The sequence below is a fragment of the Nocardia inohanensis NBRC 100128 genome (assembly GCF_001612945.1).
Lineage (GTDB): Bacteria > Actinomycetota > Actinomycetes > Mycobacteriales > Mycobacteriaceae > Nocardia > Nocardia inohanensis.
In genome coordinates this window covers 737,974-965,821 of the sequence record NZ_BDBK01000001.1, presented here as the reverse complement: position 1 = coordinate 965,821, position 227,848 = coordinate 737,974, and the positions used below count along the sequence as shown (strand labels likewise).

General features: G+C 67.8%; 213 protein-coding genes and 2 pseudogenes (2 of these 215 running past the window's edge). 93 read left to right on the top strand and 122 right to left on the bottom strand.

The window, feature by feature from the left end; all coding sequences use genetic code 11:
- Positions 1–1,104 carry the 3' portion of a YbfB/YjiJ family MFS transporter gene (locus NI1_RS04680; protein ID WP_067814288.1) on the top strand. The gene continues 312 nt to the left of window position 1, outside the view, so only the last 1,104 of its 1,416 coding nucleotides appear in the window; the start codon falls outside the window, past its left edge; the stop codon is at positions 1,102–1,104.
- A gap of 171 nt (positions 1,105–1,275) precedes the next feature.
- Here the strand turns inward: NI1_RS04680 and NI1_RS04675 are convergent, their stop codons facing one another.
- Positions 1,276–1,962 (bottom strand): ATP-binding protein, encoded by a 687-nt coding sequence (locus NI1_RS04675; protein ID WP_157534940.1) that lies wholly within the window; start codon positions 1,960–1,962, stop codon positions 1,276–1,278.
- A gap of 147 nt (positions 1,963–2,109) precedes the next feature.
- Here NI1_RS04675 and NI1_RS04670 point away from each other — a divergent pair, with 147 nt between their 5' ends.
- The 5 genes from NI1_RS04670 (at position 2,110) to NI1_RS04650 (ending at position 6,593) form a co-directional block, all read left to right on the top strand.
- Positions 2,110–3,069 (top strand): AraC family transcriptional regulator, encoded by a 960-nt coding sequence (locus NI1_RS04670; protein ID WP_067814283.1) that lies wholly within the window; start codon positions 2,110–2,112, stop codon positions 3,067–3,069.
- A gap of 37 nt (positions 3,070–3,106) precedes the next feature.
- The gene (locus NI1_RS04665) at positions 3,107–4,060 is read left to right on the top strand and encodes a helix-turn-helix transcriptional regulator (protein ID WP_169815537.1); all 954 of its coding nucleotides are present in this window, start codon (positions 3,107–3,109) and stop codon (positions 4,058–4,060) included.
- Between the two features lie 141 nt (positions 4,061–4,201).
- Positions 4,202–4,588, top strand: coding sequence for an STAS domain-containing protein (locus NI1_RS04660; protein WP_157534939.1), 387 nt, complete (start codon positions 4,202–4,204; stop codon positions 4,586–4,588).
- 171 nt (positions 4,589–4,759) lie between these two features.
- The gene (locus tag NI1_RS04655; protein ID WP_067814277.1) at positions 4,760–5,902 is read left to right on the top strand and encodes an FG-GAP repeat domain-containing protein; all 1,143 of its coding nucleotides are present in this window, start codon (positions 4,760–4,762) and stop codon (positions 5,900–5,902) included.
- Between the two features lie 46 nt (positions 5,903–5,948).
- The gene (locus NI1_RS04650) at positions 5,949–6,593 is read left to right on the top strand and encodes a putative DNA-mimic protein (RefSeq protein ID WP_067814275.1); all 645 of its coding nucleotides are present in this window, start codon (positions 5,949–5,951) and stop codon (positions 6,591–6,593) included.
- Here NI1_RS04650 and NI1_RS04645 read toward each other — a convergent pair.
- A complete protein-coding gene (locus tag NI1_RS04645; RefSeq protein WP_067814273.1) occupies positions 6,580–7,356 on the bottom strand; it encodes a 2-phosphosulfolactate phosphatase in 777 nt (258 codons plus the stop codon). The two genes, NI1_RS04650 and NI1_RS04645, sit on opposite strands and share 14 nt — an antisense overlap.
- A 233-nt stretch (positions 7,357–7,589) precedes the next feature.
- Between NI1_RS04645 and NI1_RS04640 the strand changes: the two genes are divergently transcribed.
- Positions 7,590–7,988: a nitroreductase/quinone reductase family protein gene (locus NI1_RS04640; protein ID WP_245663065.1), complete on the top strand. Its 399-nt coding sequence runs from the start codon at positions 7,590–7,592 to the stop codon at positions 7,986–7,988.
- Here the strand turns inward: NI1_RS04640 and NI1_RS04635 are convergent, their stop codons facing one another.
- Together NI1_RS04635 and NI1_RS04630 are read right to left on the bottom strand one after the other, a co-directional pair.
- On the bottom strand, positions 7,989–9,329 hold the full coding sequence (locus NI1_RS04635) for an NAD(P)/FAD-dependent oxidoreductase (RefSeq protein ID WP_067814271.1): 1,341 nt from the start codon (positions 9,327–9,329) through the stop codon (positions 7,989–7,991).
- Between the two features lie 67 nt (positions 9,330–9,396).
- The gene (locus NI1_RS04630) at positions 9,397–9,843 is read right to left on the bottom strand and encodes a PaaI family thioesterase (RefSeq protein ID WP_067814269.1); all 447 of its coding nucleotides are present in this window, start codon (positions 9,841–9,843) and stop codon (positions 9,397–9,399) included.
- 65 nt (positions 9,844–9,908) lie between these two features.
- Here NI1_RS04630 and NI1_RS04625 point away from each other — a divergent pair, with 65 nt between their 5' ends.
- Entirely contained in the window at positions 9,909–10,556 is a 648-nt protein-coding gene (locus NI1_RS04625) for a winged helix-turn-helix transcriptional regulator (protein WP_067814267.1), read from the top strand.
- Here the strand turns inward: NI1_RS04625 and NI1_RS04620 are convergent, their stop codons facing one another.
- Positions 10,557–11,498, bottom strand: a complete 942-nt coding sequence (locus tag NI1_RS04620) for an alpha/beta fold hydrolase (RefSeq protein WP_067815366.1) — start codon at positions 11,496–11,498, stop codon at positions 10,557–10,559.
- A gap of 96 nt (positions 11,499–11,594) precedes the next feature.
- Here NI1_RS04620 and NI1_RS04615 point away from each other — a divergent pair, with 96 nt between their 5' ends.
- From NI1_RS04615 to fadD8, 3 genes are read left to right on the top strand one after another with little or no spacing between them, the layout of a single operon-like run.
- On the top strand, positions 11,595–12,443 hold the full coding sequence (locus tag NI1_RS04615; RefSeq protein WP_067814265.1) for an SDR family NAD(P)-dependent oxidoreductase: 849 nt from the start codon (positions 11,595–11,597) through the stop codon (positions 12,441–12,443).
- 46 nt (positions 12,444–12,489) lie between these two features.
- Entirely contained in the window at positions 12,490–13,683 is a 1,194-nt protein-coding gene (locus NI1_RS04610) for a thiolase C-terminal domain-containing protein (protein ID WP_067814263.1), read from the top strand.
- A 30-nt stretch (positions 13,684–13,713) separates the two neighbouring features.
- Positions 13,714–15,318 carry a fatty-acid--CoA ligase FadD8 gene (gene fadD8, locus NI1_RS04605; protein WP_067814262.1) on the top strand — a complete coding sequence of 535 codons (1,605 nt, stop codon included), beginning with the start codon at positions 13,714–13,716 and terminating at the stop codon, positions 15,316–15,318.
- A gap of 1 nt (position 15,319) precedes the next feature.
- Here the strand turns inward: fadD8 and NI1_RS04600 are convergent, their stop codons facing one another.
- The 4 genes from NI1_RS04600 to NI1_RS04580 all read right to left on the bottom strand — a co-directional run bounded on the left by NI1_RS04600 (position 15,320) and on the right by NI1_RS04580 (position 19,135).
- A complete protein-coding gene (locus tag NI1_RS04600) occupies positions 15,320–16,006 on the bottom strand; it encodes a DUF1361 domain-containing protein (RefSeq protein WP_067814260.1) in 687 nt (228 codons plus the stop codon).
- Between the two features lie 641 nt (positions 16,007–16,647).
- Positions 16,648–16,881 (bottom strand): preprotein translocase subunit SecG, encoded by a 234-nt coding sequence (gene secG, locus NI1_RS04590; protein ID WP_067814258.1) that lies wholly within the window; start codon positions 16,879–16,881, stop codon positions 16,648–16,650.
- A gap of 120 nt (positions 16,882–17,001) precedes the next feature.
- Complete coding sequence (locus NI1_RS04585) at positions 17,002–17,682, bottom strand: SDR family oxidoreductase (protein WP_218026675.1); 681 nt, start codon at positions 17,680–17,682, stop codon at positions 17,002–17,004.
- A 316-nt stretch (positions 17,683–17,998) separates the two neighbouring features.
- A complete protein-coding gene (locus NI1_RS04580; protein ID WP_067814256.1) occupies positions 17,999–19,135 on the bottom strand; it encodes a lipase family protein in 1,137 nt (378 codons plus the stop codon).
- Between the two features lie 179 nt (positions 19,136–19,314).
- Here NI1_RS04580 and NI1_RS04575 point away from each other — a divergent pair, with 179 nt between their 5' ends.
- Positions 19,315–20,004: a TetR/AcrR family transcriptional regulator gene (locus NI1_RS04575; protein ID WP_084522539.1), complete on the top strand. Its 690-nt coding sequence runs from the start codon at positions 19,315–19,317 to the stop codon at positions 20,002–20,004.
- A gap of 64 nt (positions 20,005–20,068) precedes the next feature.
- Here the strand turns inward: NI1_RS04575 and NI1_RS36965 are convergent, their stop codons facing one another.
- Entirely contained in the window at positions 20,069–20,593 is a 525-nt protein-coding gene (locus tag NI1_RS36965) for a flavoprotein (RefSeq protein WP_084522538.1), read from the bottom strand.
- A 145-nt stretch (positions 20,594–20,738) separates the two neighbouring features.
- On the opposite strand from NI1_RS36965, the gene NI1_RS36960 reads away from it, so the two are divergent.
- Together NI1_RS36960 and NI1_RS04570 are read left to right on the top strand one after the other, a co-directional pair.
- Positions 20,739–20,876: a helix-turn-helix domain-containing protein gene (locus NI1_RS36960; RefSeq protein ID WP_281179480.1), complete on the top strand. Its 138-nt coding sequence runs from the start codon at positions 20,739–20,741 to the stop codon at positions 20,874–20,876.
- Positions 20,877–21,074: 198 nt separating this feature from the next.
- The gene (locus NI1_RS04570; protein WP_157534938.1) at positions 21,075–21,368 is read left to right on the top strand and encodes a hypothetical protein; all 294 of its coding nucleotides are present in this window, start codon (positions 21,075–21,077) and stop codon (positions 21,366–21,368) included.
- A 131-nt stretch (positions 21,369–21,499) separates the two neighbouring features.
- Here the strand turns inward: NI1_RS04570 and NI1_RS04565 are convergent, their stop codons facing one another.
- Together NI1_RS04565 and NI1_RS04560 are read right to left on the bottom strand one after the other, a co-directional pair.
- Positions 21,500–22,414: an SGNH/GDSL hydrolase family protein gene (locus tag NI1_RS04565; protein ID WP_067814251.1), complete on the bottom strand. Its 915-nt coding sequence runs from the start codon at positions 22,412–22,414 to the stop codon at positions 21,500–21,502.
- Positions 22,415–22,453: 39 nt separating this feature from the next.
- Positions 22,454–23,641: an epoxide hydrolase family protein gene (locus NI1_RS04560; RefSeq protein ID WP_067814249.1), complete on the bottom strand. Its 1,188-nt coding sequence runs from the start codon at positions 23,639–23,641 to the stop codon at positions 22,454–22,456.
- A 165-nt stretch (positions 23,642–23,806) separates the two neighbouring features.
- On the opposite strand from NI1_RS04560, the gene NI1_RS04555 reads away from it, so the two are divergent.
- The gene (locus NI1_RS04555) at positions 23,807–24,988 is read left to right on the top strand and encodes an acyl-CoA dehydrogenase family protein (RefSeq protein WP_067815357.1); all 1,182 of its coding nucleotides are present in this window, start codon (positions 23,807–23,809) and stop codon (positions 24,986–24,988) included.
- 28 nt (positions 24,989–25,016) lie between these two features.
- Here NI1_RS04555 and NI1_RS04550 read toward each other — a convergent pair whose 3' ends face one another.
- Positions 25,017–25,646 (bottom strand): TetR/AcrR family transcriptional regulator, encoded by a 630-nt coding sequence (locus tag NI1_RS04550; RefSeq protein ID WP_067814248.1) that lies wholly within the window; start codon positions 25,644–25,646, stop codon positions 25,017–25,019.
- Between the two features lie 173 nt (positions 25,647–25,819).
- Between NI1_RS04550 and NI1_RS04545 the strand changes: the two genes are divergently transcribed.
- From NI1_RS04545 to NI1_RS04490, 11 genes are all read left to right on the top strand, one after another.
- Entirely contained in the window at positions 25,820–27,223 is a 1,404-nt protein-coding gene (locus NI1_RS04545; protein WP_084522535.1) for a lipase family protein, read from the top strand.
- A 17-nt stretch (positions 27,224–27,240) separates the two neighbouring features.
- On the top strand, positions 27,241–28,020 hold the full coding sequence (locus NI1_RS04540) for an META domain-containing protein (protein WP_084522534.1): 780 nt from the start codon (positions 27,241–27,243) through the stop codon (positions 28,018–28,020).
- 57 nt (positions 28,021–28,077) lie between these two features.
- A complete protein-coding gene (locus NI1_RS04535) occupies positions 28,078–28,638 on the top strand; it encodes a 3'-5' exonuclease (RefSeq protein WP_067814244.1) in 561 nt (186 codons plus the stop codon).
- Positions 28,639–29,091: 453 nt separating this feature from the next.
- Positions 29,092–36,228: a non-ribosomal peptide synthetase gene (locus tag NI1_RS04530; RefSeq protein WP_369690121.1), complete on the top strand. Its 7,137-nt coding sequence runs from the start codon at positions 29,092–29,094 to the stop codon at positions 36,226–36,228.
- A complete protein-coding gene (locus tag NI1_RS39115; protein WP_067814240.1) occupies positions 36,228–37,715 on the top strand; it encodes a phthiocerol/phthiodiolone dimycocerosyl transferase family protein in 1,488 nt (495 codons plus the stop codon). Before NI1_RS04530 ends, NI1_RS39115 begins: the two co-directional genes overlap by 1 nt.
- Positions 37,688–38,566, top strand: a complete 879-nt coding sequence (locus tag NI1_RS04520) for an SDR family oxidoreductase (RefSeq protein ID WP_245663062.1) — start codon at positions 37,688–37,690, stop codon at positions 38,564–38,566. The genes NI1_RS39115 and NI1_RS04520 overlap by 28 nt, the downstream gene beginning before the upstream one ends.
- The gene (locus tag NI1_RS04515) at positions 38,563–39,732 is read left to right on the top strand and encodes an FAD-dependent monooxygenase (RefSeq protein ID WP_067814237.1); all 1,170 of its coding nucleotides are present in this window, start codon (positions 38,563–38,565) and stop codon (positions 39,730–39,732) included. The genes NI1_RS04520 and NI1_RS04515 overlap by 4 nt, the downstream gene beginning before the upstream one ends.
- A complete protein-coding gene (locus tag NI1_RS04510; RefSeq protein ID WP_067814235.1) occupies positions 39,729–40,580 on the top strand; it encodes an alpha/beta fold hydrolase in 852 nt (283 codons plus the stop codon). Before NI1_RS04515 ends, NI1_RS04510 begins: the two co-directional genes overlap by 4 nt.
- A 133-nt stretch (positions 40,581–40,713) precedes the next feature.
- The gene (locus NI1_RS04505; RefSeq protein WP_439957224.1) at positions 40,714–42,915 is read left to right on the top strand and encodes a thiamine pyrophosphate-dependent enzyme; all 2,202 of its coding nucleotides are present in this window, start codon (positions 40,714–40,716) and stop codon (positions 42,913–42,915) included.
- Between the two features lie 546 nt (positions 42,916–43,461).
- Positions 43,462–44,361, top strand: coding sequence for a helix-turn-helix domain-containing protein (locus NI1_RS04495; RefSeq protein WP_067814231.1), 900 nt, complete (start codon positions 43,462–43,464; stop codon positions 44,359–44,361).
- Positions 44,358–44,564, top strand: coding sequence for a DUF397 domain-containing protein (locus NI1_RS04490; RefSeq protein WP_369690120.1), 207 nt, complete (start codon positions 44,358–44,360; stop codon positions 44,562–44,564). Before NI1_RS04495 ends, NI1_RS04490 begins: the two co-directional genes overlap by 4 nt.
- Positions 44,565–44,572: 8 nt before the next feature.
- Here the strand turns inward: NI1_RS04490 and NI1_RS04485 are convergent, their stop codons facing one another.
- Entirely contained in the window at positions 44,573–45,313 is a 741-nt protein-coding gene (locus tag NI1_RS04485; RefSeq protein WP_067814228.1) for a hypothetical protein, read from the bottom strand.
- A 187-nt stretch (positions 45,314–45,500) separates the two neighbouring features.
- On the opposite strand from NI1_RS04485, the gene NI1_RS04480 reads away from it, so the two are divergent.
- From NI1_RS04480 to NI1_RS04460, 5 genes are all read left to right on the top strand, one after another.
- Positions 45,501–46,469 (top strand): ADP-ribosylglycohydrolase family protein, encoded by a 969-nt coding sequence (locus NI1_RS04480; RefSeq protein WP_245663060.1) that lies wholly within the window; start codon positions 45,501–45,503, stop codon positions 46,467–46,469.
- Between the two features lie 546 nt (positions 46,470–47,015).
- A complete protein-coding gene (locus tag NI1_RS04475) occupies positions 47,016–47,861 on the top strand; it encodes a class I SAM-dependent methyltransferase (protein ID WP_067814226.1) in 846 nt (281 codons plus the stop codon).
- Between the two features lie 57 nt (positions 47,862–47,918).
- Entirely contained in the window at positions 47,919–48,455 is a 537-nt protein-coding gene (locus NI1_RS04470; protein ID WP_067814224.1) for a hypothetical protein, read from the top strand.
- Positions 48,456–49,229: 774 nt separating this feature from the next.
- Positions 49,230–49,619, top strand: coding sequence for a VOC family protein (locus NI1_RS04465; protein WP_218026674.1), 390 nt, complete (start codon positions 49,230–49,232; stop codon positions 49,617–49,619).
- Positions 49,620–49,817: 198 nt separating this feature from the next.
- The gene (locus NI1_RS04460) at positions 49,818–50,024 is read left to right on the top strand and encodes a hypothetical protein (protein WP_067815346.1); all 207 of its coding nucleotides are present in this window, start codon (positions 49,818–49,820) and stop codon (positions 50,022–50,024) included.
- 323 nt (positions 50,025–50,347) lie between these two features.
- Here NI1_RS04460 and NI1_RS04455 read toward each other — a convergent pair whose 3' ends face one another.
- Complete coding sequence (locus NI1_RS04455; RefSeq protein ID WP_218026673.1) at positions 50,348–50,821, bottom strand: T6SS immunity protein Tdi1 domain-containing protein; 474 nt, start codon at positions 50,819–50,821, stop codon at positions 50,348–50,350.
- A gap of 197 nt (positions 50,822–51,018) precedes the next feature.
- Between NI1_RS04455 and NI1_RS04450 the strand changes: the two genes are divergently transcribed.
- Entirely contained in the window at positions 51,019–51,501 is a 483-nt protein-coding gene (locus NI1_RS04450; RefSeq protein WP_245663059.1) for an NUDIX domain-containing protein, read from the top strand.
- Between the two features lie 397 nt (positions 51,502–51,898).
- Positions 51,899–52,345: a hypothetical protein gene (locus NI1_RS04445; protein WP_084522530.1), complete on the top strand. Its 447-nt coding sequence runs from the start codon at positions 51,899–51,901 to the stop codon at positions 52,343–52,345.
- Between the two features lie 350 nt (positions 52,346–52,695).
- Here NI1_RS04445 and NI1_RS04440 read toward each other — a convergent pair whose 3' ends face one another.
- Positions 52,696–53,046 carry a DoxX family protein gene (locus tag NI1_RS04440; RefSeq protein WP_067814219.1) on the bottom strand — a complete coding sequence of 117 codons (351 nt, stop codon included), beginning with the start codon at positions 53,044–53,046 and terminating at the stop codon, positions 52,696–52,698.
- Positions 53,047–53,094: 48 nt separating this feature from the next.
- On the opposite strand from NI1_RS04440, the gene NI1_RS04435 reads away from it, so the two are divergent.
- Entirely contained in the window at positions 53,095–53,466 is a 372-nt protein-coding gene (locus NI1_RS04435; RefSeq protein WP_369690119.1) for a winged helix-turn-helix transcriptional regulator, read from the top strand.
- A 7-nt stretch (positions 53,467–53,473) separates the two neighbouring features.
- Here the strand turns inward: NI1_RS04435 and NI1_RS04430 are convergent, their stop codons facing one another.
- The 3 genes from NI1_RS04430 to NI1_RS04420 all read right to left on the bottom strand — a co-directional run bounded on the left by NI1_RS04430 (position 53,474) and on the right by NI1_RS04420 (position 54,875).
- Positions 53,474–53,899, bottom strand: a complete 426-nt coding sequence (locus tag NI1_RS04430) for a DUF2871 family protein (RefSeq protein WP_067814215.1) — start codon at positions 53,897–53,899, stop codon at positions 53,474–53,476.
- Between the two features lie 40 nt (positions 53,900–53,939).
- The gene (locus tag NI1_RS04425; protein ID WP_067814214.1) at positions 53,940–54,374 is read right to left on the bottom strand and encodes a DUF4267 domain-containing protein; all 435 of its coding nucleotides are present in this window, start codon (positions 54,372–54,374) and stop codon (positions 53,940–53,942) included.
- A gap of 111 nt (positions 54,375–54,485) precedes the next feature.
- A complete protein-coding gene (locus NI1_RS04420; protein ID WP_169815536.1) occupies positions 54,486–54,875 on the bottom strand; it encodes an antibiotic biosynthesis monooxygenase family protein in 390 nt (129 codons plus the stop codon).
- 78 nt (positions 54,876–54,953) lie between these two features.
- Between NI1_RS04420 and NI1_RS36950 the strand changes: the two genes are divergently transcribed.
- Positions 54,954–55,442 carry a MarR family winged helix-turn-helix transcriptional regulator gene (locus tag NI1_RS36950; RefSeq protein WP_084522528.1) on the top strand — a complete coding sequence of 163 codons (489 nt, stop codon included), beginning with the start codon at positions 54,954–54,956 and terminating at the stop codon, positions 55,440–55,442.
- A gap of 144 nt (positions 55,443–55,586) precedes the next feature.
- Entirely contained in the window at positions 55,587–55,793 is a 207-nt protein-coding gene (locus NI1_RS04410; RefSeq protein ID WP_067815338.1) for a hypothetical protein, read from the top strand.
- Positions 55,794–55,802: 9 nt separating this feature from the next.
- On the opposite strand, the gene NI1_RS04405 is transcribed toward NI1_RS04410, so the two are convergent.
- From NI1_RS04405 to NI1_RS04385, 5 genes are all read right to left on the bottom strand, one after another.
- Positions 55,803–56,750, bottom strand: coding sequence for a decaprenyl-phosphate phosphoribosyltransferase (locus NI1_RS04405; RefSeq protein ID WP_067814209.1), 948 nt, complete (start codon positions 56,748–56,750; stop codon positions 55,803–55,805).
- A gap of 335 nt (positions 56,751–57,085) precedes the next feature.
- Positions 57,086–58,546, bottom strand: a complete 1,461-nt coding sequence (locus tag NI1_RS04400; RefSeq protein ID WP_067814207.1) for a patatin-like phospholipase family protein — start codon at positions 58,544–58,546, stop codon at positions 57,086–57,088.
- Positions 58,547–58,582: 36 nt separating this feature from the next.
- Positions 58,583–59,590 carry a 1-acyl-sn-glycerol-3-phosphate acyltransferase gene (locus NI1_RS04395; protein ID WP_067814205.1) on the bottom strand — a complete coding sequence of 336 codons (1,008 nt, stop codon included), beginning with the start codon at positions 59,588–59,590 and terminating at the stop codon, positions 58,583–58,585.
- Complete coding sequence (locus tag NI1_RS04390) at positions 59,587–61,188, bottom strand: lipase family protein (RefSeq protein WP_067814203.1); 1,602 nt, start codon at positions 61,186–61,188, stop codon at positions 59,587–59,589. The genes NI1_RS04395 and NI1_RS04390 overlap by 4 nt, the downstream gene beginning before the upstream one ends.
- Positions 61,189–61,305: 117 nt before the next feature.
- Positions 61,306–61,731 (bottom strand): hypothetical protein, encoded by a 426-nt coding sequence (locus NI1_RS04385; RefSeq protein ID WP_067814201.1) that lies wholly within the window; start codon positions 61,729–61,731, stop codon positions 61,306–61,308.
- Between the two features lie 326 nt (positions 61,732–62,057).
- Here NI1_RS04385 and NI1_RS04380 point away from each other — a divergent pair, with 326 nt between their 5' ends.
- From NI1_RS04380 to NI1_RS04365, 4 genes are all read left to right on the top strand, one after another.
- Entirely contained in the window at positions 62,058–62,495 is a 438-nt protein-coding gene (locus NI1_RS04380; RefSeq protein WP_067814199.1) for a GNAT family N-acetyltransferase, read from the top strand.
- Positions 62,496–62,593: 98 nt separating this feature from the next.
- Positions 62,594–63,196, top strand: a complete 603-nt coding sequence (locus NI1_RS04375; RefSeq protein ID WP_067814197.1) for a dihydrofolate reductase family protein — start codon at positions 62,594–62,596, stop codon at positions 63,194–63,196.
- Positions 63,197–63,323: 127 nt separating this feature from the next.
- Positions 63,324–63,884 (top strand): WKL family lipoprotein, encoded by a 561-nt coding sequence (locus tag NI1_RS04370; protein WP_245663058.1) that lies wholly within the window; start codon positions 63,324–63,326, stop codon positions 63,882–63,884.
- Between the two features lie 117 nt (positions 63,885–64,001).
- Positions 64,002–65,195, top strand: coding sequence for an MFS transporter (locus tag NI1_RS04365; protein ID WP_067814193.1), 1,194 nt, complete (start codon positions 64,002–64,004; stop codon positions 65,193–65,195).
- On the opposite strand, the gene NI1_RS04360 is transcribed toward NI1_RS04365, so the two are convergent.
- Complete coding sequence (locus NI1_RS04360; RefSeq protein WP_067814191.1) at positions 65,176–66,021, bottom strand: helix-turn-helix domain-containing protein; 846 nt, start codon at positions 66,019–66,021, stop codon at positions 65,176–65,178. The two genes, NI1_RS04365 and NI1_RS04360, sit on opposite strands and share 20 nt — an antisense overlap.
- Before the next feature lie 95 nt (positions 66,022–66,116).
- Here NI1_RS04360 and NI1_RS04355 point away from each other — a divergent pair, with 95 nt between their 5' ends.
- On the top strand, positions 66,117–66,515 hold the full coding sequence (locus tag NI1_RS04355; protein WP_067814189.1) for a DUF4870 domain-containing protein: 399 nt from the start codon (positions 66,117–66,119) through the stop codon (positions 66,513–66,515).
- A 60-nt stretch (positions 66,516–66,575) separates the two neighbouring features.
- Here the strand turns inward: NI1_RS04355 and NI1_RS04350 are convergent, their stop codons facing one another.
- Both NI1_RS04350 and NI1_RS04345 read right to left on the bottom strand, forming a co-directional pair.
- Positions 66,576–67,478 carry an EamA family transporter gene (locus NI1_RS04350; protein WP_084522524.1) on the bottom strand — a complete coding sequence of 301 codons (903 nt, stop codon included), beginning with the start codon at positions 67,476–67,478 and terminating at the stop codon, positions 66,576–66,578.
- Positions 67,479–67,680: 202 nt separating this feature from the next.
- Positions 67,681–68,037: a VOC family protein gene (locus tag NI1_RS04345; protein ID WP_067814188.1), complete on the bottom strand. Its 357-nt coding sequence runs from the start codon at positions 68,035–68,037 to the stop codon at positions 67,681–67,683.
- Positions 68,038–68,216: 179 nt separating this feature from the next.
- Between NI1_RS04345 and NI1_RS04340 the strand changes: the two genes are divergently transcribed.
- Positions 68,217–68,468 (top strand): hypothetical protein, encoded by a 252-nt coding sequence (locus NI1_RS04340; protein WP_067814186.1) that lies wholly within the window; start codon positions 68,217–68,219, stop codon positions 68,466–68,468.
- Positions 68,469–68,760: 292 nt separating this feature from the next.
- The gene (locus tag NI1_RS04335; RefSeq protein ID WP_067814185.1) at positions 68,761–70,191 is read left to right on the top strand and encodes a serine/threonine-protein kinase; all 1,431 of its coding nucleotides are present in this window, start codon (positions 68,761–68,763) and stop codon (positions 70,189–70,191) included.
- A 25-nt stretch (positions 70,192–70,216) separates the two neighbouring features.
- Here NI1_RS04335 and NI1_RS04330 read toward each other — a convergent pair whose 3' ends face one another.
- Both NI1_RS04330 and NI1_RS04325 read right to left on the bottom strand, forming a co-directional pair.
- Complete coding sequence (locus tag NI1_RS04330; RefSeq protein ID WP_245663057.1) at positions 70,217–70,984, bottom strand: alpha-ketoglutarate-dependent dioxygenase AlkB; 768 nt, start codon at positions 70,982–70,984, stop codon at positions 70,217–70,219.
- The gene (locus NI1_RS04325) at positions 70,968–72,239 is read right to left on the bottom strand and encodes a hypothetical protein (protein WP_245663056.1); all 1,272 of its coding nucleotides are present in this window, start codon (positions 72,237–72,239) and stop codon (positions 70,968–70,970) included. The genes NI1_RS04330 and NI1_RS04325 overlap by 17 nt, the downstream gene beginning before the upstream one ends.
- 109 nt (positions 72,240–72,348) lie before the next feature.
- Between NI1_RS04325 and NI1_RS04320 the strand changes: the two genes are divergently transcribed.
- Entirely contained in the window at positions 72,349–73,152 is an 804-nt protein-coding gene (locus NI1_RS04320) for an LLM class flavin-dependent oxidoreductase (RefSeq protein ID WP_067814177.1), read from the top strand.
- Between the two features lie 9 nt (positions 73,153–73,161).
- Here the strand turns inward: NI1_RS04320 and NI1_RS04315 are convergent, their stop codons facing one another.
- The 4 genes from NI1_RS04315 to NI1_RS04300 form a co-directional block, all read right to left on the bottom strand.
- Complete coding sequence (locus tag NI1_RS04315) at positions 73,162–73,605, bottom strand: TIGR03618 family F420-dependent PPOX class oxidoreductase (protein WP_067814175.1); 444 nt, start codon at positions 73,603–73,605, stop codon at positions 73,162–73,164.
- 97 nt (positions 73,606–73,702) lie between these two features.
- A complete protein-coding gene (locus NI1_RS04310; protein WP_245663055.1) occupies positions 73,703–75,586 on the bottom strand; it encodes a hypothetical protein in 1,884 nt (627 codons plus the stop codon).
- A 98-nt stretch (positions 75,587–75,684) separates the two neighbouring features.
- On the bottom strand, positions 75,685–76,116 hold the full coding sequence (locus NI1_RS04305) for a GNAT family N-acetyltransferase (RefSeq protein ID WP_067814173.1): 432 nt from the start codon (positions 76,114–76,116) through the stop codon (positions 75,685–75,687).
- A 33-nt stretch (positions 76,117–76,149) separates the two neighbouring features.
- On the bottom strand, positions 76,150–78,411 hold the full coding sequence (locus tag NI1_RS04300; RefSeq protein ID WP_067814172.1) for an ATP-binding cassette domain-containing protein: 2,262 nt from the start codon (positions 78,409–78,411) through the stop codon (positions 76,150–76,152).
- Between the two features lie 61 nt (positions 78,412–78,472).
- On the opposite strand from NI1_RS04300, the gene NI1_RS04295 reads away from it, so the two are divergent.
- Together NI1_RS04295 and NI1_RS04290 are read left to right on the top strand one after the other, a co-directional pair.
- A complete protein-coding gene (locus NI1_RS04295; RefSeq protein ID WP_067814170.1) occupies positions 78,473–79,444 on the top strand; it encodes a helix-turn-helix transcriptional regulator in 972 nt (323 codons plus the stop codon).
- A gap of 118 nt (positions 79,445–79,562) precedes the next feature.
- The gene (locus NI1_RS04290) at positions 79,563–80,546 is read left to right on the top strand and encodes a M56 family metallopeptidase (protein WP_067814168.1); all 984 of its coding nucleotides are present in this window, start codon (positions 79,563–79,565) and stop codon (positions 80,544–80,546) included.
- 65 nt (positions 80,547–80,611) lie between these two features.
- On the opposite strand, the gene NI1_RS04285 is transcribed toward NI1_RS04290, so the two are convergent.
- From NI1_RS04285 to NI1_RS04265, 5 genes are all read right to left on the bottom strand, one after another.
- Positions 80,612–81,988, bottom strand: a complete 1,377-nt coding sequence (locus tag NI1_RS04285) for an MFS transporter (RefSeq protein WP_245663054.1) — start codon at positions 81,986–81,988, stop codon at positions 80,612–80,614.
- On the bottom strand, positions 81,985–83,100 hold the full coding sequence (locus tag NI1_RS04280; RefSeq protein WP_084522522.1) for a PLP-dependent cysteine synthase family protein: 1,116 nt from the start codon (positions 83,098–83,100) through the stop codon (positions 81,985–81,987). Before NI1_RS04280 ends, NI1_RS04285 begins: the two co-directional genes overlap by 4 nt.
- 102 nt (positions 83,101–83,202) lie before the next feature.
- On the bottom strand, positions 83,203–83,775 hold the full coding sequence (gene lpqS, locus NI1_RS04275) for a putative copper homeostasis (lipo)protein LpqS (RefSeq protein WP_067814167.1): 573 nt from the start codon (positions 83,773–83,775) through the stop codon (positions 83,203–83,205).
- Between the two features lie 224 nt (positions 83,776–83,999).
- Entirely contained in the window at positions 84,000–84,377 is a 378-nt protein-coding gene (locus NI1_RS04270; protein WP_067814165.1) for a BlaI/MecI/CopY family transcriptional regulator, read from the bottom strand.
- Positions 84,378–84,600: 223 nt separating this feature from the next.
- Complete coding sequence (locus NI1_RS04265) at positions 84,601–84,963, bottom strand: ACT domain-containing protein (protein ID WP_067815329.1); 363 nt, start codon at positions 84,961–84,963, stop codon at positions 84,601–84,603.
- A 106-nt stretch (positions 84,964–85,069) separates the two neighbouring features.
- Here NI1_RS04265 and NI1_RS04260 point away from each other — a divergent pair, with 106 nt between their 5' ends.
- The 3 genes from NI1_RS04260 (at position 85,070) to NI1_RS04250 (ending at position 87,672) form a co-directional block, all read left to right on the top strand.
- Positions 85,070–85,897 (top strand): TIGR02452 family protein, encoded by an 828-nt coding sequence (locus tag NI1_RS04260; protein WP_067815325.1) that lies wholly within the window; start codon positions 85,070–85,072, stop codon positions 85,895–85,897.
- 244 nt (positions 85,898–86,141) lie between these two features.
- Positions 86,142–86,519 carry an Rv1352/Rv1906c domain-containing protein gene (locus NI1_RS04255; RefSeq protein WP_067814163.1) on the top strand — a complete coding sequence of 126 codons (378 nt, stop codon included), beginning with the start codon at positions 86,142–86,144 and terminating at the stop codon, positions 86,517–86,519.
- A gap of 142 nt (positions 86,520–86,661) precedes the next feature.
- Complete coding sequence (locus NI1_RS04250; protein WP_067814161.1) at positions 86,662–87,672, top strand: FAD-dependent oxidoreductase; 1,011 nt, start codon at positions 86,662–86,664, stop codon at positions 87,670–87,672.
- Between the two features lie 3 nt (positions 87,673–87,675).
- Here the strand turns inward: NI1_RS04250 and NI1_RS04245 are convergent, their stop codons facing one another.
- Positions 87,676–88,608 (bottom strand): endonuclease/exonuclease/phosphatase family protein, encoded by a 933-nt coding sequence (locus tag NI1_RS04245; protein WP_084522521.1) that lies wholly within the window; start codon positions 88,606–88,608, stop codon positions 87,676–87,678.
- A 110-nt stretch (positions 88,609–88,718) separates the two neighbouring features.
- On the opposite strand from NI1_RS04245, the gene NI1_RS04240 reads away from it, so the two are divergent.
- A complete protein-coding gene (locus tag NI1_RS04240; RefSeq protein ID WP_067814158.1) occupies positions 88,719–89,261 on the top strand; it encodes a YaeQ family protein in 543 nt (180 codons plus the stop codon).
- 30 nt (positions 89,262–89,291) lie between these two features.
- Here the strand turns inward: NI1_RS04240 and NI1_RS04235 are convergent, their stop codons facing one another.
- On the bottom strand, positions 89,292–90,056 hold the full coding sequence (locus tag NI1_RS04235) for a glucose 1-dehydrogenase (protein WP_067814156.1): 765 nt from the start codon (positions 90,054–90,056) through the stop codon (positions 89,292–89,294).
- A 79-nt stretch (positions 90,057–90,135) separates the two neighbouring features.
- A complete protein-coding gene (locus tag NI1_RS04230; protein WP_067814154.1) occupies positions 90,136–90,981 on the bottom strand; it encodes a helix-turn-helix transcriptional regulator in 846 nt (281 codons plus the stop codon).
- 132 nt (positions 90,982–91,113) lie between these two features.
- On the opposite strand from NI1_RS04230, the gene NI1_RS04225 reads away from it, so the two are divergent.
- The 3 genes from NI1_RS04225 to NI1_RS04215 are packed head-to-tail and all read left to right on the top strand — an operon-like array spanning position 91,114 to position 93,672.
- Positions 91,114–92,352 carry a serine hydrolase domain-containing protein gene (locus tag NI1_RS04225; protein WP_067814152.1) on the top strand — a complete coding sequence of 413 codons (1,239 nt, stop codon included), beginning with the start codon at positions 91,114–91,116 and terminating at the stop codon, positions 92,350–92,352.
- A gap of 25 nt (positions 92,353–92,377) precedes the next feature.
- Positions 92,378–92,803 (top strand): nuclear transport factor 2 family protein, encoded by a 426-nt coding sequence (locus tag NI1_RS04220; RefSeq protein WP_067815321.1) that lies wholly within the window; start codon positions 92,378–92,380, stop codon positions 92,801–92,803.
- A complete protein-coding gene (locus tag NI1_RS04215) occupies positions 92,800–93,672 on the top strand; it encodes an LLM class flavin-dependent oxidoreductase (RefSeq protein WP_067814150.1) in 873 nt (290 codons plus the stop codon). The genes NI1_RS04220 and NI1_RS04215 overlap by 4 nt, the downstream gene beginning before the upstream one ends.
- A 25-nt stretch (positions 93,673–93,697) precedes the next feature.
- On the opposite strand, the gene NI1_RS04210 is transcribed toward NI1_RS04215, so the two are convergent.
- From NI1_RS04210 to NI1_RS04200, 3 genes are all read right to left on the bottom strand, one after another.
- A complete protein-coding gene (locus NI1_RS04210) occupies positions 93,698–94,420 on the bottom strand; it encodes a peptidylprolyl isomerase (RefSeq protein ID WP_084522520.1) in 723 nt (240 codons plus the stop codon).
- A 117-nt stretch (positions 94,421–94,537) separates the two neighbouring features.
- On the bottom strand, positions 94,538–95,047 hold the full coding sequence (locus NI1_RS04205; protein WP_067814148.1) for an NADPH-dependent FMN reductase: 510 nt from the start codon (positions 95,045–95,047) through the stop codon (positions 94,538–94,540).
- A 180-nt stretch (positions 95,048–95,227) separates the two neighbouring features.
- The gene (locus NI1_RS04200) at positions 95,228–96,055 is read right to left on the bottom strand and encodes an NADPH-dependent oxidoreductase (protein WP_067814146.1); all 828 of its coding nucleotides are present in this window, start codon (positions 96,053–96,055) and stop codon (positions 95,228–95,230) included.
- Between the two features lie 266 nt (positions 96,056–96,321).
- Between NI1_RS04200 and NI1_RS04195 the strand changes: the two genes are divergently transcribed.
- Positions 96,322–97,338 (top strand): ABC transporter substrate-binding protein, encoded by a 1,017-nt coding sequence (locus NI1_RS04195; RefSeq protein ID WP_067814143.1) that lies wholly within the window; start codon positions 96,322–96,324, stop codon positions 97,336–97,338.
- Between the two features lie 45 nt (positions 97,339–97,383).
- On the opposite strand, the gene NI1_RS04190 is transcribed toward NI1_RS04195, so the two are convergent.
- The 8 genes from NI1_RS04190 to uvrC all read right to left on the bottom strand — a co-directional run bounded on the left by NI1_RS04190 (position 97,384) and on the right by uvrC (position 107,286).
- Positions 97,384–98,625, bottom strand: a complete 1,242-nt coding sequence (locus NI1_RS04190) for an MFS transporter (protein WP_067814141.1) — start codon at positions 98,623–98,625, stop codon at positions 97,384–97,386.
- A 148-nt stretch (positions 98,626–98,773) separates the two neighbouring features.
- Positions 98,774–99,559 (bottom strand): triose-phosphate isomerase, encoded by a 786-nt coding sequence (tpiA, locus tag NI1_RS04185; RefSeq protein ID WP_067814139.1) that lies wholly within the window; start codon positions 99,557–99,559, stop codon positions 98,774–98,776.
- 3 nt (positions 99,560–99,562) lie between these two features.
- Positions 99,563–100,774, bottom strand: a complete 1,212-nt coding sequence (locus tag NI1_RS04180; RefSeq protein WP_067814137.1) for a phosphoglycerate kinase — start codon at positions 100,772–100,774, stop codon at positions 99,563–99,565.
- Between the two features lie 4 nt (positions 100,775–100,778).
- Positions 100,779–101,798 carry a type I glyceraldehyde-3-phosphate dehydrogenase gene (gap, locus tag NI1_RS04175; RefSeq protein ID WP_067814134.1) on the bottom strand — a complete coding sequence of 340 codons (1,020 nt, stop codon included), beginning with the start codon at positions 101,796–101,798 and terminating at the stop codon, positions 100,779–100,781.
- Positions 101,799–102,072: 274 nt separating this feature from the next.
- On the bottom strand, positions 102,073–103,056 hold the full coding sequence (gene whiA, locus NI1_RS04170) for a DNA-binding protein WhiA (protein ID WP_067713266.1): 984 nt from the start codon (positions 103,054–103,056) through the stop codon (positions 102,073–102,075).
- Positions 103,047–104,093 carry a gluconeogenesis factor YvcK family protein gene (locus NI1_RS04165; protein ID WP_067814133.1) on the bottom strand — a complete coding sequence of 349 codons (1,047 nt, stop codon included), beginning with the start codon at positions 104,091–104,093 and terminating at the stop codon, positions 103,047–103,049. The genes whiA and NI1_RS04165 overlap by 10 nt, the downstream gene beginning before the upstream one ends.
- Positions 104,090–105,037 (bottom strand): RNase adapter RapZ, encoded by a 948-nt coding sequence (rapZ, locus tag NI1_RS04160; RefSeq protein WP_084522519.1) that lies wholly within the window; start codon positions 105,035–105,037, stop codon positions 104,090–104,092. Before rapZ ends, NI1_RS04165 begins: the two co-directional genes overlap by 4 nt.
- A 197-nt stretch (positions 105,038–105,234) precedes the next feature.
- Entirely contained in the window at positions 105,235–107,286 is a 2,052-nt protein-coding gene (gene uvrC, locus NI1_RS04155; protein ID WP_067814131.1) for an excinuclease ABC subunit UvrC, read from the bottom strand.
- Positions 107,287–107,454: 168 nt separating this feature from the next.
- Here uvrC and NI1_RS04150 point away from each other — a divergent pair, with 168 nt between their 5' ends.
- Together NI1_RS04150 and NI1_RS04145 are read left to right on the top strand one after the other, a co-directional pair.
- A complete protein-coding gene (locus NI1_RS04150) occupies positions 107,455–107,667 on the top strand; it encodes a hypothetical protein (RefSeq protein WP_067814130.1) in 213 nt (70 codons plus the stop codon).
- A 302-nt stretch (positions 107,668–107,969) separates the two neighbouring features.
- Positions 107,970–108,320, top strand: a complete 351-nt coding sequence (locus tag NI1_RS04145) for a hypothetical protein (RefSeq protein WP_067814128.1) — start codon at positions 107,970–107,972, stop codon at positions 108,318–108,320.
- Between the two features lie 8 nt (positions 108,321–108,328).
- Here NI1_RS04145 and NI1_RS04140 read toward each other — a convergent pair whose 3' ends face one another.
- Positions 108,329–109,555: a winged helix-turn-helix domain-containing protein gene (locus NI1_RS04140; protein ID WP_067814127.1), complete on the bottom strand. Its 1,227-nt coding sequence runs from the start codon at positions 109,553–109,555 to the stop codon at positions 108,329–108,331.
- Between the two features lie 104 nt (positions 109,556–109,659).
- On the opposite strand from NI1_RS04140, the gene NI1_RS04135 reads away from it, so the two are divergent.
- The gene (locus tag NI1_RS04135) at positions 109,660–111,324 is read left to right on the top strand and encodes an FAD-binding dehydrogenase (RefSeq protein WP_067815315.1); all 1,665 of its coding nucleotides are present in this window, start codon (positions 109,660–109,662) and stop codon (positions 111,322–111,324) included.
- A gap of 45 nt (positions 111,325–111,369) precedes the next feature.
- Here the strand turns inward: NI1_RS04135 and NI1_RS04130 are convergent, their stop codons facing one another.
- Positions 111,370–111,738 carry a hypothetical protein gene (locus NI1_RS04130; protein WP_169815535.1) on the bottom strand — a complete coding sequence of 123 codons (369 nt, stop codon included), beginning with the start codon at positions 111,736–111,738 and terminating at the stop codon, positions 111,370–111,372.
- 299 nt (positions 111,739–112,037) lie between these two features.
- On the bottom strand, positions 112,038–113,507 hold the full coding sequence (locus NI1_RS04125) for an amino acid permease (protein WP_067814123.1): 1,470 nt from the start codon (positions 113,505–113,507) through the stop codon (positions 112,038–112,040).
- Positions 113,508–113,767: 260 nt separating this feature from the next.
- Between NI1_RS04125 and NI1_RS04120 the strand changes: the two genes are divergently transcribed.
- Positions 113,768–115,735 carry a gamma-glutamyltransferase family protein gene (locus NI1_RS04120; RefSeq protein WP_084522518.1) on the top strand — a complete coding sequence of 656 codons (1,968 nt, stop codon included), beginning with the start codon at positions 113,768–113,770 and terminating at the stop codon, positions 115,733–115,735.
- A gap of 9 nt (positions 115,736–115,744) precedes the next feature.
- Here NI1_RS04120 and NI1_RS04115 read toward each other — a convergent pair whose 3' ends face one another.
- From NI1_RS04115 to NI1_RS04100, 4 genes are all read right to left on the bottom strand, one after another.
- Complete coding sequence (locus NI1_RS04115; RefSeq protein ID WP_245663053.1) at positions 115,745–116,326, bottom strand: PH domain-containing protein; 582 nt, start codon at positions 116,324–116,326, stop codon at positions 115,745–115,747.
- A gap of 3 nt (positions 116,327–116,329) precedes the next feature.
- On the bottom strand, positions 116,330–116,809 hold the full coding sequence (ribH, locus tag NI1_RS04110) for a 6,7-dimethyl-8-ribityllumazine synthase (protein ID WP_067814119.1): 480 nt from the start codon (positions 116,807–116,809) through the stop codon (positions 116,330–116,332).
- Positions 116,810–116,846: 37 nt separating this feature from the next.
- Positions 116,847–118,106 (bottom strand): bifunctional 3,4-dihydroxy-2-butanone-4-phosphate synthase/GTP cyclohydrolase II, encoded by a 1,260-nt coding sequence (locus NI1_RS04105; RefSeq protein ID WP_067814117.1) that lies wholly within the window; start codon positions 118,104–118,106, stop codon positions 116,847–116,849.
- A gap of 89 nt (positions 118,107–118,195) precedes the next feature.
- Complete coding sequence (locus tag NI1_RS04100) at positions 118,196–118,822, bottom strand: riboflavin synthase (protein WP_067814115.1); 627 nt, start codon at positions 118,820–118,822, stop codon at positions 118,196–118,198.
- Positions 118,823–119,250: 428 nt separating this feature from the next.
- Between NI1_RS04100 and NI1_RS04095 the strand changes: the two genes are divergently transcribed.
- Positions 119,251–119,697, top strand: a complete 447-nt coding sequence (locus tag NI1_RS04095) for a hypothetical protein (RefSeq protein WP_067814113.1) — start codon at positions 119,251–119,253, stop codon at positions 119,695–119,697.
- Positions 119,698–119,772: 75 nt separating this feature from the next.
- On the opposite strand, the gene rpe is transcribed toward NI1_RS04095, so the two are convergent.
- On the bottom strand, positions 119,773–120,438 hold the full coding sequence (gene rpe, locus NI1_RS04090) for a ribulose-phosphate 3-epimerase (protein ID WP_067814111.1): 666 nt from the start codon (positions 120,436–120,438) through the stop codon (positions 119,773–119,775).
- 136 nt (positions 120,439–120,574) lie between these two features.
- Between rpe and NI1_RS04085 the strand changes: the two genes are divergently transcribed.
- The 3 genes from NI1_RS04085 to NI1_RS04075 all read left to right on the top strand — a co-directional run bounded on the left by NI1_RS04085 (position 120,575) and on the right by NI1_RS04075 (position 124,118).
- The gene (locus NI1_RS04085) at positions 120,575–120,997 is read left to right on the top strand and encodes an ATP-binding protein (protein WP_067815307.1); all 423 of its coding nucleotides are present in this window, start codon (positions 120,575–120,577) and stop codon (positions 120,995–120,997) included.
- A gap of 149 nt (positions 120,998–121,146) precedes the next feature.
- Positions 121,147–121,938 (top strand): SigB/SigF/SigG family RNA polymerase sigma factor, encoded by a 792-nt coding sequence (locus NI1_RS04080; RefSeq protein ID WP_169815548.1) that lies wholly within the window; start codon positions 121,147–121,149, stop codon positions 121,936–121,938.
- A gap of 83 nt (positions 121,939–122,021) precedes the next feature.
- Positions 122,022–124,118, top strand: coding sequence for an NAD(+) synthase (locus NI1_RS04075; protein ID WP_067814109.1), 2,097 nt, complete (start codon positions 122,022–122,024; stop codon positions 124,116–124,118).
- 91 nt (positions 124,119–124,209) lie between these two features.
- Here NI1_RS04075 and NI1_RS04070 read toward each other — a convergent pair whose 3' ends face one another.
- The 6 genes from NI1_RS04070 to NI1_RS04040 form a co-directional block, all read right to left on the bottom strand.
- Positions 124,210–125,727 (bottom strand): RsmB/NOP family class I SAM-dependent RNA methyltransferase, encoded by a 1,518-nt coding sequence (locus NI1_RS04070; RefSeq protein ID WP_439957232.1) that lies wholly within the window; start codon positions 125,725–125,727, stop codon positions 124,210–124,212.
- 721 nt (positions 125,728–126,448) lie between these two features.
- On the bottom strand, positions 126,449–127,372 hold the full coding sequence (gene fmt, locus NI1_RS04060) for a methionyl-tRNA formyltransferase (RefSeq protein WP_067814105.1): 924 nt from the start codon (positions 127,370–127,372) through the stop codon (positions 126,449–126,451).
- Positions 127,372–127,938, bottom strand: a complete 567-nt coding sequence (gene def, locus NI1_RS04055; RefSeq protein WP_067814103.1) for a peptide deformylase — start codon at positions 127,936–127,938, stop codon at positions 127,372–127,374. The genes fmt and def overlap by 1 nt, the downstream gene beginning before the upstream one ends.
- 64 nt (positions 127,939–128,002) lie before the next feature.
- On the bottom strand, positions 128,003–128,968 hold the full coding sequence (locus NI1_RS04050; RefSeq protein ID WP_084522700.1) for an esterase/lipase family protein: 966 nt from the start codon (positions 128,966–128,968) through the stop codon (positions 128,003–128,005).
- Positions 128,969–129,128: 160 nt separating this feature from the next.
- A complete protein-coding gene (locus NI1_RS04045) occupies positions 129,129–129,824 on the bottom strand; it encodes a PadR family transcriptional regulator (protein WP_439957223.1) in 696 nt (231 codons plus the stop codon).
- A 109-nt stretch (positions 129,825–129,933) separates the two neighbouring features.
- A complete protein-coding gene (locus tag NI1_RS04040; RefSeq protein ID WP_067815295.1) occupies positions 129,934–130,620 on the bottom strand; it encodes an HAD family hydrolase in 687 nt (228 codons plus the stop codon).
- Between the two features lie 89 nt (positions 130,621–130,709).
- Between NI1_RS04040 and NI1_RS04035 the strand changes: the two genes are divergently transcribed.
- Positions 130,710–131,510, top strand: coding sequence for an ABC transporter ATP-binding protein (locus NI1_RS04035; RefSeq protein WP_067814098.1), 801 nt, complete (start codon positions 130,710–130,712; stop codon positions 131,508–131,510).
- Positions 131,511–131,514: 4 nt separating this feature from the next.
- On the opposite strand, the gene NI1_RS04030 is transcribed toward NI1_RS04035, so the two are convergent.
- On the bottom strand, positions 131,515–132,099 hold the full coding sequence (locus tag NI1_RS04030) for a TetR/AcrR family transcriptional regulator (protein WP_067814096.1): 585 nt from the start codon (positions 132,097–132,099) through the stop codon (positions 131,515–131,517).
- 78 nt (positions 132,100–132,177) lie between these two features.
- Here NI1_RS04030 and NI1_RS04025 point away from each other — a divergent pair, with 78 nt between their 5' ends.
- Positions 132,178–133,023 (top strand): SDR family oxidoreductase, encoded by an 846-nt coding sequence (locus NI1_RS04025; RefSeq protein WP_067814094.1) that lies wholly within the window; start codon positions 132,178–132,180, stop codon positions 133,021–133,023.
- A 45-nt stretch (positions 133,024–133,068) separates the two neighbouring features.
- On the opposite strand, the gene NI1_RS04020 is transcribed toward NI1_RS04025, so the two are convergent.
- The 17 genes from NI1_RS04020 to NI1_RS03940 all read right to left on the bottom strand — a co-directional run bounded on the left by NI1_RS04020 (position 133,069) and on the right by NI1_RS03940 (position 152,126).
- Positions 133,069–133,293 (bottom strand): hypothetical protein, encoded by a 225-nt coding sequence (locus NI1_RS04020; protein ID WP_067814092.1) that lies wholly within the window; start codon positions 133,291–133,293, stop codon positions 133,069–133,071.
- 101 nt (positions 133,294–133,394) lie between these two features.
- The gene (locus NI1_RS04015) at positions 133,395–135,791 is read right to left on the bottom strand and encodes a primosomal protein N' (RefSeq protein ID WP_218026700.1); all 2,397 of its coding nucleotides are present in this window, start codon (positions 135,789–135,791) and stop codon (positions 133,395–133,397) included.
- Positions 135,792–135,887: 96 nt separating this feature from the next.
- Positions 135,888–137,102 carry a methionine adenosyltransferase gene (metK, locus tag NI1_RS04010; RefSeq protein WP_084522517.1) on the bottom strand — a complete coding sequence of 405 codons (1,215 nt, stop codon included), beginning with the start codon at positions 137,100–137,102 and terminating at the stop codon, positions 135,888–135,890.
- 199 nt (positions 137,103–137,301) lie between these two features.
- Positions 137,302–138,564, bottom strand: coding sequence for a bifunctional phosphopantothenoylcysteine decarboxylase/phosphopantothenate--cysteine ligase CoaBC (coaBC, locus tag NI1_RS04005; RefSeq protein WP_067814087.1), 1,263 nt, complete (start codon positions 138,562–138,564; stop codon positions 137,302–137,304).
- Complete coding sequence (gene rpoZ / locus NI1_RS04000) at positions 138,530–138,808, bottom strand: DNA-directed RNA polymerase subunit omega (RefSeq protein ID WP_067713345.1); 279 nt, start codon at positions 138,806–138,808, stop codon at positions 138,530–138,532. Before rpoZ ends, coaBC begins: the two co-directional genes overlap by 35 nt.
- Before the next feature lie 40 nt (positions 138,809–138,848).
- A complete protein-coding gene (gene gmk / locus NI1_RS03995) occupies positions 138,849–139,433 on the bottom strand; it encodes a guanylate kinase (protein WP_067814085.1) in 585 nt (194 codons plus the stop codon).
- A 7-nt stretch (positions 139,434–139,440) separates the two neighbouring features.
- Positions 139,441–139,764, bottom strand: coding sequence for an integration host factor, actinobacterial type (gene mihF / locus NI1_RS03990; RefSeq protein ID WP_033086940.1), 324 nt, complete (start codon positions 139,762–139,764; stop codon positions 139,441–139,443).
- 620 nt (positions 139,765–140,384) lie between these two features.
- On the bottom strand, positions 140,385–140,804 hold the full coding sequence (locus NI1_RS03985) for a VOC family protein (RefSeq protein ID WP_084522516.1): 420 nt from the start codon (positions 140,802–140,804) through the stop codon (positions 140,385–140,387).
- Positions 140,805–140,874: 70 nt separating this feature from the next.
- Positions 140,875–141,708, bottom strand: coding sequence for a patatin-like phospholipase family protein (locus NI1_RS03980; protein WP_157534935.1), 834 nt, complete (start codon positions 141,706–141,708; stop codon positions 140,875–140,877).
- 101 nt (positions 141,709–141,809) lie between these two features.
- The gene (gene pyrF / locus NI1_RS03975) at positions 141,810–142,634 is read right to left on the bottom strand and encodes an orotidine-5'-phosphate decarboxylase (protein WP_067814083.1); all 825 of its coding nucleotides are present in this window, start codon (positions 142,632–142,634) and stop codon (positions 141,810–141,812) included.
- Positions 142,635–142,636: 2 nt separating this feature from the next.
- A complete protein-coding gene (gene carB / locus NI1_RS03970) occupies positions 142,637–145,942 on the bottom strand; it encodes a carbamoyl-phosphate synthase large subunit (protein ID WP_067814081.1) in 3,306 nt (1,101 codons plus the stop codon).
- Positions 145,942–147,078, bottom strand: coding sequence for a glutamine-hydrolyzing carbamoyl-phosphate synthase small subunit (gene carA, locus NI1_RS03965; protein ID WP_067814079.1), 1,137 nt, complete (start codon positions 147,076–147,078; stop codon positions 145,942–145,944). The genes carB and carA overlap by 1 nt, the downstream gene beginning before the upstream one ends.
- Positions 147,075–147,575 carry a PH-like domain-containing protein gene (locus NI1_RS03960; protein WP_067814077.1) on the bottom strand — a complete coding sequence of 167 codons (501 nt, stop codon included), beginning with the start codon at positions 147,573–147,575 and terminating at the stop codon, positions 147,075–147,077. Before NI1_RS03960 ends, carA begins: the two co-directional genes overlap by 4 nt.
- Positions 147,575–148,930 carry a dihydroorotase gene (locus NI1_RS03955; RefSeq protein WP_067814075.1) on the bottom strand — a complete coding sequence of 452 codons (1,356 nt, stop codon included), beginning with the start codon at positions 148,928–148,930 and terminating at the stop codon, positions 147,575–147,577. The genes NI1_RS03960 and NI1_RS03955 overlap by 1 nt, the downstream gene beginning before the upstream one ends.
- Complete coding sequence (locus NI1_RS03950; RefSeq protein ID WP_067814073.1) at positions 148,927–149,892, bottom strand: aspartate carbamoyltransferase catalytic subunit; 966 nt, start codon at positions 149,890–149,892, stop codon at positions 148,927–148,929. Before NI1_RS03950 ends, NI1_RS03955 begins: the two co-directional genes overlap by 4 nt.
- Entirely contained in the window at positions 149,889–150,524 is a 636-nt protein-coding gene (pyrR, locus tag NI1_RS03945; RefSeq protein WP_067814071.1) for a bifunctional pyr operon transcriptional regulator/uracil phosphoribosyltransferase PyrR, read from the bottom strand. Before pyrR ends, NI1_RS03950 begins: the two co-directional genes overlap by 4 nt.
- A 417-nt stretch (positions 150,525–150,941) precedes the next feature.
- Positions 150,942–152,126, bottom strand: a complete 1,185-nt coding sequence (locus tag NI1_RS03940) for an ROK family transcriptional regulator (RefSeq protein ID WP_067814069.1) — start codon at positions 152,124–152,126, stop codon at positions 150,942–150,944.
- A 128-nt stretch (positions 152,127–152,254) separates the two neighbouring features.
- On the opposite strand from NI1_RS03940, the gene NI1_RS03935 reads away from it, so the two are divergent.
- The 3 genes from NI1_RS03935 (at position 152,255) to NI1_RS03925 (ending at position 155,783) form a co-directional block, all read left to right on the top strand.
- A complete protein-coding gene (locus NI1_RS03935) occupies positions 152,255–153,706 on the top strand; it encodes an APC family permease (protein ID WP_067814067.1) in 1,452 nt (483 codons plus the stop codon).
- 106 nt (positions 153,707–153,812) lie between these two features.
- The gene (locus NI1_RS03930) at positions 153,813–154,874 is read left to right on the top strand and encodes a mechanosensitive ion channel family protein (RefSeq protein WP_067814065.1); all 1,062 of its coding nucleotides are present in this window, start codon (positions 153,813–153,815) and stop codon (positions 154,872–154,874) included.
- A 24-nt stretch (positions 154,875–154,898) separates the two neighbouring features.
- Positions 154,899–155,783 (top strand): alpha/beta fold hydrolase, encoded by an 885-nt coding sequence (locus NI1_RS03925; RefSeq protein ID WP_245663051.1) that lies wholly within the window; start codon positions 154,899–154,901, stop codon positions 155,781–155,783.
- A gap of 4 nt (positions 155,784–155,787) precedes the next feature.
- Here the strand turns inward: NI1_RS03925 and NI1_RS03920 are convergent, their stop codons facing one another.
- Positions 155,788–156,390 carry a TetR/AcrR family transcriptional regulator gene (locus NI1_RS03920; RefSeq protein WP_067814061.1) on the bottom strand — a complete coding sequence of 201 codons (603 nt, stop codon included), beginning with the start codon at positions 156,388–156,390 and terminating at the stop codon, positions 155,788–155,790.
- A gap of 144 nt (positions 156,391–156,534) precedes the next feature.
- On the opposite strand from NI1_RS03920, the gene NI1_RS03915 reads away from it, so the two are divergent.
- Positions 156,535–157,161 (top strand): alpha-ketoglutarate-dependent dioxygenase AlkB, encoded by a 627-nt coding sequence (locus NI1_RS03915; protein WP_067814059.1) that lies wholly within the window; start codon positions 156,535–156,537, stop codon positions 157,159–157,161.
- Here NI1_RS03915 and NI1_RS03910 read toward each other — a convergent pair.
- Together NI1_RS03910 and NI1_RS03905 are read right to left on the bottom strand one after the other, a co-directional pair.
- Positions 157,158–158,392: pseudogene (locus tag NI1_RS03910) on the bottom strand (FAD-dependent oxidoreductase). The gene NI1_RS03915 and the pseudogene NI1_RS03910 overlap by 4 nt on opposite strands.
- A gap of 84 nt (positions 158,393–158,476) precedes the next feature.
- Positions 158,477–159,040, bottom strand: coding sequence for a DUF4334 domain-containing protein (locus NI1_RS03905; RefSeq protein WP_067814057.1), 564 nt, complete (start codon positions 159,038–159,040; stop codon positions 158,477–158,479).
- A 161-nt stretch (positions 159,041–159,201) separates the two neighbouring features.
- On the opposite strand from NI1_RS03905, the gene NI1_RS03900 reads away from it, so the two are divergent.
- Genes NI1_RS03900 through NI1_RS03885 form a run of 4 tightly spaced genes read left to right on the top strand, consistent with a single transcriptional unit; the run spans position 159,202 to position 163,309 of the window.
- Positions 159,202–160,221, top strand: a complete 1,020-nt coding sequence (locus NI1_RS03900; RefSeq protein ID WP_067814055.1) for a hypothetical protein — start codon at positions 159,202–159,204, stop codon at positions 160,219–160,221.
- A gap of 5 nt (positions 160,222–160,226) precedes the next feature.
- A complete protein-coding gene (locus NI1_RS03895; RefSeq protein ID WP_067814053.1) occupies positions 160,227–161,216 on the top strand; it encodes a hypothetical protein in 990 nt (329 codons plus the stop codon).
- A 28-nt stretch (positions 161,217–161,244) separates the two neighbouring features.
- Positions 161,245–162,672 (top strand): adenylosuccinate synthetase, encoded by a 1,428-nt coding sequence (locus NI1_RS03890; RefSeq protein WP_067814051.1) that lies wholly within the window; start codon positions 161,245–161,247, stop codon positions 162,670–162,672.
- A gap of 28 nt (positions 162,673–162,700) precedes the next feature.
- Positions 162,701–163,309 (top strand): NUDIX domain-containing protein, encoded by a 609-nt coding sequence (locus NI1_RS03885; protein ID WP_218026672.1) that lies wholly within the window; start codon positions 162,701–162,703, stop codon positions 163,307–163,309.
- A 246-nt stretch (positions 163,310–163,555) separates the two neighbouring features.
- Here NI1_RS03885 and NI1_RS03880 read toward each other — a convergent pair whose 3' ends face one another.
- Positions 163,556–164,812 carry an NADP-dependent oxidoreductase gene (locus NI1_RS03880; protein WP_067814047.1) on the bottom strand — a complete coding sequence of 419 codons (1,257 nt, stop codon included), beginning with the start codon at positions 164,810–164,812 and terminating at the stop codon, positions 163,556–163,558.
- A gap of 112 nt (positions 164,813–164,924) precedes the next feature.
- On the opposite strand from NI1_RS03880, the gene NI1_RS03875 reads away from it, so the two are divergent.
- The gene (locus NI1_RS03875; RefSeq protein ID WP_067814045.1) at positions 164,925–165,326 is read left to right on the top strand and encodes a winged helix-turn-helix transcriptional regulator; all 402 of its coding nucleotides are present in this window, start codon (positions 164,925–164,927) and stop codon (positions 165,324–165,326) included.
- A 31-nt stretch (positions 165,327–165,357) separates the two neighbouring features.
- Here the strand turns inward: NI1_RS03875 and NI1_RS03870 are convergent, their stop codons facing one another.
- Complete coding sequence (locus NI1_RS03870; protein ID WP_067814043.1) at positions 165,358–165,939, bottom strand: TetR/AcrR family transcriptional regulator; 582 nt, start codon at positions 165,937–165,939, stop codon at positions 165,358–165,360.
- Between the two features lie 85 nt (positions 165,940–166,024).
- Here NI1_RS03870 and NI1_RS03865 point away from each other — a divergent pair, with 85 nt between their 5' ends.
- Positions 166,025–166,993 carry a quinone oxidoreductase family protein gene (locus NI1_RS03865; RefSeq protein ID WP_067814041.1) on the top strand — a complete coding sequence of 323 codons (969 nt, stop codon included), beginning with the start codon at positions 166,025–166,027 and terminating at the stop codon, positions 166,991–166,993.
- A 39-nt stretch (positions 166,994–167,032) separates the two neighbouring features.
- On the opposite strand, the gene NI1_RS03860 is transcribed toward NI1_RS03865, so the two are convergent.
- Positions 167,033–167,572 (bottom strand): LppU/SCO3897 family protein, encoded by a 540-nt coding sequence (locus tag NI1_RS03860; protein ID WP_067814039.1) that lies wholly within the window; start codon positions 167,570–167,572, stop codon positions 167,033–167,035.
- Positions 167,573–167,736: 164 nt separating this feature from the next.
- Between NI1_RS03860 and NI1_RS03855 the strand changes: the two genes are divergently transcribed.
- A complete protein-coding gene (locus tag NI1_RS03855) occupies positions 167,737–170,955 on the top strand; it encodes a helix-turn-helix transcriptional regulator (protein ID WP_067814038.1) in 3,219 nt (1,072 codons plus the stop codon).
- 360 nt (positions 170,956–171,315) lie between these two features.
- Here the strand turns inward: NI1_RS03855 and NI1_RS03850 are convergent, their stop codons facing one another.
- Genes NI1_RS03850 through NI1_RS03835 form a run of 4 tightly spaced genes read right to left on the bottom strand, consistent with a single transcriptional unit; the run spans position 171,316 to position 173,846 of the window.
- The gene (locus NI1_RS03850) at positions 171,316–171,573 is read right to left on the bottom strand and encodes a YciI family protein (RefSeq protein WP_218026671.1); all 258 of its coding nucleotides are present in this window, start codon (positions 171,571–171,573) and stop codon (positions 171,316–171,318) included.
- A 19-nt stretch (positions 171,574–171,592) separates the two neighbouring features.
- Entirely contained in the window at positions 171,593–172,102 is a 510-nt protein-coding gene (gene nusB / locus NI1_RS03845) for a transcription antitermination factor NusB (RefSeq protein WP_084522697.1), read from the bottom strand.
- Between the two features lie 19 nt (positions 172,103–172,121).
- Positions 172,122–172,685 (bottom strand): elongation factor P, encoded by a 564-nt coding sequence (efp, locus tag NI1_RS03840; protein ID WP_067814034.1) that lies wholly within the window; start codon positions 172,683–172,685, stop codon positions 172,122–172,124.
- A gap of 36 nt (positions 172,686–172,721) precedes the next feature.
- Positions 172,722–173,846, bottom strand: coding sequence for a M24 family metallopeptidase (locus tag NI1_RS03835; protein WP_067814032.1), 1,125 nt, complete (start codon positions 173,844–173,846; stop codon positions 172,722–172,724).
- Between the two features lie 150 nt (positions 173,847–173,996).
- Here NI1_RS03835 and NI1_RS40075 point away from each other — a divergent pair, with 150 nt between their 5' ends.
- The 4 genes and pseudogenes from NI1_RS40075 to aroB all read left to right on the top strand — a co-directional run bounded on the left by NI1_RS40075 (position 173,997) and on the right by aroB (position 179,096).
- Positions 173,997–174,851 (top strand): prepilin peptidase, encoded by an 855-nt coding sequence (locus NI1_RS40075; RefSeq protein WP_084522513.1) that lies wholly within the window; start codon positions 173,997–173,999, stop codon positions 174,849–174,851.
- 60 nt (positions 174,852–174,911) lie between these two features.
- Positions 174,912–176,120 carry a chorismate synthase gene (gene aroC, locus NI1_RS03830; protein ID WP_067814029.1) on the top strand — a complete coding sequence of 403 codons (1,209 nt, stop codon included), beginning with the start codon at positions 174,912–174,914 and terminating at the stop codon, positions 176,118–176,120.
- A 107-nt stretch (positions 176,121–176,227) separates the two neighbouring features.
- Positions 176,228–176,713: pseudogene (locus tag NI1_RS39105) on the top strand (shikimate kinase); the annotation flags it as partial.
- Between the two features lie 1,264 nt (positions 176,714–177,977).
- Positions 177,978–179,096, top strand: coding sequence for a 3-dehydroquinate synthase (gene aroB, locus NI1_RS03815; RefSeq protein ID WP_067814025.1), 1,119 nt, complete (start codon positions 177,978–177,980; stop codon positions 179,094–179,096).
- Positions 179,097–179,166: 70 nt separating this feature from the next.
- Here aroB and NI1_RS03810 read toward each other — a convergent pair whose 3' ends face one another.
- Positions 179,167–179,652, bottom strand: a complete 486-nt coding sequence (locus NI1_RS03810) for a B-4DMT family transporter (RefSeq protein WP_169815534.1) — start codon at positions 179,650–179,652, stop codon at positions 179,167–179,169.
- 102 nt (positions 179,653–179,754) lie between these two features.
- Here NI1_RS03810 and NI1_RS03805 point away from each other — a divergent pair, with 102 nt between their 5' ends.
- Positions 179,755–180,372, top strand: a complete 618-nt coding sequence (locus NI1_RS03805; RefSeq protein ID WP_067814021.1) for a helix-turn-helix transcriptional regulator — start codon at positions 179,755–179,757, stop codon at positions 180,370–180,372.
- Between the two features lie 13 nt (positions 180,373–180,385).
- Entirely contained in the window at positions 180,386–180,838 is a 453-nt protein-coding gene (locus tag NI1_RS03800; protein WP_067814018.1) for a DUF3291 domain-containing protein, read from the top strand.
- A gap of 52 nt (positions 180,839–180,890) precedes the next feature.
- Here the strand turns inward: NI1_RS03800 and NI1_RS03795 are convergent, their stop codons facing one another.
- The 4 genes from NI1_RS03795 to alaS are packed head-to-tail and all read right to left on the bottom strand — an operon-like array spanning position 180,891 to position 186,430.
- Complete coding sequence (locus NI1_RS03795; protein WP_067814017.1) at positions 180,891–181,718, bottom strand: shikimate dehydrogenase; 828 nt, start codon at positions 181,716–181,718, stop codon at positions 180,891–180,893.
- On the bottom strand, positions 181,693–183,183 hold the full coding sequence (locus NI1_RS03790) for an endolytic transglycosylase MltG (protein ID WP_067814015.1): 1,491 nt from the start codon (positions 183,181–183,183) through the stop codon (positions 181,693–181,695). Before NI1_RS03790 ends, NI1_RS03795 begins: the two co-directional genes overlap by 26 nt.
- A complete protein-coding gene (ruvX, locus tag NI1_RS03785) occupies positions 183,180–183,764 on the bottom strand; it encodes a Holliday junction resolvase RuvX (protein WP_084522511.1) in 585 nt (194 codons plus the stop codon). Before ruvX ends, NI1_RS03790 begins: the two co-directional genes overlap by 4 nt.
- Positions 183,764–186,430 (bottom strand): alanine--tRNA ligase, encoded by a 2,667-nt coding sequence (gene alaS, locus NI1_RS03780; RefSeq protein ID WP_067814013.1) that lies wholly within the window; start codon positions 186,428–186,430, stop codon positions 183,764–183,766. Before alaS ends, ruvX begins: the two co-directional genes overlap by 1 nt.
- Positions 186,431–186,483: 53 nt before the next feature.
- On the opposite strand from alaS, the gene NI1_RS03775 reads away from it, so the two are divergent.
- Complete coding sequence (locus NI1_RS03775) at positions 186,484–187,161, top strand: CatB-related O-acetyltransferase (protein WP_218026670.1); 678 nt, start codon at positions 186,484–186,486, stop codon at positions 187,159–187,161.
- Between the two features lie 16 nt (positions 187,162–187,177).
- Here NI1_RS03775 and NI1_RS03770 read toward each other — a convergent pair whose 3' ends face one another.
- Entirely contained in the window at positions 187,178–187,762 is a 585-nt protein-coding gene (locus NI1_RS03770) for a Uma2 family endonuclease (RefSeq protein WP_067815273.1), read from the bottom strand.
- 137 nt (positions 187,763–187,899) lie between these two features.
- Positions 187,900–189,249, bottom strand: coding sequence for a replication-associated recombination protein A (locus tag NI1_RS03765; protein WP_439957222.1), 1,350 nt, complete (start codon positions 189,247–189,249; stop codon positions 187,900–187,902).
- A 154-nt stretch (positions 189,250–189,403) separates the two neighbouring features.
- On the opposite strand from NI1_RS03765, the gene NI1_RS03760 reads away from it, so the two are divergent.
- Positions 189,404–191,041 (top strand): alkaline phosphatase D family protein, encoded by a 1,638-nt coding sequence (locus NI1_RS03760; protein WP_067815267.1) that lies wholly within the window; start codon positions 189,404–189,406, stop codon positions 191,039–191,041.
- 54 nt (positions 191,042–191,095) lie between these two features.
- Here NI1_RS03760 and NI1_RS03755 read toward each other — a convergent pair whose 3' ends face one another.
- Positions 191,096–192,265, bottom strand: a complete 1,170-nt coding sequence (locus NI1_RS03755) for a phosphotransferase family protein (protein ID WP_067814011.1) — start codon at positions 192,263–192,265, stop codon at positions 191,096–191,098.
- Positions 192,266–192,799: 534 nt separating this feature from the next.
- On the opposite strand from NI1_RS03755, the gene NI1_RS36935 reads away from it, so the two are divergent.
- Positions 192,800–193,525 carry a hypothetical protein gene (locus tag NI1_RS36935; RefSeq protein WP_245663048.1) on the top strand — a complete coding sequence of 242 codons (726 nt, stop codon included), beginning with the start codon at positions 192,800–192,802 and terminating at the stop codon, positions 193,523–193,525.
- Positions 193,526–193,537: 12 nt separating this feature from the next.
- Here the strand turns inward: NI1_RS36935 and NI1_RS03745 are convergent, their stop codons facing one another.
- Positions 193,538–194,497: a DUF389 domain-containing protein gene (locus tag NI1_RS03745; RefSeq protein ID WP_067814009.1), complete on the bottom strand. Its 960-nt coding sequence runs from the start codon at positions 194,495–194,497 to the stop codon at positions 193,538–193,540.
- Positions 194,498–194,785: 288 nt separating this feature from the next.
- Positions 194,786–196,579, bottom strand: a complete 1,794-nt coding sequence (gene aspS, locus NI1_RS03740) for an aspartate--tRNA ligase (RefSeq protein WP_067815262.1) — start codon at positions 196,577–196,579, stop codon at positions 194,786–194,788.
- A gap of 101 nt (positions 196,580–196,680) precedes the next feature.
- Here aspS and ypfJ point away from each other — a divergent pair, with 101 nt between their 5' ends.
- The 4 genes from ypfJ (at position 196,681) to NI1_RS37745 (ending at position 200,206) form a co-directional block, all read left to right on the top strand.
- On the top strand, positions 196,681–197,604 hold the full coding sequence (gene ypfJ / locus NI1_RS03735) for a KPN_02809 family neutral zinc metallopeptidase (protein ID WP_067814008.1): 924 nt from the start codon (positions 196,681–196,683) through the stop codon (positions 197,602–197,604).
- A gap of 177 nt (positions 197,605–197,781) precedes the next feature.
- Positions 197,782–198,699 (top strand): SGNH/GDSL hydrolase family protein, encoded by a 918-nt coding sequence (locus NI1_RS03730; protein ID WP_067814006.1) that lies wholly within the window; start codon positions 197,782–197,784, stop codon positions 198,697–198,699.
- Positions 198,696–199,949, top strand: coding sequence for an acyltransferase family protein (locus tag NI1_RS03725; RefSeq protein WP_084522509.1), 1,254 nt, complete (start codon positions 198,696–198,698; stop codon positions 199,947–199,949). The genes NI1_RS03730 and NI1_RS03725 overlap by 4 nt, the downstream gene beginning before the upstream one ends.
- Positions 199,950–200,044: 95 nt before the next feature.
- Entirely contained in the window at positions 200,045–200,206 is a 162-nt protein-coding gene (locus NI1_RS37745) for a hypothetical protein (protein ID WP_157534934.1), read from the top strand.
- Positions 200,207–200,239: 33 nt separating this feature from the next.
- Here NI1_RS37745 and NI1_RS03720 read toward each other — a convergent pair whose 3' ends face one another.
- The 6 genes from NI1_RS03720 to NI1_RS03695 all read right to left on the bottom strand — a co-directional run bounded on the left by NI1_RS03720 (position 200,240) and on the right by NI1_RS03695 (position 207,331).
- Positions 200,240–201,244 carry a PHP domain-containing protein gene (locus NI1_RS03720; RefSeq protein WP_067814004.1) on the bottom strand — a complete coding sequence of 335 codons (1,005 nt, stop codon included), beginning with the start codon at positions 201,242–201,244 and terminating at the stop codon, positions 200,240–200,242.
- Between the two features lie 61 nt (positions 201,245–201,305).
- On the bottom strand, positions 201,306–202,100 hold the full coding sequence (locus NI1_RS03715) for a class I SAM-dependent methyltransferase (RefSeq protein ID WP_067814002.1): 795 nt from the start codon (positions 202,098–202,100) through the stop codon (positions 201,306–201,308).
- Between the two features lie 55 nt (positions 202,101–202,155).
- Positions 202,156–203,235: a 2-oxoacid:ferredoxin oxidoreductase subunit beta gene (locus NI1_RS03710; protein WP_067814000.1), complete on the bottom strand. Its 1,080-nt coding sequence runs from the start codon at positions 203,233–203,235 to the stop codon at positions 202,156–202,158.
- The gene (locus NI1_RS03705) at positions 203,235–205,187 is read right to left on the bottom strand and encodes a 2-oxoacid:acceptor oxidoreductase subunit alpha (protein WP_067813997.1); all 1,953 of its coding nucleotides are present in this window, start codon (positions 205,185–205,187) and stop codon (positions 203,235–203,237) included. Before NI1_RS03705 ends, NI1_RS03710 begins: the two co-directional genes overlap by 1 nt.
- A gap of 108 nt (positions 205,188–205,295) precedes the next feature.
- The gene (locus tag NI1_RS03700; protein WP_067815255.1) at positions 205,296–206,312 is read right to left on the bottom strand and encodes an Rv2578c family radical SAM protein; all 1,017 of its coding nucleotides are present in this window, start codon (positions 206,310–206,312) and stop codon (positions 205,296–205,298) included.
- 32 nt (positions 206,313–206,344) lie between these two features.
- Entirely contained in the window at positions 206,345–207,331 is a 987-nt protein-coding gene (locus NI1_RS03695; protein ID WP_067813995.1) for an NAD-dependent epimerase/dehydratase family protein, read from the bottom strand.
- A gap of 110 nt (positions 207,332–207,441) precedes the next feature.
- Between NI1_RS03695 and NI1_RS03690 the strand changes: the two genes are divergently transcribed.
- The gene (locus NI1_RS03690) at positions 207,442–207,798 is read left to right on the top strand and encodes a type VII secretion target (RefSeq protein ID WP_245663047.1); all 357 of its coding nucleotides are present in this window, start codon (positions 207,442–207,444) and stop codon (positions 207,796–207,798) included.
- A complete protein-coding gene (locus tag NI1_RS39795) occupies positions 207,795–209,381 on the top strand; it encodes a hypothetical protein (protein ID WP_067813991.1) in 1,587 nt (528 codons plus the stop codon). Before NI1_RS03690 ends, NI1_RS39795 begins: the two co-directional genes overlap by 4 nt.
- A gap of 175 nt (positions 209,382–209,556) precedes the next feature.
- Here the strand turns inward: NI1_RS39795 and NI1_RS03680 are convergent, their stop codons facing one another.
- The gene (locus NI1_RS03680; RefSeq protein WP_067813989.1) at positions 209,557–210,306 is read right to left on the bottom strand and encodes an SDR family oxidoreductase; all 750 of its coding nucleotides are present in this window, start codon (positions 210,304–210,306) and stop codon (positions 209,557–209,559) included.
- A 245-nt stretch (positions 210,307–210,551) separates the two neighbouring features.
- On the opposite strand from NI1_RS03680, the gene NI1_RS03675 reads away from it, so the two are divergent.
- Positions 210,552–211,424 carry a TIGR03619 family F420-dependent LLM class oxidoreductase gene (locus NI1_RS03675; protein WP_067813987.1) on the top strand — a complete coding sequence of 291 codons (873 nt, stop codon included), beginning with the start codon at positions 210,552–210,554 and terminating at the stop codon, positions 211,422–211,424.
- Here the strand turns inward: NI1_RS03675 and NI1_RS03670 are convergent.
- The 3 genes from NI1_RS03670 to hisS form a co-directional block, all read right to left on the bottom strand.
- Positions 211,421–212,425 (bottom strand): malate dehydrogenase, encoded by a 1,005-nt coding sequence (locus NI1_RS03670; protein WP_067815252.1) that lies wholly within the window; start codon positions 212,423–212,425, stop codon positions 211,421–211,423. The two genes, NI1_RS03675 and NI1_RS03670, sit on opposite strands and share 4 nt — an antisense overlap.
- Before the next feature lie 110 nt (positions 212,426–212,535).
- Positions 212,536–213,219, bottom strand: a complete 684-nt coding sequence (locus NI1_RS03665; RefSeq protein ID WP_169815533.1) for a hypothetical protein — start codon at positions 213,217–213,219, stop codon at positions 212,536–212,538.
- 118 nt (positions 213,220–213,337) lie between these two features.
- On the bottom strand, positions 213,338–214,612 hold the full coding sequence (gene hisS, locus NI1_RS03660) for a histidine--tRNA ligase (protein ID WP_067815246.1): 1,275 nt from the start codon (positions 214,610–214,612) through the stop codon (positions 213,338–213,340).
- 128 nt (positions 214,613–214,740) lie between these two features.
- On the opposite strand from hisS, the gene NI1_RS03655 reads away from it, so the two are divergent.
- Together NI1_RS03655 and NI1_RS03650 are read left to right on the top strand one after the other, a co-directional pair.
- Positions 214,741–215,619 carry a peptidylprolyl isomerase gene (locus NI1_RS03655; protein WP_067813985.1) on the top strand — a complete coding sequence of 293 codons (879 nt, stop codon included), beginning with the start codon at positions 214,741–214,743 and terminating at the stop codon, positions 215,617–215,619.
- A 404-nt stretch (positions 215,620–216,023) separates the two neighbouring features.
- Positions 216,024–216,584, top strand: coding sequence for a hypothetical protein (locus NI1_RS03650; RefSeq protein ID WP_067813983.1), 561 nt, complete (start codon positions 216,024–216,026; stop codon positions 216,582–216,584).
- Between the two features lie 51 nt (positions 216,585–216,635).
- Here NI1_RS03650 and NI1_RS03645 read toward each other — a convergent pair whose 3' ends face one another.
- The 8 genes from NI1_RS03645 to NI1_RS03610 form a co-directional block, all read right to left on the bottom strand.
- Positions 216,636–217,022: a DUF4913 domain-containing protein gene (locus tag NI1_RS03645; RefSeq protein WP_067813981.1), complete on the bottom strand. Its 387-nt coding sequence runs from the start codon at positions 217,020–217,022 to the stop codon at positions 216,636–216,638.
- The gene (locus NI1_RS03640) at positions 217,019–218,875 is read right to left on the bottom strand and encodes a type IV secretory system conjugative DNA transfer family protein (RefSeq protein ID WP_067813974.1); all 1,857 of its coding nucleotides are present in this window, start codon (positions 218,873–218,875) and stop codon (positions 217,019–217,021) included. Before NI1_RS03640 ends, NI1_RS03645 begins: the two co-directional genes overlap by 4 nt.
- 37 nt (positions 218,876–218,912) lie before the next feature.
- Positions 218,913–219,473 (bottom strand): hypothetical protein, encoded by a 561-nt coding sequence (locus tag NI1_RS03635; RefSeq protein WP_245663046.1) that lies wholly within the window; start codon positions 219,471–219,473, stop codon positions 218,913–218,915.
- 155 nt (positions 219,474–219,628) lie between these two features.
- Complete coding sequence (locus tag NI1_RS03630) at positions 219,629–219,937, bottom strand: transposase (RefSeq protein ID WP_067723525.1); 309 nt, start codon at positions 219,935–219,937, stop codon at positions 219,629–219,631.
- The gene (locus NI1_RS03625; protein ID WP_084522683.1) at positions 219,934–221,499 is read right to left on the bottom strand and encodes a putative type IV secretion/conjugal transfer ATPase; all 1,566 of its coding nucleotides are present in this window, start codon (positions 221,497–221,499) and stop codon (positions 219,934–219,936) included. The genes NI1_RS03630 and NI1_RS03625 overlap by 4 nt, the downstream gene beginning before the upstream one ends.
- Before the next feature lie 2,625 nt (positions 221,500–224,124).
- Positions 224,125–225,615, bottom strand: a complete 1,491-nt coding sequence (locus NI1_RS03620; protein WP_067813973.1) for an SCO6880 family protein — start codon at positions 225,613–225,615, stop codon at positions 224,125–224,127.
- Entirely contained in the window at positions 225,612–227,087 is a 1,476-nt protein-coding gene (locus tag NI1_RS03615; protein ID WP_067815240.1) for a hypothetical protein, read from the bottom strand. The genes NI1_RS03620 and NI1_RS03615 overlap by 4 nt, the downstream gene beginning before the upstream one ends.
- A 67-nt stretch (positions 227,088–227,154) precedes the next feature.
- Positions 227,155–227,848, bottom strand: partial view of a DUF8175 domain-containg protein gene (locus NI1_RS03610; RefSeq protein ID WP_067813971.1) — the 3' portion only. Its footprint extends 131 nt past the window's final position; 694 of the gene's 825 nt are visible here — the last part of the coding sequence; its start codon lies off the right edge, out of view; it ends in the stop codon at positions 227,155–227,157.

Here is a 227,848-nt window from a genome sequence, read left to right as displayed (position 1 = left end):
GTGCTCCGTTTCGCCGCCGGAGCCGCCAGCGCGATCATCTTCATCGCTTGCGCGGGCGTCGCCGCCCGCCACGAAAACCGCAGGCGCGCAGCCGGAATCGTCTTCGCCGGTGTTGGCGCGGGCATCGCCCTCAGCGGGCTGCTCGCCCTCAGTCTGAACTCGATCGCCTCCTGGCACGCCCTCTGGCTCGGCGCGGCGGCCCTTACGGCCCTCCTCCTGTTCCCGGCTTACCGGACAGTCCGGCCCGCCACCGCCGAAAGCGCGTCGTCGACGGCGTCCGCTCACGCGGCACACCACGCGCGAGCATCGATCGACCCGCATCGCTCGGCAGCGACGCTCCTCGGCAGCTCCGCACCGCCGCCTACCGGCAGCTCGGCGGGTACCCGCATTTTGACAACCGGGTCTGCCCGCACCTGGACAGGCGGGACAGCAGCGGAACCCCGGCACGTCGGCAGTTCGCGGAAGCATGAGTTACGCGGCGGCACCGCAACGGAATCCGCCGATGGGCGGACGCGGGCGGATGCGGCGCGCGAGACACCGGACGCGACCGCTTCCGCCGCAACCAGATGGCGAGCACTGCTCGTGTCCTACTTCTTGGAAGGTCTGGGATACATCGTGATCGGCACCTTCCTGGTGGCGGCGGTGAAGGAGACCGGCGGGCAGCAGTTGGGTACCGGCGTATGGGTGATCGCGGGTGTAGCGGCGATTCCGGCGACCGTCCTGTGGGGTGCGGCGGCGCAGCGCTGGTCGCCGCGAACGGCTTTGGTGATCGCGCTGCTACTGCAAGCCGCATCGGCGGCCCTGCCCATGTGGTCCGCGAGCACGGGTGCCGCGATCGTCTCGGCGGCGCTGTTCGGCGCGACCTTCATGGGAATCACCATGCTGTCCATCGAGATCGGCACCGATCTGGCCGGCGCCCGCGCCGCCGCCACCCTCACCGCGGTCTACGGTTTCGGCCAGATGCTCGGCCCGCTGGTGGTGGCCCCAGCGCTCGGTTCCGGCTACTCCCTGGCCTTCGGCATCGCCGCGGTGATCCTCGTCCTCGCGGCCACCGCAGCGTTCGCTGTCCGAGGCCGCAGCCTGGTCTCACCCGAATCTCGGTAGCAGCGAACACCGTTCGCCCGGGCAGTTGCTCGCGCTACCGTACGGCCTGATCTCCCGAAGTGATGCGACCACACCTCGGCGTCCTGGTTCGGCGGGGCTCGCTCGGGGGCTGGGTGGCGGCTGTGTCGCCGCGTTCGGTGCGCGGCGTTCGCAAGGCGAGATCGTGACGGCTCAGGCGTCCGCTCGGGTGGGCAGCCCCGCCCACACCACCTTGCCGCCTTGCCATTGCCGGGTGCAGCCCCAGGCCGCGGCGAGGTGGTCGACCAGGTGCAGGCCGTAGGCGGCGGTCCGGCGGGGGTCGGCGGCGTGCAGGGTGGCGGGGTAGGAGTCGGCGTCGGTGACCGCGATGGTGAGGTCGCGGTCGCGGAGTTCGAGGCGCAGCCCGATGTCGTCGTCGGAGTGGGCGTGCAGGTAGGCGTTCTCGACCAGTTCGGTGGCGACCAGGCGGGCGGGGCCGATCATCCAGGGCAGGCCCCAGTCGTCGCAGACCTGGTCGACGAAGCGGCGGGCGCGCTGGGCGCAGTCGGCGGTGGGGGCGAGATCCAGGCCGGCGCGGCGCTGGGGGCTTGCACCGTCGGTGTCGGGGCGTAGTTGCGGGTCGCCGAGGGCGGCGGTGGCCATGGCCTGGTCGGTGACGGCGATGGCGAAGACGGCGAATTCGTGTGGGGGCACACAGACTTCGCGGTGCGGTACGGCGGGCAGTCCGGAGCCTTCGGCGACCGGCATGACCACCGCGCCGTCACGGCCGACGGCCTGCCGATCGAGCCAGTCGCGCATATCGGGCGTGTCGATACTGGGCAGGTAGCGAATGGCTTGCTGCCAGGCGAGTCCGGGGCCGGCCGCAGAAGCGACGACCACCGTGGTTCCCTCGATCCAACTCCCGTCGTACCGCATTGCACCAACCCCTGTTCCGCGCCGTATCGGTGCCGGGTGCGACGACGATGTGTCACCCTGGTCTCGCACTATCGATACCCATTCGGCATTCGATCGAATCGCGGTGCGGGCATGTCCGTTCAGGCGTTGGAGCTCACCACACGCGACCCCGACGTCGCGCATCGGGTGCTGAATCAGATCTACGCGACCGACAAACCGATCGTTTTCATCGGCGCGGCCGCGAGCATTGCTTTTCACGTGTGTTCCAGAACAGCCGGACCGGTAGGTACCTCAGAGGTGCGGCACACCATGGCCACCCGCGGCCATATGCCGCCCAATGATTGGTTCATGGCCCTTACCACCCTCTGCGGTCGTATCGAATTCGATTCCGGCGGCACGGCGTTGCGACTGCGCCACGGCGACGTGGCCCGCTTCCCCGCCGAGGCCGGCGTGTGGGCGAGCTGGGCCGATATCGGGGCCGCCGTCGTCAAGATCCCTTTCCAGACCGTGGCCCGGGTCGCCGCCGACTCCGGCGCACCCGGCCCGCTGCGTTTCCACGGCATGGCCCCGCTCTCGGCCGAAACAGCCAGGCAATGGCGGACTCTCACCCGCTTCACCCACCGCCAGCTACTGCTCGAGGACTCCCCGCTGGCACACCCGCTGGTCCAGGCGGCGGCCGAGGAGATGATCGCCCGTTCGGCACTGGCGACCTTCCCGAACTCCACCATGACCGCCTCGTATCGCCCGGGCGCGGGCTGGATGTCGCCGGCGACGGTCGGGCGCGCCATGGAGTTCATCGAATCGCATGCGGCACAACCGATCACCACCTCCGATATCGCGGCCGCCGCGGGGGTGAGCGCCCGCGCGGTACAGCAGGGCTTCCGACGCCGCCTCGACACCACCCCCATGGCCTATCTGCGTTCGATACGCTTGGCCGCCGTCCGCGACGAACTACGCCGGAGCGATCCCACCACCGGGGTTGACATCACCGAAGTGGCCGCACGATGGGGTTTTCCGCACGCCGCCCGGTTCGCCGTGTGGTACCGCCGGCAATTCGGGGAACACCCGGAAGAGACCCTGCACAGGCACTGATCGGATACGCAGCGAGAGATCGAGAGGAATGCCCGGGATGCCGGTACGGAGCGCGTTCAGCACCACCGACCCCGAGCAAGCCCGGGAGTTCCTCACGAAGACGTTCGGCGGCACCGAGCTGCGGGTGTCGGGTGATCCCACGGCCTTCCGTTTCGAGCTCGACCGCTACGACATCGGGCCGGTGCGGTTCGACACCGTGCGCCATACCCTCACCACCGGCTACCGCAAGGAACCCGTCGGCTGCCTGGCCGTATGCCGAATCCTGGACCGCACCCTGGAGTACGACACCGGCACGCACCGCATGCACTACGGCCCGGGCGAAGTGTTCCTGGCCGCCCACCCTCATCAACCGCACGCCTCGACCCTGCACGGCACCCATGTTCAAGTGGTCGGTTTGGACGTCGCGGTGCTACAGCAGGCTGCCGGCCACATCGGCCCGCCGGCAGCGCTGCTGGATCGCCTGAACTACGGCCGGCTGCCACCCGCCGCCGCACGGTTCTGGCAGCATTCGGTGGACTACCTCACCGAATCGCTTGCCGGAGTGGACGACTCGGACCTCGGCGCGCTGCTCGTCGGCAATGCGGGCCGGCTGCTGGCCACCGCCCTGCTCACCACCAGCTCCGAAGCGCCGGAGGCGGCGACCGGCGATCGCACCGACGCCACCCGCTCCACGCTGCGGCGCGCGACCGTGTTCATCGAAACCAATCCCGATCTGGATCTGAGCGTCGCCGATATCGCGCGCGCCTGCAATGTCAGCCCGCGCGCCGTGCAGCTGACCTTCCGGCGGCATCTGGACACCACCCCCATGCACTATCTGCGCCGGGTGCGGCTGGATCGGGCGCGCGAGGAGCTGCGGGCGGCGGGGCCGGGCGATCATGTCACCGTGACCGCGGTGGCGGCGCGCTGGGGATATCTGCGGCCGAGCCGGTTCGCCGCCCACTACTTCGCGACCTATGGCGAATACCCCGCACAGACCCTGCGCGGCGATTGATCCACGGCGTTCGCTTTTCGTGCCTGCGCCGTTCGTTCCCGCCGCTAGCGCCGCCCGCACGGATTCGATGGGATGGATACAGCGCGGGGCACCCATGTGCCCCTGTTTCGATCCGCTCCGGACGGCTGACGAGGTGATGCCGTGAGTTCTTCCCGTGAGCTTCCCGAACCTTCGAACCGGTCGTCGATGCGGCCGATGGATTCGCTTTCGGTGCTCGTCCAGCGCGAGGACATGCGTTCGACGGCCATCTGCATGGGCGAGATCGATTGCGCCACCGCCGATCAGCTCTACTCGGCGGTCATCGGCGCTCTCATCGATCACACCACCGAGACCGTGGAGATCGATCTGACCGGGGTGACCTTCTTCGGCGCGGCCGGGCTGCGCGTGCTGTCCCGGCTCCACGACACCGCACAGCGGCACTCCAAAACGGTGACGGTGGATCGCATCTCACCGGCCGTGCGGCGGGTGCTGGCGATCACCGGGCTGGAGCAGCTGCGGCATACACCCGTACGTGACGGTCGGCTCTGATCACCTCGGTGCGGCAGGGCGGCGTGGCCGGGGCTGGCACTCTGCACGATCGGAACGATCATGTACCGACAATCGGCCGAATTGCGTCGAACCCGAATAATTCCTGTTCACAGGTGCCTTAGAGTCCGTGGCCACCACCGCACGGTGGTGTCACCCCACTGAGGAACAGCTATGCACAGTCGCATTTCCGGTCCCCGTTTCGCTCTCGTCGCGGCCGCCGCCGTCGTGCTCGCCCTGCCGGGCACGGCGCAGGCCGCGGGCCATATCGCGTTCTCCCCCAAGGTCGATTCCCCCTCCGGTGGATCGTTCCCGTCCTGGGGTCCCGGCCCCTCCCCCATCGGCACCGTCGGCGCGGACTTCACCGGCGACGGCATCCCCGATATCGTGGCCGCCGACTTCGGTGGCGACGGCCCGATCATGATGGCGGGCAAGGGCAACGGCACCTTCGGCACCGGCACCCGGGTCGGTTCGGTCGGCAACGGTTTCGGCGCGGTCGGCGCGGGCGACCTGAACGGCGACGGCAAGATCGACGTGGTCGCGCAGGCCTGGACCACCATCGCCGTCTTCCTCAACAACGGCGACGGCACCTTCAAGGTCGGCCAGAAATACACCACCCTCGAAGGCGCGCAGCAGGAAGTGATCGTCACCGACACCAACGGCGACGGCAGAGCCGACCTGCTCAGCCTCATCCCCGCCGGTGTGCAAACCTGGCTCGGCAACGGCGACGGCACCTTCAAATCCGGCCCCTCCACCCTGATGGCCGGCCCCGCCGCCGCCTTCACCATCGGAAAGTTCAACGCGGACAGCAAAATCGACATCGCCGTCAACAATGATCTGCTCCAGCAGGTCGAGGTCTTCACCGGCAACGGCGACGGCGGCTTCACCAAGAAGGGCTCCAGCACCAGCGGCCTGATCACCGAAGACGTGCGCGCCGGCGACTTCGACGGCGACGGCATCGACGATGTGATCACCGCCGACTCCTTCTCCTTCTCCACCACCGTCCTGGTCTCCGACGGCAACGGCGGCTTCAAGAAGACGAACCGAATCACCTTCTCCGGCTTGGGCCCGACCTCCATCGCGGTCGCCGACTTCGACCGTGACGGCAAACTCGACGCCGCCATGTCCGCGGTCCTGGACTCGAAAATGGTCATCTTCTCCGGCAACGGCGACGGCACCGTGGCCCGCACCGCGGACTACGCCGTCACCTCCCAGCCCCAGACCCCCGTCCTGGCCGACTTCGACCGCGACGGCAAGACCGACATCGTGGTGGCAGGCTCGGCCAATGCCGTGTCCTTCCTGAAAAACGCCTCGTAGCAACCGAGTTGCCGAATTGTCGTACCCCGCCGTTAGCCTCGCTCACATGGGGCTTTCGGTGGGTACGCACAACTACGCGTACAACTTGGCGAACGATGATGATCCCGAGTATCGCGAAGAGATGCGGGCCGATCTGCGGGCGCTCAATGCGTTGCTGGCGGCGGAAGGACTACCCGCTCACGAGGAGCCGGAGTCCTATGGTGCGGCCACTTCGCGTGAGGAGATCAACGGCGTTCCCTATGGTTTCGTGCACTACCTCCGGCGCGCGTACGCCCGGGCCGTGGAGTATCCGGACCAGCCGCTGACCCCGGTCGCCGAAGGTGAACAGCCGACGGACGATCCGGTGCTGGACACGGTTGCCTGCATGTTCGAATCCCACCTGATCTGCCACTCGGACTGCGAGGGGTACTACGTGCCGATCGATTTCGGCGCGGTGCTGTATCCGCAGGACGAGGACGCCATCCCCGGCGGCATGGTGGGATCGAGTCAGGGCCTGCTGCGCGAACTCGTCGAGGTGGCTCCGTATATCGGGATCACACTGGACGATGGCGAACTATCCGACACCGAAGCCGCCCGGCTGGCGGACTACAGCGACCTTCATCCGTTCTACCGCGAGCGCGAAACCTGGTTCCTGCTCTACGAATCCGCGCGCGTCTCGATCGCCAACAACACGCTGATCACGTTCTGCTGAGCGCGTCGGCGAAAGCACCGCCGGTCAGCACCGGCACGGATTTGCTGGATTCGAGTTCCAGCGCGATCGCCACGTCGTCGGCGAAACCGATGGCGGCAAGTTCCCGGCTGGAGGCGCTATCGCGGATCAGAGCCGGAATATCGCCGATACCGTCGTAACCGGCCTCGGCCGCCCGCGCTTCCGGTGCGAGCGGCCCGGTCTGGTGCCGGGCGAGGGCGGAGATCACCGCTCCCGCGCCGAGCCAGTCTTCGACAGCGGGGCGCAGCACCTGCTGCCCGGGCCAGTGCTCCCCGGCAGCGATCACCGCGAGCGGGTGCTGTTCGGTCCCCCACCCTTGTTCGGCGATCCAGTCGGCGACAGCGGCAGCATTGCGCAGACAGGCAGCGATGACCGGGATTCCGCTGACCGCCGCGGAGATGGCCGAGCCGTTCGGGGACGGCAGTACCAGGCGGTCAGGTACGGGCGCGCGGCGCAGCGCGGCGGGCGACAACGACCACGGATGCTCCGCCGTTACGGCCTTGCGGCCCACCGCGACCCGCGCATCGTGCGCCGCCGCGAATTCCCCGGCATTGCCGTCGCGCCACGGATACGGCAGCACCCGCGTCCCGGCATCGACCGCCACCGATACCGAGGTCGTGAACGACAACACGTCCACCACGACCATCGCGGCTACTTCCGGCCCCAGTGCCCGCGCCCCGGCCAGCCCCCATTCGAAACGCACTCCGGCCCCGCCCTGCTTCGACCATTCGGGAAACTCCGCCATCCCACACCCCTCCGCCTGAATCCGCCTCGGCAAAACACCGGTTCGCCACTGTGCCACAGGGCCCGGCGGGCCGCTCACCCGACCGGGGTGGGCAGATCGGTCATTCGTATTTGTAGCCGCACGGGACCTCGATCCGGTTGAATCACTGCATGGGGATATTCGGCAGGTTCGTACTTTCGGGGTCGAATCGAGCCACGCGGCGGGGAATCTTTCTCGGGCGACGGTCGACGAAAGTGCATGTGGCGCTGTATCGGTGGTCGCGAGGCCGAATCGGCGGCCGGGTTACGGGCTGGCCGGACGCCCGTATTCTGCTGCTCGACCACGTCGGGGCGAAGTCGGGTATCCGTCGTACCTCGCCGGTGATGTTTCACCGGGACGGGGAGAACTTGGCGATCGCGGCCTCGAAGGGCGGGCAGCCGGTGCATCCGGCTTGGCTGCACAATCTCGTGGCGCATCCGGACACCACCATCCAATTGGGTTCGGAGGTCCGGAAGGTCCGGGCGCGGGTGGCGAATGCCGTTGAGCGAGAGCAGTTGTGGCCGCAGTTCGTGGCATTGTTCCCGGGCTTCGATTCCTATCAGCGCCAGGCCGAGCATCGGACCATACCGATCGTGGTCCTCGAACCGCGCTGATCAGCCGAGAATCTCCCGCACCTGTTCGGGGGTCAGATAGTCGCCGGTGTCCTCGAAATCGCCGATGGTGTGCGGGCCGCGGTCGATGAGGCCGATGCGGATGAAGTCGTCGCCGGTGAGGCCGTGCAGCAGCCAGTTGAAGGCGGTGCGGGCGCGGGCGTTGAAGGTGCGCAGGGCCATCAGGTGGTAGCCGCGGGTCACCAATTGGGCTGGGGCGCCGCGTAATCCGATGCCGAGCGGGCGGGCCAGGGCATCCCAGCCGCCGAGGTCCACCACCATGCCGAGGTCCTGGTGGCGGTAGGGCTCGCGGGGCCGGCCGCGCAGGGTGGCGATCAGGTTGTCGGCGGCGTGGCGGCCTTGGCGGCTGGCGTGCTGGGCGGTGGGGGCGCAGAACGAGCCCGGGGCGGTGAGATCGGGGACGGCGGCCGCGTCACCGCACGCCCAGACCCCTTGCAGGCCGGGGACGGTGAGGTCGGCGTCGGTGGCGATGCGGCCCTTGACGGTGTTCGCGCCGAGATGCTCGGCCAGTGGACTGGCGGTGACGCCCGCGGTCCACAGCACGGTGCGGGTGGGGATGACGCGGCCGGTGGTGAGGGTGACGGAGCGTTCGGTCACTTCGGCCGCGGAGGCACCGGGGATCAGCTCGATATCGCGGCGGGCCAGCATCTGCTTCGCGCGTTCGGCCAGCCGCTCCCCCAGTTCGGGCATGATCCGGCCGCTGTGGGTGACCAGATACCACTGCACCAGCTCCGGATCCACGCGCGGATAGTATTGCCGCGCAGCCGCTTTGGTGAGCCGCGCCAGCATGGCGGCGGTCTCGGTGCCCGCGTAGCCGGCCCCGACGGTCACGAAGGTCAGCCGTTCACGCTGCTCGTCCGGGTCGTCGCTGATGGCGGCCAGGTCGAGCTGCCGCAGCACGTGATCGCGCAGGTATGCCGCTTCCGCAAGGGTTTTCATGCCGAACCCGTGCTCGGGCAGGCCGGGGACGTCGATGATGCGGGTGATCGAGCCCGGGGTGAGGACGAGCTGGTCGTAGTCGAGCACGCGATGGCTGCCGGGCGGCTGCCGTACCACGATCTGATTGCGCGCCGGGTCCGCGCCGACGGCCAGCCCCGGCACGACCTCGGTCCGGCGCAATACCCGCCGCAGTGACACCACGACCGCGAGCGAGGTCACCACGCCCGCGGCCACCTGCGGCAGCAGCGGCAGATACAGCTGACCGTCGCTGGGACCGACCAGATGTATCTCCGCTTCTTCGGGGCGCAGCTTGCGTTCGAGCCGGCGAGCGCATTCCACTCCGGCGAAACCACCACCGACGATCACGATCCGTGCGGGCGTCACCCACCCGACGGTAGTTCATGTCGGAGCCGATCAGCGATATTGCGCGGACGCGCGGCGATCATCCGGCTCACCCCATCGGGAAGACGGCGCAGGTGGTGGTGGCGTGGGCGTACAGCTTGCCGTCCTCGACGCCGAGCAGCTGTGCTTCGGCGGTCGCGATGGTCCGCCCGACGTGAATGGCGCGACCGACCGCGCGCAGCTTTCCGGTGCGGGCGCTGACCGGCCGCAGCAGGTTCACGTTCAGCTGGGCGGTGGTGTATCCGGTGCCGGCGGGCAGGCGGCTCATCACGGCCGATCCGAGCGCGGAATCGAGCAGCGTGCTCAGGTAACCGCCGTGCACCGTGCCCATCGGGTTGTACAGGAATTCGCCGGGCCGCCCTTCGAAGGTGGCGGCGCCGGGTTCCACCGCGACCAGTTCGAAATCCAGGGTCGCGGAGATGGGCGGTTGCGGTCGGCGGCCGTCGACGATGGCGCGCAGGATGTCGAGGCCGGATTCGGTAGGAGCGTTGGTCACGGGATCGACACTAGAGCGAATTCGCGGCATCCGAGGTAGTGAATCCGGACCGCTAGCATCGAAGTATGAGTGGATACGGGCAGTTCTGTGCCATTGCGCGTGCGCTGGAGGTGCTCGGGGAGCGCTGGTCGTTGCTCATCGTGCGCGAACTGCTCATGGGCGAGCGGCGGTTCAACGATATTCGCCGCGGGATTCCGCGAATCTCGAAATCGATGCTCTCGATCCGGCTCAAGGAACTGGAGCGCGCCGGGGTGGTGAGCCGCGACGGCGACGGCTACCGCCTGACCGCGGCGGGCACCGGATTGATGCCGGTGCTGCGCGAACTGGGCATGTGGGCGACCGAATGGGATCAGCGCGGATTGCTGCCCGAGCATCTGGACTCGGACTCGCTGCTCTGGGACATTCGCCGCAGGGTGGTGCCGGAGCAGCTCCCGGCCGAACCCACCCTGGTCGAATTGCGTTTCCCCGCACAGGATTCCAAGCCGTACTACCTGCTCGCCCGCTCCCCCGAGGTCACTTTGTGCGATGAGGACGGCGGCCATCCGATCGCGTTGCGCGTCGAGGCGGACCTCGACGCGCTCACCCGATATTGGCTGGGCGAGACCAGCTGGAGTCATCTGCTGCGCACCGACGCCGTCCGGCTGACCGGTCCGGCCGATCTGCGCCGCGCCTTCCCCGGCTGGTTCGCCGGATACCTGCTGGCCGCCGGCTGATCAGGGTGCGATGCGGGCGCCCACGTGCAGCTCCCGCAAGGCGGTGGTCACGAATTTGCCTACGATCTCCGGCTTTTCGAGCTGCACCAGATGCCCGGCGGTGGGCACTTCGACGACCGAGCGCAGATCGGCGACGTTCGCCCGCAGGGTCGCAAGGGGATCGCGGCCGCTGAATCCCTCCATGTCCGGGTCGTTCTCGCCGTAGAGGAAGAAGGTCGGCACCTCCACCTTGGCGTCCGCGTAGGCTTCGGTCAGTTCCCAGTTGCGGTCCAGGTTGCGGTACCAGTTGAGCCCGCCGGTGAAGCCGGTGCGTTCGAAATCCTGTGCCAGGGTGTCGAATTCGTCCTGCGACAGCCACGGCCAGGGCAGCGCCGGGGCCTGCGGCAGCACATCGAGGTACCCGAGACCGGGCGGGTTCTTCCAGGTGTCGAGGTAGTGGTACTCACCCGAGAGCGAGTAGTAGACCCGCGCCAGGAAGCCGCGGGTGTCGGCGGCCAGCTCCACATCGGCCACTCCCGGTTCCTGGAAGTACGACAGGTGCAGGAAGTGCCGCTGCGCGGCCTTGGTCCAGAACGCCGACGGCGGGCGCGGCGGGCGCGGCGCGAACGGATTGTTCAGCACCACCACGCCGTCGACGCGTTCGGGCGCGCGCAGGGCCAGTTCCCACACCAGTTGCGCGCCGAAATCGAGACCGACGAAGACCGCCTTGGGCGCGCCGATGTCGTCGAGTAGCGCCAGCAGGTCGCCGATCACGGCCTCGTTGGTGTACGCCTCGACTTCCGCGGGCGCTTCGGTGCGCCCGTACCCGCGCAGGTCCGGGGCGATGGCCCGGTATCCCGCCGCGGCCACCTCCGCCATCTGGTGATGCCAGACGTACCAGGTGTGCGGGAACCCGTGGCAGAAAATGACCGGATACCCCTGCCCCTGCTCCGCGACGTGCATCCGGATGCCGTTGGCGTCCAGGAAACGATGCGTCAACTCCACTACCGACTCCAATTTCTAGAACGTGTTCTCATTTAACGGTAGTGTCCGGAGGTTGTGAGCGAAATACCCAAGATTCTCGCCGGGCGCGTGGCGATCGTGACCGGGGCCAGCCGGGGCATCGGCAAGGGCATCGCCCTGGAGCTGGGCGCTGCCGGAGCGACCGTGTACGTCACCGGGCGCACCACCGCCCCCGGCCGGCTGCCCGGCACCGTGCACGCCACCGCCGCCGAGATCGACGAACTGGGCGGGACCGGGATCGCGGTGGTCTGCGACCACAAGGACGATGCCGCCGTGGAGCAACTGTTCGCGCGGGTCCGCGAGGAGCAGGGCCGTCTCGATGTACTGGTCAACAACGTCTACAACTCGCCGAGCGCGGCCCGCTGGCTGGGCCGCAAGTTCTGGGAGGTGCCGGCCAAGGCGTGGGACGAGACCTTCGACATCGGGGTGCGATCACATTACGTGGCAAGCGTTTTCGCCGCTCCGCTGCTGATCGAATCGGGTGGGCTGATCGTGAACGTGTCCTCCCCCGGAGCGGTGCGCTACATGCACAACGCCGTCTACGGGGTGGGTAAGACCGCGCTGGACCGGCTCACCGCCGACCTCGCGCACGATCTCGCCGAGACCGAGGCGAGCGCCGTCTCCATCTGGCCCGGCATCGTGGATACCGAACTGCTGCAAATGGTTCCGGCCGATGCCGAGGGCCGCCGCCTGGTCACCCTGCCCGGTGAGGGCACCTTCGATCTGGCCACCGCCGAATCCCCGCGCTTCCCCGGCCGTGCCGTGGTCGCCCTGGCCGCCGACTCGAATCGCAAGGCGCGCACCGGAAAAGCCTGGAAGGTCGCCGACCTGGCCGAGGAGTACGGCTTCACCGATCTCGACGGGCGCGTCCCGCGCGCCGACTGACTCTCCGCCGAAACACATTCCCGCAGAACAGGAGTACAGCAAAGCAATGCGACGCACATTCATCGTGGGTGTGAACATGACGCCGTTCGTCAAGATCGGTTCGCGCGAGTGGACCTACCCGCAGATGGTCGCCGAAGCCGTCAACGGCGCGCTCGCCGACGCGGGCGTGACCTACGACCAGGTGCAGCGCGCCGCCGTCGGCTACGTCTTCCAGCCGTCCGCGGCCGGGCAGCGCGCGCTCTACGACGTGGGCCTGACCGGCATCCCGATCGTGAACGTGAACAACAACTGCGCCACCGGATCCACCGCGCTGATGTTCGCACGCGAATGGGTCGCGGCCGGGATCGCCGATATCGCCCTGGCGGTCGGCTTCGAGCAGATGACCAAGGAGGCGATGGCGGGTCCGGCCACCAAGCCCAAGGTCACCACCGTCGACGCGCACCTGAAGGTCAATCGCGAACTCTTCGAGTTCTCGGCCGCGCCGATCACCACTCAGTTCTTCGGCAATGCCGCCATCGAGCACATGAAGCGGTACGGCACCACGCCCGAGCAGCTGGCGGCGGTCGCGGTCAAGAACCATCAGCATTCGACCCGGAATCCGTTGGCGCAGTTCCAGGATGCGTACACCCTGGAGCAGGTGCTCGGTGACAAGCCGGTGCACGGGCCGCTGACCCGTTCGCAGTGCTCCCCCATGTCCGATGGCGCGGCCGCGGCCGTGGTGGTCAGCGAGGAGTACGTGAAGGCGCACGGGCTCGAGGCGCAGGCCATCGAGATCCTGGCGCAGGAGCTGGCCACCGACGACGGCACCTCCTTCTCCACCGGATCGATGATCGACGTGGTGGGCGCGCCCATGACCCGCGCGGCCGCGCGCAAGGTGTTCGAGACCGCGGGCGTCGGCATCGACGAGGTGGATGTGATCGAGCTGCACGACTGCTTCTCGATCAACGAACTCATCACCTACGAGGCGCTGGGCCTCTGCGGCGAGGGCGAATCCGGGGCGCTGGCCGAGTCCGGGGCCACCACCTACGGCGGGCGCTGGGTGGTCAACCCGTCCGGCGGGCTCATCTCCAAGGGGCATCCGCTGGGCGCGACCGGTCTCGCCCAGGCCACCGAATTGTCCTGGCAGCTGCGCGGACTCGCGGGCGAACGCCAGGTGCAGGGCGCGCGCACCGCGCTGGCGCACAATCTCGGCCTCGGCGGCGCGGTGGCCGTTACCCTGTACCGCTCCGGCACGCTCTGACCATCTTCGATCGCACGGAATGAGAACACCATGACCACAATCGATCCCGAGGTCCGGCTGCGGATGCCGGTGCACAACGGCCACAGCCTGCTGGCCGGGTTGCGGCGGCACAAGAACTCGCCGGTGCTCACCCTGGGCGACCACATCCTCACCGGCGGTGACGTTCTCGACGGGCTCAGCCGCTATATCGATGCCTTCGCCGAGCACGGCATCGTCACCGGCTCCCCGATCGGGGTGCTGGCGCTGAACCGGCCCGAGGTGCTGTTCACCATTGCCGCCGGGCAGGTGGCGGGGCATCGGCGCACCGCCCTGCACCCGATCGGCGGGCTGGACGATCACGCGTATGTGCTGTCGGACGCGGGCATTACGACGCTGGTACTCGATCCGCTGCCGGCGTTCGTGCAGCGGGCGCGCGAACTGGTGGATATGGTGCCGGGGCTGACCAAGGTGCTGGTGCTGGGGCCGGTGCCGGAATCGCTCGCCGACGTGGGCGTGGATCTGCTGGCGACCGCCGACAAATACCAGCCGCGGCCGGTGCGGGCCGCCGAATTGCGGCCCGACGATGTCATTTCGATCAGCTACACCGGTGGTACGACCGGGAAGCCCAAGGGTGTCATCGGCACGGCGCTGGCCATGTCCACCATGACGCAGATCCAGCTCTCGGAGTGGGAATGGCCCAAGCGGCCGAAATTCCTGATCTGCACGCCGCTTTCGCATGCCGGTGCGGCGTTCTTCGTGCCGACCGTGCTGCTCGGCGGCCAGTGCGTGGTGCTGCCGCGCTTCGACGCCGGTGAGGTGTTGAAGGCGATCGAGGAGCACAAGATCAGCGCCACCATGCTGGTGCCGTCGATGATCTACGCGCTGCTGGATCACCCCGACTCCAAGACCCGTGACCTGTCCTCGCTGGAGACCGTCTACTACGGCGCGTCCGCCATCGACCCGAATCGGTTGCAGGAGGCCATCGACCGCTTCGGGCCGATCTTCGCGCAGTACTTCGGACAGTCCGAATCGCCGATGGCCATCAGCTATCTGGGCAAGGAGGAGCACGACAAGGAGCGGCTCACCTCGTGCGGGCGGCCCTCCAATATCCTGCGGGTGGCGCTGCTCGATCCGGAAGGCAATGAGGTCGCGCCCGGTGAGGTCGGTGAAATCTGCGTCTCCGGACCGCTGCTCGCCGCCGGGTACCTGAATCTGCCCGAGGTGACCGCGGATACGTTCAAGAACGGCTGGCTGTGGACCGGCGACCTGGCCCGCCAGGACGAGGACGGCTTCCTGTTCATCGTCGGGCGCTCCAAGGACATGGTCGTCACCGGCGGCTTCAACGTCTTCCCGCGTGAGGTGGAAGACGTTGTCTCCGAACATCCGAAGGTGCTGAACGTCGCCGTGGTCGGCGTGCCGGACGCCCATTGGGGCGAGGCCGTCACCGCGGTGCTGGTGCTCGACAAGGCGACCGCCGACGACCCCGCCGCAGTCGAGACCGTGACCGCCGAAATCCAAGCGGCCGTCAAGCAGCGCAAGGGTTCGGTCCAGGTCCCCAAGCACGTCCTGGTCATCGATGAACTCCCCCTGACCGGCCTCGGCAAGCCGGACAAGAAGGCGGTCCGCCTGATCGCCCAGGAACGCCTGGGCCTCTAGCTCACGCCTGCCCGGCGCTCGGCGATCCGTACCGCAAGGTCCGGATCTGCCGAGCCCCGCGCCGCACACTCGCCACCCCCGCCTCGACCACGGCCCGAGTCACGAAGTGCCCCACCGCCGTAGCCAGGAACACCGCCCCGATCAGCACCGGCGCCCACTCCCAAGTCAACGCCAGCACCATCCGCTCGAACGTGCCCCGCGGCTGCACCACCGGCTCCCAACTATTGAGCCGCACCCACCGCCCCAGGAAAACCCCCACGGCACAAAGCAAATGGATCCCCAGATGCACCGGCATCCGCCACACCCCCAGCCCCCTGCGCTCCAGAAATCGCCCGATCTCCGCGAGCACCAGGTAATACGCAACAAACCCGCTCACAATGAACGCCCCGTACACCGGCAGCACCGTACTCACCACCGGCCCATCCCCCACGGCCCGCACATCATCCCGCAAATGCACCAGATCGGTCACCACATAAGGCGCATTAGGCAAGAACAGCAACAACAACACCGCCCCCGCCCACCACACCGGCGACAACGGTAACCCCTTCTCCTGCACCGACTTACCCCGAAAAACCAGCAAAGCCAGAATCACCGGAATCCAAGCCAGCACGGTATTCCAAACCATCCAAACCAGATCGCGATGCAGCACCCCCGCGAGGCTCGGCGCCACCGCATTCACCAAGTCCATACGATCAATAATGCCTCCGTCGCAGCAGCCTGTCTGCACGGTCAGAGAATCGGCTCCCGCATTGCCAACGCGTCGACGTCCCGAATTCCCGACCTTCGCGCGAGCAGCAGCCGCTCCCGGACCTCACGTACCGTACGCGGCCGATATCCAGGACCGCTCCCACAGCAACCGCCATAGAAGTTCAACCCGGATTCGAGCACGGTCGCCAGCACCCGCCACCCCGCCGCATCGCCTTTGCGCGGCACCGCGAGATCCGGTCCCGCATCGATGAATTCACCGTCGCATTGCGGACAGCGGGCCGGACCGCGAGCGATCGAGTTCTTGTAGGACACCCGACAGGGCAGGCAGACATAATGTGTCCGGCTCGGGTAGATGCACATGGTGGCAGCGTAGGGCCGCGTGTTTGCCGGGGCGAGCGATTTCAGCGCGGGGGTAGCCGCCAGCTTCACACCGAAACCCGAAAATCAATGTGCCGGTGAATGAATCCATCGTTCGCCGCACTGCCGCGGCTCAGCCGCGATTTCGCCGCGCCGGTGGCTTGCGGATCCCGGCTCATCGTAGGGGTCGAGGGCGGCTGTATGGCAACACAAGTCGCCCGGGCGTCCGACTGCGACGCCCGGGCGGAAACTTGTGGTTCGCGGTTAGGCGAACTTGATCTCGAGTCCGATCCCGAGGATCGAGATCAGCCAGATCAGGCCGAGGAAAATGGTGATGCGGTCCAGATTCTTCTCCACCACGGTGGACCCGGACAGGCTCGACTGCACGCCGCCACCGAAAAGACTGGACAGACCCCCACCCTTGGCGCGGTGCAGCAGCACCAGCAACACCAGCAACACGCTGGTGATGATCAGGAGGATATCCAGAAACATGCGCATGCCGGACAGTGTATGCGGTCGTCAGCGGGACCTTCGCATCGTCCCCGCCTCCGGCCGCGTTGCTTCGCCGGCCACTGCGCGACCGGATTGTCAGCGTTTGTGGCGTTGACCGTCGGGGAGCTACCGGGTGACCTGTTCGGTGCCGACGCCGCGCTGGATGGCGGCGGTGAGGCCGCGAGCGACGGCGCCGAGCAGGCGCAGACCCGGCGGGGCGACCGCGACTTCGGCGGTGTTCTGCTCGATGGCTCGGGCGGTCGCGCGAGCGACATCACGTGGCGAGCGGGCGCCGATGCCGGGTGGGGCTTCGCACGGGAATTGGCGAACATGCCCCGCGTCGCTGATGTAGCCGGGGAAGACGATGGATACGCCGACATGGTGCGGCCGCAGGTCCGCGCGCAGTCCGAGGGCGAATCCACGCGGTCCGAACTTGGTGGCGTTGTACAGAGAGGACCGGACAGAGGCGGTCATTCCCGAGAGCGAGGAGATGAAGACCAGGTGGCCGCGGCACCGGGCGATCATGTCGAGCGCGACGAGCTCGGCCATCATGATGGGCGCGCCCAGGTTCACCTCCAGCGCACGATCGGTCTCGTCGAGCCGGAATTCGTCCAGCAACCCGATGGCGGGCAGGGCGGCATCGGCCACGAGCACATCGACCGCACCCGCCCGAGCCAGCGACTCGAAGATCGAGTCTCGATCGGTCAAATCGGCGGCGATGGCCCAGCCGCCCACTTTGCGCGCCAGTGGTTCGAGCAGATCCGTGCGCCGCCACCCGACCTCGCCGGCCAACTCCGCCGTCCGCACCGCCGACGATCCACCCCCACACCCACGCCACCTCCGGATCGGCGGGCGGTCCCGCCAGGGCCGAACGCGCCAGCCACGCGTCCATCAGACCGAACCTGGCATCCCAGGTGGCCGCGGCCAATCGCTCGCGCATCCGCTCGGTCTCCCGCCCGCACAGGTCGAGCGAAACCACCGCTCGATTGAACTCGGCGATACCGCTGTCGATGGAGCGAATCGCAGACGCCGGTCGTATCACATCCCAACCCGTGTCGCCCATCACCTCATCGTAGGAAAGCCGCCGACCGCACGGGAATGGTTCGGCCGCAACGGATCCGGTTCAGCGGGCCGGGAGGACGCGGTCCAGGAACGCCCGGGCTTCCGGCTCCGCGGCTTCGAGGATCGTGAAGTGGGTGGCTGAGGCGCGCAAGACCAGTTGGCTGTCGGCGCCACCCTGCTGGAGTTGCTGATTCAGCAGCACCGTGGTGGGCACCGGCTGCACCGTGTCCGATGCCCCTTGCAGCAGCAGTACCGGGCGCTGGTGACCGGTGGTAGGGACGGTGAGGTAGTCGCGCAAGGCCGCGGACAGGGGCGACAGCGGTGCGGAGAAGAGCTCGCCGACGGGCCGCCCCGCGACGGCGGCCTCCAGTGCGCCCAGACAGTCCTGGCCGGTGCGGGCGATCGCGAGCAGATCGCGGCCGCGATCGCTCAGGTAGTCGGTGACGCGCAGGTCGGGGCGGGCATGGTCGAGGCCGGCCAGAATCATGACCAGCCGGGCGTGCAGGCCGTCGAGGCCGGGCAGCGCGGGCACCCCGGGCTGGCCCAGGGTGGTGATCACGTCTTCGACATTGCTCGTCGGCGCGTAGGCGAGGGTGCCGCGGAGTTCGAGTTCCGGGGCGTACTCCGGTAGCAACTGGGCCGCGGCGAGCACCGATTGCCCGCCGATGGAGTGCCCCGCCAGCACGAACGACCGCGAGAGCGCGGCATCGAGGGTGTGACCGGCGCGCACGATGTCCAGGACCGCGTGCCCGGCCGCCCGGCTGGCCAGATATTCGTAGTCCCCCGGCGCGCCGAGGCCGATGTAGTCGCTGGCGGCGACCGCATATCCATCGGCGAGATACCTTGCCATCCGCGGTGTTTCGTCGAATTTGTCGGCCATTCCGCCGGTCAGGTTGGGGGCACACCCCTCGGTCATACCGCTGGTGCCGTGCGCCCACGACACCAGCGGCCAGCCGCCCGGCGGGGGCGTGCCCGCCGGCAGGTAGACGGTCCCGCCGCTGACCTGCTGATCACCGTTCTGCCCGGTGGTGCGATAGACGATCCGATATCCGCCGCCCGCCCCGGCGATCAGCTCGGCGCCCGACAGTGGATGCGACGACACGATCGCACCCGCCTCGGTATGTGGTTGCGCCGCAACAGATCCCACCGTGGTGGCCGACGAAACCGCTATGAGCGCGGCCAACGCCAAATATCGCATGGAGTGCTCCCATTCACTCGGTGACCCTCGATGAGGATCGGCAGCCGACCGGCCGAAATCCGCCCGGTCCGACTTTGCGAACATGTTCCGAAAGTAGCACCCGGGACGTTCCCCTGTCGAGAACGAATGCCGGAGCGCCACTTTCCCGACCACGCCCCTCCGGACGGCATGATGGGACGATGCCCCGCCCGCCCGCATCGCACGGCCGCACCGGCCGCCCGCCCGTGACCTCCCGTGCGCAGATCCTGACGGCCGCCCGGCAGCTGATCGACCGCGACGGCTGGGAAAAACTGACCATTCGCCGCCTGGCCACCGAGATCGGTATCGGAGCCACCACCCTGTACCGCCACATACAGGACAAAGACGACCTACTGGTATTGCTGCTCAATCACTACGCCGACCAGGCCGACCGCCCCACCCTCCCCGACACCCCCCACGAACGCATCATCGCCGCGGCCACCGCCATGCACGACACCCTCGCCGGCTGGCCCTGGGCCGCCGAGGTCCTCACCGTCGACGGCTTCGTCGGCCTGCTCGACGAATCAGCCCTGTGGATGGTCGAATCCATCATCGCCGCAGCCGAAGACGCCGGCCGCACCCCCGACCAAGCCGTCCACATCTTCCGCACCATCTGGTACTACACGGTCGGCGAAATCCTCGTCCACGCCCGCTCCACCCGCCGCGCCGACAGCACCCTCCCCACCACCCACCGCACCCCCTTCGCCAACCTCGACCCCGCCCAGCTACCCCACCTGGCCGCCCTCGCCGCACGCTGGCCCGCCCTCGCCGCCCACGACACCTACCCTCAGGGCCTGCGCGCCCTCGTCGAAGGTCTACTCGCCCAAGCCGATTCGCCGGCCCCCAACTGATCCCTTCGAAGCCGGCCGCTATGCGGACCCCCCGGGTGAGCTGAGCGACGACGAGACCCGGAGCCTATCCCAGCCCCGCCAACCAGGGGTGTGATTGCAGAGCCCTCCATGCTTCCGCCAGGGGCAGCGGATTCCCTTGTTGACTAGGCACAATCGCTACGCCATAGGTGGCCAGTTTGGTCAGCGCTTCCTGGATTGGCGGAAAGCTCATCTGAGCTTCGCTCGAATAGGGAACCGCAACAATCGGTTTCCGGTAACCCAGCGCTTCGATCAGCATGCCGAGCGGAAGAGTATCCGAAATGCCTGCCGCCCATTTCGTGGTCGAGTTGCAGGTAAGTGGCGCTACGATCATCGCGTCGGCCGGCGGCAGTAAGTCCGGAGTACCGGGCTGTTTGTAATTGCTACGCACCGGCCAACCTGTCTTGGCTTCAAGGTGTTCGGTATCGATGAATCCGCGCGCCGCGGGAGACGCGACCAGACACACCTCCCAGCCGTCATCCTGCGCAAGGTCGACCAGATCAGAGATCTCCGGCGCCCGGGACGAACCCGTCACGATTGCGTACAACACCGACTTTCCCTGCGTATTCATGTGACTAGCATGAGGTACCGACCGGAAAGGGACGCTTCGAGATGGCTCGCACACCGCTTTCCGATGCAGATAGCACCCGGCACGTGGGCGGCAGGGTGGCTGCAATCCGTAAGCGGCGCGGCCTGACTAGCAAACGCTGGCCGATTTGGCCGGCATGTCACGGAGCAAGCTGGCGAAGTACGAGACAGGCGAACGTCCAGTGGATTCCCGGCAGACCCTGCACGCTCTCGCCCGGGCGCTCCAGTGCGATGTCCGCGACCTCACCGGCCACGATCAGGATTGATTCGATCCTCGCGCCGCTGAATTCCATTCAGCGATACCGGAGATAGAAGTGGCCCTCCTCTGACATCCTGTGCCAGATATTGGCAGGTAACTGGTGGGCACTTCCCCGGGTGTGAATGATTGCTCGCGCGGCGCCTCCTGTCGGGGGGAGCGGCAGCCCAGACTGCCTTCGCCGCTGGATTGCTGATTGAGAGCCGCCATGATCAATGATTCTGGGCCTGCCGCCCAACCCGCCTATCCTGCGCCGGCAGTCGGCGATCCCCTCGGTCAGCCGAGATTGCCAAGGGTGGAGCGGGTCAGTACCCGCCCCCTGGTGGTCAACGGGCAGCCAGTCAATATCAAGGGCCCGATCCAGCCGGTCTACATCGTCAGCGTTCCCGTGGAGCAAATCGCGACGGCAGTGATGCGCGGTGTCATCTATGCCTCCCTCGTCTTGATGTTCATCGGCTTCGTTATCTCGATTCTCATTGGGATGGCTGGCGGGTTCGGCTAACACTTCATCAAGGACAAAGCCGCCCCAGCCTTTCGGCTGGGGCGCTACTGGTTTGGTTACTCGTTCCTACTCTTCCCACAGCACCCAACAGGTGAAGTTGCCTCTCACCGCAGCCCTTTCGAAGCCGGCCGCTATCCGGACGCCCCGGTGAGCTGTGCCACGATGAGGCGAGCGAAGTTGGCTTCCCCCAAGGCCGTTGGATGCAACGGGACGACACCGTCCTGGGGCCGCAGGGGGACGATCCCGTTGACCCAGTTGTCGACCTTCTCGCAGCCGTCGTGCCCCGCGCCCGGCCCGATCAAGTCGACGAATTCGGCATGGTGTTCGGCGGCGACGGTGCGGGTGAGCGTGGCCAGGCGATCGACCAGGTCCTGTAGGTAGGTGGCGTCGCGGGGCCAGACCGGCTGCGACGCACAGCCTCCGTCGCGGGTGTAGAGCCCGTAACTGGTGGTCACGATGCGTGCTCGTGGTGCTTTGGCGTGGATGGCGTCCAATACGGCCGCGAGTTTCGGCCCGACCGCGTCGACCGCCTGCGCCCCGCGATCGACCCCGTCGGCGGTGAGCCGATCCCGGCACGACACGCCGTCGGGCTCGGGTTGCCGGTTGACGCACTGGTTCGCGGTGCCGATCAATTCGGCATCGTTCCCGCCGATGGTGAGGGTGACCAGCGTGGTGTCCGGGGTGACGGCGTCGAGCTGAACCGGCACCGTCTTCTCCGGTGACTTCCCCGATTGCGGCGTAGTCACGATATTCTCGGTCCTCGCCCCACTGCATGTCACATCACGAAACTTCTTGACACCCAACTGTGTGGCCACCAGCTGCGGATAGTTCACACCACTTCGGTAACAGGGTTCATGCGCCACCGTGGGCGAGATACCAGGTCCGGCCGCGAACGAATCACCCAGCGCCACATACTCTTCGGTGAGCCTGCTGTCCGAACCCGATTCCCCGCCCGAAGGCGACCCGGGCGAACACCGCCATGCAACCGCCGCAACGAGCACGACCACGATCAGCGTCCCGGCAATGACATACGCGCGCGTCCGCATCGAACCAGCTTACGAAACAGGTCCGGAACGACGAGTTCTTCACCGGCCGGCGGCCAGCACCGCCGCAAGCCCCTCGCGCAGGTCCTGGACGAAATACTCCGGTACTTCCAGCGACGGGAAATGTCCCCCGGTTTCGGGCGAGTTCCACCGGACGATCCGCCGGAACCGCTCGCGCGCCCATGGACGCGGGCATTTCTCGATATCGCGGGGATACACGGTCAGCGCCGCTGGGACGTCCACCCCGAGTTCGGGGTCGAACGAGTTGATCCCGCCGTGGCTTTCGTAATAGATCCGGGCCGACGACGCACCGGTCCGCGTCAGCCAATAGAGGGTGACGTTGTCGAGAACGCGATCTCGAGAAATCGTCTCGAACGGACTGTCTTCGGTGTCCGTCCATTCGGCGAACTTGTCCAGAATCCAGGCGAGCAGCCCCACCGGTGAGTCAACGAGCGAGTATCCGATGGTTTGCGGCCGGGCGGCCTGCTGCTTGGCGAATGCCGCCCGGGAGCCACCCCAGAAATCGTCGGTTTCCTCGGCCCATGCACGCTCGGCCGCCGACAGCCCGTCGGTAGTCATTCCCGGCGGCGGCTGCGGAGTCAACGTGTGGATGCCGACCACCTGCTCCGGGTACCTGCCGCCGAGGACCGTGGTGATGACGCCGCCCCAGTCACCGCCGTGGGCGGCGAATTTCGCGTAGCCGAGCCTTCCCATCAACTCCACCCATGCGGCGGCGATCCTTCCGACTCCCCACCCGGTGGTCGCCGGCTTGTCGCTGTAACCGAACCCGGGTAGCGAGGGAACCACCACATGGAATGCTGGCGCGGCCACGTCTTTCGGATCCGCCAGCTCGTCGACGATATCGATGAACTCGGCGACGCTGCCCGGCCAGCCATGCGTCAAGATCAGCGGAGTGGCATCCGCACGCCCGGATCTGCGGTGCAGGAAATGAATTCCGAGCCCGTCGATGGTCGTGCGAAATTGCCCGATCCGATTCAGCCGCTCTTCGAACGATCGCCAGTTGTACCCGGTACGCCAGTAATTCACGACATCGACGAGGTCGGCGAGCGGCACGCCCTGCTCCCACCGGCTCGAACCGGGCGCGCCGCGATGGACCGTCTCGGCCTCCGGCAGCCGCGCCGCCGCCAATCGCATTCGCAGATCGTCGAGATCGGCGTCGCTTGCGTGAGTTTCGAATGCTTGCACCTCGAGGCGGTCGAGCGCGGGCATGGGACCTCCTGGTCGTCGCGGAACCGGCTGCGCCCCTTCGCGCACCGGCTGAGACGGTTCTAACACGCCCCCCTGACCACCATGCCGCCCTCGCTCGACCGAAGCGGGCGTGGGCGGCGGCGTGGTGCGTCACGATGAATCTCTTGGCGAGCATTGGAGCTGGAGATGACGGAATCGGTTCTCGATCGGATCTTGGCGGGGCAGGACGAGCTGAGGAAGGGCGGCCCGGAGGCGGATCGGCTGGGGCGGCTGACCGATTCGACCGTGGAGATCATGAAGGCGGCGGGCTCGATCAAGATGTTGCAGCCGAGGACGCATGGCGGACTCGAGGTCGGGGTGCGGGAGTTCGCGGAGGCGGTGATGGCCACGGCGGCGCTCAATCCGCCGGCGGGGTGGGTGCACGGGGTGGTGGGAGTGCATCCGTGGCAACTGGCGATGGCGGATCCTCGTGTGCAGGAAGAGGTTTGGGGCGAGGATGACAGTACGTGGGTGGCCTCGCCATATATGCCGAACGGGCGGGCGATTCCGGTGGCGGGTGGCTATCGGATGAGCGGGCGGTGGGGGTTTTCCTCGGGCACCGACCATTGCCGGTGGGCATTCCTGGGTGCGATGAAATGCGATGCGGACGGCAATGTTCCAGGCCCGCCGACCATGTTGCACGTGATCGTCCCGCGCAGCGAGTACTCGATCATCGAGGATTCCTGGGATGTGGTGGGATTGAAGGGCACGGGTTCGAAGGATCTGGTCATCGAGGACACCTTCATCCCGGAGTACCGCGTGATGGAGTACAGCCGGTTGATCGACGGCAGTCAGGTTCGCGAGGCCGGCCTCTCGCAAACTTTGTACCGAATGCCGTGGTCCTGCATGTTCCCGCTGGGAATCACCGCCGCCACCATAGGGATCTGTGAAGGGCTGCTCGCCGAGGCGATGAACTATCAGCGCGAGCGCATCAACGCGCAAGGAACCGCGGTCCGCGACGATCCCTACACCATGTACGCGATGGCCGATGCCGCCGCGCAAATCCGTTCGGCCCGTGAAGGTTTGATTACCAATGCGGAACGCATCCGGGACCTGGTCGACGCGGGCAAGGAGGTGTCGTTCGAGCGGCGCGCCGCGGGGCGGCGCAATCAGGTCAACGCCGCATGGCAGGCGGTCCGCGCGATCGACGACATCTATCCCCGCTGTGGAGGTGCGGCTTTGCGCATGGACCGCCCCTTGCAGCGCTACTGGCGAGACGCGCACGCCGGACTGCACCACGCCATCCACAACCCGGGCACGGTCTATCACGCCGCGTCATTGAGCGGACTCGGGTTCCAGCCGGAAGGGCTTCTGCGCGCGATGATTTGAGCGGCACGCGAACCCGGACGCGGCGACGCTAGGGTTCGGGTGGTCGCCCCTGTGCGGCATAGACCGCGAGCATGTCCTCCACCAGTCTCAGCACCGAGTCGTCCAGGTCGGGCCGCTGGTAGACCCCCCGCACCACCGCCTCACCGGAGAACAGGTGCAGCAGCATGAAGAACAACGATTCGCGAATCTCGGCGGGGAAATTCGCCAGCACTCCGGTGCGCTCGAGCGTCACCCCGATTTCGCGATAGTAGGTCTCGGCGATCGGTGCGATGCGTTCGCGCAGTTCTGCGTCGGAGCGTGCCGCCAGATAGATCTCGCGCAGCGCATGGGTGAGGTTGGACTGCTGTGCCTGCCGCAGGAAACGCAATGCGGTGTCGAGGGGATTGTCCTGCGCCCCAAGGTGTTCCATCGCGGCCCGGTAGGCCGCCAGCTGCCGGGTGAAGACCTCTTCGGCGGTGCGCACGATCAGGTCCAGGCGCGTATCGAACTGCCGGAACATGGCCCCGGCCGACAGCCCGGCCCGTCCGCAGATCTCCTGCACGGTGGTGCGTTGATAGCCGACCTCGCCGATTGCGGCGGTCGTCGCATCGACCAGTTTGGCCACGGTCGCGGCCCGGCGCTCCTGTTGGGTGCGGCGCGGGCGGGGTTGTTCGCTCACGACCGAACATCCTGCCGTGCCCGGCGGGCGCAACCTACAGACGGTCCTACGTGACCGTTGACACATTCCATAGCCGCATTCTAGGGTCGGCTCCACAACTTAGAAAACAAACACTCTCTATCTTCGGGGAGTGACCGCTCGGCCGCACCGCGCGCGGCACGGAGGAGTTCGATATGACAATGGGGTCCACGGCATTGGCTCAGGCGTGTCTGGCGGTGGCGGCGGGGGTCACCGTCGCTGTCTGCCCGGCGCTGGCGAATACCGCTACCGCACAAGAGGTTCCGGTGCAGCCCGCGCTGCCGTTCCCGGTGCCGCCCGCGCCGCCGTATCTGGATCCCGGCTTCTATCAACCGGATCCGGCCCGGGTGGCCGCCGCCCAGCCGGGTGAGATCCTCGCCGCCCGCCAGGTCAATCTCGCGAACCTGTGGCTGATCCCGCTGAATGTGAACGCCTGGCAGCTCTCGTTCCGCAGCACCAATACGCGCGGCGAGCCGATCGCCGCGGTCACCACCGTCATCGTCCCGCACCGCGCCGCCCCGACCGGGCAGCGCGGACTGGTCTCGTTCCAGATGGCCGAGGACTCGCTCTCGGTCAACTGCGCACCCTCCTATTCCTTGCAGATGGGGTCGCTGCCCAACCCGCTGAACCCGGTCATGGAGGCCGAATTCGTCGAGGTCCAGGCCATGCTGCAACTCGGGCACGCGGTGGTGGTGCCCGATCATCAGGGCCCGAACGCGGCGTACGCGGTGGGCCCGCTCGGCGGCCGCATCACCCTCGACGGCATTCGCGCGGCCGAGAACTTCGAACCCGCGGCGCTCCCCGGCGCCGATACCCGCGTCACGCTGTGGGGCTACTCGGGCGGCGCGATCCCGACCGCGCACGCCGCCGAACTCCAGCCCACCTATGCGCCGGAACTGAACTTGGTCGGCAGCGCCACCGGCGGCCTGATGGCCGATATCCGGATGGCCATCGACTACAACAACGGCACCTCCACCTTCGGCGGCGCGGTCCTGGGCGGGCTGTTCGGCGTGGCCCGGGAGTACCCGCAGGTGAACCAGTTCATCGACCGCTACATGAACCCACTCGGCAAGGCCACCCGCGCGGTACACGAGAACCAGTGCGTGACATTGCAATTCGCGGCGTTCCCGTTCGTGAACATCAAGGGCCTGTTCGACTATCCCGGTGATCCCATGCGCTCGCCGGAGGTGCAGCCGGTGCTGGACGAGTTGAGCCTCGGCCATCGCGGCACGCCGACCGCACCGCTCTACATCTACGAGGCTCCGCTCGATGAGGTGATGCCGGTCAACGCGGTGAACAACACCTACGACACCTACTGCCAGGATCCGTCGGCGCGTGTGTTCTACACCCGGGATCTGCTCAGCGAGCACGGTATCGCCGCGGTCTCCAATACCGCGAGCGCGGTGCTGTGGCTCAACGACCGTCTCAATGGCGTCGAAGTACCCACCGGTTGCCACAATCGCGATGTCTACAGCGGCATTCTCGACCCGGGCGCGCTCGCCGCGTTCGTCAACACCATCGGCCAGACCCTCGCGTCGGCGCTGGGCATGCCGGTCTGACCCGTACGATCGGCTACATGCCAGCTATTCGCATGTGGGCGGCGCTGTTCGCCATGACCGCGGCCGCGGCGGGCTGTTCGTCCGGCAACGACGACAGCCCGCAATCGGGTTCGGAGCTGATGGGCAAGACGTATCTCTCCACGAAGGTGGAGGGCACCCCCATCCCCGGCGGCGGCCCGCTCACCCTGACCTTCCGCAACAATCGCCTGACCGCGAGCGCCGGCTGCAACACCATGACCGGCCCCGTCACCCTGGACGGCAATACCCTCACCGTCGGCGACCTGGCCGCCACCCTGATGGCCTGCCCCGGTGAGAGCGGCGGCGCCGACGGCTGGCTCGACGGCCTGCTGCGCTCGTCCCCCGGCTGGAAACTGAACGGCTCGGAGCTGACCGTGCAGGGCAACCGGGTCACCGTCACGCTCCAGGATCGCAAGGTCGCCGAACCCGACAAACCGCTGGTCGGCACCACCTGGATCGTCACCAGCCTGCTGCGCCCCGACGCCGAGGTCCGTTCGGCGACCCTCGATGCCGTGCGCCCCGCAGTGACCATCTCCCCCGATGGCGCGGTCTCGGGGTCCGCCGGCTGCAATCGGCTGATCGGCAAGGCCGAGGTGGCCGGCAACGACATCACCTTCCAGCTGGGCACCACCCGGATGATGTGCGACCCGGATGTCATGGACGTCGAACGCCAGGTGCTGGCGGCTCTCGACGGAAAGACCACGGCCACCATCGATTCCGATGAGCTGACCCTGCGCAACAGCGGCAACGGCACCGGGCTGAAACTGCGCGCCGAGTAACGCCGCGCGGAAAAAGCGTTGTCGCCCGATGCCGCCCGGCCGGTACCGTCCGGCGGCATGAACGAACGATTCCTGAACGTGGTGGATGTGGAGGCCACCTGCTGGGAGAAGGCCGGTCCGCCCGGCATGCCCAGCGAGATCATCGAGATCGGCCTGTGCGTGCTGGATACCGAAACCCTGGAACGCGTGGAGAAGCACTCCATCCTGGTGCGGCCGGATCGCTCCACCGTCAGCGAATTCTGCACCCGGCTCACCACTCTCACCGCCGACCAGGTCGCCGCGGGCATCCCCTTCGAGGCGGCGTGCGAGCTGTTGCGCCGCGAATTCCGGGCCGATTCCCGGCCGTGGGCGAGCTGGGGCGATTACGACCGCAAACAGTTCGAACGGCAATGCACGGCAACGGGTGTGCGCTATCCCTTCGGCACCGTCCACACCAATGCCAAGCTCGCGTTCTCCGAATCCCGCGGCACGCACCGGCGTTTCGGCATGGCCGGCGCTCTCGCGATGACCGGGCTGCCGCTCGAGGGCACCCATCATCGCGGCGGCGACGATGCCTGGAATATCGCCGCCCTGATCGCCGACATGATCAGGGCGGGCAAGTGGCCGCTCGCGGCATGACCGAGCCGGGTCGGCGTCCATCCGCCGGCTGTCGCCGGACCGGTCGATCAGTCCGCCTGCGAAATCGGCTGAACATACTCGCACGAACCCCGATCGCGGGCCCCACCTTTCGCCATGGTGCGGCCCGCGGTTCGTTTGTGAGCATTCACCATTGACGCCCCGCGAATAACTCGAACTGGGCACGTGACCGGCACTTCCGCACCCGATTACCCCCTCGGGCATTTCCGGACCGATCGGATTGTGGAGATCATCACAGCGCGCGAACGCGCAGCGAACGTCTACATTCGAATCTTGTAGGGCTACAGGCAAAGTCGCCGTCGAGTCCGAGTTCCTCTTTTGTGCCGGTGCCCATCGGCCGGGGAATTCCATTGTCCCGCTGCACAACCGAGGGCCGGTCGGGCCGTTCGGCGTTCCAGTCACGCCGGCGCGGAATCGCGATCGACCTCTTTTCGCATGCCCAGAGGGAGTTTCGAAGCGATGACCGCCGTGAACAGGCAAGTCCGTCCGCTGACGGGGTATCAGCGTGATGTCGTGACCGTGGGGGCACTGTTTCCGGAGCTGCCGCTGGCGCAGATCGCCGGGTATGTGCGGATCAACGCGCCGCTGGAGGTGGAACGGGTGCGCGAATGCATGCTCCGCGAGGGGCGGCGGCACGAGGCGATGCGAGTGCGCATCGACGCGAGCGCCATGACGCAGTGGGTCAGCGAGGACCTCGACTCGATCGAGCTCGTCGATGTGAGCACGGCCCCCGACCCGCGAGCCGCGGCGCTGGAGTGGGTGCGGCGCGCCACCGATACCGTGCTGCCGCCGGACGGGCAGTTGATCCGGGCCGCGGTCGTGGTCGACGGCGGTGGATCGTTCCTGCTGTACGTCTGCGCGCATCACGCGGTGGTGGATCTGTGGGGGCTGACCATCCTGCTGCGGCACTGGTGCGAGGATTATCTGGGCGCCGAGCCGAGCACGGAGATCCCGGCGCAGAGTTACACCGAATTCCTGAAAGCCGAAGGCGAGTACCGGGATTCGGACCGCTTCCGCCAGGATGCCGAGGCGCTCACCGCACGCGTGGCGGACCTGTCGCCCGCGTTGTTCCCGCGCGGGGCCACGGTACGGGAGCAGGCGCGGGGGCGGCGCACGCTGCGGCTGGAGCGGGCGGATCGGGATCGGTTGCGCACCACCGGGCAATCGGTGTTCGCGGTGACGGCGACGGCGCTGGCCTGGTATCTGCGCCGGATTCATCGCGACGGCGACATCGTGCTGGGGGTGCCGCTGCTCAATCGCCGCCGGGAAGACCTGTATCTGGTCGGGCACACGGTGAACATGCTGCCCCTGGCCATCGACATCGACGAATCACTGACCTTGACCCAGCAGGCGGCCCGCACGGCCGAAGCGGTCAGTGAACTCACACTGCGGCAACGGTTTCCGCTCGGCGATCTTCAGAACGCGCTGCGGGAGCAGGGCAAGGGCGGAACCGGCCTGTTCGATGTCACCTACTCGTACATGTCGCTGCCGGACCGCAAGCTGCCCGACGGCATCGAGGAGATGACCGTGCTGTCCACGGGGTCGTCGCTGGATGCGTTGAATATCGCGGCGCGCGAGTTCCGGCGGGAGGGGGCCATCGAGATCGATATCTTCTATGCCGAGGATGTGTTCGACGCGGACTTCCCCATCGACGACATGATCGGGCAGGTGTTCGCGTTGACGCGGGCGGCCCTGGACGCCCCCGATACGCCGTTGGCCGAACTCGATACGTTGGTCGCGGCCGAGCATGCGCGGATCGCCGGGTTCGAAGGGCCGGCGCAGGGGCCGCTGGATCGGCGAGCAACCATCGATGCGCTGGTGGACGCGCAGATTCACCGCACTCCCGACGCGCCCGCGCTTCTCGCCACGGTCGACGGCCTCGAACACACCCTGTCGTACCGGGAATTCGGGGACCGGGTGCGGGCGCTCGCCGGGCGGTTGCGCGCGGCGGGATTGCGGCCGCAGGAACCGGTGCCGTTGCTGCTGCGCCGCTCCCCCGAACTGGTGATCGCCATTCACGCGGTGCTCGCGGCCGGAGGCGCGTACGTGCCGATAGATCCGGACTTCCCGGCCGCCCGCATCGCCACGATCGTGGGTGACAGTGGAGCCCGACGGGTGATCGCGGGTGCCGAATTCTCCGCAACCGCAACGGAACTCGGTGTCGCCCGGATCGACCCGAGTGAGACCGCCGCCTATGATGCCGTGCCGTCCACCACCGCACCGGACGATCTGGCCTACCTCATCTACACCTCGGGCTCCACCGGCAAGCCCAAAGGTGTGATGATCGAACACAATTCGGTGGTCAACCGGCTGTCCTGGATGCAGCACGCCTACCCGATCACCGCCGACGACGTGATCTTGCAGAAGACGCCCGCCACTTTCGATGTGTCGGTGTGGGAGCTGATGTGGTGGGGTCTGGTCGGCGCACGGGTGGCCCTGTTGCCGCACGGCGGGGAACGCGATCCACGTGCGATCGCGGCCGCCATTACCGGGCACCGGGTTTCGGTGATGCACTTCGTGCCGTCCATGCTGGGGCCGTTCCTCGATCATGTGACCGAGCAGGGTGTTCCGGCGCAGGAGCTGGCCTCGCTGCGGCTGGTCTTCTGCTCCGGTGAAGCGCTCACTCCGGCGCTGGCCAACCGGTTCCGGGCGGTCTTCGCGGAACTCGGCCTGCCGCACGTGCGGCTGATAAACCTGTACGGCCCGACCGAGGCCACCGTGGATGTCTCGTATTACGAAGTCACCGACGAGGTTTCACGTGTCCCGATCGGAAAGCCGATCGACAATATCGCGCTGCTGGTGCTGGATCCGGCCGGACGGCGCTGCCCGGTCGGTGTCGCGGGTGAATTGAATATCGCCGGTGTCGGCGTGGGCCGCGGCTACCACGGCCGCGCCGATCTGACCGCCGCCGCGTTCGTCGCCGACGAGCGCGTACCGGGCGGCCGCCGCTACCGCACCGGCGATCTGGCGCGCTGGCTGGCCGACGGCAATCTGGAGTACCTGGGCCGCCTGGACGACCAGGTGAAGGTGCGCGGCAACCGGATCACGCTGGGCGAGATCGACAATGCGCTGGCCGAATGCCCCGGGGTGACGGCCGGTGTGGTGATCGACGCACGCGTGCACGGCGAGGCCACGACGCTGGTCGCGTACTACGCGGGCACCGCGAGCGACACCGAGGTCCACGACCAGCTGGCCGCGCGCCTGCCCGGTTACATGGTGCCGTCGTATTTCGTTCGGCTGGAACGCATTCCGCTGACCGGCAGCGGCAAGGCGGATCGCAAGGCGCTGCCCGCGCCGGTCCGGCATCGCACCGAAACCCGGCCCGCGCAAACCGATTCGGAGCAGGTGATCGCCGAGGCGTGGGCGGAGGTGCTCGGCGTCGAGGCCGGTGAGCTCAGCGTGGACGACGACTTCTTCACCGTGGGCGGCGATTCCATTCTCGCCCTGCGATTGCGTTCCGCCGCCGAACAGCGCGGGCTGCGGTTCGATATCGACCGGTTCTTCGCCCGCCCGACCATCGCCGATCTGGCCGCCGCCGTGGACGCGGGCGAAACCGTGGCCGATATCGGTGTTTCCGAGGCCCTGGAACTGATCCCGCTCATCGACCGCGGTGCGCTCGCCGGCGCGGAGGACGCCTTCCCGGCCACCTCCTTGCAGCTGGGCATGCTCTTCCACAGCCTGGAGCGCGCCGAATCGACGCTGTACCAGGATGTCTTCACCTATCGACTACGAATGCCGTGGCAGGAGCAGCACTTCCGCACCGCCTACGCGCGTCTGGTCGCACGGCAGCCCGCCCTGCGCTCGGACTTCGATCTCACCGGCCGCTCGATTCCGATCCAGATCGTGCGTCACGAGGTGCCCGATACGCTGTACATCGGCGACTCCGAGGACTCCGCGCCGTATGTGATGGATCATGCCCCGCTGCACCGGATGCGGGTGGTTCCGCGCGGCGACGAATTCGAACTCACCTTCAGCTTCCACCACGCCATCCTGGACGGCTGGAGCGTTGCGAACCTGGTGCGTGAGCTGCTCCAGGACTACCTGCATCTGCTCGGCTTGGGCCTCGAACCGGTCGATGCGACGCCGTACCCGGCGACCCTGCTCGCCGAGTACGCCCGCGCCGAGCAGGCCGCTCAATCCGAAACCCGCTCGCGCGCCTACTGGTCCGCACTGCTCGCGGGCGCTCCCTCCACCTCGCTGGCGTCCACCCGCGCCTACGAGCCGCCCACCGATGACGAGCCGGTCGAACTCTCGGCGGTGCTCCCCCGCTGGCTGCGCCGGGCAGTGGCCGCGACCGCGAGCACCGAGCGGGTACCGCTGAAGTCGGTACTCCTCACCGCCCACTGCCTCACCTTGCAGGCCATGACCGGTGCGGGCGATATCACCACGGGTGTGGTCTCGCATGCGAGACCCGCTCGCGTCGGCGGTGATTCGGTGGCGGGGCTGTTCCTCAACACGCTGCCGGTGCGCCTCGCCGCGGGCCCGTCCGATCTCCTCGACGCGGTCCGCCGTATCGCGGCCCAGGAACGCGACAGCCACCCGCACCGGCGTTATCCCCTGCGCGCCATGATCGCCGACCTCGGCGCGCTCCCGTTCGACACCGCTTTCAATTTCGTGAACTACCACGTCTTCACCGGCATGTCGGCGGCGGAAGACATCGCGCTCACCGACTTCCGCATGCGCGAGGAGACCAACTTCGCGCTGCTGGTGACCGCGGCCATCGATCCCCGCACCGACGACATCACCCTGCGTATCAGTGCCGGCCGTGATTCCCTCAGCCACACCCAGTGCGAGGAGTACGGCCGCCTGTTCATCGGCGTCCTGGAAGCCCTGGTCCGCAACCCGCACGACCGCCTCGATGCCCGAGTCCGCGCCGACGACGCGGTCCACCTCGTCGAGGCAATGGCTGCGCTTCGCCCGAATGCGACCGCGGTGGTTGCCGATTCGGGCAGCTGGACCTACCAGCAGCTGGACCGAGCCGCCGAATCGATCGCCCTGCGCCTGCTCGCCGACGGTCTGCCACCGCAGGCCCGGGTCGCGGTCCAACTGGAACGTTCCCCGGAACAAATCGCGACCGTGCTGGGCGTCTTGCGCGCCGGTGCGGCCGTCGTTCCCCTGGACCCGTCCTATCCGGCAGCTCGCCGCGCGGCGATGATCAACCGGGCCCAGCCGTTCCGAATCCTCACCGGCACAGCGGAACTGCTCGCGGCCGGCGGAAACGCGGACGGCCACACCACTCCACCGGGCCGAACCGCCGAAAGTCGTGACGACCGTGACGTCCGAGGCACTGGCGAGCGGCCGCAAGGTGTTCCGGAAGGCGTGCTGCCCGCGATCCACCCGGAGTCGATCGCCTACGTGCTGTTCACCTCCGGGTCGACCGGCGAGCCGAAGGGTGTGGCCATGCCGCATCGCGGGCTCGCGAATCTGGTGCGCTGGCAGCGGCGTTCGGCCACCGCCGCACCGGACGGGGTGACGTTGCAGTTCGCGCCGTTGTCGTTCGACGTGTCGTTTCAGGAGATCTTCGCGACGCTGGCCGAGGGCGGCACACTGCGGTTGATCAGCGAGGAGCAGCGCAAGGATCCGGCGGCGCTGGTGCGGCTCGTCGCGGACAGCGGTGTGGCGCGCATGTATCTGCCGTACGTGGCATTGCAGGCGCTGGCCGAGGCGGCGCGGGCGACCGGGGTCTATCCGACGACGCTGCGGGCGCTGGTCTCCTCCGGTGAGCAGTTGCGGATCACGCCCGAGATCCGGGCGCTGGCGGCCGCCAATCCCGGTGTGGTGGTGGAGAACCAATACGGGCCGACGGAATCGCATGTGGCGCTGGCCTGTGCGATGAGCGGGTCGCCCGACAGGTTCCCCGGGCTGCCGCCCATCGGCGATGTGGTCGGTGCCGCCGGAGTGGACCTGCTCGACGAGCGGTTGCGTCCGGTCCCGGCTGGGATACCCGGTGAGATCTATCTGTCCGGCAGCGGGCTCGCGCGCGGATACGAGGGGCGGCCGGAGCTCACGGCACAGCGGTTCGTCGCCGACAGCGGCGGCGGAATCCGTTACCGCACGGGCGATCTCGGCGTGGCGCTGCCGGGCGGTGAGATCGTCTGCCTGGGCCGCACCGATACGCAGGTGAAGGTGCGCGGCTATCGCGTCGAATGCGCCGAGGTGGAGTTCGCGCTCGCCGAGATCGCCGGGGTGGAGCAGGCGGCCGTCGTCGCCCGCAGACTGGCGGGCATCGACGCGGTGCTGGATGCCTTCCTGGTCGCCGCTCCCGGCGCCGAGGCCCCGGCGGTCGATACGGTGCGGGCAGAACTGCGACGGAATCTGCCCGCACACATGGTGCCTTCCCGATTCCACTGGATCGATGCGGTGCCGTTGACGCCGAGCGGGAAGCGCGACGACGCCGCGCTGCGCCGGTTGGCGGAGCGGCCCGTGGCGGTGGCGGCGGGGCGGGCTCCGGCCGACGAATGGGAGCGGGAGATCGCGGCGATCCTGGCCGAGTTCAGCGGCACCGCCGAGTTCGCCGCCGACACCGATTTCTTCGCGGCGGGCGGCACCTCCATCGGCGCCATGCGGGTCGCCATGACGGTGGCCAAGCGCTGGAATGTGGAGTTGCCGCTGGAGACCTTCGTGTCCGCACCGACCGCGGCAGGGTTGGCGGCCGTGGTGCGGGCGGGCGGAGCGGAACGGAGCTTCGATCCGCTGGTGCCCCTGCGGCATTCGGATTCCGGGGCGACCCCGCTGTTCCTGATTCACCCCATCGGCGGCAATATCGTCTGCTACGTGCCGCTGGTCCGGCATATGGGCGGGGATCGCCCGGTGTACGGGTTGCAGGCCGCGGGGGCGGTGCCGGGCACGACGCCGTTGACCACGGTCGAGGAGCTGGCCGCCTCCTATGTGGCGGCGATCCGCCGGGTGCGCCCGCACGGCCCCTACCACATCGCGGGCTGGTCCTTCGGCGGCTACGTGGCGCTGGAAGTGGCGCGCCAGCTGGGTGATTCGGCGGTGGAGCAGCTGGTGCTGCTGGACACCATGGCCTTGCGCGAGGTGCCGCCGGAGCAGGTGGACGAGCGGGATCTGATCGTCTGGTTCTTCGGTGAACTGCTCTGGTACGCCAAGGGCAGCGAGGCCGCCACGCTCGACCTCGAGCACCTGTTCGACACCTCCGCCACCGATCGCGACGAGCTCTTCGACTCGATCCTGCGCCAGGCCATCGAACACGGGATCCTGCCGCAGGACTCCTCACCACAGCTGGTGCGCCGCCTGTACTCGGTGTTCCACGCCAATTTCCAAGCCGCCCTGGCCTATCGGATGTCGCCGGTGCAGCGGCCTTTCACGCTGCTGCGCGCCGCCGAGGGGCTGCCCGCGAGCCTGGAGACCGCGCATCGCCTGGCGGGCACCATGTTCGGTGACGCCGACAACGGTTGGGAACGTTGGGCCACTTTCGGGTTGGATATCCGGGAGATCCCCGGCGATCACCTGACCATGATGACCGAACCCCATATCGCGATCGTGGCGCGGCTGCTCGCCGACCTGCTCAACCGCACCCCCGCCTTGGAATCGAGCTCTGGAAACGATTGATGGATACCGAGATACAGCGGCCGCTGAGTCCCAGTGAACGCTGGTACCACGTGTGCGACCGGCTCTCACCACTGAATGTGGTGGCGCGGGTGCGGTTGCACGGCGACCTGCCCGAGCACACGCTGCGCACCGCTGCCCAGGCGCTGACCGCGGAACATCCGCTGCTGCGGGTGAGCATCGTCAGCGCGGCCGACGGCACCGCCCCGGCCTTCGTCCCCGCCGCCGACCCGCACCTCCCGATCGCGATCGTGGACGATACGACCTGGGAGCGCCGGGTCGACGAGGTCGAGCTGAACACCGCACTCGACAGCGAGATTCGGCCCCTGGCCCGCATCACCGACGTCCGCACCCGGACGGGCGACGGCGGGGAAACACACGACCTGCTGTTGACGGTCTCGCATGTGATCGCGGACGCGACCACGGCATTGACGCTGCTGCGGCGACTGATCGAACTCGCAGCAGCCGTCCCGGGGCAGCTCGGGCATGCTTCCCCGGGATCGGATAGCAACGTCGCGGGCGGCGATCTCCCGGCAGCTGCCACTTGGAACCGACCGGACCCCGGGACCCGGGATGCCGGGGCCGCTCCCGAGGCGCGCGGGGCCAGAAGTGCCCTCCCCGCTCCGGACGCCATGCTGCCCACGATGTTTCGAGGCGCTCCGGGGGTGCTGACTGCGCTCGGCTCGGGCCTGGTGGATCAGATCGCCGGTGCGGCGCTGCGCCCTCGCCGGCTTCCCGCGCAGCGGGCGGTCACCGCGACGGAGCGGCACAGTCGCCTGGTGCATCGCGAGCTCGCCGCGGACACCCTGGCCGCGCTCCTGGCACGCTGCGCCGCAGAGGAAGTCACGGTGCACGGTGCGCTCACGGCTGCCATGGCGCAGGCGTACGGAAACGTAGCGGCCGCGGGTGAATCGGGCCGGGTGACGATCGGCGCGCCGATGAACTTCCGCGACGATTTGCGGCCGCCGGTGTCGAGCGACGAGGTCGGCGCGTATGTCGCCACCGTCCCGTCGACGCCGCGTTTCGGCCCCGCCGCCGATTTCTGGCCGGTCGCGCGGTCGGTCAATCGGCAACTGCGGCGGCGCAAGCGATTCCGTCAGCATCTGGCGCAGATCGCCCTGCTGCCCGCGATCTGCCCCGCATCGCCCGCCACCAGTGCCCGCGCGGTGAAACTGGTCGATACCCGGGGCAACGGCAATATCTGCCTGTCCAATATCGGCCGCTACGACTTCCCCGACCGCGTCGGCGAATGGAGATTCTCCGGCGCGCAGTTCGTGGCCGGGATCTCCATCAGCGGGAATTTCGTGGCGAGCGTGAACACCAGCCACGACGCCTTGCACTGGAACTTCACCTATATCGAGACCGCCGTCGCCGCCGAGCGCGCCGAGCGCCTGGCCGACGAATCGCTCGCCGTGCTCTACTCCGCCCTCGGGCTGCCCCATCGATCGAACAGCGAGAAGCCGTGTCCCACACCAGCAATGCCGTCCTGATCACCGGCTGCTCGTCCGGCCTGGGCCGGGCGAGCGCACTGTGGCTGGCCGACCGGGGATTCACCGTGTTCGCCGGTGTTCGCGGCGCGGAGGCCGTCGCCGAACTCGGCCGCGCCGACGCCGGGGACCGGCTGCGGCCGGTGGAGCTCGATGTGACCTCCGAGGAGTCGATCGCGCAGGCGCACAAGGTGATCGGTGAGCAGATCGGCACGGGCGGGCTGCTCGGGCTGGTCAACAATGCGGGGATCAGCGTGTCCGCACCCCTGGAATGCGTGCCGGTCGAGGAGCTGCGGTATCAGCTGGAGGTCAACCTGATCGGGGTGGCCGCCATGATCCGCCAGTTCCTGCCGCAGTTGCGGGCCGGCAGCGGGAACGGCAGCGGCCCGTCCGGGCGCATCGTGAACGTCACCTCGGGCGTCGGCCGGGTGGCGCTGCCCTACATGACCGCTTATGCCGCAAGCCAATTCGGCAAGGAAGGGCTCTCGGATGCGCTGCGCCGGGAGCTGGCCCCGCAGCGGGTCAGCGTGTCGGTGATCGAACCGGGCGCGATCGCCACCCCGATCTGGCGCAAACAGGCCGAGACCGCGGCGCGGCTGCTCGAGAACGCGCCCGGCCCGGTCGCCGCCCTGTACCGGGACCGTTTCACCGAGTTCTCGAAGGCCAACGCCGCCACCGCGACCGGCGGCAAGACCTCGCCGGTCGATGTGGCCCGCGCCATCGAGCACGCTCTCACCGCCCGTCGCCCGCGTACCCGCTATCGCGTGGGCCGGGATGTCGCCCTCGGCAGCCTCGCCGCCCGCCTGCTGCCGGATCGCCTGCTGGACCTCGCCCTCACCAGGAGCCTGTCATGAAAGTTCTGATCATCGGAGCCGGTGTCGCCGGTCTCAGCACCGCGGCGGCCCTGCGCCGGCACGGTATCGACGCCGAAATCTTCGAAGCAGCACCGGAATTGCGATCGACCGGCACCGGGCTGGGCATTCTCAGCAATGCCACGGCCGTACTGGACGCGCTCGGTATCGACGTCACCGCCGCCGGGCTGGGGCGCACGACCGAGCAGTTCTTCATCCATGCGCCGGACGGGAAAGTGCTGCGCGCCTTGCCGTTCCGGTCCATGACCGACGAGCTGGGCTATCCCGCCGTCACCGTGGGCCGCGACGATCTGATGGCCGCCCTGCGCAATGCCATCGGCGAGACGCCGATTCACTTCGGTTCCCGCCTGTCCGGTTTCGAACAGGACGCGCACGGCATCACCGCCACCTTCGAGGACGGCCGCGTGGTCAGCGGTGACGTGCTGGTCGGCGCGGACGGCATCCGCTCGGCGGTACGCGCCCAGCACGCCGGTGCCGAACCGATCAACGAATACGGCTACGTGTGCTGGCTGGCGACCACCACGTTCAGCCATCCGCTGATCAAAGATGGGGTGGCCCGCCACTATTGGGGCCGCGGGCAACGCTTCGGCCTGATGGATATCGGCGGCGGCCGCGTCTACTGGTGGGGCACCAAGAATGTCGGTGTCGAGACCGCACGCGCCTACACCGGCGGCAAGGCCGGTATCGCCACGGCGTTCGAGGGCTGGGCGGCGGAGATCCGCGAGGCCATCGCGGTCACGCCGGAGGAGGCCATCGTGAGTGTCCCGGCGCAGGACCGGAATTTCCTGGATCGCTGGGGCACCGGCCGTTTCACCCTGGCCGGGGATGCCGCGCACGCCATGCTCACCAGCCTCAGCCAGGGCGCGGGCTCCTCCATCGAGGACGGGTATGTGCTGGCCCACCATCTGGCCACCGAACCGGATCCGGTGCGGGCGCTGCGCGCCTACGAAGCCGCGCGCCGCGACCGCACCCGCATGCTGGTCGCGGGTTCGCGCCGTTTGAGCAAGGCCGAACAGTTGCAATCGGCTCCGGCCGTGCGGGTGCGCGAAGCCGTCCTGCGCTTCACGCCGATGCCGATCATGCGGGCCCAGAACATCGCCCCGATGCGTTTCACCCTGCCCGTCACCACCGCCCTGGAGCCCCGATGACCGCGACCAAGACCGTCGAACTCGCCTGCGGGCCCATCGAATACCTCGATTCGGGCGAGGGGCCGACTCTCGTATTCCTGCACGGGGCGATGAAGGACGCGCGCGTCTGGCGCGAGGTGGTGGCGCGCCTGGAGCCGTCCTACCGCTGCATCCGCCCGACCATGCCGCTGGGCGCGCATCGGCTGCCCATGCGGCCCGACGCCGACCTGACCGTCGCCGGACTGGCGCGGCTCACCGGCGAGTTCCTCACCGCCCTGGATCTGCGCGAGGTCACGCTGATCCAAAACCATTGGGGCGCGGCGCAGGTCATGCTCGCCGAGGGGCAGGGCGAACGCCTCGAGCGCCTGGTGCTGACCGCCTGCGAAGCCTTCGACAACTATCCGCCGGGTCGTCCGGGTCGTGTGTTCGCCCGCGCCGCGCGGGTACCGGGCGCGCTGGACGTCATGGCGCTGCCCATGCGCGCCAAGTGGTTCCGCGCCCGCATGGGCGCGGCGGATGTCAGCGCCCTGCATCCGCTGCCCGCCGATCTGGCCGACGAATGGCAGTTGCGTTTCACCGACCGCGCGGTTCGCGGTGATCTGGCCAAGGTGCTGCGCGACAGCTACGACGCGGCGGAACTCGCCCGCTGGGCCAAGGCCGCCGAGTCGTTCGCGGGCCCGGTGCTGGTCGTCTGGGCCGATCGGGATCGCCTGATGCCCCGTGAGCACGGGCCGCGCCTGGCCGCGTCGTTCCCCGACAGCACTTTTCTGGAGATCTCCGGCAGCGCGACCTGCCTGCCGCTGGATCAGCCGGTCGCGCTGGCCGCCGCCATCGACGAATTTCTGCGCGCCAACCGCCTCCCGTCCTGACGCTCTCCGCACTACCGTGAATTACGCGTTCGCCGGTTCGCCGGGCCGACGAATGCGGAGTTGCCACGGAGATCGGTGTTCCGCATTTACGCTGGTGACCCGGCGTAAGCGGCATATCGGACAAATTGGAGAGGTGAGTCGGATCAACGAGCGGGAGGCGGAACTGGAACAGTGGTTTCGCGCGGAAGTCGCCGCCGCGAGACCCGGCCCCGCTCGGGCCCGACACCAGCCCCTCACCCCCGATGCGCCGTGCACCGGGGCGCAGGCCCTGGAGTTGTTCGACGCCCAGGCCACCGCGCGCCATCTGGATCTGATCGCCCGGCAGCTCGGGCGGGACGGACGCGGGTACTACAGCATCGGCTCGGCCGGGCACGAGGGCAATGCGGTGGTCGCGGCGGCGCTGCGACCCACCGATCCCGCGCTGCTGCACTATCGTTCGGCCGCGTTCTTCGTGCAGCGGACCCGGCAGGTAGGCGGCATCGACCCGATCCGGGATGTGCTGCTGGGGGTGGTGGCGGCGGCCGCGGATCCGATTTCCGGTGGGCGGCACAAGGTTTTCGGCAGTCACGCCGCGGGGGTGATTCCGCAGACCTCGACCATCGCCTCGCATCTGCCGCGAGCGGTCGGGCTGGCGTTCGCCATCGAGCGGGCGGCCGGGCTGGGCGTGGAGTCGCCCTGGCCTTCGGATGCGGTGGTGGTGTGCAGTTTCGGGGATGCCTCGGCGAATCATTCGACGGCGGCGGGGGCGATCAATACGGCGGTGCATACCGCGCATCTCGGTGTGCCCATGCCGATCCTGTTCGTGTGCGAGGACAACGGGCTCGGCATCAGCGTGCCGACGCCGCGCGCCTGGATCGAGCACGCCTACGGGTCGCGGCCCGGACTGCGCTGGTTCGACGCGGACGGTTCGGAACTCGCCGAGGCGTTGAGCACCGCCAGTCAAGCCGCCGAATGGGTTCGCACACACCGCAAACCGGCGTTCCTGCGATTGCGCACGGTGCGATTGCTCGGGCATGCGGGCTCGGATGTGGAAGCGGCGTACCGGCGGCCCGCCGAGCTGGCCGCGGACCTGCGCCGTGATCCGGTGACGCGCACCGCCGAACTGCTGATCGCGGCGGGGGTGGCGACGCCCGGCGAACTCATCCGGCGCTATGACGATATCGGGGCACGCGTGGCGGCCACCGCCGAAAGCCTGCGTGCGGAACCGAAACTCACCTCCGCGGCCGCGGTCATGGCCACGCTCGCACCGGCGCGGCCGACGGTGGTGCGCACCGACGCGCTGCGCGGCGTCGCGCCCGGCGCGGACGCCGGTGACAACAGCGAGCCGATGACGCTGGCCCAGGCCGTCAATCACACTCTGGCACAACTGCTCTCCCGTGACCGCGATGTCCTGGTCTTCGGCGAGGACGTCGGCCGCAAAGGCGGCGTGTACGGCGTCACCAAGGGTTTGCAGCAGCGATTCGGCATCCGCCGGGTCTTCGACACCCTGCTCGACGAACAGAGCGTGCTCGGCACCGCCCTCGGCGCGGCCCTGGCCGGCTTCGTCCCCATCCCCGAGATCCAATACCTCGCCTACATCCACAACGCCGAGGACCAGTTGCGCGGCGAAGCGGCCACCCTGTCGTTCTTCTCCGCCGGCCAGTACCGCAACCCCCTCGTCGTGCGCATCGCCGGCTACGGCTATCAGAAGGGCTTCGGCGGCCACTTCCACAACGACAATTCCATTGCGGCACTGCGCGATATCCCCGGCATCGTGATCGCCTCCCCCGCCCGCGCCGACGACGCCGCCGCCATGCTCCGCACCTGCGTCTCCGCCGCCCGCACCGACGGCCGCGTCTGCGTATTCCTCGAACCCATCGCCCTCTACCACACCCGAGACCTCTACCGCGCCGGCGACAACGCCTGGCTCGCAACAACATCCGGCCTGCGCCACGCCGAAATCGGCCGCGCCCGCGTCCATGGCATCGGCACCCACCTCACCATCGTCACCTTCGCCAACGGCGTCCCCATGAGCCTGCGCGTAGCCCGCCGCCTCGCCGCCCGCGGCATCCACGCCCGAGTCCTCGACCTGCGCTGGCTGTCGCCCCTCCCCCTGGAAGACCTCCTCGACAACGCCCGCGCCACCGGCCGAGTCCTCATCGCCGACGAAACCCGCCGCACCGGCGGCATCTCCGAATCCGTGATCGCCGCCCTCCTCGACGCCGGCTTCGAAGGCCGCATCGCCCGAGTAACCAGCGAAGACAGCTTCATCCCCCTCGGCCCCGCCGCCAGCACCGTCCTGCTGGACGAGGCCCGCATAGAATCCGCCGCCGACAAACTCCTGGCCGCCCCCTGAAAAGACAATGACGAGCGAGCCCGGCGATCCTGTCCAGGGGATCACCGCGCCCGCCCGCCATCAGGCGCCAGTCCGGTCGGCGCCCCGGTGCCGACGAGGGGACGACACCAGGCTTATCTACTTTCTACGTACGTAGATAGTACCTGCCCACCGACTCTCTCGTGACCCCGGTCACTCCCCGCCGGTCCGCCAGATATTCCACCCACACCGCCCCTCCATCTGCGGCACCAACTTCCCGAAGTACCGCTTCGCATCACACTCCTCCCCACACGCCCTGTGCTTGTCCCGCTCCCGCCTGGCCACCTCTAGATCCAGCACGGGCCGTTCCGGAAACTCATGACTCACATAGGTATTCACGGTCACCTCCCTGGGATGGACACCTTCCGCTCGATCAGCACCAAGTAGATATCCCGATATGGCTGATACGCAGCGACTTTGGACCATCCACAGCAATTGGTCCATTTCCCCAGTGCGTGATCCACGAAGCGCGGATAATAGCATCCAGCTACCAGACCGCCGCCGTCCAAAATTTCGGGAGCAACGCTCATGAGTGGCAGGAACCCGACCACGATTCCCGGCCGTCAGCTCGGTCGGCAACTCCGTGAAATGCGCCAGGCCAAAGGGCTTTCCATCGCGGACGCCTCCCGGCTTATCGAACGAGGAGCGGGAACGCTACAGCGACTCGAGAAGGGCGAAGCCCACAAGATCCGCCAACTCGACATCGAAGCCCTGTGCAAGCTGTACGGGGCCGAGGACAAGACCGAGACCCTCAAACTGCTCGCCCTCCAGGCCGATGAACGCACCCGACCGGTGGACGAAAAGGTCTGGTGGCAGCGATACGAAGACCTCATCCCCGACGATTTCGAGACGTATGTGAGCCTCGAATCCGCTGCCGCACGGGTCATCATGCACCAATCCGACGTGGTGCCCGGCGTCGTCCAGACCGCCGACTACGCACGCGCACTCGACCGTGTCTTCTTCGCCTCCGACACTCCGATGGAACTGGAGCAGCGCGTACAGGTTCGGATGCAACGCCAGACCGCGTTCACCCGTCGTCTCTCCCCCGTCGAAGTGGACCTCCTCATCGACGAAGCTGTCATCCGGCGGGTCGCAGGCAATGCTCTCGTCATGGCCGCGCAGCTCCGAAAACTGGCCGACACCAATCCGAATGTCCGCGTCCGCATCGTGCCCTTCAGTGCCGGCTTTCCACTCGGCATCGCTCCTGGGCCATTCGTAATCCTGCACTTCCCAACAGATCTCAGCACCGGGCAACCCGTGGAGCCGACAACGGTCTACGTCGAAACCTACGGTTCACGCCTCTACTACGACAGCGGGGAGATGGTCGACCGATATCTCCAAGCCCATCAGGCTCTTGCCCGGGTAGCGTTGTCTGTGGCAGACAGTAAACATCTGCTGAGGCAGGTAGCGAAGGAGTTCGAATCGTGAGCGAGTTGAGCGAAGCACGCTGGTTCAAAAGCAGCCGCAGCGGCGGCGGCGAAGCCTGCGTCGAAGCCGCCCACCTGAACGAAGGCAAGGTCGCGGTCCGCGATTCGAAGCTCGGAAACACCAGCCCCGTACTGGTTTTCACCCCGGCGGCGTGGGACAGCTTCGTATCCTCGGTCGGCGCGGGCACATTCGACGCACCGTAGGGTCAGACTCAGTACCGGTCGACCCCGAACCCGGTGTCGTCCAGAAATTCGTGTATCCGGCAGAAGGTCTTCCCCGACCCCGTCACGAACCGCCCACAACGGTTTCCGAACACCGTCCGAGCAGGACAAGTCCGAGGAACCGATGACCGTGTCGCCATCGGAAACGCCAACCCGGCAGCCCGCACCGGAGCAGCCGGCCGCGCCGCCAATTCGAACGGCCCACTGCCATCGGCACCGATGAGCCCAAGATCCACCGCCCGCTCCCGCGTCGGAAGCTTGGCATCGATCGTCACCACATGCCCAAAATTCGAAGCCACATACACATCACTCACCCCCAGCCCACGCAGCACCGGCCGCCGCCCCCGCCCCCGCGCCAGATCAACAACCAACGCCACGATCAAATACTCCGCACGAGCCAACGTGACATAGGCCGTCTCCCCCAACACCATCGGAAAGATAACCCCGTCACTCCCATCGGAGACCCGCCCACTCGCCATAAACCGCTGAAATGTCAGAAACACCGGCGTCCCCGCAGCCGACCCCGCATGCCGCACAACAATATCCACCTCGGTCGTAGGCTCATTCCCACCCCGCAGGTCATGCCGCTCCGGCACCCACCCCGTCTCCCCCGCCTGCTGCTGCCCCGGCCAATACCGCTCCACCGCCCGATCAAAAGCCTTCTCCGCCATCAACTGCCCAACAACCTGCCCCACCCAGAGCAGCGCCGCCCCGCCCCCGAAGTCGCCCATACCGAATCCCCCAATCGATTCCCGATTCTTACAATCACCGTCTCCAATGTCATCGCGCCGAGCCCCGAGAACGCATCGCCCGTTCCAGCGATGATCGATGCCGTGACCTATGCCCGGGAACTCTCAAAGGTGTCGTGGTTGTCGGCCGTTGCAGACGCCCACTCCCGTTTGGCAGTATGACCCCGGTATGCCTCATCTATCCGAAATTGCTCGTGACAGTCTCGACGGACTGTCTGTAGGGGACGCACTCGGCGCCCAATTCTTCGTGCCCGGCAATTCGATTCCCGACCTTCTCGCCGGCCGTCCACCCGCTGGTCCGTGGCCTTGGACCGACGACACCGAAATGGCTTGCTCGGTGCACACCGAGATCCGCACCCGCGGCCGGATAGATCGCGACGCACTCGCGGCCGCGTTCGCCGACCGCTGTGAGCCCTACCGTGGCTATGGCCCCGGCACAGTCGTTGTGCTGCACCAGATCCGCGACGGACGTCCCTGGAGCGAAGCAGCCGCGGACGTATTCGACGGACACGGTTCCTGGGGCAACGGCGCCGCGATGCGCGTCGCCCCACTCGGAGCCCATTTCGCCGGAAACCCGGACCAGGCCGCCACTCAAGCAGCCCTGTCCGCCGAAATCACCCACCGCCATCCCGAGGCGATCCTCGGCGCCATGGCCGTGGGCGTAGCGGCCAGCCACGCCGCAGCTGCCCGCGAAACAGGCTGCACACCAACAGAACTACTCGACGCCCTCGACCCATACCTGATCGACGGACAAACCACCGCAGGTATCCGCCGAGCCCGAAAACTGCTGGGCCACACGGTCGCCGAAGCCGCCTACGAACTCGGAAACGGTACCCGCGTCAGCGCCCAGGACACGGTCCCGTTCACCCTGTGGGTCGCCGCCACCTACCTACACGACTACCCCGCCGCGATCACCGCCTGCATCCAAGCAGGCGGAGACGCCGACACCACCGCCGCGATCGTCGGCGGCATCGTGGGCGCGCAAACCGGTATCGGGACCGGGCCGGCGTCAAAGGCATACCGCCAGAATGGCTTTCCGCCAGAGAGCCCCTCCCCCCGTGGGCAATCCTCTGAAGATGCCAACTACGACAGAACCAGTTCGCGGCCATCCTTCGTATCTCGGAGAGGCGCAGCATAATTCGATTGCGTCTCGGCCGAACTGATGTAACCGTCGCAGGGAGTAGGGATTCACTCAGGGGAGGAAATCCATGAAGTCTCGCATATTCGCAAACCTGTTGACGATCGTGGGAATAGCCTGTGCCACAGCTGTTTTGATCATACCGTCCGCCTCCGCGGCCGTCTATGTTGCGCCCGGCGTCTGGTGCGAGGGGGCCACCTGTACCAACGACAACGACGAGGCATATCTGATCTCCGCGCAGGTCAGTTGCACGACCTTCAACGACCCCGGCGCCAATCGGGCCTTCTGGACCAGAAGCTACCCAACCAGTCGGTGGGCCGACCCGCATTCCAGCGTGAGCTTCGATACCTCGTGCAGTGCGCCCGCTATCGACGCGGGGTGGTCGATCACCAGCGCAGTACCGCGCTCCCAAGTACCGACCGGTTCTGCGGGCTGACCGACGATCATCGACGCGGACGTGTATGGCTGTCAGGGCGTTTCAGGCGCATCCTGTGAAGGGGGCGAGCATGGTCGGCATGCCGGGTTCTGGCCCGCGAGGAGGAACGCATGGAAGGCGCGCCGAGTAGAACGGCGATGTTTGCGGCCATCTCGCGTGGATTGTTTCGCCTGGAGACAGCCCCGCCGTGGGTACTCGACGATGCGCTGGCCCTGGTGCTGGTCGGCCCGGTATGGCAGCAGCTGCGAGACCGGTTCGATCCGATGTTCCCCGATCGGGTCCGTCGCGAATCCCGCGCCGCTGTCTGCACCCGCACCCGGTACGCCGAGGACCGACTGACCTCCGGCGCCTTCACGCAGTACGTGATCCTCGGTGCGGGGCTTGACTCCTTCGCATGGCGCCGACCGGATCTCCTCGGCCCGCTGACCATGTTCGAAGTCGATCACCCTGCCTCCCAAGCCTGGAAGCTCGAGCGCGTCAGGGACCTCGGTCTACCGCTCAGCGACTCGCAGATATTCGTGCCCGCTGATTTCGAGGCCGGACCGGTTCAGGACGCACTGAGCCAGGCCGGGTTCGACTGGTCGCAGCCTGCGATGTTCTCCTGGACGGGCGTCGCCCCCTATCTGACCGCACTGGCGATCGAATCGGGTTTGCGCACGATCGCAGCGGCTGCCCCCGGCTCCGAGGTGGTGTTCTCCTACCGCGCCGAGGACTGCGTACTCGACGACGCGGGAACCGAATTCGCTCGTATCTACACGCCGATCGCGGCTGCTGTCGGCGAGCCGCTCCAGCCCGGCTGGCCGGCATCCGAGATCGACAGGCTGATCAGCCGATGCGGACTGAAGGTCGTGGACCATCCCGCACACGCAGACCTCCAGCAGCGATACTTCGCCGGCCGTACCGATGGCCTGCGGCCCTACACCTTCGAGACCCTGGTGACCGCACAGGTCACCTGACCGCATCGGCCCGCGCTCCCGAGGTCGACGGCCCGCTTGCTGCCTATTCTCGCGACCATGAGTGCCGACAAGACACCGAAGCAACGTTTCCTCGTATGCCATGACTACGGGATGGGTGGTCTTTGGTGGTGGGTGCAAGCGCGTTCAGCCCGTGAGGTCGCGGAGACTTTCGCTGAGACCCAGGTAATCGAGGACAGGGAGCGGTTGGCGGTTGCCCAGGAATGGGAGTTGGACGAAGTCGACATCGACGGCCTTGCAGATTCCGCGCTGAACAGCCTTCGCATCAAGCGGCTCGCTCAGAAGAATCGGGCGGGTTTCGGAATGCTGGCCGACCGCGAGGTGCTGTTCACGCGCCAGCGTTGGACCGGAGAGGACGGCGTCCCCGCCGCCGACTACCTGACCGAAATCACCAATGGCTATCGGACCCGCCAGATCGAGATACGCGATAACGGTGTGGCAATCCGGACCGGCCTCGACGACTTCCCCCTCAATCCGCCGATCGACCTGTGGGATCCAGACCTGGCAGACCGCGAGATCACGGCCGAAGAGTTCGAAAAGGCTTGGGCCGAAGCGGTTCCTACGGCGGTGGACTGAATCGATCCGAGGCCAGCTAACAAGACCCGCCGCTGTAGCCGAAGTTCACCTGATGAACGGATTGCCCCACCCGTCCAGGTGCTGGTTGTCGCGCCCCAGATCGACAGCGCGAGAACAGATCCCACCGGAAGTGCCCGGAGGTACAGCTGTCCGACCAGCGCCAGCACGCATTAGACCGTCAAAACGAACCCAGCGGTGACACCGGCGAGTGCGTCGCAGCAGTACCCGATCCAACCCAGGATCAATTCGCGAGTGCTCGCTCGAACGGCTATCGAATCGCGTAGCGTTCGGTCACTCCGTGCCCGGCCACTTCTGTTGGTGCAGCATGCTGGGCGGGCATTCATCATTCGTCCTTGGCGTTTTCGGCAGCTAGGAATCTGTCCATAACATCGGTGTCGGGATGGCCGGCTCGGCCGAGCAGGCGTTCGCTCGCGGGCGGTCAGCAGTTCGACGATCGAGGGGCCCGCCGCGGTGTATGCAGCACCCCCTCGACTGATACAACCGAACCGCCCAGCTAATTCTTCGACGGTAAGGCGGTTTTCCGCTCCGCGCACCCATCTTGCGGGCGCGACACCGATCCCGCTGGTTAATACTCTTCTGATGAATGCTTGAATCGTGTGAATGCTTGAATCGTGCGATCGAAGGACGCGGTGGGCACACGGGTGGACATACCTCAGGCTCGCAGCGCCTACAACATCCTCAAACACCTCAACTGAAACGCTCGACAATGCAGCACGGAAGGAGAAACGCATGCCGTTCGTACCCTGTCTCGGCGTGAAAGACACAGCCGTGAGCAAGGCGTTCTACGAGAAACTCGGGTTCACCGTGGACAGCCAGACCGCAACCGGGCCCGAAGACATCCACATGCTCGTGTTCGACGGCCAATTCTGCGGAATGCTCTACCGAAACGCGCAATTGGAAAACTGGCTGCCCGAACTCGCTGGTAAGCGAATCGGATTCACCGGGATGTTCTACCTCGAAGTACACGACTTCCAGGGCATGCTCGATACCTGCTCGGCCGCCACCGCCATCCTGCGCGGTCCCTCGACCGACCACACCGGCACCCGCGAGTTCTACTTCGCCGACCCCGACGGTTACATCATCGGAGTCAACGACGCCACCTCCCGCCAAAACAGCGATCTCGTAGGCGAATACACCACCTGACCGGAACTCCGCACCGAGCGGTCCCACCGCACCCTCAACCATCCGGTCACGGCCGACCAAACGCACGATGATGCCGCTGATTCCTCGTTCTGCACGACCGCGGCGGCGCGAGGGATACGCAGACCTCCGAATAGTTACGGCAGTAGCTGCGTGTGATGCGCCCAACGGGCTACTCCCACAATGACTCAGGAGGTCATCATGGGAGCATTGAACAAACTGTTGGGCGCGATATTGGGCATCCTCGGAGCCGTGCTCGGCGCGGTACTGGGCATCGTGGCGGCGCTCGTCTGGCTGGTCGGAATCATCCTGTCCGCCACCATCATCCTGGCCCCGGTCGGCATCCCCCTAGTGAAGCTCGGGAAAAGCCTCTTCTCCACCTCAGGAGACCTGATGCACCTCGGATGATCGCATCGGGCACTCGGCACGACGCAATTGACGGAGACGCCGCGCCAGCGATGGGGATGGGCGACGAACAAGGCGCAGCCGATCGTCGTCATGGGCACATGCCACGAGCGGGCTGGTGCGTGCAGGAAGGTACCGGCGCCCGTCATCCCTCACATGACATCCGAACATCCACGTATGCCGCGCAACGCCCACTGCTGGAAGATCAACCGGCCCTGCGGGTCTGACCGTCGCGGGCGCGACAAGCCAACAGGCCGAGCCGATCTGGCGCTGGCCGAACACACCAAATTGCCGATGAGCGTTAGGCGAAGCCGCACCGTGCCGAGTCATCCGCGGGGTGACCACCAGCGCCGCTTCGGCTTGCGCTCCTCCGCGAGCAAGAACTGCGCGACGATGTCCAGAAAGACCCAGATATCGCCCGTCTCGTATGTATCCGGCTCCTCGCTACCGCCCAGGAATGGGTACGGCGTGGCGATGTAGACCTGTTCGGCATCAAGCGGTCCGAGAATTCTTCGGATCTTCTCGACATGACCGGACAGCAGGATGACCGACATGAAGTAGAAATCGCGCACGATCGTGTCGACGAACGCTGCCGTGGTGGGGAACTCTCCGTAGTTCTTGCCCGCAGCGTCGTATGGGTACAACACGCCATGGTCACCGGTCGTGCGATTGGCGACAAAGACATGGCCCAGATCCGAATACCCCACAACCGTGTCGAACTGGGGAAAGTGCGGCACCCAACGAGGCATGGCTACGGCCATCGCAGTGTGTTCGATCAGTCGGAAACAGTCGTCGGTCACAGGTTATTCAAGCATGTGAGGCAATGGATTTCGATCCAGCGGACCGGAGTGGGGCGCTGTCCGGAGGAGCTTCGTCCACATCGGCGCATACCACCGGGCCGCACCCAGCGACATCCGCTCATGCCGCCTACCGTGCTGACCAAAGCGGCCGGCATAAGCCGGGCCGAAGCGCGTGCAACTGGATAGTGTTGTGCCCCATGGAGTCCGAACGAGCTGAATACATCGCCAGGCTGCCTCGTAAACGGATGGGGGCCGGGGCGCTGTTCGTCGATGAGCTGAGCCGCGTGTTGCTGGTCGAACCGACATACAAAGCCTATTGGGAACTACCGGGTGGTGTCGTTGAGGATGGAGAGTCGCCTGGCACCGCCGCTGTCCGGGAGGTCAGGGAAGAACTGGGCCTCGACGTGCCTCTCGGACGGCTGGTGGTAGTCGACTGGGTCCCGCCGGGTCTCTATCCCGATGATGGGCTGATGCTCATCTTCGACGGCGGCGAATTGGATCTCGCCCAGACATCGGCGATCGTCCTTCAGACCGAAGAGCTTCGGAGTTGGGCGTGGTGCGATGAGACCGAAGCTACCAAACGGCTGCCGGATATGATGGCTCGACGAGTCGCCGCAGCGGTCCAAGCGCGCGACGCAGGCAGAACTGTCTATCTCGAGAACGGGCTCGGAATGGCATGACGGAACCGCGCTACGCGGACCTGCCGCCGAACGCACTCACATGCCGCTTATCGCTCGGTTCGAACCAGCCAGGCCGTCGCGGCGAAAGATCAACGGGCCGTAGCTATCCGAGCCTGATCGAACACACTCAAATGCCGATGGTCGAGCCTTCAGGACAGCACGACTACGCAGGGATGTCTCCGAGTTGGTCGACCGAAACCTCACACACACCGTTGCCCGAAAGGTCCGACGCTCCTGCATGTAGCTCGATCGTGGCCTGTCGTCCGTGCTGGACCGGTTCGACGTGAAGAACGTCGCAACCTAGCCGCCAGGGAAGCGGATACCTCGGGTGCTTCGCAAAGGCGGCGGCATCAGGTCCGGAATAGCAGAAGTTCGGTCTCCGTGATGGAGTAGGTCTGTGGCGCAGAACAACACCGGCCCCGTGTCCTACCCGGCCAAACTACAGCTGACCGTGGACAGGGAGGTTGTCACCGACCACGGCGAACTTACTGAACGCCAATACCTTTGGCTGTTCGCCAAGAGACCGGGAATGTACATCGGCCGGACCTCGCTGCGGGGCGTGACCAGTTTCCTTGACGGTTATCACTACGCCGCACGCAGATACGGTGGAGCGGGCTTGAGCGGCTTCCGCGAATGGCTGATGAGCAACCATCAGGTAGGTGCGAACCTCACCTGGTGGGCCCAGATCGAGCAGATCGCGCTCCCCAGCTGGGAGTTCCTCACCGATCTGACGCCCGAGCAAGAAGCACACATCCTCGAGGTCCTGTTCGATCTGCTTGATCGGTTCCTCATCGAACGTGACAACGAGACGTCCAGTATCGACTTCATCCGGGTAAAGGATTGATCGAACGGATGGGGCGAGTCGGCCGGGCCGACATGGTGACGCCGTGGAGCAAGACAAGCCGAGACTTGATCGAGGCCATGCGCGATTATCACACGTGGGCGCGCCCGAGAGGAGCACCGATCGTTACCGGCATCTCTTTAGCTGGTTCCACTCGACGTTGATATGAAAAGCATTGCCGCACAGCGGGTAGGCACCCAAAGCAGGCCAGGCATGGGAGTAAGACGGCTGTCGGGAACTCGCACGAAAACAACGAACGAACGTCAGAGGAGGAAGCGTCGATTCGAGGTCGGGCTGGGTGCAGATCCATGCCGCATGGCGCGCTGGCCGAATCGGCCAGCGCGGGTTGAGGTTCAGGCGACAGCGATAACCAGCACGACTGCCGTCGTGATCGAGAGTAGAAGGAAGACCGCGGCTCCCAACATGTTTCGGTCGCCGGTGCGGAAGTGGGTGATGATCGCGCCGGCGAAGTAGAGCACCAGCCCGATCGCGGCGGCGATAGCGAAGGGCGGGAACCAGATTCCCCAGAGGAGACCGACCGACGCCGCGATCTGTAGGCTCCCCAGGACGGTGAGTTGGGAGGCGGTGAGATGGACCGCTTGCGCGAATCGGCGTATCCACGCGGGGCGGACGAACTTCATCACTCCGGACTGGAGCATCGCCGAAGCGAGCAGAACGGACAAGATCAGGGCTGCGATATGCATGGCGGCTACGCTAGGAATCCGATAGGTACCTTTTGGTAACCTTCGGCCGTGAGCTCCCCTGCTGGAATCATGTTCATGTCCGACTGTCCGGCGCGCACAGCGATCGAGATCGTCGCGAACAAGTGGTCCGTGGTCACCCTGTACGCACTGAAAGACGGGCCCAAGCGACACAGTGAACTTGTCGCTCTGTCCGGCGGAATTTCCCGGAAGGTGTTGACCCAAACCCTGCGCCGCCTGCAAAGCAACGGCCTCATCGAGCGCCGCCGGTATGCCGAAGCGCCCCCACGAGTGGAATACAGCCTGACCCCACTCGGACGGACGCTCCAGCAGCCGATAGCGATGCTGACAGAGTGGGCGCAGACGTACGGAGAAGCACTTCTCGACTTCCAGGAATCGATAGCCGGGAAGCAGACGCACTAGGTTGGGATCAGGCGGAAGCCGCTTCCTTGCCGCGTGCTGTGATGGCCTGATAGAGGGTGAGGAAGAACAGCACGAAACCGATCGTCAGCAGGATGTGAGCTCCACCGGACAGGTGCGACAGCAGCTCGTATTCGCCGACACCGAGGATGGTCCGGGCGCCGATGAGGGTCATGCACGCCACCATCCAGAGCACTCCGGCGTTGTAGAGGGTGAAGAACCAGCGGTAGGTGCGGGTATTGGACAGGGCGAGTTGGTGTTCGAGTACCAGGACGATCAGGAAGAACAGTGTTCCCAGCGTCAGTAGATGGGTGTGGACCACGGCGAGTTCGGTTTTGCCGGTGAATTGGTGGGTTTTGGTGAGTTCGCGGTAGAGCAGGCCTGACAGCAAGCCCAGTGTGGTGTAGCCGACGGCGGCCCAGTAGAGCTGTTTCATCGAGTCCTCGTTAGCGAAATATGTTGTGGGCGTAACGATGTCAGGCGGTCTGCGCGGCGGGTGCCGGGACGGCGAACTGCTGGGTTTCGGGCGCCGTGGTTTCGCGCAGGAGCAATAGGCCGGTGACTGCGATCAGCGCGGCGGTCAGGCCATGGACGCCGAGCGCGGTGGCCGTGGAGCCATGATGGGCCAGGACGTTGATCATGTCGCCGACCGGCGCGGCGGCGGTCATCAGCACGACCCAGCCCAGGGCGCGGCGCCGGCCGGTCACCAGCAGGACGCCCGTCCCCAGGCCCATCGCGAGTTCGCGGCAGCCTTTCACGATGAGAAAGCCGCCGCCATCGCCGGCGGGAATGTTCGGCAGTCCGAAGCCTTGGGCGGCGCTCTCGGGGGTCAGGATGAACGAGATCGCGAGGTAGAAGGTGAAGAGAACGACGGCGGTGGCCAGGACAGTATCTAGCGTCTTGCGCGACATGGTTGCACTCCTGCGAGATTGAGATCTGTTGTCCGGCAGGACTTTCAGCCCTGCCGCGGGGATATGCCCGGTCGGCTGCACGGGCAGCCGACCGGGTGTCGAATCTTCGAGTCAGCGATCGGCGGACAGCATTTCGCCGGCCGTCAGCTCGAGGGTGAGGTGATAGATCATCGGCCGCGCGGTGAGGTCGAGGCCGTCCTGCATCCGCATTGTCAGCTCACGCCATTCCGGCGTGCCGAGGGCATTGCCCAGCGCGGTGCCGCTGTCCCAGTCCCCGACATTGACGAACACCGCCTCGGCCGCTTCGCCGACGGCTTGGAACATCCGGGTTCGGCGGAAACCCGCCGCGGCCGCCATGTACTGGGCGCTATCGCGCCAGCGTTGCAGGAACAGGTCCCGCTGTGCCGCGGGGACCGACATCGTGTTGATCACGGTGACCGGGGCGTCGGTGGCAGGGACTGTCGGGTTCATGGGAACGGTGAGCTTGGCCGTAGGCGTCATATTGTCACGGTAAGTGACAATCATTTTAGATGTCAATACCGTTATCTGGCAATCATCTTGAGTTGCTAATGTGGGGTCATGATGAACCAGCCGTTGGACTCCCGCGGGGTCTTCTTGTTGTCGCAGATCGGACATCACGTGGCGTACCGGTTCACCGAGCAGCTAGCGCGGTTGGATCTGGACCCGGCTCACTTCGCGGTCCTGGGTCACCTGGCGACAGCGGATGGACGCAGTCAGCAGGAACTCGCGGACCTACTTCGCGTGCACCGCAACGCGATGGTCGGACTCGTCGACGAGCTGGAGAAGCGCGCACTTGTCACCCGACGCCCGCACCCAGTCGACCGTCGCGCGCACGCGGTCCACCTCACCGATCAAGCACGAGATGCGCTCGCGGCGATTCAATCCGAGGCCGACGCACTGGAAGCGGAAATCCTCGCACCACTCGACGAGCCCGAGCGAGCACTGCTCCTCCCACTGCTCCATCGCATCGCCGCGCACGCCGAACTCCCCGCAGGCATACATCCCGGCCTGCAACGACGGCGCCGTGCACGCCGAGAACCGCAGTGAACACAATCCGTCGATGACCGACTTCAGTACGGCGGAGTGAGCATTCCGCAAACCGGTGTGCAAGAACGCCGCTCGACCCTTGACGGCAGTGGCTGCGTGCGATGCGTTCAACGGGTTACTCCCGCAATGACTCAGGAGGTCAGCATGGGAGCATTGAACAAACTGTTGGGCGCAATATTGGGCATCCTCGGAGCCGTGCTCGGCGCGGTACTGGGCATCGTGGCGGCGCTGGTCTGGTTGATCGGAATCATCCTGTCCGCCACCATCATCCTGGCTCCGGTCGGCATCCCCCTCGTGAAGCTCGGCAAGAGCCTCTTTTCCACTTCCGGGGACCTGATGCACCTCGGATGATCGCTCTGCTCAGGTGAGGTAGACGGCCACACCGGCTGCTGCGAGACAGGCTCCGGCCAGTAGTTGCAGCGTGCGGTCGCCCAACACGATCTCTTCGGGTTCGCCGGCTTCGCCGCCATCGACGTCGACCGCGTAGCGCAGGACGGCGATCGTGAAGGGAACCATCGAGATCGCGAACCACGGGTTGTTCTGGTGATCGGCCTCGAACGCCCACAGCCCGTAGAAGACCACGACCGCGGTACCGGACAAGGTCCAGACGAAACGCAGATAGGTGGGCGTGTAGTACTGCAACGACTTGCGGATCTTCGCGCCGGTGTCGAGCGCGATCCGCAACTCGGCGTAGCGTTTGCCCGCTGCCATGAACAGCGAGCCGGAGGCCGCGATCAACAGGAACCATTGCGACAGATGAATGTTCGCCGCCACACCACCGGCGACCGTGCGCAACACGAAACCCGACGACACGACGCAGATGTCGAGCACCGCTTGATGTTTGAGCCCGAAGCAGTAGGCGAGCTGGACACCGATGTAGACCGCCATCACCGCCGCCAGTTGCCATGCGGCCACGAACGAGATCAGGATCGAGGCGCCCAGCAGCACCACCGACAGCGCGTACGCCAGATTCACCGGCACCACACCGGCGGCGATCGGCCGGAAGCGTTTGGTCGGATGCGCCCGGTCCGCCTCCACGTCGAGCGAGTCGTTGATCAGATAGATGCCCGAGGCCGCCAGGCAGAACACCGCGAAAGCGATACCGATATGGGAGTCGCGGGTGAGGTCGGACAGGACGAAGGTGTCGGTTCCCGGAATCGTGCCCGCGGCCAGCGGTGCGGCCAGCACCAGGACGTTCTTCACCCACTGGCGTGGCCGCACGGCTTTGATCAGGCCGCCGGCCAGGGTCTTGGGCGGTCCGGTTAGGACAGCGTCGTCGAGTTCGACGGTGGTCGGTTCTTCGCTCATAGCAACCTGACTGCTTCCCCCGTGGCGGTGCACGAATCTCTTTGTGCGGCTGGCACGGCCGCTTAGACGCCCCCGAGATCGTGTCGACCCCCGCAAGTCCGCCCACGACATACTCCCAGACACCCATCCGAATGTCTTCGGTCAATTCTTCGGCAAGCATTGCCAGTTCATCCAACCGGCCGTGACCTACCCTTCGATCGCAGCGGGCGCATCGACCCGAATCCCGAACGCGGTGACCGGATCTGGATGACACGCGAACTCGATCCATCGGCGGGATCGCGCACACACGGTCGTGAAGAGCCTCAGCGCAGGCTCATTTCGACTCGATCCGGCGGTCAGCAGAGCGGGGCCGCGCCGAACAGGTGGTTGCCTGGCGCGCCGGGTTCTTCGCTGGTGAAGAAGTCGGCGAAGGCTTCGTCCAGTTCGTCGAGGCTGAGGACGCCGTCGTTGTTGGTGTCGAGGCGGAGGGAGACGGCGTGGATGCCGGGGGTGTCTACGCCGAGGGCGGTGAGGAGGTGGTGGAGTTCGTCGATGTTGAGGACGGCGTCTCGGTCGTGGTCGGCGGCGGCGAGGATGGCGGCGATGGCGGGCAGGACGTGTCGGTCGTAGTCGGTGGGGTTGGTGGTGAGGCGGGCCAGGGCGTCGACGTATTGGTCACGGTCCAGGGGTGAGCGCGGGTCGGTGCCGGCTTCGCGGCAGAGGGCGGACCAGAAGCCGGCGAGGGCCTGGTGAAGTTTCGTGTAGGTGCCGCTGTCGGGTGGGCAGGCGAAGGCGGCGCAGATGCGTTCGGCGGCTTGGGCGTATTCGCGGCCGGAGACGCGCTGGTCGCCGTCGTGGTCGAAGAGGTCGAAGAAGCGGGCCAGTTTGGCTCGTACGAATTCGGAGGAGTTGGGGGACAACGGGATTCGGGTTGAAGTTCTGGTGCGTGACCTGATGATCGCGGTTTTGCGTTCCTCGGTCGCGGTCAGGTAGTCCACGGTGCTCCGGTAGCCGGCGGTGACCCGGCGTTCGAAGATCTCCAGTTGCTGCTGGACGGTGGTGTACAGGCCGGTGTCGGGGGGTTCGAGCAGATCCTCGCCGGTGGGCAGTAGATGGACCCGCACTCCGGCCGGACGCATATTGATCACCTGCCCGAGCCGGTGGCGGCGCGACACCTCGAAGACGGTTTGCCCCAATTGCCAAGGCAGGCGTGGAGATTTCAACGGTAGTTCGCGCTGGCGCAGTCGCAGGACGTAGATCTCCTTCGCGCCGAAGGAGACCGCGCGGGTGAAGGGCACGGTCTCCACCACTCCCCCGTCGATGTAGTGCTCGGCTCCGATTCGCAGGGGCTGCCACAAGCCGGGGATGCAGCTGGAGGCCAGCAGTGCCGGGACCAGGGGTCCGTAATCGAAGTATCGTGCTGTCGCGCGTTCGATCGAGGCCGCGGCGCATTGGAATGGAATCGCGAGCTGCTCGATGCGGGTGTCCGCGCCCACATGCCGTTCCAATACCTCGCGCAGCGCGTCCTGCGTGGCGAGCGCGGGCCGCAGCCGCACCAGGTTCGTGAGCAGCGAGCGCAGCGGAACACCCATGACCTTGTTGGTCAGCGCGTCATGCCAGAACTCGGTCAGGGCGTCGATGGTGTTGCCGGGTCGGTGCGCGGCCAGGATCGCGCCCTGAATCGACCCGACCGAGGTGCCGACGATGAGATCCGGGGTGACGCCGTGCTCGGCGAGCGCTCGCAGCATACCGACCTGGTAGCCGCCCAGCATGCCGCCGCCGCCCAGGACGAAGGCGGTGTGCGGTGGGTTTGTCATGACGTTCCTCATGGTGATCGCGGCTCCCGAACCGGTTCAGTGGACAGGACGAAGGGGCATCGAAAGGTCTACGGGTGGTACAGCTTCCGGGATGCGGGTGCCGCGGGCGGTCGCGATCCAGGTATCGACCTCGCGCCACTGCCCGCGCAGCCAGGCGGCGAATTCGGCGCGCTCGCGCGGCACCTCGCCGGCCGGGATATGCCACCATCCGACATGCACCCGGCCGCTGCCGATGGATGGATAGCCCAGCCCTTTGGCTCCGGTCAGATCCTCGAGCCCGGTCTGCGCGAGCACGACCACGTCCGCGGTCGGCGCGCTGGTGGCGAGCATCCAGGCGCCGGTGGGATGAACCGGCATCACATGCGGGCACTGTTCGGCTTGGACGGCCTGCGCGACTCGGCCCGCGGCGCGCAGATCGTCGATGGCTTGCCGCCAGCGCTTCACCGAATAGTTCGTTCCCTCGGGGAACAGCAGCAGCGCATCGCTGGGCAGCGCGCCGGTGGCTTGCCGCTGAAGCTGTTGCAGGGCACGGGCTTTGCCTTCTTCATCGAATCGGCAGAACACCACGCCCGAGTCCGCGTACGCCGCGCGCAGCCCCGGTGTGACGGCCGCGCACCGTTTGGCGATGGTGTAGGTGTCCCGGCCCAGATCCCGCGCGATGAGATGCGCCATCAGCGCGCTGTTGAACATTCCGGCGTGCCGGGCCAGCACGATCACCGGCCGATCGGGCGAAATACGCGGTGGTGGAGCACAATCGAGCTCGATCCCGGCTATCGCGAACCCCCACCCGTAGAACCGGCGGTTCAGCGCGGCGAGGCGGTCACACCCACCCTGTCGCCCGGTTCGGCGCACCTCCGCCGCGGACCGGCCGTCGACCTCGTACACGAGCAGAAACGCGGCGCCGAGTAACAGCAGGCGAACCCTGTTTCGCAGTGCCTCCGACAGGCCCGGCAGCAGCAGCGTCAACCGGGTGAGCAGCAGCAGGGGCGCACCGGCTGCCAGCAGGATTCCGCCGAGGACGGCGGTCGGTAGTGGACTCTTCATCGGAACCGCCCGAACAGCCACGCGCCCGGTTTATCCGGGGCCGGGTCCAGGCAGAACTCTCGGATGGCCGTGATGAGCTCGTCGGTGCTGATGGTGCCGGAGCCGTCGAGGTCGAGCCGGTCGAACAGGACGCTCGCCTCGGCGGGAGTGTGTTCGCAGCCGACGAGCAGCTCGATCAGTTCCTCTCGGTCCAGCACCCCGTTGCGGTCGGCGTCGGCCAGATCGATGACCGCTTGCGCCAGCGGGGCGATATCCCGATCGAATCCCTCATTGTCCCAGTGGTTTTCGAGCCAGTCCAGAAACTCGGTGACCGTGATGCGCCCGTCCCCGTCGGCATCCGCCCGCTGCGCCATCGATCGCCAGAGTGCCCGGTATCCCGAACGCACGGCCAGGGCGCGGGGCGAGCCGGGGGCTTCGTCGAACGCCTGAACCAACCGCAAGCCGAACGCCTCGTAGTCGTCTGCGGTCAAGTACCCGTCGCCGGTGATATCGAGCAGCCCGAATCCGTGTCTGGCACTGAGTGATTCGGCTATCGGCGGCGCGGCCATGCGTTCGCCGACCCAGGCCAGCATCTCCGGCACCGCGCACAGCATGCCCGAATGGTCGACTCCGGTGCAGGTGGTCAGATGGATATCGGTTCCCGCCCTGCGTATTTCGTCGGCGAAGCGGGTGACGACCACCATGGGCAGCACATCGTCATGTGTGCTCGCGGCGAGCAGTACCGGCCGATCGAATCGGGCCGAGGGCACCCGGCAGGCGTGCAGCATTTCCTCGACGCCGGGGCGTGCACTCAGTCCGGTGGTGCCGATGTCCTGGTTGGTCAGCAATGTGACCGCGTAGTGGATATCGCGCACCGGCGCGTGCTCGGCGAACTCGATCAGCCGCCGGCCCAGACCGGTCATGAACTCGTGGGTGTCCAGTCCGCGTGTGGTGCGCAGTCCGGCGAGCAGATACGGCAGGAACAGGGTGACGCCGGCGCCGTCCTCGGCCGTTTGCAGGTCGATGATCGTCGGGACCTCGACCGGCGGAGCCAGTGCCACCGTGCCCCGGAAATCGAGGTCCGGGGCGTATTTCGTGGCCATCAACCCGGTGAACAGTGCGGCATGGCCGCCCTGGGAGAAGCCGACCGCCGCCCAGCGAGGACTCAGCGGATGGCCGAGCTGATGCGCGGCGCGAACGATATCGACCACATCGTCGGCCGCGGCCTCACCGTTGAAATATGGATGCGGTCCGGGCGAAGCCAGCCCCTCGTAGTCGGTGACGGTCACGACGTATCCGGCGTCGAGCCACATCCCCACATGCCGGCTCTCCGGTCGCGACAATCCGGCCACCGACGGCGCGGTCCGGTCGGACAGCCCGGTCGTGCCGTGCGCGTAACTGATCACCGGCCATCCACCGGCGGGCGGCTCGCCCGCGGGCACGAACACCGACCCGGAGACGATCCGGCCCGACCCGTCATAACCGATGCCCTGATACCAGACGCGATAACCGGCCACCGCATGTGCGGGCCAGAACGAAACCGGGAGCTCTTCACTGCGAACCAGAGTGCCGGCCGATTGCAATACCGTTTCCCGCAACACATTTCCCGCAGTGATCATCGTCCGCTCCGTTTCCGTAACCGATTGTGTCGATGCCGAATTGCGGTAACGCGATCTCGAAGACGAATAGCAGGGTGCGGCAGTGTCACCACTGGGCGCGCGCCCAGGATCGTCGGCCTAGAAACCCACCAGCGGAATCTGTGGTTGCCCGACAAAGCCGCCGATCAACTTGCCGCCACCCGCATCGACCACCGCACAAACGATGGCGGGATCGGCCGCCCACCACCGCTCGGAATTGGGGTAGATCGCGGACCAGGTCACTCGGTAGAAGCGGTTGTACACCAGTCGCGGCACAGGGTCCGAGCAGGCGGTCCACGCCCGGCTCAGTATTTCGGCCTCACCCGGCCACGGCTCGCCGTTGTAATCGATTCTCACGACAACCTCGGCATCGTGCGGGACGACGCAGGGCACCAACGACGGCCACCCCGAATTGATACCGATGTCGGCCACCGTAAAGCCGTTGGCACAATCACCCGGTTGCAGCGAGAACCAGGAGATCCGGTCCGCATGCGCTGCTACGGAGGCGTCGCTCAGAATCAACACCGCACACACCACTGATACGAACCCCCCGCGCCGAATGCCGGCACGGACTGTTCCACGACCCTTGCGCATGCGTGCCCCTTGTCGAAGGAGGAGACATTGCGTACAGACCGACTGGTACTTTACTGCACTCACGGGCGTCAGCAGTGGATTACCGATCCCGCGCCCAGCGTCCGACCTTCAACGGAAAGACGACACGAAGGCATTCGGGATATCCATCTGTCGAGCGCCCTCATTCGCCGACGGTCCAACCCGGGTCGACACCGAGAAGGCGACCGAGATTACTTGCGGCACAACACGGTAATCGGCCGCTGAAGTACAGTGCCGCAGTGGCTGTCACCGTGGAAACAATGACCGAAGTCGACGACGAGATCGTCGAGGCATTCGACCGGCTGCTCCCCCAGCTGTCGCAAACCGCCGAGCGGCTGGATCGAGAAGCTCTGGCACGGTTGGCCGCCGCGGAATCGACCATTGTTCTGGTCGCGCGCAGTGGTGGACAGATCGTCGGCACCTTGAGCTTGGTGATGTTCCCGATTCCCTCCGGGCTTCGAGCACGGGTCGAAGACGTGGTCGTGGATGACTCGGCTCGCGGGCAAGGCATCGGCGAGGCGTTGATCGAAGAAGCAAAAGCCCGCGCCACCGCCGTCGGCGCGCGAACACTCGATTTGACCTCGCGAGCATCCAGGACCGCAGCCAACCGCCTCTACGAGCGCCTCGGATTCCAGGCCCGCGAATCCCGCGTCTATCGCTTCGATCCAGCCGGCTGACCCACGTTCGGCATCCGATGATGCTGAGCGGGTGTCTGGGCTAGCGTGGTTCACACAGCGACCACGACCGATGACTCGATGACGAGGCGGGCAGCGGAATGTCTCAGGTTTTTCTGACCATGGCGATGTCACTCGACGGGTTCATTACCGGGCCGGATGACAATGCCGAGAATCCGGCGGGGACGGGTGGGATGCGGTTGATGGACTGGCTCGGGGGCGGCGCTGAATCGGGGGCGGAAGGGCCGGAGGCGTTCCGGCCCAAGTACACCCATAGCCGGAGGGTGTTCGACGAGGCGATGGGGACCGGTGCGGTGATCGCGGGGAAGCGGACTGGTGAGTTCGCTGGTTACTGGGGCGGGGATCATCACAATGGGGTGCCGATATTTGTGCCGACGCACGAGGCGCCGGACGAAAACCCGTATGAGCGGGTGCATTTCGTCACCGACGGTATTGCTTCGTGTGTGGAGCGGGCCAAGGCGGCCGCCGGGGGGCGGGATGTGATGATGCATGGCGCGTATACCGGTCAGCAGGCGTTGAAGGCCGGGGTTTTGGATCTGATCGATATTCAGCTTCGGCCGGTGCTGCTCGGTCGGGGGCGGCCGCTCTTCGACGGGCTTGCGCCCGAGCACATCGAGCTCGAGCTGGTGCGCACGCTCGAGGATCCGGGGGTTCTGCATTTGCGCTATCGGGTCCGTAAATAGCGTCGGGCTGACGCCCATGCCCGGAAGTGGCCGAATGTGAAGGCGACTCTGAGGGTTTGGACTGAAAGCGCGCTGCGGGTCGATTCGTGGAGGTTCTCGGCGGATTCCATCGGTACCGTCGAGGTTCGTGCGGTTGCCGGCGGTCTCTGGACCGGGTCGCACGAGGACAGCATTCGACCTGAAGGATAAGCATTTGAAGCTCCGTCGAAGTGGACGTATCGCCATCGCGGCACTGGCCACTGTGACCGCATTCGGTCTTTCGGCATGTGGCAGCGGTGAGAAGACGGCCAAGCCGGTCAAGGCGTCGGCTACGAAAACAGCTGCCGCACAAGCCTATCCGGCCACTCCCAGCACTGCCGATCTGAACAGTGCGATGCAGAAGGTGCTCGATCCGAGCGTTCCGGACGCCGAGAAGCTGGACTTGATGCAGGGTATGCAGGCCGATCCGAACCTGCCTTCGCGCATCATCGACGCCTACAAGCAGAACAACGCTTCGATCGTCGTCACCAATGTCACCGATCTCGGTAACGGCACCCTCACCGCCGACGCGCAGGCGGCGATCAACGGGGGCGCGGCACAGCAGGCGGTCGTGCCGTTCATCGCCGAAGACGGTAAGTGGAAGGTTCAGAAGGAGTGGATCTGCAACCTGCTGTCGCTCGGCAACCAGACCTCGCCGGCATGTAGCTGAGCCTGTCGCGTCGGTGGCGGTTCGGATGCCCGCACCGCGGGCTGAAGGTTGGCGTTCCGGGCGAGCGCCGTGGCGTTTGAGTCGCGTGGACCGGCGGTGCGCGATGTTGCATCCGGTATGACGACGATATCGACGACCGGCGCTGCGGGGCCGGAGCTTTCGCGCCGCGCCGCTCGGCCCGCCCTGCTGAGCATGTTTCTGGGCAGCTTCACACTGGTGACCGCGGAGTTCCTGCCGCCGGGGGTGCTGACCGCACTCGCGCACGACCTGCGGGCCCAGGAGGGGGTGGTGGGGTTGTCGGTCAGCGCCACGGCGCTGACCGCATTGTTTGCCGCGCTGGCTTTGGGATCACTGTTCCCCACCGTGGATCGCCGGACATTACTGGTCGCGTTGTCGATTGCGGCGGCGGTGTCGAATGTTGTCGTGGCGGTTGCGCCCAACATCGTGCTGCTGCTCGTCGCGCGGTTGCTGCTCGGGGTGGCCGTGGGCGGGTTCTGGTCGATGGCGCTGGCGATCGCCGCACAGCTGGTGGTGGCCGAGCGCCTCGGGAAGGCGATGATGATCGTCAATGCGGGCACGACCGTCGCCACGGTGGCCGGGGTGCCGTTGGGGGTGCTGCTCAGCACGTATGCCGGCTGGCGCACGACATTCGTTGTCACAGCGGCGCTCACGGTGGTGACGGCGGTCGCGGTACGGATGGCGTTGCCGCCGATCGCGCCGAGCGAAGGCGTCGGATTCGGGGCGCTCGGTGCCGCGCTGCGAGCGCCGGGCGTAGCGCTCGGGCTGATCGGGGTGATCGCGATCGCCGGCGGGCATTTCGCGGGATACACCTACGTCCGCCCGGCCCTGGACGAACTGCTGCACGCCGGTGCGACGATGGTCCCGATACTGCTGGCGCTGTTCGGGATCGGCGGGCTGGTCGGGAATTTCGTGCTCGGATCGCTGGCCGACCGCCGGCTCGGAGTGCTGCTGGTGGCGGTGCCCGCGGCAATCGGGGTTTCGCTGTTGATAATCATTGCGGCAGAACCGGTTCCGGCGCTGGGCTACCTGGCCGTGCTCGTCTGGGGCGGCGCGTTCGGCGGCATGCTCAATCTCGTGCAGGTGTGGATATCGCGGATGCTGCCCGATCGCATCGAGGCGGGCGGCGGGTTGATCGTCGGCGGCTTCCAGCTGGCGATCATTCTGGGGTCGGCGGTCGGCGGGCGCGGCGTGGACGGCGTCGGGCTGACCGCCACCTACGGGATCGCCGCGCTGGCAGCGATTCTCGGCGGCGTACTGATGCGGGTCGCGCTCACTCGGGCGCCGCGCTAGCCGAGGACTCGCGGGCCACTCGCCGCCATTGTGACGGCGTGTGGCCCGTATGCCGGCGGAAGGCGCGCCCGAACGCGGTCTCGGACCGATACCCCAGACGCCGGGCGACGGTCGCGACCGATGCGTCATCCTCGGCCAGAAAACGTTGTGCCCGTTCAACTCTCAACTTGGTCAGATACCGGCCCGGCGTCAGCCCCGTCACCTCCTGGAACCGTGCGGCGAACCCCGACCGCGAGGCCAGCGCGAGCCGCGCCAGCGCCTCGACACTCCATTCCCGCCCGGGTTCGGCGTGCATGGCGGCCACCGCCTGCGCTATCCCCGGCTCGTTCACCTTCAGCAGCCAGCGCGGCGGCGCGCATCCGCGGGCATGCCAGGATTCGATCGCCATCGAGGTGATCAGCGTGGTGACCCGATCCCCTTGCACGCCGAAGGGATCGGGGCACTGCTCGACCAGGTGGCGCATCATCGTCGCCGCGAGCGGCTTGTGCTCGGCGAAATCGGTCAGCAGCAGCCGCTGCGGCAACGCGGCCAGGACAGTGCCGCTGCCGACCGGATCGAGCCGCACCCGCAACACGCGCCCCGGCGCCAGCGCATTGATCGCGAACCGGTCCGCACCGGGAACGAACAAGAAGTCACCGCTGGCCAAATCGTCTGTCACGCTGAGCCCTTCGACGCGGAACAGACCATCGACCACGATCAGAGCGGTGGGTTCGGCCATGAACTCGAACTCTCCCGCGTCCAGCGTGAACTCGTCCCGCCCCGCGAACCGCCACTGCACGCCGGCCAGTACATCCTCGAGGCTCCGCACTCCTCCGACCTGCGTCACTGTGCACTCCTCGTATGGAACTCGGCCGCGATTCACGCTACCGGTAAGCCGAAAGTTGGGATCGGTAGGTGGGGCGCGAAACATTTACTTACCGCATGACATCTTCTCAAATGCCTTCGAACCAGCCGCAGTCCACCGGTACGGACAAGAAAACCGGTGCGATCCTGTCCTATGCGCTGGGGTGGGTCACCGGAATCATCTTCCTGTTCGTGGGCAAGAACGATCCCGACGTGAAATTCCATGCCTCGCAATCGATCGTCTTCTTCGGTGCGGTCTCGGTGGTCAACATCGCGCTGAGCGTCCTCGGCTCGCTGCTCGGAGCCCTGGGGATCGTTTTCAGCCTCGCCGGACTCGCGCTCGGGGTGCTCACGCTCGTCGTGTGGATCATGGCGATGGTGCAGGCCAACAACACCGGGGGCGTGCGGGCGGAGCTTCCCATCGTCGGCAAATTCGTCGCCCCCTACGCCGATCGGCTGGCGGCCTCGGTCGAGTAGCGGCGGAACACTCCGGAGATCAACGGCCCGAGCTCGGCTCGGGCCGTTGGCATTCCTTGTTCAAGCGAGATACAGGGTTCCGATACCGGCCACGACCGCGACCGTGGCGGCTACGCGGGCGAAGCCGAAACGCTCGCCGAAGACCAGTGTGCCGATGAGCGCGCCGACGATGATGCTCGATTCGCGCAAGGCCGCGATATCGGCCAGGGCGCCGCGGGTTTGGGCCCACAGGATCAGGCCGTAGGCGGCGAAGCTGAGGGCGCCGCCGAGCAGTCCGAGGTGCCAGACCGGGCGCAGGTCCGACCAGAGTGCGCCGCGGCGGCGGGCCAGGGCATACAGGGGCACCGCCAGACCCTCGAGCAGCAGCAGCCAGCCGATATAGCCCAGGACACTGCCGGATTCGCGCACGCCGATGCCGTCGACCGTGGTGTAGGCGGCGATCATGGTTCCGGTCAGCAGGGCCGCACCGACCGCGCCGCGTGGGGTCGAGGACTTGCGCCGGCCCCAGAACACCAGGCAGGCCAGGCCGAGCGAGATGAGCAGGACCCCCGCGATCTGGCCGCCACGCGGAGTCTCGTGGAAGAGCAGGGCCGCCGCCACGGTGACCACCAGGGGTGAGGTTCCGCGTGCGAGCGGGTAGGTCTGGCTCAGGTCGCCGAGCCGGTAGGAGGCGATCAGCAGGGAGTTGTAGGCGATGTGCAACACCACCGAGGTACCCAGGTAGATCCAGGAGCGCGGGCCGGGTGCGGCCGCCCACAGCACCAAGGGGATCGCGCACAGCGACCCGCCGGTGTTCACCAGTGTGATCGACACCAGCTTGTCGGGAACCCAGTGCGCGATCGCGTTCCACGCCGCATGCCCGCATGCCGCGACCAAGGTGGCGAGCAGGACCAGTACGGGGATGCGAGGTGAAACACTCGGTGCGGCAACGCTTTGCGTCGCGGAGAACAGGACATCGACCATGGCGCGGTACTCTCTGTCATCCGGCCCGTCGTGCGGGCAGGCGAATGGGAGTACTCCAGGCTTTTGTCCCTTCATATGACGGCCGCATCCGGTTGGATCCGGTCGTGGCGTCGCTCGGACCAGCCCTCACAGACCTGATTGTGTGCACTGCCGGCGGTCTGCTCGCGGAACCCTAGACGCGTTCACGTTCCCCCGGACGCTATCACCGGTTCCGGTGGGCGAGCACATTGACAACCGTCCCGCCGGGGTCCTCGACGAAGAACCGGCGCACGCCCCAGGGTTCGTCGGTGAGCGGGTAGACGATCTTCGCCCCGCGCCGCAGCGCCTCGCCGTAGGCCGCGTCCACCGCCGCCGGTTCACCGAGATCGATGCCGAATCGCGGTGTGGGAGTCTCGGTTCCGGGCGCGAGCACGATCACCTGCGCGGCCGGGTTACCGGGCGCGCACAGCCCGAGCACGGGACTTTCCATGGCGACCTCGAGCCCGAAGACACCGGAGTAGAACTCGGTGAAAGCCGCCGGGTCGTCACCATCGATATAGGGGTGGATGCGTTCGATCATGTGTTGATCTTCGCCGCTGACAGTCCGGGATCGCTTGTACGAATCGGAACAGTTTCCACCGGATGATGCTCGCAGCGGCCGTGCCCCGAAGGCCGGGGGCCTCGAGTATCGGGGCTGCCGGAGCCGGGGCGGACCTTGAATACTGGCTCGCGCCAGATTCGAGAAGACTTGGAGTCATCATGAATTCGAAGAAGATCGTCGGCGCATTCGCCGTGACGGCCGCATTGTGCACGCCGCTGGCCGGGCCCGCCCAGGCAGCTCCGGTCGGCGAGTTGCAGGCCGTCGATTCCGGCATTCCCATGGGCTCGGCCGATTCGGCGTCCGGGATCCTCGGCCCGAGCAGCGGATCGGCCTACCAGAGCCTGAACCACCTGGTCTGCATCCTGTTCCACACCAGCCTGAACGGATCGGTGGGCATCCCGGTCTGCTGACCGATCACGCGGCGTCGGGCTTTCAGAGCGGGAAGAGCTCCAGGTCCACCCCGGCATATCGGCCACCAGCGCCATGCGTGATCGGCTGGGATCGCCGGTGAAATCCGTGATCAGTGTCGCGCCGGACCGGGTGGGGCCGAACACCTGACAGTTGGTGTGGCTGTGGCCGCTGTTCGTTTCCTCTACGCGCCGTTCGTTCGACGGAACCTGTGAGCGCCGACGGCGTTGCCGGTATTCGAGTACGGTTTACTGGTTCCGAATGGTGTTGGGGCGCAGAACGCTAGGGGCCTTCATGTCGGCGCTGGGACGACCGGGCTGGGTGCTCGCGGGACGCTATCGGTTGATCGAGAAGCTGGGCAGTGGGGGGTTCGGGACCGTTTGGAAGGCGCGGGACGAGCGGTCGCGGATCGATGTGGCGGTGAAGGAAGTGCTGCTGCCGCAGGTGGAGTCGGCGGCCGAGCATGCCGAGCGGGTCGCGCGCGCCGAGCGGGAGGCGCGGAATGCGGCGCGGCTGCGCGATCATCCGAATATCGTCGAGGTGCTGGATGTGGTCACCGATGGCGTGACGCCGTGGATCGTGATGCGGCTGGTGTCGGGGCGGTCGTTGAAGCAGCGCATCGACAGCGACGGGCCGGTCGGTATTGCGGAGGTCACCAAGGTCGCCGCGGCGATGCTGCGGGCGCTGCGGGCCGCCCACGAGGCCGGGGTGGTACATCGTGATGTGAAGCCGGGCAATATTCTGCTCGCCGATGACGGCGAGGTGCTGCTGACCGATTTCGGGACCGCCCGCCATCACTCCGATCGCACGCTGACCGCCAAGCAGACGCTGATCGGTTCGTTCGAATACATGGCGCCCGAACGGATCGACGGCGACGATACGCCGGCGGGTGATCTGTACTCGCTCGGTGTGACGCTCTACCACGCGGTGGAGGGGGTGTCCCCGTTCCGCCGGGACACCATTCACGGGACCATGAAAGCGGTGATGTTCGCCGCGGCTCCCCCGCCCGCGCACGCCGGGCATCTCGGGCGGCTGCTCACCGGGCTGATGGAAAAGCAGCCCGAGCAGCGCCCTTCCATCTCGGAGGCGATGATCATGCTGACGGGCCGCACACCGTCGGCGTCGGCCCCCAAACCCCAAGTCCCCGGCGGCAATTCACGCTCAGCGGAATCCGGCCGCCGCCGCGGCGAGGTCGGCCACCTGCTGGCGCGGGCCCGCGATCACCAGCAGCGCGGTGATATCGGCGAGGCCGAACGACTACTACGCCAAGCCGCAGCGACGAAAGACGCTCTCGCCATGTCCTTCCTGGCGCGACTGCTCGAAAAACGGGGCGCTCGTGCCGAAGCCGAACGCTGGTACCGGCAAGCCGCCGAACGCGGTGAAACACTCTCCATGCTCACCCTCGGCCATATGTGCATGAAGGCCGGTGACCTCAACCAAGCCGCCTACTGGTACCGCCGCTACGTCGATCACGGCCACATCCTCGGAAAAGTCCACCTGGCAACGGTTCACGAGGCCCGCGGTGAGGACGAACGCGCCGAACTGCTCTACCGCGAGGTGGAGCAAGACGGTGACGTGGTCGCGTTGAAAGCCCTCGGCGACCGATGGGATGCCCTCGGCCGCACCGACTCGGCCAAACGCGTGTACCGCAAATCCGCTCGCGCCGGCTACGCACCCGCCAAGGCAGCCCTGGAGAGCCTGGCCGCCCGCCGCCCCACGCTGTGAACCTTGGGCGGTGCAGCGGCTTCGATCACACGGGCGGCATCAAGTCGCTCGCGCTGACGGTGTAGGTCAGCTCTGGATAGACGAAATCCGTTTCGTTGTTCTCGCGCCGCCGCAGTTGATAGAACTCGCGCTGTTGATCATCGTCGGCCAAGGTCAGGCGCGCGCCCCCGGGCAGGTACGGGTGGCCCTCGCGAAACCGGACGAGGGTCTTCGAAGTCCGGAAAGTGACGCCCAGCCACCGGTTGTCGGCTGCCTGGGCGGGCGTGTCCAGGACGATCTTGTGCTTGAAGAGTCGATTCGAGGCGACCGAGAATGCGACGAAACCGTTGTGGGCGAGGGGGATTTCGAACTTCTCGCCCGAGCTCTTGCGTTCGAAGATCAGCTTCCTGGGTGGGATCGGCTGCGGGTGGCGGTAGCAGGAGAAGACGGCGATGAACGACTCGCCGGCCAGATCCAGGGCTTGGTCCGAATGACCGCCCATGGTGGCGTAGGCGTTGGTGTAGCACTCGATGAGCGCATTGTCGAAGCCGATGGGCAGGTCCGCGCGCGCCTGAATCCGCTGTGCCAGCCGGTCGTGCACCGGCGCGAAGTGCTGTGCCGGGCTGGTGTACCGGGTGGTGGTGCGGACGAAGGGCACGCCTGCCGCCGCATCGCATTTGGTGAGTGTCGCGCCGCGCCTGCCTTTTCCCAGCTCCTGCCAGCGAACCGACGCGCAGAGCTCCGCGAAGAGATCCTCCTCGGTGGGCAGTGTGTACGAGGCGATCTCGTCCGGGAACCTAGGGCCGAGGCGCAACATAGTCTCCGCTGTTCATGCTGAAGTGGAATCGGTCGCCGTAGTCGATGAAGAACGAGGTCCTGTTCTCCTCGGCGTACAGCCCGCGCAGCTCATCCATCCCCTCCGGCGTGGGCGGCCCCAGCTTCACCAGCTCCCCGTCCCTCGCCAGGAAGGTTTGCCCGTCCTTGTGCACGGCCTCGGTGCTCGAACAGCGCACCACATATCCCAAACGAGTCGGCAGCAATTCGGCATCCAGCATCGAAGGCCGGATCTCGTGGGTGTACAGGCGATTGGTGGAGAGCGGCATGAAGAAGACCGAGCCGGGATACAGGGTCAGGCTGAACTGCGCCGGCAACCCTTCACGCTCCCGCACCGAATCCTTGAGGCGGAAGCGAAGACTGGTCAACCCGCTGACATTCCTCACCCCGTAATCGAAGATATCGCCGCTCAGCGGCCGCAGCTTGTCGAGTCCCTCGTAGAACGTGCAGAAAGCCATGACGCCGTTGCCCGGCATGTCCTTGGTCTTGTCGGCGTGGGCCGAGATCTTGGCCTTGGACTGCTTGTGCCCGTCCGCGGCTCCGGTGTTGTGATAGAGCTGCGCGAGAACGTGATTGAGCGGCGCCTGACCGCGAAAAACGCTGCGCGCTTCCCGATTCAGCGCCTCGACGATACTCACATCGGTCGCCCGGAACCCCTCGGTCGGCCCCGACAAATTAGTCGAACACCGCAGCAGCCGGAAATGCAGTGCCGCACCGCACCGCGTGACAGGCGTCAAATAGATCCCACTGCGATGAGCCGTCCCCGGCTTGGTCGATTCGGTCAACGACTGGAACTCGTGCTCCGCGCGAATCCGCCCGAAATAGTTGTCCCCGGGATCGAAGAAGCGCCGGTAGTACACGCCTACGCCATGCACCCGAACGGGAACTCGCCCGGGGTCGATGACCGTCCACTGTGCGCTGGAGCCCGGACGGTAACCGTGCGGCAGCTCACGAACGACGAACACCCTTGCAGCCGAACGCAACCGAAGCTCATCCATCATCGACGATTCACCACACAGGTAAACCGTCTTCTCCGCGAGATCGACCGAACCGGAAGCAAGCTCCTCCGGCATGATCACGGCTCCGAAAAAGTCCTTGACCGACTCGCTTTCCCGCACCACCGCAGACGCGACCAAGACGTTGTTCGTGTCATCGACGCAAGCTTCCGTTCCGTACATCAAGCGGTACCCGTCATTCGCAGATCTCGGTGGCGCGGCAGAACGCCGTTCGCCCATTCAACCGGACCGAGGTCAGCCCTCGAAACTGGATCGAGCTGATACCGATGAGTTTCGGGTGGCGGGTTCGTCGGTATGGCTGGATGGTTCGGATGACAGGAGAGCTGATATGACGAAGCCGATGCGGTTCGGGGTGGTTGCGCCGCTCCGGAGTGATGTGCCGGCGTGGCGGGATCAGGCGCGGCGGATCGCGGATTGTGGGTATTCGACTTTGCTGGTGGCGGATTTTCCGCAGACGCAGCCGGCGCCGGCGCCGATGTTGGCTACGGTCGCGGCGTTGACCGATTTGCGGGTGGGCACTTGGGTTTACGCGTCGCCGTTGCGGCCGGCTTGGCTGACGGCGTGGGAGGCGCATTCGCTGTCGGTGCTGACCGAGGGGCGGTTCGAGATGGGGATCGGGACCGGGCGGCCGGGGATCGAGCAGGAGTTGCTGGAGAAGGGGATGCCGGAGGTGCCGGCACCGGGGCGGCGGCTGGCGCGGATACGGGAGACCGTGACGATGTTGCGGGAGCTGGACGGGAGCGAGATGCGGACGCCGGTGACGATGGCCGTGTACGGGCCGAAGGCCAGGGCGCTGGCGGCGGAGGTCGCGGATACGGTGACGTTCGTACTGGGGGATCAATCGCGGGACGAGGTGGAGGTGCTGGCGCGGGATTTCCGCGGCGGCGAGGTCGAGCTGGCGCTGGCGGTGCCGGTGATCGGGGATACGGTCGCGCCGCATATGGCTCCGCCCGACACCGACACCGCGGCCTTGCACGCGGCGGACGCGCTGACCGCGCTGCCCGATGACCCGGCGGCCGCCATCGAGGAGATTCTGCGGCGACGCGAGGAACTCGGCTTCTCCTACTTCGTGTTCGGCGCCGCCTTCGCCGAACGGTTCGCTCCGGTCGTCGCCGAGCTCACCGGGAAATAGCCGCGGCGCTCAGCTGGGATTGGAGTAGATGCGGTGCGGGGTCACGAAAACCACGGTGCCGCGCTTCTCACGCATGGCCTGGTCGTAGCTGTCCCAATCCTGGGTCACCCCGGCGGCGGCGAAGATCTCACGGATCAGCAGCCGCTGGCGGGCGGCATCGACATCCGGGTGCGCGTCGTCGGGCCCGATCAGCTGAGCCGAACCCTCGACCGTGGTCCACTGCCAGCCGCTGCGCACGGTGAGGGCGATGGCGGGGTTGGCGCGCAGATTGGCCAGCTTGGCGGTGGCACTGGGCGATACGAACCCGACCGAATCGACGCCGGTCACCGGATGCGGCAGCACCCCGGCATTGACGACGGTGGCCTGCGGCGAGCCGTCACCCCGCACGGTCACCGCCACACTCAGCCCGTAATCCAGGGTCACCAGGTCGGAAAAAGTCTTCAAATCGGCCACGACGCTTCTCCGTATCGATCGGGAAATGGCAGGTCTCAGCACTTCGATCGATGATTCTGCGGCACCACCCGGGTCTTGCCGCAAGCCCCGGGGCCCGCTATATCTTGAAAGGGGGAAGCAAACCGGACCCGCCGGCCGCCGGCTCCCCGAGCATCGGATGAGCGGCGCTGCGGGCGTCGCGGCGATAGGCGAGCGAGAGCCGGGCCGCACCCCAGGACAGCGCTCCGATGAGAATCAGGGAGCAGGCCAGGACGATCAGGCCGGCGGCGGTGTAGAGCCAGGCGGGGCGGTCGAAGGTCCGTTCCCGTTGCAGCACAGTGACTTCGGCGACGAAGGGGCGGGTGAAGTCGGTGAGGGCGGGGACGCCGTGGGCGTCGATGGCCGGATCGTCGGGCAGGTAGACGGGCAGGGACGTCAGGGTGCGGCCGTCTTGCAGGCGCAGTACGGTTTTCCAGTCGCCGTGGGCGGGCACGGGCGTGGTGCTGGTGTAGTGACCGGGCGCGACCCGGTGAAGTTGGTCGACGACCAGCCCGCGGCCCGGGCTGGCCGAGCCGGTGCCGCCCTGCCAGCTGAGGATCTGAATCCATTCGGGGTCGGATCCGATGGTGTCGGGCGGCGATACGGTGATGTCGGCGGTGACCATGCGGCCGTCGTTCACCGGTGGGGCTTCGGTCAAATGCACTGTGGCCGTCGCGTTTTCGGGCACCTTGGTGTGCAGGCCGTTGAAGACCGCGGCGGCGGCGATCAGGACCGCGCCGATCATGATGCCCCGGCGCAGGGCCGGTCGTGGCAGCGCTTCGCCGCGCAGGACCGTGCCGAGCAGAACGCCGACGGCGCCGCTCGCCATGCCGGCGGGGATTGCCATGGCGAGCAGTTCGGGCCACATGGCGGCGGGCCAGGTATCCACGAACATCGCCGCGACCCAGAAGTTTTCGAGCAACAGACCCAGGGTGGCGGCCGCGAGGCCGGTGACCGCGCCCCACCACAGCGGCCGCCCGAGCAGCGGGAGCAGGCCCATCAGTTCGACGACCACGGCGATACCGAGGTACAGCGGGAACACATTGTGCGGCGCACCCAGTATCGGGCCGACCAGTATTGCGATGATGCCGCGCACCACCAGCGCGAAGACCGTCGCGACGAGGGCGGCGCCGCGGCCGAGGGTGTAGCGGGCCGCGACCAGGGCGATGGTGCCCGCGATCGCCATGAGCACGGGATGGAAGACGAGCCGGAACTGCGGTACCCCGAAATCGAATTCGACCTGAAAAACCGAGAGCCCGATCAGCAGGCCGCCGAAGGCGAAGGCGCGGGCGAGCCACAGCCAGATGCCGTCGGCGCGATCGGGATCGGGGCGGTCGAGACGGCCCTCGAATTCCAGCAGCAGCACCGCGACCAGAGACAGCCCGGCGCCGCCGATCAGCATGAGATGCGTTGGCCCCCAGAGGGTTACGTCTTGGCCGAACAATCGATGCCAGATGTCGTCGAGCGGGAAGCCGAGCAGCGCGTACAGACCGGCGGCGGCCATCAGCACACCACCGACCGGGGCGTACCAATTGCGGGTGATGCGGATGGCGGCCGGACCGGGCCGCTCGTCCAAGGGCAGCAGGATCGCCAGCATGCCGGCGACGAACAGGAAGAACAGCCCGATCATGATGAAGTAGTGCGCCGGATTGGCCAGCGGCCCTTCGTCACGGCCGCGCCCGATGTGCAGGCTCACATCCCAGATGAAACCGAACATGGCGGTCAGGATGGTGGTGATGAAGACGGTCAGCGGCAGCGCCACCCAGCCGGGCCGATTGGACCAGCGGCCGAGACCGTCGGCGATCCGCGCCAGCCAGCCGATGCGGCGGGTGCGGTGCAGATAGCCCACTGTCAGCACACCTGCCGCGATCACGATCGCCGAACCGGTCAGCACCGCGACCTGGTCCAATGCGGCGCCGCCGCCTTCCGAACCATCCGCGATCACCGAAATGGGAGCACTCATCGGCCGAACTTTCTGTGTAACTCAACGTCTCACTGACCGCGTTCCCACCGGACCGAGAGGTATGCCTCGGTTGTGTGATCCCACAGTCGCGCCCCCGATCAGCCCTCCGCCGCGAGCACCATCCACATTTCCGGATTGGGAACGGGAACGAAGCCGAGTTTGGCGTAGAGACCGTGCGCATCGAGGGTGGCGAGCATGATGCGTGTGAGTTTGTAGGGGGCCAGGTGATCGCGGACGGCGGTGGCCAGGCGCGAGCCCAGACCGGTGCCGCGGTGCGCGGGGTCTACGTAAACGTCACAGAGCCAGGCGAAGGTGGCCAGGTCGGTGACTACGCGGGCGTACGCGACCTGGGCGCCGGCGGGATCGTAGGCCCCGAAATTGAGCGAGCCCCGGATGGCGCGGTCCACCACCTCACGTTCTCGCCCGAGCGCCCAGTAGGCGTCCGTGGAGAGCCAGTGGTGGACCAGGGCGGCGTCGATCCGGTCGGGCGCGGTGTCGATTTCGTAGCGGTCTCCCTCGGGAACGTTCATGGCGGCGAGGGTAGTCGCCGGTCGGCGGAGCGGTTAATCACGCAGGGCGCGACCGGTTTTCGAGTCGGGGTGGGCGGCCAGTTCGCCGGGAGTGCCCTCGAACAGGATGCGGCCGCCGTGACGGCCGGGACCCGGGCCCAGGTCGATGATCCAGTCGGCGCGGCGGATGACATCGGGGTTGTGTTCGACCACGACCACGGTGTTGTCGTGCTCGACCAGGGTGCCCAGCACATCCAGCAGCGTATCGATATCGGACAGGTGCAGGCCGGTGGTGGGCTCGTCCAGAATGTAGAGGTTGTGAGCGGATTGATCGGTGAGTTCTCGCGCGATCTTCAGGCGCTGGCATTCACCGCCGGACAGGGTCGTCAAGGCTTGCCCCAGCCGCAGGTAGCCGAGCCCGACCCGGTCCACCTGATGCAGCGCCCGGGCGATGGCCGGATCCGGCAGACGTTGCGCCGCTTGGGAAATGGTGAGCTCGTCGATATCGGCGATGGTCAGGCCGTCGACGGTGTGAGCGAGAGCTTCGGGGGTGAAGCGGCGGCCGGCGCAGGTTTCACAAACCAGCTCCTGGCCTTCCATGAACGCCAGATCGGTGTAGATGACGCCCAACCCGTGACAGGCGGGGCAGCCGCCTTCGGAGTTGGCGCTGAACAGGGTGGCGCGCACACCGTTTCGGCGAGCGAACAGCTTCCGCACCGCGGTGGCGATACCGGTGTAGGTGAGCGGGGTGGAGCGCCGGTTGGTGGTCACCGGACGCTGGTCGACGATGGTGGCCGGATGCTGGGCCACCAGTTCGGCCATCAGGCTGGATTTGCCCGCGCCCGCCACACCCGTGACCGCGGTCAGCACACCCGCGGGGATGTCCACTCCGATGCCGCCCAGATTGTTGCGGGTGGCATCCACGATGCGCAGCTTGCCGCGGGCCGGGCGCGGATGGCGGGCGCGGCGACGGTGCCGCAGCGCGCGCCCGGTCAGGGTGTCGGCGCGTTGCAAATCCTCGAAGCGGCCTTGGAACACGACCTCACCGCCGCCCGCGCCCGCCGTCGGACCCAGTTCGACGATCTGGTCGGCGATGCGCATGACATCGGGATCGTGTTCGACGACCAGCACCGTATTGCCCTTGTCGCGCAGGCGATGCAGCAGTTCGGTCATGGCGCGCACATCGTGTGGGTGCAGGCCGACGGTGGGTTCGTCGAAGACGTACAGCATTTCGGTGAGGCTGTTGCCCAAGTGCCGCACCGTTTTGATGCGCTGGGATTCACCGCCGGAGAGCGTGGCGGTGGGGCGAGCCAGCGACAGATAGCCGAGCCCGATCGCGGTCAGCGCCGAAAGCCGTTCGCGCAGTGCCGAGATCACCGGTTCGACGGTGGCGTCGCGGAGCTCGGCGATGACTGCGAGCAGGTCGTCGATCTCCATCCGGGTCAGCTCGGTGATGGTGTGGCCGGCGACCCGGGCGGTGCGTGCGGCCGCGTTGAGCCGCTCCCCACCGCAATCGGGGCAGGGCTGCGCACGGGTGAATCGTTGCAGCACGGCCTGTTTACGTTCCGACAGGTGATCGGCGGTGTGCAGATAGATGCGCTCGAACCGCTCCACCACCCCCTCGTAGTCCTGCGGCGCCCGGGTGCCCAGCCGGGCCGCGGCCTCCCCGCCGTGGAACAGGGCGCGACGCTCGTCCTCGGTCCATTCGCGCAGCGGCGTATCCACATCGAAGCTGCCGATATCGGCGTACTGCCGATACCAGTACTGCCCGTTCCCGAAGCCGGGCAACAGGATCGCCCCGTCCGCCAGCGAGCGATCGGGATCCCAGATCCGATCCACATCGGTGGCCACCGTCTCCCCCAGCCCCGAACACGTCGCGCACATGCCCGCCGGATCGTTGAACGAGAAGTGGTTGGACTCACCGACATACGGCTCGCTCACGCGCGAGAACAGCAACCGCAGATAGCTGTAGGTATCGGTGATGGTGCCCACCGTGGAGCGCGCGTTGCCGCCCAGGCGCTTCTGATCGATCACCACCACCGGCGACAGTCCCTCGATGACATCCACCTCCGGGCGGCTCCAGCGCGGCAGCCGATTGCGCACGAACGGCGGATAGGTCTCGTTCACCTGATAGCCGGCCTCGGCGGCGATGGTGTCGAAAACCAGCGACGACTTGCCCGACCCGGAGACGCCGACGAACACGACGAGGCGGTTGCGCGGCACATCGATGTCGACGCCGCGCAGATTGTTGGTTCGCGCCGCCCGGATGCGTATGACCCGCTCGGGCGGGGTGTGTGGCTTGCGTGCAGTGCTCATACCTCGACGGTAGGGCCGATTGCGGCCACATCCTGACCGCGATTTCGGTCATGCTGGAGTCATGCCCGATGTCACTCGACGCATGCTGGACCTGCTCACCCAGCTCCAGACCGGCCGCCGCTGGGCCGGGGCCGAGCTGGCCGGACGGCTGGGGGTGAGCCCGCGCACGGTGCGCCGCGATGTGGAGCGGCTGCGCGACTACGGGTACCCGGTCACCACCCGGCCCGGACCCAGCGGCTTCTATCAGCTCGCCGCCGGGCGCACACTGCCGCCGCTGGTCCTCGACGATGACGAAGCGGTCGCCACCTTGGTCGCGCTCACCCTGCTCGGCTCCAGCGCGGCACCGCAGGAGGGGCATGCCGATATCGGGGTGGCCGCGGACCGGGCCTTCGGGAAGGTCGACCAGTTCCTGCCGAAACGCTTGCGCCCCAGGGTTTCCGCGCTACGGGAGACCCTGGAGGCCGCGCCGCAACCCACCCCGGTGGTCGATCCCGACGCCCTGGCCACCCTCGCGCTGGCCGCCACCCGCCACGAAATCGTCACCTTCGACTACAGCGGCGGCACCGGCGGGGTTTCGCATCGCCGCGTCGAGCCGTATCGGCAGGTGCATCTGCACCTGCGCTTGTACCTGCTGGCCTGGGATCTGGAGCGGGAGGACTGGCGCACCTTCCGGCTCGACCGCATCGGCGAGATCCGCCCCACCGCAGCATCTTTCCGGCCCCGTCCACTGCCCGACCAGTCCGGCGCCGACTATCTGCGCGCCGAACTCACCGCGCCCCGCCATCGCACCGTACTCACCGTCGCCGCACCCGCCGCACTCGTGGCCGACCGGCTCAAATTCCAGGACTGCGAGATCGAACCCCTCGCCGGCGACCGCTGCCGGGTCACCACCCGCGTCGACTCCTTCGAATGGCTGGTGCTCAATATCGCCTTCGTGGACGCCGAATTCAGTATCGACGAACCCGCCGAATTCCGTGCCCGCGCCCGTGAACTGGGTGATCGGCTGTATCGAGCGGGCTTGCCAAGACGGTAAGGGTTCCCTCAGGAAAACTTCGTAAGCTTCTACCACTGGCTACGGGAGGAGCATCGATGCGACCGGACACACCGGCGATCACGGCGAGCGAACGCGCTGGTGAACCGGGGGTGCAGCGGTGAGCGTCGCGGCTTGTCTCACGCTCTACGGCTTCGCGGTCGCGGTGCTCGCGCCCTGGTTGCTGCGCCGGGTCGGGCACGGCGGCGCGGCGCCCCGGTTCGCGGTCGCGGCCTGGTTGAGCGCGATCGGCTCCACGGTGCTGGCGTGGGCCGGGGCGTTCGCGATCCTGCTCATCGACCTGTTCACCCATCAGCTGTCCTCGGTGCCGCAACGCTTCGTCGACAGCTGCCTGATGCATCTGCACGATGCCGCGATCGGCGGTTACGGCTGGCCGATCCAAACGGGACTGCTGCTGTTGTCGGGCGCGGCCGCCACCGCCGCGCTCGTGACCGCGGCCCGGCTGATCCATGCGCTGGCCCGCGCCCGCCGCTCCACCCATGAACACGCGCGCCTGGCCCGCATGGCGGGCCGCCACCATCCGGGCCTGGATGCCGTCGTCCTCGAGGTGGACGAGCCCGCCGCGTATTACGTTGCGGGCAAACCACATACGGTCGTGGTGAGCCGGGGCGCGCTGACCGCCCTGGACGACCACCACCTCGATGCCGTGCTCGCGCACGAACGCGCCCACCTCACCGGCCGCCACCACCTCATCCTCGCCCTCACCCGGGGACTGGCGGGCGTGGCGCCTCGGCTGCGCCTGTTCACTACCGGCGCCACCGAGGTCGCTCGCCTGCTCGAGATGATCGCCGACGACGCGGCGGCCCGAATCCACGGCCGCCGCACCGTGCTCGCCGCGCTCCTGCATTTCTCCGACGCGACCAACCCGGGCCAGACGGAACCGGGCGCGGCGACCACGGGTCACGTCCCGCCCGCGCTGGCCACCCGCCTCGAACGGCTGGTGGCCCCGGCGGCGGCCCTGCGGCGCACCCGCGCCCGCGTCACCCTGATCGCCGCCGTGGCAGCCGCCACCCTCATTCCCCTGGCCTCGATTGTGTCGATCGCGGTCGGATTGGCTGTGTGCGAACCACTTCCGGTCGACTGAGGAAGCTGCCGATGCCCGGAGTGCGGGTCCGGCGACGCCGGACCCGCTCCATCACTGCTTCCGGTTCAAGGCCGGTGGCGGGTCGGATAATCCACGATTCGCCCCACAGGCAGGGTCGGCGGATCGGGTTCGACCCGGCGGTGCCGGCCCGCGCCCGCCACGACGGGGAAGCGATCGGTAGCGGGGTCGAACGAGACCCCGGCAGCACCCGAATCCGTTGCAGCCGTCGAGCGCCGGTCGAGCCCGTACAAGGCGGCAGTGGCGAGGGCGCCGATGACACACAGGCCCGCCCATACGGCCCAGTCGGCACCGGCGGCCCGGGCCGCGCCCACCACGGCACCGGTGGCGAGATTACCGATCAGAATGCCGATCCCGACAACCGTGTTGTAGAAGCCGTAATGCGTTGCTACCAGGCGGTTTCCGGAGAGCGATACCACGGTGTCCATCTCGAACGGGAAGACCGCCGCCGTGCCCACCGCCAGCAGGGCGGCGCAGAGCAGCAGCGCGCCGATCGCCACCGGCTGACCGAAAACCGTTGCTCCGGGCACGATCGCGAGCGGCAGGAACGACAGGGCGAGGATGCTCATGCCCACCACCAGGCTGCGGCCGGTCCCCCAGCGGTGGCGCAGCCACCCGGTGATGCGCAGCTGCCCGGCCACCGCCACGACTCCCGAGATGACGAAGATCGCCGAGGTCAGCGTCTGCGCATCGGCACCCGCGAGATATCGGGCTTGCAACGGCAGCGCCAGATACACCTGGAACGACAGCACATACGAGCCGATCATGGCCAGCGCGAACGCCATGAAACGGCGGTTCGCGACCACGGTGCGCCAATCCTCGAGTACCGAAGCCGTCCGGCCGGCAGTGACGGCGCGGCGGGCGGGCAACGCGTACAACTGCGCCACCGTGAGGATCGCGAACACCACCGCCGCCGCGGCCGCCGTGATGCGGAAATCCACTGCCAGCAAAGCGAGTCCGACCAATGGTCCGGCCAGGATGCCCGCCTGGTAGAAGACGTTGAAGACGGCGAACGCCTCGACGCGGCGTTCACCCGCCTCCGCCGCCAGGTAGGCGCGGACCGCCGGATTGAACAGCGCGCCGGCGAATCCCGTTGCCGCCGACGCCAGCAGCAGGCCGGGCAGGGTGTCGGCGAAGATCAGCAGCGCGAAACCGCCGGTACGCAACAGGCAGCCGGCCACGATGAGCGGTTTGTAACCCAGCCGGTCGGCGAGGGTGCCGCCGAGCAGGAACATGCCCTGCTGCGAGAAATTGCGTACCCCGAGCACCAGCCCGACCGCCCAGGCGGCCAAACCCAGTGGACCCGAGAGGTATCCGGCCAGGTAGGGCATCAACATGTAGAAACCCAGGTTGATGCCGAACTGGTTGATCATCAGCAGCCGCGCGACGGGGTCGAAACCCCGGAACCGCGCCCAGACGCTCACGAGGCGGCCGCGCTGGGATCGACGACGGTGGTGCAGCGCGTCCAGCGGCTCACCTGCCGGGCACCGGGGTGGTCGATGATGTCCGGTTCGGTGGGCGCGGCCGCGGCGAGCAATCCGTGTTCGGCGCAGTACGCGTCGTTGTAGACGGTGTCGAAATAGCGGTGCGGCCCATCGGGAAAGACCGCCGCGATCCGGGTTCCGGGCGCATGCGTGCGCGCCGCCCAACCGGCGACCAGCGCTACCGCTCCCACGCTCCAGCCGCCACTGGCGTGGTAGTTGGCCGCCAGTGCGCGGCAGGCCCACACCGCTTCGGCCGGTGCGACCCAATGCACTTCGGAGAACGCGGCGTAATCCACATTGCGCGGATAGATGCTCGATCCCAGCCCGCGCATCAGCCGGGTGCCCGCTCGCTGGCCGAAGATGGTGGAGGCCACCGTATCCACGCCGATGAGCTTCAGGCCGGGCTCGAAATCACGCAGCACCCGCGCCACCCCCGCCGAATGCCCGCCGGTGCCGACCGCGCAGACCAGCACATCCACTCCGCCCAGTTGCGAAATCAGTTCCAGGGCAAGAGATTCGTAACCCTCGACATTGTCCGGATTGCTGTACTGGTCGGGGCACCAGGCATCCGATTCGGCGGCCAGCAACTCGGCCACCCGATCCCGGCGCGCCTGCTGCCAGCCGCCCTCGGGATGCGGCTGCCGGACCAGATCCACCCGGGCACCGTAGGCGGCGAGCATGCGCGCGACGATCGGTTCCAGGCCCGGATCGGTCACCACCGTCACCGGATGGCGATACACCAGCCCGGCCAGTGCGAGCCCCAAACCCAATGTGCCGCTGGTGGATTCCACGATCCGCGCACCCGGCGCGAGGTCACCGCGTTCCTCGGCGCGCCGGACCATATGCAAGGCGGGCCGGTCCTTCATTCCGCCGGGATTGAAGCCCTCGAGCTTCGCCCAGAAGCCCAGACCGCCGGGCGCGAGCGGCTCACCCACCCACAGCACCGGGGTATTGCCGACCAATGCGCCGAGCCTGCGGGCCGCGCCGGGCGCGGCGACCACCGGATCGCCGCCGGGCAGTGCGGCCGGTTCGGCGAGAACAATTTCGTCCATGACTGTCGCTTCCTGTATCGAACCGCCGGGCAGGCGGTCGGACGTATGCGGGCAGCGGACACCGGCCGGCGGCGAATGCCGTCCCGGCCTGGCGCTGACCGATCAGCGTCGGGCGATACACAAGCGCGTCAACAGCATTCGGCCGCTGACAACGGCAGCGAACAGGCCGGGCGGGCCGCGTTCGGTAGCGGACACCGCAGCGGCCGCGAGCACGGGAAGCAGCAGGAGCGGCGACCACGGCGACGAAGCGGGGGAATGAGCGGCGAGCTCGCCGGGCAGCGCGGCCTTCGAGCAGTGCCACGGGTGCGGGCCGCAGTCCTCGGTATCGGCGAGTCCTCGCATGACGGCGGCCGCGCCCGCCACCGCCGCACGGATGTCCGAAGCCGACGCTTGAATCTCCGCGTCTACCGCCGCCACACGGGTCTCGGAAGCGAACGCCGGGCCCGTCGGACTCGCCGGCGCGGCCGGGCCATTCGAGCCGACCGCCCGAACCTCCGGACGCGACTCCGGAACGGCGGCACTCGCCGGCGCGGCGGCCGGAACGGCAGCGTGCGGATGCCCTGCGCCGCGTAACAGCACACAATCCGCGATCGCCGACACCACCAGCAGCACCGCGATCAGCAGGCCGAAGACGACGAGCGCGGTTCGGCGGAGACCGCCGCGACCTGCCGCCACCTCATACCTCCCGCATCGAATCCGCGTGTGCGTGAGCCGGTTTCGTAGCCCGCGCGCAGAGTGCCGATCTTCCGGTCGGCGCCGCCGAAGCACAATCTACTATCCAACTACGTACTTGGCTGGAACCGTGTGAGCGAGTCCACGAAATCCGGCGTGTCATCGACCGGAAACGGACAGGCCGGTACGGCCCATCGCGAACCGGCGAGTCACAATGCGGCGAAAGGCTATCCGCGCTTGGAGCGCGAGATCCGGCGCAGCGCGGCGCGCAGGCCCTCGGATTCCTCCGCCGTCATCTGTTCGACGAAATGCGCGAGCACCAGGTCGGAGCGACCACCGCCGCCCAGCGCCTCGCGCATGAGCCGGGCGCTGTACTCCTCACGCGTCAGCGTCGGCCAGTAGGCGTACGCCTTGCCGACCCGCTCACGCTCGAGCCAGCCCTTACGATGCAGGTTATCCATGGTCGACATCACCGTCGTGTAGGCGATATCGCGTTCGGCGGCGAGTTCGTCGAAGACCTCGCGCACGGTCGTCTTCTCGGCCCGGTTCCAAATGCGTTCGATGACGACCGTTTCCAGCTCACCGAAGCCTCGCGCAGCAGCCATGTTCCACGTCTCCTCACCTCACGACCCGGCCGGCCTCCGCTCCCGGGCCACGTTCTGGTGCGTAGTGGTAACCGATCATAGGGGGACGCGCATACCGGCACGAGCCGCCGCCTACGATACGGAACATACCCTCATATACGTTCTACGTACGTAGACAGTACTATCGTGCCTCGGAGGTGGGTGCGGCGCAACCGGACCGGCGAGCGCGACCCGGCAACCGCGGCTACTCCGCGATCCGGTGCCCGGCGTCGCGCAACGCCGCCGAGGCATCGGGCAGCCGATGGCCCGGCACCAGCACCAGATCCGCGTGATAGGTCGAGGCGACGAAGACCGGGATTCCCTCCGCCGCCAACGGCCCCACCAGCGCCGCCAGCATGCCCGACTGCTCCAGGCCGTGCGAGCCGTCGCCGTAGAAGCCCTTCCAGATCTCGCCCTCGGCCCACGCCGGCGCCTCGCGAATCACGGTGAGGCCCTCCGGCGCTCGCACCAGCGCGATCCAGTCGTCGTCCTCGGGGAAGGTGGAGTTCGGCAGATGCTCGACCGCGAACTGCGACGGGACGATACGCAAACGCTGACTGGTGCCCATCCGGTCATCGTAGGCGGGCACACTACGTGGCCTCGCCCTTCCAGAATTAGTACTTGAGACTAAAATTCGGGTGACGGCAGCGGCCCCGCGCCGTAAGGTCTGCGAAATGACCATCAGCCCAAAGGAAATCGCCACCGAAAACGAGCGGATCGCCGACGCCGGACACTATCGCACCCGCGACGGAGTGCCGGTCGACATCAGCGCCGGCCTCGCCGCCGCATGCGCCGGAACCATCTCCTACTCCCCCGACGACGAGGTATCCGGCGGGGCCACCGGGCCTTTCGCGGGCGGCATCGAGGTCACCGCGGAGGGCAGCATCGAAGCCGGGCGACGACTGCACGACACCGGACGACCCGATATCGCCGTGCTCAACTTCGCTTCCGCCCGCAACCCCGGCGGCGGCTACCTGCGCGGCGCGCGAGCACAGGAAGAGGATCTGTGCCGTAGCGCGCTGCTGTATCGGTCGCTCATCGAAGCCCCCGACTACTACGCCGCACACCGCGCCTCGAACGATCTCCGCTACAGCCACCGCGTGATCTATTCACCGAATGTTCCGGTCATCCGGGACGACCGGAACGAGCTCGTCGCCCACCCGTTCCCGCTGTCGTTCCTGACCTCACCGGCCCCGAATGCGGGCCAGCTGGCGCTGCACAACGACGGCGTGCCGGTACCGGTCGGCGAAATCTTGATCGAGCGCGCCGCCCGGGTGCTCGCCGTCGCCGCTCGGCATCGGGTACGCACGCTCGTACTCGGCGCGTGGGGATGCGGCGTCTTCCGCAACGATCCCGCCGAAGTCGCCGGCGCCTTCGAGCGAGCGCTGCACGTCCACGGCGCGGCCTTCGAGCACGTGACCTTCGCGATCTGGGACCGCTCCCCCGCATCGGCCAACCGGGCGGCCTTCGAATCCCGTTTCGGCGCTTCGAATTTCCGTTGAATCCGGATCGCTCCGGCGGGTCTGGTTCAGGCTGGGTTTTTCCTCAGCCGGGGCCACACCGACCTTTCATGCATAGATCGCAATATCCGCAAAAGCTGATGTCAATCGACGGCTTCGGATGTCCGGACCGATTCGCCTGCCGTCCGCGACAACCGCCCACGCCCCGAAAACGCCCCGGCGCGAGCCGTACACGCACTACCCTGCGAAACACTCACGTTTCAAATGGCAGCAAAGGTACGAAACCATGCGTAAATCCCTGTGGCTCAATGGCATCGCGCTTGTGGCCGTCGGCGTCCTCGGCACCGGCGGCACCGCGAGCGCGGACCTGAGCGGGGTGATGGATCACGACGCCACCTTCAAGGTCGGCGTCGACATCAAGCCCGGCACCTACACGACCACGACCGCTGCCAGCGTGTGCGCGTGGGCTCGGCTCTCGGCCGTCACCGAGGACGCCAGTGCGATTCTGCAAGCGGGCGGCGCGGTCAACGGCAAGGTCACCGTCGAGGTCAAAGCCACGGACGTCGCGTTCTTCACCGCCGGGTGCGGAACCTGGAAGCTGACCACGACCACCACCACCGGCTCCAGCGGCCTCGGTAGCGGATCGAGCAGCATGTCGTCCTGACCGCTCGACCCGGAACCTCCACTCCCCCACGATCCCGGCCTCCGCCGATGCGCCGACTGTGCATGATGGAACGGTTGTCGTAGTTCGTCCGGGAGCGGGCAGTGGACTGTCCTCTACTCGGTGGAGCAAGGAGGTTCTGGGCATGGTGGTAATCATCGGCGGCGGTATCGCCGGCTCGGCGCTCGCGGGCGGGCTTGCGCGGCAGGACATTCCGGTGACGTTGTACGAGCAGCAGCCGAACGGTCCGGGCGGCGGGGCCTTTCTGTTCATCGACGACCGCGGGCACCGCGCGCTCACCGAACTCGGGGTCGCGCAGGAGGCGATCGAGGCCGCTTCCTATCCGGTCACGGGCGGACTCTCCTACGCCAACGGTCTCGGGCGGCGCGGAACCACCACCGGGCGGGGGCATCGATTCTGGATGCGGCGCGAACTCATCGACATGCTCGGCGCTTTCGTCGCGGATTCGGGCGTGAAGACCGAATACGGCACCGTCGTCAGCGATCTCGCGCGGTTCGAGGGCGAGACGGTGATCGGCGCGGACGGCATCGACTCCACCGTCCGGGCCGTCATCGAACCCGGCCGGGTTCCCGAGTACGCGGGCGATGTCGTGCTCTACGGCATGACCAGCACCCCGGTCGAACTTCCCACCGCACCCGCCACGCTGCACTTCTTCGCCGAAATGCCCACGCCCGGACCGCCTTCCAGCACGCTCGGCCACATCTGGCGGCCCGGTGATCCCGCCGCGCTCTGGTTCGTGCGACTGCCCCGCCCGGCGCTGTCCGGCGGTGACGATCTCGGCCTGCGCCCGATCTCCGAATGGGCCGAGGCCATCCTCGCGGCGACGCCGACGAATCGGGCGCTGCTGGAGACCTTCCTGGGCGCGACGGAGGTGGTTCATGTCAGCAACGCCCGCAATGTTCCCCTCGAAACCGCTGCCGCACCGCAGGATTCGATACTGCTGATCGGTGATGCCGACCACGCCATCACGCCCGCAGCGGGGGTGGGTGCGCGCGATGCGCTCGAGGACGCTTATGCGGTGCATCGGGCGCTCACCGCCGGCTCCTCCCCCGCCGTGGCCATGACCGAACGCCGCCAACGTATCCGGGAGGATCGCGCCCAGGCCCAGGCCGCCATGCGTCGCAGTGCCGGCTGAGTTTCAGGGCAGGACGAGGACGGCCCGGAGCGGGCGATGGTCCGAGGTGGGCAGGTCGAGCACCTCGAGGTCGCGGATGCCGATGCGACGGTCGGCCAGGACGTGGTCGAGGGTCACCGGTGGGATGGGGTCGCCGTCGTACGGGCCCCAGGTGCCGGTGAAACCCTTGCCGAGGACGGCGGCGGCATCCCGGTAGCCGGAAGCGAGCAGGCCGCGCAAGGTGGAATGGTCGAGGGTGGCGTTGAAGTCGCCGACCAGGACGCGGGGCGGGCCGTCGGGGGTCGCGGACTGCTGGCGGCGATAGCTTTCCCGCCAGGGTTCGACGGCTTCGCGGCCCCACGGGGCGGCCGGGTGCACGGATTCGACCAGGACGCCCGACGGAAGTTCGGCGATGGCCTGGGTGAAGCCCCAAGGGTTGCGGCGCAGGCCGGCGTCGCGGATCGGCACGCGGGAGAAGATGCCGGAGCCGCCGACTCCCGGGGCGGGATAGCTGACCGCGTACGGGAAGTGCTTGGTGAAGGCGGCCGCGAAATCAGGGGTGAGTTCCTGTACCGCAACGAGATCCACGTCGGCGGCCAAGGCGGCCAGCTGATCGGGGTCGGCGGTGCCCTCGAGGACATTGGCCGACATGATGCGCAGGTCCGCACCCTTCGCGCCGTTGATGGGGTCGCCGTCGGTGAACCAGCGCGGCAGGACACACGCGGCCAATGCGACGACGGTGACGACGGCGGCGATCGCGGCCAGGCGTTGCCGCAGCAGCAGGGTGAATGCCACCGGGAACAGCGCGAGACCGGCGATGTACGGGGTGAAGGCGATCAGCTGGACCATCGGGTACCAGGAGTCCAGCCCGGCGATCCTGATCACGGCCCAGATCGCGCCGGGCAGCACGGCCGACCAGGCGGCAATCGGCTTCCAGCGCATCGTTTTCCATCGCATCGGCCTCACGGTAGACGGCTCACCAGGTGCGGCCGGTGCCGGTTTTGTGGGGATCCTGTGGATGTTCCGGATGCGGAGGGCCGGCGCGGCTGCTCTAAGCTCCTGCTCCTATGGCCCTCTCCGCAACCCTGCATCACTTCACCGTCCACCTCGCCGACGTCGATCGCGGTGTCTACGAGGAGCTGGAGCTGCGGGTCGCGCGACACCCCTCCGAGACGGCCGAATTCATGCTCACCCGGCTGCTGGCCTACTGCCTCGAGTACGTGGAGGGCATCACCTTCAGCGACGGCGGCGTCTCGTCAACCGATGAACCGGCCGTCCTGGTGCGGGATCTCACCGGGCGGATCACCGGGTGGATCGAGGTCGGCGCACCGGATTCGGACCGGGTGCACCGGGGCAGCAAGCTCGCCGATCGGGTGGCCGTCTACACCCATCGCGATCCGGTCAAGGTCGTCGCGGCGCTGACCGGGAAGAAGATCCATCGTGCGGAGACGATCCCGGTCTACAGCTTCGACCGCGAGTTCATCGATAACGCCGTGGCGGCGATCGACCGGCGCAACACCGTCACCTTGTCGATCACCGAGCGGCTGATGTACCTCGATGTCAACGGGACCGGGGTCAGCGGATCGGTCGAGGAGCACCGGCTGAGCTGACCGCATCCCGTCGCCGAATCGCCGTTGGCGTCAAAGCATTTCGGCCGGGGTGGCGGTGGTCAATCCGCCGTCCACCAGCAGGTCCTGGCCGTTGATGTAGGACGCTTCAGCCGAGGCCAGGAAGGCGACCGCGGCGGCCACGTCCTCGGATCGGCCGATGCGCGCGGCCGGGACCTTCGTGGCGATGGCCGCTTGGGCGGCGGGGGTGGTTTCGGCGCGGAAGGCCGGGGTGTCGGTGTAGCCGGGGCTGACGGAGTTGACGCGAATTCGCCTGGGGGCCAATTCCGCCGCGAGCGTGCGGGTCAGATTGTGTATCGCCGCTTTGGTCGCCGAGTAGAGGGCGGCCGCGGGGACGCCGCGATGCAGGGCGAAGGATGCGTTGATGACGATGGCGGCCTCGTCGGGCAGCAGCGGGAGGGTCTGCTGGATGGTGAAGAAGACCGATTTGAAGTTGCTGTCCACCACGCGGTCGAACTCCTGCGCGGTCACGGTGTCGAAACGCTGGAACGCGCCGATGCCCGCATTGGCGAAGACGACATCGAGGCGGCCGAAGCGCTCTCGGACGGCGGTCACCAGGTTGCCGAGGTCGGCGAGATCGGCGGCGTCGCCGGGGATTCCGACCGCCCGCTCCCCCAGCTGCTGCACCGCCGCATCCAGGCGGGACTTGTCGCGGCCGGTGATGATCACCGTCGCGCCCTCGGCGATCAGCCGGTGCGCGGTGGCCAGGCCCATCCCGCTGGCGCCGCCGGTGATGAGTGCGATCTTGCCGTCGAATCGAGTGCTGTTGTGCGTCATGGCTTCAGCTTGCCGAGCCGCGAGTACGGCAAACAGTGCGTGTTTATGGTGGGTGTGGCACCACCAGGCTGGGCACCGGTCAGGCGGGCGCGGCCAGGCGCAGATGCCGCAGGCCGTCCAGGCGCGCCTCGGTGCCGGTGCCCGGCTGCGGGGCGTAGAGCACCAGATGCCAGGCCGGATGCGCCGCCAGGGTGAGAGTCGTTGCGACGAAGGTCAATTCACCGGCTTCGGGGTGGCGGAGCGCGTTCACGTCGCTGACCGGCACGCCGACCTCGTGCCGCTCCCAGAGTTCGGCGAATTCCGGGCAGGTCGCGGCGAGATCGGCCACCACGCGGCCGAATTCGGGATCCTCGGGGGCGTAGGCGGCGTCCGCGCGATAGGCCGCGACCACGGCGGGTGCGGCCGCCGCCCACACCTCGTCCATCGCCCGGTAGCGCGGATTGGTGAAGAAGTTGATCAGACAGTTCTGCGGGGAGCCGTCATATCCGAATACCGCACGGGCAGTGGCGTTGTAGGCCAGCACATTCCAGTATCGATCCCGCAGCACCGCGGGCCGCTGCCCCCAGCCGTCGATGAGCGAGCGGATCTCCGGCGTGACCTCCGCTCGCGCCAACCCGTCCACCGGCGGCGGGTTCAACCCCGCCAGTACATACAGATGCACCCGCTCCGCCGCGCTGAGCCGCAAGGCCCGCGCCACCGCGTCGAGCACCTCCCCCGACACCGTGATGTCGCGCCCCTGCTCCAGCCAGGTGTACCAAGACACTCCCACCCCGGCCAGCACCGCGACCTCTTCCCGCCGCAGCCCCGGCGTCCGCCGCCGCCCCGACACCGGAATCCCGGCCTCCGGTGGGCTGATTCGCGCGCGGCGCCCGCGCAGGAAGTCGCGGAGTTGCGCGCGCCGGTCCGGCAGGCTCTCGCTGGTCATGAGCAACGGTAACAGTCGGGGTGTGCGGCCGGAGCGCGCTGCTCACCTCCGGGCATTCGACCAGAACACGCTCCGGAAGTCTGTCTCAGACACCTATTGCCTGAGACGCTCCGTCGCGGTTACCGTGGATCGATGAACGCATACCGAGCCGCCGGCGTGGGCGAGCTTCCCGCGGGAGTCAGCGGTACCGCCGATCCCCGATTCGATTCCGCCGTAAGGACTTTCGCGCGCATCTTCGCCGGGCGAACCGGAAACGGCGGGGCGCTCGCCGTCTACCTGCACGGAGAACCGGTCGTCGACGTGTGGGCGGGGTCGGCGGATGCGACCGGAACGCCGTGGACCGCCGATACCGGGGCGATGATCTACTCGGCATCCAAGGGTGTCTCGGCCACCGTGCTGCATCGGCTCGCCGATCGCGGAATGCTCGACTACGCGGCGCCGGTGGCGGAGTACTGGCCGGAGTTCGGGGCCAACGGGAAGCAGCGGATCACCGTGGCGCAGCTGCTGAGTCATCGCGCCGGGCTGTCCGCGCTGCCGGCGACTTCGCTGGCGGAGGTGCTCGATCATCGCTTGATGGAGGAACGGCTCGCGGCCGCGAAATCCGATCACCTGCTGGGTAAGCCGATCTATCACGCGCTCACCATCGGATGGTTGATGGCGGGGCTGGCGCGGGCGATCACCGGCAAGGACATGGCCGAGCTGTACCGCACCGAGGTGGCCGAGCCGCTCGGCGTGGACGGTATCCATCTGGGCCGCCCACCGGCCGGATCGCCGACCATCGCGGCGGATCTGGTGGGGTCGCTGAAAACCCTTGCCGACCGCACCATTCCGCGACCGGTCACCGGGTTGTTGCCGCATTTGCCGCGGCCGGTGCGCTCACCGCTGGACTCGATCTATCTGCCCGGCCTGGAGAGCCTGTTCCGGGGTGATCAGCCGCCGATTCTGCAAACCGCCCTGCCCGCGGGCAATGCCGTCTGCACCGCGCCCGCGCTGGCCAAGATGTACAGCGCGCTGGCCTGCGACGGCATTGTGGACGGGCGGCTGTATCTGTCCGCGCGTACCGTGCGCGAGCTCGAACGCATCCGCACCTATCGACTGGATCGCACGCTGGTGGTGCCGTTCTGGCATCTCGGCTACCACAGCTTCCCCTCGCCCAGGGCGCCGCGCGGGTACGGGCATATGGGCGCTTTCGGCTCGATGGGCTGGGCCGATCCGGGCTCCGGCATTTCGGTCGGTTTCGTCCACAATCGAATGTCGCTGGGCTGGAGCGCCATCGATATGACCTTGATGGTGCGGCTGGTGCACGCGGCGCTCCAGGCCGCCCGGCTCCCGGCCGCCGAGATCGAACAGCGTACGGCGGGCGCGGCCTGAGGCGAACCCGCTTACCGTGGTGGTCATGACCGCAGCCCGGCATCCCGATATCGAGACCGCGATCCGCTACCACCAGGCCGTCGCCGAATTCACTGCCGGCGCGGAGCTCGCCGCCTTCTTCCACCCCGATGCGACGCATCATGAATACCCGAACGCGCTGTTCCCGGACGGCAATATCCGGAATGTGCAGGAGCTGTGCGCGGCCGCCGAGGCCGGCCGCCGCACCCTGAGCAGTCAGAGTTTCGAGGTGCTGAACGCGGTGGCGATGGGTGATCAGGTCGCCCTGGAGGTGCTTTGGACCGGAACCACCGCGATCCCGCTCGGCAGCATTCCCGCCGGTTCCACCCTGCGCGCGCATATCGCCACGTTCCTCGAATTCCGGGACGGACTGATCCTGGCGCAGCGCAATTACGACTGCTACGAACGAATTCCGGTAGACATGAAGTCATGACGACCCTGGGTGCCGTATTCCGTCCGCAGAATCCGCCCGAGCGCCTGCGCGAAGTCGTGCGCGCGGCACAGGATTCGGGGCTCGAAGAACTCTGGTTGTGGGAGGACTGTTTCCTGGAAGGCGGAATCTCCACCGCCGCAACCGCTCTCGCGTGGAGCGAAGGGCTGCGGGTGGGGGTCGGCGTGCTGCCGGTGCCGCTGCGCAATGTGGCCATCACCGCGATGGAGATCGCCACGCTGGAGCGGATGTTCCCCGGGCGGGCGATCTGGGGTGTCGGGCACGGCGTGCAGGATTGGATGGGTCAGGTGGGCGGGCGCGTGTCCTCCCCCATGACGCTGCTGCACGAATACCTCGACGCGCTGCGCGGATTGCTCGCCGGGGAGCGGCTCACGGTCAAGGGGCGGTATGTGCAGCTCGACGATGTGGCCCTGGATTGGCCGCCCGCGGCCGCGCCCGCCGTGCTGACCGCCGCGACCGGTCCGCGCACGCTCGAATTGGCGGGCGCGGCGGCCGACGGCGTCATCCTGACCAGCTCCACGTCGTCCGACGGCGTCCGCGCCGCCGTCGACACCGTGCACGCGGCCCGGCCGGAAACCGTTGCGGCCCAGCCGTATCCGGTGGTGGTGTATCTGCTCGCGGCCACCGGTCCGGGTGCCGCCGACCGGGTCGCCGCCGAACTGCGCGAGAACGAACGCGACACCTCCGGCGATGTCGGGGTGGCGGGCGACGCACAGGCCATCGCCGATGCGGTGCTGCGCTGGAGCGCCGCCGGGGCCACCAGCGTCATCCTCCAGCCGACCGCCGACGAACCCGACCCCGCCGGTTTCGTCCGATTCGTTGCCGAGCAGGTCCGCCCGCGCGTGCCGTGAACGCACGCGCGGGCCGGACGCGGGCTCAGCCCTGGGTGGTGGTCACCGCGTCGAGGACGATGTCATCGGCCGGAGACCCGTCGCCCCCACCGCCTTTGACACCGGCGGCGGCGATATTGCGCACCACGTCGAGACCACCGCTGATCTTGCCGAACGGGGTGTAGTTGGGCGGCAGCTGCGAATCCTTGTACACCAGGAAGAACTGGCTGCCGTTGGTGTTCGGCCCGGCATTGGCCATGGCCACGGTGCCGGCCGGGTAGGTCGCGCCGGAGAGGTTCTCGTCGGCGAACTTGTAACCCGGGCCGCCGGTTCCGGTGGCGGTCGGGTCACCGCATTGGAGGACGTAGATGCCCTCGGTGGTCAGCCGGTGGCATTTGGTGTGGTCGAAATAGCGTTCGCCCGCGAGCATTACGAACGAGTTCACCGTACGCGGGGCGCGCGCGGCATCCAGGTCGATGGAGATGGTGCCGCAGTTGGACTCCAGCGCGGCACGGTAGCTCGCGTTGGTGTCGATGACCATGCCCGGTTCGAGCGGCCACTGCTTACCGTTGGGCTGTCCGTCGCTCGCGGCCGTGCACCCGGCCGCCCGCTCCGGCGCGATATGGGGCGCCGCCACGGCCCGCCCGCTCACGAGAACCGCGATCGCCATACCGGCCACCACCAGCCCGGTCCACCGAAGCGTGTTGCCACGCAATCCGCTTCGCCGTTCCGCTCGATCACCCTCGTGCTGCGAGACACGCCGCGCCATACTGCCTCCTTCATCAAATGCTCCGGGACGATAACGCCCGACATCCTGCCACGGGCCCGCACACGGCGTGGGCAGACGGTCAGAACGGGGTCATCCGCCCGGTTTCGGCGTCGGCGGTCAGGACGGCCGCACCTGCCGGGCGGCGAGGGCCTCGGCCACCGGTCGCCAGCGCCGTGCATACTCCTCGAGCACGCCGTCCTCGGCGAAGGCCCGGTCGGAGAGATAGAGGCCGGGCAGGGCGGCGGTCGCGCCGAGCTCCACCAGTACCGGCTTCAAGAGCAGGTCCGGGGCGAGGGCGTGGGTGGGCCCGGCGCCGAGCATGAGCGGCACCGCCACCACATCCGCCAGTCCCGTCCCGCCGTCGAACTGTTCCAGGAACAGCTTGAGCAGGCCGGTGTAGGTGGCTTTGAAAGTCGGGCTGGCGAAAACCACCAGCTCCGAATCCGCCACGGTGCGTGCCGCTTCCGCGACCGCGGGGTCACCCCACGACAGCAGTGCGGGCCCGAAATTCACCAGGTCGATCACGTGCGGCTCGGCATCCGGGCGCAGTGCGGCGGCGAGCCGGGTGGCGGCGTCGAGGGTTCGGGAAGCCGGTTTGGGATTGCCGACCACAACGGTGACGGTCACGATTACTCCTTGTGTCCGGCCGGCATTCCGGTCGGCGGGTTGGGATTCAGCGGATTACGGATTCGGCGGATCCGGACTCCTCGTCGGCGCCCTCAGTCCTGCCCGACAGGTGGGATGCGGCCTGGAAACCGCTCGGCGGGATAGGCGTCGGGCGGGCGCGAGGCCGTAGGCCCGAACTGGTCAGCGCAGCGGAAAGCCCTGTGCTGGAAGCTGTTCGCGGAGACGATCTCGGCCGTGCAGCGCCGCCGGCGAGGCCAGTCGCGCCAAGACCTGGGCAATCCAGGAGCGGTCGAGTTGCTGCTCGGCGTAGAAGTCGACGATCCGCTGTTCGTATTCGGCGATCCGCGCGCCCGATTCGGAACCGTCATAGGTCTCCTGGTGCAGCACCGCACTTTGCGACAGGCGAGGTTTGACGCGAGCATCCTCGCTCGGATCAGGGGTGCCGACCACCAGGCCGACCACCGCGAAAACACCGGGCGGCAAAGCCAATTCGGCAGCGACCTGTTCGGGGTTGTTGCGGATCGCGCCGATGTAGACGGTGCCCAGACCCAAGGATTCAGCAGCCACCAGGGCGTTCTGGGCGGCCAGTGCGGCATCGAGAAACGCCACGTAACTGGATTCGAGGTAGTCGGCGCCGTCCAGGGGCGCGTCGTGTTCGGCGGCGAGACCACGCAGGCGGGCCAGGTCGGCCGTCCAGACCAGCAGCACCGGGGCCTGGCGAATGTGCTCCTGATCGCCGGCCAAGGCCGCCAATCGCGCCTTGCGCTCGGGATCGCGAACCGCGACGACACTCCAGGCTTGCAGATTCGACGAAGACGGCGCGGACTGCGCGGCCGAAACCAGCAGGCGCAGCACCTCATCCGGCACCGGATCAGCCAGGTAGCGGCGCACCGAACGATGCTCGTGCAGCACCCGCAGCACCGGATTCCAAGCGGCGGGTTCGGCCGCTTCGGTGTCGCGGTAGCGCTGAGCCACCACCTGAGCCGGGGAGAGAGCGGTTCGCGTCATGGTCTGTATCGTCGCCGCCGCATCGCGATAGGTCAGGTATTCCCCGCAGCCTGAACCGAACCCTCCCCGGCTGTGCTTGACTCGCGCTCATGCGTGGACGGATTCGCCGAGGGAACGGTGGGAAGCCTCGCGCTTTACGGGCTGCTTAAGGATCGACCGTCGTTGGAATCTGCGCGACGACAATTCTGGACTCGAATCCGCGGGTCCTCGACTCTCTCGGTACGCGATGCGAGCAAGCATTGCGAGAGGCTCCAGGAGGTGCGCGAATGCGCAGACGTGGCAAATATTTCGTGAGCGCGGTGGTCGCGGCGACGGTTTCCATGTTGCTGACCGCTTGCGGTGGCGGGGATTTGAAGGAATCGGGGGGTGTGCCCGTACTGCGTTATCAAGGGTGGGCGTCCCAGGTCACCATTCCCGAGCTGGCGGAGGATCTCGGATTCTTCGATGGCAAGGTGAAATTGGATTGGCAGGGTAATACGATCAGCGGGCCGCAGGATATTCAGTCGGCGGCTACCGGGCAGGTCGATTTCGGTGGGGCGTTCGGCGGGGCGGTGGCCAAGCTCGCGCAGGCCGGGGCGCCGATCACGGCGGTTATCAACTATTACGGGTCCGATGAGAAGACGTTCACGGGGTTTTATGTGCCCGAGGACAGCCCGATCCGGACGCCGAAGGATCTGGTGGGCAAGAAGATCGGTGTCAATACCCTGGGCGGTCAGTCCGAGGCGGATGTCCACACCGCGCTGAAGAAGAACGGGCTCGACGAGCAGCAGATCAAGCAGGTGCAGCTGGTGGTGCTGCCGCCGCCCAACACCGAGGATGCGGTGCGGCGGGGGCAGGTGGATGTGGCGGCGCTGAGCGGGCAGTTCCAGCAGCGCGCGCTGGCCAATGGCGGATTGCGGCCGGTATTCACCGACTTCGAGCAGTTCGGTCCGTTCAATGGCGGGCAGTACATTTTCCGCAATGACTTCCTCGCGAAGAACGCGGCGGTGGTCGAGGCGTTCGTCAATGGGGTTGCCAAGGCCATCGAATGGCAGAAGACCACGCCGCGGGACCAGGTCGTCGCCAAATTCACCGAGATCATCGAGAAGCGCAAGCGCGCGGGCGAGGATGCGTCGTCGGTGAAGTTCTGGCAGTCGGTCGGTGTGCCCGCCAAGAACGGCGTGATCACCGACGCCGACTTCCAGCGGTGGGAACCGTGGCTGCGCGATACCGGCGCGATCACCGGCACGCTCGACGTGTCGAAGCTTTACACCAACAAATACAATCCGAACTCACCACAGTGACAAGGGAATTCGGGCCTCGCCACCACGGCGGGGCCCGAATTCGTCTCAGGCCGTTTCGGCGAGCCGCGATTCACGGGCGGCGGCGCCCGGCCACGGAATGTACACCGGGATATAGCGGCCCATGGCCGCCGAGCCCAGCGCGGCGGCCGCCCCGATGACCACGACCGCCACCGCGAGCGGACCCGTCGCGGCCAGCCCGCTGATCACGAGCGGGCCCACGAACGATCCGCTGTCGTGGGTCAGCCGCCAAGCCGCGAGAAACTCGGCGCGGGTGGCGGCAGGCGCGACATCGGCCCCGATGGTCATGATCACCCCATTGCCGATGCCGTTGCCGATGCCCAGCACCACCGCCGCGAGGGTCAGGGTGAGCGGCGAATACGTCAGCGGCACCAGCCAATACCCGACCGCCAGGATCGCCAGCGACGGCACCGCGATGAAACGGCGACCGTACCGGTCCATCAAATGCCCGGCGGGGTAGGCGCACAGCACGTCCAGCCCCGCGCCGATACCGTAGACCAGGCTCGCGGTGGCCGCGCTCGCGCCGAGGTGATCGGCCCACAGCGGCAGCACCACCTCCCGGGCCGAGCGGGCCGCGCCCATCAGCAGCGAACCCGCGCCCAGGGTGAACAGCAGCCCGTAGTGCGCTTTGCCGATGGCCAGCAGCGACGGTACCGGGCCCCCATCGGTACCGGACTCGGCGGTCTGCGGATCCGGCAGCCGCGCCATCAGATATCCGGCCAGGGCGATAGCGACCGCCTGCACCAGGAATCCGCCGCGCGGACCGGTCGCCAGGATCGCGGCCGCCCCGAGCAGCGGCCCGAGGAAGAACCCCAGCCGCATGGCCCCGCCGAACAATGCCATGGCGCGGGCACGCTGTGCGAACGGCACCACCTCGGTCAGGTAGCTCTGGCGCGCCAACCCCCAGATGGCATTGGACAATCCGGTGATCACCAGGCCCACACCCAGTACCGGCACGTTCGGGGCGAGCAGGCACAGCAGCACTCCGAGCAGGCCCGCGGTGCTCGCGCCGATGATCGAAACCCGTTCGCCCAGGCGGGAAACCACCTGCCCGGCGGGAATGTCGCCCAGGATCTGCCCGAGCCCGACCAGCGCGACCGTGACCCCCGCGACCGCGGGTGACGCGCCCAGCTCGAGCGCGGTCAGGGTCATCACCGGCGCGGCAGCTCCCATCCCGATGCCGTAGGCGGCGGCCGGGACATAGACGGTGAACAGCAGGGGCCGAAGCGAGATCGGCGCGGGCGGGGCGGCGGGCCGGCAGATGGTCATCCCAGGACTGTGCGGAGGCGAGCGCCCCCGGAGCAAACGCGTTCCCGCAGCGTGGAAATCACGCTGATTGCAATCGGCGTGCGCCGAACCGGAAACGACCGAGGGCCGGGCATCCGACGATGCCCGGCCCTCGAGTACGTGAATCGCCTTACGGCAGCGGACCGCCCGCGGCGATCGCGGACAGGGTGGCGAACTCGTCACCCTTCAGCGAGGCACCGCCGACCAGCGCGCCGTCGACATCGGTCTGACCGACCAGTTCGCCCACGTTCTTGGCGTTGACCGAACCGCCGTACAGGACGCGAACGCCCGCGGCCACTTCGGGATTCGCCAGCTCGGCGAGCTCCTTGCGGATGGCGCCGCAGACTTCCTGGGCGTCGGCCGGGGTGGCGACCTTGCCGGTGCCGATGGCCCACACCGGCTCGTAGGCGATGACGACCTTGGAGATCTCTTCGGCGGTCAGGCCCTTGAGCGAGCCGCGCAGCTGCTCCAGGTTGTACTCCACGTGCGTCTTGGATTCGCGGATGCCCAGGCCCTCACCGATGCAGACGATCGGGGTGATGCCGTATTCGAGCGCCCGCTTGGCCTTCTCCAGCACGATGGAGTCGGTTTCGTTGTGGTACTGACGCCGCTCCGAGTGGCCGACCACGACGAACGAGCAGCCCAGCTTGGCCAGCATGGAACCGCTGATCTCGCCGGTGTACGCGCCCTCTTTGTGGGTCGAGACATCCTGCGCGCCATAGGTGATCAGCAGGCGATCACCCTCGACGAGCGTCTGCACGCTGCGCAGGTCGGTGAAGGGCGGAATGACCGTCACATCGACCTTGTCGAAGTACTTCTCCGGCAGTGCGAAGGCGATCTTCTGCACCAGGGCGATGCCCTCGAGGTGATTGAGGTTCATCTTCCAGTTGCCGGCGATGAGAGGCTTACGTGCCATGGTTCAGTCCTCCAGCACCGCGATGCCCGGAAGTTCCTTGCCCTCCAGGTACTCCAGCGACGCGCCGCCGCCGGTGGAGATGTGCGAGAAACCTTCGTCCGGGAGACCCAGAATGCGAACGGCCGCAGCGGAATCGCCACCGCCGACGACGGTGAACGCGCCCTTCGAAGTGGCCGTGGCGATCGCCTCGGCGACGCCGCGGGTGCCCGCGGCGAACTTCTCGAACTCGAACACGCCCATCGGACCGTTCCAGAACACCGTCTTGGCCTCGGTCAGCAGCGCCGCGAAGCGATCGGTGGATTCGGGGCCGATGTCCAGGCCCATCCAGCCGTCCGGAATCTCGTTGGCGTCCACCACCTTCGACTCCGCGTCGGCCGCGAACTTGTCCGCCACCACGATGTCGCGCGGCAGGTGGATGACGTCGGCGTAGGTTTCGAGGAGCTTCTTGCAGGTGTCGATCATCTCTTCCTGCAACAGCGAGGAGCCGACCGAAAGGCCCTGTGCGGCAAGGAAGGTGAAGCACATGCCGCCGCCGATCACCAGGGTGTCGACCTTGGGGGCCAGCGCCTCGATGACGGCCAGCTTGTCCGACACCTTGGAGCCGCCGAGCACGACCGCGTACGGCCGCTCGGTGTCCTCGGTCAGCTTCTTGAGCACCTCGGTCTCGGCCGCGACCAGTCCGCCCGCGTAATGCGGCAGCAGCTTGGCCACGTCGTAGACCGACGCCTGCTTGCGGTGCACGACACCGAAGCCGTCGGAGACGAAAGCGCCGTCGTCGCCGACCAATTCGACCAGCGCGTTGGCCAGCTTCTTGCGATCGGCCTCGTCCTTGGAGGTTTCGCGCGGATCGAAGCGAATGTTCTCCAGCAGCAGCACATCACCGTCGGTGAGGCCCTCGGAGCGCGCGAGCGCGTCCTGGCCGACCACGTCGCCGGCGAGCTGGACATTGCGGCCCAGTTCGTCGGCGAGACGCTGTGCGACGGGCGCGAGGGAGAACTTCGGATCCGGCTCACCCTTGGGGCGGCCCAGGTGCGCGGTCACGACGACCTTGGCGCCCGCCTCGGCGAGGGCCTTGATGGTCGGCGCGGACGCGATGATGCGGCCCGGGTCGGTGATGACGCCGTTGTCGAGGGGCACGTTCAGGTCGGAGCGCACCAGCACGCCCCGGCCCTCGACACCCTCGTTCAGCAGATCCTGGAGAGTCTTGATCGCCATAGGTTTACAGCGACTTACCGACGAGACCGGTCAGGTCGACCAGGCGGTTGGAGTAGCCCCACTCGTTGTCGTACCAGGAGGCGACCTTCACCTGATTGTCGATGACCTGGGTCAGCGGCGCGTCGTAGATGGAGGAGTGCGGGTCGGTCACGATGTCGGAGGAGACGATCGGATCGACGTTGTACTTCAGGATGCCCTTCATCGGGCCGTCCGCGGCGGCCTTCATGGCGGCGTTGATCTCGTCGACCGACGCGGCCTTGGCCAGGTCCACGGTGAGGTCGGTGAGCGAACCGGTCGGAACCGGCACGCGCAGCGCGTAACCGTTGAGCTTGCCGAGCAGTTCGGGCAGCACCAGGCCGATGGCCTTGGCCGCACCGGTGCCGGTGGGCACGATGTTCAGCGCGGCGGCGCGGGCGCGACGCAGATCCTTGTGCGGGGCGTCTTGCAGGTTCTGGTCCTGGGTGTACGCGTGCACGGTGGTCATCAGGCCACGCTCGATGCCGAACGAATCGTTGAGCACCTTGGCGATCGGGCCGAGGCAGTTGGTGGTGCAGGACGCGTTCGAGATGATGTTCTGCGAACCGTCGTACTTGTCGTCGTTGACGCCCATCACGATGGTGATGTCCTCGCCGGAGGCCGGCGCGGAGATGATGACCTTCTTGGCGCCCGCGGCCAGGTGGCCCTTGGCCTTCGAGGAATCGGTGAAGATGCCGGTGGATTCGACGACCACGTCGACACCCAGGTCGCCCCAGGGCAGCGCCGCCGGGCCTTCCTTGATGGACAGGGCCTTGATCCGCTGGTCGCCGACCACGATGGTGTCGTCGCCGTCGAGCGAGACGTCCTGCGGCAGGCGGCCCAGGATCGAGTCGTACTTGAGCAGGGTGGCAAGGGTCTGGTTGTCGGTGAGGTCGTTGACCGCGACGATTTCGATGTCAGTCTGGCCGAGCGCTTTCTGCGCTGCGACCGCCCTGAAGAAGTTACGTCCGATACGACCGAAGCCGTTGATGCCTACCCGGACAGTCACGTTATCGCTCCTCAGCTTTCAAGCGGATCGTTTCCGTTGCTCCAACCACCCTAGCGCTGCCCGGATACATCACCGACACGCAGGTGTCACCAGTCCGCCAGGTAAGTAACGAAACGATCTCGGTGGGCATTATTTCCCGTCATCCCGGCGTGCTTTCGGCCGGGATCTCCCTTGTGGCAGTGAGATTCCGGCCAAAAGCACGCCGGAATGACGAGGGTCGTGGCGTGGACAGCAGCGAACCCCCGGCATCGGATGCACGGGGGTTCGCGACGGTTCAGGCTTCTTCCAGCAACTCCGCCGTCACAGCGGATTCGGTGTCCGGGATGCCCAATTCCTTGGCCCGCCGGTCGGCCATCGACAACAAGCGTCGAATGCGGCCTGCCACAGCGTCTTTCGTCATCGGCGGGTCGGCCAGCTGGCCGAGCTCCTCCAGTGACGCCTGCCGGTGCAGCACGCGCAGTTTTCCTGCGGCGGCCAAATGATCCGGCACATCGTCGGCGAGGATCTCCAGCGCGCGCTCGACACGGGCGGCGGCGGCCACCGCGGCCCGGGCCGAACGACGGAGATTCGCGTCGTCGAAGTTGGCGAGGCGGTTCGCCGTGGCGCGGACTTCGCGGCGCATGCGCCGTTCCTCCCACGTCAGGCGGGTGTCCTGCGCACCCATACGGGTGAGCAGTGCGCCGATGGCCTCACCGTCACGCACGACCACGCGGTCGGTGCCGCGTACTTCGCGCGCTTTGGCCGAGATGCCCATGCGCCGGGCCGCGCCGACGAGCGCGAGCGCCGCCTCGGGTCCGGGGCAGCTCACCTCTAGGGCCGACGAGCGGCCGGGTTCGGTGAGCGAGCCGTGCGCGAGAAACGCTCCGCGCCAAGCCGCTTCCGCATCCCCGATGCTGCCGCCGACCACCTGCGCGGGCAAACCGCGCACGGGGCGACCGCGCACATCGAGCAACCCGGTCTGGCGCGCCAGCGCCTCGCCTTCCTTGGAAACCCTTACTACGTACCGGGAGGTTTTCCGGAGTCCGCCCGCACCGAGAACGTGCACGTCCGAGCCGTAGCCGTACAGCTCGAAAATCTCGCGGCGCAGCCGGCGCGCGATGGAACCCATGTCCACCTCGGCCTCGACGATCACGCGACCGCCGACGATGTGCAATCCACCGGCGAACCGCAGTAGCGCGGACAACTCGGCCTTGCGCGAGCTCACCTGTGAAACGGTGAGCCGGCTCAGCTCGTCCTTCACTTCCGCTGTCATCGCCACGAGACGCGCTCCTTTCCACCCAACCCGGACCGCACACTCTGGCTCATATGCCGTCCTTCGACTCGAAGCCCTGCCAATTCCGGCCGAGGTTGCCGGATCACCTGATCCAGTGCGGCGGCAAGCTTTCCGGGGTGGTGCCGGTCCGTCCCCGCCTCGGCGACATCAGCGAAGGTTACTCGCGCTCGCAGCTGTTCGGCAGCTCTTGCCACATGTTCGCGTTCCCTACCCTCGGGTACGGAACCGGAATCGACCAAAACATGATCCACCGTGAAATCCGGTGCGTGCTGGGACAATACATGCAGGTGCCGTTCCGCGGAGAATCCGGCCGTTTCGCCCGGTTCCGCAGCGAGGTTGAGCACCAGCACTTTCCGTGCCCGAGTGTGAAGTAGAGCTTCGTGCAATTCGGGCACGAGCACGTGCGGGATGACGCTGGTGAACCAGCTGCCCGGACCCAGCACCACCACGTCCGCGTGCTCGATGGCCGAGGTGGCCTCCGGGCTCGCGGGCGGGTCCGAGGGAATCAATCGCACGCGACGTACTTTTCCGGGCGTGGTGGCGACCGCGACCTGACCGCGTATGCAGCGGCTGACGCGCGGATCCCCTTCCAGCCCAGCCACATCCGCTTCGATGGTGAGCGCGATGGGCGACATGGGTAGCACGCGTCCGGTGACGCGCAGTATCTTTCCGGCCTCGTCGAGGGCGGCGACGGGATCGCCCAGCTCCTCGGTCAGTCCGGCCAGGATGAGATTGCCGACGGAGTGACCGGCGAGGGCTCCGGTACCGCCGAAACGGTGCTGCAAGGTCCGCGCCCAGATGCCGTCGGATTCCTCGGCCAAGGCCGCCAACGCCATTCGTAGATCACCGGGCGGCAGGATGCCGAGTTCGGCGCGTAGCCGTCCGGAGGAGCCGCCGTCGTCGGCGACCGTCACCACCGCGGTGATCTTGCGGGTCAGCCGCCGGATGGCGGTGAGCGTCGCGTACAGACCGTGTCCGCCACCCAGCGCGACGATCGCCGGGTTGGTTTCGCGCCCACTCATTCTCGCCCCAGATCCCGATGTACCACGCGCACCACATCGCGTGAACCGTTCTTGTCCGCGCCGGTGCCTAACTCCTCGCCCAATGCTTCCGCTATGGCCACGCTGCGGTGTTTGCCACCCGTGCAACCCACTGCCACGGTCATGTATCGCTTCCCCTCTTGGCGGTAGCCCTCGGTGGTGAGATCGACGAGGTGACGCGCGGTGCCCAGGTAGTCCTGCGCACCCGGCCGCGACAGCACGTACTCGCTCACCGGGGCATCCTGTCCGGTCTTCTCGCGGAGTTCGGGCACCCAATGCGGATTGGGCAGAAAACGCAAATCCAACACCATGTCGGCGTCGAGTGGTACTCCGTACTTGAAACCGAACGACTGGATTGTTAATTGGAGCGCGGTCGGCGCTGCGCCCCCGTATGCCTCCTCCAACTTGCGGTGCAACTGATGAATGGACAGCGCCGTCGTATCGATCACCAGATCGGCGGCCGTCTTCACCGAGGACAGCCGCTCACGCTCCGCGGTGATGCCCGCGGTGAGGGTGCCGTCGGCGCTCTCGCTCTGTAGGGGATGCCGCCGGCGTGCGAAGCCGAAGCGGCGGATCAGCACGTCATCGCTGGCTTCCAGGAACAGGATCCGGGTGCTCACACCCGAGGTGCGTAGTTGTTCGGTGACCGCCGAGAGATTTCCGGTGAAGAAGCGGCTGCGTACATCCATGACCAGGGCCAGTTTCCGGATGGGCGGGTCCGCGCTCTCCCCCAGCTCGACCATGCGCCCGATCAGCTCGGGCGGCAGATTGTCGGCCACGTAGTACCCGAGGTCCTCGAGCACTTTGGCGGCGGTGCCGCGACCGGCACCGGAGAGCCCGGTAACGATGACGACCTGCTGGGGATCACCGATCTCGGTCGCATTGGAGTTCTCGACCGCACTGCTACTGGCTTCGACGCGCGTCATGTCCTACCGGGGGTTCGTGTCTGGGGTTTCCTCGATCATCCTGCACCGATGCCGGTTTACCCGGCAGGCTCACGCGTTATCAGTGATACAGATGTGATTGTTGCGCTTCACCTGCACACACGGCGTGTCGCAAAATGTTTGCTCGGCGTGTCGCACTCTACCGGCATGGACGGAACTGCTCGGTTTCGAAGCTGGGACTACTCGCCCCGAAGCGCCGCGAGCACCGCTTTGGCGGTAGCCACGCCGATGCCCGGGACCTCGGTGATCTGCTCCACCGTAGCCTGCTTGAGGTTGGCGACGGACCCGAAATGCGTGACCAGTGCCGTTTTCCGCGCCGAGCCCAGACCGGGGACCGCGTCCAGGGCCGATTCGGTCATGCGGCGCGAGCGCTTGCTGCGGTGGAAGGTGATGGCGAAGCGGTGGGCCTCATCCCGCACCCGCTGGAGCAGATACAGCGATTCGCTGGTGCGCGGCATGATCACCGGATCGGGCTCGTTGGGAACCCAGACCTCTTCCAAGCGCTTGGCCAGGCCGATGACCGCGACGTCGGTGATGCCGAGTTCGTCGAGGACCTCGGCGGCGGCATTGACCTGGGGCGCGCCGCCGTCGACCACGTACAGGTTGGGCGGGTAGGCGAAGCGGCGCGGTTTACCGGTCTTGGGGTCGATACCCGGGAGGCCGGGATCGCCTGCCCCGGAATCGGATTCGAGGTCGGCGGCCTCGGCGGCATCCAGGTCGCGGCGCAGCTTGGCGAAGCGGCGGCGGGTCACCTCGGCGATACTGCCGACGTCGTCGGAGCGGCCCTCGCCCGCGGCCTCCTTGATGGCGTAGTGCCGGTACTCGGATTTGCGGGCCAGGCCGTCCTCGAACACCACCAGCGAGGCGACCACATCGGTGCCCTGCACGTGACTGATGTCCACGCACTCGATGCGCAGCGGAGCGCTGTCCAGATCGAGCGCGTCCTGGAGTTGCTGGAGCGCGGCCGAGCGCGCGGTCAGGTCGCCGGCGCGCTTGAGCTTGTGCTGCTGGAGCGCCTCCTTGGCATTGCGCTCGACGGTCTCGGCCAGGGCTTTCTTGTCGCCGCGCTGCGGGACCCGCAATTGCACGGCCGAACCGCGCAGGTTCGACAGCCAGTCCTGGACCTGTTCGGCATCGGCCGGCAACGCCGGGACCAGCACCTCGCGCGGGACCACCGCGCCGGGCTGTTCGTCGCCGGACTGGGCCGCGACGGTGGTCTGCTCGCCGTAGAACTGGGTGAGGAACTGCTCGACCAGGGCGGGCAGTTCGCCGCCGGATTCCAGCGAGTCGGGCCCCTCCGCGGTTACGCGGGCTGCCGCCTCCGGGCCTGACCGACTCATGTCGAGGGCATCACCGGATTTGTCGACCACCCAGCCGCGCTGACCGCGTACCCGGCCGTCGCGCACATGGAAGACCTGCACCGCGACCTCGAGGTCGTCGAGCGCGAAGGCGATGACATCGGCGTCGGTGCCGGTGCCCAGCACCACGGCCTGCTTCTCCAGGGCGCGCTTGAGCGCCTGCACGTCGTCGCGCAGCCGGGCGGCGAGTTCGAAGTCGAGTTCGTCGGCGGCCTCGAGCATGCGCTTCTCGAGCTGCTTGACCAGGCGGTCGGTCTTGCCGGAGAGGAAATCGCAGAAGTCGTCGACGATCTGCCGGTGCTCGGCCGCGTTCACCCGGCCCACGCACGGGGCGGAGCATTTGTCGATGTAGCCGAGCAGGCAGGGCCGCCCGATCTGGTTGTGCCGCTTGAAGACTCCCGCCGAGCAGGTGCGCACCGGAAAGACGCGCAGCAGCAGGTCCAGGGTTTCGCGGATGGCCCAGGCGTGCGCGTACGGGCCGAAGTACCGGACGCCCTTCTTGCGCGCGCCGCGATAGACGAAGACGCGCGGGTACTCCTCGTTGAGGCTGACCGCCAGCACCGGATACGACTTGTCGTCGCGGTAGCGCACATTGAAGCGCGGATCGAATTCCTTGATCCAGTTGTATTCGAGCTGTAGCGCTTCCACTTCGGTGGAGACCACGGTCCACTCCACACCGGCGGCGGTCGTCACCATCTGCCGGGTACGCGGGTGCAGCCCCGCCACATCCGCGAAGTACGAGTTCAACCGGCTCCGCAGGCTTTTCGCCTTACCGACGTAGATGACCCGCCCGTGCTTGTCCCGGAACTTGTACACACCGGGTTCGACGGGAATGGTGCCCGGCGCGGGCCGGTACGTCGCGGGATCTGCCACGGCACCAGGTTAACGACCCGGTCCGACAGGACCGCCGGGCCGGTTCGCCCCCGGCCTCCGCGGGCCCCCGCGACACGTCCGGGTGCACGCGCCACGCCGCAATTCGCATCCACGAGCGCCGCGGCGACGAACGTACCCACAAGATCAGTGCACAACGATGGGAGCCCCATGATCCGCCTTCGTCGCAGCCGCCGCTCGCTCGCGATCTGGTCGGCCTTGATGATGGCCGCCGCCGCGCTCGTCGGCGTCTCCATGCCGTCGTCGGCGCGATCCGAGGACGACTCGGTCTTCGTGTACGGCGACTACCTCGTCCACGAATCCACCTCCCTCGTCTGCGTCGGCACCGCCCGCGAGGCCGCGAACGCACCCCTCCTCGCCTGAACCCGGTCCCGCCGATCCGGAAAGCCTTGCCGCCCCGCCATTCCGACGCACCCCTTCGTCATTCCGGCGGGCTTTCAGCCGGAATCCACCCGGTTCCGGATCGACAGTTCGTGCGACATTGCATCGCACGCAATCCCGCACGGCCTGTCGGATTCGAAAGTCGCTGGGCGCGTAGCGGGTCGCGCGACACGCCACGCCCGGTGAGGGATCGGCGCGTAATTACCGCGTCACGACGCCGGGCGCGGTCAGTATGGGACGGAACTGTCATTGGACGTACCCGTCCGCTTACGAACGGAGCACCATTGATAACCCATCTCCACCTGCGCCGCCGCTCGGTCGCGCTGGGGTCCGCCTTCGGGATCGGCGCGGCCGCGCTGGTCGCGGTCGCGGCCCCGTCCGCCCAGGCAGCGGCGGGTGCGGCCTGCCGCATGGACCGCACCCTGGACACCGTCACCTACACCTGCCCCGATGACGGGCACTGGTACGCGGCCGTCGTGCAGTGCCTGGGCACCCGCAAGGTCGGCAACGGTCAGCAGTCGCCGTTCTTCATCGTGGGCGACTCGCCGCGGCCGCTGATGCCGATGACCATCGAATGCAGCGGCGACGGCAAGCAGGGCGTCGTGTTCAACTCCTGGACCGAAGGCCCGTTCTAACGGTCCGCTCAGGCGCTCAGGCGTGAGTCCAGCTCACGCCCCAGCGCCGGCGCGAGATCGCCGCGTTCGCCCGCTTCGACGGTGTCGAGTTCCAGCCAATCGGCCATTTCGCGCAGGGCTGCCGCCAGCTCGGCCGCGACCCGCGGGGTATCGCGGCCGGGTTCGGCGAACGCGCCCGGCACCAGCAACCGGCCCGTACCGCGCTCGGCGCGCAGGTCCACCCGGGCGACGAGTTCACCGTCCAGCAGGAACGGGAAGACGTAATACCCGTGCACGCGTTTGTGTTCCGGGGTGTAGATCTCGATGCGGTAGTGGAAGTCGAAGAGCCGCTCGGTGCGGGCGCGGAAGAAGATGAGCGGGTCGAACGGGCACAGCAGCGCGGCCCCGGCGACCCGGCGCGGGGTGCGGGCCCGCGCGTGCAGGTAGGCGGGTTTGTCCCAGCCCTGCACCCGGACCTGTTCCAGCTCACCGGTTTCCAGGAGATCGGCGATGGCCGGTTCGGTCTGGCGGCCCTTGAGCCGGTAGTAGTCGCGCAGATCGGTCTCGGTGGCGATGCCGTGCGCGGCGGCGGCCCGGCGGACCAGTTCCCGCACGGCGTCCGTCTCGTCGATCCGCCGCTCCCGCACCTCGGCGGGGATCACATTCTCGACGAGGTCGTAATGCCGCTGGAAGCCAACCCGTTTGGGCACGGTCACCTCACCCGCGGCGAACAGCGCCTCGCACACGACCTTGGTGTCGCTGTAGTTCCAGCCCCAATTGTCCTTGGCGCGCGGCCGATCCAGTTCCAGGTGTTTCTCCACCTCACCGGCGGTACTCGGACCGAACTCGGCCAGCACGCCCTTCACCTCGTCGCTCAGCCCCGGATTGCGTTCCAGCACTTGGCGCATCCCGTTCCAGCGCCCGTGCCGGTACTCCTCCATGCGCCAGCGCATCAGCGCCCAATCCTCGACCGGCAGCAGTGCGGCCTCGTGCGCCCAGTACTCGATGAGCTTGCGCGGGCGGCGCGCGGAGTGCGTCCACGCCGCCTCGTCCAGCAGCGCGCGATCGTAGGCCCCGATCCGGCTGAACACCGGTGCGTAGTGGGCGCGCACCACCGCCGACACCGAATCCAGCTGGAGCAGCCGGGTGCTGTCTAGGACCTTGAGCACGGCGCGCCGATTCGGCGCGGCACTCGGGCGGGCGGCGGCGAAGCCCTGGGCGGCGAGCGCGGTGCGACGCGCCGCGGCGACCGTCATGGTCGCGGTGCGAGAAATCGACACACTGGCACCATGCCATGTCCCACCGACAGACAAGTTCGATACAGTCATGTATCGAACCACGACAAACCTAGGAAATGGGCATGATCGAGAATCCGGATGTCATCGTCGTCGGCGCCGGTCTGGCCGGTCTCGTCGCCACTCACGAGCTGGTCAAGGCGGGCCGCCGCGTACTGGTGCTGGATCAGGAGAACCGCGCGAACCTCGGCGGCCAGGCTTTCTGGTCACTGGGCGGGCTGTTCTTCGTGGACAGTCCGGAACAGCGGCGCCTCGGCGTGAAGGACTCGCTGGAGCTGGCGATGCAGGACTGGCTCGGCTCCGCGGGCTTCGACCGCGAAGACGAAGACCATTGGGCGCGGCAGTGGGCGCGGGCCTACGTCGAATTCGCCGCCACCGAGAAGCGGCAGTACCTCCACGACCTCGGACTGCGGGTGACCCCGCTGGTCGGCTGGGCCGAGCGTGGCGGCGCGAGCGCGGACGGGCACGGCAATTCGGTGCCGCGCTTCCACCTGACCTGGGGCACCGGGCCGGAGGTGGTGCGGGTCTTCCTCGAACCCGTACTGGAGGCCGAGCAGCGCGGGCAGGTCGGGTTCGCGTTCCGGCATCGGGTGGACGAACTGGTCGTCGACGGCGATGCCGTCACCGGGGTGCGCGGCAGCATCCTGGAGGCCAGCCATGCCGAGCGCGGGGTGGCCTCGTCCCGGAACGCGGTGGGCGAGTTCGAGTTCGGGGCGCGGGCGGTGATCGTCACCTCCGGCGGCATCGGCCACAACCACGACCTGATCCGCCGCAACTGGCCGGTGGATCGCCTCGGCCCGTGCCCCGAGCACATGATCTCCGGGGTGCCCGCGCACGTGGACGGGCGAATGCTGGCCATCACCGAGGCGGCCGGCGGGCGCATCGTGAACCGGGATCGGATGTGGCACTACACCGAGGGCATTCACAATTGGGATCCGATCTGGCCCGATCACGCCATCCGGATCATTCCCGGACCCTCGTCGATGTGGTTCGACGCCAACGGCAAGCGGCTGACCGCACCGAATTTCCCCGGCTTCGACACCAATTCGACGATGAAGGAGATCCTGGCGACCGGCTACGACTACTCGTGGTTCGTTCTCACCCAGTCGATCATCGAGAAGGAATTCGCGCTCTCGGGTTCGGAGCAGAATCCCGATATCACCGGCAAGGACCTGAAACTCACGCTGCGCAGCCGCGTCGCCAAGGGCGCGCCCGGGCCGGTCGAGGCGTTCAAGAAGCACGGCGTGGATTTCGTGGTCGCCGATAATCTGACCGACCTGGTGGCCGGCATGAACAAGATCGCGCGCGGCCCGCAGCTGGATTTCGCCGAGATCGAACGCCAGATCGTGGCGCGCGATCGCGACGCCGAACACAAGTTCAGCAAGGACGCGCAGCTGATGGCGATCGGCAATGCCCGCCGCTACCTGGGCGACAAACTGGGCCGGGTCGCCACCCCGCACAAGATCCTCGACCCCGAGCACGGGCCGTTGATCGCGGTGCGGCTGAACATCCTGACCCGCAAGACGCTGGGCGGCTTGCAGACCAACCTGGATTCCCAGGTCATGCGCCCCGACGGCACCCCGTTCCCCGGCCTGTACGCCGCGGGCGAGGTGGCCGGATTCGGCGGCGGTGGCGTGCACGGCTACAACGCGCTGGAAGGCACCTTCCTGGGCGGCTGCATCTTCTCCGGCCGCGCGGCCGGTATGGCACTGGGACGCAGCCTGAGGTGACGGAAACGGTTGCCGCTCAGCGTTTCACCCGGGCGGCAACCACCCTCACACCGCCACGAACCAGCGGTAGCAGTCCTTGCGCAGCAGCAGCGCGAGCACGACCCCGGACGCCATCACGCCGATCAGCACCGTGAAAGGCCCCACCCCCGTGGGCATTTCGGCGGAGACCAGGGTAAAGACCCCCAGAAACGCTTGCAGGCTGGCCAATCCCAGCGCCGCCACCCACACCCAGCGCGAGCGCACCGCGAAAAGCAATGCCACTCCCCCGGTTACCAATGCGGCGGCGAAATGCCCCAGGCTCCCCGCCACGCTGCCCGGCCCGTCGGTGACGGCCAGCAGACCGTGCAGCACCGCGAATCCCATTGCCGCCAAAGCCGCATAGCGTGTTTCCCGCACCTGCGCGGGCAGCACCATCTCGGAACTATCACGGCGAACCATCCGGACCAGCCCGGCAATTCGCTCGGAAATCGAAGCAGGAACACCGTTTCCCGCATCGGCCGGCGAGATATCGATCTCGTCGACCACAGCCGCGTGCGAACTCACAGCACTCCTCATCGAGCGTCTTCGGTGATGCGCCCCCTGCGAACGCATCGACATGACGCTAACCAGATGAATGGAGCGCGAACAATCTCCGCGGCGAAGTTATGGCCATGGCCACACTCGATAGGAAGCGGCGCAAACAGTGAAACCGCTCACAGCGCCGCGCCCGGAAATTACTTGTCGTCCAGGGGGATCGGCGGGATCACCGGGAACTCTCCGGTGTAGCCCTCACGCATCTTGGCTATGGCCAGCACCCGTTTGCGGGCCACCATCCAGCCGATCATCAAGGCGGGCACGATGATCACCAGACTGCCCACGGTCCAGGTGCCGACCGGCCGGTCGAAGGCCATCAGGATCAGAACCGCGAAAAGGAAGACCAGGGTGGCGATTCCGGTGTAGGGCGCGCCCCACATCCGGAAGGCCGGACGCTCGGCGGTGCCGTTCTTCCACCAGTACCACAGCTTCAACTGGCACAGCACGATGGTCGCCCAGGACGCCAGAATGCCCAGCGATGCCACGTTCAGCACGATCTCGAACGCCTGCTCCGGCACCACGTAGTTGAGCCAGATGCCGAACAGCGCGATGGTGCTGGTCAGCAGGATGCCGCCATAGGGCACACCGGCTTTGGACATGCGGGCGGTGAATTTGGGCGCACTGCCGTTCATGGCCATCGAGCGCAGGATGCGGCCGGTGGAGTACAGGCCCGCGTTCAAGCTGGACAGCGCGGCGGTGAGCACCACGAAGTTCATGATCGAGCCCATGTGCGCCACACCGAGTTTGGAGAAGAAGGTGACGAAGGGGCTCTCACCGGCCTTGTAGGCGGTGTAGGGCAGCAGCAGTGCCAGCAGGATCACCGAACCGCAGTAGAACACCGCGATCCGCACGATGACCGAGTTGATGGCGCGCGGCATGATCTTGGCCGGATTCTCGGTCTCGCCCGCCGCGATGCCGACCATTTCGACTGCGGCGTAAGCGAACACCACACCCGAGGTGACGGTGATGAGCGGCAGGATGCCGGTCGGGAACCAGCCGCCGGCATCGCTGACCATGCGGAAACCGGTCTCCTGGCCTTCGACGGTGAAGCGGCCCGCGAAGAACACGGTGCCGACCACCAGGAAGGTGAGCAAGGCCAGCACCTTGATCATGGCGGCCCAGAATTCCATCTCGCCGAACCACTTCACCGAGGCCAGGTTGATGCCGAGCACGATGACCAGTGCGCCCAGCGCCAGAATCCACTGCGCCACGGGCTGGAACGGGCCCCAGTAATGCAGGTAGGTCGCGACGGCGGTGGTGTCGACGATGCCGGTCATGGACCAGTTCAGGAAGTACATCCAGCCGGCCACGAATGCGGCCTTCTCGCCGAAGAATTCGCGCGCGTAGGAGACGAACGAACCCGAGGACGGGCGGTGCAGCACCAGTTCGCCGAGCGCGCGCAGAATGAAGAAGACGAAGATGCCGCAGATCAGATAGACCAGGAACAGTGCCGGTCCGGCGCTGGCGAGGCGACCGCCCGCACCGAGGAAAAGACCGGTGCCGATGGCGCCGCCGATGGCGATCATCTGCAACTGCCGTGGCTTGAGGGCCTTGTGATAGCCAGCGTCCTCGGCATTGAGGCTGGTGGCAGCTGTCCGGGTCTCGGTCATACGCCGGTTATTCCTCCGCAATCGTGTTTTGAGGCGCTTCGACACTACCTTGCCGTTTGCTGTGGATCACATCGGCGCTCCGTAAGAACCACATTCGAGCGGTACACGCACGTCGAGCGCGCTCGAGATCTCACTTTGCGAGATAGCTATCCCGAAGCTCGAACCGCGGCCGGGTACCGGAACCGGCGGAAACCGGACATCCCCCGGGTCGGGGTAGACAAACTCGCGCCCGCGCGGCTCGGCGGCGCTAGAGTCCGATCATGAGGCGCTCGCGAACGCGGACCTGGGGCGGCTCGGCCGCTGCCCTGCTGCTCCTGCTCGGTTTGGCCACGGCATGCTCGTCGGGTTCGGACTCCCCGCAGGGCACCTGCGTGACCGCCCCGAACGGCACGCCCGTCACGGCCCGGGCCTCGGGCGGCGGTCCCACCACCACGAATCTGAGTCAGCATCCCGAGATCGCCTCGGGATACCGGACCGGCATGAAACCGGTGCACACCACCAACTTCGCGGTCTCCACGGCCAATCCCATCGCCACCGAGGCGGCCTGCCGGGTGCTGCGCGACGGCGGGACCGCGGCGGACGCGTTGATCGTGGCGCAGACCGTGCTCGGGCTGGTGGAGCCGCAGGCTTCGGGTATCGGCGGCGGGGCGTTCCTGCTCTACTACGACGCGGCCGCCAAGACCCTCGACGCCTACGACGGGCGCGAGACCGCCCCGGCGGCCGCCACCAACGACTACCTGCGCTGGGTCAGCGATACCGATCGCACTGCGCCGCAACCGAATGCGCGCGCCAGCGGCCGGTCCATCGGAGTGCCGGGGGCGTTGCGGCTGCTCGAACTCGCGCATCGTGAGCACGGCAAGCAATCGTGGAAGGATCTGTTCGGGCCCGCGATCTCCCTGGCGGATCAGGGTTTTCAGATCAGTCCGCGGCTGGCGGGCCAGATCGCCGACTCGGCGGCCGATCTGGCACGGGACGAGAACGCCAAGGCGTACTTCCTCCAAGCCGACGGCAGCGCCAAGACCGCGGGCACCACACTGAGCAATCCGGCCCTGGCCAAGACGCTGGGCGCCATCGCCACCGACGGCGCGAACGCCTTCTACACCGGGGCCATCGCCGCCGATATCGTCGATGCCGTGGCCACCAACTCCGGCGGCCGCACCCCCGGGCTGGTCTCGCTCGCGGATCTGTCGTCGTATCAGGCGAAAAAGCGCACCGCGGTATGCGCCCCATACCGCACGCACGAGATCTGCGGCATGCCCAATCCGTCGTCCGGCGGTATCGCCGTCGCGGCGATTCTCGGCATCCTGTCCAATTACGACCTGTCGGCCATGCCGCCCGACGACGTCTCCGGCGATTCCGATACCGCACGCAACGGCGGCAAGCCCAAAGCCGAAGCGGTGCACCTGATCTCGGAGGCCGAGCGCCTGGCCTACGCCGACCGCGACAAGTACGTCGCGGATTCGGATTTCATTCCGCTGCCTGGAGGCTCACCGCAGGCGCTGATCGACCCGAACTATCTGAAGTCGCGGGCGGCGCTGATCGACCCGAATCGCAGCATGGGCACCGCCCAGCCCGGTGATTTCGGCCCGGTCCCGCTCGGCACCGGTCCGCAGCCGCCCGAGCACGGGACCAGCCACATCTCCATCGTGGACAGCTTCGGCAACGCCGCCTCCATGACCACCACCGTCGAATCCGCTTTCGGCTCCTTCCATATCGTCGACGGTTTCGTGCTCAACAACCAGCTCACCGACTTCGCCACCGAACCCCTGGGCAAAGACGGTCAGCCCGTGGCCAATCGCATCGATGCCGGCAAGCGCCCGCGCAGCTCCATGGCCCCCACCCTGGTCTTCGACCGCTCCGGTGACGGCGCGCGCGGCCGGCTCGCCTATGTGACCGGCTCCCCCGGCGGCTCGGTCATCATCCAGTTCGTGGTGAAAACCCTGGTGGCCATGCTGGATTGGGGCCTGAACCCGCAGCAGGCGGTATCGATGGTCGCCTTCGGCGCGGGCAACTCCCCCACCACCAATGTCGGCGGCGAGCACCCGGCCATCGACCCTACCGACAACGGCGACCACGATGCCCTGGTCCAAGCCCTGCGAAAACTCGGGCACACGGTCTCGGTGGCACCGCAATCCAGTGGCCTGTCCGCCCTGGCCCGCGAACCCGACGGCTGGGTGGGCGGCGCGGATCCGCGCCGGGAAGGAGCGGTGCTCGGCGACACCCGCTGAGGGAGAGGGCTAGTCGCGCCCGGTGTACTTCGCTCCGAGTTCGCGGAAGCGGTCCATCGCTTCCGCGGCTCGGAGTTTGTCGTTGCGGCGGATGGCGAGCATGGGCACGTACTCTTCGTGCACCAGTTCCAGGCGCGCCCAGGACTTCTTGTCCGGGAACGAGATGCCGCGGATATCGGGCCAGCGGAACAGGTTGTCGCCTGCGATATTTCGGACCTGGACGCCTTGGGCGCCGACTCGTACGCGGGGACGGGTGAGCAGCAGGACCGCGCCGCCGAGCAGGAAGCCGAAGACCGCCATGGCGATCTGGTCGGAGATCCGGAAGTTCACGCCGGTGGAGCCGACGCGCAGGAACACGCCGGCCAGGGTGAAGCCGACCGCGAGCACGGCGGCCACGATGCGGGCGGTCCGGACCGAGTGGTGCGGGCGGATCTCCAGATCCCACTCGTTCGATGCCACAGCGGCTTCGGCGGGGGTGGATGCTGTTTCGGCGGTTGGCATTTCGGAGTCACCGGCCTTCGTTTCGGCGGCAGGCTGGCGGGGCGGCTCCTCGGAGCCGCCGTCCCGCTTCCAGATCCGGACGACTGGCATTGCTCAGACGGTCTGACGCAGCTCGCGCAGGGTGAGCGCGGCGTCCAGGGCGGCCGCGGCGGCCTGCTCGCCCTTGTTCTCGACCGAACCGGGCAGGCCCGCGCGGTCGAGGGCCTGCTGTTCGGTGTTGACCGTCAGAACGGCATTGGTGACCGGGGTGCCCTCGTCGAGGGAGACCCGGGTCAGACCGGCGGTCACCGAATCGCAGACGTACTCGAAATGCGGTGTCTCACCGCGGATCACGACGCCCATGGCGACCACGGCGTCGTGGGTGCGGGCCAGGGCCTGCGCCACCACCGGCAGCTCCATGGCGCCGGCGACCCGCACCACCGTGATATCGGCGACGCCCGCTTCGCGCGCGGTCTTCTCCGCGTTGGCGAGCATGGCATCACAGATCTCGGTGTGCCAGCGCGAGGCGACCAGACCCAGTTTCAGGTCCTTGGCATCGGCGAGCTGGAATGTCGGTACGCCGGTACCGCTCATCGGTCTCCGCCCTTCCCGGTCGTTGTCGGTATGCGTATCAGTGCGCGGTCTCGCCCAGGTCGAGATCGTCGAGGCCGACCAGATCGTGGCCCATGCGATCCCGCTTGGTGCGCAGGTAGTTCAGGTTGTGGTGGTTGGCGTGCACCGGCATCGGCACCCGCTCGCTGATGCTCAGCCCGTAACCCTCGATACCCGCGCGCTTGTCGGGATTGTTGGTCAGCAGGCGCATCGAGGTGATGCCCAGATCCGCGAGAATCTGTGCGCCGGTGCCGTAGTCGCGGGCGTCGGCGGGCAGGTTCTGGGCGGTATTGGCATCCACCGTGTCCAGGTTCTCGACGTCCTGGAGCTGGTAGGCCTGAAGCTTGTGCATGAGCCCGATGCCGCGACCCTCGTGTCCGCGCATGTAGAGCACCACGCCGCGGCCCTCGTCGGCCACCAGCTTCAGCGCGGCATTCAGCTGCGGGCCGCAATCGCAGCGCAGCGAACCGAACACGTCACCGGTGAGGCATTCGGAATGCACTCGCACCAGGACGTTTTCACCCTTGCCGTTGGTTCCCGCGAGATCACCCATGACCAGGGCGACGTGCTCGGAGTCGTCGTACTCGGACCGGTAGCCGATGGCCCGGAAGGCGCCGTACTCGGTCGGGATCTTGGCTTCGGCGACCCGCTCGACATGCTTCTCGTGGCGACGCCGCCATTTGATGATGTCGGCGATGGAGATCAGCGCCAGATCGTGTTCGTCGGCGAAGACGCGCAGCTCCTCGGTGCGCGCCATATCGCCCTCGTTCTTCTGCGACACGATCTCGCAGATGACGCCGGCGGGGCTGAGCCCGGCCATCCGGGACAGGTCGACCGCGGCCTCGGTGTGGCCGGGGCGGCGCAGCACGCCACCGTCCTTGGCGCGCAACGGAACCACGTGTCCCGGGCGGGTCAGATCGTCGGACTTGGCGTCCGGGTCGGCCAGTACGCGCATGGTGGTGGCGCGGTCGGCGGCCGAGATACCGGTGCTGATGCCCTCGCGGGCGTCGACGGCGACGGGGTAGGCGGTGCCGTGGCGGTCCTGGTTGACCGCGTACATGGGCGGCAGGCCCAGGCGATCGCAGTCCGCGCCGGTGAGCGGCACACAGATGTAACCGGAGGTGTAGCGGATCATGAAGGCCACGAGCTCGGGAGTCGCCTTCTCCGCCGCGAAGATGAGGTCGCCCTCGTTCTCACGGCCCTCGTCGTCGACAACGACGACAGCCTTACCGGCCGCGATGTCGGCGACTGCGCGCTCGATGGTGTCGAACCTGGTCACGTCTGTTGTGCTCCATCTCCAATTAGGTGCCTACCTACAGTAAGGCAGTCCCACTGCCCGTTTTGCGCCGCCTCCGGCGCGAGCGCGGATCAACCGCGCTGGGTGAGCCGTTCGACGTATTTGGCGATGACATCCACCTCCAGGTTCACGGTGGTGCCGACCGGGGCGGTGCCCAGGGTGGTCAGGGCGCGGGTGGTCGGGATGAGGGAGACCTCGAGCCAGTCCTTGCTGCCGTCGGCGGCGGCTTCCTCGGCGATGCCGAGGCCGGAGACGGTGAGCGAGATGCCGTCGACGGTGATGGAGCCCTTCTCGACCACGTAACGAGCGAGGTTGTCGGGCAAGGAGATTCGCACGACCTCCCAGTTCTCCGAGGGGGTGCGGGAGAGCACGGTGCCGGTGCCGTCGACGTGGCCCTGCACGATGTGGCCGCCGAGGCGGGAGTTGACGGCGGCGGCGCGCTCCAGATTGACCTGGGAGCCCACGCCGAGACCGCCGATGCTGGAACGGTTCAGGGTTTCGGCCATCACGTCGACGGTGAAGGTATCGCCCTCCACCTTTTCGTCCACGACGGTCAGGCAGACGCCGTTCACCGCGATGGAGGCGCCGTGAATGGCATCGGAGGTGACAATGGGCCCGCGAATGGTGAGCCGGGCCGCGTCGGCCAGCTGCTCGGAGGCGACGATCTCGCCCAGCTCCTCGACGATGCCAGTGAACATGCCCAACCTCTCCGTCGTCACGACCCGACCACCGGGCCCGCCGCTTGCGCCAACAGCCCGCACCGGTGGCGGTATTCCCCCGGCACGGCGGCTGTCCCCACCAGCCTAACGACGGCTGGTCGTAGGCGACATGCGGCCTTGTTCACTGGAGCGTTCACGACCTTGAGGTACGCAATAGTGCGAGAACCGAACCGGCGGATGCAAGATTGTCCGAATTACACGGATCAGCCGAATGAAATGTCGGAATTTCTCGACTCGGCGAATTAACCGGTCGGTGCGCAACCATGCGGTTGTACCCAATCACGACTCGCCTACACCAAAATCTTGCGCAGCAGCGGAAATGGACGCAAGATTGTTATGCAGCTGATTCCTGCGGTTCAACTTCCCGCTCCACAACACAGCTTCACAACACAAATTGGGAGTGCAGCGTGACCACGCTTCTCGATTCGACACTCGAAGTTCGCTGTGTCCAGTATCGACGCGAATTTCACCTGCCGGCATCGATAGATCCGACCTCACGCCACATCCTGCTCGACATAGGCAGCCGTTACGGCGCCATCACCATGCCCGCGGAACTCGGCGAGCGCGTGCAGCGGCGGCTGGCGCAGGCCGAACTCGCCGGGCCCGTCGTGCACCATCCCCGCGCGCGGCGCTGGACCTTCATCACCGGCCCGGCCCGCCCGGACACGCTCAGCACATCCGTGTCCGCCGCCCTGTTCCGGCTCTACGCCACCGTCGCCTGCACCGGCGCACAGGTCGTGCTCCCCTCCGCCGATGACGAGCGGACCGGTTATCGCACCTGGATCCAGTCGCCCGAGGCCGTGGCCGCGGTGCCGCCGCTGGAATCGGTGGTCGAGGCGCTGCTCGGGCGCTGACGGCGGGGACCTCCCCGGTCGCCGATAACCGGACTATCCGGCGGCCGGGGACGCCGTCACTTTCGACGTTTCGGCTTATTCGGCGGTCGCGGCCTCGGCCGCGATCACCTTCTGCCGCAACGCTTCCACGGTCGCGGCCGGATCCGGAGTTCCGTAAACCGCGGAGCCCGCGACGAAGCAGTCGACGCCGGCTTCGGCGGCCTGCTCGATATTGTCCATCTTGATGCCGCCGTCGATTTCGACCACCAGGCGCAGTTCGCCCGAATCGACCAGATTGCGCACGATGCGTGCCTTCTCCAGCACGTGCGGAATGAAAGACTGTCCGCCGAAACCGGGTTCGACGCTCATCACCAGCAGGGTGTCGAATTCGCGCAGGATCTCGAGGTACGGCTCGATCGGCGTGTTCGGCTTGATCGACAGGCCGGCCTTGGCGCCGGCGGCGCGAATATCGCGCGCCACCGCGATCGGATCGTCGGTAGCCTCGGCGTGGAAGGTGACGTTGTAGGCGCCGGCCTCCGCGTAGCCGGGCGCCCAGCGCTCCGGTTCGGTGATCATCAGATGGCAGTCGAGCGGAATGTCGGTGACCCGCAACAGGCTTTCGACCACCGGCAGGCCCAGCGTCAGGTTCGGGACGAAGTGGTTGTCCATCACATCGACGTGCACCCAGTCCGACCCTTCGATGGCCTTCACCTCATCGGCGAGGCGCGCGAAATCCGCGGACAGGATGGACGGTGCGATCATCGGCGCGGGCCGGGTGAACGGGGAGGAAGAGGTGCACACAGGCCGAAGTGTATCGGCCCCGATAGCACACGCGGCACGGAGGCGATCACGGCCAATGCACTGATTGTCGCGCACCGGAATGGGTAGCCTCATCAGCGTGATCAATATTTCGGCGGAACAAGGATTGCGCGCCACCCCGGTCGAGATCGGTGTCGCCGCATCCGTCTCCCAGTTGCCCATCGTGCGCGGACTCGCCGAAACCTTGGTGCTGCTCAGCGATTTCACCCTCGACGAGGTGGCCGATATCCGGCTCGCCGTCGACGAGGCGGCCTCCACGGTCATCGGACTGGCCGTCCCGGGGAGCACGTTGCAGTGCCGGTTCACCGTCGGCGATACCGAACTACTGGTCCAGGTCAGCGGAGTCGCGAGTGCCGAGGGCCTGCCGGATCAGCGCAGTTTCGGCTGGCATGTGCTGCGCACCCTGTCCGACGAAGTGACCGCCACCCAAGGTGAGTTCGATCCGGCCGTCGCCGGATATCCGACGACAGTTGCATTCCGGCGGGGCCGGGGGAAGGCGTAGTGACCGACGAGAACACCGTGTTCACCTCACCTGAAACCCCACAGCCCGACCGGTCCGAGGACCGGGAGCCCGGCGCGCCCGAGAACAGCCCCGAAACCGTGCCGGAGAACGGCAATGGCGAGGAAACCGAGGACGTCACCGAGGAGACCATCGACACCGAGGAGGCCGAAGAGGTCGCGCGCAGTGTGTCGGGGTACGACGATGTGGCGCAGCTGTTCGAGGAACTGGCGGCGTCGGAACCGAATTCGGCGCGGCGGGCGGCCCTGCGGTCGCAGCTGATCCATCGCTGCATTCCGCTCGCCGATCACATCGCGCGCAAATTCAGCGGGCGCGGTGAGCCGTTCGACGATCTCACCCAGGTGGCCCGGGTCGGTCTGGTGCACGCGGTGGACCGGTTCGATGTCGGGCGCGGGTCCAACTTCCTGTCGTTCGCGGTGCCGACCATCATGGGCGAGGTCCGCCGGTATTTCCGGGACAACACCTGGGCAATGCGAGTCCCGCGCCGGGTCAAGGAGACTCATCTGCGCATCGGGGCCGCCATCGACGCGCTGTCGCAGCAGTTGGGGCGCTCGCCGACGGCCAAGGAGATCGCGGCCCAGCTCGGGATCGATGCCGACGAGGTGACACAGGCGGTCATCGCCGGGAATGCCTACCAGCCCAGCTCGATCGACGCGGTGTCGGTGGGGCGGGACACCGAGGCTTCGCTGCTCGACACCCTCGGTGAGGAGGAGTCGCAGTTCGATCGGGTCGAGGAGTACGTGGCCATCCGGCCGCTGCTGGCCGGGTTGCCCGAACGAGAGCGGCGGATTCTCACCATGCGGTTCTTCGAATCCATGACCCAGACCCAGATCGCGCAGCAGATGGGCATCTCGCAAATGCATGTGTCGCGGATTCTGGCGAAAACCCTTGCGCGACTGCGGGAGCAGTCGGCGCGGGAGTGAGGCCGGGGCGCTCGCCGGGTGGATCCGGCGAGCGCGGGCCCGGTGCGGCCCGAGCGGTCGGTATCGTAGATTGCGAAACAACCATGATCACCTCGCCGGAACGCAAAGGGGTCGGTGCGTTGTCCCAGCAGCAACTGCCGTTCGATTCGCTGTATCGCCACGGGTTCGCACGGGTCGCGGTGGCGGTACCGCCGGTGCGGGTGGCCGATCCGGCGTTCAATGCCGAACAGACGATCCAGCTGGCTCGGCGCGCCGCCGACGCGGGCGCGGTGCTGACGGTGTTTCCCGAACTCGGATTGTCCAGTTACACGGCGGACGATCTGTTCCATCAGGACGCCCTGGATATCGCGGTCCAGGACGCCCTGGCGCGGATCGTGGCCGAGAGCGCGCAGCTGGGGACTGTGCTGGCGGTGGGTGCGCCGGTGCGCGCGCAGGGGCGGTTGTTCAACTGCGGCATCGTGATCGCGGGCGGGCGGGTGCTCGGGGCCGCACCCAAGAGCTATCTGCCGAACTATCGCGAGTTCTACGAGAAGCGGCAGTTCGCGGCGGCGCGGGAAGCGCTCGACGATCACATCGTGATCGCCGGGCAGCGGGTGCCGTTCGGGAGCGATCTGCTGTTCACAGCGACCAATCTGCCCGGCTTCGTGGCGCATCTGGAGGTCTGCGAGGACGGGTGGGTGCCGTTGCCGCCCAGCGGTTTCGCGGCGCTGGCCGGGGCGAGCGTGCTGGTGAACCTCTCGGCGAGCAATATCGTGGTCGGGAAGGCCGACTACCGGCGCGCGCTGTGCACCGGTCACTCCGCCCGGTACCTGGCGGCGTACCTGTATTCGGCTGCGGGACACGGTGAATCGACCACCGACCTGGCCTGGGACGGGCAGGCGCTGATCTGCGAGAACGGGAACCTGCTCGCCGAGGGCGAACGCTTCGCCGACCATCCGCAGCTGGTCACCGCGGACCTCGATCTGCAACGCCTCGCGGCGGATCGCTTGCGCACCACCAGCTTCGCCGACAATGTGCACGATCACCGGGAGCGGCTGGCGCGGTTCCGGCGCATCGAACTCGAATTGCCCATTCCGGCCGGGGCGGTGGTCTTGGAGCGCGAGATCCCGCGCTTCCCATACGTTCCCGCCGATCCGGTCAGCCGCAACGAACGCTGCGCCGAAGTGCACAGCATCCAGGTCGAGGGTCTGGCCACCCGGCTGCGGGCCACCGGTTCGAAGCACGTGGTGATCGGCGTCTCCGGCGGTCTGGACTCCACCGTCGCGCTCATTGTCGCCGCCAAGACCATGGACCGGCTCGGTCTGGCCCGCGCCAATGTCCTCGCCTACACCATGCCCGGTTTCGGCACCAGCGACCGTACTCTCGCCGACGCGCGCGCACTCATGCTCGCCGTCGGGGCGACCCCGCACGAGATCGATATCCGGCCGTCGGCCACCCAGATGCTGCACGATCTGAAACACCCTGCCGCCGAGGGTGTTCCGCAATACGACGTCACCTACGAGAACGTCCAGGCGGGCGAACGCACCTCCCACCTGTTCCGGCTCGCCAATATGCACAACGCCCTCGTCATCGGGACCGGCGATCTCAGCGAATTGGCCTTGGGCTGGTGCACTTTCGGCGTCGGCGACCATATGGCGCACTACAGTGTCAACGCCTCGGTGCCGAAGACCCTGATCAAATACCTCGTCGCCTGGACCATCGAGACCGAGGGGCTGGGCGAAAAAGCCTCGCAGGTCCTGCGCTCCGTGCTGGCCACCGAGATCTCCCCGGAGCTCATCCCCGGCGACGCCGACGCCCCCATCCAGAGTTCCGAGGCCACGGTGGGCCCTTACGAACTCCAGGACTTCCACCTCTATCACCTGCTCCGCTTCGGCGATCGCCCCAGCCGCATCGCCTATCTGGCTCATCGCACCTGGGGCGACCGCAGCCGAGGCAGCTGGCCGGACCTCATCGCACCCGAACTGCGCAACGAATACGACCTGCCGACCATCAAGCACTGGCTGGGTGAATTCCTGCGCCGCTTCATCCAAACCAGCCAGTTCAAACGCTCCACGCTGCCCAACGCCCCGAAAGTCGGCTCCGGCGGGTCGCTTTCGCCGCGCGGCGACTGGCGCGCCCCGAGCGATGCTTCAGCGGCCGCGTGGCTGGACGAACTGGCCCGCAACGTGCCCGACGATTAGGTGTCGAGCGGTGGCCGCCTGAACCACCCGACCCCGGACAGCAACGCGCCCGGTCCCGCACGGGACCGGGCGCGGCCGGTATCGCCCTCGGCTACTCGGCTTCGAGGGGTTTGCGCAGCGCCGCCAGGAACATGGCATCGGTGCCGTGGCGGTGCGGCCACAGCTGAGCGCCGGGGCCGTCGCCGAGATCCGGGACGCCGGGGACCAGGTCACGGGTGTCGAGTTCGACCGCGCCGGTGCGGCGGGCCACGTCGGCGACCACCGAGACGGTTTCCGACAGGTGCGGGGAACAGGTCGAGTAGACGACTACACCGCCGGGGCGGACCAGTTCCATTGCGGCGGTGAGCAATTCGCGTTGCAGCACGACCAGTTCCCGGACGTCGGAGGGCTGCCGGCGCCAGCGTGCTTCGGGGCGGCGACGCAGGGCGCCCAGACCCGTGCACGGGGCATCGACCAGGATGCGGTCGAACCCGGGCGTCAGGCCGCTGTCGCGACCGTCGGCAACGTGGACGTCGACCGGCATGCCCTTGGTGGTCCGGCGCACCAGATCCGCACGATGCTCGGCCGGTTCGATGGCATCCACGTGGAAGCCGTCGATATCGGCGATCGCGCCCAGCAGTGCGGTCTTGCCGCCGGGACCGGCACACATGTCCAGCCAGCGCCCGCCGTCCTCGCCTTCCAGGGGAGCACGCGTAAGCGCCAGCGCGACAAGCTGACTGCCCTCGTCCTGGACGGCCGCCATGCCCTCCCGCACCGGTTCCAGCTTGCCCGGATCGCCGCCGTCCATGTAGACCGCGTACGGCGACCACCGGCCTTCCTCACCGCCGGTCACCAGGGCGAGCTCCTCGGCACTGATCTCCCCGGGCCGCGCCACCAGGTGCACCACCGGGCGCGCGTCATCGGCCTCGAGCACCTCCTTCAACTCCCCGGCCCGCTCCCCCAGCGCATCCGAGAAGGCCTGCGCGATCCACTTCGGATGCGCGTACTCGAACGCCAAGTGCCCCAGCGGATCCCGCGGCGCGAGCTGCTCCACCCACTCCGCCTCGGACTTCTCCGCCACCCGCCGCAGCACCGCGTTCACGAACCCGGCCTTGCCCTGCCCGGCTTCGGCGCGCGCCAACGCCACCGACGTGTCCACCGCCGCATGCGCCCCGATCCGAGTCCGCAGCAACTGATACGTCCCCAGCCGCAACACATCCAGCAGCTCACCGTCGATCTCGCCGACCGCCCGCCCGGCCCCCGCCTCGATCACCGCATCCAGCAATCCCTGCGACCGGCAAGCCCCGTAGGTCAATTCGGTAGCCAGCGCCGCATCCCGCCCACTGATCTTCCGCTCCCGCAGCAGCCCCGGCAGAACGAGATTCGCATAGGCGTCCCGCTCCCGCACCGCCCGCAGCACATCCCGCGCCACACCCCGCACCGGATCCCCGCCCTGCCCGCCGCGTTCCCCACGCCGCGCTCCCCCACCGGTCGCCGACCGGCCACGCGCATTACCCGCGTCCGTCCGATCACCCCGGCCGCCCTTGGTAGCGGCATCACGGTCGCCGCCGCGACCTCGCCCGCCACCGGCGAACCCGCCGCCGTCGCCACGTCCACCGCGCGAGCTCACGCCCGCGCGTTCGCTGCCCCGCCCACCTTCGGCGCGGCCTCCGAACCCCTTGGCCTCGTTGGAGTTCCGGCCCGCACCGCGCCCGCCACCCGACTCGAAATCCTGACGATCGTCCCGGTCCCGGCCGCTGCTACGGGCGAACCCGGAGCGGTCCGCACCCGATCGCCGGTCGTCACCGCGCGACTGGAAGCCCTTGCGGTCGCCGGTATTCCGGTCACGGCCGTCGGATTGTGCGCCGCGGTCCCGGGTGGGGGCATCGCCTCGCGTGCCGGAGCCGGAGCCGCCGCCGAAGTTGCTGCGGTTTCCGGAGTTTCGCTCACCGGCGAAGTCACCGGCGCGGCCGCCGCGCGGGGCGGACCCGCGACGGTCGTCACCCCGGCCGGTATTGCGGTCGACGGCGTCGCCTTTGCTGGTGGCGGCTGCCGGGCGTACCCCGCCGAAACCCTTGCGGGGAGCGGAGGCGCGGGCCTGGTCGCCGGTGTTGTCGTTCCGGCGGTCGGCCGGGTCCGTATTGTCGCGTCGAATCGGGGTCACCGCAGCGCCTTCCACTCGGTGCGGCCGCCGGGGCGGCTCGCTCGATCAGGGGATCGGTCCTCGCGGCGGGGTTCGCCGGAGGGGGTGCGGCGCGGTTCTCCGCCGGTGTGGCCGGTGGGGATGCCACCGGAGGCACGGCGGCCGCCGATACGTCGCGAATTGATTTCTCGCCCCCGGTCGGGGCGGGTCACTCGAACACCGCGCCCGATTGCAGGCGGGCGCCGCGGGCCCAGTCGAGGGCGGGCATCATGCGTTTGCCGGGGGGCTGGACTTCGGTGAGACGGACCGCGGTGGTGGCGGTACCGAGGTAGATGCCGGTTTTGCGGACGTCGACGGTGCCGGCGGGGAGGGTTTCCTCAAGCATTTCGACCGGGGCGAGTTTGAGACGCTTGCCGTCGAATTCGGTCCAGGCGCCAGGGGCCGGAGTGACCGCGCGGATCTGGCGGGAGATGGCGAGGGCGGGCTGGTCCCAGCGGACGTGCCCGGCCTCGACCTCGACCTTGGGGGCGTAGGAGACGCCTTCGTTGGATTGCGGAACCGCTTGCAGGGCACCGGCTTCCACCCCGTCGAGGGTGGATTCCAGCAGCACCGCGCCACTGTGGGCGAGGCGATCCAGCAGCACGCCGGCGGTGTCGGTGACCTTGATCGTCTCGGTCATGGTGCCGTAGACGGGACCGGTGTCCAGGCCCTTCTCGATCCGGAAGGTCGACGCGCCGGTGATCTCGTCACCGGCGAGGATGGCCGACTGCACCGGGGCCGCGCCACGCCAGGCGGGCAGCAGCGAGAAATGCAGGTTGATCCAGCCGTGCTTGGGGATCGAGAGCACCGATTCGGGCAGCAGCGCGCCGTAGGCCACCACCGGGCAGCAATCGGGCGCCAATTCGGTGAGCTGGGCGATGAATTCGGGCTCGGACGGGCGGCGCGGGGTGAGCACGGGAATGCCGTGCTCGTCGGCGAGCTGCCCGATCGGCGAGCGGGTGACCTTGCGACCGCGCCCGGAGACCGCGTCCGGCCGGGTCAGCACCGCCACCACTTCGTGATTACCGGATTCGATGAGCCGCCGCAGCGACGGCAGCGCCGGTTCCGGCGTGCCCGCGAAGACCAGACGCATCAGCGACCCCGTTCCTGCGCCGCGGCCTTGCGCCGGCCACTGATCTCCGAGGCCGGCAGCACCGTGACACCCGCTGTGAACCAGGAGGATTCGCGCAGCGTGCGCATCGCCTCTTTGCGCAGGGCGGGATCGAGTCGTTGCAGGAACAGCACGCCGTCCAGGTGATCGGTCTCGTGCTGTACGCAGCGTGCCAGCAGGCCCTCGGCCTCGAACTCGACCGGCTCGCCGTCCATGTCCACGCCGCGCACCCGCACGGCGTTCGGCCGCGTAACGTCCTCGCGCACACCGGGAATCGACAGGCAGCCCTCGGGCCCGGTCTGGGTCTCCGTGCCCACCACCTCGAACACCGGATTGACCAGATGCCCCTGCGCGTCCCCGGTGTCGTACACGAACACCCGTAGCCCGACGCCGATCTGCGGCGCCGCCATCCCGACCCCACCGGTCTCGTACATGGTGTCGGTGAGGTCGGCTACCAGCTGGCGCACCTCCTTGTCGAAGGTCTCGACCTCCGCCGCGCGAGCGCGCAGGATCGGATCGCCGAACAGGCGGACAGGCTGGATGGTCACGGGCGACTCCCGGTCATGAACGAATACGGTCGTCTCATTTTACGGACAACCCGAACCGTTCCGATCAGGAGTGCGCGGCTTCCACCACTTCTTTGATGCCGGTGCCCAACTGCACCGCCGTGCAAGCGGGCGCCACCGCGTGCGCGGGATCGAGGGTATTGATCACGGTCCGCTGCACGAACGGGTCGTAGACCATGTGGAAATGACCGGTCAGATCGTCCGGGCAGAGATCTTGCAGCACCAGATTGGTGGCGCCGGCACCCTTGAGCGCGATGTTCTCGAACGGTTGGATCATCTCGTCCACCCGGCTGCCGAGGGTGGTGTAACGCACACCCGGAACGGTGTCGCCGCCGGCATTGAGGGCCTTGATGTACGGCGAATCCGCGGCCTGCTGAATGGCCGCGGTGGAGGTGGCGATCTCGACGACGGTGAAGATGACGGGCGCGGCCTGGGCCACGGTCACCAGGCCATACATGACGCCGCCGTAACTGGGCGAGGCCACGCCGACCCATTGGCCGACCTTGGGCGCGCCGCCCAGTTTGTTGATCCAGTAGCGAGTCACGCTGGCGCCCTGGGAGAATCCGACGATATCGACCTGCGGCGCGCCGGTAGCGGCGAGCACCTGCTCGACGAATACACCGACCTGCGCCGAACTGGCCCAGATGTCCTCGGTGCCGTAGCTGGTCTTGCCCGCCTTGCCGCCGTAGTTCATGGCGAAGACACAGAACCCGGCCTGCTTCAGTTGCGGGCTGAGTGCCGACCAGTCGGAATAGGCCGAGGAGTCGGTGCCGTGCGCCAGCACCACCGGGCGCGGATGTTCGGCGCTCGGCTTGCATCCGAAGTCGTTGGCGCCCTGCGGCGCCGCGTCCGGATGCTCTTTCAGATACTTCGAGGCGCCCAGGTGATCGGCCTGCGCCGGTCCCTGTTCGAGCGGCACCCCCACCACCCCCGCCGCGGCGATCGCGGACGGCTCGGCGCCGGCCGGTACCGCCCCGTTCGGTAGTACCGCGGCGCCGAAAACGGCCGCCATCGCCATAACCCCCGCCGGTGCGAAACGACGCCAATGCGTCCGCTTCGTCCGACTCCCTTGTCCCATGTCACAATTCGCCACGGGGCCCTGTTGTCCCATGTCATGAATCATCCCTGGGAGTTTGCCGAAAGTCCCGGCGGGGTGGCGTATTTGCGCCCCATTACTTTTCGGGTGTGTCGTCTTCGGCCAGGATCCGGTAGAGCGCCCGGCGCGCCTCGGTGAGTACCTCGGCGGCCTTCTCGGCCTGCTCCTTGTTGCCGACGGCCGCGACCTGAGCGGCCGCGCCCATCAGCTGGCCGATCAGCCCGCGCAGATCGAGCGCCTGATCGCCGACACCGTCCTTGACGTCCTGCCACGGATCGCCCAGGTCGGTGCGGTTCTCCTCGAGGTAGGCGGTGCCCGCCTCGGTGAGCTTGGCGGTCTTGCGACCGGCCACCTTCTCGATGATGACCAGGCCCTCGTCCTCGAGCTGGGACAGCGCGGGGTAGATGGAACCCGGGCTCGGGCGCCAGACGTCCTGGCTGCGCTCGCGGATCTGCTGGATCAATTCGTAGCCGTGCATGGGGCGTTCCTGCAAGAGCAGCAGGATCGCCGCGCGCACATCGCCACGCCGGCCGCGTCCACCGCGACCGCGACCGCGACCGAAGTGCGGACCGGGACCGCCGAAACCGCCGGGGCCGAAACCGCCGCCGAAGTCGGGGCCGAAACCACGGCCGTGGCCGTGCCGGCCGTGTTCGCGCGGACCCTGCGGTCCACGGCCACGGCGCATACGCGGATGTTCGGGGCCCTGCTGCTCTTCGGCGCGCAGTCGCCGCCAGGGGCCGCGGCCCCGTTCGGTGTTGTCCATGTGTTCCATGGTGATGCCTCCTTCGAAGGCTCGTCGTTGCATTTGCTGCTATCGACGATATATCGGCAATCTATCCAAGACAAGAGTGATGCGGGACACGAACCGGACAGTCGGACTGTTAGTTGGGCAGACCGCGCGCGAAGAGCAGATCGCGCAGCGCATTCGGGCGGTCGACCGTTTCCAGGGGCTCGACCAGGTCGAATTCGCAGCCGAGAGCGGTCGCGCCACCATCGGCTTCCTCGCTGTCACCGACCATGAGGGCGCTGGCGGGGGCGATGGCCAGCTTGTCGAGCGCGGCCCGGAAGATGCGCGGGTCCGGCTTCATCGCGCCGACTTCGAAGGAGAGCGCGAAGTAATCGACATACCGATCCCAGCCGCGGGCCGCGAAAGCCGGGCGGATGTCGAAGGCGATATTGCTGACGACGCCGACCGCGACACCGCCTTCGTGCAGCGCGCGCAGGACATCACCGGTGTCCGGATAGGGCGTCCACGCCATCGGATCGAGCAGGCGTTCGTACAGCTGATGGGCGGCGGTGACCGGCACCCCGGAGCGCTCGAGCACCTGTAGGTACGCGGTGCGATGCAGCTCGGGGCTGAGATCCCTGCGCTCCCAGGCATATTGGCCATCGGCGTCGAGCTCCACCAACTGCCCGACCGGCGCGGTCATGGCCTGCATGATCTCGGTGACCTCGTGGGTGTCCAGCGGCCGGCCGTCGACGTCGGTGAGCGCGGCATTGTGGAATTCCGCCTCCTCCAAGCGGAACAACGTGCCGGAGTAGTCGAAGAGGACCGCTTCGATCGCCATACCGGCCACCCTACACAGCGCCCGGAAGACCCTGCCCGGAAAACGCCACCACTCCTCAACTTGTCTGAGGAGTTTGCTACGGTGGATCGATGACGAAATCCCCCGTGCTCGAGGTCGGCTCGGTCACCGTCGTGCGCGACGGAAAGCCCATCCTGCAAGATGTTTCATTGCGGGTGCGGCCGGGTGAGCACTGGGCGCTACTGGGACCGAACGGGGCCGGAAAGACCACGCTGTTGCGCATGCTCGGAGCCTTCGAGCACCCCACGCGCGGCAGTGTCGAGGTGCTCGGCAAGCAGTTGGGGCGGGTCGATATGCGGGAATTGCGCAAGGCCATCGGGCATGTCGATCCACGGCACCGCCCGGACCGGCCGCTCACTGTACACGAGGTGGTGCTGACCGGGCTGACCAATACCGCCGCGCTGGTGCCACGCTGGGAGCCGAGCGCCGCGCAACTGGCCGAGGCCGACCGGCTCATCGAGCTGCTCGGGCTGGCGCATCGGCGAAACGCGCAGTGGCCCATCCTGTCCCAGGGGCAGCGCGGGCGAACGCTCATCGCGCGAGCGCTGATGCCGAGCCCGCAACTGCTGCTACTCGACGAACCGGCCACCGGTTTGGATCTCGCCGGGCGCGAACAACTTCTGGAGCGCGTGGATCAATTGCAGCACGCCCATCCGGAATTGGCGTCGGTGCTGGTGACCCATCATCTCGAGGAATTGCCGCCGGGCACCACCCACGCGCTGCTGCTGCGCGACGGGCGCACGGTGGTCGCCGGGCCGGTGGACGAGGTGGTCACCACCGAGCACATCAGCGCCACCTTCGATCATCCGGTGCGGATCACCCGCACGGACGGCCGCTGGAGCGCGAATGCCGCACGCTCCGTGCACAACTGAGCGCTCAGGCCAGCGAATCGATCCAGGCTTCGAGGCGTCGGCCTTCGGCGGCCATCATGTCCGGATCGCGAAAGGTATTGGTGAGCAGGGAGATTCCCTGATACGCCGCCACCAGCGCGACCGCCAGTTCACGAGCGTCCGCGCGTCCCATCGCCGCGAACTGCGCCTGCACCCAGTCGACCAATCCACGCATCACCACGGCCAGTTCCTGTTCCAGGCCGTCGTCACGCTTGTCCAGCTCGGTCGCGAGAGTGCCCGAGGGGCAACCGAATTGGGCGGCGGCCTCGCGCTGGTCCACCCAGCCGCGTACCAGCGCCTTGAGCCGCTCGGCCGGTGAATCCACCCGTTCGAGGGCTTCGATGATCTCTTCGAGGGTGCGCGCGTGCGCGCCGATGGCCGCCTGGATCAGCTGATCCTTGGTCTTGAAGTAGTAGTAGACGTTCCCGACCGGCACCTGCGCGGCGCGCGCGATATCGGCGATGGTCGTCTTCTCCACTCCCCGCTCGTAGAACACCTGCGCGGCCGCCGCGGCCAGCCGCTCGCGTTTACCAGCTTTCGGGGCCGCCACGCCAGTCCCTGAGTTAGTCATACGACTCACTATAGACAACGCCCGGTTCGAACCCCTATGGTTCTTCTTAGTCAGCCAACTAACTCAGGAGTGAGACAGATGATCGTGGTAACGGGTGCGACCGGCAATATCGGCAGCGCGCTGGTGCGTGAGCTCGCCGCGGCGGGCGAGAAGGTGGTCGCGGTATCGCGGGGCGAAAAGCCCGTGGACCTGCCCGAAGCCGTGGAGCACCGCCGCGGCGACGTCGGCGACCTCGGCAGCCTGGGCTCGGCGGTGAGCGGGGCGGACGCATTGTTCCTGCTCATCACCGGTCCGCAGTTGGTGATGGGCCCGCCGCCGGCCGAGGTGCTGGAAACCGTTGCGCGAAACGGTGTTCGGCGCGTGGTGTTCGTGTCTTCGCAGGGTGCGGTGACCCGGGCCGGCAGTGACGGATACGCCCGCACCCTGGAGTTCGAAAAGGCCCTGGCCGCCTCCGATCTCGAGTGGACCGTGCTGCGGCCGGGCGGATTCTTCACCAACTCCTACGCCTGGATCGAACCCGTGCGCACCGAGCGCATGATCGCCGCGCCGTTCGGCGACACCGGCCTGCCGCTGGTGGATCCGGCCGATATCGCGGCCGTCGCGGCGACGGCGCTGCGCACCGAAAAGCATGCGGGGCAGGTGTATACGCTCACCGGACCGGCGGTGATCACGCCACGGGAGCAGGCGGCCGCGCTCGAGGCCGCGCTCGGGGAGCCGTTGCGGTTCCTCGAACTGACCCGGGCACAGGCCCTCACGAACATGCTGCGTTTCATGCCGGAATCGGTGGCCGAGCACACCTTGGACATCCTCGGCGCGCCGACCGGCGACGAACTGCGGGTCAGTCCGGATGTCGAACGCGTGCTGGGCCGCCCGGCGACCGGCTACGCCGAGTGGGCGCGACGCGCCGTAGTCGCCTTCCGCTGAGCGTGACAGCCCGGTAATCCATTGCCGCCGAGCCCGCTTCGTGACTCAGGCTGCAACGGATTCGGACCGCAACGCGCGGCGGATCTCGGCCTCCAGCCGTTCGAGGGCGGCCATGGACGAACGGTGATCGGCACAGACGAGTTCGGGGAACTCCACGCTGAACGCGATATACGCCGCGTCCTGCGGGGACCACCACACCGCGCAGCCGACGGTGAGCATCCGCCGTTCGACCTCGTCGGGCGCCGGAACAGCTATCGCGTCGATATTCATGTCGGCGACTATGCCCGGTCGTGATCGGCAGCGATCGTTGACGAAGACTCTCGTTCCCGGGACCTTGGTCCCGTATCCGGCCGGCCGCCCCGGCCCCGGCATCAGCCGATATCGATGGGGTCGATCTGGACGCGCAGCGGAGCGTCCGAGCGGTGGGTGCTGCGCACCGCCTGCGCGGCGGTCAGCGCCCGCGACAATGCCGCGCCCTCGGCCTTGTCCACCCGCAGGATCATCCGCTCCACCTCGGCCGGAGAATCCCCGGACGAGAACGGCTTTCGCGCACCCGGCGGCAGTGGCACCGGGCCGAGCACCTCGACATTGCCGGGGAGCTTCGTCTCGCCCAGCAATTCGGCGATGGACTCCGTGGTCCCGTCGACAGCCGCGAACCGCACGGCGGGCGGGAACCGCACTTCGGTGCGACCTTCGAGCTCGAATCGCGCATGCCCCACCGGATCCCACCGCACCAGCGCCTGTACCGTCGCCAGTCCGGCATCCGCCATCACGAAAACCCGGCCTTTGGCGCGCACCAGCGCTGCCGCCGACATCCAGCGCCGCAACGCATCCTCGGCGGCCCGCAGATCCGCCCGGCCCAGCAGGGCCCAGCCATCGAGCAGCATGGCGACGGAATAGCCGCCGGGCACCCGCGGTTCGGCCCCGATGGTGGCGACCACCACCTGCGGCCCGGCGGGCACCGTATCCAGGATCGACGACCCGCCCGAACCGCGTACCGGCACACCGGGAAACGCCCGCCCCAGCTCTTCCGCGGTCCGCGCCGCGCCGATCACCACCGCACGCAGCGCACGCGACCCGCAGTGCCCGCACCGGAACGCCGCCTCGGTGATGCCGCACCACCGGCACTGCGGACTGTGCGCGATGTCCTCGCCCCGCCGCAGACTCGCGGTGACGCCCAGGTCGGCACGAGAACCGGTCACCGGCGCTCCCCCGGCGCGAGAACCGTTCTCGGGCAAGGCCAACGGCCCGTTGCAGTGCCGGCAGCGAGCCGGGGTGCGGCATTTCGCGCAGGCGAGCGCGGGCACGTAACCGCGGCGCGGCACCTGCACCAGGACCGGCAGCCCTTCGTTCAGCGCCTGCCGGGCGGCCAGGAAAGCCGCACCGGGAATTCGAATCGCCTTCGCGATGGGATCCCGCTCCAGCGCCGTGTCGCTCTCCCCCGGCGCAGTGATGCGCGGCGTCGCCGCCCGCAACTCGGCCCGATCCGCGACGAGATCATGCGCCCAACCGGATTCGACGATGGCCTGCACCTCGGCGGTGCGCGCGAACCCGCCCGCCACGAACGCCGCCCCCGTCTCGTGGGCCCGCAACATCGCGACTTCCCGGGCATGCGGATACGGCGACCGCGGCTCGGCGAAGGTGTCGTCTCCGTCATCCCAGATAATGATCAGCCCCAGGTCCCGCGCCGGCGCGAACACCGCACTGCGCGTACCGACCACCACCCGCGCCGCCCCCCGCAATACCGACAACCATCGCCGATACCGCGCCGAAGGCCCCAGCCCGGCCGACAACCCGACCGCCGACTCCCCCACCAACGCAACACATTCGGCCAGCACCCGATCCAGATCCCGCTGATCCGGCACCGTGATCACCACGCTGCGCCCACCCCGCACCGTCACCGCCGCCATCTCGGCCAGCCGGCGCGCCCAATCCTCCCCCGGCAAGGCCTGCCACCCGGCCCGCGGCCCCCGGCCCGCCGCCAGCGCCCCCAGGAACGAATGCCCATGCGCGTACCGCCCCCACCCCGGAAACATCTCCGGAATCGACTGTCCGGCAGCCGCTTCCGTTCCCGAGAGGTTGAATTCCCCTGAGTCGCCGGCCGCGTGGGTGTCCGCCATTCCGCCGGACTCCACCTGATCGGTGTCCCGGCCCTCGACCGCAGTCGAAACCGCCTCGGGCACATCCAGCGGCGCGGCGATATCGTCGACCGCTGCGGGTTCCGCGGTACTCATATCGCCGGTCGCCGCCGTGTCAGGTGACGAATTTCGAGTGGGTTCGGTCTCGGCGGTGACTGCCGAACTCGCTGCACCGACAGGCGAATCCGCGGCGGTGGGTTCGAGCGATTCGGTGGTGGCCGATGCGGCGGCGCGCTTCTTCGAGGCACGCGACGGCTTGGCGGGTTTCGGGGGCTTCTCGATGCCCTCGGTTTCGACCTTGGCGTGACGGGGCGGGATCGCCAAGCGCAGCACGTCGGCTCGGGTACCCGCGTACCGCGCGGCGACCGCGGTGACCAGGCGCAGAATTTCGGGAGTCAGGACCCGTTCGCCCGAGACGACGCGGTCCAGGCGGACGAGTTTGCCGGTGTGCGGCGACTTTTCGAGACGTTCGAGGATGTAGCCGTCGACCAGCCGGCCCGAGAATCGCACCCGGACACGGACGCCGGGCTGGGCGAGTTCGTCCATTTCGGGTGGGACGAGGTAATCGAAATCCCGGTCGAGGTGGGCGGGTTCGAGCAGGGGCAGCACGCGCGCGATCGGGCGGGACAGGCCCGCATCCGCGACCGGGGCGGGAGCACCGACGACGGCGGGAGCGGAGTCCCAGAGGGTTTCCGCTCCCGCCGTCGATGATTCGGTGTGGGTCAATTACAGCCCGGCGGCGGCACGCAGCTTGTCCGCGCGGTCGGTGCGCTCCCAGGGCAGGTCGACGTCGGTGCGGCCGAAGTGGCCGTACGCGGCGGTCGGGGCGTAGATGGGGCGCAGCAGATCCAGATCGCGGATGATGGCGCCGGGGCGCAGGTCGAAGACCTCGCTGATGGCGGCGGAGATCTTGGCCGGGTCGATCTGCTCGGTGCCGAAGGTCTCGACGAACAGGCCGACGGGGGCGGCCTTGCCGATGGCGTAGGCGACCTGGACCTCGGTGCGCTCGGCCAGGCCGGCGGCGACGACGTTCTTGGCGACCCAGCGCATGGCGTAGGCGGCCGAGCGGTCGACCTTCGACGGATCCTTGCCGGAGAAGGCGCCGCCGCCGTGGCGGGCCATGCCGCCGTAGGTGTCGACGATGATCTTGCGACCGGTCAGGCCGGCGTCACCCATCGGGCCACCGAGCACGAACTTGCCGGTCGGGTTGACCAGCAGGCGCACGTTCGAGGTGTCCAGGGGGTTGGGCAGCTTCAGCTCGGCCAGCACCGAGTCGACGACCTTCTCGCGGATGTCCGGGGTGAGCAGGTTGTCGAGGTCGATATCGGCGGCGTGCTGGGTCGAGATGACGACCGTATCGAGGCGCTTCGGGATCGACCCGTCGTATTCGATGGTGACCTGGGTCTTGCCGTCGGGACGCAGGTACGGCAGCACGCCGGACTTGCGGACCTCGGTCAGGCGGCGGGAAAGCTTGTGCGCCAACGAGATCGGCAACGGCATCAGCTCGGGGGTCTCGATGGTGGCGTAACCGAACATCAGGCCCTGGTCGCCGGCGCCCTGACGGGCGATGTCGTCGTCCTCGCCGCCGACGCGGGCTTCGTGCGAATGGTCAACGCCCTGAGCGATATCCGGCGACTGCGCGCCGATGGCCACGTTCACGCCGCAGGACGCGCCGTCGAAACCCTTTGCCGAGGAGTCGTATCCGATCTCCAGGACCTTCTCGCGAACGATGGTGGGGATATCGGCGTAGGCCGACGTGGTGACCTCACCGGCCACGTGCACCTGACCGGTGGTCACCAGGGTCTCCACGGCGACACGGCTGCGCGGATCGGCCGCGAGCAACGCGTCGAGGATGGAATCGCTGATGGCATCACAGATCTTGTCCGGGTGACCCTCGGTCACGGACTCACTGGTGAATAGGCGGCTGCCAGACGTGCGCACAGTTGTTCCCTCTCCCTCAACGGGTTTCTCGTATCGGGCTGCGACAGTAGCGCGTCGGCGCGACAGCACAACCCTTTGTCTCAGACTATTCCAATATGTTCGTCACAGGGGCGAGCCGCCCCCATGCCGAACAGATTGTGACTCAGACAGTTGCCGGGATGGATTTCCCGGCGTGTCCGAACCCTGCGATGCCGAGGCTTCAGCGGAGCAAGGGACCGAGTGCATCGAGCACTCGACTGGCCAGCAGTGCCTTGGATCCATGATCCAAGGCGATCTCGGTGCCGTCGGCACCGAGCAGCCAGCCATCGTTGGTGTCGACTTCGAAGGCTTTGCCTTCGCCGACGGCATTGACCACCAGGAGGTCGCAGCCTTTACGGGCCAGTTTGGCGCGGGCGTGGGTGAGCACATCGGCGTGCTCGTCCCCGGTCTCGGCGGCGAAGCCGACGATCGCGGTGCCCGGTAGTTGCCCGTCGCGACGGGCTTGAACCAGACCGGCCAGGATGTCCGGAGTTTTGGTGAGTGCGATCGAATCCGGTTCTCCCGCACCCTTTTTGATTTTAGCCGCGGCCACGTTCACCGGGCGGAAATCCGCGACCGCCGCGGCCATGATGACCGCGTCGGCGCCGAGGGCGTGCTTGTCGACCGCGACCTTGAGCTGTTCGGCGGTGGTCACATTGACCACCTCGACGGCCGCGGGCGGTTCGAGTCCGGCGGTATTGCCCGCGATCAACGTCACCGTCGCGCCGCGCTGGGCGGCCAGGCGGGCCAATGCGTAGCCCTGTTTACCGGAGCTCCGATTGCCCAGGAAGCGAACGGGATCCAGCAGTTCCCGGGTGCCGCCGGCCGATACGACGACCCGGCGACCCTCGAGGTCGCGCGGGAGCGCATCGGCGCGTTCGAGCAGCAGTCGCGCCAATCCGAAGATCTCCTCCGGCTCGGGCAGGCGGCCCGGTCCGGTATCGGTACCGGTCAGTCGCCCGGAAGCGGGCTCCATGACTACGGCACCGTGCGCCCGCAGCGTCGCGACATTCGCCCGGGTGGCCGGATGCTCCCACATTTCGGTGTGCATGGCCGGGGCGAACAGCACGGGACATCGCGCGGTCAGCAAAGTGGCGGTCAAGAGATCGTCGGCGCGACCCTGGGCGGCGCGGGCCATGAGGTCCGCGGTCGCGGGCGCGATGACGACCAGGTCGGCCTCCTGGCCGAGGCGCACATGCGGCACCTGCGGCACATCGGCGAAGACACCGGTGTGCACGGGATGCCCCGAAAGCGCTTCGAAGGTGGCCTTGCCGACGAATTCCAGCGCCGACTCGGTGGGAATGACACGAACCTCGTGCCCGGTTTCGGTAAACCGGCGCACGAGGTTGCAGCTCTTGTAAGCGGCGATTCCGCCGCCGACTCCGACGACGATCCGGGTCACCGCGGAACTACTCGCCTTCGGAGTGCTCGAGCAGGTCGGCATGGATCTCGCGCATGGCCACCGACAGCGGCTTCTCCTGGAGACCCGGCTCGACCAGCGGACCGACGTATTCGAGAATGCCGTCGCCGAGCTGGTTGTAGTAATCGTTGATCTGCCGGGCCCGCTTGGCCGCGTAGATGACCAGCGCGTACTTGGACGAAGTCCGCTCCAGCAGTTCGTCGATCGGCGGGTTGGTGAGGCCGACCGGAGTGTCGTAGGCGGGCGCGGTCTTGATGTCCGTACTCACTAGGAAGGCTCCTGCGGGGTTGTTCGGAATGGGATGCGGGTCAAGAACCCGAATTCGAGCTAACGAACAAGGATACCAACTGCTCGCAGGCGCTGGTCACCTCGTCGTTCACGATGACGATGTCGAACTCGTCACAGGCCGCCAATTCGGTCCGAGCCGTCTGCAATCGACGCTCGATGACCTCGGGCGATTCGGTCCCGCGCGAGGTCAGGCGGGACACCAGCTCATCCCAGCTGGGCGGGGCCAGGAAGACCAGGGCGGCCTCCGGCATGGACTTGCGAATCGAGCGTGCGCCTTCCAGGTCCACCTCGATCAGAACCGGGTGTCCGGACGCGAGCGCTGCTCGCACAGGTGCGGCCGGAGTACCCGACCGCTGCAATCCACCGTGGATATCGGCCCATTCGAGCAACTCGTCCGCCGTGATCATGGCGTCGAATTCCTCACGGGACACGAATCGGTAGTCGCGTCCATCCACCTCACCGGGCCGGGGGGCCCGGGTGGTGGCCGACACACTGAATACCAATTCGGGCAGCCGTTCACGCACGCAGCGCACAACGGTGGACTTACCGACGGCCGAGGGGCCGACCAGGACTACCAGTCGACCCTTCCGAGTGTGTTCGACCACCCTCGGATTATTCGGCGCTGAAGTCGAACCGGGCCAGCAGCGCCTTACGCTGCCGGTCGCCCAGTCCGCGCAGGCGGCGAGTGGGAGCGATCTCCAGTTCGCTCATGATTTCGGCCGCCTTGACCTTGCCTACCTTCGGCAGAGCCTCGAGCAGAGCCGACACCTTCATCTTGCCGAGAACTTCGTCCTTCTCGGCATCGGCAAGGACCGTCTTCAGATCGGTACCGCCACGCTTCAAGCGCTCCTTGAGCTCCGCCCGAGCGCGGCGAGCGGCAGCCGCCTTCTCCAAAGCAGCGGCGCGCTGCTCGTCAGTCAGCTGGGGAAGGGCCACGGTTCCTCCGTCTCATCGTTCATTGCTTGATCTACCTCCGGTAACCCGGTGGTCTCAGCGACCGTACCCACGACGCTTGTCGATTGCGAACCCACCCCCCAGGTCAGCGCGTGATTCCGGGCACGACCCCGCCGAACGGGCATCCTCGCGGACTGTCCCCGGACGGCTGCGACGATCCTACTCCGGGTGCCACGAATAGCCTTGCGGCCAGCGGTTTTTCACGTTCGAACCCAGGTTCGAAGAGGTGCGCCGAGGGTGGTGCGGAAACCGTGACCGAGCTGTAATCACGCGACCAGGATCTTTCTTGGATTCATCGGCGTGTCGCGCAAAAACTGCACCGCGTGTCGCGCTTCACAGCGGGTGGCCGGCGAGCACCGAACCGGTCGTACGGCTACCCGCCGGACCACGCTAAATGCCGCCTGGAGCGGTCCTGACGGGGTGAAAACACATCGGTGTAGTTCCCTGGACGCATCGGGGGCTCCCCGGCGGCAGCGGGGCACTGAGCGATCGTTCGCGAGACGGGAGCGATACGGGTCTTCCCGCGGCCCGGAGCCGCTTTGTCCGATTTCGCGGAGAGCGAACAATCCGGGCCGCGATCAGCGCATTTTCATACCGAGCGGTCAGTACTCGCAGAGCTCGATCAGGGTGCCTTCCGGGGCACGCAGGTGCATCACGCGCATGCCCCAGGCGGCCTGATCGGCGGGCTCGGAGACGAGGTCGACGCCGCGGGCGCGCAGGATCTTCGCCGCGGCGTCCACGTTCTCCACGCGCAGCACGATGACGACGCCGTCCACGTCCGGCCGCTGCCGGTGCTCGGCCCCGATGGCGGCGTCCAGGTACGCGCGGGTGAACAACGCGAGGTCGTTGCCCTGCACGGCGAAGCACGCGTACGGGCCGTCGTCGGAGCGCGGGGCATCCCCCGGAGCATCCTTGAGCGGCAGGCCCAGGACGTCGCGATAGAAGCGGAAGCTGGTGGCGAAATCGTCCACCAGAACACGAGTTTGGCCGTACGAGAGCAGGCCGAGTTCGTTATCGGACACGGGTCACACCTTTCACCTGGTTGCTGCTGTGCAGCCTAGTGAGACCCGGTGCCGGCTAGCGGGTTCCGGATTACGCCGCCGGCCAGATGTCCTTCAGGCGCGGGGCGAGCTCGTGCCCCTGGCGTACCCCGGCTTCGTGGGCCGGTATCAGCTGGGCCGGGTCGAAGACGTTCGGGCCGATGGCATCCGCATCGGGAACGATGGAAAACACTGTGCCGCTGCCGAGTTCGGCGTCCTTGGGCGAGCGCGGGAACAGGTGGGCGAGCGGTTCGACGATGACGATCATCTCGGCCCCCGCGGCGAGATCGGCATTGACGGGCGAGCGCAGGCCGCCGTCCATGTAATGGTGGCCGTCGATCGGGATGGGCGGGAAGACGGCGGGCGCGCAGGTGCTGGCGGCGACGGCCCGGTCCAGGGGGACGCCGTCGGCTTTGGTCAGCGCGCGGAATTCACCGTCGGTGACGTCGATGGCGGTGATGACCAGATCCCGGTCCGGCCATTCGGTCGCACCGGTGAGCCCGGCCATGCGCGCCACATGCGTTTCCGGGTCGCCGAGCGGCATTTCCAGCACCCGGGCTCCGGCCCGCTGCCAGGCTTCGGAGGCGCGGATTCCCGGTGTCATGAGAATGCCCAGCACTTCGGAGAAGGCCGCCATATCGAAGTTGATGGACGGGGTGTCGGGCGACGGCGGCGCCAGTACCCGGCCGATATCGCCGCCGCAGGCCAGGACGGTGCCGACGATGGAACCGGCCGAGGTGCCGATGATGCGGTCGGCCGCGCCCAGGTCGATCCCGGCCTCGCGCAGGGCCGTGACCAGCCCGGCCATCCAGCTCAGGCCGACCGCGCCGCCTCCACCGAGCACGAGGGCGTGACGAATTCCATTGGGCGGCATCGCATCGGACATGCCGCCACTGTAACCCGCCGCCGCCCCGGCCGGGCACGGCACCGGGAAATGCGGCGGGGACACGGCCCGCCGTGGGCCGTGTCCCCGTCACAAGCTTCGAATCAGCCTTGCAGGAAGGCGAATTCGGCGGCCAGTTCGGCCACTTTCTCCTGGAGCGCGGTCACCGACGGTCCGGCCTTGAGCACCTCGCGGGAGACATTGGGCAGCACCGCGCCCAAGTCGCTCGCGGGAACGAGTTTGCGGATGTCGTCCGCTCCCCCGCCCTGTGCGCCGACGCCCGGCATCAGGATCGGGCCGTTGAGCGCCGACAGGTCGGGCGCTTCGGTGAGGGTCGCGCCGACGACCACACCGACGGAACCGAATTCGGTTCCGGCGTTGGCCGCCGCCGCGTCGTCGACCATGCGCTGGGCGATGCTGCGGCCGTCCGGGCCGGTGATGCGTTGCAGCTCCGCCGCTTCCGGGTTGGAGGTGGCGGCGAGCACGAAGACGCCGCGGCCGTTGGCCCGCGCCAGCTCCAGAGCCGGTGCGAGGGAACCGAATCCGAGGTACGGCGACACCGTCACCGCGTCGGAGCCGAGCGGGCCGTCACCGAGCCAGGCGTGCGCGTAGGCATCCATGGTGGAGCCGATATCGCCGCGCTTGGCGTCGGCGAGCACCAGGGTGCCGGCCTCGCGCAGTTCGCCGATCGCCTCCTCCAGCACCATGATTCCGCCGGAACCGTAGGTCTCGAAGAACGCCACCTGCGGTTTGACCAGCGCGACCCGGCCCGCGAACGCTTCGACGCAGGCGTCGGCGAAGGCTTTGAGCCCGGTCACGTCCTCGGACAATCCCCAGGCCCGCAGCAGCGGCGGATGCGGGTCGATGCCCACGCACAGCGGACCGTGCGCGCGCATCGCTGCCCGCAGCCGCACACCGAAACTCGTCATGCTCAGCCTCGCAGGGTGGCGTGGAGTTCTTGCAGGGACCGCACGCCGATGCCGCCGTTGATGGTGGCCTCGATGCCCTGCACGGCCGCGGCCGCACCCTGCACGGTGGTGATGCACGGGATGTTCGCGCCGACCGCGGCGGTACGGATCTCGTAACCGTCCACGCGCGGGCCGTTGTTGCCGTACGGGGTGTTGAACACGATGTCGACGTCGCCGTCCTTGATCATGTCCACGATGCTGGGCTGATCGGTGGCGGCGTCGGACTGCTTGCGCACCCGCTCGCACGGAATGCCGTTGCGGCGCAGCATCTCCGCGGTGCCGTCGGTGGCCAGGATGCGGAAGCCGAGATCGTGCAGGCGCTTCACCGGGAAGACCATGGCGCGCTTGTCGCGGTTGGCGATCGAGACGAAGGCGGTGCCCTCGGTCGGCAGCGAACCGTAGGCGGCGGCCTGGCTCTTGGCGAAGGCGGTGCCGAAGTCGGCGTCGATGCCCATGACCTCACCGGTGGACTTCATCTCCGGGGAGAGCAGCGAGTCGATGCCGGTGCCGTCGGGGCGGCGGAAGCGGTGGAAGGGCAGGACCGCTTCCTTGACCGCGACCGGCGCGTCGAACGGGGCGTAGCCGCCGTCGCCCTCGGCCAGCAGCAGGCCCTCCTTGCGGAGTTCGGCGATGGTGGCACCCAAGGCGATGCGCGCCGCGGCCTTCGCCAGGGACACCGCGGTGGCCTTGGAGACGAACGGCACGGTGCGGCTGGCGCGCGGGTTGGCTTCGAGGACGTAGAGCACGTCGTCCTTGAGCGCGTACTGCACGTTCAGCAGCCCCTTGACCCCGATGCCCTTGGCGAGCGCGGCGGTGGAGCGGCGCACGGCCTCGATATCGCTGCGGCCCAGGGTGATCGGGGGCAGGGCGCACGCCGAGTCGCCGGAGTGGATACCGGCCTCTTCGATGTGCTCCATGACGCCGCCCAGGTACACCTCTTCGCCGTCGCAGAGCGCGTCGACGTCGATCTCGATGGCGTCTTCCAGGAACCGGTCGACCAGCACCGGGTGGTCCGGAGTGATCTCGGTGGCGCGGGAGATGTAGTCCTCGAGGGACTGCTCGTCGTAGACGATCTCCATGCCGCGCCCGCCGAGCACATAGGAAGGACGCACCAGGACCGGGTAGCCGATCTCGTTGGCGATCTTCTTGGCCTGCGGGAAGGTGGTGGCGGTGCCGTACTTGGGGGCCGGAAGACCGGCTGCGACAAGCACATCGCCGAACTCGCCGCGATCCTCGGCCAGGTCGATGGCGGCCGCCGAGGTGCCGACCACGGGCACGCCCGCATCGGTCAGGCGCTGCGCCAGGCCCAGCGGAGTCTGCCCGCCCAGCTGGCAGATGACGCCCGCGACGCTGCCCGACTCGGTTTCGGCGTGGTACACCTCGAGCACGTCCTCGAAGGTGAGCGGCTCGAAGTAGAGACGATCGGCGGTGTCGTAGTCGGTGGAGACGGTCTCGGGGTTGCAGTTGACCATGATGGTCTCGTAGCCCGCGTCCGAAAGGGTCTGCGCCGCATGCACACACGAGTAGTCGAACTCGATGCCCTGGCCGATGCGGTTCGGGCCGGAGCCCAGGATGATGACCTTCTCCCGCTCCCGCTGCGGCGCCACTTCGGATTCCGCGGCGGGGTCCAGCTCGTAGGCCGAGTAGTGGTACGGGGTCTTGGCCTCGAACTCGGCGGCGCAGGTGTCGACGGTCTTGTACACCGGGCGGATGCCGAGCCGGTGGCGCAGTTCGCGCACGCCGGCCTCACCCGCGAGTTCCGGTCGCAGCGCGGCGATCTGGCGATCGGAGAGGCCGTAGTGCTTGGCGTTGCGCAGCAGCGACTCGTCCAGCACCGGGGCGTCGATGATCTCCTGGCGCAGTTCCACCAATCCGGCGACCTCGGCCACGAACCACGGGTCGATGCCCGAGGCGGCGGCGACGTCTTCGATGCTCGCGCCCAGGCGCAGCGCCCGCTCCACCTGGTAGATACGGCCTTCGGTGGGCACCTTCAGGTCGTCGAGGACGGCCTGAACGTCGGTCCACTCGCCGTCGGGCAGCGTCCAGAAGCCGGTGGCCTTGGTCTCCAGCGAGCGCAGCACCTTGCCGAGGGCTTCGGAGAAGTTGCGGCCCATGGACATTGCCTCGCCGACCGACTTCATGGTGGTGGTCAGCGTGGTGTCGGCGCCCGGGAACTTCTCGAAGGCGAAGCGCGGAGCCTTGACCACGACGTAGTCGAGGGTGGGCTCGAAGCAGGCCGGGGTCTCGCCGGTGATGTCGTTGACGATCTCGTCGAGGGTGTAGCCGATGGCCAGCTTGGCGGCGATCTTGGCGATCGGGAAACCCGTTGCCTTGGAAGCCAATGCCGAGGACCGCGAGACGCGCGGGTTCATCTCGATGACGATCAGGCGACCGTCCTTGGGATCGACCGCGAACTGGATATTGCAGCCGCCGGTGTCGACGCCGACCTCGCGCAGAATCGCGATGCCGAGATCGCGCATCTTCTGGTATTCGCGGTCGGTGAGGGTCATGGCCGGGGCGACGGTGACCGAGTCACCGGTGTGCACGCCCATCGGGTCCACGTTCTCGATCGAGCAGACGATGACGACATTGTCCTTGCCGTCGCGCATGAGCTCGAGCTCGAATTCCTTCCAGCCCAGGATGGATTCCTCGATGAGCACGTTCGCGGTCGGCGAGGCAGCCAGGCCGCCGCCGGCGATGCGATCGAGATCCTCGTGGTTGTAGGCCATGCCGGAGCCCAGGCCGCCCATGGTGAAGGAGGGGCGCACGACGACCGGGAAGCCCAGTTCCGCAACGGTTTCGCGCACCTCGGCCATGGTGAAGCAGACCTTGGAGCGCGCCGACTCGCCGCCGACCTTGGCGACGATGTCCTTGAACTTCTGCCGGTCCTCACCGCGCTGGATGGCCTCGAAGTCCGCGCCGATCAGCTCGACGTTGTACTTCTCGAGCACACCGTTCTCGTGCAGTGCGACAGCGGCATTGAGCGCGGTCTGCCCGCCCAGGGTCGCCAGGATCGCGTCCGGGCGCTCCTTGGCGATGACCTTCTCGACGAATTCCGGGGTGATCGGCTCGACATACGTCGCGTCGGCGAACTCCGGGTCGGTCATGATGGTGGCCGGGTTGGAGTTGACCAGCGACACGCGCAGGCCCTCCGACCGCAGGACGCGACACGCCTGGGTTCCCGAATAGTCGAACTCACAAGCCTGGCCGATGACGATCGGGCCCGAGCCGATCACCAGGATGTGATTGAGGTCGGTACGGCGTGGCATCAGGCTCCTTCCATCAGCATGGCAAAGCGATCGAACAGGTAGGCGGCGTCGTGGGGTCCGGCCGCGGCCTCGGGGTGGTACTGCACGGAGAAGGCGCGGCCGTTGACCAGCTGTACGCCTTCGACGACACCGTCATTGGCGCAGACGTGGCTGACCTCGGCCTTGCCGAACGGGGTGTCGAAGACCTCGCCGCGTTCGCCTTCGAGGGCGAAGCCGTGGTTCTGCGCGGTGATGGAGATGCGGCCCGAATGATGTTCGATGACCGGCACATTGATGCCGCGGTGGCCGAACTTCATCTTGTAGGTGCCGCGTCCGAGCGCCCGGCCCAGGATCTGGTTGCCGAAGCAGATGCCGAACAGCGGCAGGTTCTCACCCAGGATTCCCTGGGTCAAAGCCACCTGCGCGTCGGCGGTGGCCGGGTCGCCCGGACCGTTGGACAGGAACACGCCGTTCGGGTTGAGTTCCTTGATCTGGTCCAGGGTCACGTTCGAAGGCACCACGTGCACCCGCATGCCGCGCTGGGCGAACATGCGCGGGGTGTTGGACTTGATGCCGAGATCGACTGCCACGACGGTGAATCGGTGCTCGCCGATCGGGTCGATGGTGTACATCTCGTCGGTCGAGACCTCACCGGCCAGGTCCGCGCCCAGCATCGAAGGCTGGCCGGTGACCCGGGCGAGCAGCTCCTCGTAGTCGGCGAGGGACTCACCGGAGAAGATGCCCGCCTTCATGGAACCGGAGTTGCGCAGGTGCCGCACCAGCGCGCGGGTGTCGATACCCGCGATGCCGACGACGTTCTGGTTCTCCAGCTCGGTCTGCAAGCTGCGGTTGGCGCGCCAGTTGGAGACGCGGCGCGAGGGGTCGCGCACGGCGTATCCGGCGACCCAGATCTTCGAGGATTCGTCGTCCTCGTCGTTCCAGCCCGTATTGCCGATCTGCGGGGCCGTGGCCACCACGATCTGCCGGTCGTAGCTCGGATCGGTGAGGGTTTCCTGGTAGCCGGTCATGGCCGTGCAGAAAACCGCTTCACCCAAAGTCTGTCCGACGGCGCCGAAGGTCGAGCCGCGGAAAACGCGTCCGTCCTCGAGCACCATCACGGCACTGGTGTCCCCCAGCCCGCCCTTATCGCCGCTCATGCCTCTGCCTCGTCTCCCGTCATCGCACCCGTCCAGGCCGGGTACACCGTCTTGTCGTCTCCGCGGAAACCGGTATCCACCTCGGTTCCCGTCGGCAATTTCCAGCGAATGACCAGCACACCATCTGCCGTCATCACCTTGCCCGCATGCCCGCGTTCGGCGCGGACCGCCGTTATGGATTCCTCGGGAATCCAGATCGGCCCCGTCCCGTCCCGCTCGAGCAAGATGCCGCGCTCGAAGCGGGTGAGTTCCGCTGTGGCCCGGAAGCCCAGGTCGCCCACCGTGATTCGCTGAATCCAGCTGGGGGCCAGGGTGCTGCCGAGATACATCCCGGTGGTCGGTTCGAGCAGTTGCGCTCCGCAATCACCCGGCACCGCGGGCAGCTCGCCGATCGCCGCCGCCTGTCGCTGGGCTCGCCCGTTCCAGGCTCGATACATGCCCCAGATGCTCAGCACAAACAGTGCGAGCATTCCGACCACCCACAGCGTTCGCTCCATTACGGACCTCCTCGGTTCCCCACCCGCCGGTCGCCACCGGCGAAGACCTCGTCGCCACCGCGCGGCGCGGCGGCCACCCCGTCCCGGGCGGTGATCCGGCCGCGCAGGAAGGTGGTGGTCACCTTCGCGGGCAGGGTCATCGACTGGAAGGGGGTGTTGCGGGAGATCGAGGCCAGGTTCTTCGCCTCGACCGTCCACTCGGCATTCGGATCGACCAGCGTCAGGTTGGCGGGTTCGCCCACGGCCAGCGGCCGGCCCTGATCGTCGAGTCCGACAATGCGTGCCGGGTTCTCGCTCATCACCCGGGCGACGCCGCGCCAGTCGAGCAGGCCCGGGTTGACCATGGTCTGCACGATGATCGAGAGCGCGGTCTCCAGGCCGAGCATGCCGGGGCGGGCGGCCGCGAACTCGCAGCACTTGTCCTGCTCGGCGTGCGGGGCGTGGTCGGTGGCGACACAGTCGATGACGCCCTCGGCCAGGGCCTGGCGCAGCGCGGCCACGTCGGAGGATTCGCGCAGCGGCGGGTTGACCCGGTTCACCGCGTCGTAGGTCTCCAGGCGCGAGTCGTCCAGGAGCAGGTGGTGCGGGGTCACCTCGGCGGTGATCGAAATCCCTTGGGCCTTGGCCCATTTCAGGAGTTCGACGGTGCCTGCGGTGGAGGCGTGGCAGATGTGCACGCGCGCCCCGGCATCGCGGGCCAGCAGCGCGTCCCGCGCCACGATGGATTCCTCGGCGGCACGCGGCCAACCGGCCAGGCCCAGGCGGGCGGCGTTCGGACCCTCGTGCGCCACAGCACCCTTGGTGAGGCGCGGCTCCTCGGCGTGCTGCGCGATGAGCACGCCCAGGGTGTTCGCGTATTCGAGGGCGCGGCGCATGATCAGCGGGTCGTAGACGCACATGCCGTCGTCGGAGAACATGCGGACGTTGCCGACACCCGCTGCCATGGTGCCCATTTCGGCGAGCTGCTTGCCTTCGAGGCCGACGGTGACCGCACCCACCGGATACACGTCGACCAGGCCGACTTCCTGGCCGCGCCGCCACACGTGATCGGTGACGACCACCGAATCGGCGACCGGGTTGGTGTTGGCCATGGCGAACACGCCGGTATAGCCGCCGAGAGCCGCTGCGGCGGAACCGCTTTCGATGGTCTCGGTGTCTTCCCGGCCCGGCTCGCGCAGGTGCGTGTGCAGGTCGATGAAGCCGGGCAGCAGCACCTGTCCGGTGGCGTCGATGACCTCGGCCTCACCGGCCGCGATACCGCTGCCGATCTCGGCGATCTCTCCGTCGGCCAGCAGCACGTCGACCGGGTCGCCCTCACCGTAGAGACGGACGTTATGAATAAGGATCTTGCTCATGCCACCACCTCGTCGGTTCCGGCCAGCAGGCGGAAGAGCACCGCCATGCGCATATGGACACCATTGTTGACCTGTTGCAGCACAGCGGCTTTCGGCGAATCGGCGACCGCCGGGGCGATCTCCATACCGCGCAGCATGGGGCCGGGGTGCAACACCACCGCATGCTCGTCGAGCATCTTCAGGCGACGCTCGTTCATGCCGTAGTTGATCGAGTATTCGCGTGCCGACGGGAAGAAGCCGCCGTTCATGCGCTCGGCCTGCACACGCAGCATCATGACCGCGTCCGCGCCCGGCAGTTCGGCATCGAGAGAATTGGAGACGCGCACCGGCCACGCTTCGACACCGACCGGCAACAGGGTGCGCGGGGCGACCAGCACGACCTCGGCGCCAAGAGTGCTGAGCAGGAACGCATTCGAGCGCGCGACCCGGCTGTGCAGGATGTCGCCGACCAGCACCACCCGCTTGCCCTCCAGGTCGCCGAGGCGCTGACGCAGGGTCAGGGCATCAAGCAGCGCCTGGGTCGGGTGCTCGTGCATGCCGTCACCGGCATTGATGATGGCCGGGCCGGGGCCCGCGTAACCGCTTGCGCCGTCGTTCATCTCGTGGAACCAGCGCGCGATCTGATGCGCCGCACCGGAGGCCGGATGCCGCACGATGAGCGCGTCCGCGCCCGCCGCGTGCAGGGTCAGCGCGGTATCGCGCAGCGACTCGCCCTTGGAGACAGAGGAACTCGACGCGCTCACATTGATGACGTCGGCGCTCATCCACTTGCCGGCCACCTCGAAGGAGACCCGGGTGCGGGTGGAGTTCTCGAAGAACACCGTCATGACAGTGCGCCCGCGCAGCGTCGGCAGCTTCTTGACCTCCCGGCCCAGCAGCGCCTGCTCGAACCGTTCGGCGTCATCCAGCAAACCGGTGGCAGTGTCGCGGTCCAGATCGGTGACCGACAGCAGATGCCTCACAGTTCGCCCTCCTGACGCAGGTACACACCATCACGACCGTCGTGCTCACGCAGCAGCACCGAGATGTCCTCGGTGCGCGAGGTGGGCACGTTCTTGCCTACGTAGTCCGCGCGGATCGGCAGTTCCCGATGCCCGCGGTCGATCAGCACCGCCAGCTGCACCGCACGCGGGCGGCCCAGATCGCGCAGTCCGTCCAGGGCGGAGCGGACCGTGCGGCCGGAGAACAGCACATCGTCGACCAGCACCACCAGCGCGTCCTCGATCCCGCCCTCCGGCACCGAGGTGCGTTCCAGCGGGCGATGCGGCTTGCTGCGCAGGTCATCGCGGTAAAGGGTGATGTCCAGGGATCCGACGGCGGGGCGCACCCCGGCGAACTCCTCGATCTTCGCGGCCAGTCGATTGGCCAGCGTGGTTCCGCGCGTGGGGATTCCGATGAGCACGACGCGCGGGACAGCCGGATCGGCGGAATCGACGGCGGTCTTCTCGATGATCTGGTGCGCCATGCGGGCGATGGTGCGGCCGACATCCGAATCCGACAGCAGCTCACGACCGGCATTGATCTGCTCGGGATCGTGCCGCTGCGAATGCTCGGCAGCGCTCGACTTGGCAGCCCGATCTTCGGGCACAGCCATGCCGACCTCCTTCCCCGCCTCACTGGACGGTCCGTTAAAGGATGTCTTTCGAGTGGTCACCCTAGCAGCGCCGCCGGACCGGCCCGCCGCCGCACCCCCTCGGCAACCGCGCCACCGCGAGTCCCGCAGCGCCGCTACGACCAGCAGGAATCCTTCCTACCGGCAGCAACCGCTATCGGGCAGCTATGCGCAACATCGGGCGCTGTGGCCAGGTTCACGCCCCCGCTTCGTCATCCCGGCATGCTTTCAGCCGGGATCCACACCCCAGCGAACCGTGTGGATTCCGGCCGAAACCGCGCCGGAATGACAGGGGAAGCCCGCGCACCGGAATCAAAAGGGAGCCCGCCCGCCGGAATGACGGGGGAAGCCCCGCGCCGGTTTTGACGCGGGCAGCGGAAGGCTTGGAAGCGACGCCGTTCATGAGCCGGCCGGGGTGCGGCGGTCGAAGACGAGCGGGCGGGCGATGCGCAGGGCGGTGGCCACCGCGCCCAGCAGGACGGCGTCGTCACCGAGGTGACTGGCGGCCACGGTCGGGCGGAGCGGGGTGGTGCGTTGCAGGGTGGTGCGTACTTGATCGAGGAGGAGATCGGCGCTGTGGCCCAGACCGCCGCCGACGATGATCAGGTCGGGATCGAGGACGGCGGTGACCGCGGCGACCACCAGGGCGATGCGCTCGCCTTCGGCGCGCACCACCTCGACCGCCACGGGGTCGCCTCTGCGGGCGGCATCGAAAACAGTCTTCGCGGTGAGGCGGCCGGTCATGCCGCGTTCGCGGGCCGCCCGCACCACGGCGTCGGCGGAGACAGCTTCTTCCAGCGCGCCGCGCCGCGAGGCGGTCGCGTTGGTGTCACCGAAGGCGGCGGGCAGGAAACCGACTTCACCGGCCGCACCGTGGGCTCCGGTGAAAAGCTCTCCGCGCGAGACGATTCCGACGCCCAGGCCGGTGCCGATCAGGACATAGACGAACAGGCGGCTGCCCTGACCCCCGCCGAAGGCATACTCCCCCAGCGCCGCCAGATTGGCGTCATTGTGCATGGACAGTTCGGGTCCGCCGAGCCGGTCGCGGATTTCGTCGAGTACGCCCGCGCGGCCCCAGCCGGGGAGGTTGACGGCGTAGTGCACGCGGCCGTCCTGCGGATCGAACACGCCCGGGCTGCCTAGAGCGGCGTGCACGACGCGGTCGATGGGAATCTCCGCTTCGCTCAACGTTTCCCGCGCGGCCTCGACGGCGATCTGCGCGAGCGCGGTGGCATTGCGGGCGCGATTGGGAACGTCTATGCGGGACAGCACCTTTCCCGACATGTCCGCCACCGCGGCCCGCAACCGCGCCCGGCCCACATCGATGCCGAGCACATAGCCGGCGGTGGGGTCCGGCTCGTACAGCACCGCGGTGCGCCCGCGTTCGGGCACGACGGTGCCCATCTCCCGGACCAGGCCGTGCGCTTCGAGCGCCGCCAGTGCACTGGACACCGTCGGCTTGGACAGCCCGGTATCGCGGGCGAGTTGCGCGCGGGAGGCCGCACCGGTGGCGCGCAACTGTTCGAGCAGCAGCCATTCGTTGTTGCTGCGCAAACGCTGCCTGTTCCAAGGGACTTCGTCCACAACCCTCCGATCCCGATCCGCTGTGGAGCCGACTGTAGACAATCGGGCCCACCCCTTGACTGAAATAGTAAAGGAATTTAACTTTACAAAACCCATATGCCCTCCCCCCAGCGCCACCGGAGGAAGCCATGACCGGCCCCAGCACGCTCCCCAGAAAGATCGGCCTGTTCCAGGCCACCACCATCAATATGAGTCAGATGGTCGGCATCGGGCCGTTCGTCACGATTCCCCTCATGGTCGCCGCCTTCGGCGGACCGCACGCCGTGCTCGGCTTCGTCGCGGGCGCGATACTCGCCCTCGCCGACGGGCTGATCTGGGCCGAACTCGGCGCCGCCATGCCCGGCGCGGGCGGCACCTACGTGTACCTGCGCGAGGCGTTCCAGTACCGCACCGGACGGCTGATGCCGTTCCTGTTCGTCTGGACCGCAATACTTTTCATTCCCTTGATCATGTCGACCGGAGTGCAGGGGCTCGTGCAGTACCTGACCTATCTGTGGCCGTCCATGACCACCGGGCAGGGCGATATCGTCGGGCTGGCCGTGGTGGCGCTGGTGGTATTGCTGCTCTGGCGCAAGGTGGAGAGCATCGGGCGGATCACCGTGGTGATGTGGGCGGTCATGATCGTTTCGGTGGCGGCGGTCATTCTCGCCGCCTTCACACACTTCGATGCGGGCATGGCCTTCGATTGGCCTTCCGGCGCAATCGATCTGGGCAGCAACACCTTCTGGCTGGGCTTCGCCTCGGGGCTGACCATCGGCATCTACGACTACCTCGGATACAACACCTCGGCGTATCTCGGTGCGGAGCTGAAGGATCCGGGCCGGGTGCTGCCGCGCTCCATCGTGACGGCCATCGTCGCGGTGATGGCCATCTATCTGTGCATGCAGATCGGCGTGCTGGGCGTGATCGACTGGCACGACCTGCTCGATCCGGGCAATGTGGCCTCGCAGTCAGTGGCCTCGGCGGTGCTGGAGACGACCATCGGCAAGGGAGCCGCGCAGGTGGTGACCGTGCTGATCCTGGTGACCGCCTTCGCGTCGGTGTTCGCCGGGCTGCTGGGCGGTTCGCGAGTGCCGTTCGACGCGGCACGCGACGGGGTGTTCTTCCGGTCCTTCGGGCGACTGCATCCCAAGCATCAGTTCCCGATGCTCGGACTGATCGTGATGGGCGCGGTCACCGCGGCGGGGTTCGTCTTCGCGCGGCACCTCGGCACCTCGGCGGCCCATCCCCCGCTGGCGGTGCTCATCTCCCTGCTGACCACGGTGATGGTGATCGTGCAGGCGTTCGCGCAGATCGCGGCGCTGGTGGTGCTGCGCCGCCGGCAGCCCGCTTTGGCGCGGCCGTACAAGATGCTGCTGTATCCGCTGCCCGCGGTGGTGGCGGCCGTCGGCTGGGCGGTCATCTACGGGTACGCCGACAAGGCGAATCCGGGCGTGCATCCGATCGAATGGTCCCTGGCCTGGGTGGGCATCGGCCTGGTGTCGTTCCTGATCTGGGCGCGCGTCGAGAAGACCTGGCCGTTCGGCCCCAAGGAGATCAACGAGCGATTCAGCGACCCCGCACCCGCGCCGATCGCCTGATCGATCGTTGCGCAATCTTTCAGCAAATTTAGGCTTATGATCCAATTCGTTTGGCTTGTCTTGATTGTCCGGGATCCATCGTCGCCCCGAGGCAGGAGACGTCTTCATGAGCAAACCGCTGATCTGGGCTATCGCCGCCCTGCTCGTGATCGCCGGGCCGGTGATCGGCGTGATCGTCCGCCGGCTCATCGACCGGATCGCCGCCAAGACCTCGGCGAACGAACGATCAGTGCACCGCATGAGTTTCGGCCTGGCCCGCGACCTGGCCGTACCGGTCGCATCGCTGGCCGGCCTGACCATCGCACTGGCACTGCCGACCGGACTGCCGTTCTCGCCGATCACGGTCAAGCAGATCCTCGAGGCCGCGCTGCTGCTGGCCATCACCTACGCGGTGTCACGGCTGGCGGCGGAGATCGTCACCTCGGTGGCCCGCCGCGTCACCGGCGTCTCCGGATCGGTGAGCCTGTTCTCCACCATCACCAAGGTGATCGTCTTCATACTGGGCCTGCTGATCACCCTCGACACCGTGGGCGTGCAGATCACCCCGCTGCTGGGAGCCCTGGGCATCGGCGCGCTGGCCATCGCGCTGGCATTGGAGGGCACCCTGGCGAATCTGTTCGCGGGCGTGCATATCCTGGCTTCGAAGACGGTGCAGCCGGGCGACTTCGTGAAACTCGAAGGCGGCGAGACCGGATGGGTCAGCGATGTGAACTGGCGGACCACCGCAATCCAGGACCTCCCCGGCAACTTCATCATCGTGCCGAACCGCAAGTTCGCCGAATCGATTCTCACCAACTACCACCGGCCCGAGCAGGATATGGCCGTCACGGTCGAGGTGAGCACCGGCTACGGCAGCGACCTGGACCATGTCGAGCAGGTGACCCTGGAGGTGGCCCACCAGGTGATGAAGGAACTCGATGTCGGTTTCGCGGGCGCGGATCCGCGAGTGCGCTTCCATACCTTCGGCGATTCGGGCATCGGCTTCCGGGTCGTCCTGCGCACCCGGCATTACGAGGACCAATACCTGCTGGTCAGCGAATTCATCAAGAGCCTGCACCGCCGCTATCGCATGGAGGGCATCGCCATCCCGTACCCGATCCGGACGCTGGAATTCGGACGCGGCGACGACTTCGAATCCCGCTTGGCGGCCGAGATTCATACACCGTAAATCGCAATGTGCGATGCTCGGAGGGTGAGCAACGAAGCCGACTTCACCGAGCCTGCCCGCGTCACCTTCCGCGGCCACGGCGACATCACCCTCGCGGGCGACAGCTGGGGACCCCAGGACGGACCGCTGGTGGTGTTCCTGCACGGCGGCGGGCAGACCCGCCATTCGTGGAAGGATTCGGGCCTCGCGCTGGCGAAGGCCGGTATGCACGCGGTGCTGCTGGACGCGCGCGGCCACGGCGACAGCGACTGGGCTCCGGGCGGCGACTACACCCGCGCGGCCATGGTCGAAGACCTGATGGCGGTGCTGGAACAACTCGGCAAACCCGGGTTCGTGGTCGGGGCCAGCATGGGCGGCCTCACCGGGCTGCTCGCCAGCGCACACCCCAAGCGGGAGTTGATGACCGGGCTGGTGCTGGTGGATGTGGTGCCGCGGCCCGAGCACGCCGGCGTCGAGCGCGTGATCAACTTCCTGGGCAGCAACGCCGAGGGCTTCGCCAGCCTCGAGGAGGCCGCCGACGCGGTGGCCGCGTACCTGCCGCATCGGCGGCGGCCGCGCAATCCCGAAGGGCTGCAACGTAATCTGCGGCTGCGCGCGGACGGCCGCTGGTACTGGCACTGGGATCCGGCCATGCTACAGGGCTCGGGCAAGGGCGACGGTGAGGCGCTCGACCTGCACACCCGCCCCCTGGAGGATGCCGCGCGCGACCTCGCTATTCCGACGCTGCTGGTGCGCGGCGCCCTGTCGGACGTGGTGAGCCAGGAAGGGGTGGACGCCTTCCGCGCGCTCGCGCCGCACGCCGAATACGCCGAGATCGGCGCCGCCGCGCACACCGCCGCCAGCGACGCCAATGACGAATTCACCGACGTGGTGGTCGATTTCGTCCGCGCGCACGTGCGGGCGGACTGAACACTCAGAGCAGCCGGTCGAGCAGGCGGTCGAACAAAGCGGCCGCCTGCTCGGGCGTCTTGTGCCGGGTCAGCACGCCCTGGGTGATGCCGGAGAGGGTGAAGACCAGCAGTTCGGCATCGGAATCCACATCCTCGGCCCGTGATTCGCCGTCCGGCACCGAGGCTCGATGGCGCTTGAGCTGATCCGCGAAGGCGCCCATCAGCCAAATGCCAGGTCCCGCGGTATCTTCCGCGCCGACCGTCGAACCGGTGAGCGCGGCGGCATGGAAGGCCGCCAGCACCAGCGCGTCCTCGCGGGCCTGATCGTCCATGGGCAGCAGCACCGAGGCGAAGGCGCGGATCACCGCGCGCGGATCGGCGTCGGAGCCCAAGGCCGCGATGCGCTGCTCGAAACGCTGTCCCGCGTCCACCACCACCGCTTGCAGCGTCGCGAGCATGAGTTCGCGCTTGTTGCCGAAGTAGTACTGGATGAGCCGAACCGAGATCCCGGCTTCGGCGGCGACGAACTGGAAGGTCGCGGCTTCCAGTCCGCCGGCGGCGATGACCCGGCGGGCGACCGTCGTTATCTCGCGGCGCCGCTGCTCGTGATCGACCAAACGGGGCATGTGACCGGGTACTCCTGCTTCGTCGCCGGAACGGAAAGACTTCATGGTACGCCCATATCACCGCCCGGCACGCCGATGTCGTCGAGTCGCGCGAGCAGCGACATCTACCGAACACCTGTTCGATCGCGTGGTACATTCGGCGCTATGTCGACGCCATTGCAGGGATCACTGCTCGACGGGTTCGGAGAGGTCGAACTCGGGGCGCTGGACGGAATCCGGCGGACCGTGCTCGGCGACGGAGCCTGGATCGATGTACTGCCCGGCTGGTTGAGCGGGGCCGACATCCTGTTCGAACGGCTCGCGGCGGAGGTGCCGTGGCGAGCGGATCGGCGGGCCATGTACGACCGGGTGGTGGATGTGCCCCGGCTCCTGTGCTTCTACGAACACCGGCAAGAGCTACCCGACCCGGTGCTCGCGCAGGCGCGAGCAGCGTTGAGCGCCTACTACTCCGAAGAACTCGGGGAGCCGTTCACCACGGCCGGGCTCTGCTACTACCGCGACGGGAACGACAGCGTGGCCTGGCACGGCGACACCTTCGGGCGCGGCGCCACTCACGACACCATGGTCGCTATCGTCTCCGTGGGCGCGGCGCGTTCACTGCTGCTCCGCCCGCGCGGCGGCGGCGCGAGCATCCGATTCGCCTTGGGCCACGGCGATCTCATCGTCATGGGCGGCTCCTGCCAGCGCACCTGGGAGCACGCGGTGCCGAAGACCCGACGGGCGGTCGGCCCCCGAATCAGTATTCAATTCCGGCCACGCGGCGTTCGCTAGCGAGGGCGGCGCGCGAATGCTGGAGCATGCTCGGGCCGGATGCCGCGGGCGACCAGGAAGGGCGGGAGGCTGCGGAGCACGGGTATGCGGCGGAAGATGCGGACACTGACGGGCGCGCGCCGGGCGTTGGAGAGGTTCAGTTCGCCGGCGACGGCGGGGGCGATCACGCGGGCGTGCGCGAAACGCTGTAGGCCCTGGATGACAGCGGTGGGCAGGGTGCGGCGGCGTTGCACTTCGGCCAGGTCGGCGGCGGTCACATTGTGCGCCAGCAGTTTCGGGGCGAGCAGGCGGCCGGCCGCGACGGCATCTTGGACGGCGAGGTTGATGCCGACGCCGCCGACCGGTGACATGGCGTGCGCGGCGTCGCCGATGCACAGCAGTCCGTCGTGTACCAGCGGTCGAGGCGATCGAGCTTGACGTCGAGGAGCTTCACCTCGTCCCAGCTGCGTACGGCGTCGACGCGATCGGCCAGCCAGGGCACCACCTGCGCCATGCCGCGCACGATCTCGCCGACCGGATGTCCTTGCCGCAGTTGCGCATCACCGCCCTTGGCGAGCAGGGTGGCGCACTGCCAGTAGTCGCCGCGGTCGAGCATGATGGCCACCCGATCGGCGGTGACGACCGGGACGGCCCCGGCCGGATCGGTGTGGTTGCGCGGGATGCGGAACCACCACACGTCGAACGGGGTGGCCCAGTGGCGGGAGCCGAGCCCGGCGGCGGTGCGCAGCACCGAATCCCGGCCGTCGCAGGCGAGGGTGAGGTCGGCGCGGATCTCGCCGCCGCGGCCGTCCGCGGTGCGGTATCGAACGCCCACCACCCGTCCTTCCGCACGCAGCAGGTCGGTGGCCTCGGTGTTCATCCGCAGCCGGAAACCCGGTTCGGAGTCGGCGGCGCGCACCAGCAGATCGAGCAGATCCCACTGCGGGACCAGGGCGATGTACTTGTGCGGTCCGGGTATGTGCGCGAAGGTGGCGAGGGTCTGCATGCGTCCGTGGATGGGGATCTGCACCGTATTCACCCGCCGCTGCGGCAGTTTCGCGAAATCCTCGCGCAGGCCGAGTTCGTCGAGTAGCTCCAAGGTGGTGGGGTGCACGGTGTCGCCGCGGAAGTCGCGCAGGAAGTCGCCGTGTTTCTCCAGCACCGTGACATCCACTCCGGCGCGGGCCAGTAGCAGTGCCGCGAACATGCCCGCGGGGCCACCGCCGGCGACGAGACAGGTCGTGCGTTCCATCGGATCCCTCCCGGAATCGACTACCGCCGTCACTTCGATGGTAGGCCGATTCCGGTGTCGCGGAGCCGGGTTGGCGCGCCGGACCTAGCGGTCTCGGTAGAGCACGAAGAAGTACGGGTCGGACAGGCCGCGCATATCCATCACGCCGAGCAGGGTGTCGGCGTCGACACGGCGGAAGACATCGATGATCGGGAGATGGTCGTAGATCATTGCGGCGCTGGACTTTCCGCGGAACTCCAGGTCCCGCAGGCGGGCGCGCGGGGTACGGGTTTCGAGCAGCGCGCGCAGCACGCCGAGCGAGCGGCGCACCGGACGGAGGGTGGATACCGGCACCCTGCCCGCCAGGAACAGCGGCACGCGGCGCGGATCGACGGCGAAGATCGAGCCGTCGGGGGCTTCGAACAGCAGCGGCTGGACAGCGTCGGCGTCATCGAATTGCTTACCGTACCAGCCTGATTCGACGAGTACGCCCTTCCAAGGGTGACCGGTGTCGAGTTCGTCGCCGCGCCAGCGGCCGGTGACAATATCGGCGACCGGCGCCGGCGGCAGCGCATCGAACAGCTCCCAGGCCTGCTGCGGCGTTGCGCCGGTGGACAACAGCGCCCGCAAGCGCTGTGCCTCGTCCGTTTGCGGCTCCCCGGCCACCATCCCGACCTCCTCATTGAGATAGAACGACTAAATTTCTCTCACACTAGCCCGCATGCAGAGAGTCCGCGAGGCGGCGGAATCCCCGACATGTTTTCGTCAATAGAACAAAAAGAGGGCCGGACCGCTGGCGCTCACCGTTTTAGTCATCTAGTCTAAAACACATGACGGCGGTTGGAGACACAGCGAAGGCGATCGGGGAAGCCCGGCGACCCGAAGACCTTTTCGGCACTGCCGCAAGCGATTCCGCGACCCAGCAGCGCGGGCGGCGGCGGTATCACCGGCTCGCGGCGGTCGTTCACCCGGACCGGGCGGGCGCGGACGACGCAGACCTGGCGCGCACGGCATTCGCGCGACTGACCGAGCTGTACCGGCAATGGACCCGGACCGAGGACGCGGCTTTCCGGGTGACCGGAGCACACGGGGTATACGCGGTAGGCCGATTGCACGCCCGGGGATCCATCGCCGACCTGTATCGCAGCGGATCCGGCCACATCGTCAAGATCCCGCGCCGGACGGCGGCCAACCGGCTACTGGCCGGGGAGCGAAATGCCTTGCGGGACATCGCCGAAGTCGGCCGGGAGCACGGATGGTTGCGCCCGTACTTCCCGGAACTGGCGGACACCGCCGACCACCACGACGCCGACTCCGGCGAACCGCGCACCATCAATGTGCTGGGTGCGCTGACCACGGAATTCGTGACCCTCGAAGAGGTTCGGGCCGCATACCCCGATGGCCTGGATCCGCGGGATTACGCGTGGATGCATCGCCGCCTGCTGCGCTGCCTCGCCGGCGCGCAGCTCGCCGGCTGGGTGCACACCGCGATCAGCCCGGCCAATGTGCTCATCCATCCGCGATTGCACGGCGTGGTGCTGGCCGGCTGGTCCTTCGCCACCCGGCCGGGACTGCCCGCGGCCGCCACGCTCGGCGCCATCGATTATCCGCCGGAGATCCGCGTCGCGGTCTCCCCCGCCACCGACGTGTACCAGGCGCATCGGCTGCTACTGGACATGCTCGGCGACCGCGCGCCCGCCGCTCTGCGCCGCTTCGCGGCGGGCTGCACCCAGCCCGAACCGAGCCTGCGGCCCGACGCCGCGGACCTGCTCGGCGAATTCGACGACCTGCTCGACCGGCTCTACGGACAGCGCCGCTTCCGGCCCTTCGAGCTCCCGAAAGGACAGTGATAGCAATGGGTTACGGCAATTGGGACGATCGCGCGTACGACGCCGCCCGCACCTTCCGCGCCGCTCGCGGCCTCGACGATTTCGGCTACACCGCCGATATGCGGTCGGTGCCCTATGACAAGTGGAAGGCGCACCCCTCGCTCGACCCCAAGGGCGTGGCGACGCGGGAATCGCGCGACTCCGACGATCACGGGAACTCACTGCCCATCGCGGTGCTGTTCGATGTCACCGGCTCGATGGGGGCGGTGCCGCGGATCATGCAGGAGAAGCTCGGCAAGCTGCACGGGCTGTTGCGGCGCAAGGGGTACGCCGACGACCCGCAGATCATGTTCGGCGGCATCGGCGACGCCGACAGCGACCGGGTGCCGTTGCAGGTCGGGCAGTTCGAATCCGACAATCGGATGGACGAGCAGCTGCGGCTGATCCTCCTGGAAGGCGGCGGAGGCGGGCAGAAGTCCGAAAGTTATGAGCTGGCCGCGTATTTCATGGCCCGGCACACCGCCACCGATGCCTGGGACAAGCGCGGACGCAAGGGGTATCTGTTCCTGGTCGGCGACGAGCTGAACAAGCCTCGCCTGGGCGCCCGGCACATTCGCAACATCATCGGAGACGATGTGCGCCAGGATGTTTCGGTCGAGTCGATCTACCGGGAGCTGGCCGACCGCTGGCACGTGCACTACATCCTGCCCAATCAGTCCAGCTACTACGGGGATCCGGAGATCGCCGCGCACTGGCAGGCACTGCTCGGAGAACGGTTCCTGCGGCTCGAGGATCCGGCGGCGGTGTGCGAGCTGATCGCGCTCACCGTCGACATCGGCGAGGACCGGATCGATCTCGGGGCGGGGCTGGCCGATCTGCGCGATATCGGATCCGGCGGTGAAGCCGACGCGGTCGGCAAGGCCCTCGCGCCCATCGGGGCCGCGCACCGCACCCGCAGTGCGGGCGCGCTGCCCGCCGCCACCGGCGCGGACGACGACGTCGACTTCGGGAACTGATCCGTTCGGAAATGGGAAGGGGCACAACATGTCCAGCGACAGCAGGTTCGGCGATCGCCACCTGATCGTGGTCGACCTCGGATTCGGGGACGCGGGCAAGGGCGCGACCGTGGACTGGTTGTGCTCACCGGAAGCGGGCCTGGACGTGGCCGCGGTGGTGCGATTCAACGGCGGCGCGCAAGCGGCCCACAATGTGGTCGCCGGCGGACGCCATCACACCTTCCGGCAGTTCGGCTCCGGGACGTTCTCCCGGGTGCCGACCCTGCTGTCGCGGCACATGCTGGTCGAGCCCATCGCGCTGGCCGCCGAGGCGCAGGCGCTGGCCGGGCTGGGTGTCACGGACCCGCTGTCCCTGCTGTCGGTGGACGAACGCGCACTGCTCACCACCCCGATCCACGGGGCCGCCAACCGTTGCCGGGAGGACACGAGGGGTGCTTCCCGGCACGGCTCCTGCGGCATCGGGATCGGGGAGACGGCGAGTTACGCGCTCGAACACGACGCGCCGCGCGTCGCCGACTGCCGGCGACCGGATGTGCTGCGGCGCAAGCTGATCGCGCTCGCCGAACACTATCGGCCGCTGCTCGCGGGGAGCGGGCACCGGCACGATCCCATCGACGATCTGGTCGAGGCGTACACCGAATTCGCACGCGCGGTGGCGATCCTGCCCGGCGATCAACTGGGCCGGATCGCCACCGACGGCCGACTGGTGTTCGAGGGCGCGCAGGGGGCGCTCCTGGACGAATGGCGTGGCCTGCACCCGTACACGACCTGGTCGACCGTCGAACCCCGCAATGCCCGCGCCATGCTGGCCCGCATCGGCGCACCCGGCTACGTTCTCGGCGTCACCCGCGCCTACCTGACCCGCCACGGCGCGGGCCCGTTCCCCACCGAAGACCCCGAACTCGCAATCCCCGAGCCGCACAATGGAACCGGCGTCTACCAGGGCGCGTTCCGCGTCGGCCACCTCGACCCGATCCTGCTGCGATATGCGATCGAAGCCTGCGGTGGGATCGACGGATTGGCGGTCAACCACCTCGACCAAATCGACGGCGCACCTCACCTCGAGCGCGGCATGCCGAAAGACGGAATCTCGGGTCGCTCCGGGCTCGAAGCGGCCGGAGGTCGGGCGGCCGGCCCCGGCCGTTCGGCGAAGAGCGGGGCGCGCACCCCCATGACCGGCGTCTCGGGGCAGAGCGGTGCGCACGGCGAAATCCGGACCGCGGTCGGATATCTCACCGCCGACGGTTACGTCGATCGGCTCGAGTGCGGGCGCTGGCGGGACCTCGCCCACCAGTCGCAGCTGACCGAGTTGCTGAGCGCGGCGCAGCCGGTGCTCGCCGAGCTACCCGCCGACGTGCCCGGGTACCTGGAGGCCGAGCTCGGGGCGCCGGTGGTACTCACGGCGCACGGCCCCGACCGGGCCGATCGCACGATCCGGGTACCGACTACGGCATGATCGACTACTTGTGGAGCAACAATCCGCCGTGTCCATCGATGTGATCGCCCTGCGCTACGGGAGCGACGACCCGACCGTCACCGTCGGCATCGCACCCCGGCAATGGGATCCGTTCGCCGGTGAACTCGCGCTGCCCGGTGTACTGCTCCATCGCGGAGAACGCCTGGCCGCCGCGGCCCGGCGCGCCGTGCACACCAAACTCGGTGTGCCCGAGGATGCCATCGCCGCCGTCGGTCAGGTCGCCACCTTCGACGAACCACACCGCGATCCGCGCGGCCCGACCCTCTCCATCGCCATGTGGGCGGTGGTCGGAGCACCCGGCGACGCCCAGTGGGTTCCCTTCGAAAACCTCCCCCACCTGGCATTCGACCACAACCAGATCGTGGCCGCCGCCCGCACCCGGCTCGCCGAAATGCTCTGGAAAGACCTCGGTTTCACCCGCCCCCTCATCGGCGACCATTTCCCCGCCACCCGCGCGGTCGAACTCTCCACCGCCCTGCACGGCACCCGCCCCGACCCGGGCAATCTCAACCGCACCCTGGCCGCCATCCCCGGCCTGGACCGCACCGGAGATCGCCTGCGCGTCAAAGCAACCGGTCGCCCCGCCGCCGTCTGGGCCTTCACCCCTCCCAACTAACCGCCACGCGCCCCACGCCACCGAACCAGCGACCGCGCTCCCGCACCGCAGCCACCCTCCCGAGCTGGACCGTTGATCAGCGGGAAATGGTTGCGGCATTTCGCGAGTGGCGGCCGCAACCATGTCCCACTCGGCGCATCGTCGCCGGTGAACGGTCGATCGCACGGGGCGGCGGCACGGCGGAGGTACTCTCGGGCGGCGCCACGGCGCCCGCCGGCGGGGAAATGGGGTGTGACCGCGGGTCGGTTAGGGCGCGAGGACGATTCGGCCGCGGAGGCCGCCTTCGGCGAGTCGCTTGTGTGCTTCGGCGACCCGGTCCAGGGGCAGGGTGTCGGCGACGCGCGGGGTGAGTGCGCCGGTGTCCGCCAAGCGGACCAGCTCGGCGAGTTGGTGGCCGTCGGCGCGAATCCAGGTGTTCTGCACCCGAATTCCCCGCAAACCAACCGGTTCCGCGCCGCCGACGACGGCCGCGAACGCTCCCCGATTGCGGACCGCGTCGAGCGCCTCGGCACCGAGCACGGCCGCGTCCACCGCGCCGTCCACCCCGCCCGGAACGAGCGCGCGCACCGCTTCACCGAGCCGCTCACCACGCGGCACGAAGAACTCCGCACCGAGCGATCGCACCGTATCCGCATCCGCGGCTCCCGCGGTCGCGACCACCCGCAGCCCCCGCGCCACCGCGAGTTCCACCGCGAACCCGCCCACCGCGCCCGCCGCGCCGGTGATCAGAACGGTCCGGCCGGGTTCGAGACCGAGCAGGTCCAGCGACTGCGCGGCGGTGAGACCGTTCAACGGCAAGGTCGCCGCCTCGACCGCGGACCAGGTGCGCGGGGCTCGCGCAACCGCAGCGGCATCCAGCACCACGTAATCGGCCTGCGCACCCAGCGGCACATCCAACCGATCGGATAGCCCGATCACCGCGTCGCCCAGCGCGAACCTCTCAGCATCCGATGCGATTCCGCCCGCCGGACCCGCAGCTGGGACGAGATAGGAACGCGGCATGCCCGAATCCGGCCCGGGGGCCGAGCTCAGCATGTCCGAATCCGGCCCGGCCGAGGTCAGCGTGCCCGAATCCGACCCCGCCGAACTCAGCATGTCCGAATCCGACCCCGCCGAACTCAGCGTGTCCGAATCGGGCCCGGCCGAACCCTGCTCGCCTGAATCCGGCCCGACCGAACCCAGTCCACCTGAATCCGGCCCGACCGAACCCGGCTCACCCGAATCCGGTGTGCCCGAAGTCGGCCCGCCGGATCCGAATCCCGCTACGCCCGGGCCGATCTCGTCGATGACGCCCGCCACATCCCAGCCGATGCCGATCACATCGCGAGCGGGGAGCAAACCGGCAGCGGTCAGGCCGCCCGAGCGGGTGTGCAGATCCACCGGGTTGACGGTGGCGGCGGTGACCCGGATGCGGACCTGTCCGGGCCCGGGGACAGGTACCGGAACCTCCGCGATCTCCAGCACCTCCGGTCCGCCGAAGCTGCGAACGATGACGGCGCGCATGTGAACTCTCCTCTGCTGTGCGACTTCTCGCTTCCAGAGACGAACCTAGGGAGTGTTACTCTCTGCCGGGAAGTACGCACCTCGGAGTGCGTATCGCACGACCGGGAGAGCCATGGCCACCAAAACCGCGGCGCAGCAACGCCTGGAGGCCCGCCGGGCCTACGACGCCTACCTCGCCGAGTGCCCCGCCCGCCAACTCCTCGACCGCATCAGCGACAAGTGGGTCAGCCTTTTGCTCAATGCGCTCGCCGACGGCCCGCAACGCTACGGCGACCTGTCCCGCAGGGTCGCGGGCGTCAGCCAGAAAATGCTCACCCAAACCCTGCGCACCCTCGAACGCGACGGCTTGGTCACCCGGACCGTCACCCCCTCGGTCCCGGTCCGCGTCGACTACGAACTCACCCCGCTCGGCCGCAGTCTGCTGCCGGTGGTGCAGGCCATCAAGGCATGGGCGGAAACCCATATCGAAGAGGTCGTTTCGGCCCGCACGGCCTACGACGCCGCGGAGCGCTGACGCGCATCCGGCGACGCGTTTCGGGCGGCGACTATTCCGGCTGATCCGGTTGCCGGAGCACCGATTCCACGAGTTCGCGCACGCCCGCGAGGAGCCGGTCCTTCTCCCCCGCCCGCACCATGCGCGGGACCAGTTCACCGCCGAGCGGGGCCAGCAGTAGTGCGCCGACCGTATCGGCGTCGAGGTCGGGGCGAGCCTCGCGGAGCAGGGTCGTGATGTGGTTCGACCAGAAGGCGTGCAGTTCCGCCTGCTGGGGATGCGGGGGAATTGCCTGATAGGCGACGACCAACTCGACGTCGTCGGCGATCAGGCGGGTCATGGCGTCGAAGTAGGCGAGTAGGCGCTCGCTGGCGGGAGCGCCGGGGCCGAGTGGGGGCGGGCCCGATTTCACCGCCTCCATCAGGGCGAACGCACCCTCGGCGATGAGCTCGTAGAGCAGGCCCGCGCGGCTGCCGAAACGGCTGAACAGTGTGCCTTTGGCGACTCCGGCGGCGGCCGCTATGCGGTCCATGGTGACCGCTTCGGCGCCGTGTTCCATCAGCAGCGCACGCGTGGCCAGCAGGATTGCCTGGCGATTGCGGGCCGCGTCGGCGCGTTCCTTGGGGCGGTCCATTCCACCACTTTCGTTGACAACTTGACCGGCGGTCAATATGTTGGCGTGCACATCTTGACCGTCAGTCAACTTATGAGGTTTTTCGATGCGAGCAATCCTATTGACCGCGACCGGCGGACCCGAAGTCCTGGTGCCGGGCGACGTGCCCGCGCCACGACCGCGGGCCGGAGAAGTGCTGGTGCGGACGGAAGCGATTCCGGTGCTGTACCCCGAGACCATGTTGCGGTCCGGTATGTTCCCCATTCCCTTGGAGAAGCCGTTCGTCTTCGGCACGCAGGCGGTGGGGATCGTGACCGAGGTCGGCGAGGGCGCGGATCCGGCGACGATCGGGCAGCGAGTTCTGCTGAGCAGCAATACCTTCGGCACCTACGCCGAACAGGTGAGCACCCCCGCCGACTCGATCGTCGCGGTGCCCGAGGGGTTGTCCGCGGTCGACGCGGCGGCGGTCGGCATGAGCGGATCGGTGGCCTTGCCGCTGCTGGAACGCGCGAGCTTGACCGGTACCGAGACCGTGCTGATCGAGGCCGGGGGCACCGGGATCGGCGGATATCTGGTGCAGTTGGCCAAGGAGTTCGGGGCGGCCCGGGTCATCGCCACGGCGGGCGGGCCCGAGAAGGGTGAGCGGGCACGGGAATTGGGGGCCGACGAGGTGATCGATCACCGGGCGTCGGACTGGCCGCGACGGCTGGGTGAACTGCTCGCGGGCACGACCGTGGACGTGGTGTTCGATTCGATCGGCGGCGAATCCGCCGCGGCGCTTTTGGATTTCATGACGCCGGTGCAAGGGCGGATGCTCAGCTACGGCTGGCTGTCGGGCGCGCCCGCGCAGATCAGCGCCATGGATCTGATCGGGCGCGGACTGACGCTGATCGGCTGCGCCGGACCGGCGTGGCTGGCCGGGGTCGCGGCGGCCCGGGCGGCGGTGCTGGAGCGGGCGGCGACGGGCGCGATCACCGTGCTGGCCGATCAGGTGCTGCCGCTCGAGCAGGCGGCGCAGGCCCATCGGCGGCTGGACCAGCGAGCCGCGCTCGGCACCCTCGTCTTGCGACCCTGACCGAAGGCGCGGGCGGGGTCGCCCGCGCCGGCATCCGCGCTACGGCTTGCCCAGGCAGAAAGTGGTGGGGCGATCCGACAGGGTGATCACGCTGTTGGTGTCCGCGCCACACAGGTTCTCGTCGGATTGACCGTCGAAGCGTTCCAGCACACGGAAACTCGCCTCGGTGGAGGCGCAATCGGCGAACTGATATCCGGTCAGCATGCTCTCGTGGTAGCAGGCGCCCTGCTGGAAATTGGGGGCCAGGCACAGGAACGCGGTGGTGCCGCCGTTGAGCGTCTCCTCGTAGGAGGTGTAGTCGGCGGCGCAGTCGGCCTTGCTGTCGAATACCTTCGCCACCTGGTAGACCGCCTTCGCCGAGGCGCAATCGACCGGTTCGGTCTTCGAATCGAACATCGATCCCTTGATGACGTTGATGCAGTCACCGACCTTCGCGCGACCGGTGTCGGATTTGCCGGCGTCCTTGACCGCCTGCGTACCCTTCTCGATCGCCGAGCACCCGGTCAGGGCCAGCGCGCACGCCGCCACCGCCAGCGGCAGACGCCACGACTTCCCGCGCGCATCCACCTTCACCTGCATCGCTGTCACCGAACTCCCTTTGCTTGTGATTTGCCCGAATCGGCTTCATCACCCAACCGTGGACGGCGGCGGGGAGCATCCGTGAAACCACGGGATATCCCGGAAAATCGGGACGAATCGCCCACGGATAGGCTCCAGCTACCATCCCGCACGGAGAGGAGTGCGTGATCGAGGCATTCGTCGGCCGCGACCATCAGCTCAGCAGCCTGGAGGCGGCCTGTACGCAGCCGGGCGGGGCGCGCGTCGTGCTTGTCGAGGGACCGGCCGGTATCGGAAAGACCCGGCTGCTGGCCGAATTCGCGCGCCGCATTGCCGATCGTCGCCGCGTCATCGCCGTCGCGGCCACCGAATTCGAGCAGGGCACACCCTTGCGGCTGGTCACGGATGTGCTCGAACAGCTCGCACCCGTGGGCGGCTCCGGTCCAGCGATCGATGCCCAGTCCGAAGACACGCCGGGCGGCGTGCCCATTACGTCCTTGCCGCACATCGGAGTTCCGGAAGAGGACCCGCGTGCCATCGCCCGAACCATCCGATCGAGGCTGGAGCTGCACCCGGCCGTCCTGATCGTCGATGACCTGCACTGGGCCGACACCGCATCGCTTCGGGTGCTCGCCCTGCTCTCGAGGCAATCCGCCGGAACACGCACCCGGGTGGTACTCGCCTACCGGCAGGGGCAATTCCCCGCCCTGCTCGGCCCCGCGCTCCGGCCCCTGGGCGGCGCGGTCGCACACCTTGCGGTGCCGCCGCTGACCGACGCCGATACCGCCGCCCTGCTGCCCACGCTCAGCACCGCCCGGCGAAATCGGCTGCTCGCGGCATCGCACGGAAATCCGCTGTATCTTCTACTGCTCGCCGACCACTCCCTCGCGCAACTCGACGCCATTGCCCGCGAAGCGGATTCGAATGCGATTGCCCGCGAAGCCGATTCACCCGCTCTCGATGCCGAGCCGGCGGCTTTGGACCGCACCCTCCGCGCCGAGCTCGCGCAATTACCCGCCGTCGAACTGCGCACCGCGCAGGCCGCCGCACTCTGCGGCCCCACCGCCGATCTCGACTTACTCTGCGCCGCAGCCGATATCGACGTCGCGACCCTCACGCCCGCCCTCGACGAACTCACCCGGCGCGGCTGGCTCACCACCCGCGACACCCGAATCGCGTTCCGCCACCCGCTGATCCGTACCGCCGCCTACGGACTGCTGGGCCCTGCCGCCCGCGCCGCCGCCCACCGCCGCGCCGCCACCCACCTGCGTGACGTCGGCGCCCCGCTACTCGACCGCGCCCGTCACCTCGAGCACTCGCTCTGCGGCCGAGACGATCTCGCCGCCACCGAACTCCTGCACGCCGCCGAGGAAGCCCTCGCCTCCGCGCCCGCGACCAGCGCCCGCTGGGCCGCCGCCGCCCTGCGCGCCGCACCATCCCCCGCACCACAAGCGGCCTCGGCCGATGCGGCACGGCTACTGCTCGGGCGGGCACTGCTGCTCTCCGGCGCGGCCGAGGACGCCCGCCGAATTCTCGAAGACCTCGCCGTTCAGCCAGGTCCGCGGCGACTCGAAGCGACTCTGCTGCAAGCTCGCTGCGAGCGGGTGCTCGGCCGCGCCGACCGGGCCCGAGCCCTGCTCGCCGCGGCGATCGTCCCGCCCACGTCGGTGAGCGACTCACACACCACCCCCTCCCCAGCGGCCGTCCCCGCCGCATCCGTGAGCGACTCGCACACCGCCCACTCCCCTGCGTCCATCCCCGCCACGCCTTCCCCCGAGGTCCTCCCCGCCACGTCGATGAGCGACTCCCACGCCGCCCACTCCCCTGCGACCATCCCCGCCACGCCTTCCCCCGAGGTCCTCCCCGCCACGTCGATGAGCGACTCCCACGCCGCCCACTCCCCTGCGACCATCCCCGCCACGTCCGTGAGCGGCTCCCACCCCGCCCACTCCTCGGCGGCCATCCCCGGCACAACGGTGAGCGATTCTTACGTCGCCCCGCCCTCAGCGTCGAACAACCTGCGCGAGTTCCCGTCCGCTTTCGCGGATGGCGCACAGCCGAGTGCGGCTGCCATAGCCGGGCAAGCGGCGGTGCAGTTGGAATTGGCGATTCTCGAGATTCAGGACAACCGGGATGCCGAGGGGGCGGCGCGGGTGGCGGCGCTGTTCACTTCGGGGGCGGTGCGGGATCCGGCGATTCGGGCCGCCGCGACGACATTGCTGAGTATGGGGCGGCTGACTGCCTCCGATATCCCGAGGGCGTGGCGCGAATATCGTTCGGCGGAGCAGGAATTCGCGCGGCTATCGGACAGTCAGCTGCTCGACGGGGTGCATGCGGTCGCGGCACTGGGGTGGATGAGCTACTTCCTCGATGATCAGCGCACCGGGCTGGCCCATATCGAGCGGGCGATCCGGGTCAGCCGGCAGCGGGGGCGCAACTTCATTCTGCCGGAACTGCATACGGTGCAGGCGTACTCGCTGGCCAAGCTGGGGCGGTTCGCCGAAGCGCTGGCGGCGGCCGAGGATGCGGCCGAGACCGCCGGGCAGTTCGGCTATCACGATGTGCCACCGCTGGCCGGGGCGGTGGAACTGCGGGTGCTCGCGGTGACCGCGCCCCGGGCGGCGGTGCTGGAACGGTGGCGAGCGGTGGATGCCATGCCGCGGCCGGTGATGCGGTGGTGGCGCGGCGTGGTGGAGGCCGCACTCGACGAGTACGGCGTCAAGACCGGGCTCGAGACCACGAACCCGATTGCGGCGCAGGCCGATACCCGGCATCCGATGCGGCCGACCGAACTCGCGGTGCGAGCGCGGGCGGCGCTCGCACACGGCCACCCCGAGCAGGCGGCCGAGCTGGTCGCGCGCGCGGAGGAGAGCGCCCGCGCATCCGGACTACCCGGTCAGTTGGCCGCTGCCGCCCATGCTCGCGCCGAATACGATGCGGCGCTGGGCGATATCGAATCCGCCACGGTCGCGGCGCAGACCGCGGTCGATGCGTACAGTGCCGCGGAGATGCCGGTGCAGCGCGCCCAGGCGCTCCTGCTGGCCGCGCAATTGGCCGGTCGGCAAGGCGATTTCGGGCTGGCCACGGCGCGCATCGCGGCGGCGCGGACGGAACTCAAGGCGATCGGGGCGCACGAATTGGTGGCCGAAGCGGTGGCGGCGCAACGACGGCTGGCCGGGTCGCGACCGGTCAGCGGCGCGACGGTCTTGACCGGTCGCGAACGCGAGGTCGCGGACCTGGCCGCGCAGGGCCTCAGCAACAAGGAGATCGCGAGCCGGCTGTACCTGAGCCCGCGCACGGTGGAAGATCATCTCGGCCGGATTCTGCGCAAGCTCGGCATCACCGGACGCGCCGGGATCGCGCACCGGCTAGCCGAACTCGACGATTCCATGCCGCCCGCGTAGAGCTTCTCCGCCCGCGCAGCTTCACTAGGCGGCCTAGCTTCTCGGCCCGCATAGCTCTGTCTACGGGCATAGCTTCTCCGCCTGCATGGGCTTCTTCTACGTGCCTAGGTTCTCCGCCTGCATGGGGCATCTTCTACGGGCGTAGCTTCTCCACCTGCATTGCTTCTCTTCGGGCGTCGATTCTCCGCCTGCATAGCTTGTTGCCGGTAGGCGTGGCTCCAGGTCGATACAACTTCTGGGCCGGCGTAGCTTCCCCACCGTCACCGTCACCGCGACTGCATCGCTGATGGATGCCGCGTCCTGTGAGCTGGTTCGACGCGCTCGCGCTGAGAGTGCGCGTGGCGACGGGTGCCCGGCGGATCAGCCGGTGATCTCCCATTCGAAGACGGTGAGTTCCGAAGCGCCCGTGGTATGAATCGGGTCGGTGTGCACGAGTTCGCGTGCGGCATCGAGGGATTCGGCGGTGATCACGTACGCGCCGCCGCTGCCGTCGGTGAATTTGCCGGTCTCCACCAGCTGTCCGTTCGAGCGGACACCCTCCAGCCATTCCTTGTGCGGAGTGACGACGGAGGAGTCGAAGCGCGGGGTGCGCATGGCCATCACCAAATACTTGCGCACCCTGCGCTTCTCCTTCGAATTACTTCTCGTCGCTCGCGGGCGTGGCGCGGGTGGCCGCGGCGGCGGCGCGCACCTGCGGCGCCACCTGCACGACCTGACCCAGCACGCCGTTGATGAACGACGGGGAATCGTCGGTGGACAGCTCCTTGGCGAGCTCCACCGCTTCGTCGACGGCCACCACGGGGGGAACGTCGTTGGCGTGGAACAACTCCCACACCGCCACCCGCAGGATGGCGCGGTCGACGGCGGGCAGCCGCGACAGGGCCCAATCCTGGAGGTATCCCTCGATGGTGGCGTCCACCCGGTCCAGATCGTCGGCGACGCCTTCGACCAGGACCCGGGTGTAGGGGCTGACCGGGGCTACCGAGTCGTCACGCACCGAGAGGGCGACACGCTCGGAGAGCAGGTCGGCGGGATCGATATCGCGAGCCTCGGCCTCGAAGAGCAGGTCCACGGCCCGGCGGCGCGCCTTGTGCCGCGCACCGAGTTTCTTGAAACCCGGCTTCTTGTCTACTGGCTGGTCTGCCACGGTCACCATTATCCGCGCGTCAGGAGTTGACGCGGCTGATGTAGGAGCCGTCGCGGGTGTCGATGCGCAGCTTGTCACCCTGGTTGATGAACAGCGGCACCTGCACCTCGGCGCCGGTCTCCACGGTGGCGGGCTTGGTGCCGGCCGAGGAGCGGTCACCTTGCAGGCCCGGCTCGGTGTGGGTGACGACGACGTCGATGGCGACCGGGAGCTCGACGAAGAGCGCCTCGCCCTCGTGCATGGCGATCTGCACGCCCATGTTCTCCAGCAGGAAGCCGGCATTGCGACCCAGCAGCTGCTCGCTCAGGTGGATCTGGTCGTAGGTGTCGCCATCCATGAAGATGTAGTCCGAGCCGTCGTGGTACAGGTAGGTCATATCGCGACGGTCGACGGTCGCGGTCTCCACCTTGACGCCGGCGTTGAAGGTCTTGTCGACGACCTTGCCCGAGACCACGTTCTTCAGCTTGGTGCGCACGAAGGCGGGACCCTTACCCGGCTTGACGTGCTGGAACTCGATAATCTGCTGGAGCTGATTGTCGATCTTCAGCACGAGGCCGTTCTTGAAGTCGCTGGTGTCCGCCACTGTCCTCGGATCTCCTCTAGTTGGGCAAACCGCGCGTCACTCGACGACGGTCAGGTCTTTGCTGGTGTGGGTGAGCAGTTCCGGGCCCCCCTGGCGAACCACGAGCGTATCCTCGATCCGGACTCCGCCGCGGCCGGGGAAATACACACCTGGCTCGACGGTCACCGCCACGCCATCCAGCAGTGTACCCGTGCCGGTTTTGGCGATTCCGGGCGCTTCGTGGATCTGTAGGCCGACGCCGTGGCCGAGACCGTGTACGAACAGCTCGCCGTGGCCCGCGGCCTCGATCACCGAACGCGATGCCGCGTCCACCGCTTTGGTCGAGACGCCGGGCGCGAGGGCTTCGCGGCCCGCCCGCTGCGCGGCGTTGACCAGGTCGTATACCTCCCGCTGCCATTCCGACGGCTGCCCGAGCACGAAGGTGCGGGTCATGTCCGAGTGGTAGCCGTCGACCATGGCGCCGAAGTCGAGCTTCACGAAGTCACCCTGCGCCAGCACCGCACCGGTCGGGCGATGGTGCGGGACAGCCGAATTCGGGCCCGCGGCGACGATGGTCTCGAAGGCGACCGCGTCGGCGCCGTGCTCGAACATCAGCCATTCCAGCTCGCGGGCCACCTGGCGTTCGGTCCGGCCGGGCCGGATACCGCCGCGCTCAAGCAGAGTCGCCAGTGCGGCGTCGGCGGCATCGCAGGCGGCGCGCAGGCGGCCGACCTCGTAGTCGTCCTTGACCATGCGCAGCTGTTCGATCAGGCCGGATACCGGGACCAGGTCCAGGCCGGTGTGCAGCGCCCGCAAGCCTTGATGCTGTTCGACGGTGACGATGTGGCTCTCGAAACCCACCCGCCCGGTCTGCCACTCCCCCGCGATCTCCATCACCCGGCGCGCGCTGGCGCGGTTGATCTCCGCGCGCAGATCCGGCACCTGCTCGCCGACCTGGGTGGTGTAGCGGCCGTCGGTGCAGATGAGGGTGCGGTCCTCGCTGGAATCCCAGGCGTAGACCAGCAGCGCGGCATTGGATCCGGTGAAGCCGGTCAGGTACCGGATATTGATCAGATCCGTGACCAGCAGCGCATCGACCCGGTTCTCCACCAGCAGGTTCCGCAACGCGGCCCGCCGCTGTGCGTAGTTCGGACGCGCGGGCACCGACTCGTGATCAGCCATGCGTTCAAAGTTACCGCCGACACGCCACAACACCGACACCCAGCACCTCGACGCGCCCGCCGGGACGGGGGTTGTTCACACCCGGTCGGGTTATCCACATTCCGGTTCGCGGCGGTGTGTCGAATCGCGAAGAGCGGCACGGTGAATGGCATGTACCCGCCACCGCCAGGCCCGATCCCGTCACCCGGGCTCAGCTCGGACGCCCTCCCCACGCTCACCGCAGCGGCCGTCACACCCGCCACCGCCGCCCTGCCCGCATCCGCCCTGACCGCACTGCTGGTGTGGTGTGCGGCCCTGAGCTGCATCGATATTCGATATCGGCGATTGCCCAACAACCTCACTCTGCCCGGAGCGGTGGCAGTCCTCAGCTTCGCGGCCGGAGCCGGGCGGCTGGGGATCGCAGTGGCCGGAGCCCTGCTGTTGGCCGGGCCATATCTGCTCGTCCATCTGGCCGAACCAGCCGCATTGGGAGCCGGCGACGTGAAGCTCGCGCTCGGGCTCGGGGCGGCGACCGCGCTCGGCGGCGCGCAATGCTGGGTCTGGGCCGCGCTCGGCGCACCGCTGCTCAGCGGCGCCGGAGGGATGGTGTTGCTCTTCGCACGGCGCGTGTGGCGCAGTCGCGGTCCCGGCAATACCGCTGCCCGCGGGCCGCGCCGAACCTGGGACGCCGACGAAGATCGGGCTGGAGGGGATGCGCTGCCGCGGCGTCCGGGCGACTGCCCGGGGTCGGGCCCGCCGCCCGCTCACCCGCGGCAACCGCGAGATACGGTGCGGCTCGGCCGGCTTCGCCGGGTGATTTCGATGACGTCGGTCGGGCGGTCGCGAGGTGCGGGGGCGAACCCGGGAGGGGGTGGGTCCGTATCTATTGGCGCGGAGACTGTTAGCGAGGTGGAAGCCGGGTCACGACCTCGGGATTCGGGGGCCGGGGGTGGCCGGGGCGGTACGCTCGCGCACGGTCCGGGGATGTGTTTGGCGAGCCTGGTGGCGTTGGTGGTGGCGGGCTGACATCGGCTCGCGCCGGACCACTTGTCCGAGTGGCCTCATCTACGTGGAAAGATGTAATCCGTGTTGCGTTGGATAACTGCCGGTGAATCCCATGGCCCTGCTCTCGTCACCATCCTCGAGGGGATGGTGGCCGGTGTCGAGGTGACCTCTGCCGATGTTGCCGCGCAGTTGGCGCGCCGCCGGCTCGGATACGGGCGCGGCGCCCGGATGAAGTTCGAGGCCGACGTGGTCACCCTGGTGGGTGGCGTGCGGCACGGGCGCACCATGGGCGGTCCGGTCGCCATCGAGGTGGCGAACTCGGAGTGGCCCAAGTGGACTCAGGTCATGTCGGCCGATCCGGTGGACGAGGCGGAGCTGGCCGAGTTGGCTCGTAATGCGCCGTTGACGCGGCCGCGGCCGGGGCATGCCGACTACTCGGGCATGCTCAAGTACGGGTTCGACGACGCCCGCAATGTGCTCGAGCGGGCCAGTGCGCGTGAGACCGCGGCGCGGGTCGCGGCGGGCACCGTGGCCAAGAACTTCCTGCGTCAGGCCCTGGGCGCCGAGGTGATCTCGCACGTGGTGTCGATCGGCACGGCCGCCAACACCTCCGGTGTGGTGCCCAGCGCGACCGATCTGGCCGCCATCGACGAGTCGCCGGTGCGCTGCTTCGACAAGGACGGCGAAGCGGCCATGATCGCCGAGATCGAGGCGGCCAAGAAGGACGGCGACACCCTCGGCGGCGTGGTCGAGGTCGTCATCGAAGGACTGCCGATCGGACTGGGGTCGTTCACTTCCGGTGAGGCGCGCCTGGATTCGCGGCTCGCGGCCGCCCTCATGGGCATTCAGGCCATCAAGGGTGTCGAGGTCGGTGACGGTTTCGAGACCGCGCGCCGGCGCGGCAGCCAGGCCCACGACGAGATGAAGCCGGGCCCGGACGGCGTGCTGCGCTCCACCAACCGCGCGGGCGGTCTGGAAGGTGGCATGACCAATGGCGAGGCGCTGCGCGTGCGCGCCGCCATGAAGCCGATCTCCACGGTGCCGCGCGCGCTGGCCACCGTCGACATGTCCACCGGTGACGAGGCCGTCGCCATCCACCAGCGTTCGGATGTATGCGCGGTGCCGGCGGCCGGTGTGGTCGCCGAGGCCATGGTGGCGCTGGTGGTGGCGCAGGCGGTGCTGGAGAAGTTCGGTGGCGATTCGCTGCCGGAGACCGTCGACAACATCAACGCCTACCTGAAGCGAATCAACGCGCGCCCGCATATTGCGTCGGGCAACGCGTCACGGTGAATCCCGAGCAGGACTCGACACCGGGCGACGATCAGCGGTCGCCCGGCACCGCCGAGCAGTCCGAGGGCGGGGACCGGCTATCCCCCGCGGGCGAAACCCCGTGGCGGATAGTGCTGGTCGGCCCGCCCGGCGCGGGTAAGTCGACGATCGGCCGCAAGCTCGCCCGCGAGCTCGGTGTCGATCTCTACGACACCGACGCCGGCATCGAGGAGAACACCGGCCGCACCATCCCGGAGATCTTCGCCGCCGACGGCGAACCCGAATTCCGCCGGATCGAAGAAGAGGTCGTGCGCGCGGCCGTCCTCGACCGCGACGGCGTCATCTCCCTCGGCGGCGGCTCCGTGCTGTCCGCCACCACCCGCGAAGTGCTGCGCGGCCGCACCGTCATCTACCTGGAAATCAGTGTCGGCGAAGGACTTCGCCGCACCGGCGCCAGCACCAACCGCCCCCTGCTCAACGGCGACGACCCCGCCAAGAAGTACCGCGAACTCATGAAGATCCGCCGCCCCCTCTACCGCGAGGTGGCGTCCATCCGCGTCCGCACCGACGGCCGCTCCCCCGGCCGCGTAGTCCGCATGATCCTCGCCAAACTCGGCGTCGAACCCACGGTGCGCCTGGAGGACCCGGCTACCGAGCCCGCCCCCACCCCCAGCAGTTCCGCCGGTTCCCGCTCCCGCCGCAGACGTCGCCGCGGTCGCGGCCGCGGCGACCAGGCCACCGCACCCTCGAATTCGACCGCCGCCGAATCGAACTCCGACTCCACCGGCGACGAGACCACAAAAGCCGGCGTCGACGCCACGACAGCCGACGCCTCGAAACGCTCCCGCCGCAACCGTCGTTCCCGCCGTCGCGGCCGCCGCACCGGCGACGACCCCACGGCCACCAACGGCGTCGAGCCCGATTCGGCGACAACGGAATCCGACACCGCACGAAGCAGCTCCCCGGCCACCGATTCCACCGCCCCCGCGCCCGGCGACGCGGGCGGCGAACAGCCCCGCCCGGCCCGCGGTCGCTCCGCCCGCCGCCGCCGCGCCTCCCGCCTGGCGGGTGCCCCCGGCAGCAACGCGACATCCGACGGCACAACACAGCCGCCCGGGCAAGCCGCCACCACAACCGCAGCAACCGCCGGACCGAACAACCAGGATGCCCCGCCCGCACACCCCTCCGGTTCCACTGCCGCCCAGGCCGATTCAGGCCCTGGCGCGGCCGCAGCGCCCGGCGCGGGGCGCTCGCGCCGCGCCCGTGCCCGCCGCGCCCGCGCAAGAGCCAGGCAGCAGCCTGACGGGAGCAGCGCCGCAGAGCGGTCCGTGACTGCTTCCGGCTCCGGCGAGGGGCAGACATGACCGGCACCTGGAGCTCGCCCGCGACGCCGGATCTTCACCGCACACCAGCGAACGCGCACCTCGGGCTCAGAGTCCGCGCTTCCGGCGTTGCTGGGCACCGCCGGCCCGGTAACCCGCCTGCCCGGACCCACTCGAGTCCCGCCACGGCCGGACTTCGCGCGAGCCGGTCGCACCGAGTCGGTGCGACCGCAATCCATTCCGCCGAGCGTTCCGAGAAGTCGGCTTCCGGAGCCGCGAAGCCCATTCGGCCGCAACCGTTTTCGCTCGACATCGAGATGGAGAGCGGCGGTATCGGCCGGTCCGAGCAGACTTGCCTCGCAGGCGGTGGCAGCCGCGCCGGACGGCGGACCGGCGGCGGTGTGTCCATCGATTCGGGTGAGTTCACAGGCCCGGCCGGCATCGGTCCGCTGGGTGCGGCGTGGGCGGCCCGGGTGGCGAAGGTGCTGGAATCCGCCCGCACACTACGTGTTCGACTGTCCCGCCGAGTTGCGGGACCATCCTTGGAGGAGAGCTGATGAGTGAGCCGACTCGTATCGAGGTGCGGACGGCCGATCCGTATCCGGTGATCATCGGGCGTGGGCTGTTGGGCGATCTCGTCGGTGAGGTCACCGGACGGTCCGGGGTGCGGACGGTGGCGATCTTCTATCAGCCGCCGTTGGCCGAGACCGCCGAGGTGGTGCGCAAGGCCCTCGTCGAGCAGGGCATCGATGCGCATCGGGTGGAGATTCCGGATGCGGAGGCCGGCAAGGACCTTCAGGTGGCGGGGTTCTGCTGGGAGGTGCTGGGGCGGATCGGGCTCACCCGTAAGGATGTGATCATCAGCCTGGGTGGTGGCGCGGCCACCGACCTGGCCGGGTTCGTGGCCGCGACGTGGATGCGCGGGGTGAGCATCATTCATGTGCCGACCACCCTGCTGGCCATGGTCGATGCGGCGGTCGGCGGCAAGACCGGGATCAATACCGAGGCCGGTAAGAACCTGGTCGGCTGCTTCCACGAGCCGGCCGCGGTGATGGTGGACCTGGCGACCCTGGAAACGGTGCCGCGCAACGAGATCGTGGCCGGCATGGCCGAGATCATCAAGGCGGGGTTCATCGCCGACCCGGTGATTCTGGAGCTGGTGGAGAAGGACCCGCAGGCGGCCCTCGATCCGGCCGGGGACGTGCTGCCGGAGCTGATCCGGCGCGCCATCCAGGTCAAGGCCGATGTGGTGGCCGCGGATCTGAAGGAATCGGATCTGCGGGAGATCCTGAACTACGGCCACACTCTCGGCCATGCCATCGAACGGCGGGAGCGGTACCGCTGGCGCCACGGTGCGGCCGTGTCGGTCGGTCTGGTGTTCGCGGCCGAATTGGGCCGTCTCGCCGGGCGTCTCGACGATGCCACCGCCGAACGGCATCGCACCGTGCTCGAAAGCATCGGGCTGCCTACGACTTACGATGCCGACGCGCTGCCGCAGCTCCTGGAATCCATGCAGACGGATAAGAAGACCCGTTCCGGCGTGGTGCGTTTCGTCGTGCTCGACGGTCTGGCCAAGCCGGGCCGGCTCGAGGGCCCGGACCCGTCGCTGCTGGCCGCGGCCTACTCGACCATCGCGCGCGAGCAGTCCCCCGGCGGCACCGGCATCCTGCTCTAGCCGTGACAGATGAAGCGCCCGTGACCGATTCGGTCACGGGCGCTTCGTCGTTCAAGGGCGGCAGCCCGGCTCAGACTCCGGCCGGTTCCTTGTTCAGGCTGACCTCGGCGTCCGGCTTGCCCGGCGCCTTCTTGGCCTCACGACCGACCAGGAAGCGACCGAGGGTCACGCCGATCATGGCGGGCACGAAGATCAGCAGGATGATGAACGACGCCGACGAGGTCATCTCGAACAGCAGGCCCTGATCGCCGAGGTCGAACTTGGGCAGCAAGTCCAGCAGCCACGCCACCAGTCCGGCGCCCAGCCCGCCCGCCGCGGCGGCTTTGAGCCAGCGCATGGTCAGGTCCGCGCCGTGCTCCGGCTCCGGATTGGCCCGCCGGTCGGCGCGACCGTCCAGGAAGCCCCACGCGATCACGGCCGCGAGCAGCACCAGCAGGGCCAGCAGCCGCATCCAGGCACCATTGGTCGGCCAATACACCATGGCGAAACCGAGCACGGTTCGCAGCACAATGGTCAGCGCCCCCAGAGCAACGGCGCGCAATACCCACGCATTCATGTTGATCACCTTAACCTGCGGGGCCCGATGGCCGAACTGAAACCCGTTCCAGAAACTCTATCCGTTTCGTCCGGCCACATCCTACGCAGGTAGAAATAGGCGGTGAGCATCGAAGCGGTCGCGCTGCTACAGGATCCGATCCGCCGGCGTCTCTACGACTATGTCGCGGGCGCGGATCATGACGTCAGCCGGGACGAAGCGGCCACGGCCGCCGATATCAAACGCCCGCTGGCCGCCTTCCATCTGGACAAGCTCGCCGAGGCCGGATTGCTGGACGCGGTGTTCCGCCGACCCGAGGGCAAGTCGGGTCCGGGAGCGGGCAGACCCGCGAAGTTCTATCGGCGCGCCGAGGCGGAATTCGCCGTCACCCTGCCCGCCCGCGACTACGCGACCCTCGCCTCGGTGCTGGCCGAGGCGGCCGAGCACGCCGGGTTGGACGAGGCGATCGCGAAAGCCGCTGCCGCGCAGAGCCCGTCGCTGGCCGGGCACGATCTCGTCGAGGTGCTGCGCGAGCGCGGGTACGAACCGTATGCCGACTGCGGCGTGATCCGCCTGCGCAACTGCCCTTTTCACCGTCTCGCGGTGGATTTCCCGCCGCTGGTCTGCGGCATGAACCTGGCGCTGCTGGCGGGCCCGGCCGCCGAAGCGGGATGGCAGGCGCGGATGGATCCCGCCCCCGGCCGCTGCTGCGTCTCCTTTTCTAAAACCAGTGAGAATTAGTTATAGTCCTGACATGCACCTCGCACAGCTCAATATCGCGCGTCTGATCGCACCCGAAGGCGATCCGCGCGTCGCCGAGTTCTTCGCCGGACTCGATGAGATCAACGCGCTGGCCGACCGCTCCCCCGGATTCGTCTGGCGGCTCACCGACGGCGAGTCGAACAACGCCATGTCGATCCGCCCGGACACCGCCGACCCGGACCTGATCGTGACCATGAGCGTGTGGGAATCGCGCGAGGCGCTCTTCGACTACGTCTACCGCAGCGGCCACATGGAGTACCTGCGCCGCCGCCGCGAATGGTTCGCCCCGGCCGGCGGCCCCAATGCCGTGCTGTGGTGGATTCCGGAGGGACACCTCCCGAGCGTCGAAGAGGGCATCACCCGCTGGCATCGGCTGCGCGAGAACGGGCCCGCGCCGGCGGCTTTCACCTTCCGCAACACCTTCGAACCGCAGGGCGTCTCCTGACGGCACGAAAAAGCCGGGGCAGGTCCAGCTGCCCCGGCCATCGATGCGGCGACTACTCCGCCAGTGCGGCAGCCATTTCCGCACGCGGGGCGGGCTTGCCGGTGAACAGCTCGACCTGGCCGTACGCCTGATTCAGCAGCATTTCCAGGCCGCTGACCACCGTATTGCCCGCGCGCGCAACGGCTTCGGCGAGCGGGGTGGGCCAGGGGTTGTAGATGGCGTCCAGGACCACGGGCGCGAGTGCGATCGAATCGGCCACGGCCGCAGCGGCTTCCGCGGGCACCGTACTGACCACCGCGTCCACGTCACCGCAGACGAACGCCAGCCCCTCGGGATCGAAATCGATGATCTCGGCCGAAAGACCAAGGCGCTCAGCCAGTTCCAGGGTATCGGCGGCACGCCCCTTGTCGCGGGCGACGATGGTGATGGTGTGCGCACCGAGTTCGGCCAGCGCCAGCAGCGCCGGTCGCGCGGTTCCGCCCGCACCGAGCACCACGGCGCGTTCGATCTCCTCGACGCCCGCGCCCTGCAACGCCCCGCGCACGCCGTCCACATCGGTGCAGTCCGCGCGCCAGCCGGAATCGGTGCGCACCAGCGTGTTCGCCGATTCGACCAGTTCGGCGCGGTCGGTGCGCTCGTCGGCGTAGGCTAGCGCGGCGACCTTACCCGGCATGGTCACCGACAGCCCGACCCATTCCGGGCCGAGGCCATCGACCAGCCCGGGCAGTTGCTCGCCCGTGCATTCGATGCGCTCGTAGGTCCAGTCCAACCCCAGCGCCCGATACGCCGCGAGGTGCAGCTGCGGCGATCGGGAGTGCGAGATCGGGCTGCCCAGTACGGCGGCCCGGCGAACCTCACCGGCCACTGTCGAGAATTCCACTCTGCTCGGCCTTCTTGATATTGCGCAGGTGCTCGTTGTAGTCCTCGGTGAACAAGGTGGTGCCCTGCTTGTCGACGGTCACGAAGTACAGCCACGGCCCGGCCAGGGGATTCTCCATGGCGCGCAAGGCATCCAGGGACGGCGCGGAGATCGGCGTCGCGGGCAGACCGGCCATGGCGTAGGTGTTCCACGGGGTCTTGCGCGCCCGGTCGGCGTCGGTGGTGGCGACCTCGGTCTTGTCGAGGGTGTAGTTGACGGTGGAGTCGAATTGCAGCGGCTGGTCCACCGCGAGCCGGTTCACGATCACGCGCGCGACCTTGGACATGTCCTGCGGCAAGGCTTCCCGCTCGACCAGCGACGCGCCGATGAGCGTGTCGTAGGGCTTGAGGCCGTTCGCGCCGCCGGATTGCACCAGGCCGGTCGCCTCGTAGCTGGCCGCGCTGTCGGTGACCAGCTGCTTGAGGATCTGCTCGGCATTACCGCTGGGATCGAAATCCAGGGTGCCCGCCCGGATCAGCCCTTCGAGCTGACGACTGCGATCCGGCACCGCCTTGACTCGTTCCAGCGCCCAGGACGGAACGCCCAGCGCCGCCGGGTCGGTATTGGTTCCGGCCGCGTCCAACTGCTCGTAGGTCACGCACTTGGCGGCGGTACTGGCTCCGACACAGCTGGCTTCGGCGATCTTGCGATAGATGCCGTCCTTGCGCGCCCCGGTGTGCACATCGCTGGAGTCGTGCAGCTGCCGGCCCTCGGAGATGACCACATTGCCGACCCGGGATCCCTTGCCCACCAGGGCGGTGACGGCTTCGGCGGCCGGGCTGTGGCTGGGAATCGCGTAGTAGCCGGGCTGTACGGAGTTCATGTTCGTATTCCGCACGGCCGCTTCGTAGAACGCGGCACTGCTGGCGACGATGCCCTTGTCGGCCATGGTTTTGGAGATCTCGGTGGCGGTGTCGCCGGACTTCACCTGGATCACCGCGATGGGACCGGCGGAACCGGCCGCGTAATCGGCGGGCGAGGCGAACCCGCCGATGAACTTCCACGCCGCGAAACCGGCCGCGCCGAGGAAGATCACGACGAAGACGCCGGAGATGATCCAGAGATTGCGCCGCCGCCGCTTGCGTTCGGCCGCCTTGCGCGAGGCCACCCGAGAACGCTTGCGCGAACCGCCCGAACGCGACGACCCGGAGCGGCGGTCGTTGCCGCGCGAGGCGGGCCGCCGGCCACTGTCGGCGCGTTGCGGCGCGGCGCGGCGCCGGGGTTCGGGTTCGATGGGTGGTTCGTCGACGTAGCCGTGCTCGTCGTCGTAGCCGTGGAGATCCTCGTCGTCGTCCTCGTAGCGAGGGATGACGGTGGTGTCGTCCTCGTAGTCGTCGGCCTCGGACCAGTCCAGATCGTCACGGCGGTAACGCCGTTCAGCGTTCTGACGGTAGCGTTCCTCGGCTCGGGTCCAGCGATCGGTCATGCACTATCACCATCACCGCGCGGCTTCAATTGCGCACTCCGTTCGTCCAACCATCCTTGCAGGATCGACACGGCGGCCGCCTGATCGATGACCTGCCGCTGCCCGCGAGCGCGAACTCCGCTGTCTCGCAACGCACGTGCAGCAGACACCGTAGTCAAACGTTCGTCGGAAAGCCGCACCGGCACCGGATCGATCAGTGCCCGCAAACGTCCCGCGAAGGTGGCCGCCAGCTTAGCCGAAGAGCCGCTCTCGCCGCGCAGGGTGCGCGGCAGGCCGACGATCACTTCCACCGCCTCATACTCCCGCACCAATTCGGTGATGCGGGCCAAATCGGGCGCTAGTGTCCCAGGTGCGACCTTCTTCGCGCGCGGCACCGTCTCCACCGGGGTGGCGAGCACGCCGTCGGGATCACTGGAGGCGACACCGATGCGCACGGTGCCGACATCGATGCCCAGGCGCCGGCCGCGACCGGGATCGTCGGCCGGAGACGGACGATCGGTCGCGAACCGCGCGTCCGGTTCGGCGGGAGTGCGGGCGCCTTCGAAAACGCCCGCGCGGTCCGATGGTTCGGCGGGGGGCATCACCCGGCGAGCTCGGCCACCCGCGCCCGGACCGCCGCTAGACCGGCCTCGATGCCCGACGGGTCGGTGCCCGCGCCCTGCGCCAGCTCCGGCTTGCCGCCGCCGCGGCCCGCGATCGACGGACCGAAGGCGCCCACCAGATCACCGGCCTTGAAGCCGAGCTCCTGCGCGGCCTTGGAGACCGACACCACGAACGGCACCTTGCCGTCGGCATTGCCGAGCAGCACGACCACGGCGGGTTCGGAACCGAAGCGGCCCTTGATATCCATGACCAGGGTGCGCAGATCGCCCGCGCTCACACCCTCCGGCGCGGCCGCGGCGACCAGCAGCACCTTGCCGACGCGCTGGGCGTTGTCCACGAAAGTGCCCGCGCCGGCCAGCACCGCGGCCATCTTCGTACGCTCCAGCTCCTTTTCGGCAACCTTCAAGCGTTCGACGAGTTGCTCGACTCGCGCCGGGACGTCCTCGCTCGGGACCTTCAGCGAGGAGGCGACACCGGCCAGCAGCGCGCGCTCCTTGGCCAGGTACTTGTAGGAGTCCAGACCCACGAACGCCTCGACGCGGCGGATACCCGAGCCGACCGAGGATTCACCGAGCAGGGTGATCGGGCCGATCTGCGAGGAGTGCCGCACGTGGGTGCCACCGCAGAGCTCCATCGAGAACGGGCCGCCGATCTCCACGACGCGGACCTCGTCGCCGTAGTTCTCGCCGAACAGCGCCATCGCGCCCATCTTCTTGGCCGACGGCAGGTCGGTGATGAAGGTGTTCACGGCGAAGTCGTCGGCGACGGCATCGTTGGAGATGGCTTCGATCTCGTTCTTCTGCTGCTCGGACAGCGCGCCCTGCCAGTTGAAGTCGAAGCGCAGGTAGCCGGGCTTGTTGAGCGAACCGGCCTGAACGGCGTTGGGGCCCAGCACCTGTCGCAGCGCGGCGTGCACCATGTGGGTGCCGGAGTGGCCCTGGGTGGCGCCGCGACGCCAGCCCGGATCGACGCCCGCGAGCACGGTGTCGCCCTCGGTGAGTTGACCGGCTTCGACGGTGGTCTTGTGCACCCACAGCTTCTTGGCGATCTTCTGCACGTCGTTGACGCGCAGCTTCGCGCCGTGCGAGGAGGTGATCGCGCCGCGGTCGGCGATCTGGCCGCCGGACTCGGCGTAGAGCGGGGTGCGATCGAGGATGACCTCGACATCGGTGCCCGCCTCGGCGACCGGCACCCGTACGCCGTCCTTGATCAAGGCCAGCACCGTTGCCTCGGTGGACAATTCGTCGAATCCGGTGAACTCGGTCTCGCCGCGATCGACGAATTCCTTGTACACGGTCAGGTCGGTGTGGCCCTGCTTGCGGGACTGCGCGTCCTCCTTGGCGCGGCGGCGCTGCTCGGCCATGAGCGAGCGGAAGCCGTCCTCGTCGACCTGGAGCCCGGCCTCGGAGGCCATCTCCAGGGTGAGGTCGATGGGGAAGCCGTAGGTGTCGTGCAGGGTGAAGGCGTCGGTGCCGCTGATCTTCTTGCCGCCGCCGGACTTGACCTCGTCGACGGTCTCGTCGAAGAGCTTGGTGCCGGTGGTGAGGGTCTTGAGGAACGCGGATTCCTCACCGACAGCGACGGTTTCGATGCGCTTGAAGTCGGTGGCCAGCTCCGGGTAGGAAGGGGCCATCAGGTCCGAGACGACCTTCATGAACTGCGCCATCACCGGCTTGTCCGCGCCCAGCAGGCGGGCCGAGCGCACGATGCGGCGCAGCAGGCGGCGCAGCACATAGCCGCGGCCGTCGTTGCCGGGGTTGACGCCGTCGGCGATCAGCATGGCGGCGGTGCGGGCGTGGTCGGCGATGACACGGAAGCGCACATCGCTGGTGTGCTCGACACCGTAGGAGCTACCGGTCAGCTCCTCGGCCTTGTCGATGATCGGGCGCAGCAGGTCGGTCTCGTAGACATTGTCGACGCCCTGGAGCAGGAAGGCGACGCGCTCGACACCCATGCCGGTGTCGATGTTCTGCTTGGGCAGCGGGCCCAGGATCTCGAAATCGTCCTTGCCGCGACCGGCGCCACGCTCGTTCTGCATGAACACGAGGTTCCAGATTTCGAGGTAGCGGTCCTCGTCGGCCTCCGGGCCGCCTTCCACGCCGAACTCGGGGCCGCGATCGAAGTAGATCTCCGAGCAGGGGCCGGCCGGGCCTGGGATGCCCATCGACCAGTAGTTGTCGGCCATGCCGCGGCGCTGGATGCGCTCGGACGGGACGCCCAGCTCGAGCCAGATCCGCTCGGCCTCGTCGTCGTCCAGATACACGGTGACCCACAGCCGTTCGGGGTCGAAACCGTAGCCGCCGTCCTCCACCGGGTTGGTCAGCAACGACCAGGCGAGCTCCATGGCGCCGCGCTTGAAGTAGTCACCGAAGGAGAAGTTGCCCGCCATCTGGAAGAAGGTGTTGTGGCGGGTGGTGATGCCGACGTTCTCGATATCGAGGGTGCGCACGCACTTCTGCACGCTGGTCGCGGTGGCGTAGGGCGGCGTCTGCTGACCGAGGAAGTACGGCACGAACTGGACCATGCCCGCATTGACGAAGAGCAGGTTGGGGTCGGCGAGGATCAGCGAAGCACTCGGTACCTCGGTATGTCCGGCCTTGACGAAATGCTCCAGAAAGCGCCGTCGAATCTCGTGGGTCTGCACAGGTATCCAGCCTACCGGTCCCGGTCCAGGGACTTTCCACCCACCACCGGGCGATGGCTACCATCGCCGGGGTGACTGTGATCCCGGACCCGTCCACGCCCTTCCCGCTCCCCCACGCACACCGCACCGTCTTCCTGAAACCGCACGTCACCTCGCCGAATATCGAGGTCGGCGACTACACCTACTTCGACGACCCGATCGCTCCGACGGAGTTCGAGACCAACAACGTCCTCTACGCCTTCGGCCCCGAGAAGCTGATCATCGGCAAATACTGCGCGATCGCCACCGGCACCCGCTTCATCATGGCCGGCGCCAACCACCCCACCGCCGGCGTCTCCACCTTCCCCTTCACCATCTTCGGCGGCACCTGGGCCGAGGAGACCATGGACATCATCACCTCGATCCCGTCCAAAGGCGACACCGTGGTCGGCAACGACGTCTGGTTCGGCTACAACACCCTGATCATGCCCGGCGTTCGTATCGGCGACGGCGCCATCATCGCCACCGGCGCGGTCGTCACCACCGACGTCCCGCCCTACACCGTCGTCGGCGGCAACCCGGCCCAGCCCGTGAAACAGCGCTACTCCGACGAAGACGTAGCCCGCCTCCTGGCCGCCGCCTGGTGGAACTGGCCCGTCGAACTGGTCACCCAGCACGTCCGCGCCATCATGGCCGGCACCCCCGCCGAGATCGAGAAGATCGCCCGCGAAAACGGCCTCTTCGAAGCCTGAACGCCTGACAGCCGAACTACCCGGCCAGATCCTTCAGCGACTCGGTGTCGAGAACGACGCCGACCGGATCCGGCAATTCGACCGGGTCGCCGAAGGGCAGCCGCACACACGATGAGTACATCTCGTGCACGGGACGGCTGTAGACCAGGACTTCGCACGGGTCACGATCGATGAGCAGGTAGACGGGAATGCCCGTGGCCGCGTAGGCACGTGGCTTCTCGACGCGATCACGCCGGTCGGTATCAGAGTCGAACGAGGTGACTTCGACGACCATGAGTACTGGGTCCGGGTTCTTCCAGAGTGGTTGCCCGGCGAATGAACGCTGGGGCGCCACAACAGCATCCGGGATCGCCCGCCCACCGCGATACGTCTCCACCTTCAATTCGGTTCCCGGATACACCGATAGGTCCGGCCGATGCTGAAAGAACTGGCGCATCAACCATTGCACGATCTCGGCATGGTCGCCGTCCGGCACCGGCTTCGCCCCCAACTTGCCGTTGATGAATTCGAGCCTGATCCCCTCGCCCGCTTGCTGAGCCAGTTGCGCGAGCTTTTCGAAATCCTCGACGGGCATCTGTGGCCGATCCGCCATCGCCGTCATCGATCCTCCGCTCTGCCGATCGGACCGTGGATCCACCGCAACGCTACGCCGCGATGTCCGACGAATCGCCGACTTCACCACGATCGCATATCGACACTCCGGACGCCGCGCGCGAACTCAGAGTGTTGTGTACCGGCCTATCGCCCGCGGACAATGCGGCGCAGCTTTGTGACGCGGGGGCCGACTTCGCGTTCGTAGCCGTGGTCGGTGGGGTGGTAGTAGTCGGTGCCGACCAGTTCGTCTGGTGGGTATTGCTGGGCGAGAACGCCGTCGGGGTGGTCGTGGGGGTATTTGTAGCCCTGGGCGTTGCCGAGGGCGGCGGCGCCTTTGTAGTGGCCGTCGCGTAGGTGGGGCGGGACGGCGCCGGCTTTGCCGGCGGAGATGTCGGACATGGCGGCGCCGATGGCCTTGACCACCGAGCCGGATTTGGGGGCGGTGGCGATGTGGATGGTGGCTTGGGTGAGGGCCAGTTGGGCTTCGGGGAGGCCGACCAGTTGGACTACCTGGGCTGCGGCCACGGCGGTTTGCAGGGCGGTGGGGTCGGCCATGCCGACTTCCTCGCTGGCTTGGATCATCAAGCGGCGGGCGATGAATCGCGGGTCTTCGCCGGCGCTGAGCATGCGGGCCAGGTAGTGCACGGCGGCGTCGACGTCGGAGCCGCGGAGGGATTTGATGAAGGCGCTGATGACGTCGTAATGCTGGTCGCCGGCGCGGTCGTAGCGGACGGCGGCCTTGTCGACGCTGGCCTCGACCAGTTCGACCCCGACCTTGCCGTCGAGGGAGGATTCGGCGGAGGCTTCCAGGGCGGTCAGAGCGCGGCGGGCGTCGCCGCCGGCGATCCGGATGATGTGGTCGAGCGCCTCGTCGGTGATCTCGTACTCGCCGGCCAGGCCGCGCGGGTCGGCGGCGGCGCGGGTCAGGACGGTGCGCACGTCCTCGTCGGTCAGCGACTGTAGTTGCAGGACAAGGGAGCGCGACAGCAGCGGGGAGACCACGGAGAACGATGGATTCTCGGTGGTGGCCGCGACCAGCAGCACGATGCGGTTCTCGACGGCGGCCAGCAGGGCGTCCTGCTGCGTCTTCGAGAAGCGGTGCACCTCGTCGATGAAGAGCACGGTCTGTTCGCCGTGGGTCAGGCGGCGGCGCGCGATGTCGATGACCGCGCGCACTTCCTTCACGCCGGCCGACAGCGCCGAGAGGGCTTCGAAGCGGCGGCCGGTCGCCTGCGACAGCAGTGAGGCCAGGGTGGTTTTGCCGGTGCCGGGCGGGCCGAAGAGCAGGACCGACGCCGCGCCGGATCCTTCGATCAATCGGCGTAGCGGCGAGCCCGGGCCGAGCAGATGCTGCTGCCCCACCACTTCGTCGAGGGTGCGCGGGCGCATGCGTACCGCCAGCGGCGCGAACCGCTCGTCTCCCTTCGGCACGCTCATCACGAACTCCTCGGGCACCGCCTCCGCGCCCGGTGCATCGAACAACCCATCGCTCACCCCGGGGACGCTACCGGGAGGCCACGACAGATTCGCCGACCCGGCCCGCCGGCTGCGGCGGACGGCGGGTCCCGCGTTACAACGGCGACCCCCGTTACGAACTGTTCATCTGTCCAGTTTGCCTGGCGGCTGCCGATCCGCTGTGATCTTCGTCGTGCCACTCCATGAGATCGTGACCTCCCGCCGGACCGTCCTCAAGGGCGGTACCGCGGCTGCCGCAGCCACTCTGATCAGCACCGCCGTGCGGGCGGGAGCCGAGAACCCGCCGGTGTTCCGACACGGCATCGCCTCGGGTGATCCGGCGCCGGGCGGGGTGATCATCTGGACACGGGTTACACCGTCGGAGGATGCCACGCCGGGTTCGGGGCAGGGCGCGGATGTGTCGGTGCGATGGGAGGTGGCGAGCGACGAATCCTTCGCGAGCGTCGCGGCTTCCGGTAGCCATACGGCCACCAGCGCCTCCGACCACACCGTGAAGATCGACGTCTCGGGGCTGCGGGCGGGGACCGAATACTGGTACCGGTTCACCGCATCGGGCCAGACCTCGCCGGTGGGCCGCACCCACACCGCACCCGCCGATTCCGCGACCCCCGAGCGCGTGCGGCTCGGGGTGGTCTCGTGCGCGAACTGGGAGGCCGGATACTTCAGCGCCTACCGCCATCTGGCATCGCGCGGAGACCTGGACGCCATCGTGCATCTGGGCGATTACCTCTACGAATACCCGCGCGGCGAATACGGCGGCCGCAACGGTTCGGTGCGCTGGCACGAACCGGCGCACGAGATCGTGACGCTGGCCGATTATCGAATCCGCCACGCGCAGTACAAGACCGATCCGGATCTGGCCGATCTGCACACCCGGCTGCCGTTCATCTGCACCTGGGACGATCACGAAACCGCCGACAATGCCTGGTCCGGCGGCGCGAACAACCATCAGCCCGCGACCGAGGGCGACTGGCAGACCCGCAAGGCGGCGGCGCTTCAGGCGTACATGGAATGGATGCCGGTGCGTTCGGGCACGGACAAGCGCATCTACCGCCGCCTGCGTTTCGGCACCCTGGCCGAACTGTCCATGCTGGATCTGCGCAGCTACCGCAGCCAGGAGGTGAAGGCCGGCCCGGGCTGGCGGCAGGTGGACAGCCCGGACCGCACCATCACCGGCGCGGACCAGATGGATTGGCTCGCAGCCGGATTGACCTCCGCCCCTGTCACCTGGAAGCTGATCGGCAACCCGGTCATGATCGCCCCGCTGGAGTTCCCGCCCCTGGATCCGAACGCCTCCGCGGCGCTCACCCAGCTGCTCGGCCTGCCCAACGAGGGCATCATCGCGAATGCGGACCAATGGGACGGTTACGCCGCCGATCGCCGGAAGTTGTTGCGCACCATCACCGATAACCAGGTCTCGGACGTGGTGTTCCTGACCGGCGACATCCACACCTCCTGGGCCTCGGACGTGCCGGTGGACGCCGGCATCTACCCGGCCGGTCGGACCGCGGGCGTGGAGTTCGTGGTGCCGTCGGTCTCCTCGCAGTCCATGGGCGACATGATGAAGGTGCCGCCGCGCACGGGTGCGGTGGCCGCGGAGACCGCCATCACCGGCGTGAACCGCCACATCCGCTACGCCGAGCTGGATTCCCACGGCTACGGCGTCCTGCACGTCGATGCCGAGCAGGCACAGATGGACTGGTACTACCTCGCCGATGTCGCCGACCCGAACAGCGGTGCGTACCACGCGGTCTCGTACGCGGTACGGCGCGGCGGCCGTATCGAGCAGCGCCCGAACCCGATGGTCTGAGCAGCACGAAGAAGGGCCGGGATCGAATACGATCCCGGCCCTTTCCGTTTCGTCCTATTCCTCCCAATGCTCCTCGAGCGTGGCCGACACGTGCTCGGCGAAATCGCCCAGGGTGTCGTCGCCGGTGCAGCGCGCGTCCTCGGCGAGCGCGGCCCACCGATTGATCAGCGCGGCCGAGCGCGGAATCGACAGGCCGTGTTCGCGGGCCGCGGCGATGCGCGTGTGGTCGGCGGGCAGGAACCAGTAGGTGGACAACCACACCCAGATCAGCCGGGCCTCGAGAATCCGTTCGGCGAGCACATTGTCGTCGGCGAGCGCGGGCCAGACCGCGACCACTTCCGAGCGCCACGCCTCCACCATCTGCCGGGCGCGTTCCCGCGACAGCTCGAAATCGCACAGGCACCCCGGGAACGACACCAGCGCATAGGCGATATCGAGGGTGGCGTCCCGGAAGCCGCCCCACTCGTAGTCGAGGAACCGCGCGCCCTCGTCGTTGAGGATGACATTGTCCGGGCACAGGTCCGACGGACTGAACGCGCGATAGCGGCCAGCGGAGAAGAGGCGATTGCCGCGCACGATGCGTTCGGCGATCTCACCCGGCACCTCGATGCCCATCTCGCGCCCGAGCATGAGCGGCACTTCGGCGACCGCGGATTCGGCCTGTTGCGCGATGCCGTCGACGCGATGCACCACGTCGACCCGGCGTAGCAGGGCGACGAAATCGGCTTCGCGGCCGACGGTTGCGGCGTGCATGCGGCCCAGTGCCTGCGCGAATGCCATGAGGGCATTGCGCCCGGCGGGCTCGACTCCGGCCTGTAGCACCGCGGTGAGTGAGGTGTTCTCACCGAGGTCGCTCAGGATGAGCAGGCGTTCGGGCAGGCTGTAGCCCAATAGGTAGGCGCCGGGCCGGTGGTCCCGTCCCAGTGCGGTAGTGAACTGGTAGGACACCGCTTCCCGGAGGAAAGCGGAGTCGATACTCGCGACTCCGGGTGCCATGCCTCCGGTGCGTCGATCCTTCGCGGCGCCGCGCACCTGCTTGACTATCAAGGTGCGTGGAAGTGAGAAGGCGTTCTCTGCAACACGGACGCGTAGCACCGTCGTCCTACCACTGCCGCTGAGTTCCATAGGATCGCTCAGCTTTACCGGAGCACCCATTCGCTTTGTGAGCAACTGTTGTGCCGCGGACACGACTTCGGCGGCGCGTTCGGCCAATAGTGCGGTCATCGGATCCCAAGTTACTCGCATCAGGTCACTTTCAGCGAGCGGTTGCGCAACCTTTCGCGCGTCGTCCGGCGTGTCTTTGTGAAGGGTTTGCCCACGCGGCGCTGGTTGCTTGACACAACCTAGAGCGTCTAGTTGTCTCATGTTCAACTGCCGTGCGCCACACCGTAAACCGGGAAATGTGAAAGGCTTGTGACCATGACTGGCACGCCGCCCTCAGCACCACGGGACCCCTCCGGCGACCTGCCCGCAGAGGAGGGTGGCAGGCAGTATCCGAGCGCTCCGGGGCAGCACCAAAACCCCCAGACCGCACCGCATTCCGCGGCCGGCGCGCACGGTCCCGGAGCCGGTCGGCACGAAATGCCCGGTCTGGCCGGATACCCGCAGTTCGAAGGTCCGGGCGCCGCGCACTACGGCAGCGAGGCGGTGGAACCGCCGCCGGCCATGCCCCCGCATTCGGGAGCGTCCAGTGGTGGTTACCCCGGCGCCCAGCAACCATACGGTTCGCCTCCTCCCGGTGCCGGGTATCAGAGCACGATGCCGCCTGGATCGGACCAATCGGGCAATCTTCCGCCGCAGGGCAGTTACCGGCCGGGCGCTCCCGGTGAGGTCTCCGCACCGCCGCCGCCCGCCCCGCAACGCGTGACGCTGGATGTCGGCCACGCCATCTACTACGGGTGGAATCGCTTCAAGCTCAACCCACTCCCCTGGGCCGGCATGGTGCTCGTCGGCCTGATCGCCTGGCTGGTCGTCACCCTGCTGGTGAATGTGGTCCAGGTGGAATCGCCGTCGGCGGTGCTGCTGCTGTTCGCGGTGGCCGCGCTGGTGGTCTGGCTGTTGCAGGCCGCCATGATCCGCGGCGCCCTCTACGAAACCGACGGCACCCCACCGGATTTCCCGGCCTTCTTCGGTTTCGTGAATGCCGGCAATGTGCTGATCACCGCGCTCATCGTCTTCGTGGCCGCGCTCATCGCGTCCCTGCTGTGCGTCTTCCCGGTCGTGATCGTCGGCGTATTGTGCATGTTCGCACTGCATTTCGTGATCGATCAGGGCCAGGACCCGCTGACCGCCATCAAGTCCAGCGCCCAGCTGGTCGTCCGCAACGCCTTCCAGGTCGCACTACTGGCCCTGGCCGTCCTGGTGATCACCTTCGTCGGCGTGCTGCTCTGCGGTCTCGGCCTGTTGATCGCCGGCCCGGTCTGCGCCATCGCGGTCACCTACGCCTACCGCACCCTGACCGGCGGCCTGATCGCGCACTACTAGATCGATTGCCGCTCAGTCGTTCTGGTCCAGCCACCACCGTCGCAGCCGATGCAGTGGCCCGCCCTCGCTCCCGTGGCGGGGGCGCAGTTGCAACACGATGATGCCCGCGATCACGATCCCGGTCATGTTCACGCCCAGCTGGCCGATGGACATGAACGCCTTCTCCCATTCGCCGATGGTGGCCGCCACCGCCGCGAATCCGGCCGCCGGAATCGTGGTGACGGAGATGAAGACGCCCACCAGCGCAGCCGATTTCGAGGTCACCAGCGACAGCATGCCCGCGGCCCCGGCGAGCAGCGCGACCACCAGGGAGAACGGCCCGACCTGGTAGATGAAGTCCACATTGTGGATGTCGTCGATGCTGTTGACGGTGATCCAGCCCAGGTGTTCGAAGAGCATGGAGGCCAGCGCGGCGATGCCCATGGCGAACGGGAACCCGGCCAGCAGCGCGATGGCCGAGCGCCGCGCGAGCCGGAAGTCGCTGCGTACCAGAGCGACCGCGATCGCGGCGAGCGGCCCGAACTCCGGGCCGACGACCATCGCACCGACGACGGTGACCGGGGAGTCGGTGGCGACGCCGACCACGGCGAGCAGGCAGGCGATGGTGATGAACGCCAGGAAGGTCGGGTTCAGCGTCGATTCCTCGTGCGTCTGCGCTACGAGGCCCTCCCACACCACCGCGTCGGTGGGATCCCCCGGCGCGGCCTTCACCGCGCGTTGCGCCGCCGCCGACAACACCGTGCCCGGCGATTCGATCACGATGCCGCCGGTGCGCTCCACATTGTGGCTCTTCAGCATTCGCAGCACGTCATTGCCGGATTCACGGGCCACCTCGGCCTCGATGACATCACCCGCGGGCTCGACCGCCGCCCCGCGCTGCACCGTCACCAGCGTCGCTCCGGCTTCGGCGCGCAGCGCGGACAGCACGGCATCGGTCGATTCCGGCGGGCAGATCACCCGGATGTGCAGCACCCGTTCCCCTTCGGTCGCGGCCCGTCGATACCGTGCGGTATCGACCAGGGTGCAGCCTATCCGCCGACCAGCAAGTATCAGGAACGCTCGAAACTCGGTGGTGTCGTGGGCGGGTAGCGCCGACGCGGTGCGGCAACGCCGCGACCAGGCCGAAAACCAGTGTGACGCGGCAACATCGAGCGGCCCGGAAACCGAGCGCGACGCGGCAGGGCCGCAAAGGACGAAAACCAGTGTGGCGCGGTCGGCATCGCGAGATGCGGACCGCGCCACCCGGAACCCGGTGGGTGGTTACTTCTTTTCGAGCGGCAGCGGCACGCCGTTCTCGTCGAGCTTGGCGTTCAGCCCCGCTTCGTTGCGCTGCTGCAAGGTGATCGGAGTCGGCGCGTCGGTGAGCGGGTCGACGCCGCCACCGGACTTCGGGAAAGCGATGACCTCGCGGATGGAGTCGACCCCGGCCAGCAGGGCGGTGATGCGGTCCCAGCCGAAGGCGATGCCGCCCATGGGCGGAGCGCCGAAGGAGAAGGCGTCGAGCAGGAAGCCGAACTTGTCCTGAGCCTCCTCTTCGCCGATGCCCATCACCTTGAACACGCGTTCCTGCACGTCACGGCGGTGGATACGGATGGAACCGCCACCGATCTCGTTGCCGTTGCAGACGATGTCGTAGGCGTAGGCCAGCGCCGAACCGGGGTCGGTGTCGAAGGTGTCCAGGTGCTCGGGCTTGGGCGAGGTGAACGCGTGGTGCACCGCGGTCCAGGCCGAATGGCCCAGCGCCACATCGCCGCTCGCGGTGGCGTCGGCGGCCGGCTCGAACATGGGGGCGTCGACGATCCACACGAACGCCCAGTCGTTCTCGTCGATGAGACCGCACTTGCGGGCGATCTCACCACGCGCCGCGCCCAGGATCGCGCGGCTGGACTTGGCGTCGCCGGCGGCGAAGAACACACAGTCGCCGGGGTTCGCGCCGACCTGCTTGGCCAGACCCTCGCGCTCGGTGTCGGACAGGTTCTTGGCGACCGGGCCGCCGAGGGTGCCGTCCTCGTTGAACAGGATGTAGGCCAGGCCCTTCGCGCCGCGCTGCTTGGCCCAGTCCTGCCAGGCGTCGAGCTGACGCCGCGGCTGCGAGGCGCCGCCGGGCATCACGACCGCGCCGACGTAGGGGGACTGGAACACCCGGAACGGAGTCTCCTTGAAGTACTCCATCATTTCGGTGATCTCGACCCCGAACCGCAGGTCCGGCTTGTCGGAACCGAAGCGCCGCATGGCATCGGCGTAGGTCATGTGCGCGATCGGCGTCTTGATCTCGTAGCCGACCAGCTTCCACAGCGCGGCCAGGATGTCCTCGGCCAGCAGGATCACATCTTCCTGCTCGACGAAGCTCATCTCGATGTCGAGCTGGGTGAACTCGGGCTGCCGGTCGGCGCGGAAGTCCTCGTCGCGGTAGCAGCGCGCGATCTGGTAGTAGCGCTCGATGCCGCCGACCATCAGCAGCTGCTTGAACAGCTGCGGCGACTGCGGCAGGGCGTAGAACTTGCCCGGCTGCAAACGCGCCGGCACCAGGAAGTCGCGCGCGCCTTCGGGGGTGGAGCGCGTCATGGTCGGGGTCTCGACCTCGACGAAAGCATGCTTGGCCAGCACCTCGCGGGCGGCGGCATTGACCTTGGAGCGCAGCCGGATCGCGTGGGCGGGGCCTTCGCGGCGCAGGTCCAGGTAGCGGTACTTGAGGCGGGCTTCCTCGCCGGGTTCGTCGTCGAGCTGGAACGGCAGCGGCGCGGCCTCGTTCAGCACCTCGAGCTCGGTCACATTGACCTCGATGGCGCCGGTCGGCAGGTTCGGGTTCTCGGAACCGGCCGGGCGGTTCTCGACCACGCCGGTGACCTTCACCACGAACTCGTTGCGCAGCTTGTGCGCCTGCTCGGCGGGCACGCCCTCCCGGAACACGGCCTGCGAAACACCGGACGCATCACGCAAATCGATGAAGATGACGCCACCGTGGTCTCGCCGCCGAGCCACCCAGCCGGTGAGGGTGACGGTCTGACCGGCGTGCTCGCTTCGCAGCGAACCTGCCAAGTGGGTGCGCAGCACGGTATTCCTTTCGATGGATTGCGGGATGCGGAACCTATCGTAGTGAGACACGTTCCCCGAGTGGAAACCGATATCCACTCGCCCATGTCACAGTGATAGCCATGACCTTCAACGAGGGCCTGCAAATCGACCCGGACCGGGTCAGTGGCGGCAGTGGCGGACCGGGTATGGGCGGCGGGTTGGTACTCGGAGGCGGTGCGCTCGGTCTGGTGGCACTCGTGGTCTCCCTGCTGCTCGGCGGCGACCCGGGTTCGATTCTCGGCCAGTTCACCGGGGCCGACGGCAATACGTCACAGCAGGGCACCACTACTCCCGATCATTGCAAGACCGGCGCCGACGCCAACAAGTACGTCGACTGCCGCGTCATTCTCACCGTGCAGAGCCTCGACAATGTCTGGGGCACGGAACTGCCGAAGCAGACCAATCGCAAATACGTGGATCCGAAGGTGGTGCTGTTCTCCGGCGCGGTGAGCACCGGATGCGGCCGGGCCACCTCGGCGGTCGGTCCGTTCTACTGCCCCGCGGACACCACCGCCTACTTCGATACGAGTTTCTTCCAGGAACTCAAGGATCGGTTCGGTGCGAGCGGCGGGCCGCTGGCGCAGGAGTACGTGGTGGCGCACGAGTTCGGCCATCACATCCAGAACCTGCTCGGCGATATCAATCGCGCCCAGCGTGATCCGCAGGGACCGGAGTCCGGCGCCGTCCGCACCGAGCTCCAGGCCGACTGCTACGCGGGCGTCTGGGCCTATTACGCCGATAAGCTCCCCGCACCGGGAAGCAACACTCCGTTCTTGAAGACGTTGTCCGAGAACGATATTCGCGATGCGCTCTCGGCCGCCTCCGCGGTGGGCGACGACCGCATCCAGAAGGCGTCCACGGGGCGCGTGAATCCGGAGGGCTGGACGCACGGTTCGTCCGAGCAGCGGCAGAAGTGGTTCCTCGCCGGGTACAAGACCGGCCAGGTCAAATCCTGCGACACCTATAATGCGCGCGATCTGAACAATCCGACCGCGCTGCGCTGAGCACACCGTCTCCCTATGGCCCCGGTCCGATCGGACCGGGGCCGTACTGTCTGCCCTCGATTCCAGCGAATGCCCCGGCCTTTGACGGCTTGTGCGGATTCGGCCCGCGGGCGGCGAGCGCTATGTACACTCCCGCGAAGTGAAACGCTCGCCGTTCAATATGCGATTCGAGGTTAGATGAGGTTCCACACCCGAGGCGGACGGTCGCTCTGCGCCACCGCCGCGGCGGTCGCCATCGCGGCCACCATGTCCGGGGGCGTAAGTGCGGCGGCCGATCCCGCCGGGGGCAAAGAGCTTGTCGTACTGGGTGATTCGTTCACCGCCAACGACTGGGATCCACTGGCCGCCCAGCAGACCTGCCTGCGCGGCGACACCGCGTGGCCGGCACAGCTGAGCAGGCTGATGGGCATCCACGGCACCGACCAGGTCGCGGACCGATCCTGTGTGGGCGCCTCGATCGACACCGGCCCCGGCTACACCCTCGCCGTGGAGGCCCGCGAGGCCGACCAGGCGGGCGCGTTCGGGCCCAAAACCAAGCTGGTGACCATCCAGTTCGGGCTCAACGACCACTGGGGCGGCAGTCAGACGCGGCTGTGGGATGCCATGCGGGACTGCGTGTTCAACCTGGAGGACGGGTGTGACACCGACGCGGTCAGCGCCGGGCGCATGCCCGACTCGCACACCATCTCGGGCGCGGCCTACGCCGACCGGATCCGCAATGTGGTGACCTACATCCGGTATTACGCACCCAATGCGCGCATCGTGCTGGTCGGCTACCCGGAGGTGGTGCAGTCCACCGCGGACGCGGTCTGCCTCGACTTCTTCGGTTTCGTGCCGTTCGTGCAGCCGCGCGGGCGGACCATCGTCGAATCCTTCAACCGGATCGATGCCGCGCAACGTGAAGCGGCGCAACGACTGAACCTCGAATTCCTCGATGCGCGCGCGCTGACGGCCGGGCACGGGCTGTGCTCGGCGGAGCCGTGGGTGAACGGGGTGTTCTCGCCGGGCGGCAAGATCGACGGCCTGCCTTTCCACCCCTCCCCCGCCGGTGACGCGGTGGTCGCCAAGGCACTCGAAGAACGGTATGGGCGATGACCATCACTCCCGAGGCGGCCGCATCGGCCGGCCAGCGCAGCACTGTGGCCCCGGCGGAGCGGCCCGCCACGTCGTCCCGCCCCGCGCTGCCGTCGCTGACCGGCGCGCGCTGGTGGGCGGCGTTCGCGGTATTCGTGTTGCACGCCTTGGTTTTCCTGCCGGTCTATCCGTTCCAGAAGTCGGAGCTGTTCCGCCACATCCACCAGTGGATTCCGATGCAGCTGGGCGCGGCGGGTGTCACCTTCTTCTTCGTGCTTTCCGGGTTCATCATCTACTGGTCGTTCAAGCCCGGCATGTCGGTGACCGGGTTCTATCGCCGGCGAGTGCTGAAGATCTATCCGACCCATCTGCTGGCGGCGGCCGCGTTCATCGTGGTGGCGAGCGTGCCGCTGTCCCGGCTGATCGTGTGGGTGCCGAACCTGCTGCTGGTGCACACCTGGGTACCGAAGTCGACCACCGTCGGCGGGCTGAACGTGCCCGCCTGGTCACTGGCCGCGGAAATGCTTTTCTACCTGAGCTTTCCGCTGATCCTGCCGCTCGTCATGCGCATCCCGACCCGGCGGCTGCTGCTGGCGATGGGCGTGCTCATGCTCGGTATCGTGGCGCTGCACACGGCGTACTTCCTGTGGGTGGACGGACCGAAGGGCATCGCGAATGCCTTTGCGCCCCGGCTGGTTCCGGGCGACAACTCGCCCTACTACGAACTGCACGCCTCCCCCGCCTGGTTCGTGCAGCCGAATATCCCGGTGTCGCTGTCGTATTGGCTCAGCTACACCTTCCCGCTCTCGCGACTGCCGGAGTTCTTCCTGGGCGTGCTGGCCGCGCGGATGGTGCTCGAGGGTCGTTGGCGCAATACGCGCATGACCTGGCCGTTGCTGGCTTTGGTCGTCGCGTACGCCGCGACCTGGGTGGTGCCGGTGAACTACAAGATGTCGGTGCTGCTGCTGGCCCCGATGACGGCGGTGGTGGCGACGCTGGCGGCCCGTGACCTGGCGGGCATCCGCGGCCTGAATTCGCATCCGCGCATGGTGTGGCTGGGCAATGTGTCCTTCGCCTTCTACCTGATCCAGTTCCCGGTCATGGTGGTGGTGACCCGATACCTGATCGGCGGCAAGCAGTTCGGGATCCTGGGCTGGGCCGGATTCGCGTTGCTGAGCCTGGTCGTCGCGACCGCGATCGCGGCGGCGCTGTACCACTGGGTCGACCTGCCGATCATGCGCCGCTTCGCCCGTCCGAAACCGCGCGCCTGACACTACCGCCGATGCACTGCCCCTGCGGCGGCCGTTCCCTGCCACATCACGAGATCGTTTGGGGCGCAGGCGAATCAGTGATCCATAATCGGTAGGTGGTCAAGGGTTATCCCGTGAAGCACCTGCTGTTCCTGGTGATCACGGTTCTCGTAACAGCATCGGTTTTCGACTATGCCCGGTCGGCAGGGCATGAAGCCGTCGTCATCGTGGCAGGCATCCTGGTGATCATCACGCTCATCGGCAAAGTGGTCACCTGACGGCGCGAATCCCCTGCGCCCCAACCATTCCGGTCAACTCGCGGTCCAGGCCAGCAGCTCGTCCACCGCCCAGGTATTGACCACCCGTTCGACCGGCACCCCGTTGTCCATGGCCCGCTGTGCGCCGTACCCGAGGAAGTCGAGCTGCCCCGGCGCGTGCGCGTCGGTGTCGATCGCGAAGTCGCACCCGATCTCCAGCGCCAGTTTCAGCAACCGCGTCGGCGGATCCCGCCGCTCCGGCCTCGAATTGATCTCCACAGCCGTCCCGTACTCCCGGCACGCCGTGAACACCCGCTCCGCATCGAACTGCGACTCGGCCCGTGTCCCCCGGCCCCCCTCCACCAGCCGCCCCGTGCAATGCCCGAGCACATCCGTATGCGGATTCGCCACCGCCGCAACCATCCGCTTCGTCATCGCAGCCGCATCCATCTTCAACTTCGAGTGCACGCTAGCCACCACGACGTCGAGCCGCTCCAGCAGCTCAGGTTCCTGATCGAGCGACCCGTCATCGAGAATGTCGACCTCGATCCCGGTAAGAATCCGCATCGGCGCGAACTGCTCCCGCAACCCATCGATCACCTCGAGTTGCTCCCGCAGCCGCTGCGGCGACAACCCATTGGCCACCGTCAGCCGCGGCGAATGATCGGTCAGCGCACAGTACTCATGCCCCAACTCACGGGCCGCCCCCATCATCTCCGCAATCGGCGCCGACCCATCCGACCAATTCGAATGAACATGCAAATCCCCCTTCAGCGCCGCCCGCATCCCCCCACCCCCCAAATCCCCGGCCGCACCCCGCAAAGCCACCAGCACATCCGGCTCCCGCCCCGCCCAAGCCTGCGCGATCACCTCCGCCGTCTTAGGCCCGATCCCCCGCAACGACTGCCACCCATTGGAAGCCCCCAACCGCTCCCGCTCCCCCACATCCAACCGCTCCACAATGTCGGCAGCGTTCCGATAGGCCATAACCCGCCTGGCCTCCTCCCGGGCACGATCCTTGTAGAACGCGATCTGACGCAAAGCGACGACAGGGTCCATAACTCCAGTGTGCGCGCCCCGTCCAACCGGGTGGGGTGGCCGGCGAGACGCTGATCCGGCTTCAAGTCCTGGTGGCTGTCAGGACCTCCAGCGTGACGGGCTCGGTGAAGTGGCCGGTGGGTTCGATGGTGAGGAGGGTGTCGGTGAGGGTGGCTTCGAAGGCGGGGCGACGGTCACCTAGTAGTTCGAGGAGGGGTAGGGAGGTCGAGTAGAGGTAGCCGAGGGCTTGTTCGAGGGTCCAGGGGCGTTGGAATTCGTAGAGTCGTCGATTCACGCGGGGGAAGGGTGAATCGGCCAGGACTTGTTCGTGGGTGCGATCGGGAGTGGCTGTGGGAGCCGGTCCGTGCTGGTGGTCCGGTGGGAGGAAGCGGCGTTGGATGTCCTCGATGGCTTGCTGCCAGGGGGTGGACGGGCAGACCAGGCAGCTGTCGTTGGCGATGATCAGGGTGCCGGCGGGGTCGACCATTTCGTCGAGAGCGGTGAGGACTTGGTCTCGATGCATCCAGTGGAATGAGCGGCCCATGGTGACGTGGGTGAAGTGAGCTGGATCGGCGGGGAGGTCGGCTGAATTGCCTTTTACCCAAACCACATTGGTGAGGCCGAGGTTGTTCGCTTGCCGGGCGGCTTCGCTGAGCATTTCAGGTTCGGGGTCCATGCCGACCGCTTCGGTGACGTGGGGTGCGAGTGGGAGGGTCAATTGGCCTGTCCCGCAACCTAGATCGAGGAGGCGGCTGGGGCCGGTGAGATGCAGGTGGTGGATCAGGTCGTCGAGGAAGGCTTGCGGGTAGCCCGGTCGGTAGCGCGCGTAATGCCAGGCGGTGCCCGCGAACAGTCCTTCGCCGCGGGGGACTTTCATCGTGTGCGGTCCGTTCGTCGAGCGGCGTGCCGACCGTAGCCGCGGAATTGAAACGTCAGCTGACCGTCCAGGTTTCGGGGCCGGTGAGCAGGGATTGCAGGGAGTTCTCGGTTACCGGTTCGGCCTCGGCCGCGGTTTCGAGTTGGGCGCGGACGCCGTCGTCGTAGGTGGGGCGGGTGACACTGCGGAAGACGCCCGTCACTACGCGGGAGAGGTCCTGGTCGGAGAGGCGGGAGAGGGCGTAGGCGTATTCGGGGTCGTCGCTGTAGGCGTCGTGAATGACGATGTCGGATTCGGCGACGGTGCCGGTGTCTGCTACGCGGAGGCCGAAACCGCTTCGGACGACGGCGAATTCGTTGTCGGCGCCGAAGCGGATGGGCCGGCCGTGGTGCAGGCGGATGAGGTGGGATTCGGCGTTCTCGCGGCGGAGGGCGTCGAAGGAGCCGTCGTTGAAGATGGGGCAGTCCTGGAGGATTTCGACGAAGGAGGTGCCGCGGTGTTCGGCGGCGGCGCGCAGTACTTCGTTGAGGCCGGCGCGGTCGGAGTCGAGGGCGCGGGCGGCGAAGGTGGCTTCGGCGCCCAGGGCGATCGAGAGGGTGTTGAAGGGGTGGTCGACCGAACCCATGGGGGTGGATTTGGTGACCTTGCCGGTTTCGGAGGTGGGTGAGTACTGGCCTTTGGTGAGACCGTAGATCCGGTTGTTGAACAACAGGATTGTCATGTTCACATTGCGGCGCAGCGCGTGGATGAGGTGATTGCCGCCGATGGACAGCGCGTCGCCGTCACCGGTCACCACCCAGACCGACAGGTCGGGACGGGTCACCGCCATACCGGTGGCGATGGCCGGTGCGCGCCCGTGGATCGAGTGAATCCCGTACGCCTCCAGGTAATACGGGAACCGGCTCGAGCAGCCGATCCCGGAGACGAACATCAGGTTCTCGCGTTCGAGGCCGAGTTCGGCCAGGAATCCGCGCACGGTGGCGAGGATGACGTAGTCACCGCAGCCGGGGCACCAGCGCACCTCTTGATCGGTGGTGTAGTCCTTGGCTTTCTGCGGCCGGTCGGTGGTGGGCACGCCGGACAGGCCGGTGAGCCCGAGATCGGTTCCGACGAGCGGGTTTTCGAGAATGGTCATCACTTACCCCCTGAGGTGCGGTAGGTGGCCCGCGCACGAGCGGTGAAGGCTTTGGTCTGTTCCATCTCCGCGATATCGCCGTCCAGCGCCGCGTCGATCACACCGACCAGTTCCTGTGCGGAGAAGGCGGTTCCGGCGACCTTGGTCCACGGCTGCACGTCGACGAGATACCGGGCGCGCAGCAGCATGGCCAGCTGACCGCCGTTCATTTCCGGGCAGACGACGGTGCGATAGCGGCGGAGCACCTCACCGAGGTTGGGCGGGAACGGGTTCAGATGCCGCAGATGCGCCTGCGCGACCGGAACGCCACGCCGCCGCGCCCGCCGGCACGCCTCGCCGATCGGCCCGTAGGAACTCCCCCATCCGATGAGCAGCAGTTCGGCGCGCCCGCTCGGATCATCGACTGCCAGCTCCGGCACGGCGATCCCGTCGATCTTGGCCTGCCGCAACCGCACCATGAGTTCGTGATTGGCCGGTTCGTAGGAGATATTGCCCGAGCCGTCGGCCTTTTCGAGCCCGCCGATGCGATGCGCGCGCCCCTTGGTGCCGGGCACCGCCAGCGGCCGGGCTAGGGTCTCGGGATCGCGGGCATACGGCTGGAACGAATCCCCTTCGGCGGCAGCGGGTTCGAACGCCGGATCGATCGGCGCCAGGTCGGTGACCTGCGGAATCGCCCACGGCTCCGAACCGTTGGCAATGGATCCGTCGGACAGCAGCAGCACCGGCGTGCGATAGGTCAGCGCGATCCGCGCCGCCTCCACCGCGGTATCGAAGCAGTCCGCGGGCGAGCGCGGCGCGAGCACCGGCACCGGCGATTCACCGTTGCGCCCGTACAACGCCTGCAACAGATCGGCCTGCTCGGTCTTGGTCGGCAGCCCGGTCGAGGGCCCGCCGCGCTGCACATCGATGATCAGCAGCGGCAATTCGGTCATCACCGCCAGCCCGATGGTCTCGCTCTTGAGCGCCAGCCCCGGCCCGGACGTGCTGGTCACCCCGAGCGCCCCGCCCAGCGAAGCCCCCAGCGCCGCACCGATTCCGGCGATCTCGTCTTCGGCCTGGAACGTCGTCACACCGAAGTTCTTGTGCTTGCTCAGCTCATGCAGGATGTCCGAGGCGGGCGTGATCGGATACGTCCCCAGAAATACCGGCAATCCGGACAATTGCCCGGCGGTGACAATCCCATAGGCGAGGGCGGTATTACCGGTGATCTGCCGATACGTCCCCGTCGGCAGCGTCGCGGGCGCGACCTCATAGGTGGTGGCGAACGCCTCGGTGGTTTCGCCGTAATTCCATCCCGCCCGGAATGCGAGGATATTCGCTTCGGCCACATCCGGTTTCGACGCGAATTTTTCCCGCATGAACTGTTCGGTGCCGCCGAGCGGCCGCCCGTACATCCAGGACAGCAATCCCAGCGCGAACATATTCTTCGCCCGCTGCCCATCCTTTTTGCCCACACCGGTCGGTTCGGTCGCCCCGAGCGTCAGCGATGTCATCGGCACCCGGTGCACCACGAAATCGGTCAGCGTCTCATCGCTGAGCGGATCACCGGCATACCCGACCTTGGCCAGATTGCGTTTGGTGAATTCGTCGGTATTGACGATCACCATGGCCCCGCGCGCGAGATCCTCCAGGTTCGCCTTGAGTGCCGCCGGATTCATCGCCACCAGCACATCGGGCTGGTCACCGGCGGTGAGGATGTCGTAGTCGGCGATCTGGATCTGAAACGACGAGACGCCGGGCAGGGTGCCCTGGGGCGCTCGGATCTCGGCGGGGAAATTCGGCTGGGTGGCGAGATCGTTGCCGAATGCGGCGGCCTCGTGGGTGAAGCGGTCACCGGTGAGCTGCATACCGTCACCCGAATCCCCCGCGAAGCGAATTACGACCCTTTCCAATTTCTCGGTGGGGCCGCCGTTTTCGTGGGCCGCCACCGAGTGGTCACGCTGCGAAACCATGCGCCTGCATCACTTCCTCGTCAGTGTGAGGTACCAACGCCAAACTACTCCGCCTTATTCGCGACACGCCTGCGAAGTTAGCGGTTGAAGCAGGAATCTCGGCCGGTTTCAGGCGAAAAGCGCCAGTTGCCGGTCGTCAGGGTGCGATGGGCCGGAACGAACTCCGGGCTCGTTCGGCCGTTCGCGGTTCAAGCGGTGTTTCTCCAGCAACGGCTCGATACGGCCGCGTAGCCACGCAGAATACTCCGGGGTGACCGAAGTTCCCCGACCATACAGTTGCCGGTAGCGTCGCAGCAGCGCCGGGTGGGTTTCGGCGAGCCAGTTCAGGAACCAGCCGCGAGTGGAACCGCGCAGGTGCATGGGGAAGGCGACCACACTCGCCGCGCCGGCGTCGGCGATCGCGCCGAACAGCTCGTCGAGCTGCGTGCTCGAATCGGTGAGGTACGGAATGACCGGCGCCACCATGACATTCACGGCGAATCCGGCATCGGCGAGGGAGCTGATCAGGTCCAGCCGCGCTCGCGGCGAGGGCGTGCCGGGTTCGAGACTGCGCTGTAGATCGGCATCGAGCATGGCCAGCGATACCGCCAAATGCACCGGCACCTGCTGCGCGGCCTGGGTGAGCAGCGGCAGATCCCGCCGCATGAGCGTGCCTTTGGTGAGAATCGAGAACCCGGTCCCGGATTCGGCGAGCGCGCCGATGATGCCCGGCATCAACCGGTAGCGCCCCTCGGCGCGCTGGTAGGGATCCGTATTCGAGCCCAGCGCAACGGTTTCCCGCCGCCACGACCGCTTGTGCAGCTCCTTGCGCAGGATCGGCACCACATTGGTCTTGACCACGATCTGCGAGTCGAAGTCCGCGCCCGCGTCGAGATCCAGATACTCGTGGGTGGGGCGGGCGAAGCAGTACCGGCAGGCGTGCGAACAGCCGCGCATGGGGTTCACCGTCCAGTTGAACGGCAGTGAACCCCCGTCGGGCATCTTGTTCAGCGCGCTCTTACACAGCACCTCGTGGAAGGTGATGCCCTCGAATTCGGGCGTCTGTACGCTGCGTACGAAACCGGCACGTTCGAGCCCGGGCAGCGCGCCGTCATCGGCGTCCAGGGTCTGGCTTTGCCATCGCACCACCCAAGTCGAACATCTGTTCTATCGAACTGTCAAGCGATCTTCTGCGTGTCGGCGGTGATGGTCGCACCGTTGTAGAAGGCCATCAGGTCGCGAATGGTCTCCTCGGCCGGGCGCGGCCGGTAGCCGAGCTCCGCGGTGGCCTTGTCGTGTTCGACGATCGGCGCGGAGAGCAGCGCGCCCATGGACGCCTTGGAGATGCGGTCGGAGCCGAAAGCCTTGGCGGCGGGCTCGAGCACCGGCATCAGCGCGTCGATGACCTTGGCCGGAATCGCGAAGGCGGGCTTGAGCTTTCCGTTGATGGTCGCCGCGAGGCGGGTGGCCGCCAGCATCTCGGTGAAGTGCCCACCGAGCAGGTAGTTCTCGCCGGTCTTGCCGCGCTCGCCCGCGAGCACCAGGCCCTGCGCCACATCGCGCACGTCGACCAGGTCGAAGCCGCCGGAGATCATGACCGGCACCCGCCCGCGACCGGCGTCGCGCAGGGTGACGTTGATGCGCGAGTCGGTGTTGTCGACCGGCCCGTACACCCCGGTCGGGTTGCAGATCACCGCGTCCAGACCGGTCTCGATGACCTTGCGCAGCTCGATCTCGCCCTGCCATTTGGAGCGGTCGTACACCGGCAGATCCGGATTCACCGATCGCGGCGAACGCTCGTTGATCCGCCCGCCGCAGCTGTACTGGTTGAACGCGTGAATGGAACTGGTGTGCACCATGCGCCGCACGCCGACCGCCTTGGCGGCCTCGGCGACCACGCGCACGCCCTCGGTGTTGACCCGCCACGCGAGATCGTTCTTGTGGGCGAGGGTGATCAGTGCGACCAGGTGGTAGACCACCTCGGCGCCGTCCAGGGTCTTGCGCATGGACGCGGGGTCCAGCACATCGCCGCTGAGCCAGGTGACACCCGGCTGCGCCGCACCCTGCACACGATCGATGGCGGTGACCTCGTGGCCCCGATCCGTAAGCAGGCGAAGCAAATTGGTGCCAAGGAAGCCGGCGGCGCCGGTGACTGCGACCTTCATGTGATGAAGAATATAGAACTTGTTCTAATTTGCAACCACGGTTCGGCCACGGAGTGTGGCGCACTCGGCACGCCGAGGTAGACGCCCGATGCGATATATTCCCTGTTCGCATGTCCACGACGATTTGGGGGGCACTCATGGCCGATCTGTCGGTCGATACCGAAGCGGTCCGGACCTTCGCCGCGGCACAGGACGGCGTCGCCGCCGACATCGCGGGCGCGGGCGGCCTGGACACCGTATCCCACGTGGCCGCGATGACCCCGGCCTTCGGGCTGATCGGCGCGGACTTCCTGGCCAGCTTCGCGGTGGCCGAGCTGCTGCACGACAAGGACATCAACGCGCTCTCGGGACGCTTCGCCGAGATCGGGCAGGCGGCCTTCGGATCCGCCGGGGCGTACGAGGCCACCGATGGCGATTTCGCCGCCGGGCTGGGCAATGTCGCGGGCGGCCTCGGGGAGCTCGCATGAGCATCGGTGAATCCGGCGTGATCGGCTCGGTGCCCGCGCAGGCACCTGCCCCTGCCGCACCGGCCGCCGTCCTGGACCCCACCGGCATCTTCCCGAATCTGCCGCTGGGACAGCTCCCCGATGCGGTAGCACCCTTCGAACCGCCCGCATTCGCCTTGTCCCGCAAGGAGTTCGAGCAGGGATCGTCCCCGCTGTCCGGCGGCCTCCCGCACGGTATGCCGGGCGGCGCGCGCGGCGCGGACACCGTCGCGGCCTCGGTCTCCGATGGCGCTTTCGACGGCGCGCACGGCGTGCTCACCGGGGCCCAGCAGGCCCTCACCGACGCCCAGGGTGTCCTCGGCGACGCGCATTCGGCGCTGAACGATGCCCAGTCCGCGCTGCACAACGCCCCCGCCGCCTTCGCCGCCGCGCAGTCGGCGCTGGTCCAGGCCGCCGCGAACCTGCCCACCCTCCCCGCGCTCTCCGCCGACCCGGTCGGGGACCTGATGAAGGGCCTCGCCCTCCCCGCGATCCCCGGCATGGACGTGCTGTTCCAGCCGTTCCAGCAGCTGCTCAACAGTTTCGGCACCGGCGTGCTCGGCTCGTTCAACCCCGCCACACTGCTCAGCCAGGGCTCCAAGTTCATCGAGAGCGCCGTCTCGGTCGGCACCGGCGCGCTCAAGACCGTCGAGAGCCTCTGGCAGGGCAAGGCGTCGCAGAGCGCGCAGTCCGCCGGGCAGCAGGCGCAGAACCACGGCGAGGAGACCGCCCAGCGCGGTTTCGATCTCTCCGCGCTCACCGAGCAGGCCGCCGCCATCGTGCAGCGCGGCAATATCGAGCTCACCGCCATCGTGCAGTCCTTCGTCGCGCAGGCCACCGCGCTGGCACCGGTCATCCTGACCCCGCCCGCGCAGACCGCGCTCATCGCCTCGGCGACCGAGCATCTGGCCTCGGCGATCACGGTCGTGAACACCACCCGTGGCGAACTCGCCGCTCCCACAGCGCAACTCAACGGCATCATCGGCCAGTTGATGGGTCAGTCGGGCGGCGCCAACCCGGCGGATGTCGCCAAATCCCTCGCCGAGAACGTCGGCCAGCCGATCCTGGAGCAGGCCAAGAGCCTGCTGGAATCCGGCCTCCAGTCCGGCGGCGCCGGCGGCACGGGCACCGGCGACGGTAAACCTTCGGGCACCGATCCCGACACCATGGCCGCGGGCCTGGGCGGAGGCGGCGGCGCGGGTGGCGGCGGCGGTGGCGGCGGCGGTATCGGCGGCGTCGGCGGGCTGTCCTCGCAGCCCGGCGGCCCCGGTTCGTCCATCCCCGGCGGCAAAGCCGCTGCGGGCGCGGCGAATCCGTTCGGCTCCGGATTGCCAGGCATGGCGGGTGCGGGAGCCGCGGCCGGCTCGGGCTTCATGGGCTCCCCCGCCGCGGCGGGCGCGGGCCGTGGCGGCGGCTCCGATGCGGAGCACTCCCGTTCGGTGCAGCCGTATCAGAACGTCTCCGGCGAAAGCGAACTCACCGGCAATCTCGGTGCCGCGTCGCCGGGCGTGATCGGCCGGCCCGAGGAAGAAGCCACCGGCGACTACGAATCCGACCAGGTCTGACCGACCCGGAAAAGAGTGATGCCGTGGCGAACGGAGTAGCTGCTCCGCCGCCACGGCATCGAGTGGGGCCGACACTACGGATGTACACCCCGCGGGCTACCGACCACCGTTCGTGGGCCCGGTTGTGCCGGGCTCGCCGAATCTCTGTGTCTTCAGTTGTACCAAAACTTTTCGATCAGACCGCGCTCGGGCGGGCCTGAGCGTCGGTGCCGCCGTCGATGACGAACTGCGCGCCGTGAATGAAACCGGCCTGCGGACCGAGCAGATACGTGATGAGCGAAGCGATTTCGCCCGGTTCGCCATTGCGGCCGATCGGTGAGGTGAAGTTGCGGATGGCCTCGCCGTAGCGCGGGTCGTCGAGACCGGCTCGCAGCAAAGGCGTATCGACCGATCCGGGCGCGACGGTGTTGAGCCGCACCCCCGCCGCACCCCATTCGACGGCGCGCTGACGCACCGCGACGGTGACCGCGTTCTTGGAGGCGGCATAGGCGTAGGAGCCCGCGTAATCGCCGGCGGCGGCGAAGGCTTCGGCCTCGGCGCCCTTGGCGATCGGGTTCTCCTCCCATTTGATGTGGGTGGAGGCGACCGACGAAACCACCACTGCCGCAGGGTTTTCGCCCTTTTGCAAGGCGGGCAGCAAGGCGTCGAGCAGGGCGACGGTGGCCCGGTAGTTGATCTCCACGACGAAGTTCGGGTCCGGTACCTGCGGGCCGACACCGGCGCAGAGCACCAGTCCGTCGAGCACACCGCCGCAGCGCTCCAGGATCGCCTCGACGGCCGCCGCGCGCACGGCGGGATCGGTGAGGTCACCGGTCACGTCGGCATTGCGCAGATCGATGCCGATGATGTCGTGTCCGGCGGCCCGCAGGGCGGCGGCGGTGGCCGCGCCGATACCCGAGGCCGAGCCCGTGATGGCGATCGTCATGTGCCCATAGAACAAGATCCAGAATCCCGAAGCAACCCCGTCGGCGGCGGATCTCGGTTAGCGGGACGGCTACGCCCCGGCGGTCCCGGTGTGCGGTACCACTGTCTAAATCGCCCTGCGCTTTCGACCGCGCCGGGGCGCGGATCAGAGGTTCCGCTGCCGGTCCGCGAGCTTGCGGCTAGCATCAGCAGCACAACTAGAATCTGTTCTAGTTTTCGCACTGCTCACTGTCGAGAGGACGATCGATGCGCTTCACCTACGCCGAGGCGATGACCAATCCGGACTACTACGTCCCGCTGGCGCAGGCTGCCGAGGCCGCGGGTTTTCACAGCATCACCATCGCCGACAGCATCGCCTATCCGGCCGAATCGGATTCCAAGTATCCGTACAACGCCGACGGCAATCGCGAGTTCCTCGACGGCAAGCCGTTCATCGAGACCTTCGTACTGTCGGCGGCCATCGCGGCGGCCACCACCACGCTGCGGCTGACCCCGTTCGTGCTCAAACTGCCCATCCGCCCGCCGGTGCTGGTGGCCAAGCAGGCCAGTTCGCTTGCCCGCCTGAGCAACAACCGTTTCGCGCTCGGCGTGGGCATCAGCCCGTGGCCGGAGGATTTCCAGATCATGGGCGTGCCGTTCGAGAAGCGCGGTAAGCGCCTGGACGAGTGCATCGAGATCGTGCGCGGGCTCTCCACCGGTGAGTACTTCGAGTACCACGGCGAGTTCTATGACATTCCCAAGATCAAGATGACCCCGGCTCCGACCGAGCCGCTGCCGATCCTGATCGGCGGGCACAGCGATGCCGCGCTCAAGCGCGCGGTCCGCCTGTGCGACGGCTGGATGCACGCCGGCGGCAATGCCGACGATCTGGAGAAGTACCTGGCCCGGATCAACGAATTGCGCAGCGAGCGTGACAATCCCGGCGAGTTCGAGATCCACGCCGTATCCCTGGACGCCTACACCCCGGACGGGGTCAAGCGCCTGGAGGAGAAGGGCATCACCGACGCCATCGTCGGGTTCCGCAACTCCTACGCCAAGGAGCAGGACACGGAGTCCCTGGAGGACAAGATCACCAAGATCAAGTGGTACGGCGACAATGTGATCGCCAAACTGAGCTAGACCTGCTTGGCGAAGCCGAGCTCGATCACCGCGTCGCGCTCGGCTTCCAGCTCCGCCACGCTGAGATCGATACGCGCCCTGGAGAATTCGCCGATCGCCAGATCCGGCACGATGGTGTATTCACCGTTCGCGCAGGTGACCGGGAACGAGCTGATGAGCCCCTCGGGGACCCCGTAGGACCCGTCCGACGGGACCGCCATCGACACCCACTCCCCCGGCGCGGTGCCCAGGGCCCAATCGTGGATGTGATCGATGGCCGCGCTCGCCGCGCTGGCCGCCGAGGAAGCGCCGCGCGCCTTGATGATCGCGGTGCCGCGCTGCTGCACGGTCGGAATGAAATCCGCTGCCAGCCAGGCCCGGTCGCCGATCAGGTCGAGCGCGGGCTCGCCGTTCACGGTGGCGTGGAACAGATCCGGATACTGCGTGGCCGAGTGATTGCCCCAGATCGCGATCCGGTGGATATCGGCCGCCGCCGCCCCGGTTCGCTTGGCCACCTGCGCGATCGCGCGATTGTGGTCCAGGCGGGTCAAGGCCGTGAACCGCCCGGCGGGCACATCCGGCGCATTGCTCATGGCGATGTAGGCATTGGTGTTGGCCGGATTCCCCACGACCAGCACCTTCACATCCTCGGCCGCATTGGCATTGATGGCCGCGCCCTGATCGGTGAAGATCGGCCCGTTGGCGGCGAGCAGATCGCCGCGCTCCATGCCCGCGGTCCGCGGCCGCGCCCCGACCAGCAGCGCCACGTTCGCGCCATCGAACCCCACCCACGGATCATCGGAGATATCGATCCCCGCCAGCAGCGGGAACGCCCCGTCCTCGAGCTCCATGGCCACGCCTTCGAGCGAGGAGACCGCGGCCGGAATCTCCAACAGCCGCAACTTCACCGGAGTATCGGGCCCGAGCAGCGCACCGGAGGCGATCCGGAACAGCAATCCGTAGGCGATCTGGCCGGCGGCGCCGGTCACGGTGACGGTCACGGGACGAGCGGCACTGCTCACGTCGAACTCCTCGCATCGGGCGTGGTCGAACACTCCGTAAACCACCCTATCGACCGCTCACCGCCGGATCCCAGCCGTCGTGAGCAACCAGACACTCGCCCGCTCGCGAGCTATCGCACCAGCTCCGCGATATCGGCATCGGAGAGCACCACCGAGGAGACCGCGTCCCGGTCCCGCACCAGCCGCGCCGCGCGATACAGCGGTCGTTCCTCGGCGACCGCGTCCCGCGCCTCCGCCCGCAACTGCCGCACCAGCAGCTCCGATACGGCCAAGGCCGGCACCAGCGCACAGGAGGAGAGCGCGTCGGCGAGCTTGCGCAGCCCGAGGATGTGCAGTTCGCGCCCGCTGCCGGAGTCGGTGTACATGGCCAGCGGCACGATCCGCACATCGGGCCCGGCGGTGGCGCGCAAGACGACCCGGCTCAGCCGTCCGGGATAGACCAGGATCTCGACCCCGGTCGCCGCCGCCAAATCCAGGCGATGCTCACCGGTCCAGGTCCGCGCCCGAATCTCGGTGCCCGCCAACCGGATTCGCCGCCGCTGCACCGCCACCGCGTACAGCGCGGTGGGCGCGCCGATCACCACTCCGGCCGCGACGGCCACCGGCCAGCTCACCACCAGCGCCAGCAGCAACCCCACCCCGATGCCGACGCCCAGTGCCGCCAGCGCCAGCCGCCGCAGCGCGGGCGCGTACATCTCGGGAGCGATCAGGTCGAGCCCGACCTCGGCGGCGGGCTCGGATTTGCCTTGTTCGTTCACGGCCACACATTCGTCCAGGTCGGGATGGGTGCACATCCGGTGTGAGCCACCGGCCCACGCACCGCAGGGCACGCTACCAGGATCGGTACCCGCACACCGGGATTCACGGACAGGGCGGTGCCCCGGACGACTCGCCCGGGGCACGGCGTTTCGGTCAGCCCTGCGCGAGAGCGGCGGCCACCTCGGCGACGATGCCGTCCAAGGGCAGCTGGCGCTGTTCGCCGTTGCTCAGGTCCTTCAGGCCGATCTCGCCGTCGGCTACCTCGCGATCGCCGAGGACGAGGGCGAAGCGGGCCCCCGACTTGTCGGCCGCCTTCATCGCGCCCTTCATGCCGCGGCCGCCGTAGGCGAGGTCGGTGCGGATGCCGGCGGCGCGCAGTTCGGCGGCGACGGCGACCAAGCGCTGCTTGGCGACATCGCCGAGCGGGACGCCGAAGACGTCGACGCGGGTGCCGTCGGTGGCGGACTTGCCTTCGGCTTCCAGGGCCAGCACGGTGCGGTCGACGCCGATGCCGAAGCCGATGCCGGAGAGCGGCTGTCCGCCGAGTTCGGCCATCAGCCCGTCGTAGCGGCCGCCGCCGCCGATGCCGGATTGCGCACCGAGGCCGTCGTGCACGAATTCGAAGGTGGTCTTGGTGTAGTAGTCGAGGCCGCGCACCATGCGCGGGTTGACCACGTACGGCACGCCGAGGGCATCGAGGTACCCCAGGACCAGATCGAAGTGCGCCTTGGCCGATTCCGACAGGTGGTCGATCATGAGCGGCGCGCCGGCGGTCATCTCCTTGACCTCGGGGCGCTTGTCGTCGAGCACGCGCAGCGGGTTGATCTCGGCACGGCGGCGGGTCTCTTCGTCCAGCGGGAGCTTGAAGAGGAACTCCTGCAACAGTTCTCGATACTGCGGGCGGCAGGTCTCGTCGCCGAGCGAGGTGATCTCCAAGCGGAAACCGTCCAGTCCGAGCGAGCGGAAACCGGCGTCGGCGATGGCGATCACTTCGGCATCGAGGGCCGGATCATCGATGCCGATGGCCTCCACGCCGACCTGCTGCAACTGCCGGTAGCGCCCCTTCTGCGGGCGTTCGTACCGGAAGAACGGCCCCGCGTAGCAGAGCTTGACGGGCAGCTGGCCGCGGTCCAGGCCGTGCTGGATGACCGCGCGCATCACCCCGGCGGTGCCTTCGGGCCGCAGCGTGAAGCTCTCACCGTTGCGGTCGGCGAAGGTCCACATTTCCTTGGAGACCACATCGGTGGACTCCCCCACACCGCGCGCGAACAGGGCGGTCTCTTCGAAAACCGGCAGCTCGACATGCCCGTAACCGGCCAAACGGGCGGTCTGTACGAGCGCGTCGCGGACGGCGACGAACTCGGCGGAGGTCGGCGGAAGATAGTCCGGGACACCTCTCGGGGCGCTGAAGCTGCTGGTCTTGGTCACGATCAACCAGTTTCCACGATGGCCGCCCCGCAAGTCCAACCGGTATTGACACCCGGTTATAAGGCAACGTCTCAGGAAGTGATGGCACACTCTTACCCCGGAAGCAACCGATACGGAGGGAATGGCTAGTGCCGAGCAATGAACAGCGACGCGCTGCGGCGAAACGGAAGCTGGAGCGTCAACTGGCCAACCGGGCCCAGCGGGCGCGCAAGCGTAAGCAACTCACCATCGCAGCGTCGGCACTGGGCGTCGTGGTCGTCGTGGCGGCCGGTGGCCTCATCTGGTTCCTGACCAAGGGTGACGACAGCTCGACCGCTGCCAAGGACACCCCCGAGGCTTCGCTGGCGTCCGCGCCGCCCAAGGCGAAGGCCAAGCCCGCGGCGGTGAACTGCGGTTACCGCGATTCCCAGCAGCCCGCGGACCGACCGGTCACCAAGCCGGGCGCGGAGAACGTCTCGACCACCGGGCAGGCGAAGGCCACCATGCAGACCAGCCAGGGCGCGATCGGCCTGACCCTGGACGCTGCCGCGTCCCCTTGCACGGTCAACAGCTTCGAGACCCTCGCCAAGGCGAAATTCTTCGACGGCACCAGCTGCCACCGCCTGACCACCGGCGAGGGGCTGAAGGTGCTCCAGTGCGGCGATCCGACCGGCACCGGAAACGGCGGTCCGGGTTACGAATTCGACAACGAGTATCCGACCGATCAGTACTCTGCGCAGGATCCGGCGCTCCAGTCGCCGGTCGCCTACAAGCGCGGCGTGATCGCCATGGCCAATGCCAACTACGGCGTCGGCTCCACCGGCACGGATGGCAAGGGCACCAACGGTAGCCAGTTCTTCCTGGTCTACGGCGATTCCCAATTGCCGCCGCAGTACACGATTTTCGGCACCATCGACGACGCCGGCCTGGCCACCCTCGACAAGGTGGCGGGCCAGGGCGTCCGCGGCGGCGGCGCGGACGGCTCGCCGAACGCGGTTGTGAATATCGAGTCGGTCGGAATCAACTGAGCGGTATGGTTTTTCGGGCCCGGCGCACACCAGCGCCGGGCCCGTTCCTTTTCCGACGGACACTCGTCCAGACCGCCCGTGAACGTCCGGTGTAAGGCTTTCCTAACCAAAGAAAATCCGAAGTTTTCGTCCCCGTGCCGGAATTGTGCGATATATGCTGGATCGCGACGCGCGCGTACGGCGGTATCCGAGTTTTCGCTGGTAACCTCGTAGAACGGAGTACGAAGCGGCGTAGTAAAGCCCACCGGGTCACCCCCACCGGGCCCGCTCCAACGCCTCCACTACTCCCGGTGTCCACGTTTGCAGGCGGGACATGGCTATCCGAACCACCGTTCGTGTGGCGATGTTCACGACGAAGCACCACAATCATCCATAGTGATCACTGCAGCATCGGGGAGCAGGCAATGGCCGAGGAACTCGACGACATCGGCCGCGAAACCGCGGCGATGATGAGGCAAATGTTGCAGCTCGCGACACTTGTCGCGCTGCGCACCCGGGAACGTGGCCAGAAGGAAGCGGAAGCCCGCGTCAAGGTCACCGAAGCCCGGCAGAAAGAGGCTCGCGAGCGTCAGCTCCGCGAAGCCGCGGATGCCAAGGCCAAGGATCCGCGCAACCTCGAGCTCACGCGCATACTCGAAAAGCCGCCTCTCGAAAAGGGACTCTCCCTCGAGAAGGACAAGTTCGCCGCGCAGGCCGAGGCCGGGCGTATGGCGGCTACCCAGGCGGCCATCAACAAGTCACTCGTACGCTACGACTCGGTGGAGCGCCGAGCCGCTCTGGCTCAGCATCTTTCGCGGATGGGCATCTCCCCCGAACTCGCGGCCGTCCGAATGCTGTTGGAGGTCGGGCAGGCTCAGTCGGCGCAGGACGCCGTCCGAGCCCGGGAACAGGAAGCGGCGGTCGCCCAGCGGCGCGCTCGCGAACTGGAAGCCCGTGCCCGCGAACGGGTTCGCACCCCCAACTGACGAAATTGCCCGCGAGCACCGGCTCGCGGGCAATATTCATGTCAGCCGCCGCTAGATGCGGAAGTCCCCCACCGTGGGATCACTGAACAGCCCCTGCTGCGGCGATTTCAGTGGCAACGGGGTCAGCATGTCCTTGTGCCCGTTGCGCACGCTGCAATATTTGAACGGCCCCTTCGGATCGAAGAGCTTCGCCATGTGCGCGTCGGCGTGATCCAAAAACCAAACGGACAGGCCGGTTTTGCCATCCAGGCGGTAGTGCTCCCACGCCCGCCACATGGCATCGAGCCGCGCAACCGCCTCGGCATGCTTCCACCACTCGGGGCACCACACGGTATCGCTGATGTCGGTCACCTGCCGCCGGTACACCAAGCTCAGGTAGTTCTCCACGAACTCGACCACGCTCGCGTAGACCATGGGTTGTTGCTGCTGCTCGCTCACAGCGGACGAACCTCCTCGATTGTCGCGGCAACCTGCGCGGGCTCGACCTTGCTCAAGGCCACCCGCTCGGCGACCAGGTCATTGATCGTCGACGTGCGCGGCGACGGATCATGGTTGATGATCGACTGCTTCACTTCCTCGGCGTACTCGCCCTCCCACCACGGCACCGTGCGCACCAGCGCCGCCGGCGCGCCCGAGGAGAAGACGATGGCCCGGCCGCGCGGCAGCGTCGCCAAACCGTGCAGGTTGAAGGTCTTGGACGAACCCAGCGAGCGCGAATAGCTCTTGCCGCCTTTGGATTCCGAGACCGAGGAGGAGATGCTCTCGTACTCGCCGATGGCCTCGGCGCGCTCCTGTAGGAACTTGGCCTCGTCCACGCCGGGACCCAGCACCTTGATATTCGCCGCACCCCACAGCGCGTCCATACCGTCGACGCCCCAGCAGCGCGCGCCCTGCGCCCAGGACTGCAACACCGTCATCACCACGATGCCGCGCGAGCCGAAGTGGCTGTACTGCTTGGGCAGATCCTTCCAGCGCACCACGTTCGCGGCCTCGTCCAGCACCGCGAGCAGCGGAATGCCCAGGCGGCCACCGGGCGAGCGGGACGCCTTGCGCATGGCCACCTCGATCACGGCCTCGGTGAGCGCGCCCACCAGCGGCGCCGCCGAGCCGCGGCCCTCCAGCGAGAGGCTGTACAGGGTGCCGTTGCGTTCGATGAAGTCCAGTTCGTCGAGGGGTTTGCGATTGTTGCCCGGGGTGATCCACGGGTGGATGTTCGACATCTTCAAACAGCGGAGCATGGATTTGGCGGTGCCGAAGATGCCACTGCGGGTGCGCTCGTCGAGGTTGTACTGCTGGGCCAGACCCGGTGCCATGTAATGCATTCCGGCTTGCCGCAGCAGCCCGACCGGTTCCTGGTCCTGCCAGTTGTTGACCCAGTCCCACACCTGGGTGATGGGCCGGTCCGCCACCGCGGCCGCCAGGAACAGGCCCGCGAGCAGGTCCTCGGCCTCCGGATCGAAGTAGCTGTCGCTGCTGCCGGCCGCGTTCGGATTGTCGTCGGCGTCGGCGAAGTGACCGGCCAGCTTCATGGCGCGCAGCTCGTAACCGGGGCGGCGCGGGTCGATCCACGCCATCGGATCCCAGTACCAGGTCGGCTCGTCCTGGTGGATCAGGTCGTGCGAGTCGACCGCCACGCCCTGCGGGTCGAAAACGTAGATGGGGCTGCCCTTCTTGGCCCGCACGTCCCGGGTGGCGTCGACGACGTCACGCTTGTTGGAGGTGACGATCACCGGGCCGATGGCCGAGAGCACGGCCGGGATCACCCGCGAGGTGGTCTTGCCCTGGCGGGGGCCCCAGATATCGATCTGGAGATCCTCGTAGGAGCCGTAGAGCATATGGCCGTCGGCGACCGAGAGACCGATCGGCACGCCGGGCATATCGTTGTGCCCCAAGCGCATTCCGAGGTCTTTCGCCTTCTGGCGCACCCCCTCCTCGGTGAGCGCCTTGATGGCGCCGCCGCTGCCCATGTAATCGGCCTTGTCGTCGACCGGTAGTCGCCCCTTGGCCTTCGCCGCGGCCCGCCGCCTGCGCACCACCTGCCAGATGACGAACCCGAGCACGACCAGCACCACGATGACGGTCGAGGCCATCGGCCAATGCAGTTTGCCCTTGGCCAGATCCACGCCGATGGCGATCGGGTTGATCGGGAACTTCTGGCGCGGACTCGACAACAGGTTGCCCACTTGCAGGGCGAACCACAGGGTTCCGAAGATCGCGAACCCCGCGTAGATCATGTGGAGTTGGGTGTCGGGACCGGGATCGGCCGGGTCCACCACCTTCTTCTTCGCCATCGCTAGCCTCCTGGGATGACCTGTGTGTCGTTGCCGCTCAACGGTATTCGTCCAACAGCCAGCCGCCGGCGGTGGAGCGCACGACGGTGGCGACGACCGTGGCCGGCGGCAGGGTTTCGCGTCGTCCGTCGGGGTATACGACCGTCTGCTCGATACCGATCTTGTACTGCTGGCGGTTCGGGTCCGTACCGGCCGGCGCTTTCTCACCGGACGCGAACGCGAACGCCTCGACATGTGCCCCCGCTTTGCCCCATTCGGACCATTGCAGGGTGGGCTTCGGCGTTTCGAGGCCGGTGGGTGGTGTATCCAGTGTACGGATCAGCGTGGGACCCAGCCATTTCCGCGCCCGCGTCAGCGACGAGCCCTGGGTTTCGGTGGCCGGATTCCAGGTGTAGATCTCGCGCAAGGCGGCGACCGCCACACCCTCGGCGCTGCCGGGGTCGGGGGCGGGGGCATTCTCCAGCAATCGGGTGGTGGTCGGGACCCCTTGCCCGCCACCCGATTTCGAAGACGGCGAATCGCTGCCACTGCCACCGCACGCGGTTACCAGTACCGCGACGCTCACCACCAGCATCACCACCAGGTTCGTGCGTTGCACCGCCGGATTCCATCCGCCCGGTACGCGCCGTTTCGCCGGTCCCGAATGCTCACGGAGCGCCGCCGGACCACCCCTCCAGGCTAGCCGTCCACGCCGACACCCGGGCCATACCAGCGGGTTTCCCTCGTCGGCGTGTCCGTTTCGCTGGGCTGGGGTCATGTGCCGCGACTGGCTTCGTTGATGGTCTCCACCAGGCTGCGGTTCATCTCGGCGGCGGCCGCGAGCTGCTGTTGCAGCAGGGCCACCTTGCGGCGCAAGGCGATCGCGTCCATGCGTTCCAGGCCGGGGCTCTCGGCGGCACGGACCCAGTTGCGCACCGAATTGGTGTGCACGCCGATCTGGTCGGCGACCACTCGGCACGCCTCCGATTCCGACCGCAGCTTTCCGGTCAGCGCGATGACCTGCTCGACCGCGGCCTGCCGGACCTCCGGCGAGACTCTTCGGTAGGACCGATGCGGCATCATGCGCCACTCCCCTCGTCCGAGCCGTCGCCGGCATACTCCGGCTCTCCGGTACCGCCGAATTCGCTGAAACGCGAGTTGGTGTCATGGATTCCGCTCTCCTTCTCCGAGAGCGTGAACTCCATGTGGAACGGGATGCCCGGGCGGCGATCCTCACCGATCTTGAGCAGGAATTTGCCGGTACCCGGGGCGGGCGGCCGGATCTGGCCGGGCTTGAGCGCTTCACCGGTGAGCGCCTGCGGCGCGGACCAGCTGGTCACCATCTCCTCCTCGGCGGCGGTGAAGGGAATCGTGGAATCCAGGCGGGAGATCTCCTCGGCCGGCAGGGCTCCGAAGATCTTGGCGCGGGCGCGTTCCAGGAAGCCGAGCGCCTTGGCGATGGCGGCTTCGGAGCCGAGCGCTTGCAGGTCCTTGATGGTGTGGCTGATCATGATGAGCGCGGTGCCGATACCGCGCTGGAGGCGGGTCAGCTCGTCCACGCGATCGATCATGAAGTCGCCCAGGCCCAGGACCTGCCACAGCTCGTCCATCACCACCTGGAAGTAGCGTTGCGGGCCGAGTTCGGCGTCGGCGAGCACGTGCGCGGCCTCCACCGAGGCGAAACCATCGGCCCAGCAGGCGAGCATGACGGCGGCCTTGAGTTTCTTGTCTCCGTTGGGGATATGCGAGACGTCGATGCAGACCGCGGTGGAGTTGGTGTCGATGGGGGTGGTGGTGTGGCCGTTGAAGACCGCGCCGAACGGGCCCTGGGTGAGGGCGCGCAGCGAGCGGCGCAGGCCCTTGATGGCGTTCTGGTATTCGTCCGGATTGTCGGCGCCGGCGTCGAGTTGGAGTTCGTCGCCGCCGGCCACGATGACCTCGAGCAGGTCCTCGAGGATCGGGGGATGCTCCGGGGAGAACCGGCTGCCCGCGCGGTAGAGGATGCGCAGGCCGGTGGAGACCAGGGTCTCCTCGAAGTCCCGCACGCGCGCGCCGCGCACCAGTTCCACCAGACCCGCGACCAGGGTGACCTGGCGGGCGCGCAGTTCCTGCATGACCTGGGTCTGCAAGACCGGGTGCTCGTCGAGCAGCGGCACGATGGAGCCGAGCACGCCGGCGGCGAGCGGGTTCAATTTGCCGTGCCCGTAACCCAAGTCGATGACCTGGCCGCCGACGACCTCCACCAGCTTGCGGTAGTCGGGTTTGACGTCGGCCAGGATCAGCGGCGTGATCCCTTGCGCCACCCCGCCCAGCACGATTCGCCGCACCAGCGACGACTTACCGAAACCGTTGAGCCCCAGCACGAAAAGGCTCGGCGCGGTGATGAAGCTGCCGCGCATGAACCAGTTCATCGGGTCGAAGCACACCGGTGCGCCGGTATGCAGATGCGAACCCAGCGGCGTACCGATCAGCGGCGCACCCGCGCCCACCGACCACGGCCACAATCCCGCCACCTGCGCGGTGGTGGCCCGGTACTCCACCGGCCGCCCGACCACGTTCATCCGCCCGCCCCCGGCCCCGGTGTACCCGCGGTCGGTGAGCTGCGCTGTGGTCCGGTCGAATTCGTCGAAGCTGCCGTACTCCATCTTCTCGACCCGCGCCGCGAAGTTCCGCCGCCGCAGATCGTCGGTGTGAATCCGGAAGGTCGCCCAAGCCGCCTTGAGCCCACTCCCCTCGCGCGCGATGACCTCCAGCTTCGCCCGCGAAGCATCATCGAGGAGCTTCGGCCCCGACTGCTTCTTCCGCTCCGCCTTCTTCCGCGCGGCAGCCTTGTCCGCGGCGGCCTTTTTCGCGGCCCGCTCCTGCGCGACCCGCTCCTTGGCTATCCGGGCCTGCTCCCCCTTGCTCTTGCGCGTCCCGCCGCGCGCCCGCTCGTCCGCGCCACCGCGCTCGGTCCGCGCACCTCGCCCGCCCCGATTACGGGCCGAGCCCTCTCCCGGCTCGTCCTCGGTCCGCGGCCGCCGCGTCCGTCCCGGCGTCCCGGCGCGCACACCCAGATGCACCGGATCGGCATCCGTCGGCCGACCGCGCCCGGTTCCCCTGCCGCGCTGCGTTTCTCCGTGCTCACCCTCGGCGCCGCTGGGCCGCTCGCCGCGTCCACGCGCGCGCTCACCCGGCGTCCGCCCCTCCGACGGATACTCCGTCCGCCGTCCCCGGCCTTCCCCACGCTGCGATTCGGCCCCGGTCCCCTCACCGCGACGTTCCCGCCCCGCCGGATCCTCACCCCGCGAACCACGTCCGCCGACCTCATCGCGAGCCCGCGCCCGCCCCGTCGACGCCTCCCCACGCCCGCCCGTAGCATCCGCGCGCCGCGCCCGATCGGCCGTTTCATCCCCCCGCCGCCCGCGTTCCGCGACGTCCCCGCGACGCGCCAGTGCACGCCCCGGCTCACCCGGCGTTCCCCCCTCCTCGACCAAGGTCTCCGCCCGGCGCGCCCGCCCCGCCCGCGGATCATCCGACTCCCGCCCGCGTTCCGCCCCAGCACTTTCCGTCTCGCCCCGGCTCCCACCGGATCCGGCGCCACGTCCTAGGTCCATGCTTTCCCCCTCGGCAAGTTCCGACCCACGCGCCCGCTCCCGAGCCACGCGGCGCGCGACTCCGCGCTCCGATTCACCCACATCGGCCGAACTCACCCGGCCGGACACCTCCGAACCCCGTTCCCGCACATCATCACTCGACACACCTACACCCGCCGTCAGCGGATCTCCCGAGCTCTGACCGGCGCCCACCGAATCGAGTGCGCCCGTACCGATTTCCACCGGATCACCGGGCTGCTCGCTGACCGCTCCAGCGTCACCGCCCAACGGTGAGTCTGCTTCCACGGAGACGTTCTCAACGGACTCCACTTGTTCGAATCCGCGACCGATCTCCGCCGACCGATCGTGCAGCCGATCAGGCGCATCGGCGCTGTCGTCACTGGCCCGTGAATCGTCACCACCGCGGCCGGTTCGGGGCGACGGGCGGTGCAGGACAGCGGATTCGTCAGCCGCAGCCGAGTTGCTCCGACCCGACACCACCGAGCGGTCGGTCCGTTCCGATGGCGTCCCGTCCGCTACCGAACTGGTTTTCGCCGATACCTCGGTGGTCCTCGACATACGGTGAGCAGCGGTGTCTCCATCGGCCCGCGACGCCTCGTCATCTGGACCTGCATTCGCCGAGTTGTCCTGCACTGCACCGGCAGAACCCATACCGCCGTGGCTCGACCGCACCGGCCGGGCCGAAGCAGTTTCGCCCGGCGCGGCGTCGCGCGACTCGCCGTCCGCCGGAATGCGCTCGTCGCTCTGGGGCTCGGTCGCGCTCCGCGATGCCGAATCGGGCACAGTGCCGCGGCTCCGGCTCGAATCACCCACTGTGGATGAGGCTTTCGAGGAGATCGGCCCGGCTGCTTCTACGGCGGCCGGCTCGTGGCGGGTGGCGGAATCGACGAGGGCCGCGAGGGCTTCGGCCGCGACCGCCATGGGTTGCGCGACGGCAGTGCCGTTATCGACGGGTTCGAGCCGGGGGTCGGGTGCCGGGTCTCCGGGGTCGCCGACGGGGGGTCGCCGAGCCGGGAAAACGTGATCGGCAGTACGCGCCGGGGAGGGTGCGGAGCGGGTCGGCTCCGGTCGGGCCGCGGTCGCACCCCGCATCCCCGGGGGCAGCGGAGTTTTCGGGGTGTCCACCGGGGACTGTTGCGCGGGCGTGCCGGGTGGCTCCGGTCGAGCTGCCGCGGAGTTCGACCGGCGGGTGCGTTCGTAGGGGTGTGCGGGCTCGGTGCGCGGTGTGGAGCGGCGCACGACGCCGGTACCGGTTCGATCTTGGTCGCCGCCGGGCGTGCGCGAGCTCCGGTCGGGTGCGGCCGGTGGCGAATCGCCTTGCGGGGGTGCCGTGTTCGGGTTCGTGTCGGTGGGGTTCACGCGCGCCGCCGGGCCCGGGGCGGGCTCGGCGGTGCGGGTGCCACGTGGCTCGGTCTCCGCCGGTTTCGCTTCGTCCGGGGTGGCCTGTTCCGGGAGGGGGTCGCGGCGGAGCATGCGGCGGTCGGGCAGGGTGCCTTTGCGCGGGCGGTGCTCGTCGCGGACCAGGCGGGACGGGGCCGGGCGGGCGGGTTCGGGGTCGGCGATGTACCCGTCGAGGGGCTCGATCGGGGGGATGTCGCGGCGGGCGTTGCGGCGGGCCGGCGGGGCCGAATCGCGTTCGCGGACCGGGGGTTCGAGGTCACGTGGCATGGGGGATCACCCTGCGAGGGCTTTCGGGATGGTGGCGTGTTCGGGGAGGATCACGCCGCAGCCGAGCGAGGCGGCGAAGGCGGCGCCCTGGTAGCGGTAGCAGCGGCGGATCTTCAGGCGGGCCTGGGTGGACAGGTCCCGGGTGATGGCTTCGATGCGGGGCAGGTCGCCGCGCAGCGGTTCGGTGATGGTCACCAGTGCGCCGAAGCGGGTGACGCCGTGGCCGCGGGCCTGCTCCTCGCGGGCCTGCTGGGTGGCGCCCACGCGCAGGGTCGCAGCGGCGGAGACGACGCCGCGCTCGGATTGCTGTGCCACCAGGGCGTTCTTGTAGTCGTCGTCCACGATCTGCGCGGCGTCACCGGCCGAGTGCGGGCGGTAGACGATGGCGATGCGCTTGCGCGGCACCTCGGGATTGGGGGCCAGCAGGCGTTGCAGGACGCGCTCGTCGACCGCGCCTTCGGGCGCGGTGTCCATCTCCCAGGTGACCGAGCGGCCGCCGTCGTGGATGAAGTGGTCCCAGCGCTCCTCGTGCGAGATCGGGCCCGCGTCAGCCCAATCCAGCCCGTGTCCGCCCGGTTCACCGGTGGCCACCTCCAGGTCGGCCTGCGCCGCCGGGTCGTAGCTGCGGCGGATGAAGGAGATGATGTCATCGGCCGACATGGGCTGGCAGCGCACCCCGGCCTCGGCGAGCGCGGCACAGATACCGGGCAGCCGGCGGCCGATCTCGACCGCTTCCTCGGCGGGGTTCTTGCGCCGTTCGGCGGTGGTCGCCTTGAACGTGATCGCCACCCGCGGCAGCAATTGCACTCGCTCCTGCGGCAATTCGGTCGCCAGCTCGTACATCACCTGCTGCGCCAGATCCGGCGCTTCGGGCCGGGTGATGGTCGCGACCTCGGTCAGCAGCCGGTTACCGGTCTCGGGCACGGTGTCGATCACCGGCACCACGGCCACGATGTCGGAGGTCTGCCCGAGCGAGGCCAGGAAGTTGCCCCACGCCCCGACCCACCGATCGATGACCGGCTGATCGACCGCCTCGTGCCCCTGCGGCCAAGCCCGCAAAACCACTGTGTACTGGCCGAATTGGGGCAGATGGATCATGCCGAACTGGTATCCGCCGGCATCCACGCCCTCGTACAGCCGCGACGGCGCCATCAACCCGGGCAGCCGTGTCACCCCGCCCGGAATCCGGGAGAACCGCCCGCCGCGATAGACGTGCTCGCCTTTGCTTCGCCCGCGCAACCAATGGAACATCATCAATCCCGTCTCGTAGCCGGAGCGGCCCCCGGTCCGCCACACCAGTGGAACCATCACGACCAGACCGAAGCCCGCGACGAACAGGGCCGGTTTCGGCCCCGCCACCAGCGCCGTGAGCAGCGCGGTGATCACCACCGCGAACCCGACCACGGTCTCACCCCAGCGCAGGCCGAAAAGTCCTGCGCTGCGGGGCTTCTGCCACAGGCCGTACGAGCGCCGCTCGTAGGTGTCGGTCATGGTCATCGCGGGATGGTGCTCCTACCGAGGTCGGGTGAACGGTTGGCCCAGCGGTCTCCGGCGACATCGCCCATGCGTTCGTCGGCGCGGTTGAGGCTCGCGGTCGCGGCCCGCACCTGTGCGACCCGATTGGCCGCGCGCGCCGCGCCCGACGGTACTGCGCCGCCGCCACCGCCGGAGGGATTCCCGGCGGGTGTCGCACCGGCGCCGCCACCGCCCGGTCGCGGCGGGGGCACCGGACGGCCACCGCCGCCGCCACCGCCCCGGCCGCCGGGTCCGCCGCCGCCGGGTCCGCGGCGCCCGTTCGGGCCACCGACGTAACCGGCGGTGCCGGCCGCGGCGCGCGGGGCGACCGCGCGGGTGCCGACCGCGCCGAGTGCGGCGATACCCACCAAAGTGCCCGTGGTGGCGGTCAAACCGGATCCACCGCTACCCACGATGGCGACCGCCGGCGTGGCCAGCCGCATCAGCGCGGGCAGTACGAACGCGACGCTGCACAGCAGCACCAGCGCCACCAGCATCCGCTGCGCCTGATCGGCGTCGGGCAGGGTGCCGGCCTCGGTGAGGCTGTCCACGTGCCCGGCGGTGGTGAAGGCGATCATGTAGACGATGGCCGCCACCGGCTTCCACAGCATGAACGCGATGATCCAGCTGATCAGCTTGGGGTAGGACTGTTTTCCGGTGTTGGTGCCCGATGCCGCTGCCGCCAAGGGCAGTACGCCCGCGGCGACGACCAGCAGCCCCTGCCGCACGATGGCGAGCACGATCTGCGCGAGCGCCCCGAGCAGACCCACGATGGCGATGATCAGCACCAGGCCCGGCGAGAACGCTTGCAGGCTGGAGGTTTTCACCATCAGCTCGGCCAGGTCCTTGGCATTGCCGTCGGTGGCGTCGTTGATCACCCATTCGGAGAACTTGTCCGAGGCCTGGGTGGCCGCCACGATGACCGCGCCCAGCATCCAGGAGCTGAAGACGACGCGCGCGAACATCCGGAAGGATTCGGCCGCCTCGTTGACCGCGGCTCCGCGTCTGGCCTCGGCGAGTCTGGCTCCGGAGATGATGACCGACACCATCAAGAGCAATATCTGCGCCTGATAGGTGTAGTCGTTGATCTTGGTGAATAGCGCTCCGGTATCACTGATGCGCTCGTTGGGCACCTTCATCCAGAAGGTGAGCGCCAGGATCAGCGCCTCGCCCAGACCACTCATCAGCGAGTCCACCACCTTGCCAAAGGTGGAGTCCCAGGCCTTGTCACGCACGGTCTCCGCGGCCTGGGCCGGATGGGTGGCCACATTGCCCGCCTTGCACGCGGCCGAGGCGGCGTCGCCGAGCGAGATGCCCGGGATGCCGAGACCGTCGAGCGAGTCGTGTAATTCGTTGCAGGCCGAGTCGAAGCCGTATTGCGCGTAGGCCGCCGTCGGAGTCGCGAGCATGACGGTGAACACGACCGCGAAGATCGTGAGTATGCGCCTCAGCATGTAATCCACCTCTCGATGGGTCGCGATGCCACGTTATTCAGGTTCGCGATGCGCCGGGTTGCGGTTGTCACCATTTCGTCCACCCCGCAAGCGAATCCACGTAGTCGGTCTGGGAGGACTTGGAGGTCGATGGCTTGAGCCGCCAGTCACCGGCGTCCCACACCATGATCAGCCGGACCGCCGCCCACAGCTGGCGGTTCTCCACCACCGGCCCGCGCGCGGCGAGCCGCACGATGGCCATGTCGTCGGCGTAGTTCTCGACCTGGAAGGCGTCCGGCGCCACCAGGTATTTGGTCACCCGCTCGGGCTGTTGTTTCGGCAGCCGTGATTCGGCCAGCGCCTGGTCGTAGGCGGTGACCTGTTGCGCGGAGACCCGCACCTGCCGCACGTAGAGTTCACGGTCGGCGGGACGGGCGTTGAGCCGGTAGGTGATCTGCGCGGCGGCCAGCACCGCACCCTGCGGGGTGTGCGAATAGCCCACGGCCAGACCGTTTTCCAGCCGGGCGGGGCCGTCGGAGGTGGAGAAGGGTACCGAGGCTCCGTAGACCCGCTGCCAGCCGTGCGCTTCCGTCGTCCCGGCGGGGGCGGCGGTGAGCCAGTCGTTGTCCGAGGGCTTGTGCTGCCGGGACGGGTCCTGCGGCAGCGGCTGCCCGGCGGTGTTGTTGGGAATGTCGACGCGACGGCCGAACAGATCCACGTCGGCGGGGGCGAATCCGGTGGCGCCGGGATCGGAAGATACCGAAACCGACCCGTCGCCCTGC

What these genes read in the sequence shown, in the direction of transcription:
- NI1_RS04670 (WP_067814283.1), top strand. Translation starts at nt 2,110, where the DNA reads ATGTCCGTTCAGGCGTTGGAGCTCACCACACGCGACCCCGACGTCGCG.
- NI1_RS04665 (WP_169815537.1), top strand. Translation starts at nt 3,107, where the DNA reads ATGCCGGTACGGAGCGCGTTCAGCACCACCGACCCCGAGCAAGCCCGG.
- NI1_RS04655 (WP_067814277.1), top strand. Translation starts at nt 4,760, where the DNA reads ATGCACAGTCGCATTTCCGGTCCCCGTTTCGCTCTCGTCGCGGCCGCC.
- NI1_RS04650 (WP_067814275.1), top strand. Translation starts at nt 5,949, where the DNA reads ATGGGGCTTTCGGTGGGTACGCACAACTACGCGTACAACTTGGCGAAC.
- NI1_RS04645 (WP_067814273.1), bottom strand. Translation starts at nt 7,356, where the DNA reads ATGGCGGAGTTTCCCGAATGGTCGAAGCAGGGCGGGGCCGGAGTGCGT.
- NI1_RS04625 (WP_067814267.1), top strand. Translation starts at nt 9,909, where the DNA reads ATGAGTGGATACGGGCAGTTCTGTGCCATTGCGCGTGCGCTGGAGGTG.
- NI1_RS04620 (WP_067815366.1), bottom strand. Translation starts at nt 11,498, where the DNA reads ATGCACGTCGCGGAGCAGGGGCAGGGGTATCCGGTCATTTTCTGCCAC.
- NI1_RS04610 (WP_067814263.1), top strand. Translation starts at nt 12,490, where the DNA reads ATGCGACGCACATTCATCGTGGGTGTGAACATGACGCCGTTCGTCAAG.
- fadD8 (WP_067814262.1), top strand. Translation starts at nt 13,714, where the DNA reads ATGACCACAATCGATCCCGAGGTCCGGCTGCGGATGCCGGTGCACAAC.
- NI1_RS04600 (WP_067814260.1), bottom strand. Translation starts at nt 16,006, where the DNA reads ATGGACTTGGTGAATGCGGTGGCGCCGAGCCTCGCGGGGGTGCTGCAT.
- secG (WP_067814258.1), bottom strand. Translation starts at nt 16,881, where the DNA reads ATGCGCATGTTTCTGGATATCCTCCTGATCATCACCAGCGTGTTGCTG.
- NI1_RS04580 (WP_067814256.1), bottom strand. Translation starts at nt 19,135, where the DNA reads ATGCGATATTTGGCGTTGGCCGCGCTCATAGCGGTTTCGTCGGCCACC.
- NI1_RS04575 (WP_084522539.1), top strand. Translation starts at nt 19,315, where the DNA reads ATGCCCCGCCCGCCCGCATCGCACGGCCGCACCGGCCGCCCGCCCGTG.
- NI1_RS36965 (WP_084522538.1), bottom strand. Translation starts at nt 20,593, where the DNA reads ATGAATACGCAGGGAAAGTCGGTGTTGTACGCAATCGTGACGGGTTCG.
- NI1_RS04570 (WP_157534938.1), top strand. Translation starts at nt 21,075, where the DNA reads ATGATCAATGATTCTGGGCCTGCCGCCCAACCCGCCTATCCTGCGCCG.
- NI1_RS04565 (WP_067814251.1), bottom strand. Translation starts at nt 22,414, where the DNA reads ATGCGGACGCGCGCGTATGTCATTGCCGGGACGCTGATCGTGGTCGTG.
- NI1_RS04560 (WP_067814249.1), bottom strand. Translation starts at nt 23,641, where the DNA reads ATGCCCGCGCTCGACCGCCTCGAGGTGCAAGCATTCGAAACTCACGCA.
- NI1_RS04555 (WP_067815357.1), top strand. Translation starts at nt 23,807, where the DNA reads ATGACGGAATCGGTTCTCGATCGGATCTTGGCGGGGCAGGACGAGCTG.
- NI1_RS04545 (WP_084522535.1), top strand. Translation starts at nt 25,820, where the DNA reads ATGACAATGGGGTCCACGGCATTGGCTCAGGCGTGTCTGGCGGTGGCG.
- NI1_RS04540 (WP_084522534.1), top strand. Translation starts at nt 27,241, where the DNA reads ATGCCAGCTATTCGCATGTGGGCGGCGCTGTTCGCCATGACCGCGGCC.
- NI1_RS04535 (WP_067814244.1), top strand. Translation starts at nt 28,078, where the DNA reads ATGAACGAACGATTCCTGAACGTGGTGGATGTGGAGGCCACCTGCTGG.
- NI1_RS04530 (WP_369690121.1), top strand. Translation starts at nt 29,092, where the DNA reads ATGCCCAGAGGGAGTTTCGAAGCGATGACCGCCGTGAACAGGCAAGTC.
- NI1_RS39115 (WP_067814240.1), top strand. Translation starts at nt 36,228, where the DNA reads ATGGATACCGAGATACAGCGGCCGCTGAGTCCCAGTGAACGCTGGTAC.
- NI1_RS04515 (WP_067814237.1), top strand. Translation starts at nt 38,563, where the DNA reads ATGAAAGTTCTGATCATCGGAGCCGGTGTCGCCGGTCTCAGCACCGCG.
- NI1_RS04510 (WP_067814235.1), top strand. Translation starts at nt 39,729, where the DNA reads ATGACCGCGACCAAGACCGTCGAACTCGCCTGCGGGCCCATCGAATAC.
- NI1_RS04495 (WP_067814231.1), top strand. Translation starts at nt 43,462, where the DNA reads ATGAGTGGCAGGAACCCGACCACGATTCCCGGCCGTCAGCTCGGTCGG.
- NI1_RS04485 (WP_067814228.1), bottom strand. Translation starts at nt 45,313, where the DNA reads ATGGGCGACTTCGGGGGCGGGGCGGCGCTGCTCTGGGTGGGGCAGGTT.
- NI1_RS04480 (WP_245663060.1), top strand. Translation starts at nt 45,501, where the DNA reads ATGCCTCATCTATCCGAAATTGCTCGTGACAGTCTCGACGGACTGTCT.
- NI1_RS04475 (WP_067814226.1), top strand. Translation starts at nt 47,016, where the DNA reads ATGGAAGGCGCGCCGAGTAGAACGGCGATGTTTGCGGCCATCTCGCGT.
- NI1_RS04470 (WP_067814224.1), top strand. Translation starts at nt 47,919, where the DNA reads ATGAGTGCCGACAAGACACCGAAGCAACGTTTCCTCGTATGCCATGAC.
- NI1_RS04460 (WP_067815346.1), top strand. Translation starts at nt 49,818, where the DNA reads ATGGGAGCATTGAACAAACTGTTGGGCGCGATATTGGGCATCCTCGGA.
- NI1_RS04450 (WP_245663059.1), top strand. Translation starts at nt 51,019, where the DNA reads ATGGAGTCCGAACGAGCTGAATACATCGCCAGGCTGCCTCGTAAACGG.
- NI1_RS04440 (WP_067814219.1), bottom strand. Translation starts at nt 53,046, where the DNA reads ATGCATATCGCAGCCCTGATCTTGTCCGTTCTGCTCGCTTCGGCGATG.
- NI1_RS04430 (WP_067814215.1), bottom strand. Translation starts at nt 53,899, where the DNA reads ATGAAACAGCTCTACTGGGCCGCCGTCGGCTACACCACACTGGGCTTG.
- NI1_RS04425 (WP_067814214.1), bottom strand. Translation starts at nt 54,374, where the DNA reads ATGTCGCGCAAGACGCTAGATACTGTCCTGGCCACCGCCGTCGTTCTC.
- NI1_RS04420 (WP_169815536.1), bottom strand. Translation starts at nt 54,875, where the DNA reads ATGACGCCTACGGCCAAGCTCACCGTTCCCATGAACCCGACAGTCCCT.
- NI1_RS36950 (WP_084522528.1), top strand. Translation starts at nt 54,954, where the DNA reads ATGATGAACCAGCCGTTGGACTCCCGCGGGGTCTTCTTGTTGTCGCAG.
- NI1_RS04410 (WP_067815338.1), top strand. Translation starts at nt 55,587, where the DNA reads ATGGGAGCATTGAACAAACTGTTGGGCGCAATATTGGGCATCCTCGGA.
- NI1_RS04405 (WP_067814209.1), bottom strand. Translation starts at nt 56,750, where the DNA reads ATGAGCGAAGAACCGACCACCGTCGAACTCGACGACGCTGTCCTAACC.
- NI1_RS04400 (WP_067814207.1), bottom strand. Translation starts at nt 58,546, where the DNA reads ATGACAAACCCACCGCACACCGCCTTCGTCCTGGGCGGCGGCGGCATG.
- NI1_RS04395 (WP_067814205.1), bottom strand. Translation starts at nt 59,590, where the DNA reads ATGAAGAGTCCACTACCGACCGCCGTCCTCGGCGGAATCCTGCTGGCA.
- NI1_RS04390 (WP_067814203.1), bottom strand. Translation starts at nt 61,188, where the DNA reads ATGATCACTGCGGGAAATGTGTTGCGGGAAACGGTATTGCAATCGGCC.
- NI1_RS04375 (WP_067814197.1), top strand. Translation starts at nt 62,594, where the DNA reads ATGTCTCAGGTTTTTCTGACCATGGCGATGTCACTCGACGGGTTCATT.
- NI1_RS04365 (WP_067814193.1), top strand. Translation starts at nt 64,002, where the DNA reads ATGACGACGATATCGACGACCGGCGCTGCGGGGCCGGAGCTTTCGCGC.
- NI1_RS04355 (WP_067814189.1), top strand. Translation starts at nt 66,117, where the DNA reads ATGACATCTTCTCAAATGCCTTCGAACCAGCCGCAGTCCACCGGTACG.
- NI1_RS04350 (WP_084522524.1), bottom strand. Translation starts at nt 67,478, where the DNA reads ATGGTCGATGTCCTGTTCTCCGCGACGCAAAGCGTTGCCGCACCGAGT.
- NI1_RS04345 (WP_067814188.1), bottom strand. Translation starts at nt 68,037, where the DNA reads ATGATCGAACGCATCCACCCCTATATCGATGGTGACGACCCGGCGGCT.
- NI1_RS04340 (WP_067814186.1), top strand. Translation starts at nt 68,217, where the DNA reads ATGAATTCGAAGAAGATCGTCGGCGCATTCGCCGTGACGGCCGCATTG.
- NI1_RS04335 (WP_067814185.1), top strand. Translation starts at nt 68,761, where the DNA reads ATGTCGGCGCTGGGACGACCGGGCTGGGTGCTCGCGGGACGCTATCGG.
- NI1_RS04325 (WP_245663056.1), bottom strand. Translation starts at nt 72,239, where the DNA reads ATGGGCGAACGGCGTTCTGCCGCGCCACCGAGATCTGCGAATGACGGG.
- NI1_RS04320 (WP_067814177.1), top strand. Translation starts at nt 72,349, where the DNA reads ATGACGAAGCCGATGCGGTTCGGGGTGGTTGCGCCGCTCCGGAGTGAT.
- NI1_RS04310 (WP_245663055.1), bottom strand. Translation starts at nt 75,586, where the DNA reads ATGAGTGCTCCCATTTCGGTGATCGCGGATGGTTCGGAAGGCGGCGGC.
- NI1_RS04305 (WP_067814173.1), bottom strand. Translation starts at nt 76,116, where the DNA reads ATGAACGTTCCCGAGGGAGACCGCTACGAAATCGACACCGCGCCCGAC.
- NI1_RS04300 (WP_067814172.1), bottom strand. Translation starts at nt 78,411, where the DNA reads ATGAGCACTGCACGCAAGCCACACACCCCGCCCGAGCGGGTCATACGC.
- NI1_RS04295 (WP_067814170.1), top strand. Translation starts at nt 78,473, where the DNA reads ATGCCCGATGTCACTCGACGCATGCTGGACCTGCTCACCCAGCTCCAG.
- NI1_RS04280 (WP_084522522.1), bottom strand. Translation starts at nt 83,100, where the DNA reads ATGGACGAAATTGTTCTCGCCGAACCGGCCGCACTGCCCGGCGGCGAT.
- NI1_RS04270 (WP_067814165.1), bottom strand. Translation starts at nt 84,377, where the DNA reads ATGGCTGCTGCGCGAGGCTTCGGTGAGCTGGAAACGGTCGTCATCGAA.
- NI1_RS04265 (WP_067815329.1), bottom strand. Translation starts at nt 84,963, where the DNA reads ATGGGCACCAGTCAGCGTTTGCGTATCGTCCCGTCGCAGTTCGCGGTC.
- NI1_RS04260 (WP_067815325.1), top strand. Translation starts at nt 85,070, where the DNA reads ATGACCATCAGCCCAAAGGAAATCGCCACCGAAAACGAGCGGATCGCC.
- NI1_RS04255 (WP_067814163.1), top strand. Translation starts at nt 86,142, where the DNA reads ATGCGTAAATCCCTGTGGCTCAATGGCATCGCGCTTGTGGCCGTCGGC.
- NI1_RS04250 (WP_067814161.1), top strand. Translation starts at nt 86,662, where the DNA reads ATGGTGGTAATCATCGGCGGCGGTATCGCCGGCTCGGCGCTCGCGGGC.
- NI1_RS04245 (WP_084522521.1), bottom strand. Translation starts at nt 88,608, where the DNA reads ATGCGATGGAAAACGATGCGCTGGAAGCCGATTGCCGCCTGGTCGGCC.
- NI1_RS04240 (WP_067814158.1), top strand. Translation starts at nt 88,719, where the DNA reads ATGGCCCTCTCCGCAACCCTGCATCACTTCACCGTCCACCTCGCCGAC.
- NI1_RS04235 (WP_067814156.1), bottom strand. Translation starts at nt 90,056, where the DNA reads ATGACGCACAACAGCACTCGATTCGACGGCAAGATCGCACTCATCACC.
- NI1_RS04230 (WP_067814154.1), bottom strand. Translation starts at nt 90,981, where the DNA reads ATGACCAGCGAGAGCCTGCCGGACCGGCGCGCGCAACTCCGCGACTTC.
- NI1_RS04225 (WP_067814152.1), top strand. Translation starts at nt 91,114, where the DNA reads ATGAACGCATACCGAGCCGCCGGCGTGGGCGAGCTTCCCGCGGGAGTC.
- NI1_RS04220 (WP_067815321.1), top strand. Translation starts at nt 92,378, where the DNA reads ATGACCGCAGCCCGGCATCCCGATATCGAGACCGCGATCCGCTACCAC.
- NI1_RS04215 (WP_067814150.1), top strand. Translation starts at nt 92,800, where the DNA reads ATGACGACCCTGGGTGCCGTATTCCGTCCGCAGAATCCGCCCGAGCGC.
- NI1_RS04210 (WP_084522520.1), bottom strand. Translation starts at nt 94,420, where the DNA reads ATGGCGCGGCGTGTCTCGCAGCACGAGGGTGATCGAGCGGAACGGCGA.
- NI1_RS04200 (WP_067814146.1), bottom strand. Translation starts at nt 96,055, where the DNA reads ATGACGCGAACCGCTCTCTCCCCGGCTCAGGTGGTGGCTCAGCGCTAC.
- NI1_RS04195 (WP_067814143.1), top strand. Translation starts at nt 96,322, where the DNA reads ATGCGCAGACGTGGCAAATATTTCGTGAGCGCGGTGGTCGCGGCGACG.
- NI1_RS04190 (WP_067814141.1), bottom strand. Translation starts at nt 98,625, where the DNA reads ATGACCATCTGCCGGCCCGCCGCCCCGCCCGCGCCGATCTCGCTTCGG.
- tpiA (WP_067814139.1), bottom strand. Translation starts at nt 99,559, where the DNA reads ATGGCACGTAAGCCTCTCATCGCCGGCAACTGGAAGATGAACCTCAAT.
- NI1_RS04180 (WP_067814137.1), bottom strand. Translation starts at nt 100,774, where the DNA reads ATGGCGATCAAGACTCTCCAGGATCTGCTGAACGAGGGTGTCGAGGGC.
- NI1_RS04165 (WP_067814133.1), bottom strand. Translation starts at nt 104,093, where the DNA reads ATGAGTGGGCGCGAAACCAACCCGGCGATCGTCGCGCTGGGTGGCGGA.
- rapZ (WP_084522519.1), bottom strand. Translation starts at nt 105,037, where the DNA reads ATGACGCGCGTCGAAGCCAGTAGCAGTGCGGTCGAGAACTCCAATGCG.
- NI1_RS04150 (WP_067814130.1), top strand. Translation starts at nt 107,455, where the DNA reads ATGATCCGCCTTCGTCGCAGCCGCCGCTCGCTCGCGATCTGGTCGGCC.
- NI1_RS04140 (WP_067814127.1), bottom strand. Translation starts at nt 109,555, where the DNA reads ATGACGGTCGCCGCGGCGCGTCGCACCGCGCTCGCCGCCCAGGGCTTC.
- NI1_RS04135 (WP_067815315.1), top strand. Translation starts at nt 109,660, where the DNA reads ATGATCGAGAATCCGGATGTCATCGTCGTCGGCGCCGGTCTGGCCGGT.
- NI1_RS04130 (WP_169815535.1), bottom strand. Translation starts at nt 111,738, where the DNA reads ATGGTGCTGCCCGCGCAGGTGCGGGAAACACGCTATGCGGCTTTGGCG.
- NI1_RS04125 (WP_067814123.1), bottom strand. Translation starts at nt 113,507, where the DNA reads ATGACCGAGACCCGGACAGCTGCCACCAGCCTCAATGCCGAGGACGCT.
- NI1_RS04120 (WP_084522518.1), top strand. Translation starts at nt 113,768, where the DNA reads ATGAGGCGCTCGCGAACGCGGACCTGGGGCGGCTCGGCCGCTGCCCTG.
- NI1_RS04115 (WP_245663053.1), bottom strand. Translation starts at nt 116,326, where the DNA reads ATGCCAGTCGTCCGGATCTGGAAGCGGGACGGCGGCTCCGAGGAGCCG.
- ribH (WP_067814119.1), bottom strand. Translation starts at nt 116,809, where the DNA reads ATGAGCGGTACCGGCGTACCGACATTCCAGCTCGCCGATGCCAAGGAC.
- NI1_RS04100 (WP_067814115.1), bottom strand. Translation starts at nt 118,822, where the DNA reads ATGTTCACTGGCATCGTCGAGGAGCTGGGCGAGATCGTCGCCTCCGAG.
- rpe (WP_067814111.1), bottom strand. Translation starts at nt 120,438, where the DNA reads ATGATCGCACCGTCCATCCTGTCCGCGGATTTCGCGCGCCTCGCCGAT.
- NI1_RS04075 (WP_067814109.1), top strand. Translation starts at nt 122,022, where the DNA reads ATGATCACCTCGCCGGAACGCAAAGGGGTCGGTGCGTTGTCCCAGCAG.
- fmt (WP_067814105.1), bottom strand. Translation starts at nt 127,372, where the DNA reads ATGCGTCTGGTCTTCGCGGGCACGCCGGAACCGGCGCTGCCGTCGCTG.
- NI1_RS04050 (WP_084522700.1), bottom strand. Translation starts at nt 128,968, where the DNA reads ATGGCGGCCGTTTTCGGCGCCGCGGTACTACCGAACGGGGCGGTACCG.
- NI1_RS04045 (WP_439957223.1), bottom strand. Translation starts at nt 129,824, where the DNA reads ATGGAACACATGGACAACACCGAACGGGGCCGCGGCCCCTGGCGGCGA.
- NI1_RS04040 (WP_067815295.1), bottom strand. Translation starts at nt 130,620, where the DNA reads ATGGCGATCGAAGCGGTCCTCTTCGACTACTCCGGCACGTTGTTCCGC.
- NI1_RS04035 (WP_067814098.1), top strand. Translation starts at nt 130,710, where the DNA reads ATGACGAAATCCCCCGTGCTCGAGGTCGGCTCGGTCACCGTCGTGCGC.
- NI1_RS04030 (WP_067814096.1), bottom strand. Translation starts at nt 132,099, where the DNA reads ATGACTAACTCAGGGACTGGCGTGGCGGCCCCGAAAGCTGGTAAACGC.
- NI1_RS04025 (WP_067814094.1), top strand. Translation starts at nt 132,178, where the DNA reads ATGATCGTGGTAACGGGTGCGACCGGCAATATCGGCAGCGCGCTGGTG.
- NI1_RS04020 (WP_067814092.1), bottom strand. Translation starts at nt 133,293, where the DNA reads ATGAATATCGACGCGATAGCTGTTCCGGCGCCCGACGAGGTCGAACGG.
- coaBC (WP_067814087.1), bottom strand. Translation starts at nt 138,564, where the DNA reads ATGCCGACCTGCTCGAGCACTCCGAAGGCGAGTAGTTCCGCGGTGACC.
- NI1_RS03980 (WP_157534935.1), bottom strand. Translation starts at nt 141,708, where the DNA reads ATGTCCGATGCGATGCCGCCCAATGGAATTCGTCACGCCCTCGTGCTC.
- pyrF (WP_067814083.1), bottom strand. Translation starts at nt 142,634, where the DNA reads ATGACGAGTTTCGGTGTGCGGCTGCGGGCAGCGATGCGCGCGCACGGT.
- carB (WP_067814081.1), bottom strand. Translation starts at nt 145,942, where the DNA reads ATGCCACGCCGTACCGACCTCAATCACATCCTGGTGATCGGCTCGGGC.
- carA (WP_067814079.1), bottom strand. Translation starts at nt 147,078, where the DNA reads ATGAGCGGCGATAAGGGCGGGCTGGGGGACACCAGTGCCGTGATGGTG.
- NI1_RS03960 (WP_067814077.1), bottom strand. Translation starts at nt 147,575, where the DNA reads ATGGAGCGAACGCTGTGGGTGGTCGGAATGCTCGCACTGTTTGTGCTG.
- NI1_RS03955 (WP_067814075.1), bottom strand. Translation starts at nt 148,930, where the DNA reads ATGAGCAAGATCCTTATTCATAACGTCCGTCTCTACGGTGAGGGCGAC.
- pyrR (WP_067814071.1), bottom strand. Translation starts at nt 150,524, where the DNA reads ATGGCTGTGCCCGAAGATCGGGCTGCCAAGTCGAGCGCTGCCGAGCAT.
- NI1_RS03935 (WP_067814067.1), top strand. Translation starts at nt 152,255, where the DNA reads ATGACCGGCCCCAGCACGCTCCCCAGAAAGATCGGCCTGTTCCAGGCC.
- NI1_RS03930 (WP_067814065.1), top strand. Translation starts at nt 153,813, where the DNA reads ATGAGCAAACCGCTGATCTGGGCTATCGCCGCCCTGCTCGTGATCGCC.
- NI1_RS03920 (WP_067814061.1), bottom strand. Translation starts at nt 156,390, where the DNA reads ATGCCCCGTTTGGTCGATCACGAGCAGCGGCGCCGCGAGATAACGACG.
- NI1_RS03915 (WP_067814059.1), top strand. Translation starts at nt 156,535, where the DNA reads ATGTCGACGCCATTGCAGGGATCACTGCTCGACGGGTTCGGAGAGGTC.
- NI1_RS03905 (WP_067814057.1), bottom strand. Translation starts at nt 159,040, where the DNA reads ATGGTGGCCGGGGAGCCGCAAACGGACGAGGCACAGCGCTTGCGGGCG.
- NI1_RS03900 (WP_067814055.1), top strand. Translation starts at nt 159,202, where the DNA reads ATGACGGCGGTTGGAGACACAGCGAAGGCGATCGGGGAAGCCCGGCGA.
- NI1_RS03895 (WP_067814053.1), top strand. Translation starts at nt 160,227, where the DNA reads ATGGGTTACGGCAATTGGGACGATCGCGCGTACGACGCCGCCCGCACC.
- NI1_RS03890 (WP_067814051.1), top strand. Translation starts at nt 161,245, where the DNA reads ATGTCCAGCGACAGCAGGTTCGGCGATCGCCACCTGATCGTGGTCGAC.
- NI1_RS03880 (WP_067814047.1), bottom strand. Translation starts at nt 164,812, where the DNA reads ATGCGCGCCGTCATCGTTCGCAGCTTCGGCGGACCGGAGGTGCTGGAG.
- NI1_RS03875 (WP_067814045.1), top strand. Translation starts at nt 164,925, where the DNA reads ATGGCCACCAAAACCGCGGCGCAGCAACGCCTGGAGGCCCGCCGGGCC.
- NI1_RS03870 (WP_067814043.1), bottom strand. Translation starts at nt 165,939, where the DNA reads ATGGACCGCCCCAAGGAACGCGCCGACGCGGCCCGCAATCGCCAGGCA.
- NI1_RS03865 (WP_067814041.1), top strand. Translation starts at nt 166,025, where the DNA reads ATGCGAGCAATCCTATTGACCGCGACCGGCGGACCCGAAGTCCTGGTG.
- NI1_RS03860 (WP_067814039.1), bottom strand. Translation starts at nt 167,572, where the DNA reads ATGCAGGTGAAGGTGGATGCGCGCGGGAAGTCGTGGCGTCTGCCGCTG.
- NI1_RS03835 (WP_067814032.1), bottom strand. Translation starts at nt 173,846, where the DNA reads ATGGCTGATCACGAGTCGGTGCCCGCGCGTCCGAACTACGCACAGCGG.
- NI1_RS40075 (WP_084522513.1), top strand. Translation starts at nt 173,997, where the DNA reads ATGTACCCGCCACCGCCAGGCCCGATCCCGTCACCCGGGCTCAGCTCG.
- aroB (WP_067814025.1), top strand. Translation starts at nt 177,978, where the DNA reads ATGAGTGAGCCGACTCGTATCGAGGTGCGGACGGCCGATCCGTATCCG.
- NI1_RS03810 (WP_169815534.1), bottom strand. Translation starts at nt 179,652, where the DNA reads ATGAATGCGTGGGTATTGCGCGCCGTTGCTCTGGGGGCGCTGACCATT.
- NI1_RS03800 (WP_067814018.1), top strand. Translation starts at nt 180,386, where the DNA reads ATGCACCTCGCACAGCTCAATATCGCGCGTCTGATCGCACCCGAAGGC.
- NI1_RS03790 (WP_067814015.1), bottom strand. Translation starts at nt 183,183, where the DNA reads ATGACCGATCGCTGGACCCGAGCCGAGGAACGCTACCGTCAGAACGCT.
- ruvX (WP_084522511.1), bottom strand. Translation starts at nt 183,764, where the DNA reads ATGCCCCCCGCCGAACCATCGGACCGCGCGGGCGTTTTCGAAGGCGCC.
- NI1_RS03775 (WP_218026670.1), top strand. Translation starts at nt 186,484, where the DNA reads ATGGCTACCATCGCCGGGGTGACTGTGATCCCGGACCCGTCCACGCCC.
- NI1_RS03770 (WP_067815273.1), bottom strand. Translation starts at nt 187,762, where the DNA reads ATGACGGCGATGGCGGATCGGCCACAGATGCCCGTCGAGGATTTCGAA.
- NI1_RS03755 (WP_067814011.1), bottom strand. Translation starts at nt 192,265, where the DNA reads ATGACCGCACTATTGGCCGAACGCGCCGCCGAAGTCGTGTCCGCGGCA.
- NI1_RS36935 (WP_245663048.1), top strand. Translation starts at nt 192,800, where the DNA reads ATGCCGCCTGGATCGGACCAATCGGGCAATCTTCCGCCGCAGGGCAGT.
- ypfJ (WP_067814008.1), top strand. Translation starts at nt 196,681, where the DNA reads ATGACCTTCAACGAGGGCCTGCAAATCGACCCGGACCGGGTCAGTGGC.
- NI1_RS03730 (WP_067814006.1), top strand. Translation starts at nt 197,782, where the DNA reads ATGAGGTTCCACACCCGAGGCGGACGGTCGCTCTGCGCCACCGCCGCG.
- NI1_RS03725 (WP_084522509.1), top strand. Translation starts at nt 198,696, where the DNA reads ATGACCATCACTCCCGAGGCGGCCGCATCGGCCGGCCAGCGCAGCACT.
- NI1_RS03720 (WP_067814004.1), bottom strand. Translation starts at nt 201,244, where the DNA reads ATGGACCCTGTCGTCGCTTTGCGTCAGATCGCGTTCTACAAGGATCGT.
- NI1_RS03715 (WP_067814002.1), bottom strand. Translation starts at nt 202,100, where the DNA reads ATGAAAGTCCCCCGCGGCGAAGGACTGTTCGCGGGCACCGCCTGGCAT.
- NI1_RS03710 (WP_067814000.1), bottom strand. Translation starts at nt 203,235, where the DNA reads ATGACCATTCTCGAAAACCCGCTCGTCGGAACCGATCTCGGGCTCACC.
- NI1_RS03705 (WP_067813997.1), bottom strand. Translation starts at nt 205,187, where the DNA reads ATGGTTTCGCAGCGTGACCACTCGGTGGCGGCCCACGAAAACGGCGGC.
- NI1_RS03695 (WP_067813995.1), bottom strand. Translation starts at nt 207,331, where the DNA reads ATGAAGGTCGCAGTCACCGGCGCCGCCGGCTTCCTTGGCACCAATTTG.
- NI1_RS03690 (WP_245663047.1), top strand. Translation starts at nt 207,442, where the DNA reads ATGTCCACGACGATTTGGGGGGCACTCATGGCCGATCTGTCGGTCGAT.
- NI1_RS39795 (WP_067813991.1), top strand. Translation starts at nt 207,795, where the DNA reads ATGAGCATCGGTGAATCCGGCGTGATCGGCTCGGTGCCCGCGCAGGCA.
- NI1_RS03680 (WP_067813989.1), bottom strand. Translation starts at nt 210,306, where the DNA reads ATGACGATCGCCATCACGGGCTCGGCCTCGGGTATCGGCGCGGCCACC.
- NI1_RS03675 (WP_067813987.1), top strand. Translation starts at nt 210,552, where the DNA reads ATGCGCTTCACCTACGCCGAGGCGATGACCAATCCGGACTACTACGTC.
- NI1_RS03665 (WP_169815533.1), bottom strand. Translation starts at nt 213,219, where the DNA reads ATGTGCACCCATCCCGACCTGGACGAATGTGTGGCCGTGAACGAACAA.
- NI1_RS03650 (WP_067813983.1), top strand. Translation starts at nt 216,024, where the DNA reads ATGGCCGAGGAACTCGACGACATCGGCCGCGAAACCGCGGCGATGATG.
- NI1_RS03640 (WP_067813974.1), bottom strand. Translation starts at nt 218,875, where the DNA reads ATGGCGAAGAAGAAGGTGGTGGACCCGGCCGATCCCGGTCCCGACACC.
- NI1_RS03630 (WP_067723525.1), bottom strand. Translation starts at nt 219,937, where the DNA reads ATGATGCCGCATCGGTCCTACCGAAGAGTCTCGCCGGAGGTCCGGCAG.
- NI1_RS03625 (WP_084522683.1), bottom strand. Translation starts at nt 221,499, where the DNA reads ATGGAGTACGGCAGCTTCGACGAATTCGACCGGACCACAGCGCAGCTC.
- NI1_RS03620 (WP_067813973.1), bottom strand. Translation starts at nt 225,615, where the DNA reads ATGACCATGACCGACACCTACGAGCGGCGCTCGTACGGCCTGTGGCAG.
- NI1_RS03615 (WP_067815240.1), bottom strand. Translation starts at nt 227,087, where the DNA reads ATGCTGAGGCGCATACTCACGATCTTCGCGGTCGTGTTCACCGTCATG.